Origin of the sequence: Fulverythrobacter ferritrahens, assembly GCF_020539485.1 — a bacterium.
Taxonomy (GTDB): domain Bacteria; phylum Pseudomonadota; class Alphaproteobacteria; order Sphingomonadales; family Sphingomonadaceae; genus Andeanibacterium; species Andeanibacterium ferritrahens.
Genome location: NZ_JACDXU010000001.1, coordinates 1,187,412 through 1,411,560 on the forward strand (window position 1 = coordinate 1,187,412; position 224,149 = coordinate 1,411,560).

A 224,149-nucleotide genomic window follows, 5' to 3' on the forward strand; every position below is an offset into this window, starting at 1 on the left:
CCGATTATTTCGAACCCAGCGGCGACGATTACGAGAAATACTGCTCGGTCGCCGGGCAGCGCACCTGGACCTTCATGGTCTATCTCAACGATGTCGAAGCGGGCGGAGCCACTCGCTTCAAGGTCATCGACAAGATGTTCCAGCCTGAACAGGGGCGCCTGGTCTGCTGGAATAACCGCAGGCCTGACGGCAGCTGCAACCCGGCCACGCTTCATCACGCGATGAAGGTCCGCAAGGGGCTGAAATATGTGATCACCAAATGGTATCGCGAACGGCCATGGGGTTGATGCAAATGGACGACGCCAATCTCATCCATCAGGGCTCCTGCCATTGCGGAGCCGTCCGCTTTACAGTGGCCCTGCCCGATCACCTGAGTGGAACGCGCTGCAATTGTTCGATCTGCGCCATGAAAGGCGCGGTCACGGTTTATGCCCCACTTGAGGATCTGACCGTGACCCAAGGCGCCGATACGCTCAGCACCTACAGCTTCAACAGTGGCGTGGCGAAGCACCATTTCTGCTCAAGCTGCGGCATCCACTGCTTTCACCAGACCCGCTCCATGCCAGACAGATATGGCATCAACGTCGCGTGCCTCGAGGGCATGAGCCCCTTTGACTTCGCGGAAGTCCTCGTGGTGGACGGGGTGAACCATCCCAATGATAATGGCGGCCTGCGCCGTATGGCCGGCATGCTGCGTTTCGAGCCTGCGACCGGATAAGCCCAGCGCCAAACAGGTCCAGCGCCGAACAGACGCCTGCCCAAGATAGCAAAAGGGCGGCCCATGGGACCGCCCTTTTCCAAATTCCGCAATATGCGAACCCTCGTAAGGGTTGGCTTACTTCTTGAGCGTGAGGCCGCCGAAACGCTTGTTGAACTGGGCAACGCGGCCACCTTCGTTGAGGAGGCGCTTGCTGTCGCCAGTCCAGGCCGGGTGGCTGGTCGGATCGATTTCCAGTGCCATCACGTCACCTTCGCTACCCCAGGTGGAGCGCGTCTGGAATTCGGTGCCGTCAGTCATCTTGACGGTGATCATGTGGTAATCGGGATGGGTATCGGCCTTCATGACGGTATCACTCCGTATGCGCGGAGCCGGTTCCGACCGGCCCTGCTGATGTTCGGAAAGCCGCGCGCTTAGCGACGTTCGCGCCCTATTGCAAGGTCCGCGACCGTTTTTGCCAATGAGCTGCCGGCTCTGGCATATCAGAGCCGAGCAGGCACAATCAGGCTTCTTCCGCCGGTGGATCGGCGATCATGGCAGTGAACTGCACTTCGCAGGCCAACTTGTCGCCCAGCTTTGCCTTGCCCCAGAACTTGCAGACCCGAGCGCGCTTCTGGATGAAGCCGACATGGAGGTCGAGCAGGCATCCCGGCTCGACAGGAGTGCGGAACTTCGCCTCTTCAATCGTCATGAAATAGACGAGCTTGCCGCTTCCAGCGAGTTCCAGCGTCTCGATCGCGAGAATCGCCGCCGATTGCGCCAGCGCCTCGATAATCAGGACGCCGGGCATGATCGGACGGCCGGGGAAATGCCCCTGGAAGAACTGCTCGTTGAAACTCACAGCCTTGATGGCGTGAATCTCCTCGCCAACCGTGAGCGATTGCACACGGTCGACGAGCAGAAGCGGATAGCGATGCGGCAAGGCGTTTAGCACCTTGCGGATGTCATAGGCTGGTGCGCCCGACTCTTCACTCATTGCATTGCCCCTGGATAATCGGCCGATCAGCGCGATTCAGCCGGCGGGCCAGCCGGAGTGGAGGCAGGACCCGCCGGAGCCGCATTACCCTGAGCCGGCTGCGCGCCGGAAGCCGCCTGCTCGCGGGCAAGCTGTTCACGCAGTTCACGCGGCAGCCAGTTCGGCGGCGGAACGATCTGGGCGACCGGAAGCACGGTGTCGAGTTCCGTGATGACGTCCTGATTGATGTTATAGGCCGCATCACGATAGACAATCGCACCGGTGGCGCGGTTGAGGATCAGCGTGATCTGCTTCTTCTTGGCGACATTTTCGATCGCCTTGGGCAGAGCTTCATTGATCTGCTCGTCCACATATTCCTGGCTCAGTGCAACCGGCGCGAGAATCTGCTGCAGTTCGCGCTGGCCCTGCTGGTCGATCTGATTGATCGCGGCAGCCTGCTTGGTGAGGTCATCGCGATTGGGATTCGGCGCAGCGCGATCAGCCTCGAACTTCTTCACCAGCGGTTCCAGCTGGGCGTCGATCTGGTCCTTACGGGTCTTGGCCTGATCATAATTCTGCTTGTAGGTCTGCGGGCGCTGAGCCTCGGCAGCCTTGAAGGCGGCGCTGCTGCTGATCACGACATTGGGATCGATTACGCCAATACCCTTGACTGCCTGCGCAGCGGCCGGGAAAGCGACCATCGGGCTGACCGCAGCAAGAATGAGGCCGGTAGCAAGAACCGGCTTGAGAATGGATTTCATCAGAATTGGGTTCCTACGTTGAACGTGAAGATCTTGGTGTCATCGCCAGGCTGCTTCATCAACACCTTGGCAACGTCGATCCGGAATGGACCGAAAGGCGAATTCCAGTTGACCCCGACGCCCACCGCGATGCGTGGCTTGGGCGAGTCACCCAGGAAAGCTTCCCTGAAGCCGCGCTGGGTACTGCCGAGTGCGATATTACTGGCACTGGTAAGGCAGTCCGGCTTGCTCGGATTGGTGGGACTGGTGACGGTCGAGGTACTGTCCGGAGTACAGATACCATCCACCAGGGATGCGGAATCGATCTGGGTATAGAGCTGTTTACCCGAGCTATCGCGCGTGGGGATGAAATATGACGGCCCCGTATCGGTAAGGATCGGTTTCCTCACACTGAAAACGGCACCCGCATCGACAAAGATCGAAGGCCGCAAGCCCATTTCACGGGCGCCGGTGCCAAGCGGAATCTCCAGTTCGGCGCGCGCCAGGTAGTAGGCATCGCCGCCCAGCGGATCGTCGATCGGGTTCTTGGGGTCGCTGTAGAAAGTGTAGCCACCATTGTTCTGGCAATTATCCTGCGACGAGCCATCGCTGCACACCGCCTTGCCGTTGTTGTCGAGCACGTAGAACTCACGGAGGATACGCGGGCCTACGCCGCGGATATCGAACCCGCGAATTTGCGGATCGCCAAGGAAGAAGCGGTCAGTCAAGCGGACGCTGTCCTGCCCCGGGCCACGATCCTTGAAGCCCTTCACATAGCCGCCCTCGCCGGACAGCGAGAAGACCCAGCCCGGAGCAAGCTGCCAGTATTTGGCCGCGTTGACGCGCATTTTCGCATATTGTTCCGAGCCACCAAGGCCGGCAACGTCAAGACTGATCGAGAAAGTTTCCCCTCGCGTCGGACGTACACGGTTATCCAGCGTATCGTACACCATCGAGACACCGACTATCGAACTGGTCCGCGAGCCAATGGCATCGCAGAGATAGCGGCCGGCAAGTAGCACGTCACACTCAAAGTTCGGCGGGTTTACGCGATCGCTGTAATACAGCGATTCATCCAGCGTGACGTCGTCGAAATTAAGCGTGTAACGCCCGATGACCGAGGCATTTTCAGTAATCGGAATACCGGCGCGAACCTGGAAGCCGGTGGTCGCCTGCTTGAAGGTGGAATTGCGATTATTGTTGTAATAATTCCAGTTGTTCAGATCTCGCCGATAGATATCGATACCCATCGAGATATTGCGATCGAACACATAGGGTTCGGTAAAGCTCAGCGTGGCAGACCGCGAATAGCGCGACCAGTTAACGCTGGCCCCGACGGTCTGCCCCCTGCCGCGGAAATTCCGCTGCTTGATGGAACCCTGCAGGATGAAGCTTTCGAGGCTTGAGAAGCCTGCGGAGAGCTGGAGTTCGCCAGTGGCCTGTTCCTGGACATTGGCGTCGAGCACGATGCGGTCGGGCGCGGAGCCCTGACTCTGCTCGATCTTGAAGTTTTCCTGGAAGTAACCCAGCGAGTTGATGCGCGCGGTGGAGCGCTTGACCGCCAGTGAGTTGAACGCATCGCCTTCGGCCACGCGGAACTCGCGGCGCACCACCTTGTCCTGCGTCAGCGTATTGCCGTTGATGTTGATCGCCTCGACGTAGACGCGCGGCGCCTCGTTGAGCACAAACTTCACGTTCATGGTCAGATCGTCGCGGTTGCGGCTGAATTCGGGCCGCACATCGGCAAAGGCATAGCCATAGATACCCGCCGTCTCGGTCAGGCCCTCGACCGTATCTTCCACCAGCTTGGCATTGTACCAGCCGCCCGGCTTCACCGCGAGCGTGCGGGTCAGCACGCCTTCGTCGAAATCGCGCAGCTGGCTTTCAACCTTCACATCGCCGAATTTGTAGCGCTCACCTTCTTCCACCACATAAGTGATGATGAAGTCCCGCTTGTCAGGCGTCAGCTCCGCCACCGCAGAGACCACCCGGAAATCGGCATAACCCTCTGTCAGGTAGAACTGGCGCAGCTTTTGCTGGTCAAAGGCCAGACGATCCGGATCGTAGCTGGTGCCCGAACTGAACAAGCGGAAGAAGCGCGATTGCTTGGTCACCATCTGGCTGCGCAGTTCCCCATCGGAGAACTTATCATTGCCGATGATGTTGATCTGGCGGACCTTGGACTTGGGCCCTTCGGTGATCTCGTAAACGATGTCGACGCGGTTCTGCGCCAGCTGTACGCTCTTGGGTTCCACCACCGCGGCAAAGCGGCCCTGGCGCTTGTACAGCTCGATGATGCGCGCCACATCCGCGCGCACTTTCGACCGGGTGAAGATCTGACGCGGGGCCAGCTTGATCTCGGGGAGGATCTTGTCCTCCTTCAACCGCTTGTTGCCCTCCAGGATAATCCGGTTGACCACCGGGTTCTCCTGAACGTCAATCGTCACATTGCCATTGTCGTTACGGATGCTCGCATTGGCGAACAGTTCCGTCGCATAGAGATCCTTCAGCGCCTGGTCGGCCGCGGCCTCTGTGTACTGGCCGCCAACCCGGAGCTGGATGTAACTCAGGATCGTCTGCGCCTCCAGACGCTGCGACCCCGTCACAACCAGCGAACGGATCACTTCAGCCGGCTGGGCCGGTGTCGTGACGCCCGAGGGATTGTTGGCAGCGGCACCCTGGTCTTGCGCAGATACTGCGACCGGTTGGCCCGCCAGAATTGTCCCGCCGAGCAGTGCCGCGGCGATTTTCGGTGCAGAGAATTTCTTGCCCTTAAGGCCCATTTCCCGTCCAATCTTCGACACGGTGATTTACGTCCCCTGACGGCGAACCGCCCGCCCAATACCGTTGGGTTTCCCCCGGCAGTAAGTAACCGCCGCCCTTGCCCGATGCCGTGTCGCCAATCAAGCAAATGTCCGGTGAAATAGGCTGGCCCGCAGTCCTTTCCCGCTCAACTTCCCAGAATGAGGAGCGAAGCAATATCGTTTATCGTCACGAACAGCATCAGCGCGAGCACAAAGGCCACGCCGGTGCGGAACGCCCATTCCTGACTACGCGGGCCGACCGGCTTCCGACGGACCGCTTCTGCCGCGTAGAAAGCCAGATGCCCGCCATCGAGCGCAGGAATTGGCAATAAATTGATGAATGCCAAATTAATTGAGATCATCGCCACAAAGGAGACAAAAGAAAGCGGCCCCTGGGACAGGCTTTCTCCGGAATATTGGGCAATCTTGATAGGCCCGCCCAGTTCCTGAACCGAGCGCTCTCCAGCAATAATCTGGCCCAGCCCGGTCACCATGGTGGAGACGATCATACGAGTCTGGCGTACCGCGAGACTCACTGCATCGACCGGACCGACAGCGACGAATTGCCGCTTGGCGGCAATCCCCAACATACCGACCCGCTGGCTGTTCCCCAGTTCATCCTTCATGGCGATAGCGCCAATGGTCACGGGGATAGAGACTTTCTGCCCCGCGCGATCCACCAGGACGACGACCTTCTTGCCAGGATGCATCAATGTCCGTTCCTGGACATCGAAAAAGTCCGAAATGCTATCGCCATCCATCGAGACGATGCGGTCCCCCACCTGCATGCCTGCATCGCGGGCAGCAGATTGCGGGGCAAAACCGCCGACAACTGGAGCCGCATCAGGCTTGCCGATGGCAAGATTGAAAGCCGCGAACACGGCCACTGCGAATAGGAGATTGGTAAGGGGGCCCGCCGCGACGATCAGGGCCCGTTGCCACAGGGGCTTGGCCTGGAAGGTCTTGCGGCGCTCCTCCTCCGGTAAGGCCAGCCACTCGTCACTGGGCTGGCTGGCGGGGTTCATATCTCCGGCAAATTGCACATAACCGCCCAGCGGCAGGGCGGAAATCCGCCAGCGTGTTCCGCGACGATCAGTCCAGCCAGTCAGTTCCCGGCCAAAACCGATCGAGAAAACATCCGCCTTTACCCCGAACCAGCGGGCGACAAGATAATGCCCGAACTCGTGAATCGTCACCAACGGTCCGAGCACAAGCAGGAAGCCAACGATCCACATCCAGAAAGGCGCAGATTCCATTACTCAGGCATGCTCCAGCATTTTGCGCGTCAAGGCGCGGGTTTCGGCATCCACCGCCAGAACCTCGTCGAGGGTAGCAGGTGCAGAAGGGATAGCGCGAGATAGCATTCTGTCCACCTTTGCCGAAATATCGGTGAACGCTATCTGACCGGCGAGAAATGCTTCTACCGCAACCTCGTTCGCCGCATTGAGTACCGCCGGCGCCGCGCCACCTGCCTGCACGGCTTCACGCGCGAGGCGCGTGGCAGGAAAACGCTCTTCATCCGGGGCGAAGAAAGTCAGCTGGCCGATGGCCGGCAGATCGAGCGGCTTGCATGCCGTGTTCATGCGTTCGGGCCAGGCGAGGCAGGATGCAATCGGCACGCGCATGTCTGAAGGGCCGAGCTGAGCGAGCGTAGACCCGTCGCGATATTCCACCATGGAATGGATGACGCTCTGCGGGTGGACCACAATCCGCAGTCTATCCAAACCCACCGGGAACAGATGATGCGCCTCGATGAACTCCAGCCCCTTGTTCATCATGGTAGCGGAATCCACCGTGATCTTGGCCCCCATGGACCAGTTGGGGTGCTTGAGAGCCTGTTGCGGCGTAGCTGCGCGCAGTTGCTCCATCGTCCAGTCGCGGAACGGCCCTCCACTGGCCGTGAGCGTGATCCAGTTCACATCGGCGATGTTGTTGCCCTGCAGGCACTGGAAGATCGCATTGTGCTCTGAATCGGTCGGCAGCAGGGTCGCGCCGTATCTCTCGACCTCTGCCAGCAGGATATCCCCCGCAGAGACGAGCGCCTCCTTGTTGGCGAGCGCCACTGCCCCGCCCTTGCGGATGGCCGCCATGGTAGGCGCAAGGCCGGCGCAGCCCACGATACCGGCGACAGTGATGTCCGCACCTCTCGATGCCGCTTCACACAGGGCCTGCGATCCGGCCGCAGCCTCCACCGAACTGCCGGCCAGCGCCTCGCGCAATTCGGGCAAACGCGCCTCATCGGCGACCACGGCAATCTCGGCATCGAATTCGATCGCCAGCGCCGCAAGCTCCGTAGCCTTGCCATTGGCCGTGAGGGCAACAACGCGCCACTTGCCCTTGTCGCGCCGAAGGAGATCGAGCGTGGAAGCGCCGATAGAACCCGTGGCACCGAGAATGGAAATCGAACGCATCAGGAAATCGTCACCCGGTAAATCAGCGATACGAGCCCCGCGATGATCGCCACCGGCAGAAGGCCATCCACTCTGTCAAACACCCCGCCGTGGCCGGGAATGATCTTGCCCGAGTCCTTGACCCCCGCTTTGCGCTTGAGCCAGCTCTCCAGAAAATCTCCGGCCTGAGCCGCCACCGCCAGCACAGCACCGGTGGCGCCGCCGATCAGCATTGCCGGCCAGGGAATGCCCGGTTTTCCCGGCGAGAGGGCCGAAAGCGCCAGAGCCATGAAGCCGAATGCCAGGGCCGTGAACATGCCCGCCGCGATCATTCCGCCTGTCAGGCCTTCCCAGGTTTTGGAGGGACTGATCGCGGGAGCAATTTTGCGGCGGCCATAGCGGCGGCCCGCGAAATATGCCCCGGTATCAGTACAGATCACGATGCCCACCACTATGCCGACGAGCAGCGAAGGGAGCGCCATAAGCGATATGGCAGCAGCCCCCACATAGGCCGCCCCGGCCAATGCCCCCGCGATACGCACCAGCGGCTTCTCGCTTGCCAGTTCGACCAGCTTCATCAGTTCAATCAGTGTGGCGAAGGAGACGAGCGCAATAAACAGATCGAGCACCGGACCGCCGAACCAGAATGCTCCTCCGGCGACCAGCAGCATCGCTGCCGCGCTCATCACCCGGAGTTTCAAATCCGATCGAGACTGCGCCATATCTCCGGCGCCCTTCGGGTTCAGGGGCTCGCCGCTCATATCAGCGTCCGCCGAAGCGGCGTTCGCGGCCTGCAAAGGCCGCCAGCGCCTCGTCCAGATGTCCTGGCGTGAAATCAGGCCACAGCACATCGGTGAAATACATCTCCGCATAGGCGGCCTGCCAGAGCAGAAAATTGGAAAGGCGCACTTCGCCAGAGGTCCGGATCAACAGATCCAGCTGCGGAAGGTCCGCCGTATCCAGATGGCGGGAAATGCTCTCCACGGTCACCGGGCCTTCCTGTGCAGCCAATTGCGCCGCACGGGCAATTTCCTGCTGCGCGCCATAATTCAGGGCGACCACCAGAGTTACGCTGCCGTTCCGGGTCCGCTCGATTGCATCGTCGAGCATGTGAACAATGTCGGGCTCCAGCGCCTTGTAGTCGCCGATTATCTTCAAGCGCACGCCATTGGCGATGAATTCCGGAAGGTCGCCTTTGATGAAGCGGCGCAGCAGCCCCATCAGATCGGAAATCTCGTCCTGCGGGCGTTTCCAGTTTTCTGAAGAAAAGGCGTAAAGCGTGAGGCACTCGAGCCCCATGCCCCGCACTGCGCGGACAAGACGCCTTACGGATTCAACCCCTCGCTGATGCCCGACGGCGCGCGGCAGATGGCGGCGCTTCGCCCAGCGCCCGTTACCATCCATGATGATCGCGACATGGCGCGCACCATGCGCGGCCCCCGGCCCGCATAGGTCGGACGATGCCGCGACATATGCATCGCCATCGTGCCTCTCGTCTTCGCTCGCGGCTAACGGAGAGGGAGACTGGTCGCTCACTGGCCGAGAATTTCCTTTTCCTTCTGGGCCGCAACCTCGTCAGTCTGCTTGATGTACTGATCGGTCAGCTTCTGGACCTCGTCTTCGGACCGCTTGCGCTCATCCTCGCCGATTTCCTTCTTCTTCTCGTCTTCCTTCAAGGCTTCCATGCCGTCACGACGGACATTGCGAATGGCGACCTTGGCCTTCTCCGCATATTGCCCGGCCAGCTTGGCCAGTTCCTTGCGGCGTTCCTCGGTAAGATCCGGGATCGGCAGGCGGATCGTCTGCCCGTCGATCATGGGGTTCAGCCCCAGGCCTGCCTTGGCGATAGCCTTTTCCACCGGGTTCATGTTGGAACGATCCCACACCTGCACGCTGAGCATGCGCGGTTCGGGCGCGGAAACGGTGGCCACCTGATTCAGCGGCATCATCGCGCCGTAGACTTCCACGTGAATGGGATCGAGCAGCGCCGTATTGGCACGACCAGTGCGCAGGCCCGCAAGATCACCCCTCAACGATTCCACCGCGCCGGCCATCCGCCGCTCGAGATCTGCCTTGTCGTATTTTGCCATTGTCAGGGCTTCCCAGATTACCGTCTATTGCACCGTGGTCTGCACGCCCTCGCCCGCGAGAACGCGTGCGAGATTACCCTCTTCGCGGATCGAGAATACCACGATCGGGATATTGTTGTCGCGGCACAGGGCCACGGCGGAGGCGTCCATCACCTTGAGATTGTCGGCCAGCACCTTGTCATAGCTGACCTTATCGAACCGCACTGCATCGGGATTGATCTTGGGATCGGAATCATAGATCCCGTCAACGCTCGTTCCCTTCAGCAATGCGTCGCATTTCATTTCTGCCGCGCGAAGGGCTGCGCCGCTATCCGTCGTGAAATACGGGCTGCCGACGCCTGCGGCGAAAATCACGACCCGCCCCTTTTCAAGATGCCGTTCGGCGCGGCGGCGGATCACCGGTTCGCAAACCTGGTCCATCTGCACGGCGGACTGCACCCGCGTGTGGACGCCGATCTGTTCCAGCGCGCTCTGCATCGCCAGCGCATTCATCACCGTGGCCAGCATGCCCATATAGTCGGCTTGGGCACGATCCATGCCCTGGGCAGCACCGGCCATGCCGCGGAAAATATTGCCACCGCCAATCACCAGACAGATTTCAAGGCCGGAATCCCTGGCGGCTTTAATTTCCTTTGCCAGTTCCAGCACAAAGGCAGGGTCTATCCCGAATTGCTGATTACCCATCAGCACTTCGCCCGAAAGCTTCAGAAGGACACGTTTGAAGCCGGGTTTGGACATAGGATCAGGAACTCGCTCAATTTGCGGGGGCGCCGCCCTTATAGAGCGACGGTAAACGCTGCCAAGGGGTGGACACGCCTTGGCCGGGTATGAAAATCCCCGCGCGGAACGAGCCGCGCGGGGATAATTTCATCGCAGGTGGGCGATCAGCCCGCGACTGCGGCAGCGACTTCTGCGGCGAAGTCGCTCACTTCCTTCTCGATGCCTTCGCCGAGCTGGAAGCGGACATAGTCCTTCAGCACGATCTTGGCGCCAGCTTCCTTGCCGGCCTGATCGACGACCTGCTGGATCGGGGTCTTGTTATCCATGACGAAGACCTGCGAGAGCAGCGCGTTTTCCTTGGCGAACTTGGCAATCGCGCCATCGACCATCTTGGCCTGAACTTCGGCGGGCTTGCCGCTCTCGGCAGCCTTTTCCTCAGCGATAGCGCGTTCGCGGGCGATCAATTCCTGGTCAAGGCCATCGACATTCAGAGCCAGCGGGAAAGCCGCGGCGATGTGCATCGCCAGCTGCTTGCCGAGAGCTTCGAGCACATCGGCGGGAGCCGAGCTTTCGAGCGCCACCAGCACGCCGATCTTGCCGAGGCTCGGCGCAACCGCATTGTGCATGTAAGGAACGATCACGCCTTCGCTGACCGAAACGGTCTTGATACGGCGAACCTGCTGGTTCTCGCCAATGGTCGCGACATTGTTGGTCAGCTTCTCGCCAACGGTCCCGCCATCGGGATAGGCGGCAGCCTTCAGCTGCTCGACATCGTCGCCATCCACGCCCAGGGCAACCTGAGTGGTCTTGCGAACGAAGTCCTGGAACTGGTCGTTCTTGGCGACAAAGTCGGTCTCGGAGTTCACTTCCACGGCAACGCCGCGAGTGCCTTCCACGGCAACGCCCACAAGACCTTCGGCCGCAGTGCGGCTCGACTTCTTGGCGGCGGCGGCCAGGCCCTTGGCGCGTAGAGCGTCGACGGCAGCCTCGATGTCGCCATTGGTCTCGTCGAGAGCCTTCTTGCAGTCCATCATGCCGGCGCCAGAGCGCTCGCGCAGGGCTTTCACGTCAGCGGCAGTATAAGCAGCCATTGTTCTGTCCTTTTGAAATTATGCCACGGCACCGGGCCAATCGGCTGACCCGGCGCCGCTAGACGGCAATTATGCCAGTTCGGTTACGCTCAGGCCGAAGCTTCGGCGCCGGCTTCCGCTTCCACGGCAACTTCCGCGATTTCTTCAACCGGGGGCGCATCCATGGCGCCGATGTCACGGCCCGAGTCGACCACGCCTTCGTGGTTGCCCTTGGTGGCAGCCTGGGCGATCGCGTCGCAATAGAGGCGCACAGCGCGGCTGGCGTCATCGTTGCCCGGGATCGGGAAGGCAATGCCCGAGGGATCGACGTTGGTGTCGAGCACGGCCACGACCGGAATACCCAGCACGTTGGCTTCCTTGATCGCCAGCTGTTCGACATTGGCGTCGATCACGAACATCACGTCCGGAATGCCGCCCATGTCGCGGATGCCGCCCAGCGAGAGCTGAAGCTTTTCATGCTTGCGGGTAAGGTCCAGGATTTCCTTCTTGGTGAGACCCGAAGTGTCACCCGAAAGCTGTTCCTCGATCGTCTTCATCTTCTTGATCGACTGGCTGATCGTCTTCCAGTTGGTGAGCATGCCGCCCAGCCAGCGGTGGTTGACGAAATACTGGCCGCTGGCACGGGCCGCATCAGCAATCGGCTCCTGCGCCTGACGCTTGGTGCCGACGAACAGCACCTTGCCGCCATTGCGGACGGTACCCGAAACGAATTCAAGCGCGCGGGCCATCAGCGGCACGGTCTGCGACAGGTCGATGATGTGAACACCGTTGCGGGCGCCGAAGATATACGGCTTCATCCGCGGGTTCCAGCGGTGGGTCTGGTGGCCGAAGTGAGCGCCGGCCTCGATCAATTGCTGCATGGTGACGGTAGGAGCCGCCATAGATAATTCCTTTCCGGTTGTTCCGCTGGAAGGCTGGAACCGGGCGGAGATCCCGCCAACGGCACCGGTATGTGCGCCTTCCATGTGAATTAGCTTCGGCCCGAACCAGCAAAATGCGCAGCTCTTGCCTAAGCGGCCTGCCCCTTAGCGCCGAATATCAACAAAATCCAGCACGAATCCGGCAGCCCGCAACTGCGTATTTCACAGGATCAGGGAATGCTGCTTGACAGCTTGGAACAAATAGAGAACATTGTTCCTCATCAAGTCCGGCAAAGCGAAGCGACTCAGCTTTCCTACCACCTTCCCGGGCTTATCCACAAGCCTTCCACAGCCCTTTCAAGGCGCGGAAGCAAGCATGGAGCGGTTCGATGACGATTCTTACCCTTCTTTTTGTGACTGCCGGCCTTGTCTCGTTCGCCGTGCTGGCGCGTTCCTGCGCTGCAGCCATCGCCGCCTTTGGAACGCTGCGCCGCGCCCTTGCCCATTGCGACGATGTGGTGGTCGCCCGCGTAACGATATCGGAACAGCGAGCGACGTGCCTGCGGCTCGTCAGTTCGACGCAGCTTACGCCGCGCGCTCCGCAGTCTGACGAATTGCGCGCTGCCGCCTGATCCTGCCATAGCTGATAATCCCCCAGGGCATCAGGGCCAGATAGATCAGACAGATCGCCGCCAGGGTCCACCAAGGTTCGGTCAGCAGGGCGGCAAAGGCAATCCCCACAACTGCTATCACGCCCAGCCGCGCGCTGCGCCGCGGACGGAGTGACGTCCAGCTCAATGTGGCGACGCTGGATATCATCAGGAAGGCGATAGCCGCCACCCAGATCGCAATCAGGATGGGTTCGCGGAATATCTCTTCACCGCTGGCCATCCAGAGATAGAGCGGCACGAATGCCAGCCCAGCCCCAATCGGCGCAGGAACACCCGTGAGGAAACCTGCGGATTTATGCGGCTGTTCGTCCATGTCGATCCGCGCATTGAAACGCGCAAGGCGCAGGGCGCAGCACAGGGCAAAGAACAGCGCCGCGAACCAGCCGAAACGCGGAAGCCCCTGCAGGGACCAGAGATAGAGAATCAGGGCCGGAGCCATGCCGAAGGACAGGGAATCGGCCAGGCTGTCGAGTTCCGCACCGAAACGGGACTGCGCCTTGAGCAAACGGGCGATGCGGCCGTCGATTCCGTCCAGCAAACCAGCGAGTACAACGGCGAATACCGCACGTTCCCAATCGCCGTTGATTGCAAAGCGCACGCCGGTAAGACCCGCGCACAGGGCGCCGGCCGTAATTGCGTTGGGAAGAACCGCACGGAGCGTAAGCCCCGGCGCGCGGTGCCGCGCCACTGCATGCTCCCCTTCCGAGGCCTTCGGCCCCACGGGTTCGAGCGAATCGCCCTCGCCCGGAACACTCACTGGCTGACACCTTCGATCAATTGCCGCTTGCCGATCTCAGCCAGCACCGTCTCACCCGCGATCACCTTCTGCCCCATGAGAACCTTGGGATCGGTGCCCGCCGGAAGATAGACGTCCACGCGGCTGCCGAAGCGAATGAGGCCGACCCGCTGGCCGATTGCCAGCATGTCGCCCGGCTTCACGAAGGGAACGATTCGACGGGCAACCAGCCCTGCGATCTGGGTAAAGCCGATCTGCAGGCCATCCGCCCGCTCGATCAGGATGTGCTGGCGTTCATTTTCCTCGCTGGCCTTGTCGAGGTCAGCGTTCATGAATTTACCGGGGATGTAGATTACCCGCCGCACGGTACCGCCCACGGGCGCGCGATTGATGTGCACATCGAACACCGACATGAAGATCGAGACGCGCGTAACCTTGCCGCTGCCCAGCCCGCGAGAGCCGCTGCCGTCATCCATGAGCAATTCGAGCGGAGGCTCCACTTCCTGGATCAATGTCACCAGCCCGTCAGCCGGCGAAACGATATAGCTATCGTCCTGCGGCACGACGCGTTCGGGATCGCGGAAGAAGGCGAACACGCCGAAGGTCAGCAAAACCAGCGGCCAGCCGACGATCTCCCAATCGAGACCGATCAGGAAGACAAGGCTGATCACTGCTGCGATCACGCCGAATTTGCGCCCTTCGGGATGAATTGCTGGCCAGCGCCATGCAGCTTCACCCCGGCCCTTGTTGTCCAATATCTCACCGGCCATGGAAGCCTCCTAAGGGTTAGCGTGCAGTGCTACAACCCATGACGGGCGTAGGCGCACCGATGCGGGCACCAAGAGTCCCGCCTGATCCAGCGGGATAGCAATGAGCCTGTTTGAGGGGCAGCGGTGGTGGACAGGGCTGGATTCGAACCAGCGTACGCTTGCACGGGCAGATTTACAGTCTGCTGCCTTTAACCACTCGGCCACCTGTCCACACCATTGCCGGTGCCGGGTCACCCCGGAATTTTGACCCTTCAGCGAAGGGCCGGTCCGGCCGAGAGGCGCCCCAATGACGAAGCGACGCTTGCCTGTCAATGGGGTGACTGGCAGGAGCGCCAGGAAGATTTCGGCGAATGGCGCCAAAAAGGGAGTAAAGATGGCGAAGCGTGGGGAAAAGCGGGCGTTGCGTGGGCGTGCCGGGCGAATGCAGGGCGGACGCGGCAGCGGCCGTGCGTCACAGGGTTATGTACGCCTGTGGGGGCGCCATGCGGTCGAAGCGGCCCTGAAAAACCCCGAAAGGCGCCATCGCAAGCTGTGGGCGACGCGCGAAGGCATCGAATCGCTCGATGGCGAACTGCCTGCGAATTTCCCGCTGGAATATGCCGATGGGCAGGATCTGGCCCGGCTGGTGGCGCGCGATGCGCCCCATCAGGGACTTGTCCTCGAATGCGAGCCGCTGGAAGACATCCACCTGGATGAAGTGCTGGACGGCGACCCTGCCCGGCCGCTGGTGATTCTCGATCAGGTGACCGATCCGCATAATGTTGGTGCGATTCTACGTTCGGCCGCCGCCTTCAATGCCTGCGCCGTCGTCACGCAGGATCGCCATGCCCCGCCCGAATCCGGCGTGGTCGCCAAATCCGCATCCGGCGCGCTGGAAATCGTGCCCTGGGTGCGCGTGGTGAACCTCTCCCGCGCGCTGGAAGAAGTGGCCGAGGCCGGATATTGGCGCATCGGCCTGGCCGGCGAGACCGACGCGACCCTGGGGCAAGTAATGCCTTCCGGTCCGGTTGCACTGGTGCTCGGCGCGGAAGGCGAAGGGCTGCGCAACAATGTGGCGGCGCATTGCGACGCCCTCGCCCGGTTGCCGATCAGCCAGCAGATGGAAAGCCTCAATGTATCCAACGCGGCCGCGATTGCGCTCTATGCGGTAGCATCGCGCGAAACCGCCTGATCTGGAGACCAAGCGATGACGGGAATGAAGGGATTCAGCAGCGCGGCTCGCAGCGCAGTTCTGGCAGTCGGCCTCGCCCTGCTGCTGACAGGCTGCTTCCTTTCGCCTGGCAAGTTCGATTCGGCGCTCGAAATCCGCAAGGATGGCGCCTTCGCCTTCAGCTACAAGGGCGAGATCTACGTCCTTGGGCTCAGCAAGCTGGCGGAGATGGGCGATGCATTGGAAAGCGACCAGCCTTTCGAGGCATCGCCCTGCTATGATGAGAACATAGACGAGCGGGAATGCAGCGACGAGGAGATCGAGCAGCAGAAACGCGACTGGGAAGTGAGCAAGGCTAACAAGAAGGCCGAGGATGCGCGCAACGCCAAGGCATTCGGTGCGATGTTCGGCGGGATCGACCCGAGCGACCCTGCCGCTGCCGAGGAACTGGCCGCCAGCCTGCGCCGCCAGCACGGCTGGAACAACGTCGAATATAAGGGTGACGGGCTCTATGTAGTGGACTTCGCGGTCGCCGGCCGGCTGGATCACGATTTCACCTTCCCCGTGCTGGAAGGCTCTGCCCTTTCAAACAATTTCGTGATCGCCAATCGGCGCAATGGCGGCGTCGTGCGGGTCGATGCGCCCGGCTATGCGGTGCAGTCCAGTTCCCCGAGTGCATCCAGCGGGCTGCTGCAAGCCGCGTCGCTCTATGGCGAGGATGAAGCGGAAGGCGCCGATTCACCGCGAATCCCGGAACTGAACGGGACTTTCACCATCACCACGGATGCCGCCATTCTGGCGAATAATACCGATGAAGGTGCGCAGGCCTCCCCCAAGGGGCAAATGCTGAGCTGGAAGGTCAACCGCCGCAAGACGAATGCGCCCATGGCGCTGATCCAGCTGACCCGCTGAGCGCGCAGGGGCACTCCTTCGCCGCCGGAGGAGCTGTCCCGCGCGCAGGCAGCCTCTGCCCCAGACAGAAAAAAGCCGCGTCCACCCAAGGGTAGACGCGGCTTTTTCTTGCGGTCGCGAGGCGTAGCGGCCGCATGGAAATCCGCTTAGTTGACGGAGTCCTTCAGACCCTTGCCCGCCTTGAACTTCGGCTGGCTGGAGGCCTTGATGGTCATCGGTTCGCCGGTGCGCGGGTTGCGACCGGTGGAAGCCTTGCGCTTGGCAACCGAGAAGGTGCCGAAGCCCACCAGGCGGACTTCATCGCCCTTGGCGAGCGCTGCAGTGATCGTGTCGAACACGCCTTCCACTGCCTTGGTTGCGTCACTGCGGGAAAGTCCGCTGGCATCGGCAACAGCGCCGATCAGTTCGTTCTTGTTCATCGTAAAGGAACCCCCTCTGAGATGTGCCGGATTTGACTATGGTTTTGAATCGCCTCTCGGGTGGCCGGAATTGAGCGATTTTTGATCGCCCTGTCAAAGGCAAAACACACGCAATTGCGCGGTTTTTCACAATTTCAGTCTCGAACGCGACGAGACGTGCTTCCCGGCGGTGTCACAAGAGCAGTCGGCCCCCGTCACAAAACTGTCGTGACAGGGGCCGGACCGGTTCGAATCGCCCTTTCAGGGCAAATCTCAATGAGCGGTGGCGGAAGCGCCAGACCCCACTGAAGCGGGATTCGGCTGGCTGGCCAGATCGTCTTCCTCGCTCCATTCGATAGGTTCGGGCATGGCGGTAAGCGCCCGCTCCAGCACCTGATCGACATGGCTGACAGGCAAGATTTCCAGCCCCTGCTTCACATTGTCGGGAATCTCGGCGAGATCCTTACGGTTCTCTTCCGGGATCAGCACCGTCTTGATGCCGCCGCGCAGCGCTGCAAGCAGCTTTTCCTTCAGCCCGCCAATCGCCAGTACCCGTCCGCGAAGGGTTACTTCGCCGGTCATCGCCACGTCCGGGCGCACGGGAATGCCCGTGAGCGAGGACACGATGGAGGTCACCATGCCGATACCGGCGGAAGGTCCATCCTTCGGCACCGCCCCTTCGGGCAAGTGGATGTGGATGTTCTTGCGCTGGAAGATCGAGGGTTTGATGCCATAGGCCGGTGCCCGCGCCTTCACGAAGCTGAAGGCCGCCTGCACGGACTCGTTCATCACTTCGCCCAGCTTGCCGGTGGTCCGCACCTCGCCCTTGCCGGGCGTGGTCACGCTTTCGATGGTCAGCAATTCGCCGCCCACTTCGGTCCAGGCAAGGCCCGTCACCGCGCCCACCTGCGCCTCTTCATCCGACATGCCGTGGCGATATTTGCGCACGCCCGCATAGTCGGCGAGATTTTCCGGCGTGATGGTAACGCTTTGCGCCTTGCCTTCCAGGATCGCACGCAGGCTCTTGCGCGCCAGCCGGGCGATTTCACGCTCCAGCGTACGCACGCCCGCCTCGCGGGTGTAGTAACGGATAAGGTCGCGCAGGCCTTCATGGGTGAGCGTGAACTCGCCCTTCTTCAGCCCATGCGCCTTTACCTGCTTTTCGATCAGGTGCCGTTCGGCGATCTCGACCTTTTCGTCTTCCGTATAGCCTTCCAGCCGGATGATCTCCATGCGGTCGAGCAGCGGCTGCGGCAGGTTCAGGCTGTTCGCCGTGCAGACGAACATGATGTCCGAAAGATCGATATCGACCTCCAGATAATGGTCCTGGAACTTGGCGTTCTGTTCCGGATCGAGCACTTCGAGCAGAGCCGCCGAGGGATCGCCCCGGAAATCCTGACCCAGCTTGTCGATCTCATCGAGCAGGAACAGCGGGTTGGAAGTGCCGGCCTTCTTCAGGTTCGACACGATCTTGCCCGGCAGCGAGCCGATATAGGTGCGGCGGTGGCCGCGAATCTCGGCCTCGTCGCGCACGCCGCCCAGCGACTGGCGGATGAATTCGCGCCCGGTCGCCTTGGCGATGGACTTGCCGAGGCTGGTCTTGCCCACGCCCGGAGGGCCGACGAGGCACAGGATCGGCCCCTTCAGCTTGTTGGAACGGGCCTGAACCGCCAGATATTCGACGATCCGGTCCTTCACCTTGTCCAGCGCGTAGTGATCCTGATCGAGCACGGCCTGCGCCCGGCCAAGATCCTTCTTGAGCTTCGACTTCTTGCCCCAGGGCAGGCCCAGCAGCACGTCGAGATAATTGCGCACCACGGTTGCCTCAGCGCTCATCGGCTGCATGGTCTTGAGCTTCTTCAGCTCGGTCAGCGCCTTGGTGCGGGCTTCCTTGGACAGCTTGAGCTTTTCGATCTTATCCTGAAGCTCGGCGATTTCGTTGGCTTCCTCGCCATCGCCGCCCAGCTCGCTCTGGATCGCCTTGAGCTGCTCGTTGAGGTAATATTCGCGCTGCGTCTTTTCCATCTGGCGCTTCACGCGCCCACGGATCTTGCGCTCCACCTGCAGGACGGACAGCTCGCCTTCCATGAAGCCATAGGCCATTTCCAGCCGCTTCATGGGATCGCGTTCGGTTAGCAGGGCCTGCTTGTCGGAAACCTTGGCGTTGAGATTATGGGCGATCATGTCCGCCAGGCGCGAGGCATCGTCGATCTCGGCCAGTTCCTGCTCAAGCTCCTCGGGAACCTTCTTGTTGAGCTTGGCATATTCGGCGAACTGCTCGACCACGCTGCGCATCATCGCGGCCACTTCGGTGCCGCCGGCGAATTCGGGTTCCGTCTGCTCGACCTGGGCGACCACGAAGCCGCCTTCCTCGCGCAGGCTTTCCAGCTTTGCGCGCTGCTGGCCTTCCACCAGCACGCGCACGGTGCCGTCGGGCAGCTTCAGCAATTGCAGCACCTGGGCGACCACGCCCATGTCGTACAGATCGTCACGATCGGGATCGTCACAACCCGGATCGAGCTGGGCGACAAGGAAGATGTCCTTGGAGCCCGCCATCGCCTCTTCAAGCGCCGCGACAGACTTTTCGCGACCCACGAAGAGCGGAACGACACTGCCGGGGAAAACGACAATGTCGCGCAGGGGAAGAAGGGGGTAGAGGTTCATTACGCCGCTATATCCAGATTTCTGATGCGCCGCATAGGGCGCAGGGAAGGATTTCCCATCATTTAACGGGGAATATGGGTAGCCTGCCCGCCCGCTGCAATGGGCGGAAGCCATTCATGTTCATGATTGGTTTCCAGCCGAAGTTGACAAGGTTGACACTGTGCAGAGCGGAAATCGCGCTTCCCCCGCGGCAATCTCCGGGCGGGGTCGGGATAGCGAGAATCTGGCGGAAATACGGGCATATCCGCACTGTGGCACATGCGGGCGATGTAGGAAAACAGGGATTTCCCGGCATTCGGTGGGCCAGGGGGCGGCGGGCCTGGGGGCGGCGGGCCTTGACGCTTGCAGCAATGACGCTAGGGCCGCCGCGACCTTTAGAAACCCAACTCCTCATGCTTTCCCGCATCCTCCTCACCACTGCCGCGCTAGAGCGCCAGCACGCCTTCGGCCATCTGGGATGGCTGCGCGGAGCTTTGGGCGCCGCGCTGGGAATATTTCTGGCAGGCGCGGTCACTTACGGTGTCGTCCACCTGATGGGCGGAGCGGCGGGCATGGGCGCCTTGCCCTGGCTGGTCGCACCGCTGGGCGCATCGGCGGTGCTGGTGTTCTGCGTTCCGGCAAGCCCGCTCGCCCAGCCCTGGCCGGTGATCGGGGGAGACCTGCTTTCCGCGCTGATCGGACTGGCCGCCGGCCATCTGTTCGGCACACCCTGGATCGCGGCCGGCGCGGCGGTGGGCGCGGCTATCGCGGTGATGACGCTCACTCGCTGCCTTCACCCGCCGGGCGGCGCCTGCGCCCTGCTCTGCGCGCTGGGAGCCACCGGGGCGGAGCACTGGAACTATGCCCATATGATCCCCTTTGCCGCCAATGTCGGCACGCTGGTGCTGGTGGGCTGGCTCTACAATAATCTCACGGGCCATGCCTGGCCCCATGTCATGCCCAAGCCCCCTGCTCCGGCAAACGAAACGCTCTACCGGCGCGAGGATCTGGACGCGGTGCTGGAGGAATGGGACGAGTTGCTGGACGTCGATGCAGACGATCTGGATGCCCTGTTCCAGGCAGTGCAACGCCGCGCGCGCAGCCGGGTGATGTCGGGCGGCAGCGGGCGCTAGGCCCGGCTCGGTCCGATCCCGCGCATTATGGTGGATATTTCGTTTCCCACCTGACAGGCCGCAGGGTTACCCTCCTCTTCCTCAACAGGAGAGGAGAAAGAAATGGACATGACCAGAAAGCTCACTGCCGAACTGATCGGCACATTCTGGCTGGTGTTCGGCGGATGCGGATCGGCGGTGCTGGCTGCGGCTTACCCCGAACTGGGGATCGGCTTTGCGGGCGTGGCGCTGGCATTCGGCCTGACCGTGCTGACGATGGCCTATGCGCTGGGCGGCATTTCCGGCGGCCATTTCAACCCGGCTGTCTCGCTGGGGCTGGCCGTGGCCAACCGCTTCAGCTGGAAAGAGCTCATCCCCTACTGGATCGCGCAAGTGCTGGGCGCCGCAATTGCAGGGGCGGTGCTTTATGCAATCGCCAGCGGCAAACCCGGCTTTGAAGCGGGCGGCTTCGCCTCCAACGGCTTCGACAATCTGTCACCGGGCGAATATTCGCTGCGCGCGGCCCTGATCGTGGAAATCGTGCTGACCGCAGGCTTCCTGATCGTCATTCTGGGCGCGACTTCCAAGGCGGCACCGGCCGGGTTCGGCGGGCTGGCCATCGGGCTGGCGCTGACGCTGATCCACCTCGTTTCTATCCCGGTGACCAACACCTCCGTCAATCCCGCACGTTCGACCGGGGTTGCGCTGTTTGCTGAAACGGCCGCGCTCGGCCAGCTTTGGCTGTTCTGGGTCGCTCCGCTGGTCGGCGGCGCATTGGGAGCCATCATCTGGCGCTATCTGCTCGCCTCCGAAGCCACCGAGGGAGAAGCGACCGAGGCCTGAAACGGAACCGCCCGGCAAATTGATGCCGGGCGGTCCTGTTCCTGCGTGAATTACGCCGCTCAGCCCATGCCGGGCAGGTTGAAGCCGGGCGGCAGGCCCATGCCGCCCTGGATCTTCTGCATTTCCGTATTGGCGGCATAATCCGCCTTGGCGCGGGCATCGTTGAACGCGGCCGTCACCAGATCTTCCAGCATCTGCTTGTCTTCCGGCACAATCAGGCTGTCATCAATCGAGACGCCCAGAATGCGGCCCTTGGCGGTGCAGCGGATTTTCACCAGCCCGCCGCCTGCGACGCCTTCCACCTCGATATTGTCCAGCGCGACCTGCGCATCGTTCATCTGCTTCTGGATGGTCTCGGCCGCCTGCTGCGCTGCCTTGAGCATTTCTTCCATAGACTTCATGGCATTACCCTTGGATATTCATAGTGTTTACAATGTTAGCGGCGGCCCCACTGGCGCTGGTTGCCTTGTGCGGGCGGTTCTTCCTCCACCAGCTCGGCGCCGGGGAACGCGTTAAACGCGGCTTTCACCAGCGGCGCCTCGCGGATGCGGCGCACCTCGTCGGATTTGGCGTTCTCCACTGCCTCCACCAGCGTGGAAGCCCCGCCTTCCGCCACACGCTCAATCTCCCAGCGTTCGCCGGTGATCTTCATGAAGGCGTCGCGCAGTTCGGCCGAAAGGTCTTCCTTGAACGGCGGGGCCAGCGAATAGACCAGCCGCCCGGGCGCGATGTCCACCACCCTCACCTGCAGCTTCATCTTGTTCGCCAGCGTCATATGGCCGGGAAGGCCCGAATGTTCGATCTGCTCGACAAGCTCGGGCCAGCTGACTGCCGGGGCCGCTCTTGCCTGCACCGGCGCATCGCCGCCGGAACTTGTCGAACCGCCGGATGAAGGCGCCCCGGTAAAGGCTCCGCTCGCCGCCATTTCCTCCAGCTTCTTCGCCAGAGTGCCGGGATCGGGCATATCCGCCGCATGCATCACGCGCAAAAGCGCCATCTGCGCCGCCACCAGCGGATCGGGCGCCTGACGCACTTCGTCATGCCCCTTCAGCAGCAATTGCCACAGGCGATGCAACTGGCCGGGGCTGAGCTTTTCGGCCCATTCCTCGATCAGCGCGCGTTCTTCCGCCGTCGCCGCCTCACCCGCGCGGCCGATCTGCGCAACCGTGATCCGGTGGCAGACATCCATCAGCGAACGCATCAGGGCGAGCGGTTCGACGCCCAGCGAATATTGATTGTCCACCAGCGCCAGCAGGCCCTGCGGATCGCCGTTCAAAAGGGCGGCGAACAGCGTGCGCAAGGCGCTGCGATCCGCCAGGCCCAGCATATCGCGCACACGTTCGCCCGTGACCTTGCCGCCAGTATCGAGATCGGCATGGGCAATCGCCTGATCGAGGATCGAGAGCCCATCGCGCACCGAACCTTCGGCAGCGGCGGCGACCATGGCCAGCGCATCATCCTCCGCTTCCACGCCTTCCTTCACGCAGATCCCGGCGAAATGCTGCTGAAGCAAGGGGGCGGGAATGCGGCGCAAATCGAACCGCTGGCAGCGGGAGAGCACCGTAACCGGCAGCTTATCCACTTCGGTCGTCGCGAAGAGGAACTTCACATGCGCAGGTGGCTCCTCAAGTGTCTTGAGCAAGGCATTGAAAGCATTGCGCGAAAGCATGTGAACTTCGTCAATGATGTAGATCTTGTAGCGCGCAGAAACGGCGGCATAGCGCACCGCCTCGATGATCTCGCGCACGTCGTCCACGCCGGTATGGCTGGCAGCGTCCATCTCGATCACGTCGATATGGCGGCCTTCGGCAATGGCGATGCATGGTTCGCACTTGCCGCAGGGCGAGATGGTCGGTCCGCCCTGCCCATCCGGCCCGACGCAATTGAGCGCCTTGGCGATCAGGCGCGCGGTGGAAGTCTTGCCCACCCCGCGCACGCCGGTCATCAAAAAGGCATGAGCCAGCCGGTCGCGCGCGATGGCGTTGGCCAAGGTCTTCACCATCGCATCCTGGCCGATCAGCTCGGCAAAGGTCTGCGGGCGATATTTGCGGGCCAGCACGCGATAGGGCTGAGCGGCGGCAGGCTTGGGCTCAACCGGGGCCGCAGCCGCAGCGGCGGCCAGCGGGGCAGGCTTTTCCGGCCCGGAATCGACCGGCCCGCCAAACAGTGCGGATTGGCCTGCGGCCTCAAGCTCCGCAGTGCTGGGCTGCGTCTCTTCCTCGCCGTCGATGTGGGGTGAATCGGCCATGGGCCCTAGGTAGGGGGTCGGCGCCGAATTGTCAGTGATAAAAGGAGCCGGACGCCCTGGCTGGAGGGCTGCTCCGGCCCGCGCGCCCACCCGGCCACCCAATCAGAGTGTATGCTTTGGGAGGCCGGGTGGGGGCGCGGGCTGGTGCCGCATCTTGCAAAGGAGCCGGCCGACCCGCCGCTGACCGTTGTGGCTGCTTCCTTCCGGACCTGACCAGGTTGGCGGACGCAAACGTCCGACCGACTCCCGGGCGGGCATATGGCGGGGATCAGGGTGGATTGCAAGACGTTAGCCCCTCCTGTGAAGAGGGGGGGACCAGTTCTTACCGAAAATTATCGGCGTAGGCCTGAATCTTCAGCGCGCGCGGCGGGGTGGCATGGACGCGGGCCGGGATACCGTGCTTGGCGGCATAGGCCTGCGCGGCTTCCTGGCTCGGGAACTTCAGCTGCACCTGCTGCTGCGTGTCACCGCTGCCAGCCCAGCCCATCAGCGGATCGGGCTTCTTCGCCTCGGCCGGATCGAATTCGAGAATCCACTGGCCAAGCAGGGCTTTGCCGGACTGCATGGCGTTTTTCGGGCGTTGGTAGATGCGTGCGCTCATGGAAAAGAGCCTTTCGTCAAAAGCGCGAGTCGAATCAAGTGCGTGTTGTGGCGTTGAAGGCGTTCTTTGTCTTCAGGCTGGGCGCTTCGGCCCATGGTTCGTCCGGCCAGCGGTGCTTGGGATAGCGTCCCTTCATGTCCTTCACCACATCGCGCCAGCTGCCGCGCCAGAAAGCGGGGAGGTCACGCGTGGCCTGAACCGGGCGCCCGCCGGGGCTGGTAAGCTGGAGCAACAAGGGCTGCGGCGGCTGGCCAATCATGGGATGCCGGTCCAGCCCGAACAGGGCCTGCACCCGCACTTCCACGCTGGGGCCGCCATCTGCGTCATAATCGATCGCATGCTGCGTGCCCGCCGGGCTGGTCCATTCGCGCGGGGCCAGCCGGTCGAGCTTCTGGCGCGAATCCCAGTCCAGACGATTGAGCAGCGCCTCGGTCAGCGCGCCCCTGGGCAGATCGAGATCCCGGCGCTTTTCCAGCAGCGGGGCGAGCCAGTCATCGGCCTCAGCCGCCAGAACTTCCAGCGAAAGCGCCTCCAGCCCGGCGTGGCGTGCGCGGGCCATCAGGGTTTTCGGCAGGATATCCGCCAGCTTTTCCCGAGCCTTATCCACAAGCAATGCAGTAACCGCCACCGGGTCCGGCTTCGGATCGGGGCCACTGGCCAGCGTGATCGCACCCAGCCGCCTCTCCAGCCGGGCCTCTACCCGGCCTTCCGCCGCGTTCCAGTTGAGGACGGAGCGCCGTTCGATCAGGCGGGCAAGGTCGCGCTCCACCTCTTCGGAGGAGAGCGGCCATGCGGCGGTAATCCGCGCGGCCTGCGCCCTGCCCTGCGCATCGCCAATGGCGAGCCATTCCGCCCGCGCCAGCGGGGATGCAGGATCGAGCGTGTAGCCCCGCCCGCCCGCACTTATCCAGCTTTCGCCCGAGGCATCGCGGCGGCGGGCGAGATTGTCCGGTAGGGCACGGGCGAGGAGCGTTCCCAAATCCACAAAATCCGTTCGTCCCGAGCCGGGCGTAGCGGCGATGAGACCGCTCGCCCGCTTCGCCCAGCCGTCGGCCAGCTTGCGCGAAGCCTCTGCGCGGGGCGAACGGTCGCCGTTCCAGCGTGAGAGGCGCTGCGCCAGATCCTCGCTGCGCCCACCCAGCCCGCGTTCCTGCAGCAGCAGCGCCAGCCGGGCTGCGCCGCGCGCATCGCCAGCCTCCGCCCCGAACAGCACCATGGCCGCAAGCGGCGGCTCCATCGGCAATTGGGCAAGCTTGCGCCCGAACTCGGTAATCCGCCCTTCCCCATCGAGCGCCCCCAGCGCTGCGAGGCGCCCACGCGCGGCGGAAAGCGCGGCGGCGGGCGGCGGATCGATCCACGCCATCGCCGCCGGATCGCCTGCACCCCATTGCGCCAGAGCCAGCACCAGCGGAGCGAGGTCTGCAGTCAGCATCTCCGGCGGATCGAAGGCGGGCCGCCCGGCATGGGCACCTTCTTCCCACAGACGATAGGCGACACCCGGCCCCTGTCGCGCCGCGCGGCCCGCGCGCTGGGCAGCCGAAGCCTGGCTGGCGCGTGTAGTGACGAGATGCGTCACGCCCGCCGCCAGATCGAACTCTGCCCGGCGGGCCAGCCCGCTATCCACCACCACCGACACGCCATCCAGCGTGAGCGAGGTTTCCGCGATGGAAGTGGCCAGCACGATACGGCGGCGGCCTTCACTGTCCCGCTTTATGGCAATGTGCTGGCCCTGGGGTTCCACCTGTCCATGCAATGGCAGGATCGGGACATTGGGCAGCTTTTCGGCCAACCGCTCGCGCGTGCGTTCGATCTCGCCGACGCCGGGCAGGAAGGCCAGAATGTCGCCCTGTTCTTCCCGCCAGGCGGTAAGGATGGCGGAGGTCATCGCATCCTCGACGCGCAATTCCGGGCGGCTGCCCAGCCAGACGAAGCGCAGCGGATGGGCCTTGCCCTCGCTCTCCACTACCGGCGCATCGCCCAGCAGGCCGGCAAAGCGCGTGCCGTCGATCGTGGCGGACATGACAATCAGGCGCAGATCGTCGCGCAGAACCTGCTGGCTTTCCACCGCAAGGGCAAGGCCGAGGTCGCTGTCCAGATGCCGCTCATGCGCTTCGTCGAACAGCACGGCGGAAACCCCCGCCAGTTCCGGATCGTCGAGGATCTGCGCAACGAAGATAGCCTCCGTCATCACCACGATCCGCGTCTTGCCGGACATCTTGCTATCCAGGCGAGTGAGATAGCCCACCGTCTCGCCGGGCTTTTCGCCCAGCAGTTCCGCCATCCGTTCGGCAGCGGCGCGAGCTGCAACGCGGCGGGGGGAAAGCAGGATCACCTTGCCGCTGCACCACCCCTGCCCCAGCAGCGAGGGAGCCACCGAAGTGGTCTTGCCCGCGCCGGGCGGGGCAATCAGCACGGCGGAATTATGCGCGCGCAGGGCGCCGAGAAGCTCAGGCAGGACAGCGTGGATGGGAAGATCGGTCACGTCCTGCCCATATCGTCATGCCGGGCTGGAGTGCACGAAATATGTGGCTGGTCACCCCGGACCTGTTCCGGGGGCCCGCTTGTTTTTCGCGAAAGGCACCAAGAAAGCAGCACCAAGCAGCCCATCGGCATCATCCCGGTATCGCCCACATATTCAAATAGCTGGACTCCGGAACAGGTCCGGAGTGACAGTGAAAAATCAATAGCCGCGCGAAACCGCGAATTGCGCCGCTTCCACCATCGCTTCGCGCGCCTTGGTGGCAGGGAAGATCGACAGGGCATCGATCGCGCGCTGAGCGAAATGCCGGGCGCGTTCGCGCGTGGCGTTCACCGCGTCATGGCTCTGGATCAGTTCCACCGCATGGGCGAGGTCCGCATCGGAAGTGCGATGCCCCGCAATGGCGGCGCGCCAGAAGCTGCGTTCTTCCTCGCTGCCACGCGCATAGGCGAGAATGACCGGCAGGGTCATCTTGCCTTCGCGGAAATCGTCACCGCGATCCTTGCCCATTTCAGCAGCGTCGGAGGAATAATCCAGCGCATCGTCCACCAGCTGGAAGGCAATGCCCAGATTGCGCCCGTAATCGTCCAGCGCCTGTTCTTCCGCCTCGCTACGCTCCGCCACCACGGCGGCTATGCGACTGGCGGCGGCGAAGAGAGCGGCCGTCTTGGAACTGATGATCGAGAGATAGCGTTCCTCGCTCGTCTCGATCTGGCGTTGAGCGGTCAGCTGGTCCACTTCGCCTTCGGAAATCACCGAGGATGCGTTGGAGAGGATCTTCAGCACCTTCAGGCTGCCATCTTCCACCATCAGCTCGAACGAACGGGTGAACAGGAAATCGCCCACCAACACGGTGGCGGGATTGCCGAAGATGATGTTGGCGGCCGCCTTGCCCCGGCGCATATCCGATCCATCAACCACATCGTCGTGCAGCAAGGTGGCCGTGTGGATGAATTCCACAGCTGCGGCCAGCTTGTGATGGCGGGTGCCCTGATATCCGATCAACTCTGCCCCCGCGAGGGTCAGCATCGGGCGCATGCGCTTGCCACCGCCCGAAATCAGATGGCCGGCAAGGGCGGGAATCAGCGGGATCTCGCTTTGCATCCGATCAAGGATCACCGCGTTGACGGCGTTCATCGCCGTGGCAGTGAGGGACAGGATCGGGGCCAGCGACGGCTCCTTGCGGGGAAGCGGAATAACCTGAGCGCTCATGTGTCCTGCCCATGGAAGCTGACAGGCCGCTTGGCAAGCGTGGAATGTGTGCTAGGGCCAGTGCTTACCGCCCGACAATCGTCACGATCAGCGATAGCGATGAACAACGAAACCGCCCCAGATCCCACCCTTGCCGGCTTCCGCAAGAGCATCGACAACATCGATGCCGCGCTGATTCACATGCTGGCAGAACGTTTTCGCATCACCAAGGCGGTGGGCGAATACAAGGCCACCTCCCACCTGCCCGCGAGCGATCCGGGCCGCGAGGAACGCCAGATAGCCCGCCTGCGCGCCCTGGCGACCGAGGCGGACCTCGATCCGGAATTCAGCGAGAAGTTCATCCGCTTCGTGATCGATGAAGTGATCCGGCACCATATGCAGGCGAAGAACGGGAAGTAGTTTCCCCGCTACTTGCCACATCCACCCAGCCTGAGCTTGTAGAAGGCCACGTGCTGTGGGTTGCTACGGGATCGACCGCTTTCCCGCGTCCTTCAACAGGCTCAGGACGAACGGGCGTGGTGCCGGAGGCTGGCCGGATTCTAACCCGCCCTCGGCAGCCGCAATTCCACCAGCAGCCCGCCCAGATCCTCGCTCTCACCCAGAGTGACACTGCCGCCATAGATTTCCGCCACGTCGCGCACGATGGCGAGACCAAGGCCGGTGCCGGGCTTGCTCGTATCCAGCCGCGCGCCGCGGTCAAAGATGCGGATGCGCTCGCTTTCGGGGATGCCCATACCGTCATCCTCCACCTGGATCACGCAATCCGCCGCTTTGGGATCGGCGTCGATCGTCACGAACACGCTGCCGCCGCCATATTTGGCCGCATTCTCGATCAGATTACCGAGGATTTCGTCCAGATCCTGCCGCTCGATGGCCACCTGCGCATTGCGATTGCCGTCGAGGTCGAAGCGCGTTGTGTCATAGAGGCGAGTGACGGCGCGCAGCACTGCCTCCACGCTCTCGCCCACATTGGCGCGGGACAGGCCCACCGCACGGCGGCCCACAGCCCGCGCGCGGGCGAGGTGATGGTCCACCTGCCGGCGCATCACGGCGGCCTCACGGATCACCGTGTCGGCCAGATCGGGCGCCTTGGCGGTGGCAGCGTTCATCACCACGGTGAGCGGCGTCTTGAGGGCATGGGCAAGATTGCCCGCATGAGTGCGCGCTTCTTCCGCCTGCTTGTCCGAATGGGCGAGCAGGGCGTTCAGTTCCTCCACCAGCGGCTGCACTTCCAGCGGCAGCGGATCGGTCACACGATTGGCGCCGGTAGTGCGCATCCGCTTGATCGCCAGCCGCACGCGGCGCAACGGGCCTAGGCCATACCAGGTCTGCAGGCCAGCCATCAGGAACAGGCCCATGCCCAGAACAACGAAGCTCCAGAACAGGATCGAACGAATGCGCCTGATCTGGGCATCCAGATCGTCACGGCTGGCCGCCACCACGAACCACCATTCGGTATCGCTGCCCGGCAGTAGGATGGTCCGTTCCATCACCCGCAATTTCTCGCCCGCAAACTGGTCGCTGTCATAGATGCGGGGGGCGGCCAGGAAGTGGCTGTAATCGACCTTGAGCGTGCGATCCCATAGCGAGCGCGAGGCGAAATCATCGTGCCCCTTGCCGGTGATCTGCCAGTAAAGGCCGCTATTGGGCTCCAGAAAGCGCTGATCGCCCAGAGGACGGTTGAACAGCACTTCGCCATCGGGCCCGATCTCTACCGAGCCGACCATGGCGGTGAGCATGTAATCCAATTGCTCGTCGAAACTGCGCGTAACCAGCCCGGTCAGCGTCCGGTCCAGCGCCAGGCCACCCAGCAGCAGCAGGATCGTGATCCAGCCCGCCGCGATGAACATCATGCGCCGGGCAAGGCTGCCCGTATAGGGCACGTCGTCCGGCACGGCTCCCGCAGCGGCGACAGCTTCCCCGGAGGCGACGCCCTGTTCTGGCGCCGTCATCGCGGGCGCGTCATTCGCGGGGGGCGTCTTGCGGGTCGTCGAGGCTATATCCAAGGCCACGGATCGTCGTGATCACATCAGAACCCAGCTTCTTGCGAATGCGGGTGACGAAGACCTCGATCGTATTCGAATCGCGGTCGAAATCCTGATCGTAAATATGTTCGATCAGCTCAGTCCGGCTCACTACCTTGCCCTTGTGGTGCATCAGGTAGCTGAGCAATTTATATTCCTGCGCAGTCAGCTTCACCGGCTCGCCTGCCAGAGTGACGCGGCCCGACCGGGTATCAAGCCGGACATCGCCAGCGGTCAGCTCGGATGAGGCATTGCCCGATGCGCGGCGGATAAGCGCGCGCAGGCGGGCAATCAGTTCCTCGGTCTGGAAGGGCTTGGCGAGATAATCGTCGGCACCCGCATCGAGCCCGGCCACCTTGTCGGACCAGCTGTCACGCGCAGTCAGCACCAGCACGGGGAAACCCCGCCCTTCCTTGCGCCACATGCCCAGCACGGTCAGCCCGTCAATCTCAGGCAGGCCGAGATCGAGGATCACGGCGTCGTAATCCTCCGTACTGCCCATGAAATGCCCGTCTTCCCCGTCAGTGGAGAGGTCCACGGCATAACCGTTCTGTTCCAGCGTATTCTTGAGCTGCTGGCCGAGAGTGGGTTCGTCCTCGACTATCAGAATCCGCATCGCGTCATTCCCTGTATGGTCCGCCGGTGCTCCGGACGGCGCAAGTACTGTAACCTGCTTTGGTTCCTTGCGCGGAATGCGTCAACCAAGAGACGGGCCGCCCGCCTATTCGCTGCGCGAAAGGACGCGGCCGGAGCGCGCATCGACATCGACGAATACGACCCTGCCGTTCCGGATGAATTTAAGGCGATAGGCCTTGGCAACCGAATCATACGCCGGCCCCAGATATTGCATGTCGCCCATCTGGGGGATGACCCGGCGTTCGATTTCCTTGAGCGGCAAGACATTGCCCGCGCGCATTTCCTTGCGCGCCGCGCCCTGATCGTCACGGTTCTGCGATTGGGCGAAAGCCTGCGGAGCGCTCAGGCCGGTAAGGGCCAGCGCACCAAGAGCGAACGGAGCAAGAAGGGAAGCAATCTGCCTGAACATTATGTGCCTGTGCCTAGGGATAGAGCCTTGAACAAGGTGTGAATGAGGCGAAACTGTGGCGTTCATCTGAGCAGTGCGGGGCCATGCCTTTGCGCGCCTCATCGCGCAAGACTTTCCGGCGGACAGTTCCCGTGCTGGACGCAGCCCCCCTGCCCCGCTACTGGCCCGGCCCATGGCTGAACCACCGATTTTGAGCTGGGAAGGGCTCGGGCTTATCCAGGGCAGCGGCTGGCTGTTTCAGGATATCGACCTGCATGTCGGCCCGCGCGACCGCATTGCCCTGATCGGGCGCAATGGCGCGGGCAAGACGACCCTGCTCAAGCTGATCGACAATCTGATCGAGGCGGACAAGGGCAAGCGCAGCATCAAGCCGGGCACCCGCGTGGTCATGCTGCAGCAGGAACCGGATTTCACCGGCTACGAAACGCTGATGGACTATGCCCTGTCCGGCCCGGATGCGCCGGCCCGGCACGAAGTGGAAGCCATTGCCGGGCAGATCGGCATCGACCTTACTCGCACGGCCAAAAGCGCCAGCGGCGGCGAGAAGCGCCGCGCCGCCCTCGCCCGCGCGCTGGCCAGCGATCCCGACCTGCTGCTGCTGGACGAACCGACCAACCATCTGGACCTTGCCGCGATCGACTGGCTGGAAGACTGGCTCAATCGCTACAAGGGCGCCTTCATCGTCATCAGCCACGACCGTACGTTTCTTACCCGCCTGACCCGCGCGACCATGTGGCTCGACCGGGGTAGCCTGCGCCGCAAGGAAGTGGGCTTCGGCGGTTATGAGGCCTGGGAAGAACAGGTCTTCGCGGAGGAAGCCCGCGCCGCGGAGAAGCTGGACGCCAAGCTGAAGCTGGAAGCACACTGGCTGGAACGCGGCGTCACCGCCCGGCGCAAGCGCAATCAGGGCCGCCTTGAAAAGCTCTGGGAAATGCGCGCCCAACGCGCCGCCATGCTGACCCCGGGCGGCACCGCCAAGCTGGCCCTGAAGGCTGACGATACCAAGACGAAATCCGTCATCGTGGCAGAGCATGTCACCAAGCGTTTCGGAGACGGAGAAAACCAGCGCACCATCATCCGCGATTTCAACCTGCGCATCCAGCGCGGGGACCGGATCGGCATCGTCGGCTCCAATGGCGCGGGCAAGACGACCCTGCTCAAGCTGCTGACCGGCGAGATCCAGCCCGATGAGGGGCAGGTGACGCTGGCCAAGACCCTGTCCGGCGTGATGATCGACCAGCAGCGCAGCCTGCTGAGCCCGGACAAGACCGTGCGCCAGATCATCGCCGAAGGGGGTGACTGGGTGGATGTGCGCGGCGTGCGCAAGCATGTGCAGGGCTATCTCAAGGAATTCCTGTTCGATCCGGCCATCGTTGACATGAAAGTGGGCGTTCTGTCGGGCGGAGAACGCTCCCGCCTGTTGCTGGCGCGCGAATTCGCCCGCGAATCCAACCTGCTGGTGCTGGACGAACCAACCAACGACCTCGATCTCGAAACGCTGGACCTGCTCCAGGAAGTGATCGCCGATTATGAAGGCACCGTGCTGATCGTCAGCCACGACCGTGACTTTCTTGATCGCACCGTTACCGTCACGCTGGGGCTTGATGGCAGCGGCTCGGTTGACATCGTCGCGGGCGGCTATGCCGATTGGGAAGCCAAGCGCAAACAGCGTAACGCACCCGGCAAGGCGAAGCCGAAGGCGGACAGCGCCGGGGCCGCTCCGCCGCCCCCTCCCCCGCCGCCGAAGCGCACCAAGCTGTCCTATAAGGACCAGCGCGATTACGAAATTCTGCCCAAGCGGATCGAGGAACTGGAAGCTGCCATCGCCCGGGATGAGGAAGCAATGGCGGACCCTGCGCTCTACACGCGCGATCCTGCCCGCTTCGCCAGCCTGTCCGACGCAATCGCCAAGGCTCGCGAGGAAAAGGACGCGGCAGAGATGCGCTGGCTGGAACTGGCGGAACAGGTCGAGGGATGAGCGATCTCCACCGGGAGATTGCCACCTGTACGCTCTGCGCCCCCTTCCTGCCGCTCGGCCCCCGGCCGGTCGTGCAGTTTTCGCCCACCTCGCGCCTGCTGATCGTCGGGCAGGCGCCCGGCACGAAAGTGCATGATAGCGGCATCCCCTGGAACGACGCCAGCGGTGCCCGCCTGTGTGAATGGACCGGGCTCACGAATGAGGAACTGCACGATCCGGCCCATGTGGCCATCGTGCCCATGGGCTTCTGTTATCCCGGCAAGGGCAAGAGCGGAGATTTGCCGCCGCGCCCGGAATGCGCGGCCCTGTGGCACGAACGCGTGCTGGCCCGGATGGCGGACATTCGCCTCACTCTGCTGGTCGGCGCCCATGCCCAGCTGCGCTATCTGCCGCAGACCCGCAAGCTGACCATGGGTGAGCGGGTGCGCCGCTTTCAGGAATTCGGCCCGGCCTTCTTCCCCCTGCCCCACCCTTCGTGGCGCAGCACCATCTTCATGCGGCAGAACCCGTGGTTCGAGGCAGAGGTGGTTCCGGCCCTGCGCAGGGCGGTGGCAGGCGCTCTGGCCGACTGAGCCGACGCTTCAGGTTTCGATCCAGGGCACCTCGCCGGGCGTCCAGCGTTGCCGGCCATTGGTGGCCATTTCCAGCCGGTTTCGCCCCTTGGCCTTTGCCAGCACCACAGCCGCATCGGCGCGCTTCATCGTTTCATCGAGCGAGTCCCTGATCCGCGCCACCCCCGCGCTCACGGTCGCGCGCGGGCCGCCCAGCCCATCCGGCCCACTGATATCGGAAAGGGTAAGCACCACTCGCTGGCACAGCGCCTCGGCCTGTTCCGGGCTGGCGCCCGACAGCAGCACCGCGAAGCGTTCCCCGCCGATACGCGAAATGATGTCGTCCTTGCGCATCAGGCTGCGCAGCAGGCGCGCCACGGTAGTCAGCACCTTGTCGCCCACATCATGCCCGAAATCGCGGTTGATCGAACGGAAATCGTCGATGTCGAAAATCGCCAGGCAGCCTTCGATCGGCGCATCCAGGTGGTATTGCAGCATGGAATTGAAGGCGCGGCGATTGGTCAGCTTGGTCAGCGGATCGGTCAGGATCGCGGCAAAGAGCTGCTGCTCCAGCGCCTTGCGCTCCTCGATGCTGCGCATGGTGATGATCGCCCCGTCCACCCGCCGGTCATCCCCGCGCCAACTGCGAATCTTCGTATCGAACCACCGCTCATTGCCGGTCGTGGAACAGCCCAGAAACTCGTGCCAGGTCGAGGCAGGCGCGCCATCCGCAATCACGCCTTCAAGCTCGGACTGGAAAGACGCGGTGTAGGATGGATGGATCAGGCTGAGCACATGCTTGCCCATGAGTTCCACCGGATGCAGATCGGTCATCTTCTCAATGCTGGGAGAGGCATAGAGAATATACCCTTCCCGATCCGTCTTGATGATGATGTCGCTCATATTCTCGGCCAGCAGACGATAGAGCGACTGGCTTTCGTTGATCACGAAATCCTTGGCCTCGAGCGACATATCGATCGAATCCGAAGCCTTGTTCTTTTCCCGCAGAGCATCGGCAAGGCGGCGGTTCTGGGTGATGTGCCCGGCAAGCGGTTGCAGGCAGATCACCACCACCGTCAGATAGAATTGCAGGAACTGGACAGTTCCGGGCAGGCCCAGCTGCAGGGCTGGCTGGATAAATGTACCGGCCGCCTCCGCGCCCCATGCCGAAAGGGCGAGCACGAAGATGGAGAGTGACGCTGCCGTCATGCCGAACCGGCAGGTGACAATCAGCGCAACCAGGACCGGCATCAGATAGGCGGCGCTACCTGCCTGCCAGACGGCACCGCACATAGTGATCGCAACCAGCGCGAGAAACGCCGCCATTTCCAGCTTGCGGGCCGGGGGATTGCTTTCGATCCACCGGCTCAGGCTTCCCCCGACCAACAGGCTGAAGAACGGGAAGAACACCATGATGCCCAGCGAATGCGCGAACAGATAATTCAGGAAGTGGGCCGGCCATGCCCAGCCCGCTGCAAGGGCCATGGTGCTCGCAACGATCAGCCCGCCGGTCGCGGGCGCGACAATTCCGATGGATGCCGCATCGGCCAGCCATTCACGCAGCAATTCGCTTTCCTGCCGCTTGCGCCGCCGCAGCAGGCGGGCGGCAATCCACGCCTCCGCCGGATGGGCGATCAGGCAGGCAGCTGCGAAAAACAGGCTTTCCCCCGCCAGCAAGGCGGCGAGCGCGCTGCCCAGGCCTGCCAGCCCCAGATAGGTAATCCATTGCCGCTGTGGTGCATGGAGGAGAATGGCCACGATCAGCCCTGCGGCCGGCCACAACAGCATAAGCCCGGAAGCACTGCTTCCGGGCGGCAAGGCAACCAGTGCCAGGCCGCCATAAGCGACAAGGAACAGAAGCGCCGTGAAACTCTTGCGGATCACAAACCGTATCGTGAACTTATGCGGTAACCGGATCGTGAAGATCGAGGCTCAAGAACCCGTTAACCGAGCACTTTTCTGAAAATCCTGACCTTATGGGGACGGGATTGCCCCTTCAGGGAATGCGATAAAATTTCGCCACGCGCTCAAGAGCGATACGAAGCACCAGCTTGCCGCTGCGCATAGGCCAGTCCAGCGCCTTTTCGGCAACCGTCAGCGCCTCTCCCGCGCAGACCACACGCCACAAAATATCCGTCAGTCCGCTTCCCGCAGCCTCCATGGCGCCATCGAAGCGGCTTCGCGCAGCGATCTGCCGTTCCGTCGGGTCAAGCCCCGCTTCCCCGGTACCCGTGATGCGCACTGCATCCCATCGCATGGTTACGCGCGGGCTGATTGCGGCGCGCTCGTAATCCCGCCGCAGACATTCACCGGCCGCGGACAATCGGTCGTCCAGATGGCCCCGCGCATGGAGCCAGGAGAGGGGGGATTCGGCGAGGTTAACCGTCACCCTGCGGCCGCGCGGGCTCAGGCCCGATCTGCGGCGGGGGCCTTCGGGAGTGAGTTCGCGCTCTACGAATTGCGGCTTCATGCGTCTTTCCTCTCGCAATGGCGGTGCAGGAAAGAAGTCTTGCCAAAATCGGGTTATTGTAGGAAAGCGCAAAAACCGATTTGGTTACCAAAAAGAGGCCCGGCATGATCAACCGCATCCGCGATATCCGCAAGCAGAAGGGCATGACCCTGGCCGACGTGGCAGCGGCCTGTAATCCGCCCACCACAGCTCAGACCATCGGCCGGCTGGAAACAGGAATGCGCAACCTTTCGCTGACCTGGATGAACCGCATCGCCGCCGCGCTGGAAGTGGAGCCGGAAACGCTGGTGCGCGGAGAAGCTTCGCCGCAGCCGCGGATCGTGGCTCGCCTCACGGAAACGGGGGCGGAAGCTCTTTCCTCCCCGCGTGACGCGATCCTGCCGACGGAACTGGAAAACAACGCCCCGCTCGTCTGCATCACGGTAGAGATCGGCGCGGGCGAATATCGCCCCGGGGACCAGATCTGGTTGCGCCAGTTGCCGCCGGAAGATGCCCCCCGCCTGATCAATCGGGATGTGCTTGTGCCCCGCAAGGGTGGTCGCTTCGCCTTCGGGCGCCTGATCGACCGTCAGGGCAATATGGTGGGCATCCTTCCTCCCGGTTCGGGTCAGCGGCAGATCGTGGTTGATCATCCCGAATGGCTGGCGATGGCGGAAATGCTGGTCCGCAAATTGTGACTGCAGCGCGAAGGGTTCTGTCGATTGCAACCCTTTACCCCAACAGCCACACCCCGCGCTTCGGGACTTTCGTCGCACGGCAGATGGAAGCGCTCGCCGCGCGCGGCGATTGGGAAGTAACGCTGATCAATCCCATCGGCATTCCGCCGATTGCCTTCGGCCCCTATCGGGCCCTCGCCCACGCAGTAGAAAGCGGGCGGGAGAATGGCGTGGATGTTCACCGCATCCGCTTTCCCCTGCTGCCCCGGTTCGGGGCGAGGCTGAACCCATCCGCCATCGGGCGCGCCATATTGCCTCTGGCGCGACGCCTTCACGCCGAACGCCCGTTCGATCTGGTGGACGCGCAGTTCTTCTTCCCCGACGGGCCGGCCGCCGCCCGGATAGCCAGGGCGCTGGGCCTGCCGCTGTCCATCAAGGCGCGCGGGGCGGACATCCACTATTGGGGCAGCCTCCCATGGGCGCGCCGGGCGATAGTAGATGCTGGAAAGCAGGCGACAGGCATGCTGGCCGTTTCCCAGGCCTTGGCGGCGGACATGGCGGCGCTCGGCCTGCCGCAAGGCTCCATCACCGTGCATTATACTGGCCTCGACCGCGCCCGCTTCCATCCGCTCGGCCGCGCCAATGCCCGGCAGTATCTGGCCGGAATGCCCGGCCTGCATATCCATCCCGGTCACAGGCTGTTGGCAGCGGTCGGCGCGCTCATTCCCCGCAAAGGGCAATCGCTGGTGATCGAGGCGCTCGCCCGGATCGAGGGAACAGATCTGGTGCTGGTGGGCGCGGGACCTGACGAAGCCAGCCTGCGTCGGCTCTCTTCCAGCCTCGGCGTGGCGGACAGGGTGCATTTTCTCGGCAATATCGATCACGATCTGTTGCCGGTCGTTCTCTCCGCCGCCGATGCGATGGTTTTGCCCTCCTCCAGCGAAGGGCTTGCCAATGCCTGGATAGAGGCGCTGGCTTGCGGAACGCCTCTGGTAATCTGCGATGCGGGCGGCGCGCGCGAAGTGGTGCGCGATGCCTCGGCGGGCTTTGTGGTGGAGCGGGATGTGGCGGAAATCGCGCAGGCGATCAGCGCCTTGCTGAAAGATGCGCCCAGCCCAGACGCGGTCGCCGCCAATGCGGATCGCTTCAGCTGGGAGGCCAATGCCCGGGCATTGGCCGATTATTACGAGCGCTTGCTCACGGCCTGAGCCGGGCAATCACGCCCCTCGCTCTCATCCATCGCAATCCTGCACGTCAGCCGGACCGTTCATGCCGGCAAATCACCGGCACGAACGGACTGGCAAACCTCAGACTTCGCCCCGGGCGAGCTTGTCGGCCTTGTCGCCGGCATCCTCTTCAGGAACGAAGCTGTGGGAATCCACGCCCAGCCAGATCAGGATTGGCGCGGCCATGTAGACCGAGCTGTAGGTACCAACGAAGATACCCAGCGTGATTGCCGCGGTGAAGCCGAACAGGCTCGCCGGGCCAATCAGCAGAAGCGCCAACAGCACCACCAGAATGGTGAGCGAAGTCATCACCGTACGCGCGAGAGTTTCGTTCACCGAGAGATCCAGCAGTTCGGGCAGCTGCATCTTGCGGTATTTCTTCATATTCTCACGAATACGGTCATAAACCACGATGGTGTCATTCAGCGAATAACCGATGATCGTCAGGATCGCGGCCACGATCTTCAGGTCGAACTCAATCTGAAACAGGGCGAACATGCCCATCGTCAACGAAACGTCATGGACCAGCGCGAACAGCGCGCCCACGCCGAACTGCCATTCGAACCGCACCCAGATGTAGATCGAGATCGCCAGCATGGCGAAGCCCAGGGCATACATGGCGGTGGTGAACAGCTCGCCAGAGACCTTGCCTGAAACCGAGGAAAGGTCGTCTATTCGCGCATCCTTGAATTCGCTCTTGATCGCGTTGACGACATTGGTGGTCATCGCATCGGACGCAGCCGGATTGTCTGCCACGTCTTCAGGAAGCGGGAAGCGGATGGAGACTTCGTTCTTGTTGCCCGCGATCTGGATCACCGGCTCGCCATAGCCCAGCCCCGCCACCTGCTCGCGCAATTCGGCGACGGGAGCTTCCTTGGTCTGGGTGAAGGTCACCAGGATCTGCTGGCCGCCGACGAAATCGACGCCCAGATTGAGGCCCTTGATGAAGACCAGCGCGATGCTGGCAATGATCAGAAAGGCGCTGACCGAGTAGAACGGCACGCGCCACTTCAGGAAGTGGATGTTCGTATCGTCGGGAACGAGCTTGAGCAGTCGCATCTATCCGTTCCTTCTCAAACGGCGAGGTCACTGGGCCGCGCCTTGCGCAGCCAGCCGGCAACCCACATGCGGGTCAGGGTAACGGCCGTGAAGACCGAGGTGACAATGCCGATCATCAGCACGATCGCGAAGCCGCGCACCGGGCCGGATCCGAAGGCGAACAGAAGCACCGCTGCGATAACATTGGTGATGTTCGCATCGAAGATGGCGCGGCTGGCTTCCTTGTAGCCTGCTTCCACTGCAGCCACGACTCGTCGCCCTCGTTTTCGCTCCTCGCGTATGCGTTCGTTGATCAGCACGTTGGCGTCCACCGCCGCACCAATGGTAAGCACGAAACCCGCAATGCCCGGAAGGGTCAGCGTGGTCTTGAAAACCGCCATCACGCCCAGCAGCATCAGAACGTTCAGCACCAGCGCGATATTGGCGTAGATGCCGAGCCGGCCATAGGTGAAGCCGATCAGCAGCAGTACCGCAGCCGAGCCGACCCCCATTGCGAGCAGACCCTTGCGGATCGAATCAGCGCCGAGTTCGGGGCCAACTGTGCCTTGCTGGACGACGGTGAGGTCCACCGGAAGCGCGCCGGAACGCAGCGAGATGGCCAGCTGGTTCGCGGATTCGGTGGTAAAGCTGCCCGAGATCTGCGCCTTGCCGCCCAGGATCGGCTCGTTGATGTTCGGGGCCGAAAGCACCTGGCCATCAAGGATGATGGCAAAGGGCTTGCCAACGTTCTGCGCCGTGAGATCGGCGAATTTCTTGCCGCCGGCCTGGTCGAAAGTGATGTCCACCACGGCCTGGTTGTTGCGCTGGTCGAAGCTCTGCTGCGCGTTGGTGAGCGAATCGCCCCGAATGCCGCCGAGACGCTTCACCGCGATCGAAGTCCCCGCCAGCGGCGTACCGGGAGCATAGGGCACGATTTCGCTACCCGGAGGCGCGATGCCCTGCGCCACGTCGGATTGCAGCGCGGTGGTATCCACCAGCTTGAATTCGAGCTTTGCCGTCTGGCCCAGCAGCGATTTCAGCGCTTCGGGATCGCTGAGGCCCGGCACCTGCACCGAAATGCGGGTATCGCCTTCGCGAATGATGGTCGGCTCGCGGGTGCCCAATGCGTCGATACGCTTGCGGACCACTTCGGTTGCCGTATCCATCGCGTTGGAAACGGCCTGATCGAGGCCATTCTTCGTGGGAGTCAGCACAAAGCGGCTGCCATCGACCACTTCCAGATTCCATTCCCGCACCGGCCCGCTGCCATTTACCAGCGGCAGGAGTTCCTCACGTGCGCGATCGACCTGGGTGGGATTGTCCAGCAGGAAGCTGATCCGGCCGTTGCTGCTCGAAAGATCGCCGATGCGGATCGCGGGCGATGCCTGCCGCAACACACGGCGAACATCTTCTTCCATGCTCTCAAGCCGCTGGCGGGCTACCTGCTTGGTATTGGCTTCCAGCAGGATCTGGCTGCCGCCGGCAAGGTCCAGCCCCAGATTGACCTGTGGCCCCGGAATCCCGACGCCCGCAAGCGAACCGAGAGTAGGAAGCGCTGCGGCAACCGCAGCCAGGGTCAGGAACCAGAGCCAGGCCCTTTTCCAGGTGGGAAAATCGAGCATCGCCTGCGCCTCGATCAGTCGTTGGCCGGAGCGCCGCCGGGGGCGACCACGTCAGTGACGGTTTGCTTGACGGCCTTGACCTTCACGCCCTGCGCGATCTCGATTTCGACATAGACGTCATCGACCTTGATAACCTTGCCGAGCAGACCGCCGCCGGTGATCACCTGATCGCCGCGCTTCATGCCCTGCACCTTCTGCTGGTGTTCCTTCTGCCGCTTCATCTGCGGACGCAGGATCAGGAACCAGAAGATCACGACCATGCCGACGATCGGCAGGAAACCAATCAACTGCTGCGTGCCGCTGGCTCCGGCGCTGGCGGAAAGGTAATCAAGCATCAGGCACGCCCCTCATTCATTCGGCGGAAATTTCGCGTTCAATTGGTGCCGGAATGTTGGATTTCAAGGCTCCGGCAGACAGGCAGCGCGCCTAGCAGCAAAGCCTTGGGGGTGCAACGCGGCACCCGGAATGAGCGTTCCCACAGGAGAATTCTTTCAGCCTGGCCAAAATGCCCGAACCCGTGCTTGCATGATCGCAGACACCTGCCTATAGGGCGCGCCTCCACTGTCGGGACGTAGCGCAGCCTGGTAGCGCATCACACTGGGGGTGTGGGGGTCGGAGGTTCGAATCCTCTCGTCCCGACCAGTGGAATTAACTCACCCCAAAATCGTCTGATGCGGCCCCGGCTTATAGCCGGGGCGAGCGCCTTTAGGCTGATCGGGCCACGCGGTTCTCGATAGCGCCGATACCGTCGATCTCGCAGCGCACGACATCGCCTTCCTTCAGGAATTGCGGAGGATTCATCCCCATGCCCACTCCTTCCGGGGTGCCCGTGGCGATCAGGTCGCCCGGCTCCAGCGTGAAGGCCGTGGAGAGATATTCGATCTGACTGGCAATGGAGTGAATCATATTGGCAGTCGTGTTTTCCTGCCGTTTTTCTCCATTGACGAAACAGCGCAACGCCAGTGCCTGCGGATCGGGAATCTCGTCAGCCGTCACGATCCAGGAGCCGATGGGCCCGTGAGTGTCGAAGCTCTTGCCCATGGTGAACGTGGGCGTGTGTTTCTGCCAGTCCCGCGCCGAAACGTCGTTGGCCACGACATAGCCGAAGATGTGCGACAGGGCATCTTGCGCGCGCACTCCCTTGGCCCTTGCCCCGATCACTACGCCCAGTTCCACTTCGTAATCGACCATGGTGGAAACACCGGGATCGATGGGATCGAAGGGCCCGGAAATGCAAGTGGTCTGCTTGTTGAACCAATATTGGTGGGCCGGGGCGGAATCGCGCCCCATTTCAGCGATGTGCTTCGCATAATTCATCCCGATGGCGAGATATTTTCCGGGCCGGAAAGGCGCCAGAAGACGCACATCCTGCAGCCGGTGATGCGGGGCGATGGCATCGGTCATCTCGCGAATCTGGCCTAGTGCATCGTCACCTCCCGCGATGATCGAAAGCAGGTCTGGAAACAGGCATCCGGCCGCGGCCAGACTGATGATTCCCTCATCCTCAACCACGCCAATGTCGATCTGACCATCAATCTCGAACCGCGCCAAACGCATGCAAAATCCTCTCTTCCGGAGCCTTTTTCGAGCCTAGCGCCAGCCGACGCGCAAAGCGACAGAGATGCACGACAAAAGCACGGAAGGCCGGACATCCCCCAGTCCGCATGGGGAGCGGAAACAGCCTGAAATAGCATTTTCCTACACGAACCAATTTGGTTAGTCAGTTCCGCGAATCGCATCCCAAGGAGCAAAGCGATGGCGATCCTCGACGTTCTGATCGGCCCGATTTCCGCGATCATCGACAAGGTGATTCCCGACAAAGCCGCACGGGAAAAGGCCAGGCTGGAACTGCTGAAGCTGGAAGGCACGCAGGAAATGGAGCTGATCCAGGCCCAGCTTTCGGCCATTGTGGCGGAAGCCAATTCCAGAGACCCTTGGACCAGCCGTGCCCGGCCCAGCTTCCTTTATGTGATCTATGTCCTGCTCCTATGGGCTATCCCCATGGGCCTGATCGCCGCCTTTCGCCCGGAAGTGGCGCGGGACATTGCCAGCGGCATGAACAACTACCTCAACGGCTTGCCCGAACCGCTCTACGCCCTCTTCGGCACCGGCTATCTGGGCTACACGGCAGCGCGCCAGTGGGGGAAGGTAAAGGGCGTGGAGCGGTAACTCCTTCTTCCGCTCATCCTGAGCGGATCCCTGGATAAACTGCGTTATCCTCACGCCTCGCCCACCTTCCCCACTGCCCCCCTTCCCGCTATGCCGCGCCTCCAAGGAGAAACAGCCATGTCCGCCAACACCGTCTATGTCCTCAACGGGCCCAACCTGAACCTGCTCGGCATGCGCGAGCCGGAAATCTACGGCACCGAGACATTGGACGATGTCGCGGGCATGCTGGAGGATCGCGGACGCGAGCTGGGGCTGGAAATCGACATGCGCCAGTCCAACCATGAAGGACATTTGATCGACTGGATGCACGAAGCGCAGGCCGAGGGCGCGAAGGCGATCCTGATCAATCCTGGCGCCTATACCCACACTTCCATCGCCCTGCTGGATGCGGCCAAGTCCATCAAGATTCCGGTGATCGAAGTGCATCTTTCCGATCCTGAAAAGCGGGAGGATTTCCGCCACATTTCCTATATCGGCATGGCCGCCGTGAAGACCGTCAAGGGTTTGGGAACCAGGAGCTATCTCGTCGCGTTGGAACACGTCGCAACGCTGTGAAACGGCCCGCCGGGCACCATGGCCGAAGGGGAAATCAGGCCGCCACCCCTTGCCAGCCCGGCATTGTCTGCGCATAGCGACCGCAAAACTGGATACCCACGAGGAACGAATGGGCGAAAGCAAGGGCGCTTCCAGCCGTAACGGCCGGATGAATGTCGATACTGATATGGTTCGCGAGCTGGCTGAAATGCTGGCCGATACCGGTCTTACCGAAATCGAGGTGGAAGACGGCGATCGCAAGATCCGCGTCTCGCGCGGGGCCGTTGCGGCTGCCGCTGCCCCGGTGGCATTTGCCGCCGCGCCAGCCCCGGCGGCCGCTCCGGCTGCTGCCGTTGCCGCACCGGCAGAAAGCGCACCGGCCGATCACGCCAATGCCGTGAAATCGCCGATGGTCGGCACCTGCTATCTCTCTTCCGAACCGGGCGCCGCCCCCTTCGTGAAGGTGGGCGACACGGTGAAGGCCGGGGACACGCTGCTGATCGTGGAGGCGATGAAAGTGATGAATCCCATCTCCGCCACCGCGCCCGGCACGGTCAAGGCGATCCTGGTAGAGAACGGGCAGCCGGTCGAATATGACCAGCCGCTGGTCGTAATCGCTTAAAGGCTGCACAGCGCCATGCCGATTACCCGCCTGCTGATCGCCAATCGCGGCGAAATCGCCCTGCGCATTCATCGCGCGGCTCATGAAATGGGCATCGAAACCGTGGCGGTGCATTCCACCGCCGATGCGGATGCGATGCATGTGCGCCTGGCTGACCAGGCCATCTGCATCGGGCCGCCCTCGGCCACCGATTCCTATCTGAACATCGCGGCGATCATTTCGGCGGCCGAAATTTCGGGCGCGGATGCGATTCATCCGGGTTACGGATTCCTGTCCGAGAACGCCAAGTTCGCGGAAATCGTGGAAGCTCACGGCATCACCTGGATCGGGCCCAAGCCCGAACACATCCGCACCATGGGCGACAAGGTGGAGGCCAAGCGCACCGCTGGCGCGCTGGGCCTGCCGCTGGTTCCCGGTTCGGACGGCGCGATCAGCGATCCCAAGGTAGCCGCCAAGATTGCCGAGGAAATCGGCTATCCGGTGATCATCAAGGCCGCATCGGGCGGCGGCGGACGCGGCATGAAGGTTTGCCCCAGCCCCGACCAGCTCGAAACGCTGATGAAGCAGGCCGGCAGCGAGGCGAAGGCCGCCTTTGGCGACGACACCGTCTATCTCGAGAAGTATCTCGGTAATCCACGTCACATCGAATTCCAGGTGTTCGGCGACGGCAATGGCAACGCGATCCATCTGGGCGAGCGCGACTGTTCGCTGCAGCGCCGCCACCAGAAGGTAATCGAGGAAGCCCCCTCCCCCGTCCTCTCTGCCGAGGATCGCGAGCGGATGGGCGGCATCGTGGCCAAGGCCATGGCCGAAATGGGCTATCGCGGTGCAGGCACGATCGAATTCCTGTGGGAAGATGGCGAGTTCTATTTCATCGAAATGAACACCCGCCTGCAGGTAGAACATCCCGTTACCGAAGCGATCACCGGGGTGGACCTGGTCCGCGAACAGATCCGCATTGCCGATGGCAAGCCGCTGTCGGTCACGCAGGAAGAACTGGAGTTCAAGGGCCACGCCATCGAATGCCGCATCAATGCGGAAGATCCGTGGACCTTTGCCCCTTCGCCCGGAAAGGTGAAGGCCTATCACGCGGCAGGCGGCATGCATGTGCGCGTGGATAGCGGGCTTTATGCCGGTTACTCGATCCCGCCCTATTACGATTCCATGATCGCCAAGCTGATCGTCTATGGCCGCACGCGCGATGGCTGCATCATGCGGCTGAAGCGAGCGCTGAAGGAAATGGTGATCGAAGGCGTGAAAACCACCATTCCGTTGCACGAAGCCCTGCTCGATCAGCCCGATATCCTTAACGGCGACTATTCGATCAAATGGCTGGAGGAATGGCTGGAGAAGCGCGAGGGGTAAACGCGCCTATCCATCAGAAAAATCCGACGATTTTTCAAATTTTAGGTCACTTTTCGGCGTTTGTTGTTAACCATTGGGCCTTAGCCTGCCTCGCAGACCGGGGGGTTATCGAAAGCCGATGAGTATGCGGGGGAAACCATTTGAGGGCCTGGCAGCCTGGCTGCTGGGTGCCCGGACACCTGCGCCCCCGGCAATCTATGCTGAACTGACCAAGGGGCTGTTCGCCTCGCTTCCGATTTTTCTCGGCGGCGTGATAAACACCACTGCGGTTGCAGGCGTTGCGGCGTGGCGTCAGCCCTATTCGCCCTTCATTGCCTGGTTCCTGTTCGAGATTGCCCTGGGCCTCACCCGGATCGCCGTTTTGGTCCGCGGCCGGGCGGTACAGCGGAACGGCGGCGAGCCGCCCCGCTTCCTCGCCGCGCTCCTGTCCTGCTGCTGGGCTACGTCGGTCGGCATCGGCACCGCCCTTTGTCTGGATAGCGGGGACTGGCTGCTTGCCAGCATCGCGGGCTTTTCCGCCGCAGGTATGGTGTGCGGGGTATGCCTGCGCAATTTCGGCACACCGCGCCTTTCCGCGATCATGTGCTTCCTCATCCTGGCACCCTGCGGCATCGTGGGCGTGTTTTCCGATGAAAGCCTGCTGACGATCATCGCGCTGCAGCTGCCGTTCTATATGTTCACCATTTTCGCCGCCGGCTTTTCGCTGCAGGAAATGCTGGTGTCACGGATGACGGCGCTCAGCGATCTGCAGCGCAGCGAAACGCTGAACGAGACGATCCTCAAATCCAGCCCGGATCGCACGCTGATCCTCGACAGTTCCTATCGCATTCTGTTCAGCAATATCCCCAATGGCATGGCCCAGCCGGAGGAGCTTGTCGGCCTCTCCTGGCCTTCGCTGATTCCACCGGAAGAGCGGGATAATGCCATTGCGGCACTACGGATGGCGGAATCCGGCCTGCCCGGAAATGTCCTTACCCATCAGATGGATCGCAATGGCCAATGCCAATGGTTCGATGTCATCGCCAACCGCATCAGCGATGATTCGGGCCGTATCATCGTGGTGGCACGGGACATCACGCATCAGAAGAAGTCCGAAGAACATGCCCTGTGGATGGCCCATCACGATGCGCTGACCGGCCTACCCAATCGCGCCCTGCTGCAGGGCAGGCTGGAGGACGTGCTGACCGATTTCGGCGCAAGCCAGCAAACCGCGCTGCTCATCCTCGACGTCGATAATTTCAAGACCATCAATGACGCGCTGGGCCACGATGCGGGCGACATTTTGCTATGCACTTTCGCCAGCCGCCTGCGCGCTGCGGTGAATGAAGGCGATCTGGTTGCCCGCACCGGGGGCGATGAATTCGCGGTCATCGTTTCCGCCACGACCGAGGATGATGTGATTGCCGCGGCCGACCAGATATTCGATCAGTTGCGCGAGCCGTTCTACCATGAAGGCCGCCTGCTGGAATGCCGGGCCAGCATCGGCGCCAGCATGATCCCGCGCGACGGGATAAGCCGCTCGGAAATCATGAAAGCTGCCGACATCGCGCTCTATGCCGCCAAGGCTGGCGGCCGGGCGCGGCTCAAGCTGTTCGAGCCGGCGATGATGGTGGAGGTCGAGCGCCATCAGAGCATGATCGCCTCGGCCCGCCGTGCCCTGCAGGCCAATGCGATCATCCCGCATTATCAACCGAAGGTTTCGCTCGGCAATTCGCGGATCGTCGGCTTCGAGGCCCTGCTGCGCTGGCGCGACCCCTATGGGCGGCTGCAGGGACCCGATGTGCTGAAAGCCGCCTTCGAAGATCCTGCCCTGAGCGGCCCGTTGAGCGACCGTATGCTTGACGGGGTGCTCCATGACATGCGCGACTGGCTCAGCCAGGGCCTCGATTTCGGGCATGTCGCGATCAATGTCACTGCGGCGGATTTCCGGCGCGGTTCCTTTGCGGAACGCCTGCTGGGTCGGTTGGAGGATCATGGCGTGCCGCCCTCCTGCATCCAGATCGAAGTGACCGAAACGGTCTTCCTGGGACGCGGGGCGAGCTATGTGGAAGATGCGCTCAAGCACCTCAATGCGCATGGCATCCTCATCGCTCTGGACGATTTCGGCACCGGCTATGCCTCGCTATCCCACCTCAACCAGTTTCCGGTGGACCTACTGAAGATCGACCGCTCCTTTGTAGGCGAAATTGGCTGCAACCCGGATGCGGAGGCAATTTCCACCACCGTCATCAATCTCGGCCATTGCCTGGGGCTGGAAGTGATCGCGGAAGGCGTGGAAACCCGCGCGCAGGAAGCCTATCTGGCGACCGTCGGCTGCGATACGGGACAGGGCTATCTCTATTCGGAAGCCCGGCCCGCCCATGCCATCCCGAGCATGCTGCGCGAACAACCGATCCCGGCTGTCAGGGCCTGATCCTGATGCGATCCATCTATTTTAGAGCAATGCCCAGTGCGAGGGGGATGCCCTATTCGAGGGGAACGCCGGGCTCCTGCTTGGCAGTGCGGATCGTCAGCGAAGTCTTCACGCTGGCCACATTGGGGGCCGGGGTAAGCTTGCTGGTAAGAAATTCCTGGAAGCTCTGCAGATCCCTGCTCACGATCTTCAGGATGAAATCGATCTCGCCATTCAGCATATGGCATTCGCGCACTTCAGGCAGATCGCGCATATGCTGTTCGAAGGCGCGCAGATCTTCCTCGGCCTGGCTCTTCAGGCTGACCATGGCGAATACGGTGATGGCGAAGCCCAGCTTGGAAGGATCAAGATCGGCATGATAGCCGCGAATGACTCCCTCTTCCTCCAGCGCACGCACGCGGCGCAGACACGGCGGTGCAGTCAGCCCCACGCGCTGCGCGAGTTCGACATTGGTAATTCGACCTTCAGCCTGCAATTCGGCAAGCAGACGCCGGTCGATTGCGTCGAGATTCGCCATAATCGAAAACCCGCTCGCTTCATGTGCGAAGTTTGTGCCCATCTGGAGGGCAAGGAGTAGCACGAATACTGATCGCAGCCAGCAATATTGTTATATATGTCCGGACATGTCCCGCTTTGCAACGCCGGAACCGCCTGCGTTCCTAGTTTACGGGAAACTGGTAGGACTTTTCAAATTACCCCCGCCTCCCGGCACGCCGCTCTATCGGAGATTGAATGCAGTTTGACGACCGCCTTGCTACCGTTCTGCGCATGCAGACCGGCGGTGTGCGGGCGGCGCACACGCAGTTCCGTCAGCTGCTGGACCTGGCTGGCAGCGCTCCTGAAAGTACCGACGATGCCCGGCTGGGGCGTGCCTATGACCGGCTGAGCGCTCTATCTGCGGAAATTCCGTTGGAAATCCGCGCCGCGATGATTCGCGATCCCGGCCTGCGGCTGCGCAATCCGGCCTTCATCGCCTATCTCGCTTCGCAGGAACTGCCCATTGCCAAGGCGGCGATGAGCAATGCCCGGTTGAGCGAGGCGCAATGGGAAGCCCTGATTCCGGCACTGCCGGTGCCGGTCCGCGCTCATTTGCGCCAGCGTACGGACTTGCCTCCGACGATCCGCGATCTGCTGGCCCTTCTGGGCGTGCGGGATCTGGTGCTGCCGCAGCCGGATGAAGCATCCGTAGCGATCGATCAGCCGGGCCGCGCCACTCAGCCCGCCCCCGCTCCGGCAGCCCCGGCCCAGGCGGCGACCAAACCGCATCCTACGCCAGAACCGAAGCCGAAACCGGTATCGACACCGGCCAGCAAGCCTCATCCCCAACCCGAACCTCAGCCTGCCAGCGTGCTCGATCTCGATCCCGCTCTTGCTCTGGCGGGGGAAGAAGGCCCGGCCGGCATCGGTGCGATCGTGCGGCGTATCGAGGCGTTCCAGCGTACCCGCGCCGCCACCCAGCCCCATGTGGATGCCCCCCGCCTCCCCCTTGGCGAACATGCGAATGACGGTGCGGATGACCTGCCGCAGAGCTTCGATTTCACGACCGATGCCGATGGCCGCATCAGCTGGGCCGGACAGAATGTGGCACCGATGACGGTCGGCATGATGCTGGCCGGACGGAAGGAGGATTCCCCCGCCCGCCCCGACGCAGCAACTCTTGTGGCCATGCGCCGGCGCCAGCCCGTGCGCGGCGGCCATCTGGTACTGGAAGGCGCTCCTGCCATCGCGGGCAAATGGCGGATGGACGCCATGCCCGTCTTCTCGCCCAGTGGAGGGCGTTTTTCCGGCTATCGCGGCCGCATGCGCCGGCTGGTGGAGGAAGATGCGAGTCTCGCCCCTGCCGCCCCGGTGGATAGCCCGGCGGACCGGATGCGCCAGATCATCCATGAATTACGTACGCCGGTAAACGCCATCCAGGGCTTTGCGGAGATTATCCAGCAGCAGCTGTTCGGCCCCACGCCCAATGAATATCGCGCCCTGGCCGCTTCGATCGCGGGCGATGCAGCAAGGATGCTGGCCGGCTTCGAGGAGCTGGACCGGCTGGTGAAGCTGGAAAGCGGCGCGCTGGAACTGGATGAGGGAAGCTGTGACCTGCGCTCCATTCTAGCCGGCACGGTTGGGCAACTGGACCGGGTGTTGCGCGCACGCAGCGCAGGCCTTTCCCTGCAAGGGGGCGATGGGGCGGCCCCTGTCCCGTTGACGCGCGGCGATGGTGAAATGCTGATATGGCGCATGGTCGCCACTCTGGCAGGCGCGGTCAGCCCGGGCGAGGAGCTGCAGGTGATGTTGGGGCACGACGGTTCCCGGGTCATTCTCGCCATGGATCTGCCGGCAGCCCTTGCCGGGCGGGACGATCTTTTCGAAAGTACCGCCCCCGCCCTGTCGCAGGCCGTAAGCGCCGGAATGTTCGGCGCGGGGTTCACATTGCGCCTTGCCCGTGCAGAAGCGCGCGCGACACGCGGCGACCTCTGCCGCGAAGGAGACAGGCTGCTTCTCACCCTGCCTCTGGCAGCAATTGCCAGCAAGGAAAGCGGCAATTACGAGGTAGACTTGCGTGGCCAGATAGCCGAGACGGGCTGAGGGATACTGCTAACCAAGGTTGATAGGGGGGCGGCTGGGCGCCATGCGTTCGATCATCGATGCGCCGGCAAATATCGAGAAGGCGAGGTTCAAGCCGGGCTTTGGCCAGCGGTTTATCCTGACTGTCGATACGGAAGAAGAATTTGACTGGACCAAGCCCATTCGCCGCGAAGGCCATGGGCTGGAACACTTGCCTCGCCTCGCCAAGTTCCAGCAATTCTGTGAAAATGAAGGTGTCTGCCCGGTCTATCTGATCGACTGGCCGGTGGCGACATCCGCCCTGGCGGCGGATATTCTGGCCGAACCTGTGGCGCAGGGCCGTGCGGAAATCGGCGTCCAGCTCCATCCCTGGGTCAATCCTCCCTTCGATGAGGAAGTGAACAACCGCAATTCCTATGCCGGAAACCTGCCGCCCCAGCTGGAGCAGGCAAAATTCGCGCGGCTGCGCAGTGCGATCGAGACGAATTTCGGCAGCGTTCCCAAAATCTACCGCGCCGGCCGCTACGGCGCTGGTCCGCATACCGGGGCCATGCTGCGCGAAGGCGGCATCGCCATGGACAGTTCGGTGCGGCCGAAATTCGATTATTCGGCGGAGGGCGGCGTGGATTATCGCAAGCATCCGCTGGTGCCCTATTGGCTCGATCCCGAACACACGGTGCTGGAAGTGCCGCTGACCACCACTTTCTGGGGCATGCTGCGCAAGCAGGGGGACTGGATCTATCCGCTGATGTGGCGTGCGCCCGCATTGCGCGGCCTGCTGTCCCGCCTTGCCTTGCTGGAACGCATCCCCCTCACGCCCGAAGGTGTCTCTGTAGAGGAAGCAATCCGCGGAATCGATATGGCCCTGGATGACGGGCTGCCGCTGCTGGTATTCTCTTTTCACAGCCCTTCGCTTCGCCCGGGCCACACTCCCTATGTGCAGAACGAATATGATCTGGACTCGCTGTACGACTGGTGGCGGCGAATTTTCGCCTATCTGCGGCTGCGCGACGTGAAGCCATGCAACGCCCGGCAGATCATGGATGCAATTGAGGTTTAGCCGCGCTTGTATTGCTGCGACTTAGCGGCTACGTCGCGGCACGTTCGGCAAAGGGGGCCTGTAGCTCAGCGGTTAGAGCTGGCCGCTCATAACGGCTAGGTCGCGGGTTCGAATCCTGCCGGGCCCACCACCCAGCCGACGAAACAAGAGTCGGGGAGTAGCGCAGCCCGGTAGCGCGCCTGCTTTGGGAGCAGGATGTCGCAGGTTCGAATCCTGTCTCCCCGACCATTGTTTCCCGCCTTTTCAGCACACACGGCGGGTAATTGCTCCCGCACGCGGGACAGATCCGTCTTCGCAATTGCCTGAATAGTTAACGAGAGTTACAAGTGCCACGATAAGTAGTTAATATTTCCGGAGCGACGCCCATGATCGTGCGGAATTGGGAAGGCCGCGTCCCCAGGCTGAAATCGCCCGAATTTCTTCGCCTCATGCGGGAGGTGATGCTGCCAGACCATCACTCGGCGCCCGGCAATCGCGGCGCATGGTGCCTCCATCGTCGGCAAGACGATGTGGTCCATGTGCGCATGGTGAGCCATTGGGAAAGCTGGGACGCCCTCCGTGACTTTGCCGGGACCGACATAGACCGGCCCCGTTCCTATTATTTCGACAAGGACTTCCTGCTCGAAATCCCCGAGAAGGTCGAACATTGGGAAATGCAGGAAGGACGCGCTGTCGACACGACGGGAAATCTCACCAGAGGCAGGTAAGGCCGTAGAACAGCGCGCCCACGGCCGCACTGGCCGGGATGGTGATGAACCACGCCACGATCACGCGGCTGGCCACCGTCCAGCGCACCGCACTGGCGCGCCGCGCAGCGCCCGTGCCCACCACGCTGCCGGTGATGGCATGGGTTGTGGAAACCGGAATACCCATCGCGCTGGCCCCGAATACCACCACCGAACCGGCCGTGGAGGCGCAGAAGCCCGAATGGTGGTTCAGCTTGGTCAGCCCGGTGCCCATCGTCTTGATGATCTTCCAGCCGCCCGACATCGTGCCCAGCGCGATTGCGGCATAGCAGGACAGCACAACCCATTCCGGCACATGGAATTCCCCGCCCAGATGGCCGGTGGAATAGAGCAGCACGGTGATGATCCCCATGGTCTTCTGCGCATCATTGCCGCCATGGCTGATCGAATAGGCTGCCGAGGACAGCAGATGCAGCCCCTTGAACACGCCATCGGCGCGGCGGGGCGCGGCGCCTTTGAATATCCAGCTGGTCACCACCATCAGCGCCATGGCGAAGACGAAGCCGATCATGGGCGAAAGGAAGATCGCGGCGACGGTCTTCACCGTGCCACCGGATTCAACCACGCCCGGCCCGGCATGGGCGATCCCCGCCCCGAGCAACCCGCCGATGAGGGCGTGGCTGGAGGATGAGGGGATGCCCTTGATCCAGGTCACCACATTCCAGAACATCGCCCCCACCAGGGCGCCGAACACCACGGCAGGTGTCACTGCGTCCTTATCGACAATGCCCTTGCCCACCGTTTCGGCCACATGCAGCCCAACCAGCCAATAGGCGCCGAAATTACCGGCGGCCGCGAACAGCACCGCGCTGAACGGCGAAAGCAGCCGGGTGGAAACGACAGTGGCGATGGCATTGGCCGCATCGTGCAGGCCGTTGAGAAAATCGAAGGCGAGCGCCAGGGCGATCAGCCCGATGAGCAGCGGCAGGGCAAGCGTGGTTTCCATCGGTCGGGCCCGGGCTCAGGAATGATCGATCACGAGACCGTCGATCTCGTTGGCGACATCCTCGAAGCGGTCCACGACGCGTTCCAGTCGCTTGAACATCTCCTGGCGGACAACGAACTGGATCGGGTCTTTCTTGCCCAGCTGCTTGTAGATGCGCTTGAGGCCGGCAGCATGAATCTCGTCGGCATGGCCTTCCATCCGCACCAGCCGTTCGGTCAGTTCATGCAGGCGATGGCCGTTATCGGCAACCTTGCGCAGCAGCGGAATGGCTTCCGCCGTCAGCCGCGCAGCATCGACGATAATTGCGCACATGTCTCGCATTTCCGGCTCGAATTCCTCGATCTCATAGAGGTCCACCGCGCCGGCAGTCTGCTGCATTTCGTCGATAGCATCGTCCATCGCGCCGATCAGGTCGGTGATGGCCCCCCGGTCGAACGGGGTAAGGAAAGTGCGACGCACGGCATGCAGCACTTCGCGCGTGATATCGTCCGCATCGTGCTCGCGCTCTTCGATCTCGCGGATATGCTCGGCCTTGTTCGGCCCGCCTTGCGCCAGCCGCGCCAGCGCATCCGCGCCCGCTACCAGCGTGGCGGCGTGCTGTTCGAACAGCTCGAAGAAATTCCCCTGCTGCGGCAGCAGCTTCTGAATCCAGCCGAACATGGCAGATATTCCCGTTTTTTTACCGACCGTGCTGATCGTATTGATGATGATGCGCCCCTGGGCGGCGGCGCGAAATTCGCGGGCACCGAAGCTGCGGATGAGAGCGCGAAGATCGGGCTCGTCCACTGCTTCGGCGGCTTCAGCCAGAGTGAACCAGCGGCGCTCGCGCTCGTGCTGTTCCTTCCAGCTATCCAGTTCTTCCGTCACGGCAAAGGGGAACACGTCCACATCGGTCCACACCGTGGCACCCGAAGCGCGCTTCTTGCGATACCGGAAAGAGCCGATGGAAGTGGGACAGGCAGCGCCCAATACGCCTGCTTCCTCTTCCGCTTCCTGCGCGGCACTGGCGTGAGGGGGCAGCTTGCCCACCTGCCCGCCCTTGGGAATTACCCAGCGACCCGTGCCCCTCGTGGTGATCAGCAGAATGTTGATGGGCGCATCCACCGCAGGGGAATCCGTACGATAGGGCAAAACGGCAATCTGCCTCATCGCCATGAACGGACCCTTTCCTTCTGCAGGCTTGCGCCGTGCGCGCTAGGGGAACGACACAAATATGACAAACAGGATTTACGGGCGTTTCCCCAATTTAGCACAGATTGGCGCCTGGAAAGCCCCCATGGGAGCCTATGGGGGCTTTCCATGCTTGCCCCGCTGCCCTGCAATCCCTATTTGCCGCTCAAATCCTCATACATCCCGATTGTCCGCGAAGGACCACCCCAAAGGACGAACATGGCCGCCCAATATGCATACGTCATGAAGAACATGACGAAAACTTTCCCCGGCGCGCAAAAGCCGGTGCTGAGCAACATCAACCTGCAGTTCTATCAGGGCGCGAAGATCGGTATCGTCGGCCCCAACGGCGCCGGCAAGTCGACCCTGATCAAGATCATGGCCGGCATCGACAAGGACATCACCGGCGAAGCCTGGCCGGGCGAGAACATCACCGTGGGCTATCTGGAGCAGGAACCCGAGCTCGATCCCACGAAGACGGTGCTGGAAAACGTCAAGGACGGCGCCCGCGCGACCGCCGATCTGGTCGAACGGTTCAATGCCATTTCGGCGGAGATGGGCGATCCCACCGACGAGACCGATTTCGATGCCCTGATGGAAGAGATGGGCGATCTCCAGGCCAAGATCGACGCAGTTGACGGCTGGACGCTCGACAACCAGCTCGAAGTCGCGATGGAAGCCCTGCGCTGCCCGCCCAGTGACATGGGCGTGGAAAGCCTCTCGGGCGGTGAAAAGCGCCGCGTGGCGCTTACCCGTCTGCTGATCCAGAAGCCCTCGATCCTGCTGCTCGACGAACCGACCAACCACCTCGATGCCGAAAGCGTCCAGTGGCTGGAAAACCACCTCAAGGAATATGCCGGTGCGGTGCTGATGATCACCCACGACCGCTACTTCCTCGACAACGTAGTGGAATGGATCCTCGAACTCGACCGGGGCAGCTACTATCCCTACGAAGGCAACTACTCGACCTATCTCGAGAAGAAGGCCAAGCGCCTGGAGCAGGAAAGCCGCGAGGAAAGCGGCAAGCAGAAGGCCCTGCAGCGCGAACTGGAGTGGATCCGGCAGACCCCGGCCGCCCGCCAGACCAAGAGCAAGGCCCGTATCCGCAAATTCGAGGAACTGCAGAACGCGCAGGACAACCGCGCCGTCGGCAAGGCCCAGATCGTCATCCAGGTGCCCGAGCGCCTTGGCGGCAAGGTGATCGAGGCCAAGAACATCTCCAAGGCCTATGGCGACAAGATCCTGTTCGAAAACCTGTCCTTCATGCTGCCGCCCGGCGGCATCGTGGGTGTGATCGGGCCCAACGGCGCGGGTAAGTCCACGCTGTTCAAGATCATCACCGGCAAGGAACAGCCCGACAGCGGCACCGTCGAGATCGGGTCCACCGTGCATCTGGGCTATGTCGACCAGAGCCGCGACCACCTGAACCCGGCCAACAACGTATGGCAGGAAATCTCGGACGGGCTCGACTACATGAAGGTCAATGGCCAGGACATGAGCACGCGCGCCTATGTCGGTGCGTTCAACTTCAAGGGGCCGGACCAGCAGAAGAATGTCGGCAAGCTCTCCGGCGGTGAACGCAACCGCGTCCATATGGCCAAGATGCTGAAGCAGGGCGGCAACGTGCTGCTGCTGGACGAACCGACCAACGACCTTGACGTGGAAACCCTGGCCGCGCTGGAAGACGCGATCGAGAACTTCGCGGGCTGCGCCGTGGTTATCAGCCACGACCGCTTCTTCCTTGACCGTCTGGCCACGCATATCCTCGCCTTCGAGGGCAACAGCCATGTCGAATGGTTCGAGGGCAATTTCGCGGCCTATGAAGAAGACAAGCGCCGCCGCCTGGGCGACGCTGCGGACCGGCCGACCAAGCTGGCCTACAAGAAACTGTCGCGCTGAGCGACAGCTCCGTTGTTACCCGGCCGGTTGGGGCTTCTGCTCCTCCGGCCGGTCTATTCTGGCCCGGTCTGTTCTGGCCGGTCTGTTCTGGCGGGTCTGTTCTGGCGGAAGTCGCGGCATGATGCCCTTCCCCAGCCTGTGATAAAACCCCCGCCTGCACAGCTTGGCACCCGCCCAGCCCGTAGTCACTGCATTGGCGATTAGCGGCTGGATCATTCCGCCGCCGCAGGTGGTTTCGGCAAGGACGTCCTGCCGTCAGCGATGCGCGCCCCCACAAAATAGATATGTTTATGCCCGCTCGACGGAATTTCCGCGCGAGAGGCGACATTTGAAATTCCGCGAAATTTTAACATTCGGGCCGAGAAACCTGAACGAAAGCCTATCAAGCCGGTTCAGTCTTCCGTCAGCGCAGCAGGTTTAGAGCCCCCTTACATACGGGGCCGCGAACCACTCGGCGGCATGACCAAAGGAGATGCCGCATGACTATCGCAAGACTGCTTCGGACGAGCGGTTTCGCAGCACTCGCCGCCGCTATGGTGGTGACCGCGCTCCCGGCTCAGGCCTGGGCGCGGGACAATGACAATCGCACCAGCGCGTCCAGCCGGCCGGGTGACCGGGGCGGTTCGGATCGCGGTGCGCGCCAGCAGCAACGCCAGGGATGGACGAGCAGCCAGCGCGAAAGCGCCCGGTCGGACAATCCCCGCCGCCAGCCCCAGCAGCGCAGCGAGCGAGCCCAGCAGCGCGCGGAGCGCCCGCAGCAGCCCGCGAATTCCAGCTATCGCCCCACCCCCGCGCCACGCCCCGCCGCGCAGGCAAGCGCACCGGGACGGGACAATTACCGCCCGGATCGCGACAGGACCCGCCCTGATCGGGCTGGCACGAACCGGAGCCCCAACAGAGGCCCCATTGCCAGTCGACCCGGCGGCGCGCCTCCTGCCCAGGGCACGGCCGGCTATCAGAACCGGGATCGCGACAGGGATCAGGCGCGCGACCGTGACCGTTGGGACCAGAACCGGCGCGAGTGGCGCGATAATGACCGCAACCGCAGCTATCGCGACAATGATCGCAACCGGTCCTACCGCGATGGTGACAGGAACCGTTCCTATCAAAACCGCGACCGGGATCATCGCCAGTGGGATCACAGGTGGCGCGACAATCATCGCTATGACTGGCGCGGCTACCGCAACAGCCACCGCAATGTCTTCCATGTGGGGATCTATTACGCGCCCTATCGCAATTACTACTACCGGCGGCTGAACGCCGGGTTCTTCCTGGACGCGCTGTTCTATTCGAACCGGTACTGGATCAACGACCCGTGGCAGTATCGCCTGCCGGAAGCCTACGGCCCCTATCGCTGGGTACGCTATTATGACGATGCCCTGCTGGTGGACACCTATTCAGGCGAAGTGGTGGACGTGATCTACGACTTCTTCTGGTGACAGCCGAGTAGGGATCATGGAGCTCCCGACGCCGGGAGAGTGGCCCGGCAGACAGGGCAAGTCCCCCGCCTCACGGTGGGGGACTTGTTCGTTCAGGCTCCCAGAAATCGGGCCGGAGTGATCAGGCCTTGGGCGTGCCAAAGGGCAACATACGGAACAGATTGCCGTCCTTGTCCACGAAAGTGTGCTTCAGCGCACCCAGCACGTGGAGCACGATCAGTGCCAGCATCACCGTGCCGCCCGTGGCATGCGCCTCGAAGATCGTGTGGCCCATCTCGGGATTCTTGCCGACCGGCAGCATGGGCAGCGTGAACACGCCGAACACATCCAGCGCCAGCCCATAGAAGGATTGGCCGAGCCAGCCGCCCAGCGGAAGACCGATCAGCAGCATATAGAAAAGGATATGCACCGTCCTGGCGCTTTTCCGTTCCCAGGGCTTGAGCGTGGAAGCGAGCGGCGGCGGTGTCTTGGCCAGGCGCCACAATAGCCGCAGGACAGTGAGGATCAGGATCACGATCCCCAGCGCCTTGTGCTGATCCATCACTCGCATCTGTTCCGCGATTTCCAGATTTTCGGTCGATTCCGCGATCCGCCAGTTCACGATCACCGCGATCGCGATCAACCAGTGGAACAGCATGGCCACCGATGAGTAACGCGCCTGCGTCATATCCCGTCTCCTCTTCTTCCCCGAAGCCCAGTGTTACCGGCCAGCTTCGAGGCGGCAAGGAAAACTATTCCTTGGTGCTGTCAGCAGCCTGACCTTCCACATGCCCCATCACCCGCGCCAGCCGGTCCAGTTTGTGGGAAAGGCGGATAAGTTCCAGCTGGGCGCGCAGGTTCACTTCGTAATCGTGGCGAGCGGCGATGCGGTCTTTCTTCGCCTGCCGGTTCTGGCTCATCATGATGATCGGCGCCTGCACGGCGGCCAGCATGGAAAGCATCAGATTGAGGAAGATGAAGGGATAGCGGTCAAACGGGGCGAACCCCAGCGCGGCGAAGACATCGCTGTTGATCACCACCCAGGCAAGCAGGACAAGGCCGAAGCCCACGATGAAGCCCCAGCTGCCGCCCACTGCCGCAACCTTGTCGGCCAGCCGATCGCCGAAACCGGCGTGGATCTGGTCCGCCTCTTCCCGGTCGCCAACGAACACCGTTCCGGCGGCGACACGCCTGATCACGCGCTGTTCGTCCGGCTCCAGATCCTCAAGTTCGCGGCCCAGCAATTCGCGGGCCAGTCTGTGAGGATCGGCCGGTTCGTTCACTTGGCCAGCGCTTCCGCGATCAGGCGCCGGGTATTGGCCACCCCATAGAGCGCGATGAAGCTGCCCATGCGCGGGCCCTGGCTGGAGCCGAGCAGGGTTTCGTAAAGCGCCTTGAACCAGTCACGCAGGCTTTCGAAACCGAAGCGTTCATCCTTGCCGATTTCGTAGACTTCGGTCTGCAGATCCTCGGCCGATGCACCTTCCGCAGTGGTCGCCAGCACCGCGTCGAGCGCCGCCAGCGCCGCTGCCTCATTGGCGTCAGGCGCGCGGCGGACCAGCGTGGGGGCCACGAAATCGCGATTATAGGCCAGCGCCTTATCGACCAGAATGTTCAGTTCCGGATGATGCTTGGGATCGGCATCGTGGACGTAATTGCCCAGGTAATTCCACACCTGCTCATGCGTGGCATGCGTGCCCAGCACGCCCACCAGATTGAGCAGCAGGCCATAAGTGACCGGCAGCGTATCGCCATCGCCGCCATGATAGCCATTGGCGCGCAGCAGGTTCCACACCGGGTTACCCAGTTGCTGTTCCACCGGCTGTTCGGGAATCTTGGCGCGGAACTGCCAATATTCGTCCACCGCGCGCGGGATCACGCCGACATGCAGCTGCTTGGCGCTCTTGGGTTCGCGGAACAGGTAGAAGCCCAGCGATTCCTCGCTGCCATAGGTCAGCCATTCCTCGATGGTCAGGCCATTGCCCTTGGACTTGGAAATCTTCTCGCCATTGGCATCGAGGAACAGCTCGTAGATCATGCCTTCCGGCTTACGCCCGCCAAGAATCTGCGCGATCTTGCCCGACTGGGTGACGCTGTCGGTCAAATCCTTGCCGCACATTTCGTAATCGACGCCCAGCGCGACCCAGCGCATCGCCCAGTCGACCTTCCATTGCAGCTTGGACTTGCCGCCCAGGATCGACTGTTCGACCACTTCGCCGTCATCCTCGAACCGGACGGTGCCGGCTTCGGCATCCACCACTTCGATGGGCACTTGCAGCACATGGCCGCTCTTCTCGCTGATCGGCAGCACGGGCGAATAGGTCTTGCGGCGTTCTTCGCGCAGGGTGGGCAGCATCACGCCCATGATCGCATCGTAATGCTTTAGGACGTTCTTCAGCGCATCGTCGAACTCGCCGGAATCGTAACGGTCCGACGCAGCGACGAATTCATAGTCGAAGCCGAAGCGATCGAGGAAATCGCGCAGCATCGTGTTGTTGTGATGGGCGAAGCTGGCGTGGCCTTTCTCGAAGGGGTCGGGAATGCGGCTCAGCGGCTTGTGCAGGTTTTCGCGCAGCACGTCGCCATTGGGGATATTGTCGGGCACCTTGCGCAGCCCGTCCATATCGTCGGAAAAGGCGATCAGGCGCGTGGGATGGCCGCCGGTCAGCACTTCATAGGCGCGGCGCACCAGCGTGGTGCGCAGCACTTCCTGGAAAGTGCCGATATGCGGCAGGCCCGAAGGACCATAGCCGGTTTCGAAGATCACGGGGGCAAGATTGCCCGCCGCATCGCGCTTGCCGCCCGGAAAGCGTTTGGCGAGGCGCTGCGCCTCCTGAAAAGGCCAGGCCTTGGATGTCTGTGCGGCGGCGATCAGTGCTTCATTGGTCATGGCGCGGGTCCATTGCGCCTTGCGCGCCATTTCGCAAGTGCGGCGATTCGAAACTTGCGAAAAAGGCACGCAATTCCGCCGAAGTTGACAAGGTTGACACAGTACAAATCGGAAAGATCGCCACCCCGCCCGCACCGCTCCCGGCCATGGAAAGCGAGGGAGAAACAGGGGGCGAAGGCAGCAGCATCCCACCATGCTATCGCATCGCCTGCCTGTAGGACATGCGAAAGAGGCGACCGCTTGCGCGGCCGCCTCCCTCTCCAACCGGCATAGGTCAGGCCGCCTGGAGATTCCTGCGAGCAAGCTCCGGCCAGACTTCCGGATAATCGCTCAGATCGATCCAGGGATCGGCCCGCTCGAAACGGCGACCGATGGACTGGATGATCAGCCGGGCGCGCTTGAGGCGAGCCCGGCGCGAACGGAACGGATTGGCCTTGTCCGGCGGCGCATCCATCATCCGCTTGAGCAGAGCATCGCGTTCCGCGAAGCTGGCAGGCGACGTGGGGGGCAGATCCACCGCACCCCGGCTATGGCGCGAACGGGCCATGAAACGCGGCTGCACAGTGAGCGGAATGCGGCTCGGAGCAATGGTATTGGCCACCGGCGCGGCATCACCGTTAAAGGCGGTGACGGGAACCGGGGCCACCGGAACCGTAGCGACCGGATCAGGGCGGCGTTCCACTGCCGCACGCGTCACGCGGGGCGGATTTGCCTCCGGCTTGCGGCGACGGCGCAGCGGGCCGCTGAACAGGGCCAGCAACAGAACCGTGCCCGCAGCACCCCAGGCGATGCCATCAATCGCGGAAATCACGGGATTGCCGGTATCGTTCGGACTGCCTGCGGCGGAAGCGGTGTCTTCAAGCAGCGGCTCGCTTTCCGGCGCCGTATTCTCGGCCGGGAAGTAATCCGTATCCACCGCAGGTGGAGCAATCACCGGGCCATCCACCGTTGCAGCCTCGTTCACCGGAGCAGGCGGAGCGGCCTCCTCACCAACTACACGCGGAGTTGCACGCTGCTGGACGGGAGCGGCTTCACGCGCGGCCTGGGAGGCTGGCCCGCTGCGTTCTTCCGTAACGGCGCCTTCCTCCTCGACGGGCAGCGGCTGCACTACCGGGCTGGATTGCATGATCGGCGCCGGGGCAGTCGCAGCCTGAGGTGCGGCAGAAGGCGTCGCGGGGGGGATAGCGGGCGTTTCCGCAGGTTGGGGCGGCGTGGCCGGTTCCAGCGGGGGAACGATCTCGGGGGGCGGTGCGGCAGGCGGGTCCACCTGAGGGGGGACGACCTGAGCTGACAGCCCGGTTGAACCAAGCACAAGTACCGCGGCAATCGCGGCAGTCGCGCAACGAGCGGATGTGATTTTCCTTTCCATAGTGGAAGTAAAACGCCCGCCCGCCGGGCCACGTTCCTTCATCTACGGTTCACGGTTTAGGCAAAATTCGCAGTTTTCCTTGATTTTTGCCCCCACCAAACGAGGCAACCGGAAAATGACTTGCGATGGGTTGAGACGATTAGAAACGGAATGAGTAATGACCCAGAACGACTTGCCGACATGGCTCAACAGTTCGTCTCAAGGGGTTTTCCGGCATGGGATGGGAACCCAGCTTGCCCATTGTTCTCAATACGTTCTAAACTCCGTGCCCGCCGATATTCGAGGAGAGGAACTATGAGCTATACCGGGCACTGCCATTGCGGCGCCGTAACCTTCACCGTGGAGGCTGACCTTCCGGAAAACGCCGTCGAGTGCAATTGCAGCCATTGCAGCGACAAGGGGCTGATCCTCACTTTCGTGCCCGCCGGTCAGTTCACGCTGGACAAGGGCGCTGGCAATCTTGGCGAATATCGCTTCAACACCCGCACAATCGCCCATCGCTTCTGCACCATTTGCGGCTGCGAGCCCTTTGCCGAGGGGACCAGCCCCAATGGCGAGATGCGCGCAATCAACCTGCGCTGCGTCGATGCTGCGGATCTTTCGGCAATCCGGCTCGACCCGGTGGACGGCGCGTCTTACTGACGGGGCGTGACTCAGCCCCTCCCCCTTCCCGCGCTCCATGCCAGCCACGCCGGCAGCTGGCTGCGCGCGGCCAATGGTTCCACCCGCACGGTGGGCAAGGGGGAAGCAATCATGGCGGCGGCCGATACGCCGCTGCTGCTGCTCAATGCCCCGCTGGTGGCCACCCGGCTGGGCTATCCGGACCTCTCCGGGCTGGATTTGCTGGAACTCTTCGCCTTCATCCACCCCGCCCGCTTCTGCGTGCCCACGCCCAAGGGCCTGGCCCATGCGCTGGGGCTGGAAGAGCCGGCCAGCGACGATACCGTGCCCGCTTTGCTCCAGCTGGCGGCGGGCAAGCTGCTGGAAACCTGCGAGAGCCCCGAATGGCAGGAGCGGGAGGGTGCGTGGAGCGTGCTCCAGTCGCTGATGCGGCTGCGCTGGCCCTGGGCGCAAGTGATCGCCCCGCATATTCGCCAGCCCGAGCGTGCCGAACGCTGGCTGTTCACGCGCCTGCCCGAATGGGAAGAAGTGCCCGAGCGCCCGCAGCCCGCGCAGGTCACTCTTTCGCCGGACGAGGTGCGCGCCCGCCTCGCCATGCTCACCGGAACGGGCGCGGAAGAACGCGAAAGCCAGCGCGCCTATGCGGCGGAAGCGGCCGGGGCCTTCTCCCCGAGAGACCGGCGCGGCGTGCCGCATATGCTGCTGGCGCAGGCGGGAACCGGCATCGGCAAGACGCTGGGCTATCTCGCCCCGGCCTCGCTCTGGGCAGAAAAATCCGGCGGTACGGTGTGGGTCTCCACCTTCACCAAGAACCTCCAGCGCCAGCTCCGCAAGGAAAGCCGCCGCGCCTGGCCCGATAACCGCGCCGATGGATCCCAGCCAGTGGTGGTACGCAAGGGGCGGGAGAATTACCTCTGCCTGCTCAATCTGGAAGATGCGCTGCAAGGCGGCTTTGGCGGGCGCGCGGCGGTGCTGGCGCAACTGGTCGGGCGCTGGGCGGCATACACCCAGGATGGCGACATGATCGGCGGGGATCTGCCCGGCTGGCTCGGCACCCTGTTCCGCAACCGCGCGATCCGCAGCCTGACCGACCAGCGCGGCGAATGCGTCTATGCCGGTTGCCCGCATTATCGCAAATGCTTCATCGAACGCGCCGCGCGAGCCAGCGCCCAGGCCGATCTGGTGATCGCCAATCACGCGCTGGTGATGGTCAACGCCGCGCGGGGCCGCGATCATGCCCAGCGTCCTACCCGCATCGTGTTCGACGAAGGCCATCACGTATTCGATGCCGCCGATTCCACTTTCGCGGCGGAACTGACGGGGCTGGAATGCGTGGAGCTGCGCCGCTGGATTACCGGGCCCGAACGCGGATCGAAAGGCCGCCGCCGCGGCCTCGCCGCCCGGCTGGCGGACATCGCCTCTTATGACGAGGCGGGCGGAAAGGCCGTGGCCGACGCCGTTACCGCCGCCGAGGCACTGCCGGGCGAAGGCTGGCTGCAACGCCTCTCCGAAAACCAGCCTTCCGGCCCCTTGGAGGAACTGCTCGCCGGCGTGCGCGCCCTTACCTATGCCCGCGACGAAAGCGGTGGGCAGGAGGCGGGCTATGCCATCGAAACCGAGGCCGCCCAGCTGGACGGCAATTTCATCGAGCTGGCACAACAGGCGGCGCAGGCTCTGGCAGCGATCCGCTCGCCCTTGATGAAGCTCTCCGTCCGGCTGGAAGCAATTCTGGAAGATCCGCCGGATTGGCTCGATGGCCCCGGCCGTGCCCGCATCGAAGGGGCGCGCTATTCGCTCAAATGGCGCATCGACATGCTCGCCTCGTGGGAAGCCCTGCTTGACCGGATGGGCGGCCCGGCAGACCCGGATTTCGTCGACTGGCTGGCGGTCGACCGCTCCGATGCGCGCGAATACGATATCGGCCTGCACCGGCGCTTCCTCGATCCGATGAAGCCCTTTGCGCAAGTGGTGCTGGAACCCGCGCATGGCGTGATGCTGACCAGCGCCACGCTGAAGGACGGCGGCGAATGGCAGGCCGCCCTCGCCCGTTCGGGCGCGAACTGGCTCGATTCCGCGCCCATGCTGACCGAGCATGAAAGCCCGTTCGACTATGCCTCCAATGCCGAAGTGCTGATCGTCACCGATGTGAAGAAGGGCGACATTGCCGCGCTGGCCGGCGCCTATGCCCGCATTATCGAGGCATCGAAGGGCGGCGTTCTGGGCCTGTTTACCGCGATCCGCCGGTTGCGCGCGGTCCATGGCCGCATTGCCGACCGGCTGGCGCGCAATGGCCTGCCGCTTTACGCCCAGCATGTCGATCCGATCGACACCGGCACTTTGGTGGACATTTTCCGCGACGATCCACGCGCCTCGCTCCTCGGCACCGATGCCCTGCGCGACGGGGTGGACGTTCCCGGTGAATCCCTGCGCTGCGTGGTGATGGAGCAGGTGCCCTGGCCCAAGCCCTCCATCCTGCACCGCGCCCGCCGCGCGGCGGGCGGCGGCAGTTCCTTCGATGACCGGATCATCCGCGCGCGTCTGGCCCAGGCCTTCGGGCGGCTGATCCGCAGCAAGGACGACAAGGGCCATTTCGTGGTTCTCTCGGCCGCTTTTCCTACCCGGCTGACGACTGCTTTCCCCAAGGGCACGCCTGTCATCCGCCTGTCGCTCGATGAGGCTTTACATCGGATCGCGAGCGGTGTTTCTGGGGGCAGCGAAGCGATTCCGGCCCCTCCGGCATCGCCGCTGGAAGGATCCTCGCCCTGGTGAAACTGCTCGGCCTCCTGCGCCATGCCAAATCGGACTGGGACGATGTCGGCCTGCGCGATTTCGATCGCGGGCTGAACGAGCGCGGCCGCAAAGGCGCGGCGCTGATGGGGAAACATATCCGCGACCATGGCGTGGAATGGGATTATGTCATCGCCAGCCCGGCCGAGCGCGTAAAGCGCACGCTGGAAGCCGCCGGGATCGATGGCGCCGTCCATTGGCAGGACCGGGCCTATCTGGCCAGTTCCAGCACTCTGATGGATCTGCTGCGCCATGTGGAAGGCGATCCGGCCAGCATATTGCTGTCAGGCCATAATCCTGGCCTGCAGGAACTGATCTTTGATCTTGTGCCCCCCCACGCGGAAAACACATTGTTCGATACGGCGGCCCAGAAATATCCGACCGCGACCTTCGCCGTGCTGGAACTGGATATTGACGACTGGGCTCAGCTGGAGCCCAATTCGGGCCGGCTGATCTATCTCGCCCGCCCGCGCGACCTCGATCCCGCTCTGGGGCCCGAAAAACGCCGCTGAACCTGATAGCGCACCAGAAGAAAGCGGGGGCGTCACTCCGCCCGCGCTTCTCCTGCTTCAACCGTTGCCCAGAACCTCAACCGTCAAGCGCGGCTGCCAGCCGATCACGGATGGCGCGCAGCTGGGGAAGAATGTCCACCGACGTGCGGATTGCCTGTTCGCGCGGCTGCACTGGCGGCGCAGGCATAGCGGGGGCGGAAGCTGCAACGGCTCCGCCGGACAGCGCCTGACACGCGCCCTTCAGCGTATAGCCTTCGCGGTTCACTAGCCGGTCGATCATGTCGACCATGCGAATATCTTCCGGCCGGTAATATCGGCGCCCACCACTGCGCTTGAGCGGCTTGAGCATCGGGAACTGCTGTTCCCAATAACGCAGCACATGCTGCTTGATGCCCAGCGCGCGCGCTACTTCGCCGATGGTGCGCAGCGCATCGGCATCCTTGCCGTCGCTGAACCTCGGATCCCCTGCCACTCTGTACCTGCTTTCCTGTTATCAGCCTTGACCGACGCGGTCCTTCAGGATCTGGCTGGCACGGAAAGTCAAGACGCGGCGCGGCGTGATCGGCACCTCGACGCCAGTCTTGGGGTTGCGCCCGATGCGTTCATTCTTGTCGCGTAACAGGAAGGTGCCAAAACCTGAAATCTTGACATTTTCTCCCCGCTCCAGAGCCTCGCACATGTGATCGAGTATCGCCTCAACCATCGCAAGCGACTCCGCACGGGAGAATCCCATCTTGCGATTGATCACCTCCGCGAGGTCCGCGCGTGTAAGCGTGCCAACCGAACGCATCATCTTCCCGTCCCCTGTTCAGATCATCTGGACAGTTCCAATGTGAACAACCTAACACTTTGTGAGGACATAGCAATATTTCCCGCATTTCTGCGGTTAGTTCGGATATCCGAAGTTTTCAGAAAATCACATGCGCAGCAGGCTGGCACCCCATGTGAAGCCGCCGCCCATGGCTTCCAGCATAACCAGATCGCCTGCTTTGATACGACCGTCGCGTACGGCGGCATCAAGTGCAAGAGGCACCGAAGCGGCCGAAGTATTGGCATGATGATCGACTGTTACGATCACTTTTTCGTTAGCCAGGCCAAGTTTACGTGCCGTGGCATCCAGGATGCGGGCATTGGCCTGATGCGGTACCACCCAATCGAGGTCAGCGGCAGTAAATCCCGACTCTTCAAGTACTTCCTGAAGAACTTCAGCCAGATTCACCACTGCGTGACGAAAAACCTCACGGCCTTTCATGCGCACCTTGCCCACCGTGCCGGTGGAAGAAGGGCCGCCATCAGTGAACAGTAGTTCGTTATGGGCGCCATCGGCGTGGAGACGGGTGGTGAGCACCCCCGGACCGCCTTCCGCAACCTCTTCTGCGGCAAGGAGAACAGCCCCTGCACCATCACCGAAAAGGACGCAGGTGGCACGGTCTTCCCAGTCCAGAATCCGGCTGAAGGTTTCCGCACCGATCACCAGAGCATGCTTGGCCATTCCGGTGCGAAGCAGCGAATCGGCTACGCCAAGCGCATAAAGAAAGCCCGAGCAGACGGCGGACACGTCAAAGGCGATTCCGCCGTTGCAGCCCAGCGCGTCCTGCACCTTGGTGGCAGTCGCGGGGAAGGTCTGATCCGGTGTCGCAGTGGCCAGCACGATCAGATCGACCGCGCTTGCATCCACCCCGGCGGCGGCCAGCGCGTTGCGCGCGGCTTCGGTCGCCAGGGTGGCGGTGGTTTCCCCTTCGCCCGCCACATGGCGCGAGCGAATCCCCGTGCGCTCAACGATCCATTCGTCGCTCGTGTCGACAAGGCGGGCAAGCTCGTCATTGCTCACCACGCGCGACGGAAGGGCGGAACCGGTACCCTTGACCACGGAACGGATCATACTGCGTTCTCTTTATCTTGCCCGTTGGCGGAAGAATTGCGGTTATGGCGCAGCCGTTCCTCGCCCAATTCGGCAAGGTCGGCTGATATCCGTTCGGTGATGCTGGCTTCCAGCAGCCGGGCGGTCACTGCCACGGCATTGGCCACGCCCTTGGCATTCGCGCTGCCATGGCTTTTCACGACCACGCCATTGAGCCCAAGGAAAACGGCGCCATTGTGATTGTTGGGATCCAGATGGTGGCGCAACAGCTCGGTCGCGGGCCTGCTCACCAGGAAGCCGAATTTGGAGCGCAGCGAGCTCTGGAAGCTGCGGCGCAGCAGATCGGCCACGAAACGTGCCGTTCCTTCCACTGCCTTGAGCGCGATATTGCCCGAAAATCCATCGGTCACCACCACATCCACATCGCCGCGCGACAGGCCATTGGCCTCCACGAAGCCTTCGAACTGCATGGCAAGGCCGGTCGCCTCGCGCAGGCGCGCGGCGGCTTCCTGGAGTTGTTCGGTGCCCTTATTGTCTTCGGTACCGATGTTGAGCAGCCGCACGCGCGGCGCTTCACGCCCGGTGACAATGCGGGAATAGGCTGCGCCCATGATGGCGAACTGCACCAGATTGCGGGCATCGCAATCAGTATTGGCGCCCAGATCGAGCATCACCAGATCGCTTTCGCCCAGAGTGGGCATCAGCGCGGCGAGCGCGGGGCGGTCAATCCCGGGCATGGTGCGCAGGGCAAGCTTGGCCATGGCCATCAGCGCGCCGGTATTCCCGGCACTGACGGCAGCGCCGGCATGGCCCTGCTTCACGGCATTGATCGCCATGCCCATGGAAGTGGTGCGTGCACGGCGCAGGGCCTGCGTGGGCTTTTCATCGCCCGACACCACATCCGCGGAATGGAGGATTTCAGAAGCCCCGCGCAGATTGGGATGATTTTCGAGCGCACGCTTGATGCGCTCCTCATCCCCGACCAGCAGGAACTTGAAGCGGTCATGGCGACGGCGGGCAAGCGCCGCGCCTTCGACCATCACGCGCACGCCTTCATCGCCGCCCATCGCATCGACGGCGATACGCGGCAGATTCATGCGCTTACCCCTGGAAGAGGGTCAGGAGCCATTACCGGCGCCTACGAGGCGTCCAAATGGCAAACATATCGGACCACAAAACGCGCCGCGACGGCCCGACGCCATCGCAAGCGTTTTGTGGTCCGATATGGCAGCCATTTGGGCGTCCCTGCGGGATTTGACCGAAATGGCCCATTGCTGCGTCCGAAGGGCTGGAAATATCGACATATTCCTGCGCCCTTCCTCCTCGCACTGAGCCATTTCGCTTCAAACCTCGAAGGTGCCGGTAATGGTTCCTGACCCTTCGGCCTTAGAGGCCAACAGCGACGATCTCGCGCCCGTTATAGTGGCCGCAATGCGTGCACAGATTGTGCGGGCGCTTCAGTTCGCCACAGTTCGAGCATTCGTGGAATGCTTCAACCTTGAGCGCGTCGTGCGAACGGCGCATACCCCGGCGGGAGGGACTGGTTTTTCTCTTGGGGACAGCCATCGCGGCACCTGTTCCTGCAAAATTCTAGATCGGTTTAATCAAATCGCCCTATGCGATGACCCGGCAATGCACAAGTGCGTGGCACCTGTGTGCTGGCCGGGATCGCGGCTGGCGGTGAAGGCGCGGCCTATAGCGATTTTCACGTGCGTTGCAACCTCTCCCGGTCATATAGGGCAACCACGCCGCTCAGGGGAGAAAGAATGCCATGGACCTTACCGTAACCCTTACATCCACGGCGGTCGCCGCGATCATCGGCATATGGCTCGCTTTCAGGGTCGTGCAGCTGCGCCAGCGTTTTTCCATCGCGCATGGCCACGGGGATAATGACGCCCTCATGCGCCGGATGCGCGCCCAGCTGAACTATGCGGAGAACACGCCGCTGGTGCTGCTGCTGGTCGGCGCGATCGAGCTTTCCGGCAAGGCCGGGATCTGGCTCTCTTACGTAGCGGCGATCTACTTCCTGGGCCGCCTTGCCCATGCAGTCGGGATGGACAGCGCAGGCGTGCCGATAACTCGCAAGCTGGGCATGGCATCCACCTTCCTCGTGCTGATCGGCCTTGCGATTTATGCACTGTTGATCGCGCTGAAGATCGTCTGACGGAAAGGACGAGGCTCGGCGTAGGGCCTGGCGATTCTCTGAAGCTCGCGGACTTCCGAAGTTCCGCACGGCGGGGAGGATAAATCCCTCCGCACGGGTAAGCCCACCCCGGCTTACCGCAAACTTTGTTTCCCGCGGATCAAGGGCAGCGGCCCGGTCCCTGATTACCCGGCGACCGCCGCGTCGCTGACATAGGGATTATCCACCCGCTCCTGCGCAAAAGTGCTGACCGGGCCATGGCCGGGGATGAAGGTCACATCGCCCAGCGGCCAGAGCTTCTGCGTGATCGAGGCGATCAGATCGGCGTGATTGCCCAGCGGAAAATCGGTCCGCCCGATGGAGCCGCGGAACAGGACATCGCCCACGATGGCAAAGCGCGTCGGCCGGTTGAAGAACACCACATGGCCGGGCGTATGGCCGGGGCAGTGAATCACTTCCAGCTCCACCTCGCCCAAGGTGACTTTATCGCCGTCGTGCAACCAGCGATCCGGCTCGAAAATCTCGCCATGCAGGCCCCAGCGGCGGCCATCCTCGTCCAGCCGGGCGATCCAGAACCGGTCCGCCTCGTGAGGGCCCTCGATGGGCAGGCCCAGTTCCTTCGCCAGAATGCCCGCCTGCCCGCAATGGTCGATATGGCCATGGGTGACGAGCAGCTTTTCCAGCGTCACGCCCGCCCTGCGCACGGCATCCTTGAGCTTGTCGAGATCGCCGCCGGGATCGACCAGTGCGCCCTTCATCGTCTTCGTGCACCAGATGAGCGAGCAGTTCTGCTCCAGCGGTGTGACGGGAATGATCGCCGCCCGCATTGGAGGCGATTGGGGGGGCGCCTGAGGGGCAGTGTTGGTATCGGACATGTCGCTTAGGTGGCCGGAGGGCGGCGGGATTGCAAGCGCCCCTAGATCCGTCCGCCCTTCCACACGACTCGCCCGATCACATCCACCTCCGCCAGCGGAACTTCAATGGGCGGATAGGCCGGATTGGCGCTGATCAGGGTCAGCATGCCGGGCCGCGCCACCTGGATGCGCTTCACATGCAGCGCCTCGCCCAGGCGGACGACGTGAATGCCTTCGCGCAAGGCACGCAGAGTGCGGTCCACCAGAATCTCGTCCCCGTCGCGCAGCACCGGTTCCATCGAATCGCCCGCCACGGCGATGGCCGAGAGCATCGCTGCGTCGAGCCCTTGTTCGCGCAGCCAGCGGGCGGAAAAACGGAAAGTATCGAACGGCACTTCCTGTGCGGTGAAACTGCCCGGCCCGGCCGAGGCATCGAGCGCCAGCCGGGGCACTTCCACCCAGCCGTCCTTCGAGCGCCCGTCATAGGATTTTTCCGTCGCCCCGCCCAATTCGCTTTCCGCCACGCCGAAGAAGCGGGCCAGCACTTCGCGATCCTCCTCGGCCAGCCGGCGCGGACTGCCCTTGGTGATGAACTGTTGAAGATATGTGCCATTCTTGCCGATCAGGCGCGAGAGGGCGGCAAGGCTCACCCCCCGTTCACCGGCAAGGGCAACAAGGCGTTCGCGAGGATCGCCAGAGGAGCTTCCTACGTGATTTTTCATGATCGCATCCTACACGTAGTATTTTTCCTAGACAAGTAGGATTTCGCAGGCGAGGAAAGTCATATCGAGTCGAAGCCCGGCGGCCCTGCCTCACGGCATTCGGCACTGCCGCACGAACTGGGAGAAGGAGTGACGATGTTGATTCGCAAGATCGAGAAATTCCTGCGGCGCACCGGAATGCCCGCCACGAAATTCGGCAGGCTGGTGGCCCATGACCCACGCTTTGTGCTCGATCTGCGCAACGGCCGCATTCCGCGCCCTCGCACGGAAAAAAATGTAGAACATTTCATGAACAAATACGAGGAGAGCATCCATGCTGGCTGATCATGCCACCCTGCCCCGCGCCACTCACAAGGTGCCCGCCATCCGCCGCCGCACCACTTCCGACAGGCTGAGGGCCGCGCTGCAGATCCTCGCCTGCGGCCATGTGCGGATCGCCAGCCATCGCGAAACCGCCTGGGCCAGCATCACCTTTGCCGGCACCCGTCACCGGCTGGAACTGCTGTTCGAGGGCGTGGAGGCAGTCGAAGCCGGGGAGCATTTCATTGCCGAACTGCCCGATTACGAATTCGACATTCCCCGGCAGCTGGTGGCCGATGCGGCAGTGATGGAAGTCGACCACGCCCTTACGCCCGAACCGCGCCTGGCAGTGAGCGTGGAACTGCTGTTGCTGGAGGATGCGTGATGAAGATCCTCCGCCACCGGGGGAGGGAGACCATCCGCAGGATGGTGGAGGGGCAGGCGCGGCTATTCGCCCACTTCTCGCGCACTTCCTCGCCAGTGCCCCTCTACCCCCGGACTACGTCCGGCGGTCCCCCTCCCCGTTTCGGGGAGGATCAGTACCCCAGCACGGGGTTGAAACGCGGCTCCAGAGGCTCACCCTTACGGTAGCGTTCGCAATTTTCCACGAAACGGATGGCCCCGCGCAGCATGCTTTGCGGCGTGGGAATACCGGAAAGGTGCATGGTGATATGGGCGTTATCGAGATTCCACAAAGGATGCTCCGGCGGCAAAGGCTCCGGATCGGTCACATCCAGCATGGCGGCGAAGATCCGGCGGTGTTTCAGCGCATCGGTCAGCGCCGCCTGATCCACCACATTGGCGCGCGCGAAGTTCACCAGCACTGCCTCGGGCTTCATCGCGGCAATCTCGGCCGGGCCGATCATTCCTTCGGTTTCCGGCGTGCCGGGAACAGTGAGGATGATCCAGTCGAACTCCCCAATCCTCGCCTGCCACTGATCCGGCGTCAGCGCGCCTTCGGCTGGATGGCGCCGCACCGGCACTACCTCCACCCCGAAACCGGCGAGCTTTTCCCCGATCTTCCGGCCGATCGCGCCATAGCCCAGGATCAGCGCCCTGCTGCCAGCCAGATCGCGAATGCCCGGCGCGGCGGCCAGCCATTCATGCCGGTCCTGCGCCCGCACGATGGCCGGATAATTCTTGGCAATGGCCAGCATGCCCAGCACCACGAATTCCGAAACCTGAATATCGGTAAGCCCCGTGCCGTTGGTCAGTTGCACGCCGCGGGTGCGCATTTCCTCCATGGGCAGGAAATCCAGCCCGGCATAAACCGAGTTGAACCATTTCAGGCCCTTCGCCAGCGCAACAGCCTCCAGCAAAGGCGGCTTGTGATGCATGTCGAACCAGCCGATCTCGGCTTCCGGCGCGAGGGCGTGAAGCTCCTCCACCGAATGCCACCAGCGCGGCTCGATCCACTCCGGCAGACGCGATTCCAGCATGGGCCGGGCGAGGCCGGGAAGCACGGCGACAGTTTTCGTCGTCAAAGTTTCCATTCCCAGCCCAGCGGATCGCCGTCCATCACATCCACGCCCTTGGCCGCGAGCTCGTCACGGATCGCGTCGGAGGTGGCGAAATCCTTTTCCGCGCGGGCGGCCTTGCGACGTTCCAGCGCGGCTTCGATCTCTGCCGGATCGATCGCCGCGCCCTTGGGTCGCAGGCGCAGTTCGGCGCGGTCCAGCTCCAGCAGATTGAGGCCCAGCACCGCATCCATCGCGCCCAGCAGGGTCAGCGATTCATCGGTGGGCATCTTCTTGAGCGAGAGCAGTTCCTCAAGGATGGTCAGCGCCACCGGCGTGTTGAGATCGTCGGAAATCGCCTCGTCGAAACGGATCGCCAGCGGGCGCAGGGTTCCGCCGATTCCGTCAAGCAGGCGAGCGAAGGTCCAGCCGCCTTCAGGGGCTTCGACTGGATCTTGCCCCTTGTCGGCATGGCGCTTTTTAAGGGCCTGCACCGCCAGCACCATGCGCTTGAGGCGGGTGAGCGCGGCGGCAAGCCCTTCCCAGCTGAATTCCAGCTCGCTGCGATATTGCGCCTGAAGGCACAGCAGGCGGTAGGCCAGCGGGTGATAGCCCTTGTCGATCAGCAATTGCAGGCGGAGGAATTCGCCGGAGGATTTGCTCATCTTTCCAGAGCGTTCGACCAGGAAGTTATTGTGCATCCACAGGCGCGCGCCGGAATTGGCAGCTTCGGACAAGCCGCCGCAGCCGCAAAACGCCTGATTCTGCGCGATCTCGTTCGGGTGGTGGATTTCGCGGTGGTCGATCCCGCCGGTGTGGATGTCGAAGGGGAAGCCAAGAAGCTTGCCGCTCATCACCGAGCATTCCAGATGCCAGCCCGGTGCGCCCTTGCCCCAGGGCGAATCCCATTCCATCTGGCGCTTCTCGCCCTCGGGCGTCTTGCGCCAGATGGCGAAGTCCGCCGCGTGGCGCTTGCCTTCCACGGCCTCGATCCGGCCTTCCCCCTCATCGGTCGCGGCGCGGGCGAGCTTGCCGTAATCCTCCACGGTCGAAACGTCGAAATAGAGGCCGGAAGGCAGTTCGTAGCAATGCTTGTCCGCGATGCTCTTCGCGAAATCGAGCATGTCTTCGATATAGTTCGTGGCGATGGACCAGTCGGCCGGCTGGCGGATGTTCAGAGCCTTGATGTCCGCCCAATAGGCTTCGGTATAATGGCGGGCGATCTCCCAGATGGACTGCGCCTTCTCCGCAGCCATCTTTTCCATCTTGTCCTCGCCCTGATCGGCATCGTCCGTCAAATGGCCGACATCGGTGATGTTGATCACATGGGTGAGCTTGAAGCCCTTCCAGCTGAGCGTGCGGCCCAGCACATCCGCGAAGACATAGGCCCGCATATTGCCGATATGGGGGTAATTATAGACGGTGGGCCCGCAGCTATAGACCCGAGCTTCCCCGGGATGGACCGGAGTGAAATATTCCGCCTGGCGGGTGAGGCTGTTGAACAGCGTAAGAGGTGCGCCTTCGATCATATGCGCGGCTTTGGTCCGAAGGCGGGGCCTTGGTCAAGCGGCAGGCGCTTACTCGCTGGCGAGTTCGGGTTCGGGAATGTCGATTGAGGCCAGTTTCCATGAGAGGCCACTGCGCGTGAAGACCAGCGCGGGATAGGCCTCGCCATTCTCGCCCTTGGGGACGGCTCGGAAACTGTTCAGGCCGGTGCGCTCCACATCCCAGTCAATTTCCCTGGCGGGCTTGCCATCGCGCATGGGCACGAGGCTGCCGGTAACCAGCAGCGCCGCCATGCCATCGGGCGTGATGACGCTATCCACCACCCCGTCCAGAAAGCCCGAGGCGAGCAGCGCACCCGCGCCCTGCATGGGATTACTCTCGCCGCGTTTCGACGCTTCCTGCGCGATCTGTTCGCGCATCTGCTGCTTGAGGGAAGTCCGGAGGGCGGGAAAATCGATCGATTCCTCCAGCGCGCCGCGATCAGCCTCCCGAGCGGCATCGCGCAAGGCATCCATTGCGATCCAGGGCGAAACGAAGGCCCAGGCGGCGGCCAGCAACAGGGCCAGCACGCCACCGCTCAGGATCAGTTTGCGCATGAGGGGCCTCTCCTTGCTCCGGAATATGCAAATCTGGGTCTGGGGCCTTCCCTTATCGGGCGCAAGCTGAACGAAATCAGACCACCACGCGGTGAGCTGCGGCCCCCTACCCTCAATCCACCTCGAACAGATCGGCCAGCTGCTCGATAATCGTGCCGCCCAATTGCTCGACATCCATGATGGTCACCGCGCGTTTGTAATAGCGGGTCACGTCATGGCCGATGCCGATGGCGACGAGCTGGACCGGGCTCTGCTTCTCGATCCAGTCGATCACCTTGCGCAGATGCTGTTCCAGATAGCCGGCGGAATTCACGCTGAGAGTGGAATCGTCCACCGGCGCGCCGTCGGAAATCACCATCAGGATGCGGCGATCTTCCGGCCGGGCAAGCAGGCGGCTGTGAGCCCACAGCAGGGCCTCCCCGTCGATATTCTCCTTCAGCAGCCCTTCGCGCATCATCAGGCCGAGATTCTTGCGCGCGCGGCGCATGGGCTCGTCGGCCTTCTTGTAGATGATGTGGCGCAGATCGTTGAGGCGGCCCGGCTGGGATGCCTTGCCGCCCTCCAGCCATTTCTCGCGGCTCTGTCCACCCTTCCAGGCACGAGTGGTGAAGCCGAGGATTTCCACCTTCACCCCGCAGCGTTCCAGCGTACGCGCCATGATATCCGCGCTGATGGCCGCGATGGAGATCGGCCTTCCGCGCATGGAGCCGGAATTGTCGATCAGCAGGGTGACGATAGTGTCCTTGAACTCCTGATCCTGCTCCATCTTGTAGGACAGGGAGTGGCCGGGGCTGATCACCACGCGGGCCAGCCGCGCGGCATCCAGCAGGCCTTCTTCCTGATCGAAATCCCAGCTGCGGTTCTGCTGGGCCATCAGGCGGCGCTGGAGACGGTTGGCCAGCTTGGTCACCACGCCCTGCAGGCCCGTCAACTGGCTGTCCAGATAGGCGCGCAGGCGGGTCAGCTCATCCTCGTCGCACAGATCCGTGGCGGAGACGATCTCGTCGAATTCTTCAGTGTAGACCTTATAGTCGAAGGTGGAGGGATCGTCGGTCCAGGGGCGGTTCGGGCGGACCGGCATCATGCCTTCCTCCCCGTCCTCGCCCACATCGCCGTCGGTCATCTCCTGTTCCTGCTCGACCTCCTGCTCGCTCTCGCCGTCATTCTCTCCCTCGCCGTTTTCGGCGGCGGTGTCCTGCTGCTGGCGCTGCTCGTTCTGGGGCTGCTCCTCGCTGCCCTCATCCTCGCCGGACTGATCGCCCGCCTGATCCTCGCCTTCCTCGCTGGAGGGCTGTTCGATCTCCTCGGCGCGGGTCAGTTCCAGATGGCGGAGCATGTCGAGCGTGAGGGACTGGAATGCCTTCTGATCGTCGATGGACAAAGCCAGCCGGTCAAAATCGTCGCCCGCCTTGTCCTCGATCCAGCCGCGAACCATGTTCACGCCCTGCTCGGCGGAGCGCGGCACCGGCTGGCCGGTCAGCTTCTCGCGCAGGATCAGGGCTAGCGCGGTCTGGATCGGCACTTCATCGGCGCTGGTGGCGCGCGAAATTGGGTCTGAAGCCATGCGCATATCCAGCGAGGCCGCCAGATTGCCGCGAATACCGTCGTAATTATTTTCGCCCAGTGCCTCGTATCGCACGGCTTCCACCGCGTCGTAACAGGCCCGCGCCGAAGGCTCGACCGGGGCATGGCGGCCGTGCAGGCCGGGATTGTGGTGCTTCAGGCGAAGCGAGAAACTATCGGCAAAACCGCGCGCCTGCTGGGCCTGCTCCCGCGGCAGGGTGCGGCCCGGCATGGGCACCTTGATCGATTCCCCCACGATGCCGGGCGCATCGGACGTCCAGGTCACGTCAATTTGCGCATCATGCGAAATCGCGCGGGCGGCGCCGGTCAGAGCTTGCTTGAAGCGGTCGAGGGGAGTTTCGTTGGCCATATCAATCTTGCTTAAACACTCGCGCGTTCCGGCGAAAGCGGGAAGCCCGGCAGCGCACTCCCGCAATCAGGCCCCTGCCCGCGCAGCAGCGCATGCTTCTATTTCAGGATGGTCTGCCCGGTCTTCGCCCAATCGGCAAGGAAGCCTTCAATGCCCTTGTCGGTCAACACATGCTTGAACAGGGCGCGGATCACGGCGGGCGGCATGGTGGCCACATCGGCGCCGATCCGCGCGCTTTCCAGCACATGGATGGGATGGCGGATCGAGGCGGCGAGGATTTCCGTCTCGAAATTATAATTGTCGTAGATCAGGCGAATGTCGCGCAGCAGGTCCAGCCCGTCGAACCCGTTATCGTCATGCCGGCCGACGAAGGGCGAAATGAAGCTCGCCCCGGCCTTGGCCGCCAGCAGCGCCTGATTGGCGGAAAAGCACAGGGTGACATTCACCATCGCACCATCGTCGGTCAGTGCCTTGCAGGTCTTCAGGCCATCGACAGTCAGCGGAACCTTGATGCAGACATTATCCGCGATCTTCCGCAGGACTTCCGCTTCCTTCATCATGGTCGGGTGATCGAGCGCGACCACTTCGGCACTGACCGGCCCATCCACCAGCGCGCAGATTTCCTTTGTCACCTCCATGAAATCGCGACCGGACTTGGCGATCAGGCTGGGATTGGTGGTCACACCGTCCAGCAGGCCCGTTGCAGCCAGATCGGCGATTTCAGCAGTATCGGCAGTGTCGACGAAGAATTTCATGGGTCTGTTCCGGCTGGCAATGGGACTCGTGCGGGCGGCTATATGCTTACGGCGCGGGCTAGGCCACCCCGGAACCATCGAGATTCAGCCCACTCCCTCTCGTCATTCCCGCGAAAGCGGGAACCTAGCAGCAACGGTGGAACTGGGTTCCCGCTTTCGCGGGAATGACGAGGAGGGATTAATACCCCGCAGCCAGAGCCCCGATCAGCACAGGGTCTTTCGTGCTGCGCGGATCGGCGCGGATCGCGGCTTCCTGGCGGCCCATTTCGGCCCAGATCGCATCGTCCACTTCGCCTGCGAAATCGCGGGCCAGCGCGGGAACATCCACGCCGGTCAGCGCCGCCAGCGCCTGCCCCACCAGAGGTTCCTGCGAGATACGCAGCGCGTCGGCCAGTTCGGGGGACATTGCCTCGATCAGGCTGCCTGCCATCTGGCCGCGCAGATAGCCAGTCGCCGCAGTCGGCCCGCCTTCCAGCAAGGCCTTGGCATTGGCGATGCCGATCACTTCCACCGCATCGGCCACCAGCGGCGCGGCGCGGCGAGCCCCCCGTTCGGCCATATGGTTGAATTCGCGCTGGAGCCTGTCCTTGAACACCACCGAGGTGAGAATACCCGCGAGGATATTCCCGCGTGAGCCGAGCGCGCCGGGCAGGTCCAGTCGGGTCAGTTGATTGTCCCAGAAACCACCGGGGGCCATCAGCCGCGCAAAGGCGTTGGCCTGCGCATGATAGAGCAAGCGGCGCACCGCATCGACCAGGCTGTATCGCCGCATCGTCTCGCAGCCGGGCAGCGCCAGCAGCGCGGCGGCCGCCGCACCGGCCAGCACCATCCTGCGGCCCAGCCTTGCCTCGCCAGCCATTTCCACGTTGCGTTCCGTCATCCGATCCTCCCGCGCTTGCGATGCAGCCCTGTGCAGCCCATTAAGCACCGCATATCATGAACCGCGTCAGACTGCTCCACTTCAACGCCGCACTCGGCCCGCTGGACTACCGGCTGCCCGAAGGAATGGACGCGCCGCCCGGAACGGTAGTGTCTGCCCCCCTCGGCCCGCGCCAGATCATCGGCATCGTGTGGGAGAAAGGCCGGCTGCCCGCCGACGAAGTGCCCGATGCCAAGCTGCGCCCGCTGCTGGGCAAGCTGCCCGTCCCGCCGCTGAAGGAGAGCCTGCGGCGGCTGATCGAATGGACGGCGGATTATTATTGCGCCCATCCCGCCTCGGTCGCGCGCATGGTGCTTTCCAGCGGCGGGGCGCTGAAAGGCCCGGCGACGATGACCGAATATCGCCTGACCGACCAGACGCCGGAGCGCATGACGCCCCAGCGCGAGGCGGCAATCGACGCCTTGCAGGGCGAGCAGGCGACCATCCGCGAACTGGCGGGAATCGCAGGCGTTTCCGAAGGGGTGCTGCGCGGCCTCGTCAATCAGGGCGTGCTGGAGCCGGTGGAAGTCGATTGCGACCGGCCCTTCGAGCGGGCGCGGCCGGATTTTCATCTACCCTCCCTCTCACCCGCTCAGCGCGAAGTGGCGGACCGGTTCGCGGGCGCAGTGAGCGAAGGCGGCTTTGCCCCCTTCCTGCTTGATGGCGTTACAGGATCGGGCAAGACGGAAACCTATTTCGAAGGCATCGCGGAAGCCCTGAAGAAGGGCCAGCAAGTGCTCGTCCTGCTGCCAGAAATCGCGCTGACCGAAGCCTTCCTGCGCCGTTTCGAGGACCGTTTCGGCGCGCCGCCCGTCACCTGGCATTCCTCGCTCAAATCCACCGAGCGGCGGCGGGCATGGCGGGCAATTGCGGCTGGCACGGCGCAGGTCGTAGTCGGGGCTCGTTCCGCCCTGTTCCTGCCCTATGCCAATCTCGGCCTGATCGTGGTGGATGAAGCGCATGAGGTGAGCTTCAAGCAGGACGATGGCGTGCGCTACAATGCCCGCGACGTTGCCGTGATGCGCGCCCGGTTCGAGAAGATTCCGGTGATCCTCGCCAGCGCGACCCCGGCGCTGGAAAGCCTCCAGATGGCAGAGGCCGGGATTTACGAGAAGCTGGATCTGCCCAGCCGCTTCGGCGGGGCGGAACTGCCTGACATCGAAACCCTGGACCTTACCAAGGAGCCGCCCCAGCGTGGCCACTGGATCGCGCCCCGGCTGGTGGAGGAAATGAAGGTGCGGCTGGAACGCGGCGAACAATCGCTGCTGTTCCTCAACCGGCGCGGCTATGCCCCGCTCACCCTATGCCGCCATTGCGGCTATCGCTTCCAGTGCCCCAATTGCAGCGCCTGGCTGGTGGAGCACCGCCTGTCCCGCCGCCTCGCCTGCCACCATTGCGGACATGAGACGCCCACGCCCGACAAGTGCCCCGAATGCGGCGAGCCCGATTGTCTGGTCGCCTGCGGCCCCGGCGTGGAGCGCATTGCCGATGAAGTGGCGGAAATCCTGCCCGAGGCGCGGGTGGCTATCGCCACATCGGACACGCTGAACTCGCCCGAGAAGATCGCCCATTTCGTCGGCTCGGTGGAAGAAGGCGCGGTGGATGTGATCGTGGGCACGCAGCTCGTCACCAAGGGCTTCCACTTTCCCGAGCTGACGCTGGTCGGCGTTGTCGACGCCGATCTGGGCCTCGAAGGCGGCGATCTGCGCGCGGCGGAGCGGACCTATCAGCAGGTAGCGCAGGTAGCGGGCCGCGCCGGCCGTGGGGAGAAACGCGGCGAGGTGATCATCCAGACCCGCCATCCCGATGCCCCGGTGATCGCCGCCCTTGCCGCCGGAGATCGCGACGCCTTTTACGAGGCGGAGGCAGAGGCGCGCCGCCACGCCGGCGCCCCACCCTTCGGCCGCTGGGCCGCGATCATCGTTTCCAGCGAGGATGAGAACGAGGCGCGGGAGGCTGCGCGCCAGATCGGCGCGACCCGGCCCAATCTGCCCGACGTCCAGATTCTGGGCCCCGCTCCTGCCCCCTTGAGCCTTCTTCGGGGCCGGTATCGCCACCGCCTGCTGATCAACGCCCGCCGCTCAGCGCAATTGCAGGATGTGATCCGGGAATGGCTGGGCTCTTTGAAATTTCCCGTTGGCGTGCGGGTCAATGTCGATATCGACCCCTATAGTTTCGTCTGAACGCCCGCCCTGCCGTTTTCAGCGCGCGCGTTCGCGGGAAAGCAGGGCCTCTTTGATGGCCGTTCCATAGGCATAGCCGCCGATCGAGCCATCGCCGCGCACTACCCGGTGGCAGGGGATCAGAACCGCGACATTATTGGCCCCGTTTGCCCCGCCCGCCGCGCGAACGGCCTTGGCATTACCGGCAGCGGCGGCGATTTCGGCATAGGACCGGGTCTCCCCCGGCGGAATCTTGCGCAATTCCCGCCAGACCGCTTCCTGAAAGGCCGTACCTTTCACATCCAGCGGAATGTCCCCGCCAGTGCCGGGGCTTTCAACGGCGGCCACCACCTGATCCAGCAGGGCCGCGAAATCTTCCCCACCCTCCACCAGTTCGGCTGCCGGAAAGATCGCGCGCAGATGCTCTTCGCCCTCGTTGAAGGACAGGCGGCACACGCCCTTGTCGGTGGCGGCAACCAGCATCGGCGCCAGTGTGGTTTCCACCAGGGCCCAGCGGACGGTCACGCCCGCCCCGCCCTTGACCCATGCCGATGGCGTCATTCCCAACCTTCCCTTCATTCCATCGTAGAAGCGCGAAGGCGCCTCATATCCCGCATCATAGATCGCCGCCGTCACCGATCCGCTGCCGCTCAGCGCCTCGCGCGCGCGCGCGTCACGCAACGCGCGCGTATAAGAAGCCGGGCTCATGCCGGTCAGCCGCTTGAACACGCGCTGGAAATGGGTGGGCGAATAGGCCGTCAGCGCGCCCAGCTGTTCCAGCGTCCGAGGTGTCTGCGCGGCACGGATCGCGGCAATGGCGGCCATCACGGCCTGCTTGTCCCGCGCGGTCTCGTCGGGCTTGCAACGCTTGCAGGGGCGGAAGCCCGCGGCCTCGGCCCCGGCTTCATCTGCATAGAAGAGAGTGTTTTCCGGCAGGGGGCGGCGCGCCGGGCAGCTCGGGCGGCAATAGATGCCGGTGCTGGTCACCGCGACGACGAAGCGCCCGTCCTGCGAGCGATCGCGCTCCGCAAAGGCTCTCTGCATGGCCGCAAGGGTGGAAGGATCGGTTATTTCCATCTCGCCTCCCTATGCCATCAAAGGCGGCTACGCGTCCCGCATCTTGCGTTCAAACCCATAAGCTGCCGGATTCCCCCTCTCGGTTCGGCCCTGTGACGGATAAAGCGCGGCCCCCGTGAAGTCAGCCCGCCAAAGCCGCTTGCGAAGCGCCAGTGCGAATGCGAAATCAGCGCCATGGTTTCTTTCCATTTCCTGCGCCAGGCACTGGCTGCATGCTTCTGCCTGGCGTTGCTGCAGCTGGCTTCCGCCGCCCATGCCGATCCGTCCGACATCGACGCCGCCTCGCGCGGGGTGGTGCGCGTGATCATCATTGGCGACGATAATGGCGGGGCATATCCCGTATCCCACGGCACCGGCTTTGCCGTGACGCCGGAACAGATCGTCACCAATGCGCATGTGGTGGAGGAAGCCCGGAGGGACCGGGATCTGTCCATCGCCATCGTCCCTTCGGACGGGGGCAAGGTGGTCTATGGCAAGATCACCGCCTTTTCCCCGCGCAACGATCTGGCGATCCTCACTACCACCAGCCCGCTCAAACTGCCGCCCCTCACCATTTCGGGCACGCCGGAAACCGATTCCGGCCCGGTCACCTCGGTCGGTTATCCGATGAATGTGGACCGGGCGCAGGGCCTGGGCGTGAATGACATCTTCCGGGCGCAGCCCCCGGTAAAGAGCCGTGGCTTCCTTTCCGGCGCGCGGCCCACGCGGGATTTCGACACGCTGCTGCACACCGCGCCCATCGGCAAGGGCAGCAGCGGCGGCCCTCTGCTCGATAATTGCGGCCGGGTCGTAGGCGTGAACAGCTTCGGCGCGGAGAGTGACGGTGCCGATGCGGAATTCTACTTCGCCGTTTCCACGCGGGAGCTGCTGCCCTTCCTGCGGACCAATAACATCACCGCGCAGGTCAATGGCCTGCCCTGCCGCTCGCTGGCGGAACTCGACGCCGCGGAACGCGCCCGGACCGAGCGTGAACAGCTCGCCGCGCTCCAGCAGCAGCAGGCCAAGGCCGCACGCGATGCCCGGCGCACGGAAGAAGTCCGGCGCGAGGTGGAATTCGCAATCATCACCGAGCGTGAGAATGCGATGATGCTCACCGTGATTCTGCTGCTGTGCGGCATGGCCGGCGGCTTCGTCGCCTGGCGCGAACGGGATGAAGGCAAGATTGGGCCGATGAAGATCGCAGCAGGTGCAGCGGCAGTGGCCTTGCTGGCCGCGCTTGGCACCTGGCTGGCCCGCCCATCCTACAATGATGTGGAAGACCGCGTGGCCCTGACCCTCAAGCAGGAAAAGAAGGCCGTCGGCGCCAGTGCGCGCCCGACGCAGGCCGTGGCGGCGACAGAGGGACGGATGATCTGCGTCGTCAATGTGGAGCGCAGCCGCATCACCAGCATCGCAACCGACGATATTCCGATCACCTGGACCGATCAGGGCTGCATCAACGGCCGGACCCAATATGGCCAGAAGGACGGGAAATGGTCCCGCATCCTCGTCCCGAATGACGAGGCCGCCGTTTCGGTAAATTCCTTCGATCCGGCAGCGGGGCAATATCGGGTGGAGCGTTACCTCCTGCCCCATGCCGCAATGGAGGCCGTCCGCCAGGCGCGGGAGGAATATGAAACGCCCCAATGCGGCGCGGCGCCTGCCGAGATTGCCGCCTTCGGCAACAATCAGGCGACCATATTCTCGCTCCTTCCCTCGCAGCCCAACGAGCGCGTGATCTACGATTGCCACCCCACCCAATAGGCCGATCCCTTCCCCGGCTTTCGTTCGACCTGTCTAAATCCGGGGCCGAGTCGGGTTGCGTTGTAGGAATGCCGGTGCTAGGCGCGCGCCTACCTTGCTGGGGGCACCTTCGGGGGCCTCGTTTGGGCTGGGTACAGTTACCGTTTCTTCGGACCTAAAGGACCTTTCGCGCGTGGAGATTTCCGCCGGAATTCAGGCTAGCCTCGCCGGACGCTATGCGTCGGCGCTGTTCGACCTCTCATCGGAGGCCGGCAATGTAAGCGCGGTCGAATCCGACCTCGAAGCGCTTGATGCCGCGCTTCGCGAGTCGACCGACCTCGCCGCTCTTATCCGTAACCCGGAAGTGAGCCGCACCGATCTGGGCAAGGCCATGGCCGCGCTCGGCGATGCGATGAAGCTGGACAAGCTCACCCAGAACTTCCTGGGCGTGCTGGCAGCCAATCGTCGGCTCTCGCAGCTCCCCGCGATCATCCGCGCCTTCCATGCGATCGCCGCCGCCCAGCGTGGTGAGGTGACCGCGCAGGTCACCAGCGCCCACGCGCTGAGCGACGATCAGGTTGTTGCGCTGGAGAAGAAGCTCAAGGCCCGTGAGGGCCGCAACGTCAAGATCCGCACCAGCGTCGATCCCGAACTGCTGGGTGGCCTGGTGGTCACCATCGGTTCCAAGCGTATCGACAGCTCGATCCGCACCCGTCTCAATTCCCTCGCGCACGCGATGAAAGGCTGAACATGGAAATCCGCGCCGCAGAAATCTCCAAGGTCATCAAGGACCAGATCGCCAATTTCGGCACCGAAGCGCAGGTCAGCGAAGTCGGCTCCGTCCTCTCGGTCGGTGACGGTATCGCCCGCATCCACGGCCTCGACAGCGTTCAGGCTGGCGAGATGGTGGAATTCGCCAATGGCGTGCAGGGCATGGCCCTCAACCTTGAAGCCGACAATGTCGGCGCCGTGATCTTCGGTTCGGACGCCAACATCAAGGAAGGCGATTCCGTAAAGCGCACCGGCACCATCGTGGACGTGCCCGTCGGCAAGGGCCTGCTGGGCCGCGTGGTTGACGCGCTGGGCAACCCGATCGACGGCAAGGGCCCGATCGTTGCCGACAAGCGCGCCCGCGTGGAATCGAAGGCTCCGGGCATCATCCCCCGCAAGTCGGTGCACGAACCCGTGCAGACCGGCCTCAAGGCGATCGACGCCCTCGTTCCCGTCGGCCGCGGCCAGCGCGAACTGATCATCGGTGACCGTCAGACCGGCAAGACTGCCGTGGCGATCGATACCTTCATCAACCAGAAGGAAGCCAATCAGGGCACCGACGAATCCAAGAAGCTGTATTGCATCTACGTCGCAGTGGGCCAGAAGCGCTCCACCGTCGCCCAGATCGTGCGCCAGCTGGAAGAAAACGGCGCCATGGAATATTCCATCGTCGTGGCCGCCACCGCTTCGGAACCGGCTCCGCTCCAGTATCTCGCGCCCTACACCGGCGCCGCGATGGGCGAATTCTTCCGCGACAACGGCATGCACGCCGTGATCGTGTATGACGATCTTTCCAAGCAGGCCGTTGCCTATCGTCAGATGTCCCTGCTGCTCCGCCGCCCGCCGGGCCGCGAAGCCTATCCGGGCGACGTGTTCTATCTCCACTCCCGCCTGCTTGAGCGCGCGGCGAAGATGAACGACGACAATGGCGCCGGTTCGCTGACCGCCCTGCCGATCATCGAAACGCAGGCGGGCGACGTGTCGGCCTATATTCCGACCAACGTGATTTCGATCACCGACGGCCAGATCTTCCTTGAAACCGGCCTGTTCTACCAGGGCGTGCGTCCGGCGATCAACGTCGGTCTGTCGGTCAGCCGCGTCGGCGGTTCGGCCCAGACCAAGGCGATGAAGAAGGTTGCCGGTTCGATCAAGCTGGAGCTGGCGCAGTATCGCGAAATGGCTGCCTTCGCGCAGTTCGGCTCCGATCTCGACGCTTCGACCCAGAAGCTGCTCAATCGCGGTGCGCGCCTGACGGAGCTGCTCAAGCAGCCGCAGTTCAGCCCGCTGCCCTTCGAAGAACAGACCGTTTCCATTTTCGCCGGCACCAACGGCTATCTCGACAGCGTCCCCGTTGCCGACGTGACCCGTTACGAAGCCGAAATGCTCAGCTTCATGCGCCAGAGCCATGCCGACGTTCTCGGCCTGATCCGCGACACCAAGGAATTTGGTGACGAGGCCAAGGCGAAGACCGTCGCTGCGCTTGACGCTTTCGCCAAGCAGTTCGCCTGAGCCCACGAGAACCCATAGCGGGACTAATAGGGAGCCGTCATGGCCAGCCTTAAGGAACTCAAGGGCCGTATCAACTCGGTCAAGTCGACCCAGAAGATCACCAAGGCCAAGCAGATGGTCGCCGCGGCCAAGCTGCGCAAGGCGCAGGCGGCTGCTGAAGCCGCCCGCCCCTATGCGGAGCGTCTGGCATCGGTGATGGGCTCGCTCGCCTCACGCATCACCGTGAGCGAGAGCAGCCCCAAGCTGCTGGCCGGCACCGGCTCCGACCAGCGCCACCTGCTGGTGGTGGTCAACACCGACAAGGGCCTGTGCGGCGGCCTCAATTCGAACATCGTCAAGGCGGCTGTCGCCAAGGCGAAGAAGCTGATCGCGGAAGGGAAGAAGGTTGAATTCTTCCTCGTCGGCAAGAAGGGCCGTGCGCCCATCCGCCGCAATTTCCCCGATGCGATCGCCGGGAATTTCGACACTTCGGATGTCCGCCAGCCGGGCTATGAGGAAGCCGAGAAGATCGCCGCCGAACTGGTCACCATGTATGAGGCCGGCAAGTTCGACGTCGCCCATCTCGTCTATGCGACCTTCAAATCGGCCCTCGCCCAGGACCCGACTGAGCAGCAGATCATGCCCGTCCCCACTCCCGAAGCGGCTCCGTCCGCCAGCGGTGGTGCGGTGGTGGAATATGAGCCCGACGAGGAAGCAATCCTGGCCGAGCTGCTGCCGCGCTATCTGAAGACCCAGCTCTTCGGCGCGCTCCTGGAAATCTCTGCTTCCGAACAGGGCGCATCGATGACCGCGATGGACAACGCCACCCGCAACGCCGGCGAGCTGATCCAGAAGCTGACCATCCAGTACAACCGCAGCCGCCAGGCCGCGATCACCACTGAACTCGTCGAAATCATTGCTGGCGCTGAAGCGCTCTAAAAGATCAAAGGCAAGGAAACGAACATGGCCACCGCAGCCAAGACCAAGAGCAAGCCCAACATCACCGCGGGCGGCACGATCAGCCAGGTGATCGGCGCCGTCGTCGACGTGACCTTCACCGGCGAACTGCCGGCGATCCTTACCGCGCTGGAGACGAAGAACGGCGAGAACACGCTGGTGCTCGAAGTTGCCCAGCACCTCGGCGAGAACACCGTCCGCACCATCGCGATGGACGCTACCGAAGGCCTCACGCGCGGCCAGCCCGTGACCAGCACCGGCCAGCAGATCTCGGTGCCGGTGGGCCCCAAGACCCTCGGCCGCATTTTGAACGTGGTCGGCGAGCCGATCGACGACATGGGCCCGGTTGGCGCTGATAAGTTCGCCCCGATCCACGCTGAAGCTCCCGCCTTCATCGACCAGTCGACCGAAGCGGCCATTCTGGTGACGGGCATCAAGGTCATCGACCTTCTCGCTCCTTACGCCAAGGGCGGCAAGATCGGCCTGTTCGGCGGCGCCGGCGTGGGCAAGACCGTGCTGATCCAGGAACTGATCAACAACATCGCCAAGGGCCACGGCGGCGTGTCGGTGTTCGCTGGCGTGGGTGAACGTACCCGCGAAGGTAACGACCTCTACCACGAATTCCTCGACGCCGGCGTTATCGCCAAGGATGCCGAAGGCAATGCCACCTCGGATGGTTCCAAGGTCGCGCTCGTATTCGGCCAGATGAATGAACCCCCGGGCGCCCGCGCTCGCGTGGCTCTCTCGGGCCTGACCATGGCGGAATATTTCCGCGACGAGGAAGGCCAGGATGTGCTGTTCTTCGTGGACAATATCTTCCGCTTCACTCAGGCAGGCGCCGAAGTGTCGGCCCTTCTCGGCCGTATTCCTTCGGCCGTGGGTTATCAGCCGACCCTGTCGACCGACATGGGCGCGCTGCAGGAACGCATCACCTCCACCACCAAGGGTTCGATTACCTCGGTGCAGGCCATCTACGTTCCTGCGGACGACCTTACCGACCCGGCTCCGGCAACCTCCTTCGCTCACCTTGACGCCACGACCACCCTGTCGCGCGCGATCTCGGAACTGGGCATCTACCCGGCCGTGGACCCGCTGGACTCGACCAGCCGCGTTCTCGAACCGCGCGTCGTCGGCCAGGAGCACTACGAAACCGCTCGCCGCGTTCAGGAAACCCTGCAGAAGTACAAGTCGCTGCAGGACATCATCGCCATTCTGGGCATGGACGAACTGTCGGAAGAAGATAAGCTGATCGTGGCCCGCGCCCGCAAGATCCAGCGCTTCCTCTCGCAGCCGTTCCACGTGGCCGAAGTGTTCACCGGTATCCCGGGCAAGTTCGTGCAGCTGGAAGACACCATCAAGTCGTTCAAGGCTGTGGTGGACGGCGAATACGATCACCTGCCGGAAGCCGCGTTCTACATGGTTGGCGGCATCGACGAGGCAGTGGCCAAGGCCAAGAAGCTGGCAGAGGACGCCTAAGCAGATGGCTTTGCACTTCGAACTCGTCACGCCGGCCAAGCTGGTCCTTTCCGAGGATGTCCACATGGTGGTCGTCCCCGGCGAGGAAGGCGAATTCGGCGTGCTGGAGGGCCACGCGCCCTTCATGTCCACCATCCGTGACGGGGCCGTTCAGGTCTATCGCACCGCGGGTGGTCAGCCTGAAGAGATCATGGTCCGCGGCGGCTTCGCCGAAGTGGGCACCAATGGTCTCACCGTGCTGGCGGAGCATGTGGAAGGCTGATCCGGCCTCTGCTGACAAGCATTCGAAAGGGCGGCCTCGCGGGGCCGCCCTTTTCATTTGGCCCTGCAACTTCTGGGCACCTCCGCAAGGAGGTGAGAGCTGCCCGCACTATCACCGCCCCTTGCGCGTCGGTGCGTGGAAATCCGGCGGCTTGTTTGCGATCCAGCGGACGAAGCTGGAAATCACAGGATTGTCGAGCAGTGCCGCGTGCTGCCCACCCAGCCTGCACAGCTCCCCGTTACTGAAATTGGCGTGGATGGTGCGATGGCATATTGGATGGACCGGCACTGTCGCGCGGCCGCCTCTGGCCTTGGGAACGGTATGGTGCCACTCCACCCTCTCCCCGAGCGCGCGGGCACACAGCCAGCAGCTGAGGATGCCATTCGCTTCTGTCACCTGGCCTTTTCCATGCCTTTCCCATGCCTTGTATTCCTACCACAAGTACTGGCCGAAAGCGGATGGGGCGGATTCCGGCGCTCCCTATCCGAGAGAACGTCACCCCATGTGGAACGCTAAACCGCGCTTTCCACTACATCCATATCGCGAATGGCGTTCACCCGGCGGCGGGCATCCCACCACATCAGCAACCCGGCCGAGATGATGACTGCCGCCCCCGCCAGCGTCACCAGATCGGGGCGATTGTCGAACAGAAGCCATCCCAGAATGGTCGAGGCGAGGAGTTGCACATAAGTGGCCGGGGCTATGGTCGAAGCCCCCGCGCGAGTGGTGCCGACATAGACCATCCAGTGCCCGATGGTGCCCGTACCAGCCACTACGAAGCAGCGCGCGATCACTGTCCAGTCCGGCTGGCCGATATGGAGCATGGCGATCCCGCTGGCATTGCCCAGTATCGCCGCGACGATCAGCAGGCAGGCGGCGACAGCGGCCACGAAGAACTGCATGGAAAGCGCACTGCCCTGCCCGGCCGAGGCCCGGTTGGTGATGATCAGCAGGCTCATACCCAGCGCGGTGAGCAGCGGCAGGAAAGCGGGCCAGCCCAAAGTCATCACATTGGGGCGCAGCACCACCAGCACCCCGGCAAAGGCGACAATCACCGCCACCCAGGTGAGCGGTCGCACCCTTTCGCCCAATAGCGGGCGCGCCAGCAGTGCCGCGATAGCCGGGGCGACGAAGGATATGGCCACCGCCACAGTCAGCGGCATCAGAAAGATCGCGAAGAAGAAGCCCAGCGTGCCCATGCCGAGGCTGAGGCCACGCGCCACCTGCAGCCAGGGGTTCTGCGGAATGAAAGCACGCGCACCCTCCCGCCAGTAGAGCGCCGCGCCGGTTACCACAGCCCCGATGGTGAAGCGCAATGCCGCCACCGCCCAGGGTGACCATGCGCCCGCTATGCTCTTGGTCACCGCATCGCCGCAGGTGAACAAGGCAAAGCCGGCCAGCGCGATCAACAGACCCGATCGTTCATTACCCTTCACTTGGCCTCCGCTGCGTTGATTGCCCTGCGTCTGCTGTCCCACCAGAGGAACAGCCCCGCGCCGATGATGATTGCCGCGCCCAGCAGCGCGACCGGATCGGGCTTGTCGCCATAGAAGATCCAGCCGAGCCCGGTGGCCATCAGCAACTGGCCATAGGTCATGGGCGCAATGGTGCCCGCGCCGGCCTTCATAGTGCCCATATAGATGAACCACTGCGCGAAGGTGGCGCTGATCCCGATGAAGGCACAGCGCGCCACCACGCTCCAATGCGGCCAGTCCAGCGCGAACCTCTCGACACCCGAAAAATTGCCAGCAAGCGAGGCGACGATCAGGAACACCATCGCGGTGGCCGACATGTAATATTGCATCGCCAGAACGCTGGCCGTACCCGCCACCGCACGGTTGGCGATGATCGTCACCGCCATGCCGGTCGCCCCGATCAGCGGGAACAGCGCACCCCAGCCCAGCGCCTCGAAATTGGGGCGCAGCACAATGATCACGCCGACAAAGGCGATGGCCGTGGCGATCCAGGCCGCAGGCCGTGCCGGTTCGCGCAGGAAGACCATGGCCAGCATGGCGGTGATCATCGGCTGAGTGAAGGCAATGGTGGTCGCTTCCGCTAGCGGCATGATCCACACTGCCAGGAACATGCCGATTGCCGAACAGCTGATCGCAATGCCCCGCAGCCATTGCAGCGGCGCGGAAGGCAGGCGGATGGCCTGCCACCCTTCACGCGAGCCCAGCAGCACCGCCAGTCCGATCGTCCCCACCACATAGCGCGTCGCCGCCATGGCCACTGGGGACCATTGCCCCGCCATTCCCTTCACGATCGCATCGCCGATCGACAGGGTGCAGAAACCGGCCAGTGCCCACATAAGGCCGGCTCTTTCATGATGGGGGTGGACTGTCATCGGCGGCGCTCCTCCTTATTTTTGTCTTATATTTTGGGCCCGGCTCTAGTCAGCCCATCCGGGCTTGGCGAGCGCAAATGCCTGCCATGCGCCTGCTGCACCGAGATTGATCGTGTGACGCATGCCCCAATTCGGGGAACCACCGGCAGGGGACAACCTGCAGTCCCGTATTTAGACAATTTCAAGGTTCGCAATCTATTCACCAAGTTTAGACAGGCCTCGTTTGGCACGGTTCATCGATGGCTGTGCAGCGGGTTGAACAAGCATAGGCCGCAAGGAGCGGGGAATGAGTGCATTCGGACGGAAGAACGGCGTAAGCGGCATGGCTCAAGGGGCCCGGCCGAGCTTCGGCGTCGCCAAACCGATGAAAGGCGGCGACTATCGCAAGCCAGTGCCCGTGCCCCAGCCCGCAGGGGGGGACCAGTTCCCGCCCCTTCCCGGCGAGGCCCCGGCGGGGGATTCCGCGCAGGCAGGCGGCAGCCGATCCTCCGATGCGATGGCCCGGCTGGCCGATCGCGCCAATCAGATCGTGGACAACACGCCTCTTATCGAGGGGTTCGAGGCGAGCGTTCACAAGATCAAGGAACAGGTGCTGCCCCGCCTGCTGGAGCGAGTCGATCCCGAAGCGGCGGCGACCCTTTCCAAGGAAGAGCTTTCCGAGGAATTCCGCCCGATCATCATGGAAGTGCTGGCTGAGCTGAAAGTCACCCTGAACCGGCGCGAGCAATTCGCGCTGGAGAAGGTACTGATCGACGAATTGCTCGGCTTCGGTCCGCTGGAAGAGCTGCTGAGCGATCCGGACGTGTCGGACATCATGGTGAACGGCCCGAACCAGACCTATATCGAAAAGAAGGGCAAGCTGCAGCTTGCCCCGATCCAGTTCCGCGATGAAAGCCACCTGTTCCAGATCGCCCAGCGCATCGTGAACCAGGTCGGCCGCCGCGTTGACCAGACGACCCCGCTGGCCGACGCCCGCCTGAAGGACGGCAGCCGCGTGAACGTGATCGTCCCGCCGCTTTCTCTGCGCGGCACGGCCATTTCCATTCGTAAGTTTTCCGAAAAGCCGATCACGCTCGACATGCTGCGTGACTTCGGATCGATGAGCGACAAGATGTGCACCGCGCTGAAGATCGCGGGCGCCTGCCGCATGAATGTGGTCATCTCGGGCGGTACCGGCTCGGGTAAGACGACCATGCTCAATGCCCTGTCGAAGATGATCGATCCCGGCGAGCGTGTGCTGACCATCGAAGACGCGGCCGAACTTCGCCTGCAGCAGCCGCATTGGCTGCCGCTGGAAACCCGCCCGCCGAACCTTGAAGGCCAGGGCGCCATCACCATCGGCGACCTCGTGAAGAACGCCCTGCGTATGCGCCCGGACCGGATCATCCTGGGCGAAATTCGCGGCGCCGAATGTTTCGACCTGCTCGCCGCCATGAACACCGGCCACGACGGTTCCATGTGTACGCTGCACGCCAACAGCCCGCGCGAGTGCCTTGGCCGTATGGAAAACATGATCCTGATGGGCGACATCAAGATCCCCAAGGAGGCCATCAGCCGCCAGATCGCGGAATCGGTGGACCTGATCGTGCAGGTGAAGCGCCTGCGCGACGGCTCGCGCCGCACCACCAACATCACCGAGGTGATCGGGATGGAAGGCGACGTGATCGTGACGCAGGAACTCTTCAAGTTCGAATATCTTGAAGAGAGCGAAGACGGGAAGATTCTGGGCGAATTCCGCAGCACGGGCCTGCGCCCCTACACGCTGGAAAAGGCGCGCCAGTTCGGCTTCGATCAGGCTTATCTTGAGGCGTGCCTCTGAGGTTTCCTTTCCCTCCACAGGGAAGGAAAGTGACACGGAACAGCCTGCAAAACCTGTGACCTTCGGCTCCCCGATTTTGGGCAGAGCCGGAGGTATTGTTTTTTAAAACAACGATTTATTTTCATACAGCGACAGCCATTGCCGCCAATGGCGCGCAGTGGAGTGTGACTTTCCGTTGCGCCGCCTTTTCGCCTTTGCAGGGATATGATCGAGAGCGGTTTTCATCCGCCAGGGTGGGCCCGATTTCAGCTGTGCAGGAAAGGTGTTTGACAAGCCCTGCCCGCCAGCGCCTCCTCTGCGGCGAACCGACGCCAGGAGACAGGGCATGGCCACCGCACCCCGAACAGGAGACAGGCTTACCGACAAGGCCTCAGTGCCGGATGACGAAACAGTCCGCGACTGGATCGGGGCGGATGCTTTCGCCCATTGGGCTGCCCTGCGCGCATGGATTGCGCAGACCTATCCCGGCACCTTCAGCCCGGACTGGATCTATGGCGGCAAGAAGCACGGCTGGGCGCTGCGCTACAGGAAATCCAGGGCATTCTGCACGCTGTTGCCCGAATATGGCTCGGTTGCCGCCGTCATCGTGTTGGGAGAGGCAGAGCGAGAAAAGTTCGAGACGCAGCGGAGCAGCTTCAGCGCCCGGCTCTCACGCCTGTTCGACGAAACCGAGACCTTCCGCGACGGCAAATGGCTCAAGGTGGACATCATGTCCGCCGAAGACTTGCGGGACGTTACCTCGCTGCTCGCGCTGAAACGCCCTCCAAAGGGAATGGTCGGTCAGCCCGCCAATGCGGCCCCTCCCCCGCCAGCGGGAGAGGGGGACAAAACCTTGCCTTGAGAAATATCACTTTGCCCCGTTCACCGGGATCGAGGTCGCCTTCTTCTCGGTGGGCGCGAGGCGCGGGACAGTCACCTTCAGCAGCCCCTTGTCGAGATGCGCGGCTGCCTTGCTCTCGTCAGCCTCGAACGGCAGGGTAAAGCGCCGCAGGAACGTGCCCTTGCTGCGCTCGACGAGGTGATAATGCTTCTTCTCGTCCTTTTCCTCGTGTTCGGTCTTGTGCTCTGCCTTGATGGTCAGGACGCCGTCCTGGATATCGAGCGTAACGTCCTTTTCATCGAAGCCGGGAAGCTCGGCCGTCAGCTCAAGGCCGGTTTCGGTTTCCGCGACGTCCACCTTGGGTATGACAAACCCGTCCTTGTCGCTTGAGAAAATGGCGGGCAGGCCGCGTCCAAAATCTTCGAACAGACGATCCATGTCCTGTCGGAGGCCCGAAAACGGATCGTAACCACGCGCCAACGCGCCGCGTCCGAAGGGGATGAGAGAACGAAATTCAGCCATTGCTTAGCTCCTTCCTCAATGCCTGGTATTTTTCGGTGCGTATATTGTCCTGCATCATTTGCGATGCATTGATCGCCGTCAAGCGGACGGCACAGCACGATCTGGTATCGACCTTGCGCGGTTCAAGACCCGGCCAACCCGGCCAAATGCGTAAGATCAGGGCACCAGCACCGCCGCGCCCTGCAATGCCCCCGCGCGCAGTTTCTCCAGCGCCGCCGCGGCATCTTCCAGTGGATGAACCTCCGTCGCGACATGCAGCCCGGCCTTTTCGGCTATCTCGAAGAAACTCGTCCCGTCTTCGCGCGTGAGATTGGCCACGGAAAGTATCTCCCGCTCCCCCCAAAGATCGGCATAGGGGAAGGAGGGGATGTCGCTCATATGAATACCCGCGCAGACCACGCGCCCACCCTTGCGCACGGATTTGAGGGCAAGCGGGACCAGTTCACCGGCGGGGGCGAAGATCAGCGCCGCGTCCATTTCCTGCGGCGGGGCCTCAATGGTGGAGCCCGCCCATTGGCAGCCGAGCGAGCGGGCGAAGGCGCGGCTCTGCTCGTCCTCCGGGCGAGTAAAGGCATAGACAATGCGCCCCTGCCACAGCGCAATCTGGGCCAGAATATGGGCCGCTGCGCCAAAGCCATAGAGCCCGATGACCGGGGCATCGCCCGCCATACGCAAGGCACGCCAGCCGATCAGCCCGGCGCAGAGCAGCGGGGCAGCCTCCACATCGGAAAAGCGATCCGGCAGGGCAAAGCAGAAATGCGCATCGGCCACCACATGAGTGGCATAGCCGCCATCGCGGGTGGCCCCTGTAAACAGCGGATTATCGCAGAGGTTTTCCTTGCCCGCGCGGCAATAGGGGCAGGTTCCGCAGGCATGGCCCAGCCAGGGAATGCCAACACGCTGACCGAGGGTGAACCCCGCCACCCCTTCCCCCAATTGCGCCACGCGGCCCACGATCTCGTGACCGGGCACGATGGGATAATGCGCCTCCACCTCGCCATCGAGGACGTGCAAATCCGTGCGGCACACACCGCAGGCGGAAACCGTCACCAGCAATTCCCCCGGGCCGGGGCTCGGCACCGGACGCTCCACCCGGTGCGGCGGATGGCCCGGCGCATCGATCTGCATGGCGGTCATCATCGGCACGGTTGTCATCATCGGGAGAGGGCACTCCTTAGGTCAGGCGCCGATCATGCCCGATCAATTACCCGCCACGCCAGCCTTATCCGCTCCGCCATGCCCGGCAGGCGCCCCGCCACGGCCGATATAATCCGCCAATGTGGAGATTTGCTCATCCGTTAGGATACCGGTGAAACTGGGCATATCGCCGCGCCCGTTGTGCAGCCGGTCCAGCACCAGTTCCCGCGTCAGATGGGGGGCAGGATCGAGCGGAGGGGCATAGCTGGCCGCCGATCCGGCATCGACCAGCGCATGGCACTGGTTGCACCCCGTCTCGCGAAACAGCTGGCGGCCTTCATCCAGCGGGGGAGCCTCGGCAGGCGCCATCCCGCTCAAGGCGAAGGCTGCGGCAATCAGAGCAAAGGGCAGCGCCTTCATTCGGCGCCCTCCCCTTCACTCGCCAGCCGCTCGCAGGATCCGGCGGATTCGATCTGATATTGCTCGCCCATCGCATGGTCGGTCCGCATGACAACCGCCTCATAGCGGCCGGTGCCGGGATCGATGGAATGCATGACGAGGCTCTCGCTATGCTCGTCGCTCACCACTTCCTCCAGCACCAGCCTGCCGTCCCGTTCCTCAAGATTGCCAGCGGCGAAAACGCGCAAAGGTTGGGCAACAGGCAGATTTTCCGCCGTGCTGACATTGCGGATCGCCTCCACCTTGCAGCGCCACGCCGCGCGCTCCTCCGCTGGTTCCGCCGCGGAGACGCCGAAGGGAGCGGCAAGTGCCGAGAGGCTGGCAAGGGCGAGTGATTTCATGGGCATATTCTTTCTCGTTCCAGCGGGGGGCATAAAGCCCCCCTCCTGTCCGCCCGATGAAGCGCTGCCCATTACAGCATGCCCGCCGTCTGCAGCAGCAGCCACAGGCCGATCACCAGGAACAGCAGCGCGGCGACCATGCGCACGGTGGCCAGCGGAATGCGCTTGATCAGCTGATTGCCCAGAAGCACCGCCGGAACATTGGCGATCATCATGCCAAGGGTAGTGCCCAGGGTGACGAGGATCGCGTTCTGATATTGCGCACCCAGCGCAATGGTGGCCACCTGAGTCTTGTCGCCCATTTCCACCAGGAAGAAGGCGATGGTGGTGGAAAGGAACGCCCCGAAACGCGGGGGCTTCTGTTCCGCATCGTCCAGCTTGTCGGGCACCAGCGTCCAGGCGGCCATGGCGATGAAGGAGGCGGCGATGACATAGCGGAACCACTGTCCGTCGAGCAGCGAGGCGACCTGCCCGCCGATGAGCGCGGCAAGGAAATGGTTGGCAAGGGTAGCCACCAGAATGCCCATGATGATCGGCACGGGCCGCCTGAAGCGGGTAGCCAGCACGATGGCGAGCAGCTGGGTCTTGTCGCCGATCTCGGCAAGAGCGACCACGGCAGTGGATGTGATCAGGGCTTCCAAGGCAGAACTCCGGGGCCGGGCGCATGCAAGACAGCAACAGCACCACTCCCTCCGCCCGGCCGAGCGAAGGAACGGTGCCATTGGTCTCGCCCGAACGGTGGTTCCGTTCCCTGCACACCATGGCCTCTCGACCAAGTATGTTGACATGCAGGCCCGCCTCTCGGCGGCTGGCTACTCCCCAGATGACGGGGCGCGGTTACAGCGGGTGGAGGGAATTGGCAAGAGGGTGCCGCCCTACCCGCCCTTCAGGGCCAGCCCGATCAGCGTGATCCCCACCAGCGCGAAGACGAAGAACAGCTTGGTCCAGGGCATCCAGCCGACCTTGTCGATATGTTTGCGTTTGGTGCGGCGGATATCTGCCCACATGGTCAACCCCGCCAGCGCCAGCAGCGCCCCGCCCCATAAGAGCATCAGCGTGGAATCGCTCGCAAATCGCAGGGCATCGGGCTCGTGCAGCATGGTGCGCGCCATATGGGTGAGCCGCCCCGCCGGGGCAAGAGATGCCGGCGGGCTTGATCGGCAGCCCAGTGCGGCTAAGGCGAAGGGACATGCCCTCCGCCCCCACCAGCCCCGCATCCCCGCCGCAGCATCGCCCGCTTCTGGCCCTGCTCATCAGGCTGGGGGCGATTGCGGCGATTTCCACCATGACCGCGCTGGTAAAACTCGCTTCGGCGCATGGCGTGCATCTGGCGGAAATCATGTTCTGGCGGCAGGGGCTGACCATTCCCATGATTCTGGCCTGGGTGATGATGACCGGCAGTCTGGCCCAGCTCAAGACTCATCGGCCAAAGACCCATGCCGTGCGGGGGATTTACGGCACGATCGGCATGGTTCTGAATTTCAGCGCCTTCATCATGCTGCCGCTGGCGGAAGCGACAACCTTTGGCTTTACCGCGCCGATCTTCGCGGTGATCCTTTCTGTGGTCCTGCTGAAAGAGAAGGTGGGCATTTATCGCTCCGCAGCCGTGGCGTTGGGCTTTATCGGCGTGATTGTGATCGCGCAGCCCGGCAGCGGACATATCCAGCCCCTGGGCGCCGCCGTGGCGCTGGGCGCGGCCTTCATGATCGCGCTGATCTCCATCCAGGTGGCCGACCTCAACCGAACCGAAAAGCCGCTGACCATCGTATTCTGGTTCGCCGCCTTCAGCACTCCGGTTGCGGCCCTGTTCCTGCCTTTCGTGGGCAAGGCGCATGACTCAACGACATGGGCCTTGCTGGCGGGCATCGGGGTGGTCGGCACAGTGGGGCAGCTGCTGCTGACCGCTGCCCTGCGTTATGGCGCGGTGGCCAGCGTGATCGTGATGGATTATTCCTCGCTCATCTGGGCGACCTTGTATGGCTGGCTGATCTGGGATCAATTGCCGCCCACTGCCACCTGGCTGGGCGCACCGATGATCATCGCCGCAGGGCTGGTAATCGCCTGGCGAGAGCATCATCTGCACCGCAGAAGGCTGGAAGAGGCACGGCTGGCCGAAAAGGAAGCCGCACTTTAGTCATCTTCCGTCAATCCTGCCGGAGCGATAGGATTCGGCATCAACATTCAGGGAAACTACCCATGCTTCGCAAAATGGTTATCGCCGCCGGCCTTGCCGCCATCGCGCTGACCGCTTCGGCCTGTAACACGGTGAAGGGTCTGGGGCGCGACATCGAATCCGTCGGCCAGACGGGTGAGGAGGCGATTAACAAGTAACCCGGCAGCAACCGGCGCTGCCCCACGGTGCACCGGTTCACCCTTTTCGATAGGTCAGCATCAGATTGTTGGCAGGCATTTCCACGCGCCTCGTGCGAGTGAAGCCATGCCGCCCGGCCAGCGCGTCCACATCCTCGATCCGGCGAATGCCGAAGCGGGAATCCTTTTCCTTCAGCCACTGGTCGAAGGCCAGGTTGGAAGGCACGGTTTCCACTGCATCCTCCAGATAGGGCCCATAGAGCACCAGCGGGGCGCCCTGCGCCAGCAGCCGCTCCGCGCCCGCAAACAGTCCTTCGGCCGAGGCCCATGGGCTGATGTGGATCATGTTGATGCACACCATGGCATCGGCGGTACTGACGGGCCAGTCGCCAGAGGCAGCATCCAGCGCCAGCGGCGCGCGCAGGTTCGGCAGGCCTTCTTCCTCCCGCCAAGCGGCGATGGATTGCAATGCGGACGGGTCCGGATCGGTCGGTTGCCATTGCAGGGCCGGGAATGCCGCAGCGAAATGAACTGCATGTTCGCCCGTGCCTGCTGCGATTTCCAGCACCAGCCCGCTCCGCGGCAATTCTTCCACCAGCACCTGTGCAATGGGTTCACGATTGCGGGCGGCTGCGGGCGCGGTCTGCTTCATGCCGCCTTCCTTCCGATCTGTTCCTGACGGTCCTTCACTTCCAGCCGGTGTGCAGCGCGCATCAGGCTGTCATGATCATGGAAGAAGCGCCCGGCGGCTTTTTCCCGCGCAAGAGCGACAATCGCCTGTGCCAGGCGCTGAGCGGAGATGGAGTGAAACTTGCGCCACGATCCCCGCAGCGCCAGATCGACCAGCAGGCTCGCCAGCCGAGTCAGCCCCTCAGCCAGCCGCAGATCGCCCTGCCGCGTGCCGAGCAGCATGCCGGGCTGCAAAATATCCAGCCGCCTGAACTGCATCCGGCCAAGCGCATTCTCTGTCTCGCCCTTCACCCGGAGGTAGAAGTTGCGCCCGGCCGAATTCGCCCCTGCGGAAGAAACCGTGATGAAGTGCCGCGCGCCCGCTTCCTTTGCGGTGGCGGCAACTTTCAGCACCAATGCTTCATCCACCGCGCGGAAGGCTTCCTCATCCCGCCCGGCTTTGCGCCAGGTGGTGCCCAGAGCGCAGACGACTATTTCCGGCCGGATTTCCCGCAGCACATCGTCCCACAGATCGACCGGGGCGAGGCGCATTTCCATCCGCGCGCCCTTTGGCAAGGGCACTTCGCGGCGGGCAATGGCGGTGAAGCGGAAATCGGGCCGCCCCACCATTTCTTCCATCACCGCGCGGCCGACAAGGCCAGTCGCGCCGACGAGGGTCAGGTTCACCGGATCAGCCATGGGCCGTTGACACCGGTGCCCCGTCACACATTGGACAGGCCTTCAGGCACATTGCCGAAAATCCGGGCATATTGATCGATGGCATAGCGATCGGTCATGCCCGCGATGAAATCCGCAATATGGCGGCTGCGCTGGGGCTCCTGCTGCGGCAGTGCCTCGCGCCAACCCTCTGCCAGCAGATCGGGTTTCTCGGAATAGGCGGCGAACAGGCGAGTGATCACCTCGCGCGAACGCTCTGCCGTGGCGAGCTGTTCGGGGTGGTAATAGAGCCGCTGATACATGAACTTTTTCAGCCGCCGCTCCTTGCCCGCCAGATCGGGGGAGAAGGCCACCAGCGCCCTGCCCGCTGCGCGGACTTCTTCCACGCTGCCGATGCCATCCAGATTGGCGCGGGTCTGGTCCAGCAGATCGTTCACCATCAGGCCGATCTGGGTGCGAACCATTTCGCGCAATTGCCGGTCACGCGGGGCGCCGGGGAAACGGCGCTCCACAGCGCCCCATTGATCGGCCAGAAAATCCAGCTCCAGCAGATCGTCCAGCTTCAGGAAGCCGGCCCGCAGGCCATCGTCGATGTCGTGATTGTCATAGGCGATATCGTCCGCCAGAGCGGCGACCTGCGCCTCCAGCGAGGGCCAGGTCAGCAGATCGAGCGGGAAAGCCGCATCGATTTCCTCCATGGCCCAGCCGGGCGCGGTTACCGGCCCATTATGCTTCGCCAGTCCTTCCAGCGTTTCCCAAGTCAGGTTCAACCCGTCATGCCCGCAATAGGGGCTTTCCAGCCGCATCAGCGTGCGCAGGGACTGGGCGTTATGATCGAAGCCGCCAAAGGGTTCCATCGCGGCGTCCAGCGCATCCTCGCCCGCATGGCCGAATGGCGGATGGCCTATATCGTGGGCCAGGCACAGCGCCTCGGTCAGATCTTCGTCCAGGCCAAGCGCACGGGCAATGACGCGACCGATCTGCGCTACTTCCAGACTATGCGTCAGCCGCACCCGGTAATGATCGCCATCGGGCGAAATGAACACCTGCGTCTTGTGGCGCAGGCGCCGGAAGGCGATGGAATGGACGATCCGGTCCCGGTCGCGCTGGAATTCATTGCGGGGTCCGCGCGCGCCGGCGCGTTCTTCCGCGAATTCACGCCCGCGCGAACGGAACGGGTCGCTCGCAAAAGGCGCGCGGGGGATGCTGGTTCCGGTCATGTGCTGGCGGGGTTAGGAAAGCCGAGCCGCAATGGCAAGCGAAGCCGCATTTCCCGGCACTACTCCGCGCCCAGAATCCATTCCGCCGCTTTTTCAGCGTGAATCCGCAGGCTGTCATAGATCGGCAGGACATTGGCATCCACATCCACCACCATGTCCAGCTCGGTACAGGCCAGCACGATCGCCCGGGCGCCCGCCTGTTCCTTCACCGTGATCATCGTCTTCAGCTTGCGTTCGGCATCCCGGGTAACCTTGCCCTGCATCAGCTCGTCATAGATGATCCGGTCCAGCTGCTCGACATGGTCCATGTCAGGCGGCAGCAGGTCAACACCATGCGCCACCAGACGCTTGCGATAGAAGCTTTCAGTGGTGACGTTGCGCGTGCCGAACAGGGCAGCGGTGGTCACGCCATCAGCCTTCATCTTTTCCCCCACGCATTCGGCGATGTGGAAGATCGGAATATCGACGGAGGCGGCTACTTCATCATACACTTTGTGCATGGAATTGGCGCAAATCGCCAGCGCGCCTGCACCCGCCTGTTCCAGCCTGCGGGCTGATGCGATCAATATCTGGGCGGCTTCTTCCCAGCCCTGATCCTCCGTCACCCGATAGACGAGCGAGAAGTCCAGACTTTCGATCAACAATGGCGCACTGGCAGGAAACGGAGCCCGCGCCTGCACATAACGATTGATACGATCATAATAGGTGCGGGTCGAAACCCAGCTCATCCCGCCGATAAGGCCGAGTTTGCGCACTAACGATTCCCTTGATTGCAATCCGGCCCGAATAATTCGCAGCGAGGGAGGCGGCAACAGGCTGGGCCCAACCTTATGGGGATTGGTTATCGCGCGACTGGCACGCCTTGCCGAATATGCAGGGATAATGGCAGCTAGAGCGCCTTCACGATCTCTTCGACAACCTTCTTCGCATCACCCAGCAACATCATTGTCTGGTCCATGTAGAAAACGTCATTATCCACGCCAGCGTAGCCTACCCCGCCCATGCTGCGCTTGATGAAGAAGATCGTCTTGGCCTTCTCCACATCGAACACGGGCATGCCGTAGATCGGGCTGCTCCTGTCGTTCCGGGCTGCCGGATTCACCACGTCATTGGCGCCGATGATGAAGGCCACGTCCGTCTGGGCGAACTCGCTGTTGATGTCCTCCAGTTCGAACACTTCATCATAGGGAACGTTGGCTTCGGCCAGCAGAACATTCATGTGGCCGGGCATTCGGCCCGCCACGGGGTGAATGGCGTACTTCACCGTAACCCCATGTTCCTTCAACAGGTCACCCATTTCGCGCAGAACGTGCTGAGCCTGCGCCACCGCCATGCCATAGCCGGGGATGATGATGACCTGACCCGCCTCTTTGAGCAGGAAGGCCGCATCTTCCGCGCTGCCGCGCTTCCAGGGCCGTTCCGTCCTGGCCTCGCCCGCATCGCCCCCGCCGCCCTGCGCGCCGAAGCCCCCCGCGATCACGCTGAGGAAGCTGCGGTTCATCGCCCGGCACATGATGTAGGACAGGATCGCGCCGGAGGAGCCGACCAGCGCACCGGTTACGATCATCGCGGTATTGTGCAGGGTAAAGCCCATCGCGGCGGCCGCCCAGCCGGAATAGGAATTCAGCATGGAGACGACCACCGGCATGTCCGCCCCGCCAATGGGGATGATCAGCAGGAAGCCGATGGCAAAACTCGCCGCCAGCAGCACCCAGAAGATCGGGTGCTCGCCCGGCCCGGCATGAGCGGAAAGAGCGAAACCCGCCGTCATGGCCAGGATCGCCGCCAGCGTTCCCAGATTGATCAGATGCCGCCCCGGCAACAGGATGGGCGAGCCCGACATATTGCCGTTCAATTTGGCGAAGGCGATGACCGAGCCGGAGAAGGTAATCGCCCCGATGGCCGCACCCAGCGCCATCTCGACGCGGCTGACGGTGAGGATATTCCCGTCCGCCCCCAGAATGCCGAAGGCATCGGGATTGAGGAACGCCGCGACTGCCACCAGCACTGCGGCAAGGCCAACGAGGCTGTGGAACGCGGCCACGAGCTGCGGCATGGCTGTCATGGCGATGCGCCGGGCGATTACGAAGCCGATGGCCCCGCCGATGGCAATGGCCGCAAGGATTTCAGGCAGGCTGGCGATCTCATGCGTGACCAGCGTGGTCACCACCGCGATCAACATCCCCGCCATGCCATAACGGTTGCCCGACCGGCTCGTGGCCGGTGAGCTAAGCCCGCGCAGGGCAAGGATGAAACAAATCCCCGCGATGAGATAGGCCAGGGCAACCCAGGGGTTCACGGCATGGACCGCTGCTTCGGGCGGGAAGGCTTCAGCAGGGATTTCCACGGCGCTTTCGAAAGGAGCGACCATTATTTCCGCTCCTTCTTCTTATACATCGCCAGCATTCGCTCCGTCACCGCGAAGCCGCCGAAGATGTTCACGCTGGCCAGCACCACCGCCAGCAGCCCCAGCCATTTCGCGCCCGGACTACCCGCCGCAGCAGCCGCAATCAGCGCGCCGACGATAATGACGGAGGAGATCGCATTGGTCACCGCCATCAGCGGAGTATGCAATGCCGGAGTAACGGACCAGACCACGTAATAGCCTACGAAACAGGCCAGCACGAAGATCGACAGGATAGAGATGAAGTCCATTAGGCAGCCTCCCCGGCACGGGGAGGGAATGTCGCTGCCTTCACAATAGCTTCTGCAGCTTCATCCGCGTTCCGCACCACGTTTTCCGCCGGGATGCGTATCATCCGCAACCCCAGCCCCTTTATATATTCGTCCCGTCGTACATCCCGTGCGGGCCAATCGGCCATGTCGTGCGCGATCCCGTCAATCTCGACCGCCAGCCGCGACTCGTGGCAGTAAAAATCCCGGACATACGGACCTGCCGGGTGCTGCCTGCGAAATTTGACACCGCCCAGCCGCCGCTTCAGCCGCTGCCAAAGCAATACTTCCGGAAAAGACATATCCTTGCGCAACTTGCGGGCTCGGCTCTGTGTCGGCTTCGGGCCCTGCAGCATTCAGATCCTCCCCTGGCAGGGGAGGTGGCAGTCGCGTGGCGACTGACGGAGGGGTATTGCCGCTGGCGAGAGGAGGACACCCCTCCACCATCCCCTTTCAGGGGAGGATGGGATCGCCCCACCCGTCACCCCAAAAGCCTTTCATTCACGATCCTGCCGCCTTGCGTCAGCCGGACGGCATTGCCGATCTCCTCATCGAGCACCGGCCCGCCCTGCTCCTTGTCCCAGAAAGCAGAGAGGAAATTATAGAGGTTGCGCGCATATAGCGCGGAAGCGTCGGCGGGGAGATGGGCGGGCGTGTTGGAATAGCCCATGATCTTCACCCCGTGCCGCTCGATCAGCTGGTCAGCCACGGAGCCTTCGACATTGCCGCCTTGCGCCACGGCCAGATCGAAGATCACGCTCCCTGGCTTCATGCTGGCGATCTGGGCATCGCTGACCAGACGCGGCGCGGGGCGGCCCGGAATCAGCGCGGTGGTGATCACAATGTCCTGCTTGGCGATATGGCTGGAAACCAGTTCGGCCTGCGCCTTTTGATATTCCTCGCTCATTTCGGTGGCATAGCCGCCCGCACCCTCGCCCTCGATCCCGGCGACCTTTTCGACGAAGACCGGTTTTGCGCCGAGGCTCTCAATCTGTTCCTTCGTTGCGGAGCGGACATCGGTGGCGGAAACCTGCGCGCCCAGCCTGCGGGCCGTGGCAATGGCTTGCAGCCCGGCAACGCCCACGCCCATCACGAACAGGCGCGCGGCGGTAATCGTGCCCGCCGCCGTCATCATCATGGGAAAGGCGCGGCCATAGGTATCGGCGGCGGCAATCACCGCCTTGTAGCCGGAAAGGTTGGACTGGCTGGAAAGCACGTCCATGCTTTGCGCGCGTGTGATGCGCGGCATGAATTCCATCGCCAGCGCCTCTATGCCGGCCGAGGCATAGGCATCCACCCGCTCCCGCTGCGCGAAGGGATCGAGTATCGCGGCCAGCAATGCCCCCGGCTTCGCACCAGCGAGCATTGCGGGATCGGGGCCTTGCACGCCCAGCACGATATCCGCGCCCTGCGCCGCCTGCCCCTGCGCGGCCATTGCCGCCCCGGCCTCGGCAAAGGCGGAATCGGAAATGGACGCAGAAACGCCCGCCCCGGCCTCGACCGAGAGCGTGGCGCCCAATGCGATGAATTTTCTGACGGTTTCGGGGGTGGCCGCTACGCGGGTTTCACCAGCGGCTCGCTCCTTGAGAATTGCGATCCGCATTGGCCCTTCCCCCCTTGGAAATCGCTCAGCTTGCGATCAGGATCACCACCAGCGCGGTAATCGCGATGACCACCGGGGTCGAATATTTCACCAGCGAAACAAAGCCTTCGTAGGTCTTTTGCGCTGCCTGCATGTCATTTGCCGAAGCCATGATATCCCTCTGAAATGTGGCCACGGGCCATGGTGCCCGATCCTGTTCCAGTGTGATCTAGCGCCCAATGCGCCCGCGCTCAAGTGTCACGCTGGCAGCCGTGCCCGAAGTAAACGATCTGGACCATAATGGGAATAATTCCGTCGATTAGCCTTAATCAGCTCTTTACCGGCGATGGGTAATTCCACATTCCGTACCAGTTAGGGACAGTTGAGGACCATGGCGGAGCCGGAACAACGACTCTTGATGCTTATCGACGATGAGCCAGCGCAGAGCCGGCTCATCTCGGCCCTTGCCGCGCGCGAGGGCTGGAGGACGCTTGTCGTCAAGGATTCTGAAACGGCCATCGCCACGCTTGGCACGCGTGAGGGCATGCAGCTTTCCGCCATCATCCTGGATCAATGGGTGCCGGGTGACGATGCCTGTTCCCTGATCGCGGAACTGAAGGACCGCCGCCCCGCCTTGCCGATCCTGATGCTCACGGCCAGTGCATCCCCGCTACTGGCGGTGGAGGCCATGCGCGCCGGGGCGACCGATTATCTGGTGAAGCCCGTCGCGCCGGACCGGCTGATGCAGGCCCTGCGCAGCGCCACCACGCGCGAAGCGCCGAAGGATGAACTGCAGCCGCTCACCGAGAAGATGCCGGCCTCGCTCGATTTCGATTCCATGATCGGCGCGGCCCCCACTTTCCGCGCGGCACTGGCCAAGGCGGCCAAGGCTGCGCGCGGCCATGGCTTCGTGCTGATCGAAGGCGAAAGCGGCACCGGCAAGGAAATGCTGGTGCGGGCCATGTATGCCGCCAGCCCGCGCGCCCGCGCGCCGTTCCGCATCGTCAATATTGGCGGCCTTCCGGCCAATTCAGTCGAATCCGTGCTGTTCGGGCACGAAAAGGGCGCCTTCCCCGGCGCTTTCGAACGCCAGATCGGCGCGTTGCAGCATTGCGATGGGGGAACCATCGTGCTGGACGAGGTAGACCGGCTCTCTTCTTCCCTGCAGGAAAGGCTGGCCGAATCCATCGCCGCGGGTTCCATCCGCCCGGTTGGCGCACGGCACAGTTTCCGTGTCGATGTCCGGCTGATCGCAGCAAGCAATTATCCGCTTTCCGAACTGGTCGAGGCAGGCGCCTTCCGCCGCGACCTTTACGAGGCGCTGGCGGCAACCCGCATCGTCCTGCCGCCCTTGCGCGAACGGGTAGGCGATATACCCAGCCTCACCCGCTATTTCCTGGGTCGTATCGGGGAACAGCCGGGCCTGCGCCCGCTGGGCATCACCGATGGCGCGCTGGCGCTGCTTTCCGCCTATGACTGGCCGGGCAACGTCCGCCAGCTTCAGGCCGTGCTGTTCCGCGCGGCGGTGTTCTGCGATGGCGATGCCCTGACTTCGGAAGATTTCCCCCAGCTGCTCGAGCTGATCGGCGAAATCCGCGACATGCCCGAAAAGCATGCCCATGAAAGCGCGGGCGTCCAGCTCTATACCGAAGACGGCAATCTGCGCCCGCTGGAAGAGATCGAGGCCGATGTGATCCGCCTGGCCATCGGCCATTATCGCGGACGGATGACCGAAGTCGCCCGCCGCCTGGGCATTGGCCGCTCCACCCTTTATCGCAAGCTTAGCGATCTGGGGATCGATAACGATGCTGCCTGAGCAGCCCCACCTTCTCCTTGCGGAAAAGAATGGGCCAACTCAGGATCAAATGCCCGGCAGGCAGCTGAAATCCGTCAGCGCCGCATCGCGCAGCCCGCGCCATACATTGCGGGCCTGCACCGTTTCGGCCACGTCATGCACACGCAGCAGGTGATAACCGGCATCCATTCCCTTCAGCGCAACGGCCAGCGAACCACCGAGCCGCTGATGCGCAGGAGCCTCGTTGGATAGCGCACCGATCATCCGCTTGCGGCTGGCCCCCAGCAGCAGCGGCTGGCCCAATGCGTGGAACAGGGGCAACGCATTGAGCAGGGCGAGGTTCTCGGTCAGCGTCTTGCCGAAGCCGATGCCGGGATCGAGCACGATCAGCTCGCGGGAAATGCCCGCCGCAATCGCCCGGTCGCGCGCATGTGCCAGCCAGTCGAACACATCCAGCACTACATTGTCATACCGGGCATCGGCATGCAGATCCTCACCATCGCCCGGGGCGTGCATCAGCACCACCGGCGCGCCGGAAGCTGCCGCCAGCCCCAGGCTGCGCGGGTCGTGGCGCAGGGCGGAAACATCGTTGATGATATGCCCCCCGGCCGCCAGTGCGGCCTCCATCACTGCCGGACGCCTGGTGTCGATACTGATCGCGCCGCCCATCTGGCCCACAGCCTCTATCGCGGGAACGACGCGCTTGATCTCATCCCCTTCCCACACCGCGGCAGCGCCGGGGCGTGTGCTCTCGCCGCCAATGTCGATGATCGCCGCGCCCGCTTCCAGCATGGCGGCGGCGTGATCCTTCGCCACGGCTGGATCGTCCAAGAACTTGCCGCCATCGGAAAAACTGTCGGGCGTGACGTTCAGGATACCCATCACCTGCGGCTGATCCAGCCGCACCACGCGCTCTCCGCATTGCAGGGGGCTATGGGCCTTCTGCAGGTTTTCCCACTGGAGGCCACCTTCCCTCTGCAGCCCCGAAGGCAGAGCGCCAAGGGCCGGCTCCATACCGCGCGCCGTCACCTGCTGGCTGGAGACAACCCGTCCCTCTTCGGCCACGATCAGCGCGAAACCATGGGCATAGGCCAGGCTGCCGGCCAGCCGGATCGCATCGCCCTCCACGCTCTGGGGAGAGGCCACCAGGCTGGTCGGGCAGAGATAGAGCTTTTGCGTCATGCGCGCGCACCTATCAGGCGAAAGGGCCTGCGCCAACGGGGCTGCTGCGACAGGCCGAGCTTGTGCATGTTTCAATTTGATTACATAAGCCGCCCATGACATCAGGCCAAAAGGCTCATCAACCGGTCGCGCGCATTCAGGAAAATGTCCTGGCGGTTTCCGAACGTCGGCTCCTCAACTGGCTCTGCGCCAGGCTCCCCGGCTGGGTCACTCCCGATCTGCTTACTGGAACGGGCGTGGTGGGCGCGGTGGCGATTTTCGCCGGCTATGCGCTCAGTACCTTTGGCTCGCATTGGTTGTGGCTGGCGATTGCCGGCTATTTCATCCAGTGGTTCGGGGATTCACTCGACGGCAGCCTCGCCCGCTATCGCAAGATCGAACGGCCGCGCTTCGGCTATTTCATCGATCACAGCTGCGATGGGCTGACCTTGCTGCTGATCCTCGCGGGGATCGGCCTCAGCCCCTACGTCACTTTCGATGTCGCCATGGTAACGCTGGCCGGATATCTCCTGCTGTCGATCCACGCTTTCCTCGCCACGCATGTGCTGGGCGAAATGCGCCTGTCCTATCTCGCCATGGGCCCGACGGAGCTGCGCTTCGTGCTGATCGGCACCACCTTCGTGATGATGGGAATGGGCTATGATCGGGACTGGTTTGCCGATGTTTCCGGCTTTGACCTGACCTTTGGCGGCGCGGGCGCGCTGATGATCTTGCTGTTCGTGATCCAGACCCTGAAAACCGCGAAACAGCTCGCCGCGCAAGAGCGCCGGTAATCCGGCGCCCCTGCGGGGAAGGTCGATCTATCAGTCTTCGATAGTCAACAGGTAAAGCTGGCGCAGCGCATCGAGCGGCTTCACCTCGCCCTGATGCTCCACGTGCCAGAAGGTCCAGCCATTGCAGCTGGGCGCGCCCTGAAGGGTCTTGCCGACACCGTGGATGGAGCCCGTCTCCGTGCCTGAAGCAATCGAGCCGTCGGCGCGAACCTGCGCACGGAAGCGGCCCTTCTTGTCGAACAGTTCGGCGCCCGGCTCCAGCAGGCCGGCCTCCACCAGCGCACCGAAGGCCACGCGGGGTTGATCCTTGCGGCTCTGCATCGTCTTGAGCGCGCTTTCGTCCAGCGGGAGCGCCATTTCGATCCGTTCCAGCGCGGCTTCGCGATAGGCGCTTTCACGCTCGCAGCCGATCCACTCACGGCCCAGCCGCTTGGCCACCGCGCCGGTGGTGCCGGTGCCGAAGAAGGGATCGAGCACCACGTCGCCCTTTTCGGTGGTGGCCAGCATCACGCGATAGAGCAGCGCCTCGGGCTTCTGCGTGGGGTGGACCTTGGAACCGGACTTCTTCAGCCGTTCCTGCCCGCTGCAGATGGGGATCACCCAGTCGCTGCGCATCTGAAGCTCGTCATTCAGCGTCTTCATCGCGCGATAGTTGAAGTGATATTTCGCCTTCTCGCCCTGCGACGCCCAGATCAGCGTTTCATGCGCATTGGTGAAGCGCGTGCCGCGGAAATTGGGCATCGGGTTGGACTTGCGCCAGATGATGTCGTTCAAAATCCAGAAGCCCAGATCCTGCAGGATCGCGCCGACGCGGAAGATGTTGTGATAGGAACCAATCACCCACAGCGAACCGTCCGGCTTCAGCACCCGGCGGGCCTCCGTCAGCCATTCGCGCGTGAAATCGTCATAGGTCTTGAAGCTGTCGAACCGGTCCCAATCATCGGTCACGGCATCCACATGGCTGCCATCCGGGCGATTGAGATCGCCCCCCAGCTGGAGGTTATAGGGCGGATCGGCGAACACCATGTCCACGCTGGCGGTGGGCAGGCTGCGCATGGCCTCGATGCAGTCGCCGGTCAGGATCTTGCCCAGCGGCAGTTCGGGCCTTGCGGCAATATCGGTCTTTCGCGCGGCTACGCGCGGCCTTGTCAGGACTTGTACCATCAAAAATAATCCCCTGTACTGGCGCACAGGGTGAATCCTCCGGAGTCCCGCGTCAACCCACGAGTCGCGGCTTCCGAGGCGAGCCGCACGAAGTGTCTGACGAGAACGAAATGAGTCCGCCACAGCATATGGAGTCCCGCCGCGATGGCAGGACTCGATATGTAGGGGGTGTGGCGAAGCGGACTCTGGCCCGATTATTTTTTTGCCAGCACGATTTCGCGTCCGATCCCGATGGCGGAAAGGAAAGCGGGATCGTGGCTGACCACCAGCATAGCCCCGTCATAGGCCTGCAGCGCCCGCTCCAGTTCCTCCACCGCTTCGAGGTCGAGATGATTGGTCGGCTCATCCAGAACCAGCAATTGCGGCACCTGATTGCCGGAACACACCAGTGCCAGCGCGGCGCGCAGCCTTTCCCCGCCACTCAGCGTGCCCGCAATCCGCTCCGCCTCGCGATTGCGGAAGGCGAAGCGAGCCAGCGCGGCATGGGCATCGTGGCGGGTCATGCCGGGATGGCGCGCCATCATGGCTTCGATCAGACTGGCCCCCGGATCGAGCAGCGCGGCGTGCTGATCCAGCATGGCGATGGCGCCGGGCGCGCGGAACACCTCGCCCAAAGTCGGCTCAATCTCGCCCAGCACGATGCGCAACAGGCTGGTCTTGCCGCTGCCATTCGGCCCGCTCAGCGCCACCCGCTCCGGCCCTGTAATCTCGAACGAGACCGGCCCCAGGATAGGCTTGCCGTCCACTTCCAGCACCACATCCCGCAAGGCGAGCAATCTGCGCCCGGCTGAAAGCCCGCTGGGCGGAAGGTCGATCGACAGCGGGGTAATCACTTCAACCCGGCTGCGCGCCTGCTCCACCAGTGCTCTCGCCTCTTCCGACTGGCGCTCCGCCAACGCATCGAGCGCCCCGGCCGAGGCTTCCGCCCGCCGTTTGAGCGCGCCGAGCAATATCTTCGGCTCCCCGCCCCGCTCGCTGCGTGCGCGCCCGGCGCGATCCCGCCGGGCCTGCGCTTCCTCCCGCTGGCGCGCCCTCTGCACTTGCTGGCGCTGGGTGCGGCGGGCACAGTCCAGCTCGGTTTCCGCCCGAACGCGAGCGGCATCGCGCGCTTCCACGAAATCGCCCCAGCCACCACCATGAAGCGTGATGCCGACCGGAGAGAGGGCCACGATCTGGTCCATTTCCTCCAGCAATTCGCGGTCATGGCTGGCGACCAGCGCCCCACCCTGCCAACCGCGCAGCAGGGCCAGCACTGCCTCCCGCCCTTCACGGTCCAGATTATTGGTCGGCTCGTCCAGCAGCAGCAAATCCGGCGCGTCGAGCAGCAGCGCGGCGATGGCCAGCCGCGTGCGTTCCCCGCCGCTCAGCCCGGCTACATCGCGGGCAAGGTCCAGCCCCGCAAGCCCGATACCGGACAGCACCGCGTCGAGCCGTTCGGGCAAATCCCATTCCGCAAGGGCGGCGTCCTGTGCTGTGCCTTCCCCTGCCTCCAGCCGTGCCATGGCGGCGAGCGGAGCCTCCACGCCCAGCGCACAGGCAATCGCCCCGGCATCGGGCTGAATCTGGCGCAGGAAGCCGACACGGCCGGTAGGGGTTACGTCTCCCGACAAAGGCGCAGCAAGCCCGGCGGCAATGGCCAGCAGGGTCGATTTGCCGGAGCCGTTCCGCCCGACGAGGCCGACAGCTTCGCGCCCGATGGCGAGTGAAAGATCGGAAAAAAGCAGGCCCCCGTCAGGACGGGCGGCGGAAATCCGGTCGAAAGTAAGAAAGGCAGGCATGGTTCACCGTGAAGCTGGCGCGAGAGGAAAGGCGGCTTTCCATCTGCGTGATCACGGTTGCTGCTCCTTGCCGGCAGGCACGATGCCCGTCTTGCGGGCTGTTCGTAGCATATCGGGCGCGGCGGGCCAATTGGGGTCAAGCCCTCGTCACACCCATACCTATACCCGTTCGTCCTGAGCCTGTCGAAGGACGCGCGAGACCGGAGTCCTTGGGAAATCACTGGCACCCTCCCCCGAGGAGGAAACGAGTCTGAAATCAAATCTGGCGCGCGTCCTTCGACAGGCTCAGGACGAACGGAGGTTGGACATTTCCAAAGTCGCGCCACTCACCACAAATCACTTTCCTGCACATTGCGAAATGGCGTTTATCCTGCCCGAAGAGCCGCCCGGAATCCTCCCCCCCTCGCGCACTTCCCGCTCGCCAGATCCTGCACCAAATGCCGAAACGAAAGGTTACACTCAGGGTCGCGCCTTACGCCGAAAAACGGCTCGAAACCGCGCTACACGGGGATGACACACATTGTACAAAACAGCACCTTTTCCTGTCGGGAAAGGTGACATCCGTGCCCCGCCTAAAACAGCTCCATCTGCGCCACCGGAGCAAAGCTCCTGCGGTGGAGCTGGCATGGGCCATGCCTGCGCAGGGCGGCCAGATGTTCGGGCGTGCCATAGCCCATGTTCTTCTCCCATCCGTAATGCGGGTGCGCCAGCGCGGCCTCGCGCATCATCCGGTCCCGATATTCCTTGGCGATGATAGAGGCAGCGGAGATGGCCGGTTCCAGCGCATCGCCCCCCACGATGGCACGCGCGGGCCAGCGCCATTCCTCGCGCCTTCCGGCCGGGGTCATGTTCCCGTCGATCAGCACCTGCGCCGGTTCTGCCTCCAGCGCCGCGCAGAGATTGGCCACTGCATGACTCATCGCCAGCATGGTGGCCTGAAAGATATTGATCCGGTCGATCTCCTCCACATCCACCACGCCCACCCCCCAGGCGCAGCGCGCGCGGATCGCAAGATCGAGCTTGGCGCGCCTTGCTGGGGACAACTTCTTGGAATCGTCCAGACCTTTGGGCCGGGGCTTGCACAGTACCACCGCAGCAGCCACAACTGGGCCCGCCAGCGGGCCGCGACCAGCCTCGTCCACACCGACAAGAAGGTTTTCTGCGCCAAGCTCGGCACAAAAACGGGGATTGGGTGTTGAGCAGAGCATGATCAGGAATTTCCGGCCTTCTGTCCCGCTTCTTGCCCTCTCCGCGATTGCCCTCGCAAGCTGTAACTCCGCCTATTCCGGGGAAAGTTCGGCGCAGTCCGTCGCAAATTCCACCGAAGATACGATCGGCCCCTTCGCCGTGACCCAGATGGGCGCCTTCAACGAGCCCTGGGCCATGGCGTTCGAGCCGGGCACCGGGAACCTCTTCATCAGCGAGAAGAAGGGCGCGATCCAGTTCCTGACGCCCAGCGGCGCGATTGGCGAGGTGAGCGGCGTTCCCGAAGTTGCCTATGGCGGCCAGGGCGGGCTCGGCGATTTCGTGTTCGCACCCGATTACACGACCAGCCGCCGCATCTATCTGAGCTGGGCCGAGCGCGCCGAAGATCCGAACCCCGAGAACAAGCGCCGCGCCGTGGTCGGCATGGGCAAGCTCAATTGCAGCGGCGATACGCGCTGCGCGATCGAAGGGCTGAAAGTGATCTGGCGGCAGGAACCTGCCATCGCCAGCTTCGGCCATTTCTCGCACCGCATTGCCTTCTCGCCCGATGGCAGCCACCTGTTCATCACCAGCGGCGAACGAATGCAGGGCGCCCCCGCGCAGGATCTGTCCACCAATCTGGGCAAAATCGTACGCCTGCTGCCCGATGGCACGCCCGCACCGGGCAATCCCTTCGCCTCCAGGGGCGGGGTTTCCTCCCAGATCTGGTCCTATGGCCATCGCAATCTGCTGGGTATGAAGTTCGATAGTCAGGGCCGGTTGTGGGAGCTGGAGCATGGCCCCGCGGGCGGTGACGAGCTGAATCTCGTGGAGCCCGGCAAGAATTACGGCTGGCCGCTGGTTTCCGATGGCGATGATTATTCGGGCACGCCGATCCCCCGCAATGCCACTCGGCCCGACATGGCCGGGCCGGCAATCAGCTGGAACCCCGTCATCGCGCCGGGCAATTTCATTTTCTATTCCGGGTCGCTGTTCCCGCAATGGCGCGGAAATGCGCTGATCGCCGGGCTCAAGACGCAGGCGCTTGTGCGCGTGGAGATCGATGGCAACAAGGCCCGCGAAGTGGAACGCTTCAAGATGGGCATGCGAGTGCGCGATGTGATCCAGGGCCCGGATGGCGCCATCTGGGTGGTGGGCGACGGGCCGGGCGGCAAATTGCTGAAGCTCACTCCGAAGGAGTAAGCGGGGGCGCGCCTTGTCGGCTGCGTGGATTTGTCCACGCGGTTTTGATTGCGCCACACCCCGCTTGACCCTATCGGGCGCGGCCCATGGACGCTGCCGACTCTTCCCCCACCCTGATCCCGCTCGATGCGGTTGACCCCGCACTGGTCGAGCAATTGCTCGATCGTGCCTTCGGGCCGGGCAGGTTCGGCCGAACCGCCTACAAGGTGCGCGAGGGGATGGACTGGCTTCCGGGCCTGAGCTTCGCTGCGCTGGACAGTGAAGGCCATCTGGTCGGCACGATCCAGGCCTGGCCGGTTGCCCTCACCGATCCGGAAGGGCGCGCCCATCCGATGCTGATGGTCGGCCCGGTGGCGGTGGTTCCGGAACGGCAGGGCGAAGGTTTCGGCCAGGCACTGATGCTGGCCATGCTCGGCGCACTGGATGACCGCGCGCCCCTGCCGCAGGTGCTGATCGGCGATGCGGATTATTATGGCCGCTTCTTCGGCTTCAGCGCCGCGCCCACACGCGGCTGGACCGTCCCCGGCCCCTATGAGCAGGACCGGCTGCTCGTGCGCGCGGCCAATCCCGCCGTGCTCCCCAAGGAAGGTACGCTCGGCCCTTGGCGGGGCTGATCAGTTCTGGCACGGCAGCGCGATGAGCCCGCTGTTCGATCGCCTCAAGATCATCTTCGACGAAGGCCACGGAGTGCAGCTTCCCGGCCTGCGGACCGATGCCGCCTTCGCCCCGCCGGGTGAAGTGCGTCCGGCCGCAGTGATGATCGGCGTGACGGACAGGGCACAACCGGGCGTGCTCCTCACCCATCGCCCCCTGGGCATGCGCCAGCATGCGGGACAGGTCGCCTTCCCCGGCGGCAAGCTCGATCCGGGCGAGGATGCGGTGATGGCCGCCCTTCGTGAAACGCATGAGGAACTGGGCATAAGCCCTTCTAATGTATCGATTATCGGTGCCACGGATCGTTTTATCACGGGCACGGGATATGACATTACTCCGGTGATGGGCGTCCTCCCGCCGGACCTGCCGATCATCCCCAATCCCGACGAAGTGTCGGACTGGTTCGAAGCTCCGCTGGAATTCGTGCTCGATCCGGCGAACCGTGTGCGCAAGCAGGCCGAATATCGCGGGCGGCTGCGCGAATATACCGAGATCGTCTGGGAGGGGCATCGCATCTGGGGCGTCACTGCCGCGATCATCGAAAATCTCTCGCAGCGCCTCGCCTGGGAAGGACTCATCCGTGGCTGACTATCTCCCCCGCGCGCCCTGGACCCAGCGCGACGATCTGCACCGCATGGTGGATGCCCTGGGCAACGCGCCCGATGGCACCAGTCTCGCTCGCTGGGTCGGCGGCGCCGTGCGGGACGGGCTGCTGGGCGAAGATGCGGCAGATGTGGATTGCGCCACGCCGCTCAAGCCGCAGGATGTGATGGCGCGGCTGAAGCGCGCGGGGATTCGTACGGTTCCCACCGGGATCGACCATGGCACGGTCACGGCCCTGCTGCCCGGCGGCAAGGTGGAAATCACCACGCTGCGGCGCGATGTTTCAACGGACGGGCGCCGCGCCACGGTGGAATATGCCAGCGAATGGCGCGACGATGCCGCTCGCCGCGATTTCACCATCAACGCGCTCTATGCCGATCCCCGCACGCTGGAGATCTACGATTATTTCGGCGGGCTGGCCGACCTTGCTGTGCGCCGTGTGCGCTTTATCGGGGATGCCCGGCAGCGCATCCGCGAGGACCATTTGCGCATCCTGCGCTATTATCGGTTCCAGGCGCGCTTCGGATCGGCGCTGGACAGCGAGGCTGAAGAAGCCTGCGCGGAACTCGCCGCCATGCTCAAGGGCCTCAGCCGCGAGCGTGTGGCGATGGAATTGCTCAATCTGCTCGGCCTGCCCGATCCATCGGACACGCTGCTGCGGATGGAACAGCGCGGCGTGCTGGGCGTGGTGTTACCCGAGGTGCAGCGCCCGGCGATCGAAGCCCTGCCCACGCTGATCGGGGCGGAACGGCAGGCCGGGCTTGCCCCACAGGCGATCCGCCGCATGGCCGCCCTGCTGCCCCTCTCCCCGCAGGTGGCGGAAGGCGTCGCAGCGCGGCTGCGCCTTTCGCGCGCACAGCGTGACCGGCTGGCCTGCGTGGCCGGCCGTCAGGCGGACGATGCGGCAAATCCGCTTGCCCTCGCCTATCGCTGCGGAACCGAATGCGCACAGGACCGGCTGCTCCTGTGCGGAGGCGATCCTGCCCCGCTCAGCGACTGGGAGATTCCCCAGCTTCCCCTCAAGGGTGGGGAGATCGTGCAGCGCGGAATCAAAGCCGGGCCCGAAGTGGCGCGAATCCTGCGCGCGGTGGAAGCACGCTGGATATCGGAAGGCTTTCCCGACCGGGAACGGGTACTCCGCCTTCTCGAAGCCGAATTGCCTGCCTGAACCTTGCCCTTCAGCCTGCTTCAGCCTCACTTCATCCCTGAATTGAGAGCTTTGGGCGTTGCCAACCGGCAGCTTTGATGGAAAGGTAAGGGCACATTTTCGCGTGCAATTTTGCTATCTTTCGATAACAAACCCGACCGCACCCGACATGGTTAGCCCCGTGGAGGGTTTCCTCGTCCCGCGATCTCGGCGGGCTCGCTATCCGGTTTCTTGCGTCTTGGCGCAGGGTCTGCCCGGTTCCTCCGGGCATTGAGTACGAATTGACAGATACGGAGTAAGTCAATGAAGTTCACAAAAATGGTCGCAGCTTCGTTGCTTGCCTTTGCAAGCATTCCCGCCGCTGCGCAGAGCGATGTGGGCCTTGCCGTGGGCGCAACCGTCTATGGCTCCGATGCCGGTGAAGTCGGCAAGATCGTGGAAGTGGGTGACGGCTACGTCATCGTCGATACCGGCACGCATAAGGCAACCCTGCCCAATTCCTCCTTCGGCAAGGGCGCCAAGGGCCCGCTGATCGGCCTGACCAAGGCCGGGCTCGATGAATTCGTGGCCAAGGCCAATGCCGAAGCCGCTGCCAAGCTGGCCGCTGTGCTGAAGCCTCAGGCCGCTATTCAGGGCGCCGCCGGCGGCGATCTGGGCACCGTCAAGTCGATCGAAGCCGATGGCACCGTTGTGGTGACCTACAAGGGCATCGACACCGCGTTCCCCAAGGATCAGTTCTACGCCAACGAAGCCGGCCAGCTTGCCCTGCCCTTCACTGCCGAACAGCTCGACCAGGCGCTTGCCCCGCAATTCGAAGCCGCAGGCAAGGCCAAGGCTGCGCTTGAAGCCGCGCTGACCGCGGGCAAGACTGTCAAGACTTCGGACGGTGTGGAAGTCGGCACCATTCGCGAGCTGGACGCCCAGGGCAATGTGGTGATCGACCGTTCCGCAGGCCCGATTACGCTGCCCAAGAATCTCTTTACCGCCGATGCCGCAGGCAACCCGGCTCTGCTGATCGACAAGGCCGCGCTCGACGCTGCCACTGCAGGCTAGATTTCCCGCTGACAGCGACGGGACAGGCCGGGCGCGAGCAATCGCACCCGGCCTTTTTCGTGCCTTTGATCCACCTCTACGCCCGCTCAGGACGAGCGGAGGCTGGGGATTCCGCGACCAGGTCGCGCCCCGACCATCCCGTCAGAACTTGTTGTCGCGCGGGAAGCCCGTGGGCGGCAGGCGGCCAGCCGCGCCGCGCGCCACTTTCCACATGCGGATGTCCTTTTCCGTGCGGGTGCGGCCCGTTTCGCCGCCCATTGTCCAGCTGAGGCCATCCTCCAGCTTGAAAGTCACCGCATCGGACATACCGCCATCGCGATAGCGTTGCAGCTGCACGCCCTGCCCGCGACCCATCACAGGCACTTCCTGCAAGTGGAACACGATCAGCTTGCGGTTCTCGCCCACCACGGCGATGTGATCGTCTTCCTCCGCGATGGGGCGGACCACGCTGAGCTTCACCTTGTCCTTGACGTTCACCACCTGCCGGCCCTTGCGGGTTTCGGCCAGAAGCTCGTCCATCTCGGCGGCGAAGCCCTTGCCGTTCGTGGCGGCGAGCAGCAGCTTGCCCTTGGGCTTGTAGGCCAGCGCGGCCACGATCCCGGCGTCGGCCTCTATATCCACCATGGTGCGGATCGGCTCGCCAAAGCCGCGTGCGCCGGGCAGCTTGTCAGCCCCCAGAGTGTAGAAGCGGCCATTATCGGCGGCGATCAGCAATTTGTCGGTCGTCTGGCAATGGAGCGCGAAGGCCGGGCCATCGCCATCCTTGAACTTCCATTCCTGATCGAGCGGCACATGGCCCCTGGCCGCGCGAATCCAGCCCTTGGCCGAAAGGATTACCGTCACCGGTTCCTTTTCAATCATGGCATCCATGGTGAATTCCACGGTGGGCGCGGCTTCCGCGATGGTGGTGCGGCGGCGGCCGAGGACGGTATCTTCCGCATATTCCTTGCGCAGCGCCCTGAGATCGCGGGTCAGGCGGGTGCGCTGGCGGTCGGGCGAGCCGAGGAGCTTTTCCAGTTCGTCCCGCTCGGCCAGCAGATCGGCATGTTCCTGCCGCAGCTCCATTTCCTCCAGCTTGCGCAGGCTGCGCAGGCGCATGTTGAGGATGGCTTCGGCCTGCCGGTCAGTCAGGTTGAATTCGGCCATCATCACGGCCTTGGGCTCATCCTCGGTGCGGATGATCTCGATCACGCGGTCGAGATTGAGGAAGGCGATGATGTAGCCTTCCACCAGTTCCAGCCGGGCGGCGATGCGCTCCAGCCGATGCTGGGTGCGGCGCTGCAGGATGTCGATCTGGCTGGTGATCCAGTTGCCCAGCAATTCCTTCAGCCCCATCACCATCGGCGTGCGGGTGGCATCCAGCACGTTGAGATTCAGGCTAAAACGGCTTTCCAGATCGGTCAGCTTGTAGAGCGATTCCTTGAGCAATTCCGGGTCGATATTGCGGCTCTTGGGCACCAGCACGATGCGGATCTGTTCGTCGCTCTCATCACGCACATCTTCCAGGATCGGCAGCTTGCGGTCGGCGATCAGCTGGGCGATCTGTTCGATCAGCTTGCCCTTCTGGACCATGTAGGGGATCTCGGAGATGACGAGCTGATATTGCCCGCCGCCCAGCCGCTCGATCCCCGCGTCGCGATCCGCCTCTTCCTTCGCCTCGGCCGCATGGAAGCGCCCCCGCACGCGGAAGGCGCCGCGCCCGGTTTCATAGGCGTGGGAAATCGCCGCCGGGCTGTCCACGATCACGCCGCCGGTCGCGAAATCCGGCCCGTGGAACAGTTCCATCAGCCGCGCATGTTCGACATGCTGATTGCCGATCAGTTCCAGCGTGGCGTCGATGATCTCGGCAACATTGTGGCTGGGGATGGAAGTGGCCATGCCCACGGCAATGCCGGTGGCGCCATTGGCCAGCAGATTGGGGAAAAGACCTGGAAAGATTTCAGGCTCTTCTTCCTCATTGTTGTAAGTCGGGATGAAGTCGACAGTGCCTTCGTCCAGCCCGTCCATCAGCTGCATGGCCGTGCGGGTCAGGCGCGCTTCGGTGTAGCGATAGGCAGCGGCATTATCGCCGTCGATATTGCCGAAATTGCCCTGCCCTTCCACCAGCGGGTAACGCAGCGAGAAATCCTGCGCGAGGCGGACCATCGCGTCATAGACGGCCGCGTCGCCATGCGGGTGATATTTGCCGATCACGTCGCCCACCACGCGGCTGGACTTCTTGAAGGCATTGGCGGGATCGAGCTTCAGCGCCCGCATCGCCCACAGCAGGCGGCGGTGGACCGGCTTCAGCCCGTCGCGCAGATCGGGCAGCGACCGGGCAGTGATGGTGGAGAGCGCATAGACGAGGTAGCGCTCCGACAATGCGGAATCGAACGGGGCATCGACGATCGCATCGAATGCGTCATCTTCATCGGTCGTGGTGGCCATGACGCAGCCCTAACACCCCGAAGGCGGGCGCTCTAGCAAGCTTGTGCGGGAATCCACATTATCGACGGCTAAATATCGTCATTGCGAGGAGGCGAAGCCGACGCGGCGATCCAGAGCCCCGCGCGTTGGTTTCTGGATTGCTTCGCGGCCTTGCCACTCGCAATGACCAGTTTCCTCAATAACCCTGCGCGTCCCGGCTTTCTCGGGGGATGCGCACGGTCAACCCCTCCAGTTCGGGCGTCAGCACGATCTGGCACGACAGGCGGCTGGTGCGTTCCACAGCGGCGGCGAGGTCGAGCATGTCTTCCTCGTCGTCGCTGGCGGGCTTGAGCCGGGCGAACCAGTCCTTCTCCACGATCACATGGCAGGTGGAACAGGCCATCTGCCCTTCGCACGTGCCCTCCAGCGGCATGCCGGCGGCCTGCCCGGCCTCCAGCAGCGAAGTGCCTTCGGCCCCTTCCGCATCGACCCGGTTGCCTTCGGTGGTGACGAATGTGACCTTGACCATGTTCAATCCTGCGCTTCGGCGGCCCGGCTGATTTTCCCGGCTGCCTCCTCAATCTCTTGCAGCGTCGTATAGCGCCCGAACCCGATCCGGATCGAGCTTTTTGCCTGCCCATCGGAAAGGCCCAGCGCGCGCAGCACATGGCTGGGGCGGCCCGAGCCCGAGGCGCAGGCAGAACCGGCGGAAAAGCAGACATCCCGCAGGTCCGACATCAGGCGGGCCACATCCAGCCCGTCGCGCCTGATATTGAGGTTGCCCTTCCAGCGGGCATCCGCGCTGCCGTTGAGCGTCCAGCCTGCCAAGAGTTCGCTCGCCCGCGCCCACAAGGCGCCGACATGGGCGGCATCGGCCTCCATCCGCTCCTTCGCCAGCTTGGCCGCAGCGCCGAAACCGGCACAGAGCGCAGGGCTGAGCGTGCCGGAACGCAGGCCCTGTTCCTGCCCGCCGCCATGCATTTGCGGATCGAGCGAAATCCCGTCGCGCACCCACAGCGCCCCGATCCCCTTGGGGCCATAGAGCTTGTGCGCAGACAAGGCGATCAGGTCGGCATTGGCAGGCGCGGCAAGCTTGCCCGCACCCTGCACCGCATCGCACAGGAACAGCGCGCCTGCCGCATGGGCCGCATCGGCCAGCGCCTCCACCGGCTGGATCGTGCCGATTTCATTATTGACCTGCATGATTGCGAGAAGCCCCAGCCCCTGCGGCAAGGGGATATCGGTGCTGACCAACCCCTCGCGATCCACTGGAAGGATATGCACCGGATGAGTGCTTCGCATTGCCTCGGCGCAATCGAGCACCGCCGCATGTTCGATGGCGCTAGCCGCAATCGCGCCGCCCTGCGAAGTGCCCTTGATTGCCAGATTGATCGCCTCGGTCGCGCCGGAAGTGAAGATCACGCGCCCGCCCGGCGGCAGCAGTGCTGCCACCTGTTCGCGCGCAACTTCCACTGCGGCGGCCGCCATCCTGCCCATGCGGTGCGGCGAATGGGGATTGCCGAAGCCCATCGTCTCCGGCCCGCCCAGCCACGGCAGCATCGCGTCCCGCGCCTCGGGCGCAAGCGGCGTGGTGGCCTGATAGTCGAGATAGATCATGGCGCTGCCTTAACCACCGACGGAAAATCAACGTCATGCTGAACTCGCTTCAGCATCCATCGCGCCTTCGGGCAGGCCGGTTTATGAGGAGGAATGGCCCCTGAAACAAGTTCAGGGTGACGGGCAGAAAGTTCATCCTACCGCCCGCCCGCCACAGCACGCCACTGATCGATAAAGGCCCGCACATCCGCCTCGCTCGTCTCGCGCCCGATACTCACGCGGATCACTTCCCCCGGATCAGCATAGTCCATCGCGGAAAGGACGTGGCTGACCTTGAGGCTGCCGGAAGAGCACGCACTGCCCGCCGAAACCGCGAAGCCTGCCGCATCGAAGCGGATCAGCTGGGCATTGGCCGACATGCCCGGCATGCGATAGGCGGCGATGGAGGGCACGCGCGCAGTTTCCTCGCACAGCAGTTCCCCGCCCGCCTCGGCAATCGCCTCATCCAGCAAGGCGCGCAGGCGCACAGCTTCATCCAGCCAGCCGCGATCCGCTTCCAGCGCGGCGACCATCGCCATGGCGCCGGGCAGGTTCTCCGTCCCGCCGCGATAGCCTCGCTCCTGGCCGCCGGTTGGCTTGAGCAATGCCCAGTCGCGCACCAGCAGGGCGCCGATGCCGATGGGTCCGCCGAATTTGTGAGCCGACAGCGCAATCAGATCCGCATCCGGCAGGGCCAGCTTTCCCGCCCCCTGCGCGCAATCGGCCAGCAGCACCCCTCCCGCACCGCGCACGGCCTCGGCCACGGCGCCGAGCGGCTGGATCACGCCCGTTTCGCTATTGGCCTGCTGCACCGCCACCAGCCCCGGCAGCGCGCAATCGGCGGGATTCACCAGCCCCAGCGCATCCACCGGCAGGCGCTTCGTATCACCGGCATGGCGCAGCACGGATTCATGCTCCACCGCGCTCACCGCCAGCAACGGAGCCTGTGCGCGGGTCAGCGCGATAGCCAGCGCCTCGCTGGCGCCGGAAGTGAACACCACTTCCCCTTCCCAGCCGAGCGAGACCCTGATGCGGGCGCGTGCATCCTCCAGCGCGGCCCGCGCCTTACGGCCTTCCGCATGGGGGCTGGAAGGATTGGCCCAGATGGCAAAGCCCTGCCGCATTGCCTCCCCCGCTTCCGGCAAAAGCGGAGTGGTCGCGGCGAAATCGAGATAAATCCGGTCTGTCATCAACGGCATTCTGGGGACTTTTGCTGGCTTTCGGCGCTGGGTAATTGCGAAAATCGCACTCGTCACTATATAGCCAGCAACTTCCTGCGCGCCAGCCGCGCACTCACCCGTTATTTCGAGAGCCGATCATGCCTGCTGTCATTTTTCCCGGCCCCGAAGGCCGCCTCGAAGGCCGCTTCCAGCCCGCCCCGCGCCCGCGCGCGCCGGTGGCGATGATCCTGCACCCGCATGCTCAGGCGGGCGGGACGATGAACGACCGCATCACGCAGCGCCTTTACAAGACCTTCGTGGATCGGGGCTTTGCCACCCTGCGCTTCAATTTCCGCGGCGTGGGCCGCAGCCAGGGCAGCTTCGACAATGGCGTGGGCGAACTCAGCGACGCGGCCGCCGCGCTTGACTGGGTGCAGTCCATCCATCCCGAGGCGCAGACCACCTGGATCGCGGGCGTCAGCTTCGGCGCGCTGATCGGCATGCAATTGCTGATGCGTCGCCCGGAAATCCGGGGCTTCATCTCGGTCGCCCCGCCGGCCAATATGTATGACTTCTCGTTCCTGGCTCCCTGCCCGGCCAGCGGGTTGATCGTGCAGGGCGCCGCCGATACGGTGGTGCAGCCGCAGGCCGTGCAGAAGCTGGTCGACAAGCTGCGCACGCAGAAGCACATCACCATCCATCATGAGGAAATCCCCCGGGCCAACCACTTCTTCGAACATGAGATGGAGGATCTGATGGGCTCGGTGGACAAATATCTCGACTTCCGTCTCTCGCCGGATTGCCCGATCCGCTAAGGCTGAGGAAATCGACGACATTCAGGGGGCGGGTGCGCAATGGCGTGCCCGCCCCTTCGTATTTGCGCGTATCCCGCACGAGCCAGCTTGCCTGCTCCCCCATAACAATGTAATGTTGTAACATTAAGAGCGGTCGCCCGCTTTCCTGAGCACCCAGACCATAATGGGCGGCCGAAACGAAGGAGAGCATGCCATGGCTTATGTCGACCGACAGAGTGGAACCAGCAGAGCAACCTCCATCCTCGCGGTGGGTCTCATCCATGCGGGCCTTGGCGCGGCGCTGATCTATGGGCTGGCGGCCACCTTCATTCCGAAGGAAGAGGACGGGCCGATCCGCTCGGTCCTGTTCCCCGTCCCAACAATCCCGCCGCCCCCGCCCGCTGAAAAGCCGAGTGTGGAACCTTCCAGCACAATCACCACAGTCACCCCCTCGGTGGATGCGACGCGGGACGATAGTGTGAAAGTCGATCCCGGCCCAATCCCCACTTTCACTGACACCATTCGCGATCCCGCAGCCTATCCCACCGTCACGCCCAGCAACACGGCCACCTCCACTCCTCCGCCGCCGCTCTTCACCCCGAAGAACCCCAGCCCCGCAAATGACCGGGCAAACTGGGTGACCACCGTCGACTATCCCGCCCGCGACCTGCGGCTGGGCCATACCGGCACCACGAAATATCGCGTGGTCATCAGCAGTTCGGGCAAGGTGCAGAGCTGTGAGATCACGGGATCGAGCGGCTATGCCGGGCTGGACGAGGCAACCTGCAAAAGCGTTTCGCGCCGTGCCCGCTTCGAACCGGCCATCAACGCTAATGGCGAGAAGATCGTGGGAACCTGGTCTGGTTCGGTAAGCTGGAGAATTCCGGACTGAGCGGCTGACTTACTCGGCGAGCGCGGCGGCCTTCTGGACCGGCGCCTCGCCGCTTTCGTCCGGCAGGGTCCAGATCATCACATTGACGGCCATTACCGCCGCCAGCACCACCATCAGCACGATCTGCTTCGTCTGCCCGCCCTTGCGCCACAGCACGAAGGCCCCGATCAACAAACCGATCGCCGCCAGCACCAATATCGAAAGCACCATGTCCATGCCGCTGCTCTAGCGGCGAAGTGCGGCGGAGAAAAGCACGCCATTTGACAGGGCTGGCGGTTCATTCCACAGATCGCCCATGCAAAACCCGGTTCAGATGAAACTAACCCGCCGCCAGACCCTCGCCGGGCTCGGCGCAGGCATCTCCACCCTTGCCCTTGCGGGCTGCACGGGCAGAATGGGCCTGGCCTCCACCCCGCAGGCCCAGTCCGCCTCTGCCCTGCTGGACGAGATCGCGTGGAATCTGATCGAGCTGGAACCCGGCACTGCCACCGGGCTGGGCATCGATACGGGCGACAAGGCCTATCTGCGTTCCCGCATGTCGGACCTCTCGCCAGAGGGCATGGTGCATTATGCGGGCAATCTGCGCGACGGGCTGGCCAAGGTCCGCGCCTTTGACAAGGCCGGGCTGGACGCCGCCACTCTCACCAGCCTTGAAGTGGTGGAAAGCGCCTATGCCACGGCGCTGGAAGGCTTTGCCCTGCCCTATGGCGACGTGGCCACCGGCAGCTGGCGCAATGCCCCCTATGCGGTGATCCAGAATGTCGGCGCCTATCTGGACGTCCCGCGATTCCTCGATTCCGACCATCCCGTGCGCACCAAGGAGGATGCCGAAGCCTATGTCGCCCGGCTGGATGCCTATCCCGCCATGCTGGATGGAGAGCTGGAGCGGATGCAGGCCGCCACGCGGCTGGGCGTGATCCCGCCCGCCTTCCTGCTCGACAAGGCCATCGCCCAGATGGAAAACTCGTTGGCCGATGCACGGGCCGATGGCGGGCTGGTCACTTCGCTCACCGGACGCACCAAAGACATTCCCGGCGACTGGGCCAATGCGGCCGGCCGGATCGTGAGCGCCAAGGTCCGCCCCGCGCTGGAGCGCCAGCTGGCCGAATTGCGCAACCAGCGCACGCGCGCCACGGACGATGCCGGGATGTGGGCCCGCCCCGATGGTGAGGAATGGTATCGCTGGGCGCTGAAGGCCAGCACCACCACCGGGCTGGGGCCTGACGAGATTCACGAGATGGGCCTCTCCCAGCTGGCCGAGATTCATGGCCGGATGGACGCAATCCTGCGCGACATCGGCTATAAGGATGGCCCCGTGGGCCAGCGTATGCGGGAACTGGCCGAAGATCCGCGTTTCAAGTTCGCCGAGGGCGATCCCGGCCGCGCGCAGATAATGGAATTCATCCAGCAGCGGATCGACTGGATACGAGAACAGATGCCGCGAGCCTTCCGCACGCAGGTCCGCGCCAATCTGGAAGTGCGCCGCCTGCCCCTGTCGGAAGAACCCGGCGCGCCCACGGCCTATGGCGGCTCCGGCTCGATCGACGGGACGATCCCCGGCAAGATGTGGATCAACCTGATGACCACCGATCTGCACCGCGAATATACCTTGCCCACGCTGGTCCATCACGAAACGATCCCCGGCCATGTCTGGCAGGGCGAATATGCCAACCAGATGCCGCTGATCCGCTCGCGCCTGGCCTTCAACGCCTATTCCGAAGGCTGGGCACTCTATGCCGAGCAACTGGCGGACGAGTTGGGCGCCTATGCCGATCACCCCGCATGGCGGCTGGGCTATCTGCAGGATCAGGCCTTCCGCGCCTGCCGTCTGGTGGTGGATACCGGCCTGCACCACAAACGCTGGACCCGCGAACAGGGCGTGGCCTTTTTCGTGGAGCGCAATGGCGACAATCCGCAGGAAGTGGCCAGCGAGGTTGACCGCTATTGCAGCTGGCCGGGCCAGGCCTGCGGCTACAAGGTGGGCCACACCGAAATAGTGCGTCAGCGCAGCCTTGCGCAGGCCGCGCTGGGCAGTGGTTTCGACCTCAGGGATTTCGACGATGCGGTGGTGAAAGGCGGCAATGTCCCGCTCGACGTGCTGGCGAAGAATGTCGCCCGCTACGTCGAGGGGGCACGCTCTTAGCTCAGATTTCTTCCTCCACCGTATCGGCGGCGGATTCGAGGTCTTCACCCGCGCCGCGCACGGTATTGCAGGCTGCAACCGTCCGCCCCAGCAGGCCAACGGCAAAGGCGGTGAGGATTGTGCGAGTCATTGCTTCTCTCCTCTTCATGCGCCCCCACGGGATAAACCTGGGCGGGATAAGGCGCGTTCCGCTGGAAAGGCTGGAGTGTGCCGGTAGCCGGGTGGGATGAGGGTTTTTGAGCTGGCAGAGGCGGAGAGATTTTTTGGTTTCGCGCAAAGACCGCGAAGTGCGCGAAGATGTGGTGCTTGGCCTGCCCCTTCTCGTCATTCCCGCGAATGCGGGAACCTAGCAGCAACCATTGAACTGGGTTCCCGCGTTCGCGGGAATGACGAGGGGGCTGAGTTTAGCGCAGCCCCTCAGCGTTCTTCGCGCTCTTTGCGCGAACCCAATAATACTCACGCGGAGACGCGGAGGCGCGAAGGGAATGCGCCCCGCCGCTCCTCCCTGCGCCTCTGCGAGCGCCCACTCTCTCTCCGCGCCCCCGCGTCTCCGCGTGAAACCCTTCCACATCACCCCACGCAATCCGGCCAGCGCTCCCGGCCTTCGCCCGGAGGACGATTGATAGGATTGGTGTTTTCACTTGACATTTCGAACCGTTTCGGTTATATGCCCCGGCACATTGCAGGACTACCAACCCTGCAATTACCTACCAGTCCGGAGGGGCGCGATGTCGACCGCAAGCCTCCCTTGTTCCATGAACAACGCGGCCGGCGCGGGTGTGTGCTCCCTTGGGCGGTTCTCCCAATGGCAATGCCTCTCCAGCGCTCAGACGCGGATGATCGGATGTGTGGTGCTCTCCTCTGCCCGTGCACACCTGTCCCTGGAGGACGGGCTCTCCGGGACGGATCACCGCCAGTGGCGCGAGATGATCACTCGCGAGGGAAAGCACGCCGCACGCGAGCCCGTGGCGCCTTTCCTGGCCGATCACCGATCAAAGGGCCGAACCCAAGGCGCTGCGGATGGGCGCCCGGTCTCTCGCAACTCCCTCCGCCCGCTCCGCACGCGCCTCAGTTCCTGACGCCGTGCCGGCCGCGCGATTGGTTGTTCCATAGGATGGCGTTACGTCCGGGCTCGCCGCCGGATGGGGGTCTGTGCTTGCCGCCGCCCCCCCCGCTTCACGCCCCCAATCCAACTCCCATTTGCCTCTCGCGCCGAAACATGAAAAAGGCCGCGCACGAAAAGGAGAGTCACATGCCTGGTTTGCGGCCCGATATCGATCCCGACGGTTTGCTCGAATTCTCGGTGGTGTTCACCGACCGTTCGCTCAATCACATGAGCCAGGCATTCCAGGGCGTGATGCGCGACATTCACGAGATCCTGTGCGAGGTCTATCATGCCAAGCGGGCCGTCGTGGTGCCCGGCGGCGGCACTTACGGGATGGAAGCGGTCGCCCGCCAGTTCGCCACTGGCGAAAAGGTGATGGTGATCCGCAACGGCTTCTTCTCTTATCGCTGGAGCCAGATTTTCGAGGCGGGATCGATCCCGGCCGAGGAAATCGTGCTGAAGGCCCGCCGCACCGGCAATGGCGGGGCCGATGCGCCTTTCGCCCCGGTTCCGATCGAAGAAGCCGTGGCCGCGATCAAGGCGGAAAAGCCCGCCGTGCTGTTCGCCCCGCATGTGGAAACCGCATCGGGCATCATCCTGCCGGAAGATTACATCGCGGCGCTGGCCGATGCCGTCCATTCGGTGGGCGGTCTGTTCGTGCTGGACTGCATCGCCTCGGGCTGCGCCTGGGTGGATATGGAAGCGACCGGCGTGGACGTGCTGATCTCCGCCCCGCAAAAGGGCTGGTCCGCCCCGCCCTCCGCCGGCCTGGTGATGATGCGCGATGCCGCGCTGGAACGCTGCCGCGAAACGAAGTCCACCAGCTTCGCCGCTGACCTCGGCAAGTGGAACACAATCATGGAAGCCTATCTCAATGGCGGCCATGCCTATCACGCCACCATGCCGACCGACGCCCTGCGCGTGTTCCGCGATGCCATGCTGGAAACCAGGCGGATCGGCTTCGACACGCTCTGCGCCGCCCAATGGGAACAGGGCAACAAGGTGCGCGAAATGTTCGCCGCACGGGGGATCAAGTCGGTCGCGGCGGAAGGCTTCGGCGCCCCCGGCGTGGTGGTGTGCTTCACCGATGATCCGGAACTGCAGAACGGCAAGAAATTCGCCGCGCTGGGCTTCCAGATCGCGGCGGGCGTGCCGCTGATGGTGGATGAAGGGCCGGACTACAAGAGCTTCCGCATCGGCCTGTTCGGGCTCGACAAGCTGAAGGACGTTCCGGCCAGCCTTGCCCGACTCGAAACGGCATTCGACAAGGTGTTCCCCGCCTGATCAGATACCGGTCCGGCATTGTTTCCTCAGATTAACCGCGCATTAGGGATAGTCGGCTAAGGCGCGGAAATGGGTAGGAAACACGCTATCGAACAGCGTGCGAAGGTGGAAGCCGGCTTTTCGGAGCGGCGGGGCATCGCCTTTCGCATCACGCAGGCGCAGGCATGGATCGCGGTCTGCGCGGGTATCGCCCTGACCAGCCTGGTCGATTACGCAACCGGGCGGGACCTCTGGCTGGGCCCGCTCTATCTCGGCTTCATCGCGCTGGCCGCATGGGCCCTGGGCCTGCGCCGCGCAATTGCCGTATTCGGGGTCTGCATCCTGATCGGCGCGGTCGTGAATGCCGACAGCCTCTATCCCTATGATAATCCGGTAACTCTGGCGGATTTCCTGGTGCGCATTCCGCCGGTTCTGGCGATCATCGCCCTGCTTTCCTATGCCCGCCACGCCTGCGAAACCGAATGGCGCCTTGCCCGGACCGACCCGCTGACCGGCGCGTTGAACCGCAAGGCCTTTTTCGAAATGGCCGGCCCGATCAGGGAAGCGCAATGCTGGCATGTGCTGGCCTATGCCGATCTCGATGGGTTGAAGGCGCTGAACGACATTCATGGCCATGCCCGCGGGGATGCCAGCCTCAAGGCTTTTGCCCGCCATGTCCGCGCCTCGATCCGCAGGGACGATATCTTTGCCCGGATCGGGGGCGACGAATTTCTGGTCTATATGCCGGTGCGCGATTCCCAGGCCGGGATCATGGTCGCCAACCGCCTGCACCGCGCGATGAATTCCGCAGTCAGCGATTTTGCCGACGAATTGCGGTGCAGCGTGGGCGCACTGATCCTTGCGCCGGGGGCACGTTCGATCGACCAGGAACTGCGCCTGGCCGACAAGCTGATGTATGAGGCCAAGCAGAACGGCGCGGCCCTGACCATGGCGATGACCAGCCCCGATGGCCGGGGTTTTGCGGATGCCACGGATTCGCTGCCCCTGTTCGCCGGGATCGCGGAGGATCTGCCCTCCAGCGCCGAATTCAGGCAGACTTCCCGCGATGACAATAGCAGGCCGGGCGGCTCGTCAGAGCAACCCGGCCCGCCGCCGCCCCTCAAGGCGGCCTGATCCGGCCCTCGTCTGCCCTTTCGGACAGCCCCCTAGAGAGCCGGAAGCCACAACAGGGAAGCCCAAGCGCTACCCCATTGAATTCCAGTCTATCGAATTTCCGGGCCCTCGAATTTCCGGCCCACCGGATTCAGGCTCCCGGTTTTCGGCCCGCCGGATTCTGGCAGGCGATATTCCGGAATGCCATGCAACCTGTGCGCGGCACCTATGCCCTGCCGGGCATGGGCCGCGCCGGTGCCTCATTCTTTTCCGAAGATGCCCTTTGCGATGCCGGTAATGTCGTTGATCGGATTCCCGTCACCATCGCGGTCCAGCATGTTGGCAAACTCCATCAGCGAACCTTCGCCGCCGATATGCTCCACGATCTGCTGCAGCGTGCCGGTGGGAAGCCCGGTGCTGGCCGCAGCCGCCTCCACCGTGTCGCCTTCCATCTGATGGGCATGGCCCAAAGCGGCAATGGCCTTTTCGGCAGTGGCAGGATCGATCCCGATCTTTGCGGCCAGATTGGCAACGTCATCAGGGGCACCCGAGATGCTTTTGAGGATGGAATCGAAAAGGCTCATATCATCCGCTCCTTTGGTTCACTGACCGATAGATCGGCATGATGCCCCCTCGCCGCATTGGCGCAAGTGAAATCTGAGCGGGTTCGGACTCCTCGGCCCTGAACATCGCCGGGCACCGAAAGCGAGCGAGCCTGGAGAAACACTCGGGAAAGTAAGGCCGCCAGCTTCCGGCCGCCAGCTTCCGGGAAGCCCGGAATCAGAAAAGGGGGCCCTTGCGGTACCCCCTTTTCCTCCTCTCCAACTCGTGTGCGGATCAGACGGCGGGAGCCGCCTGTTTCACGCTCTCGTCGACATGGTCGGCAAATTGCTCGAAATTGTCAACGAAGAGCTGCACGAGCTTCGCGGCAGTCGCGTCATACTCGTCCTTGTCCGCCCAGGTGGAACGCGGATCGAGGATCGAAGTATCGACCCCCGGCACGGCCACCGGCACATCGAAGCCGAAGTTGGGATCCTTGCGGAACTCGGCATTGTTCAGCGAACCGTCGAGCGCGGCATTCAGCAGCGCGCGGGTTTCCTTGATCGGCATGCGCTTGCCCACGCCATACTTGCCGCCGGTCCAGCCGGTATTGACCAGCCAGCAGGAGACGCCGCCCTTGGCAATGCGTTCTTTCAGCAGGTTACCGTAAACGCTGGGGTGGCGCGGCATGAAGGGAGCGCCGAAGCAGGTGGAGAATGTGGCTTCCGGTTCGGTCACGCCGATTTCCGTGCCCGCCACCTTGGCCGTGTAGCCCGACAGGAAGTGATACATCGCCTGATCAGGCGTGAGTCGCGCGATCGGAGGCAGCACGCCGAATGCGTCGGCAGTGAGCATGATCACGTTCGAGGGGACCGGACCGAGATTTTCTTCCGAAGCGTTCGGAATGAAATCGATCGGATAGGCACCGCGGCTGTTTTCGGCGAGCGAGTTGTCGTCGAAATCCAGTTCCCGAGTCGCTTCGTCCATCACCACGTTTTCGAGCACGGTGCCGAACATACGGGAGGTGGCGTAGATTTCCGGCTCCGCTTCGGGCGAGAGGCGGATCATCTTGGCGTAGCAGCCGCCTTCGAAATTGAAGACCGCCGTATCCGACCAGCCATGTTCGTCATCGCCGATCAGGGTGCGGCTGGCGTCGGCCGACAGCGTGGTCTTGCCGGTGCCCGACAGGCCGAAGAACACTGCCGTGCGCCCATCCGCGCCGACATTGGCCGAGCAGTGCATCGGCATAACGCCCTTGGTCGGCAGCAGGAAGTTGAGGATGCCGAACACGCTCTTCTTCATTTCGCCGGCATATTTCGTACCGCCGATCAGGATCAGCTTTTCCGAAAGATTGACCGCGACCACCGTCTCGCTGCGGCAGCCATGGCGCACCGGATCGGCCACGAAGCTGGGCAGATCGATGATCGTGTATTCCGGAACGAAGCCGTCAAGCTCCTCCGCCGAGGGGCGCACCAGCAGGGTGCGGATGAACAGATTGTGCCATGCGAGTTCGTTGATCACGCGCACATTCACGCGGTGATCCACCTGCGAACCGCCGAACAGATCGGCGACGTAGAGCTTGTCCTTTTCGGCCAGCGCCTTGAAGAAATCTTCCTTCAGCGCGGCGAAATGTTCAGGGCTCATCTCGACATTGGTCTTGCCCCACCAGACGGTGTGTTCAGTCACACCGTCCCGGACCATGAACTTGTCCTTCGCGGAACGGCCGGTGTGGCGGCCGGTTTCGACTACCAGCGGCCCGTGGGCAGCAAGGCGGCCTTCGCCGTTGGTGACGGCGTGTTCGACGAGCGGAGCCGTCCCAAGGTTCGCATGAATCGTCGCGGAAGTGCCAATGCCCTGGCGGTCGAGCGGGAAGGAAAGGGCGGAAGTCAAGTTCGTCTCCAGACTAATGGGCCAGAGTGTTCTGGGTAGCGCAGCGATCCTCCGCTGCAGGGAACGCGGTTGCGCATAGTCGCCGAAACACCCTTCGTCAAACTGGCGCAATCACAATGAAATTACTGATTTACCACAATGTTTTACCGCACATGCGTGAGACCGGGAATCGGCTCAGGCGTTGTCTATTTGGCGCGAAATCGTTAATCGCAGGCTTCAATACCAGCAGGAAAGTTCCTCCATGGCCCAGCAGCCCGGCCTTTCAGAAGCCAGCCAGTCCGCTTCCGCTACGGCAGAGCCGCAGCAGGTGATCGCGCTGGTGGATGATGATCGCAACATCCTGACCAGCGTTTCCATCGCCCTCCAGTCGGAAGGCTTTGCCACTCGTGTTTATACGGATGGGGCGACCGCACTCAAGGCCCTAACTGAAAATCAGCCCGATCTGGCCGTGTTCGACATCAAGATGCCGCGCATGGACGGGATGGAATTGCTGCGCCGCCTGCGCGAGACATCGACCCTTCCCGTCATCTTCCTGACCAGCAAGGACGACGAGCAGGACGAGGCAGCCGGCCTTGCCATGGGGGCGGACGATTACATCGCCAAGCCTTTCAGCCAGAAGCTGCTGATCGCGCGCATCCGCGCGATCCTGCGACGCAGCGGGATGGCTCAGCAAACCCCCGGCGAGGAAACCGAGTCCGCCGAGACAGGCGAGGAAATCGTGCGGGGCAAGCTGCGCATGGACCCGGCCCGCCACCGCGTGACATGGGACGGGCGGAACGTCTCGCTGACGGTAACCGAATTCCTGATCCTTGAGGCACTGGCGGCCCGGCCCGGCGTGATAAAGAGCCGCAACCAGCTGATGGACGCCGCCTATCCCGACGATGTCTTCGTGGATGACCGGACGGTGGACAGCCACATCAAGCGGATGCGGCGCAAATTCCGCGTGGTCGCCCCGGATTTCTCTGCAATCGAAACGCTTTACGGCGCGGGATACAGCTTCTCCGATGGCTGAGACACCCGAGGCGAGACCCGAAGCGAGGCCCGAACTGAGAAGAGTGCGCCGCTTCGAGCGCCCGATCTTCACCCCGCGCGCGTCGCTGACGATCCGCATCCTCACGTTCAACATCATCGCCCTGTCGATCCTGGCGGGCAGCTTCTTCTATCTCGACAATTTCCGGCGTCAGCTGATCGAGGAACGTTTCCGCCTGGCCCGCGGCGAGGCGCAGATCACGGCGGAGGCACTGCTGGGCGCAAGGGCCAGCCTGCGGGACCGGCTGATCGTGCAGATCGGCCAGGAACAGAAATTGCGCCTGCGGCTCTATCGCCCCGATGGAACGCTGGCGAAGGACAGCTTCGCCCTGGCCCCACCTTCCTACACGCTGATCGATCCGGCCAGGGAGCCGTGGTATCAGCACGCCGCGCGCTGGCTGGACCGGGGGATGGACGCGATCCTGGGGGCGGAGCCTGTCCCCGCCTATGTCGAGCCGGGCAATACCGACGCGGCTTCCTGGCCCGAGCTGGTAGAAGCGCGCAAGGTTGGCCGCACGCAGATATTCCTGCGCTATGCGCCGGACCGGACCCCCATAATCTCGGCCGCCGCGCCAGTCGGGCGGGACGGCACCATGCTGCTGACCACCCGCAATGCGATCGACATTACCAAGCGAGTCCGCGATGCGCGGCAGACGCTGGCGATCATCGTGGCGGCGGCGGTGATCATCTCGGTTCAGCTTTCGCTCTATCTCGCACGCATCATCGTGCGCCCTTTGCGCGTGCTGGTGCGCGCCGCCGTTCGCGTCAGGCTCGGGCGTGACCGCGAAGTGGTGGTCCCTCGCCTGCCCGACCGGCGCGACGAGATCGGCATGCTTGCCCGCGCGATTTCCGACATGAGTTCCGCCCTGCGCCAGCGGATCGACGCGGTGGAAAGCTTCGCTGCCGATGTGGCCCATGAGCTCAAGAACCCGCTTGCATCGCTGCGCAGCGCGCTGGAGGCGCTTTCCAAGGTCGAGCAGCCCGCCCTGCGCCGCCAGCTGACCGACATCGCCCTGCACGATGTCCAGCGCATCGACCGCCTGGTGAGCGAAATCTCCGATGCCAGCCGGATCGACGCGGAACTGACCCGCGCCACTTTCGAACAGGTGGATCTGGCGGCCCTCATCGCCAATGCCGTGGGCGCGCGCGAACATCGCACCGAAACGGATGGCCGCAGGATCAAACTGAAGCGCAAGGGGCGCGGGCCTTTCACGGTGATGGGCGTGCCCGCCCGGCTGGAACGCGTGGTGGAGAACCTGCTGGACAATGCCGTGTCCTTCTCCCCGCCCAACGGCGCGATCACCATCGAACTGCGCACGCATGACGATCTGGTGGAAGCCACGATCCGCGATCAGGGCCCCGGCATTCCCGAAAGCGAGCGCCACAAGGTATTCGAGCGGTTCCATTCGGTGCGCCCGGAAGGAGAGGGCTTCGGTGCCCATAGCGGCCTCGGCCTCGCCATCGCGCGGACCATTGTGGAAGCGCATGACGGCTCGCTCACCCTTGGCGATCCGCTGCCGGAAATGAGCGGGGCGTGCTTCATCATCACCCTGCCGGCCGCCGAACAAAGATGAGCGCGCTGATCCATCAGGCAAGCTGCGTTGCATTGGGGGCGCGTGCTGTGCTGATCGAGGGCGCGCCGAGCAGCGGCAAGTCCAGCCTCGCCCTCGTCCTGATCGACCGGGGGGCCGCACTGATCGGGGATGACGGCGTCACCCTGGAACGGCGCGGCGACGTTCTGTGGGCATCGCCCCCGCCCAACATCGCGGGCAGGCTGGAAATCCGCAATGTCGGCATTATCGACCTGCCGACCGAGCAGGCCCCCGTGGCGCTGGTCCTGAGGCTGGACCCCATGGCCCCACGTCATGTGGAAGAGGCGGAGACTATCGTTCTGGCAGGCGTTCCCCTGCCGCTCATCCGCCTGTGGCCCGACAGCCCCGCCCTGCCGCTGCGCGCCGAATGGGCGCTGAAACTCCATGGACTGAGCTGAAGCCCCCTGCCCCCATCCGGCACAGTGGCGCGCAAAGCCTTCCCTTTCGTGGCGGACGGAGGCAAACCGCGCCAAATGGCTTCCGAGTCTCCCCCCCTCCCCGCTGATTCCCGCCAGCGCATTCTGCTTGTCACCGGCATGCTCGGAGCCGGCAAGACGACCGCCCTGCGCGAGCTGGAGGATCTGGGCTGGGAAGCGATCGACAATTTCCCCATCCGCCTGCTCGATCGCCTGATCGGCGCCGATGATGACGGGCGGGACGGGATCAAGGCCCCGCTCGCCATCGGGTTCGATTCCCGCACCCGCGGCTTCGATCCGGCCTACATCATCCTGCGCGTAAAGCAGCTTTCGGAGCGGGACGATCTGATCGTCACCACCATGTTCCTCGATTGCTCCGCGCAGGAACTGGAACGCCGCTATAATGAAACGCGCCGCCGCCACCCTCTGGCAAGCGGCATCCCGGCGGCGGACGGCATTGCGGCCGAACGCGAATTGCTGGCCCCGCTGCGGCGCTGGGCGGATGTGGTGATCAACACCACCGCCTTTTCCACCAACGACCTGCAGCAGGCGATCCGAGAGCAATTCGGCATCCATACTGGCGAGGCGATGACCGTGACGGTCAGCAGCTTCGGCTTTTCCCGCGGGGTGCCGGTGGCCGATCTCGTGTTCGACATGCGCTACCTCGATAATCCGCACTGGGTATCGGGCCTGCGCGAGCTGACCGGGCTGGATAGCGCAGTAGGCGCGCATATCCGCACCGATCCCGCTTTCGACAGCACCTTTACCCGGATAAGAGACCTGCTGCTGGAACTGCTGCCGCGTTATGCGGCACAGGGCAAAAGCTACGTCAACATCGCCTTCGGCTGCACGGGCGGGCGTCATCGCTCGGTCTTCGTGGCCGAGGAAATCGCGAAAACCTTGCGTGAAGCTGGTTTTTCGCCCACTGTTCGCCACAGAAACCTCGGATCGCGAGCTGCCGAACTTATTGAAGGGCCGCACCAGCCGTGAACCCGATAGCGCCTTTTCGCATCATGGCGCCGATGGTACCCATGAACCCCCGCGCGGCCCTCAGGTCTGAAAGCTGTTTTCCTGCATGATCGGAATGATTCTTGTCACCCACGGCCGATTGGCCGAGGAGTTCGTGAAAGCGATGGAACATGTCGTCGGCCGCCAGGAAGCGGTTGAGACGGTGTGCATCGGCCCCAAGGACGACGTCGAGGCGCGCCGCGCCGAAATCGCGGAAGCGATCAGTAAGGTGGATAGCGGCCAGGGCGCCGTGATTCTCACCGACCTGTTTGGCGGCACCCCTTCCAACCTCGCCATTTCGCTGATGGAAGAAGGCAAGGTGGAAGTCGTGGCGGGGATCAACCTGCCCATGCTCATCCGCCTGGCCGGTGCGCGCGACAAGATGCCCATCATGCAGGCCGTGGCCGCCGCGCGCGATGCCGGCCGCAATTACATCACTGTCGCGTCCGAATTCCTTGGACAGGACGCCTGATCAACGAAAAGATACCACCACTAGCATTACCGCCCTGGGAGGGGTGCCCGGATGGATACAGCACGAAGAAGCGTGGAAATTATCAATCAGCGCGGCCTGCATGCGCGGGCCAGCGCGAAGTTCGTAGCTGCCGTGGCCAACCTGCCGGACGGAACGCAGGTAACCGTCGCGAAGGACGGGATGGAAGCCGTAGGCGGATCGATCCTGGGCCTGATGATGCTCGGCGCGGCCAAGGGCGACACGATCGAGGTCTGCGTGCGCGGCAATGATGCCGATGCATTGCTGACCAAGCTGGTCGGGCTGGTGATGGACGGTTTCGGGGAAGATTGACCCTGGCTGCCCGGCCTGAGCTTGTCGAACCGGCCACGGCGACCTAAGCGGGCCTTATGCGCCGCCAGATCACCGGTTTCTCCAATCCCACGGTCAAATATCTCCGCTCCCTGCGAGAGAAGAAGCACCGCAAGAGGGAAGGCAAGTTCCTCGCCGAGGGGCTCCGCCTCCTCACCGATGCGCGCGAAAGCGGCCGCATTCCCGAAATGCTGATCATGTCGAGCGAGCGGGACGAACATCCGCTGCTCACCGCGCTGGAACAGGCCGTCGATCAGTCTGGCGGCGAAATCCTGGAATGCACGAGTGAGATCCTGTCGAAGATCACCGGCAAGGACAATCCGCAGGCAGTCGCCGGGGTCTTTGCCGAATTCGATACTTCGCTTGCCCATCTTGACCGGTCTTCAGCCAAAATCTGGCTGGTGGCGCAGGCCCTGCGCGATCCCGGCAATCTCGGCACCATGTTGCGCACAGGCGATGCGGTGGGCGCAGGCGGCGTGATCCTGATCGACGATTGCGCCGATCCCTTCTCGGTAGAGGCTGTGCGCGCCAGCATGGGCGCGATCTTCACGCAGGAAATCGCACAGGCGAGTTGGGGCGAATTCATCGACTGGCTGCGCGCCGATGAAGGCCAGCTTGTTGCCGCCTCGCTGCGGGATGCCCAGCCCTATCGCGGCGCACCCTATGCCGCGCCCTGCTTCCTGATGGTTGGCAATGAATCGCGCGGCCTGCCGGAAGAATATGAAATGGCCTGCGACCTGCGCGTGACCATGCCGATGCGCGGACGGGCCGACAGCCTCAACGCCTCCGTAGCAGGCGCAGTGCTGGCCTACGAGGCGCTGGCCGCGCTCGATCCCTGAGAGATTCATTACTGAGGCTATTTTTTCAGCGCCATTCAGCCTGCTGACAGCGAAAATGAACGATAGGGAATCATGCGCCATGCAGTTTCCCTATTGGCCTTCATTCTCCTGGCCCCGTCCCTGACGGCTTGCGTGGCGCAAACCGCACCCCCTCATGCCCTCGAAGGAAGCCAGTGGAGCTTCACCGGAATTGACGGACAGGCGCCGATCGCCCCGGCGCGCGCCAAGCTGTCTTTCGAGGGCGACATGCTCTCCGCCAATGTCGGCTGCAATTCGCTTAGCGGGCCGTGGCGGATCGAAAAGACCCGCCTGATCGCCGGCCCCCTGATCCAGACCCGGATGTTCTGCGAAGGGCAATTGGGCGAACAGGAACAGGCTGCCAGCGCCCTGCTGGTGGCCGCGCCTGAAATAGAGATCGAGGGCAGCACGCTCACCCTCAAGTCGCGCGGGCACAGCGCAAGCTTCACCCGGACCGGCGGCCCCGCGACTCATCGCTGAGAGGCCGTCACTGGCGCATGGACAGAGCGCAGGCGGGAACCTATTGCCTTGCTATGCACTGACACCGGGCAAGCGCACCGCGCTACAAGACCGAATATTGGGGAGAAATGAGCATGTTCCACCGCAAACCCGCCGCCTTTGGCCCTGCCGTCGCAATCGTTGCGCTGGCCCTGCTCACGATCCCGGCCGCCGCTGTCGGCCCTGAAATGGCCGCGCCGGGCTGGATCGTCGATCCTGCCTCCTCAAAGCTCGGTTATGCAGGCGTGGGCAACAGCGAGAGCTTCGAAGGCAGCTTCGGCAAGTGGAGCGCGGAAATCAATTTCGATCCGGCTCATCTCGATCAGTCCCTCGCCAAGGTGACGATCGACACCGGCAGCGCCAGCAGCGGCGATCCGTCGCGCGACGATCCGCTGCGCGAAGCCAGCTGGTTCGACATCGGCGCCTTCCCGAACGCGACCTTCACCACCCATGGCATTACCTCGACGGGGCCCGATGCCTATGTGGCCGACGGCACGCTGACGATCAAAGGCGTGAGCAAGCCGGTGAAGCTGCCCTTCACTCTCACCATCGACGGCGACACTGCCAGGATGAAGGGCGAAGCGCAGATCGACCGGAAGGAATGGGGCCTTGGCGAAGGTTCCTGGCAGGACAAGTCCGTCGACCCCAACGTAACCGTCAAGGTGGACATCACTGCGACCCGGGCCAGTTAAGGCCCGGGCCCGCGCGGGCCCGTCAGTCTCCCGCGACGAAGGCGCTCAGCACCCAGCCATCTTCGCGTTCTTCCACGATCAGGCGATAATCGACCAGCGCCCGCAGCTTGTCCCATTCCATATAGCCGGACAGTTTTCCGTAATCGTCCACCTTGGCGAAGGGACTGTCCTCGTCGGTGCTATCTTCCAGCTGGACGACATCCCAGTCGAAGGTCCGCAGCACTTTGGCATCCCGGCGCTGGGAAGCGAGAAGCGGTACGCCCTCTCCCCGCACCAGCAACAGCGTATAGCTATCCCGGTCCCCGAAATCCTGCGTGAAGTACCACGGCATGGTGAAGCCGCCCTGTTGGTTAACGGCACAACCCAGCGGGAGCAGGTTCTGGAGCGCTTCCCACAAATTATATTGCGGATCTATCAGCCGGCGGCGCAATTCGGCTCGCCCCGCCCCGCCGCCGAAATCCAGCGCGATGTCCGGTGCAGAGAGGGCGACGAGAGCATCCGTATCGCGATCGATCACCGCCTGGGCCAGCTTTACGCGAAATTCTTCCGCGCCGCTGATCGCACCGCATTCATCCCGGGGGGCATAGGGCCCCTTCTGGCGTGGAGTGACCAGCGAGGTAAGTAACGTCTCTGCTTCGCTGGCCTCCGTCTGGCGGGCTTCCGGCGAGGCCGGCGGCGCCTTTCCACCCTCGCCCTGTCCACAGGCAGCAAGCATGGCAAACGGAACGATCAAGGTGACCGACCCCAGCAATTGACGCATATACTCAATCCTCCGGTGCGGTGACCTCCTCTGCCTGATCTTCGACAGGGTCGCCCGCGACGTAACGTGGTGCCGCCTCGACCAACGGCACATCTTCGATTTCTCGCTTGCCGATTTCGACGCCTTTGTCTCTCAATCGGCGACCAGCGGAGAGGACATTGCGCTCAAAGCTTCCCACAAACTTGTTATAATTGCTTACCGCGCTGTCCAGCCCTGAGCCGACGCGCTTGAGATGCTCGCCAGCAACGGCCAGCCGGTCGTACAATTCGGCCCCCATCCGCCCGATCTCCCGAGCCTCCCGGGCCAGCGCATCCTGCCGCCAGACCTGCGCCACGGTGCGCGCAATGGCCACCAGATTGGTGGGCGTCGCCAGCAGCACCTTGCTGCGGAAAGCGAAGTCCCACAGCTCCGGATCATGCTCCAGCGCGGCGGCCAGAAAATGCTCTCCCGGCACGAACATCACCACGTAATCGGGCGCATCCTCGAACTGGCTCTGGTAACTTTTGGCGCCAAGTTGCTGCACGTGGTTCTTCATCGCCCGTGCATGGGCCGCCAGCGCCAGATCGCGCCCCTCATCCGTATCCGCCTCGAAGGCTTCCTGATAAGCGTTGAGAGAAACCTTGGCGTCGATCACCAGTTTCTTCTGGCCGGGTACGTTCACAATGGCATCGGGCCGCAGCCGGCCATCCTCCGTATTCACGGAATGCTCGGTGACGAAATCGGTGTGTTCCGCAAGGCCGCACTGCTCCAGCACGTTGCGCAATTGCTGCTCGCCCCAGCGCCCGCGCGCCTTGGGCGCATTGCGTAGAGAATTGCCGAGCCGTTGAGCTTCCTGCCTTACCTGCTCCTGCCCTTCGCGCATCGACTGGAGCAGACCGGCCAGCTGACCGAATGCGTCCACCCGTTTAGCTTCCAGCGCGGCGACCTGTTCCTCATAGCTTTTCAGCCTCTGGCCCACCGGCTCCAGCAAGATACGGATCTTCTGCTCGCCATTTTCCTCCGACTGACGGAAGCGTTCCTCGGCGCGCCGCAGGAAGGCTTCCTGAGCCTCCCCCAGCACCTTGCTGCCGGCGTTCTGGAATTCCTTGAGCATATCTTCGCGCACCTGAAGGAGCTGACGCCTCTGCTCCTCGAAGCCTGCCTCCCGCGCCTTGAGTGTCGTCAGCTCCTCCCGCGCGCGGTCGAGCTGACCGGCCAGCATATCCGCCCGTGCGGCCCGCTCGCTCATCGTCGCGAGTTCCGGCGCCATGCGGGCGAGCTTTTCGGCCGTATCCCTGCCCTGCGCCTCCGCCGATACCAGCCTCTCCTTCAGTTCCCCCGCGGGTCGCCCGCCGAAGAACCAGCCCATACCCAGCCCGACGGCAAGAGCCACAAGTACAGCAATAACAATAAACAATGTTTCCATAACGCCCCCGCACCAGTGTTGGGCGAGGCATACAGCCCCGCCCAGTTCTACTGGCACCTTTCAAATAAACCACTGTGCAAAGTCAGCACGAGCTTCGTCTTCGGAGACGAAGCCGTTCAATGACATCTCAATGATGCATCCTAACACTGACAACCTGACCCAGTAGCAAAGGCCCTCAATCCAGCAGAACACATGTGGGGTGCGGCACATTGCCACCTCCAAGGATGCGTTTCTTAGAGATGGGTCGCTTTGGAAGGGGCAAAGGGCCGAAATTCCACGATATCACTTGCTAAGCGCACAGAGTACTTTTGCTCTGCTTCGCCGGCGTAGCGCTTCTCGTGCGGTTCAGTCCTAGACGCTTCCACTTTGAGACCACATCCTAGCGGATTGTCATTACGTTCTACTCACTGCTCCATAGGCACCTCCATCACTTCAATGGATGAAACATGCCATACCAGCGCGGGCGAGCAATACCTGAATATCCAGCGGTTGGGGATTTCTGTGGAGAACGTAAAGTGAACACCCTTTTGCGCGCGCGGCCATCGATGCGCTTATTTAGAAAGCAGCTTGCTGTTGCCCCACACCGACAAGAATCCGTCCCAAGAATCACCCTTGAGGATTCGCACAGGAAAATTGTATGAGCCGCTTACAAATTTCAGAATCACGAAATCTTCGTGAGTGCGAAATGGCGGATGGCCGGGCTAGCGCCTTGCCGGACGTTCCCGGAAGTTCGAACTGCCCTTAAGACAACAAGGACGAGAAGCGATGCCTACTGATATCGAAATCGCACGCCAGGCCACGCTGGCCCCCATCACCGAAGTCGCCAAGAAGGCCGGCGTTCCCGATGAGGCGCTGATTCCCTACGGCAAGTACAAGGCCAAGATCGACCGTGACTTGCTGCCTCCGGCGCTGGCTCCGGGCAAGCTGATCCTCGTCACCGCCATCAACCCGACCCCGGCCGGCGAAGGCAAGACCACCACCTCGGTCGGTCTGTCGGACGCCCTGCACCGCATCGGCAAGAAGACCCTGCTGTGCCTGCGCGAACCCAGCCTCGGCCCCTGCTTCGGCGTCAAGGGCGGCGGCGCTGGCGGCGGCAAGAGCCAGGTCATGCCGATGGACGAGATCAACCTGCACTTCACGGGTGACTTCCACGCCATCACTTCGGCCCACAACCTGCTGTCGGCCATGATCGACAACCACATCTACTGGGGCAACGAGCAGAACATCGACCTGCGCCGTGTCACCTGGCGCCGCGTTCTGGACATGAACGATCGCGCCCTGCGCCAGATCGTCGGCCCGCTGGGCGGCGTGTCGAACGGCTATCCGCGTGAAACCGGCTTCGACATCACCGTCGCTTCGGAAATCATGGCCATCCTGTGCCTCGCCTCGGACCTCAAGGACCTGCAGAAGCGCCTGGGCGACATCATCATCGGCTATCGTCGCGACAAGACCCCGGTCTTCTGCCGCGACGTGAAGGCTGACAGCTCGATGACCGTTCTGCTCAAGGACGCCATCCTGCCGAACCTGGTGCAGACGCTGGAAAACAACCCGGCCTTCCTGCATGGTGGCCCCTTCGCCAACATCGCCCATGGCTGTAACTCCGTGATCGCCACCAAGACCGCGCTGGTCATGGCCGATTACGTGGTGACCGAAGCCGGCTTCGGTGCCGACCTCGGCGCTGAAAAGTTCATGGACATCAAGTGCCGCCTCGCCGGGCTGAAGCCCGACGCCGTGGTGCTGGTCGCCACCGTGCGCGCACTCAAGATGAATGGCGGCGTTTCCAAGGCCGACCTGACCAAGGGCGAGAACGTGGAAGCCGTGCGCAAGGGTTCGGTGAACCTGAAGCGCCACATCGAGAACGTGAAGAAGTTCGGCATCACCCCGACCATCGCGATCAACCACTTCTACCTCGATACCGATGCCGAACTGGCCGTGATCAAGGAAATGGCTGAAAGCTTCGGCGCCGAAGCCGTGATCTGCAAGCACTGGGCCGATGGTGGCGCGGGCGCCGAAGAACTGGCCCACATCGTCGCCGCCAAGGCCGACGCCGGTGCGCCGGATTGGGCCCCGCTCTATCCTGACGAAATGCCGCTGGCCGAGAAGATCGAAACGGTCTGCAAGGAAATCTACCGCGCAGAAACCGTCACGATGTCGCCTGCGGTGAAGAGCCAGCTCAAGCAGTGGGAAGAAATGGGCTACGGCAACTTCCCGGTCTGCATGGCGAAGACGCAGTACAGCTTCTCGACCGATCCGACGCAGCTGGGCGCCCCCGAAGGCTTCGACGTAACGATCCGCGAAGTGCGCATCTCGGCCGGTGCCGGCTTCATCGTCGCCATTGCCGGTGACATCATGACCATGCCGGGCCTGCCCAAGGTTCCCTCGGCCGAGGCGATCTACCTCGACGAGAACGGTCAGATCGAAGGCCTTTTCTAAGTTACATCATAGATTGCGAGAGGCCCGTCCGGAGCAATCCGGGCGGGCCTTTTTCATCTGGGGAACCCGGCAATTCCACCAAGTTGCCATCTGCAATAATCCTTCCTAGTCTGCCCCTTCCAAGACAGGGAATTTCGTCCGTTCGATTGAGGTCGAGCGCGAAATATCCCCGCGGGAGAGGGAAGGACATCGCCATGAAATTCGCGAAGGCTGCGGCCGTTCTGCTGGCAGTTTCCACAACAGCTCAGGCGCAGGAAAGCAACTGGGGCTACTTTCAGGATGAAACCGAAACCAAGGGAGTCCGCCTGCTTCAGGCAGGTGTCGTCGCCGAAAACGGCGCACAGCTTATTCTAAAATGTGAAGAACCCGGGGAAACGAAGGTCATAGCCGTAGTCGTCACGGACGTGAATCTCACCGGAGCAAGACCTCGTCCACCCGAACGGCCTGTCTTCCTGCGCTTTGACAATGGCGGACCAAAGGAAGTGCGGTGGTTTTATTATCCCAACAGCGTGATCGCGACGAATACCAAGCGTAATCCGCTGATCGGACCGTTCATCACGCAACTGGCCGACGCGAAAACCCTGGAGGTAAGGCTTGAGCCGGAAAAGGGCAGCCCGGTACAGCTTCATTTCAACGTGACAGGTGCACGTGAGGCAATCGGTCGTGTGTTCGAGAACTGCAAGGACAAGAATCCCCTCGGATAATCCGGAAGAATCATCGGAAGCGGCGCCGTTCCTGTTCGGACGGCCCCCACTTCCGATGAATTCCAGCCAGCACCGTGACGATCGCCGAAGCGAGCGATGGGCGTGTCAGGCCGCCTTGCGCAGCTTTTCCAGCCCATTGAACACCATCGAGGCAGATGTCTCGTGCTGGATGCGGGCTCCTACCGCATCAGCGCCTGTCGAACGGCTTCCTTCACAGGATAGCGCCGCCCCACCTCGCTTTCCTCATTCGGTCCGCCCCGCCACAGCAAAGGCGGTTGAGCCAGAAAACGGGGCGCGCGACCTCGATGAAGGCTCGCCGCATGAACCAGGAAGGGGTGACAGAGATAAACTGTGCCTGCCATTCCGGTCGCCAGCACTTCTTCCAACCCCAGCGTTCCACCGAATCCTCCTTCGACCAGTTCGCGCAAGGTCAGGCCCTGTTCTTCCGCGGGCTCCAGCAGTCGCGCCACCCGGCGGTGCGAACCCGCAAACAGGCGCGTGGGTGCGTCATCCGGGCCAACATCTGAAAACAGGAACAGCATCAGCAAGGCCCGGCCCCGGCTGTACACATTCGCCCGCCACTCCATGAAATCGGGATGCTCCGTCCCGAAACTCACATCGATATGCCAGCCGGTATCCCCCGGATCTTCTGACGAAGGAAAGCGGACGGGAAAGGTTCCCAGGACCATGGGCGGAATCCAGCAATCCGGCCCTGCAAGCTGGTCAAAAGCGCGATGCAGCAGCGGGGTATTGGCGGCTTGCCGAAACGGAGGCTGCCCGTAATGGCCCAGCCTGATGACAGGCCGGGTCCAGTTCGCGGGATCGGACGCGTCCAACCCCATATCGCGCCAGAGAATGGCGCGCGCCTCTTCGGCAATGTCCTCGGGAAAGGCGCGGTTGATCCGCACGAAACCGCGCTGAATGAAGTGATCGATCTCCGCGGGGCTCAACCCAACGGTGGGATTTTGGGTATCAGTCATGAAACACTCTCAACACTCAAAGCCGCACGGCGCGGTCGTGCCGGGCCGTGCGGGCGAATTCACGTTCGTTGCGACTTGGCCTGTCAGGCCAGCGGAAACGCCGCGGAGTAGTTGAAAGCGATAATCGTCATTCTCTTTTCGTTCAGGCCGCCTTACGCAGCTTTTCCAGCTTCTTGAGGGCCATCGAGCGCTTCAGGCGGCTGAGATGATCGATGAACAGGATGCCTTCGAGATGGTCCATCTCGTGCTGGATGCAGGTGGCCAGGAGGCCTTCCATCGCCTCTTCATGCACATTGCCGTCCAAGTCCTGATAGCGCACACGGCAAGTGGCCGGGCGGTCCACATCGGCATAGATATCCGGAACCGAGAGGCAGCCTTCCTGATAGGTGGAAAACTCTTCCGCCGGATCAAGGATTTCGGGGTTGATGAACACCCGTGGTTCCTTCTTCGTCGGCTGATGCGTATGCGCTTCGCCGCCATGATGATGGCAGGCTTCGGGTTCCGCATCGGGATCGTCAGGCTGCAGATCGATTACCACCACGCGCAGCGGCACGCCCACCTGGATAGCCGCAAGGCCGATACCGGGCGCGTCATACATCGTCTCGAACATGTCGGCGACGAGCGTCTTGAGCTCGTCATCGAAGGTCTCGACGCGCGAGGAAATGGTCTTCAGCCGGGCATCCGGCACTTCAAGGATTTCACGAATAGCCATCAGCCGCAGATAATCGCGCCTTTGGCCGGGCGCAAGGCGCGGTGCGCGGCGAATTTTCGATCAGACTATGCTGCGCGGTGCCGGTTCAGCCCACCGGCCGCCTCGCTCGCAGCGCCTGTGCCAGCGTGCCCTCGTCCAGATAATCCAGTTCTCCGCCCACCGGCAGGCCATGGGCCAGCTGCGTTATCCGCACCGGGAAGCCTTCCAGCCGTTCGGCGATGTAATGGGCCGTGGTCTGCCCTTCCAGCGTGGCGTTCATCGCCAGCACCACTTCATCGATCCCGCCGGCCTCGACCCGGGTAATCAGTTTGCCGATCGTCAAATCTTCCGGGCGCACCCCGTCCAGCGCAGACAGCCGCCCACCCAGCACGTGATATTTGCCGGTGAAAAGCCGCGCCCGGTCCAGCGCCCACAGGTCCGCCACATCCTCCACCACGCAGAGCTGGCGCGCATCGCGGCGCGGATCGGCGCAGATGCCGCAGGGATTCTGTGTATCCACATTGCCGCAAATGGCGCATTCCACCAGCGTCTCACGCACAGAGGTCATCGCCTCCAGCAGTTGCACCAGCGCGGTTTCCCGCCGCTTGACCAGCCACAGCACCGCCCGCCGCGCGGAACGCGGGCCAAGCCCCGGCAGGCGTGCCAGGGCAGCGCTGAGTGCCTCGATCTCTTGCGATGCCATGTCCCGGGAGATAGGGCTTGCCGCTCCCGATAGGAAGGCCACGATAGCCCGCTATGCGCATCATTTTCATGGGAACGCCGGACTTTGCCGTGCCCGCCCTGCAAGCCCTGCACGCGGCAGGGCATCAAATCCTGGCGGCCTATACCCAGCCGCCCCGCCCCGGCGGCAGGCGAGGCAAGGAATTGACGCCCACGCCCGTCCACAAGGCGGCGGAGGCGCTGGGGATTGAGGTGCGCCATCCCGTGACGCTGAAAGACGCGCAGGCGCAGGCGGACTTTGCCGCGCTGGATGCGGATGTGGCCGTGGTTGCCGCCTATGGCCTGATCCTGCCGCAATCAGTTCTGGATATGCCCCGACATGGCTGCCTGAACATCCACGCCTCGCTCCTGCCGCGCTGGCGCGGAGCAGCCCCGGTGCAGCGGGCTATTCTGGCAGGGGATGGGGAAACCGGCATCACCATCATGCAGATGGCCGCCGGGCTGGACACGGGCGCCATGCTGGCGAAAGTGGCCACGCCTGTCGATCGCAGGACTACCGGCGAACTGACTTCCGAACTGGCAGCAAGCGGCGCCGGGCTGATGGTGGAAGTACTGGCCGATTTGCCTGCCTTCCCGCCCGAGGAACAGGACGACGCCCTCGCCACTTATGCCGCCAAGATCGACAAGGCCGAGGCGCGGATCGATTTCACCAAGGGCGCCCTGCAGGTGGACCGGCAAGTACGCGCCTTCGCGCCAGCACCTGGCGCATGGTTCGAGGTCGATGGGGAACGGGTGAAGGTGCTGGCGGCTGAACTTGCCCCCAATTCTCATTACTCCCCCGAAGCGGGGGTGACGCTCGATGACCAACTCACCATTGGCTGCGGCGACAGCGCCATTCGCCCGATAGTCGTACAACGGGCTGGCAAGCCCGCGATGAACACCGCCGACCTCCTCCGTGGCTTCCCCATTCCCGCCGGAACCCAACTCGGCTGATGACCCGTTACGCTCTCACCATCGAATTCGACGGCACGCCCTTCATGGGCCTCCAGCGGCAGGCGCATGGGCCCAGCGTGCAGCAGACCGTGGAAGAGGCTGTGCGGCAGGTGACTGGCGAAGCGGCCACGCTCCATTCGTCAGGACGCACCGATGCGGGTGTCCATGCACTCGCCATGCGCAGCCATGTGGACATCGCCAAGCCCTTCACACCCTTCCGCCTGATGGAGGCACTCAACGCGCTGATGCGCCCGGCCCCGGTCGCGGTGATCGACTGCAAGGTGGTCCCGGATGACTGGCACGCGCGCTTTTCCTGTATCGGCCGGTCCTATCTATACCGCATCGTCAACCGGCGCGCACCGTTGACGCTGGAGAAGAACCGCGCCTGGCATGTTGCCCGCCCGCTGGATGCGGAGGCGATGCACCGGGCCGCGCAGAATCTGGTGGGGCGGCACGATTTCACCACCTTCCGCTCGGTCCATTGTCAGGCGAAGGATCCGGTCAAGACGCTCGACCGGCTGGATGTGCGCCGCGAGGGCGATCTGGTGCTGATCGAGGCGGCCGCGCGCAGTTTTCTGCATCATCAGGTCCGCTCCATGGTGGGCACGCTGGCGCTGGTGGGGCTGGGCCAATGGAGCGAGGACCAGGTGGCACAGGCCCTTGCCGCTCGGGAACGACAGGCGCTGGGCCTCAATGCCCCGCCAGACGGGCTCTATTTCGTCCGCGCCTTCTATCCCGGCGAGGACTGACCCCGCTCTCTAGGGCGAAGGTGCAGGGGACGGCGAGCTTCGCGGCGCGCTCGTGCCCGGTGCTACGGTCAAACCGTCATTAGTGAGCCGCACATCCACCGGCATGCCGTTCACTTGTGTGGAAAGCACCGCCTCGCCCTGCTTGACACGCAGATTGGTGCCATCCGTACCGATGGGAATCTCGGCACCCTCCGGCACATCGAGCGGCTGGACCGGGCCGGAGGGATCGGGCTGAGGCGTTGCCTTGCGCTTCGCGGGGACCACCTTGGGGCCGAGCGCCTGGCTGATGAAATCCTTCCAGATACGCGCGGGCAAGCCGCCCCCGTGCACCCCGCCCAGCGGCGTGTTATCGTCATTGCCGACCCACACGCCGACCACCAGATCGCCGGCATAGCCAACGAACAGGGCGTCGCGATTATCCTGGCTGGTGCCGGTCTTGCCGAAATTGGGCACGTTGAGCATCGCCGCGCGCCCGGTGCCGCGATTGATCGTGGCCCGCAGCATTTCCTCGATCCCTTCCTGCTCGCGGGAGGAAAGGTGCTGCTGCGAATTCCACAGCCAGTCGAACCAGCCCGCCTCCTCCGCTTTCACCGCGCGCGGTTTCACCGGGAAGGCATTGCCCGCCACGCCCGCATAGGCTGCCGTCAGTTCCAGCAAGGTCATGCTGGAGGTGCCGAGCGCCAGGCTGGGGTCGCCTTCCGCCAGCGGGGAAGTAACGCCGAGGTCACGCGCGGTTTCGATCACCTTCTCGCTGCCCAGCTGCCCGAACAGGCGCACGGCGGCGACATTGCTGGAACGGGCAAAGGCATCCTTCAATGTGATGCTGTCCGAATAGGTGCCGCTGGCATTGGCCGGACGATAGGAGCCGCTTTCGATGGGCGAATTGTCGATCCGATCGTCAGGCGACATGCCATCGCGCAGGGCAGCCAGATAGACGAACAGCTTGAAGGTGGAACCCGGCTGGCGCCGTGCCTGAGTGGCACGGTTGAAGGGGGAATCCTCGTAATCCTTGCCCCCGATCATGGCGACGACTTCACCATTGGGGCGCATAGCCACCAGCGCCACCTGTGCCTTGCCCAGCCCTGCCCGGCTCACCGCGCGGCGGGCAGCGGCCTGCAGGCGGGAATCGAGCGTGGTGGTGATCGTCTGCCCGCCATAGCCCGCCTCGGTGAGCTTGCGTGCCTCGGGCAGTGCCCAATCGGCAAAATAGGTGCCGGTCGGCAGATCATCGCCCCCGTCGCGCACATCCAGGCGGGGGGAACGCATGGCCTTGGCCTCAGCCTGCGTAAGGAAACCTGCCTCCACCATGGTCTGGAGCACCACCCGCATGCGCTCTTCGGCGAGCCTGTAATTCCTGGTCGGCGCATAGCGCGACGGCGCCTGCAACAGCCCGGCCAGCATGGCGGCCTGCTCCGGCTTCAGCTTTTCCGGCTGACGGTGGAAATAGTGCAACGAGGCCGCGCGCAGCCCATACACATTATCGCCAAAATAGGCATTGGAGAGATAACGCTCCAGTATCTCGTCCTTGGTCAGCCATGCCTCCAGCCAGAAGGCGATCAGCGCCTCGCGCGCCTTGCGGGTGAGGTTCTGCTCAGGCGTCAGGAAGGTGAACTTGGCAAGTTGCTGGGTGATCGTGCTGCCACCCTGCGTACGTCCGGTCGTCAGGTTGCTCCACGCCGCGCGGGCGATGCCGCGCGGATCGACGCCCCAGTGATCGTAGAAACGCCGGTCCTCGATGGCGATGAAGGCCTGGGGCACATGGGGTGGCAATTCCGCCACCTTCACCGGCCTGTCCACCACGGCGCCATTGCGGGCAATCGGCGTGCCATCGGCGGCCAGCAGGGTCAGTTCCGGGGGAGCGATGGGCTGGAGCGACTTGGAAAGTGGGGCGGTGACCATCAGCCAGCCAACCAGCAGCACGAACAACAGCGCAAAGGCGGCCATGCCCCGCCTGATCCACCACCAGCGCGTGTGGAGCTTCTTCGGCGGCGCGGCAGGCGTTTCGACGCCCCCGATAACCCGCCCCCCGCCTAGCGCGCCGGGCGGAACGTCGTCGTCATCCGCATCCAGCCCGTAAAGCGCGGAATGCGGTGCTTCCTCGTAGTAGATATGCTGCACGGGTCGCGGCTCGCGCGACCAGGGCCACCAGCGCCGTTTCACGCCCGGCTTACGGGAAGGTAAATCCATCGGAACGCTGTATTAGCGAAACAACACAGCCTTGGCGAGAGGATTTGCACACCATGCCCCCTCCCCGTGTGAGGAAGGGCATGGAGCAGGCTCACGCCTTGCCCACGACGCTTTCAGGCAGATCCACGCCAAAGACGCGCTGGTAATATTCGGCCACCAGCATCCGCTCCGCCTCGTCACACTTGTTGAGGAAGCTGAGGCGGAAGGCAAAGCCCACATCCTTGAAGATCGCGGAGTTCTGGGCCCAGGTGATGACGGTGCGCGGGCTCATCACGGTGGAGATGTCCCCATTGATGAAGCCTTGGCGGGTCAACCCGGCAACGCGGATCATCTTTGCGATCACATCCTTGTCCATGTCCGGGTTCTTGGCCGAGACGATGTCCAGTTCGGTGGATTCCGGCAGGTAGTTCAGAGCAACCACGATATTCCAGCGGTCCATCTGGCCCTGGTTGATCGCCTGCGTGCCGTGATAGAGCCCGCTCGTATCCCCAAGGCCCACCGTATTCGCCGTAGCAAACAGGCGGAAGTTCGGGTTCGGGCGGATCACGCGGTTCTGATCGAGCAGGGTCAGCTTGCCTTCGGTTTCCAGCACGCGCTGGATCACGAACATCACGTCCGGGCGGCCGGCGTCATATTCGTCGAACACCAGAGCGACCGGATGCTGCAAAGCCCAGGGCAACAGGCCTTCGCGAAATTCGGTAACCTGCAGGCCATCGCGCAGCACGATCGCATCGCGCCCGATCAGGTCGATACGGCTGATATGCGCGTCAAGATTGATACGGATGCACGGCCAGTTGAGGCGCGCGGCGACCTGTTCGATGTGAGTCGATTTGCCGGTCCCGTGATAGCCCTGCACCATCACGCGGCGATTATAGGCAAAGCCTGCCAGAATCGCGAGGGTGGTGTCCGGATCAAACACATAGGTGTCATCCCGATCGGGCACCCGCTCATCCGCCTCGCTGAAGGCGGGGCAGGTCATGTCCGTATCGATCCCGAAGACTTCGCGTACGCTGATCACCTTGTCAGGTGCTGCGAGGCGGGTGGTTCCGGTGGGCTCAGAGTGCTTGTTGGTCATCTCGTTCATCGCGCCGGATCGACTAGACGGGCACGCGCGTCGCTGCAACAAGCAATCCCCGTAATGGGCCAGATTCGGCCTTACGGGAGAGTACATCCATGAAGATTTTCGGTTTTCCCCTCTCACCCTTCGTTCGCAAGGTGCTGGTCGCCACCAAGGAAAAGGGAATCGATGCGGAACTGATCCCGTCCAATCCCAACCAGCCCGACGAGGCGTTCCTGCAGGCGAGCCCCTTCCGCAAGATTCCGGCGATTCAGGACGGCGATTTCCGCCTGGCCGATTCCACCGCGATCGTCACCTATCTTGAGGCCAAATATCCCACCCCCGCCCTGCTTCCCGCCGACGCCCAGACGCGCGGCAAGGCCGTGTGGTTCGATGAAGTGGCGGACACCATCCTGATCCCGGCCGGCGCGCCGATCGTGGTCAACCGGTTCCTCTATCCCAAGGTCTTCGGCAAGGAAGGTGACGAGGCAGCAGCCGTCGCGGCCGAGGAAGCGATCCTCAAGCCGCTCGACTATCTCGAAGGCGTGCTCGGCAATGGCGGCTGGCTGGCCGGTGAATTTTCCGTGGGCGACATTGCCGTTGCATCCTCTGTCAAGACGCTGGGCTACGCGGGCTGGCAGCTCGACGCTTCGCGCTACCCCGCTTTGGCCGACTGGTATGATCGCGTGAGCGCCCGTCATGCCTGGCAGGCCGCTGCCGAGCAGGAAGCGGCGGTATTCGCCTCGCTGGGGGGCTGATCCGTTACGGGGCGCCTGCGGGCGCCCCGATCTTTGGCGGCAGGGAGAACAGGGCTGCGTAGCGTTTCGCCAGCTCGCGATCTCCCTCCACCACCAGGCCAGCCTCTGCCTCCAGCACTTCCATCGGGATTTTCGGATAGAGCAGCGCGGCAACGGCCATGGCATCCTGCGCACGAAAGATCACGGGCGCGTCCAGCGCATCGATGCGGCGTATCGACAGTTCCCCATCGCGTAATTCCGCGACGAACATTTCCCCTGCCACATCGAAGCCGACCACGGCGTCGAAAGCCTTCGCCCCTTCCCGGTCCAGCATCGTGCGCATCGAAATCATCAACGATACCGCCGATAGCGGCAGCATCGGATCATGCAGCACAGATCGTGCCGCCCAGCGCCCAAGTTCCTGCACCGCAGGCTCGATCGTGTAGCCCCACTCGGTCAATTCATAGACCTGCGTAGAGGCTGGCGGCGGCAGAAGACGTTTTACCAGCACGCCCGCCGCTTCCAGCCCGGCCAGCCGTTCAGTCAGAACCTTGGCGCTGATGCCGGGCAAAACCCGGCGCAGATCGGAGAAACGCCTGCCGCCCAGCAGCAATTCGCGCACGATGAGCAGCGACCAGCGTTCCCCCACCACTTCCATGGCGAAGGCCGTGCCGCAGGCATCGCCATACCACTTGCCGTGGCACTCTTGCGACGAACTGGTTTCTTTTAGTGACTTCATAGTTGCTTTTAGTAACTCACTAGATGATGCTTCGGCAATGGCGATTCGCCAAAGGGGAGAATGCTGGACATGAGCAAGATGATTTTCGTGAACCTGCCGGTGACAGATCTGCCGCGCGCCCAGGCTTTCTATGAGGCGCTGGGCTTTCCGAATAATCCGCAATTCACGGATGAGAACGCCGCCTGCATGGTGTGGTCGGAAACAATCTTCGTCATGCTGTTGAGCCATGGGCATTGGCGTAACTTCACTCAACGCCCCTTCCCGCCCGAAGGCTCCAGCGAAGTGATGCTGGCGCTCAATTTCGACAGCACGGAAGAAGTGAACCGCATTGTAGACCTCGCCGGAGCGCAGGGCGGCACGGCGGACGTCAATCCGAAACAGGACCATGGCTTCATGGTTTCCCGCAGCTTTGCCGATCCGGACGGGCATGTCTGGGAAGCCTTCTGGATGGACCCGGCGGCTATGACAGGCAGCGAAGGCTAAGCCAGCAGATCGGGGGAGGAACTGCAATGAGCCAGAAACGCATGACGATAGCGGGTTGGGTGCTGACCGGCTTGTTCGCCCTGTTCATGCTGGGCGCATCCATCGCACCCAAGCTGTTGGGGATGAAGGCTGCCGCAGCCAGTCTGCGCGATCTTGGCTGGCCAACCAGCTATGTGGCCTTGATCGGCGGGTTCGAACTGGCCTTCGTCCTGCTCTATCTGGTTCCGCGCACCAGTGTGCTGGGGGCCGTTTTGATGACCGCCCTGATCGGCGGCGCAATGGCAGCGCATATTCGCGTCGGCAGTCCGCTGTTCAGCCACACATTGTTCGGCATCTACCTCTCCCTGTTCATGTGGGGCGGCCTCTGGCTGCGCATGCCGGGGTTGAGAGCCCTGTTTCCCATCGACGTCACAAAAAAGGAAGGAGCCTGAAGCCATGTATATCCAGGGATTTATCGTGCCGGTCCCGGCCGGAAACAAGGATGCCTATCGCGATGTCGCCGCGAAGTTCTGGGAGATCGCAGAGGATCTCGGCGCCTTGCAGCAGCTAGAGGCGTGGGAAGTGGACGTTCCCGATGGCAAGGTAACTGACTTCCGCCGGGCCGTGAATCTGGAGGAAGGCGAGAAGGTCGTCTTCTCGTGGGTCACCTGGCCCGACAAGGCCACGGCGGATGCCGCTCATGAAAAGATGATGAGCGATCCGCGCATGGAGGAATTCGGCGGAACCATGCCCTTTGACGGGAAACGAATGGTCTTCGGCGGCTTCGAGCCCCTGGTGTTCAAGGAGGCCAAATGATGGCCGGCTTCCCCATCTGGTATGAGCTGATGACGCCCGATCCGGCCAAGGTGGCCCCGTTCTATCGCGCGGTCACCGGCTGGACGATCTCGCCGGAAGGCAACATCATGCCCAATGGCGCGGAATATCGCATGATCCACCGCGCCAATGGCGGCCATGAGGGCGGCGTCCTGTCGCTCACGCCCGCGATGATGGAAGGCGGCGCCCAGCCCGGCTGGATCGCCTATTTCCATGTCCCCGATGTGGACGCCGCGCTGCCCAGAGCCGAAGCACTGGGAGCGACCGTGTGGATGGGCGCCCAGTCCGTTCCGGGTGCCGGGCGAATGGCCATGCTGGCCGACCCGCAAGGCGCCCCCTTCTATATCATGACCCCCGCCCCGCCGCCCGACAAGGTCGATCTGACGAGCGATGTCTTCGATGCGAAAAAGCCCGGCCACTGCCGCTGGATGCAGCTCGACACCATCGACGCGCCCGCCGCCAATACCTTCTACACCGCCCTGTTCGACTGGAAGACCGATCAGACCATGCCGATGGGCCCGGCGGGCGATTACCGCTTCATCGAATTCGACGGCGTGCAGATCGGCGCCTTTAATCCGATGATCCCCCAGGGGCAGAAGCCTGCCTGGCTGCTGTTCTTTGGCGTGGAAGACATCGACACTGCAAAATCCGCCGCACAGGCCCATGGCGGCACGGTAACGCAGGATATTCATCAGGTCCCCAGCCGCGATTTCATCTTTATGGCCCGCGATCCCGCCGGTGCCGCAGTGGCTTTCGTCGGCCCGCGCAAGGGAGCCTGATCATGCAGAACAAAGCTTTCGCCTGCATCTGGTACGAAAATGGGGCGGAAGATGCCGCCCGCTTTTATGCCGAGACTATTCCGGGCAGTTCCATGGGCGCAGTACACAGGGCCCCGGCGGACAATCCCTCCACCCCGAAAGATGCCGTGCTGATGGTGGAGTTCACCGTAGCAGGCATTCCCTGCCTCGGCCTCAATGGCGGCCCCGCCTTCAAGCAGAGCGAGGCGTTTTCCATTCAGGTGCTGACCGACAGTCAGGAGGAGACCGACCGTCTGTGGAATGCCATTGTCGGCAATGGCGGGGCGGAGAGCATGTGCGGCTGGTGCAAGGATCGCTGGGGCCTCTCCTGGCAGATCACTCCGCGCGCGCTGATGCAGGCCCACTCCCATCCTGACGAAGCAGCCCGCGCCCGCGCCTTCCAGGCAATGATGGGCATGAAGAAGATCGACATAGCGGCCATCGAAGCCGCGATAGCGGGGTAGACACGATGCTGGCTCTCTATGGCCATCCCTTCTCCTCCTATACGTGGAAGGGTCTGATCCCGCTCTATGCCACGGGGGCGGGATTCGAGTTCCGCGAAGTCGGGCCGGACGAGCCGGATCACAGCGATTTCGTCGCGCGATCCCACCCGGCAGGGAAGTTTCCCGTGCTGGTGGATGGCGACACTACGGTGATCGAAGCAACCTCCATCGTTGAACATCTGGCACTGAAATATCCCGCCAGCGGCCTGATTCCAGCAGATCCCGCCGAGGCTGCGATTGCGCGCATGCTGGACCGGGTGTTCGACAATTACGTAATGGGCAGCGGCCAGCGCGTGGTGAATGCCTTTCTCGCCAATATGGCGGCACCCGATCAGGCAGAGATCGAGGCTGGCAAAGCCGGCCTGCGCCGCGCCTATCGCTGGCTGGAAAGCTGGCTGGCGGAAAATGCCCTGCCCGCGCATGTCTCACTGGTGAGCTGCGCGGCGGCCCCTTCGCTGTTCTATGCGGACTGGATCGAACCCATCCCCGCCACAGCCCCGCGCCTCGCGGCCTTGCGGGCCGAGTTGCTTGCGCTGCCGGAAGTCAGCCGCTGCGTGGAGGATGCGCGGCCATTCCGTCCATGGTTCCCGCCCGGCGCGCCCGACCGCGACTGACCGGGACTGGAGAGAGGAAGCACACAGATGTCCAACGAACTGAAAGTTAGCTGTTTCATCGCTGCTCCGCCGGAAAAGGTCTGGGATGTGCTTGCCAACCGCATGGAGGAATGGTGGTGCCCCAGGCCCTGGCGCGTGGAGGTCGATCATCAGGATCGCCGCGCGGGCGGACGCTGCGCCATGACCATGTATGGGCCCGATGGCGAAGTCATGCCCAATGAAGGCATTTTCCTCGCTTGGGAGGAAGGCCGCCGCTTCGTGAGCACGGATGCCTTCAGGGGCGAGGATTTCGATCCGTCCGGCCCCTTCATGGTCGGTTTCTGGGAAATCGAGCCCGAAGGCGACGGCACCCGCTATACTGCCCGCGCCAAGCACTGGAGCGAAGTAGCCCGCAGGAACCACGAGGAAATGGGCTTCACTCCGGGCTGGATGGCCGCAGCGGAACAGCTGAAGGAACTGTGCGAGCAGGCTTGACTTTGCGCCATTTGTTCCATTTATGTTCCAGATCTACAGCAGGAGATTAGGGCATGGCTGACTTCACCTTTTTCACTAACCCCATGTCGCGCGGGCAGATCGCCCGCTGGGCCCTGCATGAGGCAGGGGCGAGCTATGACGAAGTGATAGTGGAGTGGGACGCCAAGCCCGCCGAACTGCTGGCGGCAAACCCGCTCGGCAAGGTTCCGACAGTGATCCATCATACGCCCGGTGGAGACCGGGTGATTTCCGAGGCCGCCGCGATCTGCGCCTATCTCGCCGCGGATGACCTTGCGCCCCGGGAAGAAGAACGCGCGGATTATTTTCGCTGGCTGTTCTTCACGGCAGGCCCGATCGAACAGGGCGTCACAGCGCGCCGCTACGGCTACGAGCCGAAAGAGGCGCGCGATCGCATCTCGGTTGGCTGGGGCGATACCGATGCAGCGCTCGCCATGCTGGAAGGCCATCTGGCCGAAGCCGATTTCGTCTGCGGCAAGCGTTTCACCATGGCGGATGTCTATGTCGGCAGTCAGGTAGAATGGGGCATGATGTTCGGGACTTTTCCGGAACGGCCTGCCTTTACTGCCTATGTCGAACGGTTCCGCGCGCGTGACGCTTATAAGGCGGCAAAGGCTATCGACTACGCCCAGATCGCCGAACGACAGGCGCAGGGCTGACCCTTGCCTTAGCCCTCCTCTGAATAGGAGAAAGCTAGAGGGCGTGGACAAATTGCAGCCTAAGCTTCCATAACTGCTTTTCAGAATTTCGACCTAGAAACTGCCGTTCCGGACACGACAACATTGCGGACGATTGCACTATCGTCATGCTGAACTTGTTTCAGCATCCATCCATCCCAGAGAACTGCCGTGCGATCCGGAGAAATGGATCCTGAAACAAGTTCAGGATGACGGGTTAGGGTGGTCCGCTTCCCCAAGGCTACCGAAAGCCGATAATCCGGACACGACGCATTGCGGACATCCCCTACCTCCGCTCGTCCTGAGCTTGTCGAAGGACACGCGCTAGCGCTTGCCCAACAAGGGGATATTGGGCTGACGGTTTCCCGTGTCCTTCGACAAGCTCAGGATGAGCGGACGTGGTGGCTTGGGATAAGGATACTACTCACTTACCTTCGTCATTCTCGCGAAGGCGGGAACCCAGCGGCAACCGTTGATCTGGATTCCCGCCTTCGCGGGAATGACCGGCATTAGGTAGCAACAGCAGAAAAAACCATCCTGCCGCGCCGCGCTACCCCGCGCTAGGTTATTGCCATGGCAGGCGAACACACGATAAGCGCGCTTAGGCGCAAATACGCCCGTTTGATCGGGGAAGCAGAGCACCTTGAGGCGGAAGCCGCGCGGCACCGCAGATTGGCGAGCCATGTGGCCGAAACCATCAAGCTGTTCGATGCCGGGCTAGATGTTTCAGGTATTCGCCCGGTTCAGTCACGGGCCTATAGCCGCTGGCGAGGGCGCGGCGTCGGGATACGGATCTATCTCGCTATCCTGCGCAGCGCCGACGCGCCGCTAACCTCGCTTGAGATAGCCGAGAGGGCCGCCGCGTTCGATCCAGAGGGTGGAAGCAGCAGGTCCGCCATCAAGGCGCTCGTCGGGCCGCTCAACAAGGCTCTGTCCAAGAGAGTTGGCCGGGATGTTGTGCGAATTGAGGGAAGGCCGCGACGGTGGGCGCTGGTGCGGGCCGGACAGTAGTTTCAGTTCAATGGAGGTGTGTATGTCTATCAGCCGTCGCCAAGGGCGGAATTCAGCTTGTCCCGAAGATCGCGAGCCAAGGCCTCTGGAAGTGAAAACGTCACCGGAAGGCCGGTTGATAACGTGGTTTCTAAAGCCAGGCTGGGGCAACTTCCCGCAATTCCTACGGAATCGATCAGAAGAGGTATCCGAGACTCTGCCACCGAAATACCATTGCTCAGAGCCGCTAACGCCACAGTCAGCGAAAGCGAGAGGTGTGGTATTTCTTCCGATGCAAAAGCGAGTTCAAGAACGTCCCCATCGTCACGATGGGCGACAATGACCACATCCCCTGCATCATGCTCGACACCAATCCCCGGTATATCGTCTGCTCTGAAGCGAAAACTTGCCATCACCGCCTCCCGATTCCCCCGGTAGGCTATGGCGTCACAGGTAGGGAGTCGAGTCAGGCGGCGCGCTGCCAGTAGCCCGCCCAGCGGCGGCTCTGGCGCGAGGCCATAGCGGCCCCGGCAACCAGCATCGCCTGATCGCCATTGGAGCGGCGGCGATGATCTTCGCGCCAAGCGGCTTCCCCGGCATAGGCATTGAGATACGGCCCGGCGATATGGTGGTGCGTCCCAACTTCCATGCGGCGCAGGCGGCTGAAATAGCTTTCGGCCTGATTGGTGCATGCGCCATCTTCGAAATAGGCCTGCGAGTGATTGATGCGCCACGTATCCCAGCCCGCGTGGAGATCATCCCAGCTTGAAGCCTCGTCGGCATGAACCGTGGCGAGTGTATGAACCCGGTCACGCACGATAGGCACGGCATCGCCTTCGTGGCGCACGATGAACGGCAGGGCCTTTCCGCCACGTTCCCGCATCACAACAACGCACTGGCGCTTGCCGGTCTGGTTCACGGCAAGGCGACGGTCCCTCCGATCCTCCTTGCGGTTTTCAGGCCGGACGTGGCCGCCGAAATAGGCCCCGTCGATTTCCACGATACCCTTGAGCATCGCGTCGGCCTGCTCCTTCGCCATGGCCTCGCGCAGCTTATGGCAAAGGACGTAGGCAGTCTTGTATTGCACATCCAGATCGCGGCTGACCTGGAGTGCGGAAACGCCCTTCGCGCCGTTCACGAACAGCACGATAGCGGCCAGCAGATCGGTGAAGGCCAGTTTGCGCGCGGCAAAGATCGTCCCGCTCGTAACCGAGAACTGGTGCCCGCAGGCCTTGCACTGGAACTTGCGGCGGGTGGGAATGTCATAGGCATCGCAACAGCCGCAACGCGGGCACACGGCCTCGCCTTCCGTCTCCGGCCAGCGCAGGGAACGGAACATCTCATAGGCCTTGTCCTCGCCCATGGTGTAAACCTGCTTGAGGCTGATCGTGCGAGCCTTGGCAGAGAGAAGGAAGTGTTGGCCTTTGCGTTTCATCATCATATCCGGTGTTGACACATCGAATATGATGATTTCATGTCCCGTTGTCAATGAGAATTACATCGTTTATGATGATGCCCATGGACAACACGATGAATGACGCCGTGAAGCGGGCCACGCGCGAAGTCGCAGCTATGGTCATGCTGTTTACGCTGACCGTTGCAGGGCTTTTTGGAGCGATCTTGTGGAGCGCCGCGCATGGCTGACATCGATTGGACCGCGCGGGCAAAGGGCCTGCTTAAAGCAGAGTTGAAGCGCCGGGATATCGGCTATCGGGAACTGGCTGAGAAGCTGGCCCTGCTTGGCATAAACGAAAACGAGCGGAACCTTGCGAACAAGATCAGCCGGGGGGGCTTTAGTGCCGCGTTTCTACTGCAATGTCTGAGCGCGATTGGAGTGGAAACGCTTAGGTTGGATTAGTGGCGTTCCCGCCTCTGTTGATCCAGCACTGGTAGCCATGTTTTCCAGCCCGGTCGCATATAGGTTTCGAGTTCGTCTTTCGTGATGAAACTATCCAGCGTGATATCTGCGCGCAAATACCCGTCTATTTCTTGTCCGCGTTTCATCGCTTCCCACTGACGAGATGTCATCACCGCTGGCCGGATTAGGCCTTCACGAGCGTAATACAGCATCTCGCTCGCCTCACCCTGGGCTTCAAGATGGCCTTCGTATTCGGAGGGGTGAATCCCAACCGCAACACAGGCAGCTTCGCGGATGGTAAAGCGAGTCCTATTTTCGATAAACGCCGCCAAAGTCTTGCCTGCTATGCGCTTACGATGATCTTGGAGGATGCGTCGCCCATCTGACCAAAGTAGCGTGGCCAGCAAAAGCCCGGAGAAAATCCAAAGTCCTGTGTTCTGGTCAATCATGGCGGCCATCTCCCGCCACGGCTGAGCCGCCTGCTCGTAATCCAGAGCATCCTTTGGAAGCCAAAGCAGCCCTAGAAAGAACATCAGAAAGCCCAGAGACTTCCAGCCAAGTTTGATAATGCGCAACATCACCCGCTTCTGCCTCACCCCTCCCCAAAAGTGGAGTCCGGCAGAAATGCCTAGCTTCGACGCGCCTTCTGCGCTTGCTACCTAATGCCGGGAATGACGAATTGGGGACTGGCAATTCCCCGCCCCGTTCCTGCCATTCAGGCCGCAAGCTGTAATCCCAGATATCAGACGCTCATTCATGTCCGAATTTGTCCACGCCGCCTAAAAAGCGGCTTCAAGCCAGAGCGCTCGACTTCCTCAATATCTGATAGGCTTCCACCACCCTGCCCAGCCGCGCTTCCTGGCTGCGGTCGCCGCCGTTGCGATCCGGGTGATATTTCCGCACCAATTGGGAGTAACGCTTGCGCAGGTGCGCGCGGTCCGTATCCGGCTCCAGCCCCATCACGCCCAGCGCCTCACGCTCACGCGGAGTGAAGCGGGCTTTTGCCTGATCTTCGGCATGGCGCCCCGCGGCGCGGCGGCGAATATCCGCCGCTCGCATACCGATGGCCTCCAGCGGATCGTCGAAATCGGCCCAGCGCGGCACGGCGCCCACTCCGCCATCGGGTTGAAAGGCACGGCTTTCCCGCCGCCAGCCGGCAACGGGATGCTGAGCTTCGAGGATTTCCTCGGCGCTCATCCCCTCGAACCAGTCATAGCCTGAATTGAACTCGCGCACGTGATCCAGGCAGAACCAGCGCCACTGCCCCGGCCCGTCGAAACCCGACGGACGCGAGCCCGGCGCCCGGAATTCACCTGCATCACCGCACCCTGGAGCTTCGCATCGGCGCCCCCGTGCCTCAAACCGTCCCTTGAACCTGTCGTGCTTCACCCCTTTAGGATGGGCATTCATTCCCTATAAGGGAAGCCCCTTTCACTGGTGAAATCCAGCACAGGAGAATTCATGGCCGGTCCGGTTCAGCGCGAAATGGAAAACCTGCTGGAGGCGGCGTTCAGCCCGCTCCGGCTGGAAGTAATCAACGATACCGCCCGCCATCATGGCCATGCGGGCGACGATGGCAGCGGCGAATCGCACTTCACCGTGGTGATCGAAAGCGCGGCCTTTGCCGGCAAAAGCCGCCTTGAACGCCAGCGCATGGTTAACCGGGCATTGGGTGACATTCCGGGCGAACGCGTCCATGCCCTTGCCATCAAGGCCATTGCTCCAGGGGATACGGCATGAACGTGATCGACACCATCACTCCCATTTCTCACGATCTGGGCGATTTTCAGGTGCGCCGCGTGCTCCCCGCAAAGGAACGGCGGATGGTGGGGCCGTTCATCTTCGTGGACCAGTTCGGCCCGGCACAATTGGATATTGGCCGGGGGATGGATGTCCGCCCGCATCCCCATATCAACCTCGCCACTGTCACCTGGCTGTTCGGCGGCGAATATGCCGGTGCGATCGAACATCGTGACAGCCTGGGCAGCCATTCGATCATCCGGCCCGGACAGGTCAACCTGATGACCGCCGGCAGCGGCATAGTCCATTCGGAGCGCAGCCCCGGCCCGGAACGGGAAGCAGGCCCGAAACTCTACGGCATGCAAACCTGGCTTGCCTTGCCCGACGGCAAGGAAGAAATACCGCCAGCTTTCGAGGCGGTGGCCGACCTGCCGGTGATCGAGGACCAATGCGTCACCGCCCGCGTCATCATGGGCGAATTGTGGGGGGAAAAGGCGCCCACCACCACCTATGCCGAAACGATCTATGCAGAAATCCTGCTCGGTCCCAGCGGCGCCATCCCGATCGAGGCCGATGCCGATGAACGCGCCGTGATGCTGGTTGGCGGGGAAGCGGCGCTGGATGGCCGGCCGCTCAAGCTCTACGAACTCGCCGTGCTGCGCCCCGGCGCCGAAATGGTGCTCGATTCCAAGACCGGCGGCCGTGTGATGCTGCTGGGCGGGGAAGCCTTCGCCACGCGGCGCCATGTCTGGTGGAACTTCGTCAGTTCCAGCCGGGAGCGGATCGAACAGGCCAAGCGCGACTGGAAGGAAGGCCGCTTCCCCAAGGTGCCGGGCGATGAAGTGGAATTCATTCCCCTGCCCGAACAGCCGCTGACGCGCAGCGAGTAAGCCCCGCGATGGCGCCCGCGACGCTATCGGAGTGGTTCAGCTGATACGGCGGGCAAGACCCGGGGATCAATCCTTCCCGAACCACTCCACCCAGGCCCCATGCGGATGGGCCTGTGACAGAAGCGTCCACTCTTCGCCCGATCCGGGCCAGTATTTCACATTCAGCTCATGGGCGAAGGTGGCGCGGTTGGTTTCCAGCCGCACCCAGGCGAGCGGCCTGTCCGCCGCAGCCTGCGCGCCTGCCGCCTCCATCGCTGCCGTGATCGCAGCCCGCGTTTCCTGCGGCAGATATTGCCACATCACCGAATGATAGAGCACACGCGTCACGCCCTGCTGCTGCGGCCGGGCGAGCATCGCCGTCACGAAATCGCCCGCATCCAGCTTCACCAGATCGGGCTTCTTCTGCGCAGCCAAGGCAATCGCCGCGTCGATCCGCGCCATTCGCTCGGTCGCGTCTGGCCAGACATAGGATTTCAGCCGCAGCGCCTCGTCTCGGTCGGAAAGATCCACCGGCGCGATGTCGGAGCCACGGATCGCCACGATCTCCACCTGCGCATCAGGCGGCGGAGGCCCGCGCCATTCGGGCTTGAGCTGCATGGGGGAATCCACCGGCCCCACGCTCACCCCGCCCAGATCGAAGCGATAGCGTTCCATCATCGTATTCACGCCCGCGCTCGATCCGATCTCGTTCAGCTCGAATTTCGGGCCAAGCTTCCGCGCCAGCCACAGCAGTCCGGCCATCAGGCTGTTGGCGCGTCCCGCCTCATTGGTCTGCGGCGGCCCGTCCAGCCACGGGGTGAGCCGCGCGTCGAATTTCTCCACCAGCGCGCAGACGATCCGGTCGATCTCGGCCTGATCGGTCAGTTCCCCCGCATAGATCGGACCAAGCTCGGGCGCGTCGCCCGTCAGGTAGAGATTGTGGATGCCCCCCGCGATGCGCAGCGGCATGGCATCTTCCAGCGACAGGCCGGGCCAGTTGTTCATCCGCCGGGCCACTTCCGTATCGGTGCGGAGCACCGCCCGTTCCGCCACGATCACACGGCTGGTGCAAGGGGCATTGGCCCGCGCGGTGTGGTCCGCCTGCCATTGCAGCGCCTGTTCGACGCTCGCGATCTCCATGACCGGTTTTTCCGCCGAACCGCTTTCCGCCATTTCCATTGCCCTTTCCGCGCTGTGTCCTTAAGGCGCGCGCCATGTCCAGACCGCTTACCTTTGCCGTTCCCAAAGGCCGCATCCTTGAGGAAGCGCTGCCGGTTATGGCACGCGCCGGCGTCGTGCCCGAAGCAGCCTTCAACGACAAGGACAACCGCGCACTCAGCTTCGCCTGCGAAAATGGCGACATGCGGATCATCCGCGTGCGTGCGTTCGATGTCGCCACGTTTGTCGCCCATGGGGCGGCCCAGGCGGGCATCGTCGGCTCCGACGTGGTCGAGGAATTCGACTATCCCGATCTTTACGCTCCGGTCGATCTCGATATCGGCCATTGCCGCCTGTCGGTGGCGGAACCGGTGAATTCCGGGCTGGAGCCGCTGGGCAAGATCAGCCATTTGCGGATCGCCACCAAATATCCCAACCTCACCAGCCGCTATTTCGAGCGGCAGGGCATTCAGGCCGAATGCGTGAAGCTAAACGGCGCGATGGAACTCGCCCCCAGCCTTGGCCTGTCGCAGCGGATCGTGGACCTTGTTTCCACCGGCCGCACGCTGAAGGAAAACGGGCTGGTGGAAACGACCACTATCCTGCCGGTTTCCGCCCGCCTGATCGTCAACCGCGCCGCGCTGAAGACCGATCCTCGCCTTGGCGAACTGGTCGAGGCGTTCCGCGCCGTGGCGGAAGGACGCGCCTGATGATCCGCCTGAAGACCTCCGATCCCGATTTCGAGCGGAAATTCGCCCGCATCGTGGCGGACCGGCGCGAGAGCGGCGGCGATGTGGCGCAATCCGTGGCCACTATCCTCAACGAAGTGCGCGCGCGCGGGGATGAGGCGCTGGCGGAATATACGCAGCGCTTTGACGGTTTCGCCCTGCCCGAAGGCGATTGGCGCATCGCGCCGGAACGGTGCAAGGCCGCCTTCGAGGCGCTGGATAGCGACCTGCCCCAGGCGCTGGAACTCGCCGCCAGCCGCATTCGCGCCTATCACGAAGCCCAGCTGCCGCAGGACCGTGACTATACGGACGATACCGGCGTGCGGCTGGGTGCGAAATGGCGCGCGGTCGATGCCGCCGGGCTCTATGTTCCGGGCGGGCGTGCCTCCTATCCCTCCTCCCTGCTGATGAACGCCATTCCCGCCAAGGTTGCCGGTGTCCAGCGGCTGGTGGTCTGCACCCCCACGCCCAAGGGCGAGGTCAACGAACTGGTTCTGGCCGCCGCCTATCTGGCGGGCGTGGACGAGGTCTGGCCCGTGGGCGGCGCTCAAGCCATTGCCGCGCTGGCCTATGGCACGAAGCGGATCAGCCCGGTGGATGTGGTGACCGGCCCCGGCAATGCCTGGGTGGCCGAAGCCAAGCGCCAGCTTTACGGCGTGGTCGGCATCGACATGGTGGCGGGCCCTTCGGAAATCCTCGTGATCGCCGACGGCAAGAACGATCCCGACTGGATCGCGGCCGATCTGCTGAGCCAGGCCGAACACGATCCCGCCGCCCAGTCGATCCTCATTACCGACGATCCGGCCTTTGCCAGCCAGGTGGAAGACCGGGTTGATGTGCAGAGCGCCATGCTCTCCACGAAGAAGACCGCGCAGGCCAGCTGGGCCGCGCATGGGCTGATCGTGGAAGTGGCCGATCTGGCCGAGGCTCCCCGCCTCGCCAATGCACTGGCGGCCGAACATATCGAGCTGGCGGTGGACGATCCTGACAGCCTGTTTGCCGAAATCCGCCATGCGGGCAGCGTGTTCCTGGGCCGGATGACGCCGGAAGCGGTGGGCGATTATGTCGCCGGGCCGAACCACGTGTTGCCCACCGGGCGGCGCGCGCGCTTTTCTTCCGGCCTTTCGGTGCTGGACTTCATGAAGCGCACCAGCTTCATTGCGCTGGACGATGCCGCTCTGGCGAAGATTGGCCCCGCAGCCGTGCGGCTGGCCCAGATGGAAGGGCTGCCTGCCCATGCCAAATCCGTGGAATTGAGACTGAAATGAGTGGCCGTTCGCAAGCCCGTTCCGCCGCCCGGCTTTCCGCCGTGCAGGCACTGTATCAGCACCAGATGGAGGAAATCGCCCTCCCCCGCCTGCTGGACGAATTCCACCAGCACCGCCTTGGCCGCGCCCAGGACGATGATGAGGAACAGCTGGCCGAGGCGGAAGTGGCCTTCTTCGACGATCTCGTCTCGGGCGTGATTGCCCGGCAGGAAGAGATCGACGGTTTGCTCGAATCCCGCCTCGCTGAAGGCTGGAAGCTGGAGCGGCTGGACAAGACCATGCTGCAAATCCTGCGCGCCGGCGCCTATGAACTGCTTGCCCGGCAGGACGTGCCGCTGGGCAGCGCGATCAGCGAATATGTCGATGTAGCCCACGCCTTCTTCGATGCGCGCGAAGCGAAATTCGTCAATGGCGTGCTGGACGCCGTGGCGAAAGCGGTGCGCAGCTAAGGCGAAATACCGCCCGTTTCCTGGGCCGCTCGTCGTCCCGGACCTGATCCGGGAGCGCTGGCTTCTTGACACCAAGCTCACAGCGATCCCGGCGTTCGCCGGGATGACGCGAAGCGCAGACACACCCAATCCTCCGCTGGCGAATGCGGGCTAACGCCGAAGTGAGACAACCGAGGACGGACGGGGCCGGGCCGGTACTGTCAGGCGCCCGCTCTGGCGAGCGGTGCGATTGCGCGTTGTTTGATATGCGAATGGCAGGCGAAGTATCGCGGCAAACTTGTCTGCTCGGCCCTGAGTTGCATGGCGGGGAAGGCATAGGGCTCGCAAGTGAGCCTTCCCTTGAGCGGAGATGTTCCTCTGGGGCGAAACATCATCCGGCCACGCATCTGTTGCGGGCGCTGGTCCAGCGGGCCGGACAGGGCGTTGACATCCACCCTGTCCATGAGGCCCGGCTCTGCAGACAGCGCCGACCCGGCGCGGGAGAGGAGCGAAGCGCTACCGCCCCCGCAACCCGTCACTGCTGGGCCATATAACCCAAATGGTTCTCAATGTCAAGATGGTGTGCCAATATCACGCTACTCGTCACCCCGGACTTGTTCCGGGGTCCCGCTTCCTGCACGGAAAACAGCTGGATCCCGGAACAAGTCCGGGATGACAATATATCGAGCACTGTACCCAAGGTCAGAGAGAATTGGGTTCACGCGGAGACATAAAACCCTCACTCCCAGCCCAGCACCTTGTCCAGATAGGCCGCCAGACGCACGCCGGACTGTTCCAGCCGCTGCTCCATCGCGGGGGTCCATTGCCAGGCATATTGCCAGGAAAGGCTGACGGGGGATTCCCGCGTCCCCACCCCCAACTCGCCACCCGTGGCGGGATAGATCCGGTCCCGCAGGGCAGTGCTTTCGTCGATCCAGACCGCCGGGTCGCTGTTCCACCAGCCGGTCACCTGCTCAGGCGTCATCTGCCGTTCCAGCCTTTCGGCATATTCGCTGTAGCTGAGCTGGCGCTTCAGGATCAGGCCCTCGTCCCAGACCCAGTGCAGGTTCTGCGGTTCGTCAAACCACAGCACGTTGAACCAGTTGCCCCCGCGATCCCTGTCGTTTCCGGCATGGAGCGGCTGATGCAGGTCCGCCACTATGTGGACGATGAACCGCAGGGCCCGCTGCCTATCTTCACGGCTGGCCTTGCGATCGCGCAGCACGGCCGCGAAACGATCCAGCGCAGTGGCAGCGTCGCCTTCCGGCGGATGGGCCAGTTCGGCGGCATGTTTGCCTTCGGGCAGGGTCACATAATGCCAGGGCGATGCCTCCGTCTGCCAGAAGGGATCGGGATTGGAGCGTTCGTCATCCGGCCAGGTGGAGGCATCGGCCAGCGTTTCCGCCCCCAGAATTCCCGCGATTTCCGCCCGGACCTTTCCGCTGATGTTGCGCTCTGCAATCTGGGCGCTTACCCGATGCCCTATCGGGCCCCAGGCGGCGGCGGGCGACGAGAGCGCCATCGCGGCAACCGGCACGGCGATGGACAGGATGGATTTGGCGATAGGCATCATGAGCTGGGCATTTCCTCGATTGCGGCCTGATAATCCGGCTAGCCGCTCCGCCATGCCGCTGGCAACCGCATGACGCGCGAACTGGCCTTTATCGAGCGGCTGCGCGCCCTTGCCACGCATCCCGCCGCGCGCGACCTGAAGGATGATTGCGCGGTGCTGGAAGTAGGCGCGGAAACGCTGATCCTCACCCATGACATGCTGGTGGAAGGGATTCACTATCTGCCCGGCGCCGACAGGGCCGATGTGGCGTGGAAACTGGTCGCCACCAATCTGTCAGACCTTGCCGCGAAGGGCGCAGAGCCGCTGGGCGTCCTGCTGGGCCATATGCTGGGGCCGGCCGATGCAGACTTCCTGCGCGGGTTGGAAGAGGTGCTGGGCCATTACGGCGTGCCGCTGCTGGGCGGAGATACGACATCGGGCGGCCCGCCCCGCGCGGATGGACTGACCGCAATCGGCCGGGCGACTTTCAGCCCCGTCCCCTCCCGCTCGGGAGCGAGGCCCGGCGATGCGCTTTATCTCACCGGCCCTGTCGGCGCGGCCATGGCGGGTTTCGAAGCCCTGCGCGATGGCACGGGGGAAGACAGCACAGCCTATCGCCGCCCCATGGCGCGGCTGACCGAAGGACGGGCGCTCGCCCCGCATGTGACGGCCATGATGGACGTTTCCGACGGTTTGCTGCTGGATACCGCGCGGATGGCCCGGGCCAGCGGCGTGACGATGTCGCTCGACACCGCCTCTGTTCCCCTGGCCTGCCCCTCCGCCCATTTGAGCGCAGCCTTGCGCTGGGGCGACGATTACGAATTGCTGTTCACCGCTCCGGCAGTGACAGTGCTGCCCTTGGCGGTTTTCCGCGTGGGAACGGTGCTGGAACAGGCGGGCGCCCCGCTCCTGCTGGACGGTGTTCCGCTCAGCGAAGAGGACGGTCTGGGTTACGAACACGGCTGATTTTCCAGCCGCATCCAATCCTCAAAATGACGGAAAACCGCGCCTTAATGCGCTGAAACGTCCACCCCTTGCCGGCGCAGCACATCCTTCAGCGCATGATAGGCTTCCTTCTGGCGATGGTTCGGAATGCCGGGATAGAGGTGATGGATCAGGTGATATTCCATCGCCATCGAAGCCCAATAACCAAGCCGCGCCCGGAAGATCCTGGTGTTCTTGTAGCGCCCACGCTCCTGCGGATGATGCGGCGCCCAGCTGAGCCAGTAACGGATCCACGAAAGGCCTACCTGACGCGGCAGCCACCACAGCACCGCCACTTCGATCGCATAGCCGCTCCATGCCATGCCGAAGAAAGTACCGAGCATAACCAGCTGAAGAATCGTGGTTTGCATGGCCGCCTTGCGCGAGGCAGGCGTGTCCATGTCGATCATCATCTTCTTGTAGCGATGAACCGATCCTTCCACGCCGGGCTGACGATTCCACCACGTTTTCAGGATCGCCTGCCACCAATTGGGCGCGCCGTCCGTATAATCCGGATCGAGCTGCGGATCGTTGGTATATTTGTGGTGTTCCATATGGGTCAGCCGCGCAACACCGAAGCCCAGCGCGATGGGGATCGTGGAGAGATGCCCGGTCAGTTCGTTGACCCAATAGAGCTTGTGGCCGCGCGGATAGATGTTGGAATGCATCGCCTCATGGCTGGGGATGAAGCCATAGGCCGCGCAGAAGGTCGAAAAGAGGAAGCCCAGCGTCAGGCCGACCGGGCCGAGGTAACCCAGAATGGCCAGCGGGAAGAGGCTGACCCAGATCGCGAAGCAGGTGACGGTCAGCGCGGCATAGACCCATGTGGCACCGCCGTGGAATTGCATGGCGATCGCCCGCTCTTCCTTCATCATTTCGCGGCGCAGATGCTTGTCGAGCGTATCGTCGCCCGCAAGGCCGATTACCGGGCCATCCTCTGCCGGAATAATGCCGGGAACCTCGATCGAGTTACGCTCGATCACTTCCGCCTCGACGAGCAATTCCGCCTCGACGAGGCTGTCTTCCTTCACCGGTCCGTCAGTCACAGCCCCAGCCCCTTCACAGCCCCAAGCGCCCTCACAGCCCCAAGCCCTTTCACAGCCCCAAGCGCTCTCACAACCAACGCCCCTTGATATTGGCGTAGAGCCCCCATGCCCCGCCGAAGATCAGTCCGAAGGTGATCCGGCTCAGGCCCAGGGGCGCATCGACGCCCCAATAGGCCATGAGCTGCGCGGTAAGCGGCGCGATGAAACCGATGCCGAACAGGAACGGCATCACGGCGAACAGCTTGCGAATGGCTTCGGTCATGACATTAACCTCGCATAAACCATTAGAAGGCGCAAGTTTTCTTGGGTTCTACGTAATATTCATGAGGTATTCGCGGCCCCACCCCCGGCAGCACCCGCAGAGCGGCGATCGGGGCCTAACCCAAGGGGAAATGCGGGTTTTAGGGCTTGCGCACCCCATGATGCAGCTATAGCCATCGTAATTGGCGCGAGCCCCTCAAAATAAAAAGAAGGTGCCGCGCGTTCCGCAATTCTTTGCAGAGGGGGAGAGGGTCTCGTGAACCTCATTACTATTTCAATCATATTGGGGCTGTTGGCGATCGTTTACGGTTTCGTCACCAGCCGCCAGGTGCTCGGTGCGAGCGCCGGTAATGAAAAAATGCAGCAAATTTCTGCAGCTATTCAAGAAGGTGCCCAGGCCTACTTGAAGCGGCAATATACCACGATCGCCATCGTCGGTGTGGTTGTGGCCGTGATCATCGCCGCCACGCTGGGTGCGATTTCCGCCAGTGGTTTCGTGATCGGAGCCATTCTGTCGGGCGTTGCCGGCTTCATCGGAATGAACATTTCGGTGCGCGCCAATGTCCGCACCGCCGCCGCGGCCCAGCAGAGCCTGCAAAGCGGGCTGACGCTGGCCTTCCGCGCGGGCGCGATCACCGGCCTGCTGGTAGCGGGCCTTGCCCTCCTCGCCATCGCGGTGTTCTATTGGTATCTCACCGACATCGCAGGCTTCACCGTTGGCGGTGAAGACCGCACCGTGGTGGACGGCCTTGTCGCCCTTGCCTTCGGCGCCTCGCTGATTTCCATCTTCGCACGGCTTGGCGGCGGCATCTTCACCAAGGCTGCCGATGTCGGCGCCGATCTGGTGGGCAAGGTGGAGGCGGGCATTCCCGAGGACGACCCCCGCAACCCTGCCGTAATCGCGGATAATGTGGGCGACAATGTGGGTGACTGTGCCGGCATGGCCGCCGACCTGTTCGAAACCTATGTCGTCACCGTCGGCGCAACCATGGTACTGACCGCGCTTCTGCTGAAGGGCGTGGGCACCATGTTGCCCAACCTGATGGCCCTGCCCCTGCTGATCGGCGGGGTATGCATCGTGACCTCGATCATCGGCACCTATTTCGTGCGCCTCGGCGGTTCGAACAATGTGATGGGCGCCATGTACAAGGGCTTCCTCGTCTCGGCAGTGCTGGCCATTCCCGCCATCTGGTGGGCGACTTCAACGGCGCTGGGCGGCATGGAGGCGACGCTTCCGGGAACGGACTTCAACGGCCGCGCGCTGTTCTATTGTTCGCTGCTCGGCCTCGTCATCACGGGCCTGATCATCTGGATCACCGAATATTACACCGGCACGAATTTCCGCCCCGTCCGCTCCATCGCCAAGGCTTCGGAAACCGGGCACGGGACCAACGTGATCCAGGGCCTTGCGGTGAGTCTGGAAGCGACCGCCCTGCCCACCATCGTCATCGTGGCGGGCATCATCATCGCCTATCAGCTCGCCGGGCTGATAGGCATCGCCTATGGCGCCACGGCCATGCTGGCGCTGGCGGGAATGGTCGTCGCTCTCGACGCCTATGGCCCGGTTACCGACAATGCCGGCGGCATTGCCGAAATGGCCGGTCTGGATGACAGCGTGCGCGAGAAGACCGACCTGCTCGATGCCGTGGGCAACACCACCAAGGCCGTGACCAAGGGCTATGCCATCGGTTCGGCAGGCCTAGCCGCGCTGGTGCTGTTCGCCGCCTACACCACCGATCTGAAAGAGTTCTTCCCCGAACTGACTGTCAATTTCAGTCTGGAGAACCCCTATGTCATCGTCGGCCTCCTGCTTGGTGCGCTGCTGCCCTATCTGTTCGGGGCAATGGGCATGACTGCGGTGGGCCGCGCGGCAGGCGATGTGGTGAAGGATGTGCGCAATCAGTTCGCCGCCGATCCGGGCATCATGGCCGGCACATCCAAGCCCGATTACGCACGGACGGTGGATCTCGTCACCAAGGCGGCGATCAAGGAAATGATCATCCCCTCGCTGCTGCCGGTGCTGGCGCCCATCGCCGTCTATTTCGTCATCACTCTGGTGGCGGGCCAGCAGAACGGCTTTGCCGCTCTGGGTGCCCTGCTGCTGGGCGTGATCGTGGGCGGGCTGTTCGTGGCCCTTTCCATGACCTCGGGCGGCGGTGCCTGGGACAATGCCAAGAAATATATCGAGGATGGCCATCACGGCGGCAAGGGCAGCGAAGCCCACAAGGCCGCGGTGACGGGCGACACGGTGGGCGATCCCTACAAGGACACGGCCGGTCCGGCAGTGAACCCCATGATCAAGATCACCAATATCGTGGCGCTGCTGCTTCTGGCCGCTCTGGCAGCCTGACCCTGACCGGCCTTTCCGGCCAATGCAGGCCCCGCCCGGCGCAATCCGGGCGGGGCCTTTGCTTTGTGAGTGCCCCATTATGGCAGGCCCAATATTCGCTTAATGCTTCCTTTGCCTTCAGGCGCTAGGCGCGGCACTCGGCCCATCATTGGAGAGCCCACAAAGGTTAACGGCTTGGAAGGCAGTTCATTCCAGAAATCGGATTTGCAATCCCTGCAAGACAGCGGGCCTGTCCGCGCGCCCACCGTCCATGCGCAGGCGGTGGACTGGCATGCGATGGCGAGCGTGGAGGCTGTGCTGCGCTGGGATGCTCTGGCGCAATGGGCATCCAGCCCCAATCCCTTCTTTGAAAGCTGGTATCTTCTTCCCGCGCTGGAAACGCTGGACCCCGATGGTCGCGTGAAACTGCTCTGCGTGGAAGTGGAAGGCACTCTTGCCGGGCTGTTCCCCATCCTGCGCGAGAGCCGCTATTACCGGCATTACCTGCCGCAATGGGGCACCTGGATTCACGGCAACTGCTTCCTGGGCTTGCCTCTGGTCGCCAAGGGCATGGAGCGTGCCTTCTGGCGCGCCGTGCTGGAATGGGCGGACCGCAATGCCGGAGGCACCTTGTTCCTCCACATGCCGCAGATACCGCTCGAAAGCCCGGTCCATCATGCTCTCAAGGCCGTTCTGGCAGAGCAGAAGCGGCCAGCCGCATTGGTTCATAGGGAAGAGCGCGCCCTGCTGTGTTCCGGCCTTTCGCCCGACAGCTATCTGGAAACGGCGCTCACCGGCAAGAAACGCAAGGAGCTGCGCCGCCAATACAGCCGCCTTGCCGAGCTGGGCGAACTGAAGTTCGAACGAAGCTGCGATGCCGTCGGCGTCGATCAATGGGTGGAAGATTTCCTGCGACTGGAAGCTTCCGGCTGGAAAGGCAGCACAGGCCATGCCCTCGCGCGGGCGGAAGCTACCGCGCACCTTTTCCGGGCGGCCCTACCGGGCGCGGCATGGCGCGGGCGGCTCGAACGCCTCTCCCTCAGCCTCGACGGGGCCCCGATCGCCATGCTGGCCAATTTCCTCGCCCCGCCCGGCGCCTTCTCCTTCAAGACGGCTTTCGACGAGCGCTTTGCCCGATATTCTCCCGGAGTACTGCTCCAGCGGGAGAACCTCGCCTTGCTGGATCGCGATGACATTGCATGGTGCGATAGCTGCGCCAGTGCCGATCATCCGATGATCGATCATTTCTGGCGTGAACGCCGCGCAATCGGCCGGGTCAATATCGGCATTGGCGGCATCGCCCGGCGTATTCTTTTTCATGCAATCGCCCTGGCCGAAACGCGCAAACTTCCCGGAGAGCTTGAATGAAGCCCGCCCTGCCAACGCACCCCGCCCCGGTCTTTGACGAAGAAGCGCGCTCGATTTTCGCAGGCGCCTATCCCGAACAGCCGCACAAGTTGCGCCACAATCTGCCAGCCAACCCCCTGCTGGCGCTGGACGCACTGGCTGCACTCGGCGAGAGCCTGCCGGCAAGTTCAGTGGAATATAATCGCGGCGACCTGCCTATCGGGATCGACGGAAAACCCGATCCCACCGGCCTTTCCATCGGAGATACGATCCGCCGGATTGACGAGACCAATAGTTGGGCCGTCCTCAAGAATATCGAACAGAGCCCGGCCTATGCCGATCTGCTGGCCGCGCTGCTGGCCGAGCTGAAACCGGCCATCGAGGCCAAGACCGGCAAGATGATGAAGACGCAGGGCTTCATCTTCATCTCCTCGCCCAATGCGGTCACTCCCTATCATTTCGACCCCGAGCACAACATCCTGATGCAGCTCGTCGGGACGAAGGTGATGGTGCAATTTCCTGCGGGCGATCCCGAATATGCTCCCGACCGGGTGCACGAAACCTATCACACCGGCGGCGCGCGGGAACTTGAATGGGCGGAACGCCTCGCTGCGGGCGGGATGGAATTCCAGCTCGCCCCCGGCGATGCGCTGTTCGTGCCGGTAATGGCCCCGCATTGGGTCAAGGTCGGCCCCGCGCCTGCCATTTCCCTGTCGATCACATGGCGTTCCGAATGGAGCTATGAGGAAGCCGACGCCCGCGCCTTCAACGCCCTGCTCCGCCGGATCGGCCTGAGGCCGAGAGCGCCGGGCCGGTGGCCGCAACGCAACACCGCAAAGGCAATCGGATGGCGCCTGTACCGCAAAGTGCTGAAGGCGCGTTGACTGGCAGGGGGCACGCCGCCCATACAGGGTTGCAAATGGCAACCAACGTAAATCCCACGCCCGAAGCCCTCGTTGCCGAACTGGTTCTGCTGCTGGACCTGGAGCCGCGCGGGGGCGATGACCGTTTTCTTGGCCGGAAAAAGAAGGGCGGCATCGGCCGTGTCTTCGGCGGCCAGGCGATTGCCCAGGCGCTCGGCGCGGCCGAACGCACGGTGGACGATAATCGCCACTGCCATTCGCTCCACTGCTATTTTCTGCGGGGCGGCAGCGAGGATTATCCCATCGACTATCAGGTGATGCGGGATTTCGATGGCGGAAGCTTCTCGAACCGCAGAGTGGTGGCCAGCCAGCAAGGCCAGCCGATCCTCAACCTCACCGCGTCTTTCCAGGTCACTCAGCAGGGGCTGGAACATCAATATCAGCAGATGCCGGACGTTCCTGGCCCGGAAGAACTGAAGTCCGACGCGGAACTGCGCCGCGAGATCGCGGATCTGTTACCCAATTTCTATCGCGACCGCCTGTTGCAGCCCTGGCCGATCGACAGCCGTTCGGTGGAACCGCGCGACTGGATGTTCCCCCAGAAGTGCGAACCGCTCAGCCATATCTGGTTCCGCACCGTGGCTGAACTTCCCGACGATCCGCGCGTCCATCGCGCCGTGCTGGCCTATGCCAGCGACATGCACCTGCTGGCCACCAGCACTCGCCCGCACGGCGTCAACTGGTATCGCGGGGAGATAAAGGCAGCCAGCCTCGATCATGCGATCTGGTTCCATGAACCCTTCCGCGCGGATGAATGGCTGCTCTATGTCACGGACAGCCCGTGGGCCGGCGGATCGCGCGGCTTTACGCGCGGCCAGATCTTCAGCCGGGACGGCCGTCTGGTGGCCTCCACCGCGCAAGAAGGCATGATCCGGCCCATCGAACGCGCGCCGAAGCCTTAGGCTCCACTCGCTTCTACAACGCAAATGGCACGAAAGCACTCCGCGCGCCCCTTGCTATATTCCTTGAAACATAGCATACGATATTCCGTCATATACAGCCCTTCGCCATGGAGCGGAGGGCGTTTTTGCAATGAGGGAATAGCGGAAAATGAAACTGCGCCTGCTGGCTTCGGCCTGCCTGATCGCCTGCCTGCCCGTGGCGGCCCCTGTTACGGCCCATGCCGAGGAAGCGGCCGAACAAGCTGACAACACCTTCACCCTTGGCCAGATCGTGGTCACCAGCGCAAAGCCGGAAGGCATTGCGGTGACCGGCGAAACCATGACGGCGGAGGCAATCGAAGCCTTCAACCGCAATCATCTCGACGATGCGGTCAATCTCATGCCGGGCGTCGCAGCCTCCAACAGCGGCGGATCGCGCAATGAACGGCTGATCTATGTACGCGGGTTTGACCGGTTTCAGGTTCCCCTCTCCATCGACGGCATCCGCGTCTATCTTCCTGCCGATAACCGGCTGGATTACGGCCGCTTCCTGACGCCCGACGTATCCGAAATCCAGGTCGCGAAAGGCTATGCCTCGGTGCTCGACGGGCCGGGCGCGATGGGCGGCGCGATCAACCTCGTCACCCGCAAGCCCACCAAGGAACTGGAAGTGGAAGCGCGCGGCACGCTGGAGCTTGACCGGGACGCGGATTACGCCGGCTACAGCGCCTTCGCCCTGCTCGGCACCAGACAAGACCAGTGGTACGCGCAGGCGAGTTATGCCCGCACTTTCCGTGACCATTGGGACCTGCCGAAAGACTTCACGCCAACCGCAACGGAGGATGGCGGCGAGCGCGATTTCAGCCGCACCGAAGACTGGCGCGTAAACGCCAAGATCGGCTTCACCCCCAATGCGAGTGATGAATATTCCATCAGCTACACAAGGCAGGAAGGATCGAAGAACGCGCCGCTGCATATCTCGGATTCGCTCGGCAGCCAGCGTTACTGGAGCTGGCCCTACTGGAATATCGAGAGCTTCTATTTCCTCTCCACCACGGCCCTCAGCGACAATCTGACACTGAAGACGAAGCTCTATCACAACAGCTTCGACAACCTTCTGCGCGGCTTCGACAATCGCAACCAGAACAGCCAGACGCTGACGGCAGGCAAGGTGTTCAACAGCTGGTACGAGGACAAGGCCTATGGCGGCACCGTCCAGCTCGACTACACAACCGAAAGCAACCGGCTGGGCCTTGCCTTCCATTATCGCCGCGACGAACACAGCGAATATTCGCAGTATTTCCCGACCGGCTATATCGAGCCTCCGCAGGCCGATGACGAAGATACGTTCAGCATCGCCATCGAGGATCGCCTGCAGATCAGCCCCTCGCTCAGCGTGACGGGCGGCTTCAGCTATGATTGGCGCAAGCTCTATACGGCGGAGGAATTCACTCTCAACGGCACGCGCAACGGCGGCACTTTGTTCAGCTATCCGCTGGCCGATGCCGATGCGTGGAATGCGCAGGGCCGCGTGGACTGGACGCCGGATGCGGATACCGCCCTGCACCTCTCGCTCAGTTCGCGCACCCGCTTCCCGACCATCTTCGAGCGTTTCAGCTCGCGCTTCGGCGGTGCGACCTCGAATCCGGATCTGAAGAGCGAACGCGCAACCAATCTCGAACTGGGCGGATCGAAGAGCTTCGGCGCCGTCAGGCTGGAAGGCGCGGCCTTCTATTCCTGGCTGGACGACGCCATCGTTTCCTTCCCCTACATCTATCAGACCTGCGACAATGCCACGCCGCCGGTCTGCTCCAACAATGCCGTCAGCCAGAGCCGCAATGTCGGCAAGGGCGAGTATTACGGTGCGGAACTGGCAGTGAGCGTGCAGGCTTCCGCCACGCTGACCCTCGGCGCCAATTATACCTGGACGCAGCGAGACTTCACCGATCCTTCGATCCCCGCTTTCGAGGCAACCGGCGTGCCTACTCACAAGGCCTTCGCCTGGGCCGAATGGCAGCCACTCACCGGACTGAGCATCCTGCCTTCGGTGGAAGTGGCGTCGGACCGTTGGACGGTGAACACCGCAGGCACGCTCTATTACAAGACCGGCGCCTATGTTCAGGCCAATCTGCGTGTCGATTACGAAGTGATCGACGGGGTGACGCTCGGTGCCGGGGTGCGCAACCTGTTTGACGACAATTATACGCTGGTGGACGGTTTCCCCGAACCCGGCCGCAGCTTCTTCCTCACCGCTCGCGCGAGCTATTGAGGATTTTTCCCAAGGTCATGTCACATTGAGGGGTGGCTGCATCGTCACATCGCTGTCTCCAACGAGAAAGGACACAGCGATGAGCAGCCGCCCCCAACCCTTTGCCGCCGCACCCAAGGCAATGGAAGATTTCTTCCGCTTCTCCACCCGCGTTGCGGAAAGCGGGCTTGAGCACAGCCTGCTCGAACTCGTGAAAATCCGCGCATCCCAGATCAATGGCTGCGCCAATTGCCTGAACATGCACACCTCCGATGCCCGCAAGGCGGGGGAGACGGACCAGCGGCTCCACTTGATCGCTGCGTGGCAGGATGCGCCATGCTATACAGATCGCGAGCGCGCCGCCCTCGCCTGGACGGATCACATCACCCAGATTGCCAAGCGGCGCGCCCCTGATGAGGTCTATGCCGGGCTCGATGCCCATTTCGACAAGGAAGAGCAGGTGCAGCTGACCATGGCGATCATCGTCATCAATGGCTGGAACCGGCTGGCAGTGGGCTTCGACATGTTCGACCCGAAGCTGGGCTGGTGAGCACCATGCCCGAACATGCGGCGGCGGCGTTCGAGCAGCACCGGCCGATGCTGCTGCGCGTCGCCTATCGGATGCTCGGCTCCATGGCCGATGCGGAGGATATGGTGCAGGAAGCCTGGCTGCGCTGGGCGCGGGCTGAAAGGGACGCGGTGGAAGTGCCCGCCGCTTTCCTGCGCCGCGTCGTTACGCGCCTGTGTCTCGACCAGCTCAATTCCGCCCGTGCCCGGCGCGAGGAATATTCGGGGCCATGGCTGCCCGAACCCGTGCTGGACGAGGAGCCGGAGGACGATGTCACCCTGCCCCTGATGCTCGCGCTGGAGCGGCTTTCCCCGCTCGAACGCGCGGCCTTCCTGCTGCACGATGTGTTCGGGGAGAGCTTCGAGAGCATTGCCGGGTCGCTCGGCCGCGATGCCGCCGCCTGCCGCCAGCTCGCCACGCGGGCGCGGCGCAATGTGCAGGCGGAGCGGGCGCGCTTCCCCGTGCAGCGCGATGAAGGCCGCCGGATCGCGGAAGCCTTCTTCGCCGCATCCCGCAGCGGGAACACGGCAGCACTCAGCAGCCTGCTGGCAGATCAGGTAAGCTTTTATGCCGATGGCGGGGGCAAGCGCCCTGCCGTGGCGCGTGTGCTGCGCGGGTGCGACATCGTCTCCCGCGCGCTGGCCGCCATTGCCCGCCTCACAGGGCTGCGCCCCACCGGCCAGCCAGAAGCCAGAGTGATCCAATATGGCTTCATCAACGGGTTGCCCGGCTTCGTGACGCAGGAAAGCGACGGAGAAATCCAGACCACTGCCCTGCTGGTTGAGCAAGGCCGCATCCGGGCGATCTATGTGATGCGCAATCCGGACAAGCTGCAAGGCCTCAAGGCCCGGTTGAACTGATCAGGCGGGCCGCAAGACTCCTTCCTCCGTCACCACCGCATCCATCGGTATGTCATAGGATTGCGGATAGATCGTGGGGATCGCCTGCACGCTATAGCCCACGCCGAACAGGCGCGGCTTGTGCGGCAGGAGCGCAGCCAGAGTCCGGTCGAAGAACCCGCCGCCATAGCCGAGGCGGTAGCATTGCGGATCATAGCCCACGACCGGGGCAATCGCGATATCGGGCACCACTTCTGCGCCATCTGCGGGAATGGGGATGTTCCACACGCCCCGCTCCAGCCGGTCGCCCGATTGCCACTGGCGGAACACCAGCGGGTGCGCCTTCTTCACCACAACCGGCAGGGCCGTGATCGCGCCCTTCTCCCGCAGCCGGGCCAGCATCGGCTTGAGGTCCGGCTCGCCCCGGAACGGCCAATAGGCGCTGACCACCAGCCCTGCCGGATCGCCGATCAATTCTTCCAGACGGGCGGCCACGCGCTCGCCCAGTTCGGTCCGCTCTGTCGCGGGGATCGCCATGCGCAGGCCGATCAACCGCTCGCGCTGGGTCTTGCGCCAGCCGTTGAGATCGCCCGGCCCGTCCAGCCCGGCAAAAGCGGGATCGACCTCACCCAGCGAACAGGGCGACGATGCCAGCTCGCGTTGTTCCTCATCGGCCATCCTGAACCTCCCTTCACCCTCTCGGGTGATAGAAATCATAGATCGTCTGCGCCACGGCGGCGCTGACGCCGGGTGCCCGCTGCAGATCCTCCAGCGAGGCCGCCCGCACCTTGCTGGCGGTTCCGAAGTGCAGCAGCAAGGCGCGTTTTCTTGCCGGGCCGATACCGGGGATTTCATCCAGCGGCGAAGCGGTAATCGCCCGGCTGCGCTTGGCGCGATGGGCGCCGATGACATAGCGGTGAACCTCGTCCCGCAGCCGCTGGAGATAGAACAGCAGCGGCGAATTCACCGGCAGCATCTTTTCCCGCCCATCGGGGAAGTGAAACACTTCGCGCCCCTCACGCCCGTGATGCGGCCCCTTGGCAATGGCGATCAGGGGCACGTCCTCGATCCCCAGTTCCTCCAGCGCGTCTTTCACCACGCTCATCTGGCCCTTGCCGCCATCGATCAGAACGAGGTCCGGCCAATTATCGCCATCCCGATCCGGATCTTCTTCCTGCGCGCGGGAAAAGCGACGGGTCATCACTTCGCGCATCATGCCGTAATCGTCATCGGTCTGGGCGGACTTGATGTTGAACTTGCGATACTGGTTCTTGATGAAGCCTTCCGGCCCGGCCACCACCATTGCGCCCACGGCCTTGGTGCCCTGGATATGGCTGTTATCATAGACTTCGATCCGCTCGGGCGGCTCGGGCAGTTCAAGGAAATCGGCCATTTCGCGCAGGATTTTTGCCGTGGTGCTGCTTTCGGCCATGCGCCGGTCCAGCGCCTCCACGGCGTTGCGCGATGCCTGTTCGATCAGCCGCCGCCGGTCGCCGCGCTGGGGAATGGAGATTTCAACCCTGTGTCCGCTGGCGCTGGCCAGAGCCTCGGCCAGCAATTCCCCGCTCTCCATCTCGCGGTCCACCAGCACGAGGCGCGGCGGCGGCACTTCCTCGTAGAATTGGGCGATTACGCCTGCCAGAATGGCATCTTCCTCCACCCCGTCGGTATGGGCGGGGAAGAAGGCCCGGTGGCCCCAGTTCTGGCCGCCGCGAATGAAGAAGGCCTGCACCGCCACATGCCCGCCCTTCACCGCCATGGCGAAGACATCGGCCTCGGCAATGCCCGCGGCATTGATCGCCTGGCTGCCCTGAATGGCAGTGGCGGCGCGCAACCGGTCCCGCAACATCGCCGCCCGCTCGAAGTCCAGCGCCTCTGCCGAGGCTTCCATCTGTTGCTGGATTTCCTGCTGCACGGCAGTGGAACGGCCCCCGAGGAAATCCTTGGCCTGCCGCACCAATTCGCCATAGCCCGCCTCGTCGATCCGGCCCACGCAGGGCGCCGAGCAGCGCTTGATCTGAAAGAGCAGACAAGGCCGGTCCCGCCGGGCAAAAAAGCTGTCCGTGCAGGACCTTAGCAGGAACAGTTTCTGCAACGCATTAATTGTGGAATTCACGGAACCGGCGCTGGCGAAAGGCCCGTAATAATTGCCCTTGGCCTTGCGCGCGCCGCGATGCTTCGTGATGCGGGGGTAATCGTGATCCGCACGCAGCAGGATGAAGGGGAAGCTCTTATCGTCCCGCAGCAGCACATTGTAAGGCGGACGGAAGCGCTTGATCAGCTGGGTTTCCAGCAGCAGCGCTTCGGCCTCGCTATTGGTGGTGACGATTTCCATGCTGCGCGTCTGGCTGACCATGCGCCGCAGCCGGTTCGTCAGCCGTTCCACCTGCGTGTAATTGGAAACGCGGTTCTTCAGCGCGCGGGCCTTGCCCACATAAAGCACATCGCCCCGCGCATCGAGCATCCGGTAAACGCCCGGCTTGGGCTTGAGCACCTTCACCACGGCGCGGATGGCGGCCACGCCCGCCTCTATATCCGGCTGGGCGGAACGCATCGTGTAGGTCGCCCGCTCCTCGTTGAAGCGTTCGGCGCCTCGGGGATCATGGGGAGTGCCGGCGGGGGTCTTGCTCATGCTGGCCAGATAGGAAAGCGGTCGGAAAAGGGAACCGCAAAGGCGCGGAAATCGGTCGAAGTTGACAAGGTTGACAGGGTACAGAGCGCCGACTTCATCCCTCCCCCGGAAAGGGCCGGAACCGGGGCCGAAAGATGCAGGCAGGAAGGCAACGGAATGGTCATAGGCCGCTTATGGCAAGTGGCTGCCCGGTAGGAAAATGAAAAGCAAAGGGGCCGCACGCCCCATGGCGACGGCCCCCTGTCTGCTGGCGGAAACGCCTCCCCGAAGGGAGCGGCCGATCAGAACATTTTGCGGAATTCGATCGAGAAGCTGCGACCCTGCGGATCGAGGAAGCCCGGCTGATAGCGCAGCGGCACATTGCCAGTGGAATCGGTGACTGTGCGATAGGAATCGAACACATTGTCCACGCCCAGCGAAATCCGGCTGCCCTTCAGGAAGGGCACGGAATTGGTCAGGCCGGGCTGCTGGCCAAGATCGGCAAAGACGCGCAGGTCCAGCTTCGCAAGACTGCCGAAATGCAGATCGGTGCTGCCCGGCAGGCCAGTGCCGTCGATCCGGCTGGGGCCGGAATAGCTGGCCGAATAGCGCATGCCGAAGCCGCGATAGAACAAGCCGCCCACCAGCTGCGCCGAATGCCGCACCACACCGCTGCCCGACAGGGCATCGCCATCCAGCAGATCGAGCACGGGCAGGCCTTCGGCGATCTGCACCTCGTTTTCGAGTTCCAGCGTGTAGTTCAGGTTCAGGAACCACCGGCCCCGGCCATCGCCGCCACCGCCCGGCCCGCGGAAGCCGCCCGGACCACCCGGAGGAGGCCCACCGGCGCCCGCCCCCGCAGGCGGGGGCCCGCCTGCCGGGCCACCCGGCGGAGGACCGGCGAAACCGCCACCCTGCCCGCTCTGGCCACCGGCACCCGGCCCGTTGCTGCTGCAGATGCGCTGCTTGAACTGCGCGAACTTCTCCGGGTCCAGATTGCCGTCCGCGCCGCGCAAATTGGCCTGTAGCGGTTCCGGCAGGGCGGAGAGGTCCGGCACTTCCTTGCTGTCCGTCGCGCAGAAACGCTGGCGTATTTCGGCAAAGCGCGCCGGGTCAAAGTTGCCCTGCGGGCCATCGTTGCTGCAAATGCGCTGCTTGGCCTGAGCGAGTTTTTCCTGATCGATCGTGCCGTCGGGCTTCAGGACATTCTGCTTCATGCGCTCCGGCATGGCGGAAATGTCAGGCTCCCCGCCATCGACACACAGTTTCTGGCGTAGTTCCGCGAAGCGCGCCGGATCGAAGCCGCCGCCACCCGGGCCGGCCACGCCGCCTTGGGCCGCGCCATTCGCCGGGGGCGGAGCTTGATCCCCGGCAGCCTGCCCGCCGCGCCCGCCACCGGCCGCATTGCGCGCCATGGCAAAGGGGCTGTTGCCGCCCGCATTGGCATTCGGATTGGCCTTGCCCAGCGAACCGGACAGGTTGAGGCCGAAGCGCAGGCGTGAGGATTTCTGGCTGTCGAAGGTCACCGGGCGCTGGTCGATCGAGACCAGGCGCCCCGTCATGTCGCGCGTGATCCGGTCGGGGAATGCCGCTTCGATCGCCGGGGTCAGCAGTGGGAAGGAGGCGCTGACATCCGAGGAATTGTTGCGGAAATATTCGACCGAGATGTTGGAACGTTCAAGGAAAGGCAGGTCCCAGAAGGCGCCGATGCGAATGTCGCGCTGCTTTTCCTTGGTCAGATTGGGATTGCCGCCGCTGATGATGCTGGCCAGCACGGTTTCGCCGCGCGCCAGATCATAGGTCGGGACATTCAGCGTCACGATTTCGGGGCTGTTGAGCTGGCTGAGGCCGGGCGCGGCATCGCGGGTGATGTAGCTGGCCTGCAGGTTCAGCGTCTCGGTGATCCCCCAGGTGATGCCCGCCGTCCAGTCGGTCAGCGTGCCGAAATCGGAAAGGTGATCGATACCCGCGGTGAAGTTCAGGCTGATGTCGCCCAGCGCGCTCAGCACATCGTCCCGGCGGCTGGTCAGCGGCACGCCCAGATTGAACCCGGCGGAAAGATCCCCGCGCGTCAGGCTGGTTTCCATGCCCGGATTACGGGTATCCTGGCTCTGCACCCGGTTCCACTTGTAGCCAGCATCCAGCGTCAGAGTGACGTCACCGGCCGGAAGGAACAGGGGCGAGCCCATTACCGTCACCAGCGAGCTGGCGGAATCGCTTACCGTCTTGGCAATGTCGAAGCCCGCATCGGCGGTGGAGGGCAGCGGGCCGTCATAGGCCAGCGATCCATCTGCCACCGCATCCTGCAGCACGCTTGGGTCCGCATAGCGGTCAATCTCCGTGGTGCTGCGCGCGCGGCTGGCATCCAAAGTTCCGGTCAGCTGCCAGTCGCCCAGCGGCGCATTCAGCGTGCTGCCGACAGAGATCGTCTCCGTCCGTCCGCGCCGGGCGAGCGGATCGTCCTCGCCATAGGTGCGCAGCAGGCTGACATCCGGATTGTCCGGATCGGTCAGCGTCACCGTGTTCAGGCCGGAAAGGCTGCGGGTGCGACCCCGCTCATAAGTGCCATTGAGCGACAGCGAGCTGCCATTGTCGCCCAGCCGCGTGGTGACATTGCCGGTCAGTTCCAGATCGGAGCTGTCGGCCACCAGGCTGCGGTAATTGGCGGGATTGGGATCGGTCCCCACGCCCGACACGACGGATTGCGGCAAGCCACGCTCCGCCTCGGTCAGCAGGCTGGTATCGTCCCACTGGGCGTTCACGTTGAAGCGGCTGGGCCCGGCGATCTGGAGATAGGTCGCCTCCACCTGCTTGCTGGAAGTGCCACCCGCGCCGGGCTGGCTATATTCGCCTTCCAGTTCGCGGCTGGAAAAATTGTTCTTCAGGATGAAGTTGATCAGCCGCTGGTCGGCGGAAAAGCCGTATTTCTGGGCCACTTCCTCGGGCAGGATTTCCACCTTCTGGATCGCCTCTGGCGGGAAGGAGCGCATTTCGCGGAAGCTGGAAACGCGCATGCCGTTCACCAGGAATACCGGCGGCCCGGAGGAGCGGCCGCGACCGGAACCGGTCTGCGGCGCCAGGGCCGCGACCAGATCCGCGATCGAACTGGCGCCGTAAGCGGCGATATCCGTCTCGTCGAGCACCTGGATCGGCGGCTGGGCCACCTGCACCTGGCCCCGCAGGCTTTCCGCCACCACGACAATCTCGTTATCCTCGCCACTGGCGTCATCAGCCGTATCGGCAGGGTCTTGCGAAACGGCAGCGGGTTGCTGCTGCGCATGGGCGGGAACAGCCGAAACAACGGCAAGGCCGGATATGGCCGACAGCAGGAGGGCGCGGTTCAGGGTCATCGTTGACTTTGTCTTTTTCGTTGAGGTGCAGGGCGTCTAATGCTGGGGTAACGCATCACCCTCAAGCCGCGTTTCGTAACAAATCGTCGCAACTCGATTAATGCCGGATGACCGCCGATAAAACGCAGATCAAACGCGGGAAGCCACCACATCCGACACAGTGTGCGCCGCGGGCTTTCCTTTTTCCCCTTCGCCCGCTATTGCGCGCGCCATATGAAAATCTCAATCCGGAAACTGAACACATATGGCTAAAGAAGAACTCCTCGAAATGCGCGGCAAGGTGGTGGAACTTCTGCCTAACGCGATGTTCCGGGTGGAGCTCGAAAACGGCCATGAAATCCTCGGTCACACTGCCGGCAAGATGCGCAAGAACCGCATCCGCGTGCTGGTGGGGGACGAAGTGCTGGTTGAACTGACGCCCTACGATCTGACGAAGGGCCGCATCACCTATCGCTTCATGCCCGGCCGCGGCGGCCCCGGCCCGCAATAAGGCCGGCGCGTGAGCGCGCCCCGCCCTTCCCCGACGCTGATCCTCGCATCCGCCAGTCCCCGCCGCCGCGAATTGCTCGCGCGGCTGGGAATTGTGCCCGCCGCGATCCGCGCCTCCGATATTGACGAAACCCCGCACCGGGCAGAACTGCCGCGCGCCTATGCCCTGCGCATGGCGCGGGAAAAGGCGCTCGCCTCTCGCCAGATGCTGGAAGAAGGCGAACAGGCCGGCTTCATCCTTTCCGGCGACACCGTAGTGGCCTGTGGGCGCCGCATCCTGCCCAAGGCGGAGGACGAGGGCACAGCCCGCACATGCCTGCATCTGCTGTCCGGTCGTCGCCACCGCGTGCTCTCCGCCGTTGCGCTCCTCGCGCCCGACGGCACCCTGCAGGAAAGGCTGAGCGAAACCGTGGTCCGCTTCAAATCTCTCTCGGCCGAGGAAATCGAAGCCTATGTCGCGGGCGGCGAATGGCACGGCAAGGCTGGCGGATACGCCATACAGGGCGCCGCCGAAGGGCTGATCGCCTGGATCAGCGGCAGCCATTCCGGCGTGATGGGCCTGCCCTTGTTCGAAACCCGCGCGCTCCTCAAATCCGCAGGCTTCGCTCTTGGCTGAATGGCTGGTGGAAGAAGGGATCGGCGAGACTCGCGCGATCCTGATCGAAGGCGATGCCATCGCCGCCGCCCGCATCGACTGGCCCGGTTCGCTCGCCGCGGGGCAGGTGGAAGATGCCCGGCTCATTGCCCGCGCCGCAGGCAGCTCGCGCGGCACGGCCCGTTTCGCCAATGGCGAGGAAGCGCTGGTTGATCGCCTGCCAAAATCCGCCAGCGAAGGCACCGCGATCCGCCTGATCGTCACTCGCGCGGCGATTGGCGAGGTTGGCCGCACGAAGCTCGCCCAGGCCCGCCCGACAGAAGATGCCCCCCGGCCAGCCCCCACTCTGGCGGAGGCGTTGACGCAGGAAGGGCACTCTGTCCGCATCCTCCGCCGCTTCCCCACGGAAGAATGGGACGAACTGCTGGACGAGGCGTTTTCGCGGGAGATCGCATTCTCCGGCGGATCGCTGCTGCTCAGCCCCACACCGGCCATGACCCTGATCGATGTGGACGGCACCTTGCCCCCTGCCCGCCTCGCCCTTGCAGCAGTGCCCGCCATTGCCGCCGCCTTGCGCAGGTTCGACATCGGCGGCTCGGTCGGCGTGGATTTTCCGACATTGGAAGCCAAGGCCGACCGGCGCGCGGTGGACGAGGCGCTGGGCGCTGCACTTGCCCCATGGCCGCATGAGCGCACGGCGATGAATGGCTTCGGCTTCGTCCAGCTCGTCGCGCGTCTTACCCACCCTTCGCTCCTCCAGCGCGCCGCGCGCAACCGCACGGGGCTTGCCGCGCGCCGCTTGCTCCGCCGGGCGGAAGGCGTGATGGAACCCGGCGCCCTGCTCCTCACCTGCCATCCTGCGGTCCGGGCGCAGTTGAAGGCAGAATGGCTGGCCGAGCTGGCGCGCCGTACCGGGCGTGAAATCCGGGTGGAAGGCGATCCCGCCCTTGCCTTGGAAGCGGGCTTCGCGCAGGCGGTGCCATTATGAGCGACGCAGCAAGACATAAACCCTGCCCGATCTGCCGCAAGCCGCAGGTCAAGGAATTCGCCCCCTTCTGCTCAGCCCGCTGCCGCGACCGCGATCTCGCGCGCTGGCTGAACGATGGCTACGCCCTGCCCGGCCCGCCTGTTGACCCGGAAGACATTGCCCGGGAAGAATGAATTTCAAAAAAGGGGATTCTGGCTCTTGCCAAGCCGCCGTCCCTTCGCCATAGGCGCGCTCTCCAACCGCTCGCCGGTCATCTGATGACCGTTGCCGCAGCGAAGCCCGGGTAGCTCAGTTGGTAGAGCACATGACTGAAAATCATGGTGTCGGCGGTTCGATTCCGTCCCCGGGCACCACTTCCCAGATCGCCACCGTCTATTGACGCACTTGTGCAAGCTGCGGTCATCGTCCCTCCCGATTCGGCCAACGGGGAAATGGTCGCCTGACCCCATATTGGCATTATGCCTTTGGAAGGGCCGATCTCTCACAAACCCGCCTCGCAACACATTCCAAGAGAAAGTCTTGGCAAATCGGTTCATCCAGTGCATGCTTTTTGCCGAACACAAAAAGATGGCGGAAAATTCCGCTTGAGGGGATGAATGTCATGGCCAAGCAGTCTCGCCTGCTCCAGGTTTTCTTGCTTTTACCGTCTCTTCTGCTCGGCACCGGGTCCGGTGTCGCCGCGCAGGAGCACAACCATGCCGCCATGGAAGTGGAAGCGGCTCCCAAAACGATCAGATCGCTGCGGTGGTCCGATCCCGCCTCTTGGCCCGAGGGTAAGGTTCCGCAGGAAGGCGATGCCGTCACGATTGCCCGCGACATGGACGTTCTCCTCGACGTCAGCCCGCCCGCATTGCGCAGCCTGACCGTGAGCGGCAAGCTCCGCTTCTCGGACGAACGCGATCTCGAGCTGAAGACCGAATGGATCTACATGCCCGGCGGTGAGCTGGAAATCGGCACCGAAGCCAAGCCGCACACGCGCAAGGCGACGATCACGCTGACCGACAACGTCCCCGAAGAAAACATCAATACGATGGGCGATCGCGGGATCATGATCTTGAGCGGAACGCTGAATCTCCACGGCGACCGGGAAAACAGCTGGACCAAGCTCGCCCGGACGGCAAAGGCCGGCAGCAGCCAGATCGAAGTGCTGGATGCCAGAAGCTGGCGCGTGGGCGACGAGATCGTTCTGGCCTCAACCGACTTCAATCCGCGCCAGGCGGAACGGCGCCACATCACTGCCATCAAGGGCAACGCCCTCACGCTCGACAAGCCACTGGAATATATGCACTTCGGCGAGATTACCTTCGGCGTGGACGAGCGCGGCGAAGTGGGCCTGCTGACGCGCAACATCCGCATCCAGGCTTCGGACGATGCGGAAAAATCCTATTTCGGCGGTCACATCATGGCGATGGCCGGGTCCAAAATGTATGTTTCCGGCATCGAGCTGAACCGCATGGGCCAGCACATGCATCTGGCCCGCTATCCGATCCACTGGCACCTCATCGGCGAAGGCAAGGGCCAGTATATCCGCAACTCCGCCATCCATGACACTTTCAGCCGCTGCGTGACGGTGCATGGCACCAATAATCTGCAGGTGGAAAACAACGTGACCTTCAACACGGTGGGTCACTGCTTCTTCATGGAAGACGGGATCGAAACGGGTAATCAGTTCGTCCGCAATCTGGGCATCCAGACCAAGTGCCATCCCACCCTGCCCTGCGAACCGACCAACCTGACCCTGGCCCATCAGGGCACGGCTGGCCAGAAGGCCAAGCATGTGCTGATCCCTTCGGACAATACTGTTTCCACTTTCTGGATCACCAACCCCGACAACATCTACAGGGACAATGTGGCGGCAGGTTCCGACCAGATCGGCTTCTGGATGGCATTCCCGCAGCATCCGACCGGCCAGTTTGAGGGCACGGAGATCAGCAAGAAGACCTGGCCGGGGCGGACTAAATTGCGGGAGTTCAGCGGCAATACCGCCCATTCCAATTTCGACGGCTTCATGCTGGACCGTGGCCCCAAGCCCGATGGCACATTCGGCATCGCGGGCCCCAACCTGATTGCCTATGCCGATCCCGCCGATACCAACAGCGGCGTGGTTGTGTCGGTCTTCGACAATTTCACCGGTTACAAGAACCGCAACGGCGCCATCTGGGGGAGAGGCGAGTATCACCTCTACACCAATCTGAAACTGGCCGATAACGCCATTGGCTTCACCCATGCGGTCGCCATGCCCGGCATTGCGCCCTACACCTCACGGGTCGTGGACTCGCTGTTCGTGGGCGAGAGCGATAATATCGGCAACCCTACCACCCCCGAAGAAATCGCCTATGGCCGCAGCCTGCCTGCCGCTGCGGCGGATTTCCCGATCCGTGGCTATGAATATTACGATTTCCACCACGAGGTGGAAAACACCACTTTCGTGAACTACCAGGCCAATGACCATCGCGATGCGGGGGCCCTGTCCTATCTGTTGTTCACCAGCTTCGGCATGAGCACCGAAAATTCGGTAAAGGGCCTGAAATTCGTCAATGCCAAGCCGGTCAGCTTCCCGCCGATCCAGCGTCGCTGGGCGTCGGATTACGGGCGCAGCGCTGCCTATAAGAGCGCGGCGTTCCGCGATCTTGACGGCTCGGTCACCGGCACTGCGGGTGCCACTATCGTCATCGACAATGGCATCGCTTCGGATGAAGAAGCCTGCGAGATCAAGGCGAGCTGGGGCGCGGCCATCTGCAAGGGTGACATCGGACGCTTCAGTATCTCCGGAGACTTCAACGGCTTCCAGACCGGGCCCATCACCAACCCGATCATCCTCCAGCGTCATGGCAAGCGTTCCGAATATATCGGGGAAACGACGCTGGGCAGCGGCGCTGAACTGCGGGTCGAGACGGCCAGGGACACTCTGGCGCTCTCCCTGCGGGAAATGGACCAGGGTTCCTTCGTGATCTTCGAGCTTCCCGGCTTCTCCACCGCCGCAGCCGGAACGCAGGAAAGCAGCCTTGCCGCCCTGCGCGCCGCGAACCGGACGTCCTATTTCCAGGATGGCGACACATTGTGGGTCAAGCTCGTGGTTGAAGACGCGGCCCATAAGGGGCCTGTCATCGAAAAGGTCGGCAATCTCACGGCACAGGCCACTATCGAGGTTGCCAGGGAAGGCCTCGGCGGCTGACGGAATGAAAGCCCCCGGCTGCGCGCCGGGGGCTTTCCGGCCTCCACGATAGTTCCGATATCGAAGGGACAGATAACAGCGCGATCTTTTTCAGGTAACGATGCCAAGCCTCTTGCTTGCGCTGCATCGGTTTGTGGCCGATCCCATGGCCCGCCAAGCCGGACCGGAGTTCCCCATTCAATGATGCCCTTGCCCATCCTCGTGCTCACCACTGGCGGAACGATCGACAAGCAATATTTCGACGCGCTGAGCGAATATCAGATCAGCGACAGCATGATCGGGCGAATGCTGGAAATCGCCAGGGTCGCTGCGCCTTACCGCATCGCTTCCCTCATGCGCAAAGACAGCCTGGAACTGACAGATCAGGATCGCGGCCAGATTCGCGCTGCGGTGGAAGATGCGGCGGAAAGCCGGATCGTCATCACGCATGGCACGGACACCATGGCGCAGACCGCACAGGCGCTCGCCGGGATTGAAGGCAAGACCATCGTGCTGGTCGGAGCCCTTGCCCCGGCGCGATTTGCGGAGAGCGACGCCGCATTCAATCTGGGCATGGCATTCGCCACGGTGCAGGCCGCCGCCCCGGGGATCTACATCACGATGAACGGCACGGTTTTCGATGGCCTGAATGTCCGCAAGGATCGCGAACGAGGCACATTCGTGGCGCAGTAAGCCACCCCCGGAGTTCCACTTGCCAATCACCTTTCCCGCGCGCAGCATCCCGGCAAATTGAGAATATTGGGGAGAGCCGCGATGAAACTGAAAGTCCCGCTGGAAGACCGCGTGGAGATCGAGGAATTGATGGCCCGCTATTGCTGGGCGCTGGATACCGGCGATTTCGATGGATATGCCGCTACCTTTGCCGAAGATGGCTGGCTGGCCCACTGGCCGCAGGGCAAATGCGTGGGGCGTGACGGCCTGAAACGCGCGACGGATTCGCTCTGGTATGACCGGCCCAATCATTACCTCGGCCGCCAGCATCGTTTCAGCGCCGTGCTGATGAGCCCGGAAGGCCAGAACGGGGTGCGCATCAAGGCGTTCTGGTCAATCCTGCAGCACGATGTGGTCACTCATGAAAACCGCGTCTTCGGCATGGGCACCTGGGACACGCTGGCCGCCAAGGAGGCAGACGGCGAATGGCGCTTCAAGAGCGTCGATGTCGATCTGTGGATCGAAGGCAACGTGCCCTGGGTAGGCGAAGACCGCGCGTGGGGCACGCCGCCTGTCAGGGCTGCGGAATAGGCGTCTCCGCATGAGGGAACCTCGGGCATCCCCGCAAGCACAGGGGTTCCCGAGTTCAGTCCAGCGGCACCGGGTAAGTGCCGTGCCCTTCAAAGGCGAGGCCATCGCGCAGGCGCAGCACATCCACCCGCTCCGGCCCGCCAGGGTGTCGGAACACGATCAGCAGACTGTCGATCCCGGCCTGAATGCCGGTCAGCTCGAATTGCAGGCCCGGTCGCTCCGCAAGGGCGGCGGTCCAGTAATCGCGCAGGGCGTCCTTACCCCGGATCACACCGCCGCTATCGGGCACTACCCGCGCGGCAAGCGGGGAAGTGAACACAACATCGTCATGGAACAGGCGCAGCACTGCTTCCACATCGTGTGCGTTCCATGCGGCAGTCCAGCGCCGGGCAAATTCTACGGGATCGTCAAGGCCACTCATGGGCCGAACCTAACCGATCATTCTTTGGCGCGGTAGTGACTCCCGCTCCGGATTGGCTAGGGAGTTTGCCTATGACAAAAATCGCGATCATCGGTGCCGGGGCCATGGGGTCCGGCGTGGCCCGCCGCCTTCATGACAATGGCTGCATTGTCCCTACCCTGCTGGAAGGCCGCAGTGCTGCCACGCGCGAGCGGGCCTCGGCTGCGGGAATGACGGAGGCGACGCTGGACGAGATCGCCAGCGCCGATCTGATCCTCTCCATTGTTCCCCCCGCACAGGCGGAAGTCGTTGTCGAAACCCTCGCCCCAGTCTTCGCGCAGGCCAATGTGCCTTTGTTCTGCGACGCCAATGCGCTGAGCCCCGAAACCAAGCACCGCATGGCCGCGCGAGTGAAGGAATTGGGCGGGCGGATGGTGGATGGCGCGATCATCGGCTTCCCCCCGGCAGAAAATTATGATGGGCCGCGCCTCTATGTCTGCGGCAACGGGGCAGCTCAGGTCGCCGCCACGATCAACCCCTTCGGCCTCGATACGCGGGTGCTGGACGGACCGCTGGGCGCCGCCTCCGCGCTCAAGATGTGCTATGGAGGGATCAACAAGGGCGTGATGGGCCTTGTCACCGCCATGCTGCTGGCCGCGCAGCGCCATGGCGCGGATGAGGATCTGCTCAAGGAAATGGGCATCAGCATGGAATGGCTGATGGGCCGCCAGCGCGGCGCCATCCCCACCATGTATCCGCGCGCCTATCGCTGGGATGCTGAGATGCACGAGATTGCCGGTTTTCTCGCTCCAGACGATGCGCCAGCCGCCGCCATCTGGCACGGGCTCGGCGATTTCTTCACCGACCGCGCCCGCGCCTACGAGGCAGGCGAGGAGCTTGAGGCCATCAAGGCGCTCCTCGCCCGGTAGAGATCAGAGGATGCCGAGCGATTCAAACATCGCCAGCATCTCCTCAATCTTGCCATCCCGCTCGGCATTGCGCAGCGGCAGGACGTTGCCGACGAGGTTTTCTTGCGGAGTGGGAACCTTGGCAAAGTTCTCCATCGTCTCGTCGAGGTAATCGGCCAGCGGCATGAAGCCTGCCCGGCTTTCCTGGCCGGGCGTCAGGCCGGTCTGCACCGCGGGCGGCGCAATCTCGATCACTTCCGCCTTGCCCTTCAGCCTGTGGCGCAGCGAAACGGTGTAGGAATGCACCGCCGCCTTGCTGGCGCTGTAAGCGGGGGTGGAAGGCAGCGGAATGAAGGCAAGGCCTGACGATACGGTGCAGATCGTCGCATTCTCCTTGCCTTCCAGCTGCGGGATCAGGCCCTCCACCACGCGGATCGTGCCCATCAGATTGGTGTCGATGATGCGCGCCGCCGTATCGACATCGCCCAATTCGTCATGGGTCATGATCCCGGCGGAATGGATCAGCATGTTGAGCCGCGGATAATCGCGCGCCAGCATCTCCAGCGCGGCGGCAACCGATGCCGGATCGGCCACGTCGAGTTCCAGCCGATGCATGTTCTCGCGCCCGGCAACTGTCTCCGCCAGAGCCGACGCCCTGCGCCCGGCGACAATTACGGTGTTGCCCAGATCATGGAATTTCCGCGCCAGCCCCTGCCCGATGCCCGAGCCGCCGCCGGTGACGAGAATGGTGTTGCCTGTGAGTTTCATGAAATGCCTCCTTCTGTTGAGAGGCAGAGTTACGCCCGAACTCTCCATTTGAAAGAAGGCACCGGAAAGATTTATACTTACCCAAAAGAGAGCGTAAGGATTTTAGCGGATGAGCGAGCACCCCCAACCAGCCGAAACGACCGAGATCGACCCGGCACTGGAAAGGCTGGTGCATGACATGATCGGTCGCGTAGCCGACAAATGGACGCTGCTGATCCTCGAAATCCTGGAAGATAACGGCGAACTGCGCTTCACCGAGATCGGCCGCAAGGTGGAAGGGATCAGCCAGAAGATGCTGACCCAGACCCTGCGCCAGATGGAGCGGGACGGGCTTGTGAAGCGGACCGTCCACCCCGTCATCCCGCCCAAGGTTGAATATAGACTGACGGAGCTCGGCCACTCGCTGAGCTATGCCTTTTGCGGCGTATGGACCTGGGCCGAAACGAACATCGGCAAGGTGGAGGCAGCGCGCGCCGCATTCGACGCGCGGTAGTAACCCTTGCAATTGCCTCGGCGCTGGAGAGCGCCTCGCCCCTTTGTCAGCGGCGCTTGTAATAAGCGGCACGCGTATTGGCCCACACGGTCTGGATCAGGCCGGCCAATGCGAGCAACACGCCCCACAGCGCCCATTGCGGATCGCCCGCCATGAAGCTGTTGAGGAAGGCGATATTGAAACCCTGCAGAATCCAGACGCATCCCATCGCGACCATGAGCAGCCCCATGATCGTGCTGATGGCTCGCCCTGCGCCGTTGAAAAGTTCACCCATGATAATCGCTCCTCCCGTTCTGTCTTTTATGCCGCTTGCGGCGTGAAGCTCAGCGCGACGCCGTTCATGCAATAGCGCAAGCCGGTGGGCTGCGGCCCGTCCTTGAAGACATGGCCGAGATGGCCGCCGCAGGTCTTGCAGAGAACTTCGGTCCGAACCATTCCGAGCTTGTGGTCGGCACGTTCGACAATCGCTCCCGGCAATACGTCCCAGAAACTCGGCCAGCCGGTGCGGCTGTCATATTTCGTTTCAGAGGCGAACAAAGGACTGGCGCATCCGGCGCAGGAGAAAATCCCCCGGCGCTGCTCCTTCAGCAAGGCGCTGCTATAGGGCGCCTCCGTCGCGCCCTCCCGCAGGACCCGATAGGCTTCCGCGCTCAGCATCGAACGCCATTCGCCCTCGCTGTGACGGACAGGGAAATTGCCCGGAGAGGGCTCGGTTTCGCCCTGCGACAAGGCGAAGCGGGTGGCAATCGCGGCTGCGATCACGCCCACGCTTGCCATGCCGATCAGTTCGCGGCGCGTCATTGCGGAATACCGGGCAGAAGCATGTACCGGGCCCTCTCGCGGGAAAGCCGATATGTGCCTCAGCCCGGCAGGCCTGTCCACTTGCCCCGACGGGCAATCAGAAATCCGCCGCCAGTTCCAGCCCTAGTACCCGGCCCTTGAAGATAGGGGAGAACGTGCCCGCAGCCGGATGCGGATCGAAGGGGCGGTTATTGCCGTCCGAATAGGTGCCGCCAGCAAAGCCCAGCTGTGTATCGCCACCGAACTGCACTTCATCCAGCAGATTGCGGCCATAGAGCGTCAGGGTCAGCCCTGAATCCGCCAGCTTCAGCGCCAGGCTGGCATCCAGCCGGTCGGAGGCGGAATTATAGCCCCAGTTGTTGTCCGTATAGGCATAGGCGGAACGGTGCTGGAAGAAGGCGTTGGCCACCAGCGTGCCGAGGCCGCCCACGCCCACTTCATAACGCGCACTGCCGCCCCAGGTCCATTTGGGCGCGCGCGGCAGGGCCAGATCGAGGTCGGCCGCGTCGATCACATTGTCCGAATTGAGATCGAAATAGATCCGGCGATATTCCGCATCGGTATAGCCGACATTGGCGGACAGGGTCAGCCCGGTGGCGGGGGCCAGCTGAGCCTCTACCTCGCCCCCACGAATGCGTGCGTCAGCGGTGTTGTAAACCGATTGGGCAAGGCCCGAGGTCAGGCTGGGCACGTTCACTTCGCGCTGCAACCCGCCGATGTCGGTCCAGAACAGTGCGGCGCTGAGGCGGGCGACACCATTGGCAGATTGCCACTTCGCCCCTGCCTCATAGCTGTCGACCTGTTCTTCGTCGAAGGCAGGCGAGCCGAGTTCGGCAGCGATCTGCTCGAAGGCGGCGGGTTGCGTGATGCGCAAATTGTAGCCGCCGGAACGGAAACCGCGCGTCCAGCTGGCGTAAAGAGTGCTCTCCTCCGAAGGCTTGTAGGCCAGCGCCACGCGGGGCGAGAGGCTGTTCCAGGCGCGCTTGTCGGTAAAGCCGTTATTCTCGCCCGCAACGCGCTGCCCGCTGGTGGGGCAGGTTGCTTCAATGGCCGAGCATTCATCGCGCGGGCGGACATAGGTGATCGCCGCGCTCTTTTCCTCGCGCGACCAGCGCAGCCCGGCGGTGAGCGTCAGATCGGACGTCAGTGCGTAATCGGCCTGCCCATAAATCCCGTAAACGTCATGCGCCTGCCGCCCGCCGCCATAGGATTTGATTGCCTGCCCCATCCCCGTGAGGTCACGCCCTTCATCGTAACCCACATCCTGATGGAAGATATAGGCACCCGTAGTGATCGTCAGCGCGCCATAATCCGCGGCATAATAGAGTTCGTTCGACCATTGCTCCTGGTTCGTCCCGGTGTCCGAATGGAACAGGTGGACGGGCGAAGAATCGATGTCGTTGCGGGTGGAAAGATCATATTTGCGCCAGCCGAAGATATTGGTCAGCTTGCCCCGGCCCAGCTCATATTCGCCGCGTGCGGTGATCGATCCGCCCTCGCTGCGGTAGAAGCCCGGCTCGTCCAGCGAAACGTCGAAGCTGTCGCGGGGGTGCTGGCCGTTATTATGGCCGACTGCGCCCTGCCCCGTGCTTTTGGTCCATTCGCCCTTGATCGTCAGCGTCAGGCGTTCCGCGGGGCGCAGGGCAAGGCCGCCGCGCAGCACGGTAGTCTCCTCCTCGCCCAGATCGCCGCCATCGTAGAGGTTCCTGAAATAGCCGCCGTCACTGGTGTGCAGCGCGGCGAGCCGGATCGCGATCTGGTCGGAAAGCGGACCCGACACGACCGCCCGCGCGGTGATCAGCGGATCGCCCCGCCCTGCATCTACCGGGCCTTCCACGGCCATGCGCAGATGGCCTTCCCATTCCCAGCTGGGATCGGCGGTAGTGACCAGCACTGCCCCGCCCGTGGTGTTACGCCCGAAGGCCACGCCCTGCGGGCCGCGCAGCACGTCCACCTGTTCCACATCCAGCATGTCGAACACGCTGCCCGCGTTGATCCCCGTATAGACGCCGTCCACGAACAGCCCCACCGCCGGATCGATCGAAGGGATCGAGCTATTGATGCCCAACCCTCTGATGGCGAAATTCGCCACGCCCTTGAACGTGCCGATAGGGTCCAGCGAGACATTGGGGCTGGCATAGCTGAGGGTGGAGAGATCCTGCACCTTGCGGTCATCCAGCGCGGCCTTGTCGATCGCCACAACGCTGCCGGCATAATCCAGCTGAGCGGCCCCCGGCTCCTTGGCGGAAACGATGATAACGCTCCGCTCTGCCTCGGGCGCAATGGCCTCTTCGGCGTAAGCCGTAGCGGGAAGCACAAGGAAAGCGGCTATGGCGAGGGCGGAAACAGCACCCGGATTGCGCGGCTGCGACATTGTTCTTTTCTCCCACGCAACCGGCCCAAATTGCGGCCGGGCGTTTCGCGCGCCCCTCTGGCGGCACCGCGCCACCCTGTCAATTGACGCTACGGAAACCTCGGTTCTTTAGAGAAAAACCCGCTCGACTGGTGGCAATTCTGCCGCACCGGGCTGCTCTGCCCAATGCGCCATGTTGAACACCGCGCCAGACTGGCGAACCCTTGCCACACGCTCCGGATCGATCTCGGCGATCACCCATTGCGCGGCATCGAGAGTGCCGCTGGCCAGCACGCCGTCATCTGGAAAGCCCAGGTCGGGCGGGCCATAAATCCCGGCCATGCCACGATTTTCATCCACTGCGGGAGACCATTGCGCCATGCCCACCGTCGGGGCCTGCACTGTGTAGCACTGCCCTTCCAGCGCCCGCGCCATCGCCCCGATCCGCACCCGGTTGTAACCGGCCAGCGTATCGGTGCAGCTCGGCACCAGGATCAAATCGGCCCCGGCTTCCACCAGCGCGCGGCCCAGCAGGGGAAATTCGCTGTCATAGCAGATCAGAATGCCGAGCCGACCCAGCTCCGTCTCGAACAGGCGCAGCGGGCCGCCGGAATGGACGCCCCAATGCTCACGTTCAAACCGGGTCATCACCAGCTTTTCCTGCACCCCCACCGCCCCGCCGGGGGTGAACAGACACGCGGCATTGCGATATTGGCCATCGCGCAGCACGGGTATGCTGGCCGCCAGAATATGGAGCCCGAACTGCCGCGCCAGTTCGGCGTGGAGCGCATCGACCTGTGGTGCCAGCGAGGCGACGAAACGCAGCGACCCGTCCAGATCGCCCATCGTCGCCTCCTCCAGCGAGGCCAGTTCCATCGCCCCATATTCGGGAAACACCGCGAGCGAGGCCCCCGTTCCGGCGGCCTCCCTGACCCAGCCCGTCACCTTGGCAACATAGGCGTCCCAGCTATCCAGCCGGTCGATCGGATATTGGGCAGCGGCGACAGTAAAGCTCACAGGCTGCGCATCCAATATTGCATGGGCTTCAGGCTCTCGTCCTGTTCTCCATGTTCCTTCCAGGCGAGTTGCGTCACCATGCCTTCCACGGGCGAATAGCCGCGCTTGCGCCAGAAGGGGTCGAGCGGGCTGTAGCCTTCGGGCCGCGCCGGGTGGTCATCCGCCCGGATAACGGCAGCAAAGCAGGCCCGATCGGCGCCTGCGGCCCTTGCCGCTGCTTCCCGATAATCGAAAAAGGCATGGCCAATGCCATGGCCGCGATATTCCGGCAGCAGCACACTCTCCCCGAAATAGAACAGCCCCGCCGTGTCGATACCCTTATCCTCGAACACCTGCCGGAACTCCGCCTTCTGCGCCCACATGGGCGAAGCCGTGGCCGCCCCGATCACCCGGTCGCCATCGAAAGCGGCGACCAGCACAGCGTCGGGCGCGGCGGCGAATTCTTTCAGATAGTCCGCCTCATATTCCTCGTCCCCATCGTAAAGATAAGGAAAGGCCGCGAAGACCGCGATGCGCAAAGCGGCCAGATCCTTGAGACAAGCGGCGATTTCCTCGCCCGCCAGGGGACGGACGGCAACGCTCATCCGCCCACCTGCCTGATCCAGTCCTCCAGATTGTAATAGACGGTGACGCGCGAAATCAGTCCGCCCGAAATCTCGAAGAAAGCCCCGGCGGGCAGGACGTATTTCTGGCCCGCCGCCTCGGGCAGGCCCTCGTCCGTCGCCAGATATTCGCCATGCACGATGAATTCGGCCGCTGCTCGCGTGCCTTCGTCATTCGCCATGATCGCGATGTCGGTCAGCTTTTCGGCGTAGCAGCGATCCATATGAGCGAGGAAGGCGCGGAAGGCCTCCTTGCCCTGCTGCCGGGCGCCCTGATTGATGTCATGTGCCACATCATCCGACAGGCAGGCGAGCATCCCCTCGCCATCGCCGGAATTGAACGCGGCATAATAGGTTTCCAGCAGCGTCAGTGCCTCGGCGCGGGCCATGAAATTCTCCCTGTAAGGTCGCGGATAAGCTCCCCGCGCAGTTAGGCAATCCGCCGGGATCGGACAATTGCTTTTCGGTGCGGTGAGCGTATAGGGAACCAATCGCCCCGGCCAGGCAGTCCAGACCGACTCGCTAGTGCCGGGGCTTGCTATTTTAGCCGAGGACCAAGATGACCCGTCGCCGCCAGATCTACGAAGGCAAGGCCAAGATCCTTTACGAAGGCCCCGAACCGGGCACGCTGATCCAGTACTTCAAGGACGATGCAACCGCATTCAACGCGGAAAAGCGCGGCACGATCAACGGCAAGGGCGTGATCAACAATCGCATCAGCGAACATGTGTTCACCCGCCTTTCGCATATCGGCATTCCCACCCACTTCATCCGCCGCCTGAACATGCGCGAACAGCTGGTGCGGCAAGTGGAAATCATTCCGATCGAAGTGGTGGTGCGCAATGTCGCCGCCGGCTCCATCTGCAAGCGCCTCGGCATGGAAGAGGGCGAACCGCTGCCCCACACGCTGATCGAATATTATTACAAGGACGATGCGCTGGGCGACCCGATGGTTGCTGAAGAGCATATCGCCTGCTTCAACTGGGCAAGCAATGAGGAGATGCAGGACATCTCCGCCATGGCCATCCGCATCAATGATTTCATGTGCGGCATGTTCGCGGCGATCAATATCCGCCTGATCGACTTCAAGCTGGAATTCGGCCGCATCTGGGACGGGGATTACAGCCGCGTGATCCTGGCCGACGAAATCAGCCCCGACGGCAGCCGCCTGTGGGACATGGCGACCGGCGAAAAGCTGGACAAGGACCGCTTCCGCCGTGACCTCGGCGGCGAAGAAGAAGCCTATCAGGAAGTCGCCCGCCGCCTCGGCCTGCTGCAGGACGATGGCTCCCCCGGCGAAGTGTTCGACCTTTCCGCCCACCGCAAGCTGCGCGGAAAGACGGAAAAGCCGAAGAAGTAAAAACAAAGCCCCCTCCCACACCGGAGGGGGTTTTTGTTTGGCGGACTGTCTTTCGCCTGCACCCTTTCACGCATCATTCAGCGATGTGACTTCACATCCGCGTTTCCCCTGTTACGCAGGGAGCCAGACAGGGCATGGCGGTTCCCCGCCGTAGCCGGACAATAAGCTGGCTTACTCCGACTTGAGCGGAGCGACGGGAGTGTGATGCGTTCAGTTCTTACGGCAATCGCCGCCCTATCCTTAACCGCTGCCCTTCCCGCCTATGCCAACCCGGCCCTTGACGCCGCGCAGCAGGCCGCCGCTTCGGCTGAAGCAGCAAAGCCGCTCTGGGCTTTCGAGAACAGCGACCTGCCGGTCGATACGGCCTATCGCTTCGGCGTGTTGCCCAACGGCATGCGCTACATCATCCGCCACAACGCCACGCCCTCCGGCACTGGCGAGGTGCGGCTGGTGGTGGATGCCGGATCGCTGGCCGAAAATGACAATGAACTGGGCTATGCCCATTTCATCGAGCACATGGCCTTCAACGGCTCCACCAACGTGCCCGGCAATGAAATGTACAAGCTGCTGGAGCGTGAGGGGCTGGCCTTCGGCGCCGATACCAATGCCTCCACCAATTACGACGTCACGCTCTACAAGCTGGATCTACCGCGCAACGATCCCACTCTTCTGGGCACGGCCCTGATGCTGATGCGCGAGACGGCGAGCGAAGTGACGTTCGACCAGGACGCGATCGACCATGAAAAGGGCGTGATCCTTTCCGAGAAGCGCGTGCGCGATACCTATGCCCTGCGCAATCTGGTGGACCGGATCGCCTTCCAGTACCCCGATGCCCGCTTCGTGAAGCGCCTGCCCATCGGCACGGCCGAGACCATCCAGGCCGCCACCACGGCCCGCCTGCACGAACTCTACAAGCGAATCTATACGCCGCAGAATTCCGCCATAATCGTGGTGGGCGATTTCGATCCCGATCTGGTGGAGCGCGAGATCAAGGCGCGCTTTTCGGATTGGGCCGCCGCCCCCGAGGCGCCGCAGCGCGTCGATGCCGGGCCCGTTAATCCCGCGCTGGCCGGGCAGACCGACATTTTCATCGATCCCGCTTTGCCGGAAAACGTTACCGCCAGCCGTAACGGCCCCTGGCTGGACGAATCCGACAATGTGGAAAACCGCCTGAACAATCTGCTGCGCCAGATCGGTTATGCCATCGTCAATCGCCGGCTGGATCGGCTGGCCAACAGCGAAACGCCCCCGTTTCGCGATGCCTATTTCGGCACCAGCGACGTGTTCGAAGCCGCCCGCACCACCAGCCTTGCCGTGGTCACCGCCGATGGTGAATGGCGCAAGGGGCTGACGGCAGCCGTCGAGGAATATCGCCGCGCGCTTACCTATGGCTTTTCCGATGCGGAGCTGGCGGAACAGATCGCCAATATCCGCACCGGTCTGGAAAACACCGTGGCGACGGCGGACACGCGCTACAATTCCACCTTCACGGAAGCTGCCATAAGCCTGCTGCGCGACCGGCTGGTGCCGACCACGCCGCAAAGCGGGCTCGCCCGGTTCGAGGCCGCCCTGCCCGGCATCACGCCCGAAGCGGTGCTGGCTGCGATGCAGGCGGAGGCTGTGCCGCTCGACAATCCGATGCTGCGTTTTCAGGGCCGCGCCGAACCCGAAGGCGGGGCCGCCGCGCTGCGCGCTGCCTGGAACGAGGCCGCTACCGCGCCGGTGGAAGCACGGACAGATGCCGATGCGGGCAGCTTTGCCTACACGGATTTCGGCACGCCCGGCACGGTGCTGTCGGACAAGCTCGATCCGCGCGTCGGCATTCGCGAATTGCGCTTCGCCAATGGCCTGCGGCTCAATCTCAAGCGCACGGACCTGAAGAAGGACCGGGTGAGTTTCGAGCTGAACCTCGACGGCGGGGACATGCTCAATACGCGCGAAAATCCGCTCGCCACGGCTATGATCACCAGCCTGCCGCTGGGCGGGCTCGGGCGTCATTCCTATGACGATCTGCAATCGATCATGGCGGGCAAGAGCGTGGGGCTGGGCATCAACAGCGACGGCGAAACCTTCCAGATGCAGGGCACCACCACCACACGCGATCTGGAACTGCAATTGCAGTTGCTCGCCGCCAGCATTTCCGACCCCGGCTATCGCTCGCAGGGGGAAGAACGCTATCGCCGCAGCGTGCGCGATTTCTTCGCCAGCCGTAATGCTACGCCCGCCGCCGCTCTGGGCAATGCACTGGGGGGGATCATCTCCGATGGCGACCCCCGCTTCACCATCGGTCAGGAGGCGGATTACGCCGCGCTCGATTACGACAGGCTCAAGGCCGACATCGGGGACCGGCTGGCCCATGGTGCGATCGAACTGGCGCTGGTGGGCGATTTCGACGAGGATCAGGCCATCGCCATGGTTGCCCGCACATTGGGCGCGCTGCCCCGGCGGGAGGATGACTTCCTCCCCTATGCGGAAAACCGCCAGCGCGGTTTCACCTCTGATCGCAGCCTGCGGCAGGTGTGGCACGATGGCGCCGCCGATCAGGCGATGATCCGTTTCACCTGGCCCACCCGCGACGACAGCGATCCGAAGGAAAGCGCCGCGCTCGGCCTGCTGGACGCCGTAGTGAAGATCGAGCTGACCGAGGAATTGCGGGAGAAGCTCGGCAGCACCTATTCCCCTTCCGTCAGTGCCGGCCAGTCCCGCTTCTACACCGGCTATGGCACGTTCGACATCGCCGCGCCCATCGATCCCGCCGATCTGGAAGTGGTCCGCAAGGCCATCGACACTACCATCGCCGCACTGCGCGCCACGCCGGTGGATGACGATACGCTGCTGCGCGCCCGCCGCCCGCTGATCGAGAATATCGACAATGCGCTGAAGACCAACAATGGCTGGCTGGGACTGGCCGACCGGGCACAGTCGGAGCCTGAGCGGATTGACCGCTTCCTCAATGCAAGGGCTCTGCTGGAAAGCCTGACGGCGAAGGATCTGCAGGAACTGGCCATGAAATATCTCGATCCCGCACAGGCCCTGCAGGTAGTCGCCCTGCCCCGCAAGGCGCAGTCCGCCGGGAAGGAATGAAGCACCGGCTTGCGGAAAACGCGCCATGGGGCCATAGGGCGCGCGAGTCTCCCCAGCCGCATTTGCGAAAGGCGTTGTCCATGAAAGTCCGGATCCATGTCAGCCTCAAGCCCGGCGTGCTCGATCCGCAGGGCCGTGCGATCCACCATGCCCTCGAAGGCCTTGGCTTTGAAGGCGTGAACGATGTCCGCGCCGGCCGCGAAATCGAACTGGACGTGGATGACAGCGTGAGCGACGAAGCGCTGGACGCCATGTGCAAGCAGCTGCTGGCCAATATGGTAATCGAAAATTACCGCATCGAACGGGTGACGGCATGAGCTTCCGGGGCGCGGTAGTCACCTTTCCGGGCTCCAATTGCGACCGTGACATGGCCGTCGCGCTGGAGGCCGTTTCCGGCGTTCCGGCGATCCGCGTGTGGCACGGCGATGCCGAGCTGCCCGCCAATCTGGACTTCATCGCCCTGCCCGGCGGCTTTTCCTATGGCGATTACCTGCGCTCCGGCGCGATGGCCGCCCGCAGCACGGTGATGCAATCGGTGATCGAAGCCGCCCGGCGCGGCGTTCCGGTTCTGGGCGTGTGCAACGGCTTCCAGGTGCTGACCGAGGCAGGCCTTCTGCCCGGCGCCCTGATGCGCAATGCCAGCCAGCACTTCATCTGCCGCAATGTGAAGCTGAAGGTGGAAAACAGCCAGTCGCTGTTCACCGCAGGCTATTCGGCCGGGCAGATCCTGAACATTCCCGTGGCCCATCATGACGGCAATTACTTTGCCGACGATGCCACGCTGGACAGGCTGGAAGGCGAAGGCCGCGTGGCCTTCCGCTATGCCGAAACGGTCAACGGCTCGGCCCGCGACATTGCCGGCGTGCTGAACGAGGCAGGCAATGTGCTGGGCATGATGCCCCACCCCGAACGCGCCATTGAAGAGGCACTGGGCAGCAGCGATGGCCGCGCCCTGTTCGAAAGCGCGATCCGGAGCCTGGTGGAAGCTTAATTTAATTCGGCCTCAAGCGCCGGCGGGGCCATCCGGCCCCTTGGCTTCCGCGCCATAAGGCGCGGCGCGCATTCGCGCTTGCGGGCTGCTGGACGCAGCCCGGTTCGGTTTCCGAATTAGTGTAGCCCGATGCTCGGTCCGCGATAGCGGACCGCAAGGCCGAAAGGCCGCACGCAGCCCCGCAGGGGCGAGGAATTCGCACGCGCGGATGCGTGTGTGGAAAGAAATCAGGCCGCTGCGCCTCTGCGGAACAGGGCCAGTGCATCCACGGCATCCATGGGGCGACCGAAATAATAGCCCTGGATCTTCGTGCAGCCCAGTTCGCGGATCATCGCGGCTTCCGCGGCGGTTTCCACACCTTCGGCCGTGGTTGCCATGTCGAGGCTCTGCGCCATCGCCACTACCGCGCGGATGATCGCCAGGCTCTCCACATTGTTCTTCGCCGCGCCCTGCACGAAGCTGCGATCGACCTTGATGGTGGAGAAGCGCAGCGTGCGCAGATAGCCAAGCGAGGAATAGCCGGTGCCGAAATCGTCCAGCGCCACGGAGCAGCCCAGCGCCATGATCTTTTCGAGCGTCGCCCGGGCAGTGCCCGCGTCGCGCACAAAGATGCTCTCGGTCACTTCGATCTCCAGCCGGTGTGCCGGCAGGCCAGTGGTGGAAAGCGCGGCAACCACCCGGTCGGCAAATTCCGGATCGAGCAATTGTTCGCCCGAGACATTGACTGCCACGCGCACATGGCCCGGCCAGTTGAGCGCCTCGCGGCAGGCTTCGCGCAGCACCCAGTCGCCGATGGGCAGGATCAGGCGGGTATCCTCCGCCAGCGGGATGAACTTGGCCGGACTGATGAAGCCATGTTCCGCACTGTTCCAGCGCAGCAGGGCCTCGAAGCTGACAATGGTTTCGCTGCGCGAATCCACTACCGGCTGGAACTGGAGGTAAAGCTCGCCGCGATCCAGCGCCTGGCGCAGCGCGAATTCCAGCTGGCGGCGCTCTTCGGCATCGGCATGGAGCGAAGGCTCGTAAGACCAATGGACCGAGCCCCCCTCGTCCTTGGCGCGATAGAGGGCGAGGTCGGCATTGCGCATCAGCGTTTCCACCGTCTGCCCATCGCGCGGGCCAAGGGCGGAGCCGACACTGGCCCCGACGTAAAGCGTGTGGTGATCCACATCGTAGGGCAGCGAGAGGTGATCGATCACCGCAGTCGCGACCTTTTCCACCCGATCCCGATCCGATGCGTCACGGATCACGATGGCGAATTCATCGCCGCCCAGCCGGCCGACCAGCTCGTTCTCGCTCATCAGGCCCTTTAGGCGGGCGGAGACCTGCGCAAGCAGCTGGTCCCCCACCTGATGACCCAGCGAATCGTTCACGGCCTTGAAGCGATCGAGGTCGATCATCAGGAAGGCGCAGCGCGTGCGCCATTGTTCGGCATAGCGCAGTGCTTCGCCCAGTGCCTCGGTCAACATCAGGCGGTTGGGCAGACCGGTCAGCGTATCGTACCGCGCGAGATAGGCGATCTTCTCGTCGCTCTCGCGCTGCTCGGTCACGTCGGAGCCTACGCCGCGGAAACCATGGAACGTCCCGTTCTCGTCGATCATGGGCGTGCCCGAAAGCTCCCACCAGCGTTTGCCATTGGCGATGCTGACCTGCACCAGCAGGTTGGAGAAGCTCTCGCGCCGCTTCAGCCGCTCGGCCAAATCGTGCAGGCTGGGCGGGAACTGGCCACTTTCCCAGGCCGATCCCGCGATCAGCTGGACGAAGCTCTTGCCCTCGATCTGGTCCAGCTCCTTGCCCAGCGCATAGACGAAGCGCGAACTGGCGGAGCGGACGCGGCGGGCCGTATCGATCTGCCACAGCCAGTCCGCATCGCTATCCTCGAATTCGCGCAGCAGCAGGGATACGACCTCGCTCTTTTCGGCGACGCCTGCCTCCGCAATGCGTGCCGAAAGATAAGTCCGCGCGCCCCGGATCGCGCCGCCCATGGCCAGCCCGCAGAAGGAAGCCGCCATGGCCGCATAATCATAGGCGCCATTGGTTATGAAACTGGTGATCGCCGCCCCGCAAGTGATGCCCGCGAAGATCAGCGTCGCCATCGGGGTGGCCGCGAAAGCCAGCGTGGAGCCGGTGATGAGCATGGCGGTAATGGCCCAGAAGGCCAGCCGATGCTCCATCGCGCCCACGGGCTCGAACAGGAAATAGGGCGCCGCCCAGACTATCGCGACCAGCGCGGCACTGAGCACATGGAAGACATATTCGTGGCGGGTCATGGCCCGGCGATCCACATCGCGCAGGCCGTCATCCACCCGGCTCGCATTCCACAGCACCGCCACCAGCACCAGCACCCAGCCCGCCAGCATCGGCGGCGGAACCGTGCGCGCAAAGATGCTGAGCGTGAGCATCAGCGCAATCGCATGAGCCAGGAAACGCGAGAGAGACAGCGCCTCAAGCCGCGAATATTGCAGCGCGCGCAGCCTTGCCCAGCTACCCTCATGGGGCTGGCTGACGCCGATTACGGCGAGGTTCGTCAGCTTCAGGGGAAGCTGCGGAAGGTCCGAGTGCGTATCCGTCACGCATCCGGAAATAGGGGCGAATGGTTAGCAGGGCGTAAATTGTAACTTTGCCCTGTGTCGAATCCCTATTCCACCGTCACGGATTTGGCGAGGTTGCGCGGCTGGTCCACATCCGTGCCCTTGGCCACGGCAACGTGATAGGCCAGCAATTGCACCGGCACGGCATAGACCAGCGGCGCGATCAGCGGATGCACTTCGGGCATCTCGATCGTGGCAAGGCACCCCTCGCCCGCTTCGGCCAGTCCCTTTGCGTCGGAGATCAGCACGATCTTGCCGCCCCGCGCGCGCACTTCCTGCATGTTGGACACGGTCTTCTCGAACAGGGGGCCCGAGGGAGCGAGCACGATCACCGGCACTGCCTCGTCGATCAGGGCGATGGGGCCATGCTTCATCTCGCCCGAGGCATAGCCTTCGGCGTGGATATAGCTGATTTCCTTCAGCTTCAGCGCGCCTTCCATCGCCAGCGGATAATCCGGCCCGCGCCCGAGATAGAGCACGTCGCGCGCGGGCGCGATCAAATGCGCCATGGCGGCGATTTCCTCGTCATGCGCCAGCGCGGCATTGAGGCTTGCGGGCGCTTCGAGCAGATGGCCGACGACTTCCGCCTCTTCCTCGCGGTCCATCCGGCCCTTCTTCACCGCCAGATGCGCGGCCAGCGCGGCCAGCACCGCCAACTGGCAAGTGAAGGCCTTGGTGGAAGCGACGCCGATTTCCGGACCGGCATGGGTGGGCAGCAGCAGATCCGCCTCGCGCGCCATGGAACTGGTGGGGACATTCACCACCACCGCGATCACCTGGCCTTCCGCCTTGCAATGGCGCAACGCCGCCAGCGTATCCGCCGTCTCTCCGCTCTGGGAAATGAACAGGGCCAGCCCGCCCTTTTCCAGCACCGGATCGCGATAGCGGAACTCGCTCGCCACATCAATGTCCACCGGCACGCGGGCAAAACGCTCGAACCAGTATTTCGCGACCATGCCAGCGTAATAGGAAGTACCGCAGGCCACGATGGTAACGCGCTTCACCGCCGAAAGGTCGAAATCGATCTGCGGCAGGGCCACCCCCCGTTCCAGCTGGCGGATATAGCTGCGCAATGTCTGTGCCACGACCACCGGCTGCTCGAAGATCTCCTTCTGCATGAAGTGGCGGTAATTGCCCTTCTCGATGGCGATGGAGGAAGCCCCGGACGTGGTAATCTCGCGCTCGACCGGATTATTGTCCTTGTCGAACACCTGCGCGCCGTCGCGCGTGATGACCACCCAGTCCCCTTCTTCCAGATAGGAGATGCGCTGCGTCAGCGGGGCGAGCGCCAGCGCGTCGGAGCCGAGATAGGTTTCCCCCTCGTTCTCGCCCGAGCCATAGCCGACCACCAGCGGCGAGCCGAGCCGCGCGCCGATCAGCAATTCGGGGTGAGAGCGGAAAGCGATGGCCAGCGCAAAGGCGCCGCGCAGGCGGGGCAGAACCTCGCTCACCGCGGCAGCGGGGGCCATGCCTGCCTCGATCTTCTCGGAGACGAGATGGGCCACCACTTCGGTATCCGTCTCGCTCTCGAAATGGCGACCGCGCGCCTGCATTTCCTCGCGCAGGGGGCGGAAATTCTCGATAATGCCATTATGCACCAGCGCCACTTCGCCCGTCGCGTGCGGATGGGCATTGCTGGTGGTGGGCGCGCCATGAGTGGCCCAGCGCGTATGGGCGATGCCGACCAGGCCGGGCGCAGGATCGCGTTCCAGCTCCGCCACCAGATTGACCAGCTTGCCCGGCGCGCGGCGGCGGATCAGCTGCCCGCCATCCACGGTGCAGACGCCCGCGGAATCATACCCACGATATTCCATCCGCCGAAGCCCATCGACCAGCCGCGATGCGACCTGTTCCTTGCCGACAATGCCGATAATTCCGCACATCTAGTTTTTCCGACCAAAAATTGCCTGTGTGGCGGCTTCGATTACTTCAGGAGTAAGGTTCGATGCCCCGCCACGCTGTGCCTGCCCCTTAGAGCAGAGCGCCTTGCTTGTCTTCATTGCCAATTGCAGTGTGTTGTTCGGCAGACGCGCCGAGGCGATTACGAGCAGGCTGTCCGATCACGACACCATTGCAGAGGCTGCATATATCGTCTGCCCCCCTAACGCACCGAAGGCTGCCTGTCCGGAAACGACGACATTGCGGACGTTTGCACTATCGTCATCCTGAACTTGTTTCAGGATCCATCTGACCAGATTAAGCGGCAGTTCGCGGGGAGAAATGGATGCTGAAACAAGTTCAGCATGACGGGTCAGGATGGTCCGCTTCCCACAACATTCCCGTCGCTCCGCCCGCAGAACCGCTTACCAGAAGCGGACGATTATTCAGGTCGAAATCTGTCCACGCCGCCAGACATTGGCGAGCTTGCCTCCAGGTCCGCAAGATGCCCTCCGTGCCTCGACGTGATCTGGCGCAGTCACTTCCCGGACTTCTCCGCCTTCTTCTTCTTCATCGCGTCATGGAACTGGTCGGCCCAGCCGGGCTTTACCAGCTGCTCGGCGCGGACCATGCGCAATTCGCCCTCGGCCACGTCGCGCGTCACTGCGCTGCCCGCCGCGACGATGGCGTCGGCGCCGATCTTCACCGGGGCGATCAGGGAGGAGTTCGAACCGATGAAGGCGCGCGGGCCGATCACGGTCTTGTATTTGAAATAGCCATCGTAATTGCAGGTGATGGTGCCCGCGCCGATATTGGCGCCCGCCCCCACTTCCGCATCGCCCAGATAGGTCAGATGATTGGCCTTGGCGCCGGGGCCCAGCACGGCGTTTTTCATCTCGACGAAATTGCCGACCTTGGCGCCTTCCTCCACCTTCGCGCCGGGGCGCAGGCGGGCATAGGGGCCCACTTCGGTGCCACTGGCCAGCGTTGCGCCTTCCAGATGGCTGAAGGCGCGGACGCGGGCCTTGTCCGCCACTTTGACGCCGGGGCCGAAGATCACATTGGGCTCCACCAGCACGTCGCGGCCCAGCTGCGTATCCCAGCTGAAGAACACCGTTTCCGGCGCGGTCAGCGTGGCGCCGTCCGCCATGGCCTGCGCGCGGCGGCGCTTCTGCCAGCGGGCTTCCGCCTCGGCCAGTTCGGCGCGGCTGTTGATGCCTGCCACTTCATCCGCGTCCTGCGCCACCACCACGGCGCAGGGGCGACCATCTGCCAGAGCGAGATTGACGATGTCGGGGAGGTAATATTCGCGCTGCGCATTGTCGTTCTTCACCCGGTGGAGCAGGCCGAACAATTCCTCCCCGCGCACCGCCATCAGGCCGGAATTGCACAGGCCCACGGCCCGCTCCGCCTCGCTCGCGTCCTTGAATTCCACCATCTTCCGGATCGCGCCATCCTCGGCGATCACCCGGCCATATTGCAGCGGATCGGCAGGCTCGAACCCCAGCACCACCACGGCGGGCGCATCCGCTTCATTCAACCGGGCAACCATGGCGCGCATGGTTTCGGGCTGCACGAAAGGCACGTCGCCATAAAGGATCAGCACATCGCCGGGAAAACCGCCCAGCGCGGCTTCGGCCTGCTGCACGGCATGGCCGGTGCCCAGCTGCGGATCCTGCACGGCCAGTTCCGCCCGGCCGCCGAGGGCCTGCTTCAACTGATCGCGCAGATCGCCCACCACCACCACGGTGCGTTCCGGCGCCAGCTCGGCCAGCGAGGCGAGCAGGTGCTCGATCATCGGCCTCCCGGCAATCGGGTGGAGGACCTTGTGGGTATCGCTCTTCATCCTCGTACCCTTGCCTGCGGCAAGCACGATAGCGGCGATCGGACGGTTGGCATCACTCATGGCAAGGGCAATGCCACCATTTGGTTGCGGTTTCCATATGGGCGCGGCACAGGAGACCGCGATGACCACAGTTCCTTTTTCCGCAATCGGCTTCGATCTCGACGGCACGCTGGTAGATACGCAAGGCGATCTCGGCGTGGCGGTGAATTACGCGCTCGCCCTGATCGACCGACCGCCCGTCCCTGCCGAAAGTGTCGATTCGCTGATCGGCGGCGGTTCGCGCCTGATGCTGAAGCGCGCGCTGGAACAGACCGGCGGCCCCCTTCCCGAGGCTGAGTTCGAGGATCTCTATCCCCGGCTGGTCAGCCATTACGCGGCCAATATCGCAGTCCATTCGCGGCCCTATCCCGGCTGCCTCTCCGCGCTCGACAGGCTCTCCGGCCTCGGCGTGGGCCTTGCCGTGGTGACCAACAAGCCCGAGGCGCTGTCGCTGCTGCTGCTGAAGGAACTGGACATGCTGGACCGCTTCCAATGCGTGATCGGCGGCGACACGCTGGCGCGAGCCAAGCCTCATCCCGACACGGTGCTGGAAGCCCGGGCCCGCTGCGGCGGCGGCCGCTTCGCCATGGTGGGCGATTCGTCCTTCGACGTGCGCGCCGCCAAGGCCGCGGGCGTGCCGGCCGTGGCGCTGAGCTTCGGCTATCACGACATGCCGGTGCCCGAACTGGGCGCGGATGCGGTGATCGGCCATTTCGACGAATTGCTGGGGGCGCTGGCAGGGCTTTGACATCTTTGTCGTCCCGGAATTGATCCGGGAGTGCTGGGCACGAAGTGCCAACTTCAATCTCGTCATTCCGGCTTTCGCGGGAATGACGATAGAAGGGAGTGTTCCCTGAACCTAAAACTCAGCGCCTTCGCGCCTCTGCGAGCGCCAAAAAGCGGGATCCCGGGTCAAGCCCGGGATGACAAATGAACCGGACACACCGATCCCTCCGCTGGCGAATGCGGGCTGACGCCGGGGGGAGAACAACCGAGAACGGACGGGGCCGGGCCGGTGCTGTCAGGCGCCCGCTCTGGCGAGCGGTGCTGTTGCGCGTTGTTTGATATGCGAATGGCAGGCGAAGTATCGCGGCAAACTTGTCTGCTCGGCCCTGAGCTGCATGGCGGGGAAGGCATAGGGCTCGCAAGTGAGCCTTCCCTTGAGCGGAGATGTTCCTCTGGGGCGAAACATCATCCGGCCACGCATCTGTTGCGGGCGCTGGTCCAGCGGGCCGGACAGGGCGTTGACATCCACTCTGTCCATCTGGCCCGGCTCTGCAGACAGCGCCGACCCGGCGCGGGAGAGGAGCGAAGCGCTACCGCCCCCGCAACCCGTCACTGCTGGGCCATATAACCCAAATGGTTCTCAATGTCAAGATGGAGTGCCATATGCACTCGTCATCCCGGCCATGTGCCGGGGTCCAGCTTTCTCAGAAGGCATAGCGGGATCCCGCACGACCCTCAGAAATCGAACTGCGCCCGCACCCCGAAGGCGTCCACGCCATAGGAACGATCGCCCGCCGCAGCGATGGCGGCCTGATCATATTCCATGCGCCCGTAATTGGCGATGAAGCGCGTACGCGACGTTGGCGTCCAGACGAGCGACACTTCATACCCGTTCTGCTTGCCGCCTCTTATCGGCCCGTCCACCAGATCGAGATAATCGTAGCGCAGGTTCAGCTGCACCGCGCCGATCCCGCCCTTGCCCAGCGGTTTTGCGGGCTTCACCCGTTCGAACACGCCGCCCTTGTAAGGCCGGGTATCGCCCTTGGTGATGAAATAGCCCGCCTCGACATAGCCGCCGAAGAAGGTCGGCTCCACCAGAGCGGCAGTGCGATTCACATGTTGCCAGCGGGTTTCCGCCGCGACATGGAACGGGCCCTGCACATAGGCCGCCTCCAGCCCATAGCCCACCTCTCCGGTAGAGCCGGTGATCGACCCGGTATTGATGAATTTCGTATCGGCATTGTGAATGAAGGGCCGCACCGAATAGCGCAGGCTGGCCGGATCGTCGAAACTGCGCACATGGGCCGAGGCGCCCAGATGCAGGCGCCCGGCGCCGAGTTTGGGCGCATAGACCACCCGGCCGTCAAAGCTGTGGCCGCGATCGTTTCCGCCCAGCACGCTGTCGATATCGTCAATAAAGGCCCCGCCCTGCACCAGCACATCGCCAGTGCTGTATGTGGCGCTGAGGCCCGTGCGGCGCTCATGGCCGAAAGCGGTGTTGAGGGCCGCCCGTTCCGCAAAACTGGGGAACAGGTCGCTGGTCATTTCCTCCAGCCCCCAGAACGGCTTCTGGTTGCCCAGGGTGACGCGCAGGTTCTTGGCCGCATCCCAATAGAGATAGACATCGGTCCAGGTGACGGTGCTGCCCTCGATCGCCCCGGCAAACTCCCCTTCGATGCGGAAGCCCAGATTGCCCGGCATCTTGCCGTCAACGCCGAGATAGGCGCGGCGCACTTCCACATCGGCATCCAGTCCGCCCGGCGTCACCGCATCGGCCGCTTCTTTCACTTCCGGCGAGGCATCGACCCAGCCCGCATCGATCTGCAACCGCCCGCGCGGCTGAAGCGACCATTCGCTGTCATCCTGAGCCAGAGCGGCGGAAGGATTCGCGACCGCGCCAATCACGCAGAACGCAAGGGCCGAAATGGCGGAATATCGAAGGTTAGAGCGCACGTTTTATGGTATCCGATTCTCTTTATGACATTTCGATTGCGCCACTAGGTCAACTTTAAGACTCTTGTATGACAATATTCCAATCATACTTCCGCTACGGCATCGCAGCTATTTAAGCGGGTGGTTGAAACACCCGCTAAGCCGTGCCATCCCGCCTCTGTCTGCGGCGTGGCGCCCGCCCATCCCTTCGGGAGAGCCCGCCGGCCCTTTTTCGGAGAGCTTGCCATGTCCATTTCCTTCGAAGGTCGCGTTGCCATTGTTACCGGTGCGGGCGGAGGCCTCGGCCGCGCCTATGCGCTCGAACTCGCGAAACGCGGGGCCAAGGTGGTCGTCAACGATCTGGGCGGCGCGCGCGACGGCACTGGCCATTCGGATGCCGCGCTGAAAGTTGTCGAGGAAATCGAGGCCGCGGGCGGCGAGGCGATGTCCAACGGCGCCTCCGTCACAGAATATGAGCAGATGGCCGAGATGGTCGCCAAGGCGAAGGAGAAGTGGGGCGGCGTCCATATCCTCATCAACAATGCCGGCGTCCTGCGCGACAAGAGCTTTTCCAAGATGGAGCCGGCGGATTTCGAATTCGTGGTGAAGGTCCACCTCTTCGGCTCCGCCTATGCCACCAAGGCCTGCTGGGAACTGATGCGCGAGCAGAATTACGGCCGAGTGATGATGACCGCCAGCTCTTCCGGCCTGTTCGGCAATTTCGGCCAGGCCAATTATGGCGCGGCCAAGCTGGGCATCGCCGGCCTTGCCAAGACGCTGCATCTGGAAGGCGCGAAGTACAATATCCGCGTCAACACCCTCGCCCCGCTGGCCGCGACGCGCATGACCGAGGACATCATTCCCGAACAGATCTTCCCGATGTTCGCGCCCGAAAACGTGGTTCCCGCCGCGCTTTTCCTGGTCAGCGAGGATGCGCCCAACAATGTGATCGTGGGCGCCGGTGCGGGCGGCTATCACTCGGCCTGGGTAACGATGAACACGCCGGTGATCCTGCCTGAAGGCGAACGCAGCGTGGAAGGCTTCGCCGCCCATTGGGACCAGATCTCCAGCCGCGAGGGCGATTTCGTGCCCGTATCCGGCATGGAGCAGACCCAGCGCGTGCTGGCCGCGATCCAGAAGGCTGCTGCCGGGGGCTGATAGCCGGACCGGGCCAGCTCTTCCCCCCAGAATGGATGCGTCTCTCTCCTGAGGGAAGTTGCGGAGGTAAATGGAGTGCATCATACCCTCCGTGGGGAAACACAGGGGGTATGATGGCAGAGATGTCTTTTGCCGAAGGGCTCGCGCTGCTTGAGCGCCGCACGAAGATCACCACTATCGCGATCTGGGCAACGCTGGCCACGTTCGTTGCGGCTATGGTGGGCGAATTGCTGGAAGGCTTCGGGATCATCACTCTCGATGGCGCCCCGCCGGGGATACCGCTGCTGGCCATCTTCACCTATCTGGCCGCCACACTGGTCTACCTCATTTCCGTGATCCCGGTGGGCATGTGGATATATCGCGCCCATGCCAATCTGGAACTGGCCGGGGCATATGATCTGGAATTTTCTCCGGGCTGGTCCGTCGGCTGGTTCTTCGTGCCCTTCATGAACCTGTTCAAGCCGTTCCAGGCCATGAAGGAGTTGTGGAATGCCAGCTACGGCACCAGCAATGCCTATGGCAGAGAGAGCCCCGCCACGGTTTCGACATGGTGGGCGTGCTATATCGGCGGCAATATCCTGAGTTCCGTGGGAACACGCGTGAGTGCGGTAAACAGCGAAAGCAGCATAACCGTCGGCGCACTGATCGGGGCGTTCTCATCCCTGCTTCTCGCCGCATCCGCATGGCTCCTGCTGACCATCGTCAGGGAGGTGATGGACGGGCAACGCAATCACCTGCAAGTTCACGAAGCATTTGCCTGACCCGATTGCGCGAGGGGGATGAACTGGGATGACCATCAATGAAGGGCTCGCGTCCCTCGGCATAAGGGCGAAGCTGGCGCGCTGGCTGGTGGCAGGCTCTGCCGGGCTGCTGGCGGTGATAACGCTGACGCAGATCCTTTTCCGTCTGCTGCCCGCAAGTGCCGAGCCCCTGTCCCTGATAATCGCTGGCGGGGTCGGCATTCTCTCGCTGCTCTATGTGCTGATGACGCTCGCCCTCATCATCGTCGTGCCGCTGTGGGTCTATCGCGCGTGGAGCAATCTGCGGCTGATCGGTGTCTCGGGCCTGACCCTTTCGCCCGTCTGGGCCGCGCTGAGTTTCTTCGTGCCGATCATCAATCTGTTCGTGCCCTTCCAGGCCATGCGCGAACTCCATAATCGCAGCACAGGCGAGGAAGAGCATTTCGCGCATGACAGCGTGGGCGACGTTACCTCGTGGTGGGCCTGCACTATCGGCGGCGGCTTCATCAGCGCTTTCACTGTGGCGGTTCCGGCGTTCAATCTGGCGACCGGAGGCGTGCTGATGATTACCGCCCCGCCCTTCATCCAGTTCCTGATGTCGCTGTTCGGCACCGTACTGCTGATTGCGGCGGCATTCTTCCTGTGGCGGATCATCGGCACGATCACCTCCGCCCAACGTTCCTTCGCGGGGATTGCGGAGACCTTTGCCTGAAGAAGCGGGCGCTGGTCTGAGAAAGCGGGCGCTGGCCTGAAGAAGTGATTGCTGGCCGCGTCAGCTATCGACGATCTTCACCAGCCGCCGCTCGATAGGGGCCAGCACGCCCGCCAGTTCATGGCCGCGTTTCAGCACCTGGCCCTGTTCGCCATAAAGGGTCCACATGCCCTGCCTGCCGCGTAGCGAGGGACGCTTTTCTATGCGTGCCTGCGGATATTCGGCGGCGCGGCGATAGGCGGAAAATGCGGCGAAATCCCTGGTGAAATCCATCGCATAATCGCGCCATTCCCCGGCGGCGACCATGCGGCCATAGAGATCGAGGATGCGCTGGAGTTCGGCTCGTTCGAACCCGACCTGATTGGGCGCGCGCCCGGGAAATGGAACGACCGAGGGCCCGCCCGGCGAGGATGCCATCAGCTATCCGTGCCGTTCAGCCGCGCTTCCACCGGGCGCGATCCTTTTGCCGGTTCGGCCAGGCTTTCGTCCCGCAGGGAATCCAGCTCGGCCTTCAGCTCGGCGATCTGCGCTTCGAGCGTTTCCAGCCGCTGGCTGCTGCCATTCGGCTCGCAAGGCTCGTCGCAAGGCGTGCCATAGGGGATGAATTCGCGCAGCCAGGTTTCGGCCGGAACCAGCGTCGAACGGGCCTTGAGCCCGATCATGGTCGCCCCTTCGGGCACATCGTCCGTCACCACGGCATTGGCGCCCACACGGGCACGTTCGCCCACGGTGATGGGCCCGATGATCTGCGCGCCCGATCCGATGATCACATTATCGCACAGGGTCGGGTGGCGCTTGCCCCCCTTGCCATTGGTCGGATTGGTTCCCCCAAGCGTAACACACTGATAAATAGTGACATTATCGCCAATCTCAGCTGTCTCGCCAATCACGGTAAAGCCATGATCGATGAAGAAATTCTTCCCGATCTTCGCGCCCGGATGAATATCGATCGCGGTCAGCCAGCGGGACCAGTGGTTTACCAGCCGCGCCAGGAAAAACATGCGCCCGCGGAACAGCCAATGCGCGATGCGATGGTAGAACAGCGCCCAGACGCCCGGATAGAGCAGGATTTCCCAGCGCGAACGCGGCGCGGGATCGCGCGCGTGGATCGAGTCCAGATAGGTCTTCAACCGGTTGAACATGGCCCCCAGATTCTCCCTCAAAACCCCGCTCAAAGCAAGCGAGGCTGCTCTGCACCGACAACTGCTTCCAGCGCATCGCGCCAGATCGAGAGAGTTGCGGGCTGTTTGCGTTCCAGACTGATCCGGTCAATCGCCGCCACGAGCTTCTCGATCCCGGCAAAGCTGCGCTCCGCCCGGGGCACGAGATATGTGGTGGCTCCTTCGCCCAGAACAAGTCCGCGCTGCTGCGCATGGGCAAGGATCAGCGCGGCGGTCATCTCGTCATCCGGGCGGCCGATTTCCAGATGCAGCGCCGCGCCCAGGCGAGAGCGCAGATCCGGCAAGGCAATACGCCAGCCCTCGCCCCCGGCGCCGCCCAGCAGGCCGGTGGTCAGCAGCAGCGGAGTGCCGCTCTCCTGCGCGCGGTTCCAGCGATGGAACAGCTCGGTCTCGTCCATGCGGTCGGCATCGTCCACCACAGCCCCGCCCTGCTCTGCAAACCAGCGTGCGATCAGCGATTTGCCCGAACGCGGCGGCCCGGAGAGGATGGCAGTGCGGAAAGGCCAGTTGAGCGGCGCGGCCAGCGCATCGAAAACCGGGGCATTGGCATTTCCCACCACGATTCTCGCGGGGCCCGCTCCTGGCCCGCCGCGCAATGGCAGGGCGATCTGGCTCATGGCTTACCGGCTGATGGTCAGGGAGTTGCCCGACTGGGTCACGCTCCACCCGCGGGAACGCAGCGCCGCCGCCAGCGCGCCCAGATCGCCGCCATAACTGACGCGCATCACCGAAACCCCGCCAATGGCAATGCTGCTGGTCGCCGCGCCGCGCACGCCCGGCGTGCCGCGCACGGAAGCCAGTGCCGAATCCACCGCCGGCGCGCTCGGCGTGGTGAACTGCACCACAAAACTGTTCACGGCCTGCGCCGCGGGGGCCTGGGCAGGCGCGGTCTCGCTCGGCATGGGCACCGCCAGCGCGGCAGCCGCTGCGGCAGCCGCAGCATCCGCGCTTTGCGCATCACGTTCCGCCGCAATCAGGGCCGCGACCTTCGGGTCCAGCGTCAGGCGATCGGTCCGCAAGGTCGGATCGGGCCGCAGTTTCCCGCCCAGCAACGCCGCAGTATAGATCTGGTCAAACCGCTGGATCGCCTTGTTCAGCATCGCGGGAACTTCGTCCTCGCTGCGGGCGGAAAGCGTGAAGCTCTCGATAAATTTGTCGTCCGGGCCGAAACGGGCAGTGAAAGTGCCCTTCACCGGGCCGCCGGGCCATTGCCGCTCCAGATGGGCGACGGGCACGATGACATCGGCCGCGCCATAGGCATCCAGCACGTTGCGCCACCAGCTGCGACTGCGACGACCGAGCTGGCCATAATTCACCAGCAGCGAATCGCCACCCGCGCCGGAGGGGCGGACATAATCGATTGCGCTGCGCCCGGCCTGATATTCAGCCCATGCCCGCTGCCATTCATTGCGCACTTCATAGACCGTGTAGGTACCGCCCGAATTGAGTACGGGAATGGTCAGCAAGGGCGCGGAACGGACGGCCGGGCCGCCCTGCCCGCCCAGCAAGGGCCCCGCCTTGGTCCGGTCGAACACTACGCCCAGCCTGGCGATATAGCGGCGCGGCCCGATCTGTTCGCTTTCGATCACGATGGCCGAAACCATCGAATCGATCACGGAATCGCTCATTTTCGGGCCGCCGAGCTTTTCCCAAGCCTTGCGTTCGGCCTGCAGCCACCCGTTCTTGCGCGCATCTTCCGCATTGCGGCCGGACGCATTCACCTCGATTCCGCCGATGGAAATATCGGTGCTGCTGGCCACCGGCGCGATACCGCGATCCCCGGAAACCTGCGCGATCAGCGCGGTTCCTGCGGCAATCGTCAGGCCAAGCGCCCCCAGCGCCGCAATCCAGCTGGCCGGCCAGCTTGCCGAGCGGTCCATCTTGGGACGAAAGGATGCTGCAAAAGAGGTCATTAGTGGAAACCGCGCGCCTTTTGCCTAATGGGACATGGAAATCCAAGCGCGAATACGCCAAAGGCCATTTCCATGACGTCCAACACGCCCTCTTACACATACGAACAGGCCGGGGTCTCGATTGACGCCGGCAATGCGCTGGTCAAGGCAATCGGCCCGCTGGTCAAGGCTACGGCCCGCCCCGGCGCCGATTCCGAGCTTGGTGGCTTCGGCGGATTCTTCGATCCGCGCGCCGCCGGTTATAAAGACCCGCTGCTGGTTGCCGGCAATGACGGCGTGGGCACCAAGGTGAAGCTGGCCATCGATCATGACCGGCATGATACGATCGGCATCGATCTGGTGGCCATGTGCGTGAACGATCTGATCGTTCAGGGCGCGGAACCTTTGTTCTTCCTGGATTATTTCGCCACCGGCCGCCTCGATACGGGCGTTGCCGAACGGGTGATCGCGGGCATCGCCGAAGGGTGCCGCATGTCGCGCTGCGCCCTGATCGGCGGCGAAACGGCGGAAATGCCGGGCATGTATGCCGATGGCGAATATGATCTCGCGGGCTTCTGCGTAGGCGCGGTGGAACGCGGCGAACAGCTGACCGGGGACAAGGTCGCGCCGGGGCAGGTGCTGCTGGGCCTTGCCAGTTCGGGCGTCCATTCCAACGGCTATTCGCTGGTGCGCCGCCTGGCCGCCGACAAGTTCTGGGCCCTGTCCGAACCGGCCCCGTTCGATTCTTCCCGCCAGCTGATCGACTATCTGGTCGAGCCTACGCGGATTTACGTCCAGAGCCTGCTGCCCACGATCCGTGGCGGCAAGATCGCCGCGCTGGCCCATATCACCGGCGGCGGATTGCTGGAAAACGTGCCCCGTGTGCTGCCGGAAGGCGCCCATGCGGTGATCGACGCGGGCAGCTGGGACCAGCCCGCCCTGATGGCTTTCCTCCAGAGCGAGGGCAATATCGTGCCGGGCGAAATGGCCCGCACCTTCAATTGCGGCATCGGCATGGTGCTGGCCGTGGATGAAGCGCAGGTGGCGGAGGTAATCGCCGATCTGGAAGGGCGCGGCGAAACCGTGTTCCGCATCGGCGCCATCGAACCGGGCCAGCGCGGCTGCACAGTGCGCGGCGCGGCGGGCATCTGGGGCGCAAGCGAGGCATGGGAAGCAAGCCACACCGCCTGAGGTGCGACCTGCGGCCATTGCGTATATAAATCCCATGCTTGTGCCTGCCCGCATCCTGCCCCAGAATGGCGGGCACAGGGAGAATTTGGACATGCTGCAAAGCATTGGAACCGGCATGAGTAGGACCGGTGTGGCAGGGGCTGCGCGATGACACGCGCCCGCGTTGCGGTTCTGATTTCCGGCAGCGGCACGAACATGGCCGCCTTGCTCTATGCCAGCCGCATGGAGGATGCCGCCTATGACATCGTGCTGGTGGCCAGCAACGATCCCCAGGCAGGCGGGCTGGCGCTCGCGAAGGCAGAAGGCGTTCCGACCTTTTCCTTGTCTCACAAGGGGATGGATCGCGCAGCTCATGAAGATGAAATGGATGCCGCGATCCGCGCATCGGGCGCCACCCATGTCGCGCTGGCTGGCTACATGCGCGTGCTGGGGGAAGATTTCGTGCGCCGCTGGGAAGGCCGGATGCTCAACATCCACCCCTCCCTCTTGCCCAAATACAAGGGCCTGCACACCCATGCCCGCGCGCTGGAGGCGGGGGATAGCCACGCCGGGGCAACCGTCCATCTGGTGACGGCGGAACTGGATGCGGGCGAGATACTGGGTCAGGCAAAGGTTGCGATCCTGCCGGGCGATACGGAGGATGCGCTGGCAAAGCGCGTGCTGATCGCCGAACACCAGCTCTATTCGCGCGTGCTGAATGCCTATGTCGGGCGGGAATTCGACGCACAATGGCTTTCTGAGCAGGTGCGCTGCCATGCCATGGCACTGCCGGGGGCGGATGAAGTGCTCTCTCACGGCATGGTCTGTTTCGGTATCGCGGGCGGGAAGAAATTCGCCTATGTTTCGGCCAACCACCATGGCGACGGGAAAACCTCCCTGCTGGTGAAGATCAGCGGGGCCGAGGAGCAGGCCATGCTGATCGAGCGTGACGAGAATCGCTATTATCGGCCCGCCTATTTCGGCGATGGCTGGATCGGCCTGAGGCTGGATCTGGGGGATACCGATTGGGGCGAAGTGGCCGAGAGGCTGGCGCAGAGCTGGCGCTCGGTGGCCCCGAAGAAGCTGGCGGGCATCGCTGGCGCGTTGGCGGAATTCTAGGCCATGGCGCGCTGCCCTCGCCAACATCCGCTTGCCCGGGCCCCGCTGATCGACCGGATCAACAATTGGCTGGACAGCGCATGGCGCAAGGGTGCCCTGCCCCGCCCGCCACTCGATCCCGAAGCCCTGTGGCGCAAGGCCTATCGCGGCGTACGCGGCGGCTGTGAAACGGGCGGGCGGCTGGAAGAAGATGCCGCCGATTTCCGCCTGCGGCTGGAAGTGCTGGCGCAATCGCTGGTGACCGAGGCCCGGCTCAACCCGTTGGGCGAAGCTGTCGCCCATGGGCAGCTGGTGCGCGTCCTGCGCCAGCGCCTGCGGCTGGGGCGGTTGTGGGCACGCGACCCGCAGCTTGCCCGCACTCCGCTTGCCGCGCCCATTCTGGTCATCGGCCAGATGCGCGCAGGCACCACGCGCATTCACCGCCTGCTCGCGGCGGACCCGGCCCATTCGGCCACGCGCTTCTGCGACAGCTGGAACCCCGTGCCGGAAATGCCGGACCTGCGGGCCATGCGCTCAGCCTGCATGCTGCTGGGCGCGCGGCGGATCGACCCGTGGATCGATTCGATCCATCCCTTCGGCGCGGGCCGCGCGGATGAGGAACTGGGCTGGCTGGCCAGTGCGCTGAACCATTGCGCCTATGAGGCACAGTGGCACGTCCCCAGCTTCACCCGCTTCAGCGAACAGCGCGATCCCGCGCCGGTCTATCGCGAATTCGCACGCATTCTGGCCACTGACGCCGCGCGCCATGGCAACGCCCGCCGCCCGCGCGTGATGAAAGTGCCGCAATTCGCGGAAGACCTGCCCGCCCTCTTCGCCCAGTTTCCCAATGCCCGCGCCGTGGTGACCCACCGCGCGGCGCGCGATGTGGCGCGCAGCGCCGTCTCGCTCGTCGCCAACCAGATGACCATCCAGTCCGACGCGGTGGACATGGGCTGGATCGAGCGGGAATGGCAGCGCAAGATCGCCTTGCGCGAGGAACGTGCGGAAGCGGGGCTCGCCAATTTCCGGGGGCCGCTGGCGCGAGTGGATTTCCACGCCTTCGAACTCGACTGGGAAGTGGCGATCGCCTCGATCTATCGCCGCCTCGATCTTGACCTTTCGGACCGCGCCATATCCGCTATGCACCGTGAACAGCGCCGCGCGGGAACCTCCCCCCATAAGCACCATGCGGAAGACATGCGCGCTTTCCAGTCAGCCTGAAACGAAAAGGGCCGCCCAAGCGGACGGCCCTTTCGCAATCGGGTGAGGCGAATGCCTTAGCCGACGATTTCTTCCGGCTTGAAGAAATAGGCGATTTCGATCGCGGCATTTTCTTCCGAGTCCGAACCGTGGACCGAGTTGGCTTCGATCGATTCGGCCAGTTCCTTGCGGATCGTGCCCGGCTCGGCATTGGCGGGGTTGGTGGCGCCCATGATGTCGCGGTTGCGCTTCACGGCGTCTTCGCCTTCCAGAACCTGCACCACAACCGGGCCGCTGATCATGAATTCGACCAGTTCGCCGAAGAAGGGGCGTTCCTTGTGGACCGCGTAGAAGCCTTCGGCCTGTTCGCGGGTCATGTGGATGCGCTTGGAAGCAACGACGCGCAGGCCGGCTTCTTCAAGCATCTTGGTGACGGCGCCGGTCAGGTTACGACGGGTCGCGTCGGGCTTGATGATCGAGAAGGTGCGGGTAACCGCCATGGGACTGTTCCTTGTGCGAGTTTGC

226 protein-coding genes, 5 tRNA genes, 1 other RNA gene and 1 riboswitch (1 of these 233 running past the window's edge) are annotated in these 224,149 nt (G+C 63.3%); of the genes, 113 read left to right on the forward strand and 119 right to left on the reverse strand.

All coding sequences use genetic code 11. The features are described from left to right. Together H0274_RS05725 and H0274_RS05730 are read left to right on the forward strand one after the other, a co-directional pair. Positions 1-287: the end of a prolyl hydroxylase family protein gene (locus H0274_RS05725; protein ID WP_226793933.1), read on the forward strand. 346 nt of this gene lie to the left of the window's left edge; only the last 287 of its 633 coding nucleotides appear in the window; its start codon lies off the left edge, out of view; its stop codon occupies positions 285-287. 5 nt (positions 288-292) lie between these two features. Next, positions 293-718: a GFA family protein gene (locus tag H0274_RS05730; protein ID WP_226793935.1), complete on the forward strand. Its 426-nt coding sequence runs from the start codon at positions 293-295 to the stop codon at positions 716-718. A gap of 117 nt (positions 719-835) precedes the next feature. Here the strand turns inward: H0274_RS05730 and rpmE are convergent, their stop codons facing one another. From rpmE to rpsB, 12 genes are all read right to left on the reverse strand, one after another. Further along, the gene (rpmE, locus tag H0274_RS05735) at positions 836-1,063 is read right to left on the reverse strand and encodes a 50S ribosomal protein L31 (protein ID WP_054529517.1); all 228 of its coding nucleotides are present in this window, start codon (positions 1,061-1,063) and stop codon (positions 836-838) included. 157 nt (positions 1,064-1,220) lie between these two features. After that, positions 1,221-1,694 carry a 3-hydroxyacyl-ACP dehydratase FabZ gene (fabZ, locus tag H0274_RS05740; RefSeq protein WP_226793937.1) on the reverse strand — a complete coding sequence of 158 codons (474 nt, stop codon included), beginning with the start codon at positions 1,692-1,694 and terminating at the stop codon, positions 1,221-1,223. A gap of 26 nt (positions 1,695-1,720) precedes the next feature. After that, the gene (locus tag H0274_RS05745; protein WP_226793939.1) at positions 1,721-2,434 is read right to left on the reverse strand and encodes an OmpH/Skp family outer membrane protein; all 714 of its coding nucleotides are present in this window, start codon (positions 2,432-2,434) and stop codon (positions 1,721-1,723) included. Next, on the reverse strand, positions 2,434-5,196 hold the full coding sequence (bamA, locus tag H0274_RS05750; RefSeq protein ID WP_226794453.1) for an outer membrane protein assembly factor BamA: 2,763 nt from the start codon (positions 5,194-5,196) through the stop codon (positions 2,434-2,436). Before bamA ends, H0274_RS05745 begins: the two co-directional genes overlap by 1 nt. Positions 5,197-5,363: 167 nt before the next feature. Next, positions 5,364-6,473, reverse strand: a complete 1,110-nt coding sequence (gene rseP, locus H0274_RS05755) for an RIP metalloprotease RseP (protein WP_226793941.1) — start codon at positions 6,471-6,473, stop codon at positions 5,364-5,366. A gap of 3 nt (positions 6,474-6,476) precedes the next feature. Beyond that, complete coding sequence (dxr, locus tag H0274_RS05760) at positions 6,477-7,628, reverse strand: 1-deoxy-D-xylulose-5-phosphate reductoisomerase (RefSeq protein ID WP_226793943.1); 1,152 nt, start codon at positions 7,626-7,628, stop codon at positions 6,477-6,479. Then, complete coding sequence (locus tag H0274_RS05765) at positions 7,628-8,368, reverse strand: phosphatidate cytidylyltransferase (RefSeq protein WP_226793945.1); 741 nt, start codon at positions 8,366-8,368, stop codon at positions 7,628-7,630. The genes dxr and H0274_RS05765 overlap by 1 nt, the downstream gene beginning before the upstream one ends. Position 8,369: 1 nt before the next feature. After that, positions 8,370-9,017 carry a polyprenyl diphosphate synthase gene (uppS, locus tag H0274_RS05770; protein ID WP_319018210.1) on the reverse strand — a complete coding sequence of 216 codons (648 nt, stop codon included), beginning with the start codon at positions 9,015-9,017 and terminating at the stop codon, positions 8,370-8,372. 122 nt (positions 9,018-9,139) lie between these two features. Then, on the reverse strand, positions 9,140-9,697 hold the full coding sequence (frr, locus tag H0274_RS05775) for a ribosome recycling factor (RefSeq protein ID WP_226793948.1): 558 nt from the start codon (positions 9,695-9,697) through the stop codon (positions 9,140-9,142). A gap of 24 nt (positions 9,698-9,721) precedes the next feature. Further along, entirely contained in the window at positions 9,722-10,435 is a 714-nt protein-coding gene (pyrH, locus tag H0274_RS05780) for a UMP kinase (protein WP_226793949.1), read from the reverse strand. A gap of 146 nt (positions 10,436-10,581) precedes the next feature. Beyond that, positions 10,582-11,508, reverse strand: coding sequence for a translation elongation factor Ts (gene tsf / locus H0274_RS05785; RefSeq protein ID WP_226793950.1), 927 nt, complete (start codon positions 11,506-11,508; stop codon positions 10,582-10,584). A gap of 89 nt (positions 11,509-11,597) precedes the next feature. After that, the gene (rpsB, locus tag H0274_RS05790; protein ID WP_226793952.1) at positions 11,598-12,389 is read right to left on the reverse strand and encodes a 30S ribosomal protein S2; all 792 of its coding nucleotides are present in this window, start codon (positions 12,387-12,389) and stop codon (positions 11,598-11,600) included. Between the two features lie 368 nt (positions 12,390-12,757). On the opposite strand from rpsB, the gene H0274_RS05795 reads away from it, so the two are divergent. Continuing rightward, positions 12,758-13,000: a hypothetical protein gene (locus H0274_RS05795; protein WP_226793954.1), complete on the forward strand. Its 243-nt coding sequence runs from the start codon at positions 12,758-12,760 to the stop codon at positions 12,998-13,000. Here H0274_RS05795 and H0274_RS05800 read toward each other — a convergent pair. The 3 genes from H0274_RS05800 to H0274_RS05810 form a co-directional block, all read right to left on the reverse strand. Then, a complete protein-coding gene (locus tag H0274_RS05800) occupies positions 12,954-13,760 on the reverse strand; it encodes a CDP-alcohol phosphatidyltransferase family protein (protein ID WP_226794454.1) in 807 nt (268 codons plus the stop codon). The two genes, H0274_RS05795 and H0274_RS05800, sit on opposite strands and share 47 nt — an antisense overlap. Before the next feature lie 32 nt (positions 13,761-13,792). After that, positions 13,793-14,545 (reverse strand): phosphatidylserine decarboxylase, encoded by a 753-nt coding sequence (locus tag H0274_RS05805; protein WP_226793956.1) that lies wholly within the window; start codon positions 14,543-14,545, stop codon positions 13,793-13,795. A gap of 124 nt (positions 14,546-14,669) precedes the next feature. Next, positions 14,670-14,755 (reverse strand) — tRNA-Tyr (locus H0274_RS05810). Positions 14,756-14,918: 163 nt separating this feature from the next. Here H0274_RS05810 and rlmB point away from each other — a divergent pair. Together rlmB and H0274_RS05820 are read left to right on the forward strand one after the other, a co-directional pair. Continuing rightward, on the forward strand, positions 14,919-15,716 hold the full coding sequence (gene rlmB / locus H0274_RS05815) for a 23S rRNA (guanosine(2251)-2'-O)-methyltransferase RlmB (protein WP_226793958.1): 798 nt from the start codon (positions 14,919-14,921) through the stop codon (positions 15,714-15,716). A 15-nt stretch (positions 15,717-15,731) separates the two neighbouring features. After that, the gene (locus H0274_RS05820) at positions 15,732-16,607 is read left to right on the forward strand and encodes a hypothetical protein (RefSeq protein WP_226793960.1); all 876 of its coding nucleotides are present in this window, start codon (positions 15,732-15,734) and stop codon (positions 16,605-16,607) included. A gap of 146 nt (positions 16,608-16,753) precedes the next feature. Here the strand turns inward: H0274_RS05820 and H0274_RS05825 are convergent, their stop codons facing one another. After that, the gene (locus H0274_RS05825) at positions 16,754-17,026 is read right to left on the reverse strand and encodes an HU family DNA-binding protein (RefSeq protein WP_054529503.1); all 273 of its coding nucleotides are present in this window, start codon (positions 17,024-17,026) and stop codon (positions 16,754-16,756) included. 252 nt (positions 17,027-17,278) lie between these two features. Further along, positions 17,279-19,669 carry an endopeptidase La gene (gene lon, locus H0274_RS05830; RefSeq protein ID WP_226793962.1) on the reverse strand — a complete coding sequence of 797 codons (2,391 nt, stop codon included), beginning with the start codon at positions 19,667-19,669 and terminating at the stop codon, positions 17,279-17,281. A 392-nt stretch (positions 19,670-20,061) separates the two neighbouring features. Here lon and H0274_RS05835 point away from each other — a divergent pair, with 392 nt between their 5' ends. Both H0274_RS05835 and aqpZ read left to right on the forward strand, forming a co-directional pair. Then, on the forward strand, positions 20,062-20,781 hold the full coding sequence (locus H0274_RS05835; protein ID WP_226793964.1) for an HPP family protein: 720 nt from the start codon (positions 20,062-20,064) through the stop codon (positions 20,779-20,781). 108 nt (positions 20,782-20,889) lie between these two features. Next, on the forward strand, positions 20,890-21,603 hold the full coding sequence (gene aqpZ / locus H0274_RS05840; RefSeq protein WP_264295549.1) for an aquaporin Z: 714 nt from the start codon (positions 20,890-20,892) through the stop codon (positions 21,601-21,603). A gap of 59 nt (positions 21,604-21,662) precedes the next feature. Here the strand turns inward: aqpZ and H0274_RS05845 are convergent, their stop codons facing one another. The 6 genes from H0274_RS05845 to H0274_RS05870 all read right to left on the reverse strand — a co-directional run bounded on the left by H0274_RS05845 (position 21,663) and on the right by H0274_RS05870 (position 28,143). Continuing rightward, positions 21,663-22,004, reverse strand: coding sequence for a YbaB/EbfC family nucleoid-associated protein (locus H0274_RS05845; protein ID WP_226793967.1), 342 nt, complete (start codon positions 22,002-22,004; stop codon positions 21,663-21,665). A gap of 35 nt (positions 22,005-22,039) precedes the next feature. Further along, complete coding sequence (locus H0274_RS05850; RefSeq protein WP_226793969.1) at positions 22,040-23,851, reverse strand: DNA polymerase III subunit gamma/tau; 1,812 nt, start codon at positions 23,849-23,851, stop codon at positions 22,040-22,042. A gap of 155 nt (positions 23,852-24,006) precedes the next feature. After that, positions 24,007-24,101: signal recognition particle sRNA small type (gene ffs / locus H0274_RS05855), an RNA gene on the reverse strand. Positions 24,102-24,173: 72 nt separating this feature from the next. After that, positions 24,174-24,452 carry an ETC complex I subunit gene (locus H0274_RS05860; RefSeq protein WP_226793971.1) on the reverse strand — a complete coding sequence of 93 codons (279 nt, stop codon included), beginning with the start codon at positions 24,450-24,452 and terminating at the stop codon, positions 24,174-24,176. Between the two features lie 34 nt (positions 24,453-24,486). After that, complete coding sequence (hrpB, locus tag H0274_RS05865) at positions 24,487-26,934, reverse strand: ATP-dependent helicase HrpB (RefSeq protein ID WP_226793973.1); 2,448 nt, start codon at positions 26,932-26,934, stop codon at positions 24,487-24,489. A gap of 198 nt (positions 26,935-27,132) precedes the next feature. Continuing rightward, positions 27,133-28,143, reverse strand: a complete 1,011-nt coding sequence (locus H0274_RS05870; RefSeq protein WP_226793975.1) for a polyprenyl synthetase family protein — start codon at positions 28,141-28,143, stop codon at positions 27,133-27,135. 99 nt (positions 28,144-28,242) lie between these two features. Between H0274_RS05870 and H0274_RS05875 the strand changes: the two genes are divergently transcribed. After that, a complete protein-coding gene (locus tag H0274_RS05875) occupies positions 28,243-28,542 on the forward strand; it encodes a chorismate mutase (RefSeq protein ID WP_226793977.1) in 300 nt (99 codons plus the stop codon). A gap of 140 nt (positions 28,543-28,682) precedes the next feature. On the opposite strand, the gene H0274_RS05880 is transcribed toward H0274_RS05875, so the two are convergent. The 3 genes from H0274_RS05880 to H0274_RS05890 all read right to left on the reverse strand — a co-directional run bounded on the left by H0274_RS05880 (position 28,683) and on the right by H0274_RS05890 (position 31,212). After that, the gene (locus H0274_RS05880; protein ID WP_413463464.1) at positions 28,683-30,095 is read right to left on the reverse strand and encodes a sensor histidine kinase; all 1,413 of its coding nucleotides are present in this window, start codon (positions 30,093-30,095) and stop codon (positions 28,683-28,685) included. 10 nt (positions 30,096-30,105) lie between these two features. After that, on the reverse strand, positions 30,106-30,783 hold the full coding sequence (locus tag H0274_RS05885; RefSeq protein WP_226793979.1) for a response regulator transcription factor: 678 nt from the start codon (positions 30,781-30,783) through the stop codon (positions 30,106-30,108). Positions 30,784-30,888: 105 nt separating this feature from the next. Further along, complete coding sequence (locus H0274_RS05890) at positions 30,889-31,212, reverse strand: PepSY domain-containing protein (protein WP_226793981.1); 324 nt, start codon at positions 31,210-31,212, stop codon at positions 30,889-30,891. A 172-nt stretch (positions 31,213-31,384) separates the two neighbouring features. Here H0274_RS05890 and H0274_RS05895 point away from each other — a divergent pair, with 172 nt between their 5' ends. Next, positions 31,385-33,190: an ABC-F family ATP-binding cassette domain-containing protein gene (locus H0274_RS05895; RefSeq protein ID WP_226793983.1), complete on the forward strand. Its 1,806-nt coding sequence runs from the start codon at positions 31,385-31,387 to the stop codon at positions 33,188-33,190. Continuing rightward, positions 33,187-33,762, forward strand: a complete 576-nt coding sequence (locus tag H0274_RS05900; RefSeq protein ID WP_226793985.1) for a uracil-DNA glycosylase family protein — start codon at positions 33,187-33,189, stop codon at positions 33,760-33,762. Before H0274_RS05895 ends, H0274_RS05900 begins: the two co-directional genes overlap by 4 nt. 9 nt (positions 33,763-33,771) lie before the next feature. Here H0274_RS05900 and H0274_RS05905 read toward each other — a convergent pair whose 3' ends face one another. Both H0274_RS05905 and H0274_RS05910 read right to left on the reverse strand, forming a co-directional pair. Continuing rightward, on the reverse strand, positions 33,772-35,625 hold the full coding sequence (locus H0274_RS05905) for a sensor domain-containing diguanylate cyclase (RefSeq protein WP_226793988.1): 1,854 nt from the start codon (positions 35,623-35,625) through the stop codon (positions 33,772-33,774). Positions 35,626-35,737: 112 nt separating this feature from the next. Further along, positions 35,738-36,211 carry a DUF6456 domain-containing protein gene (locus H0274_RS05910; RefSeq protein WP_226793990.1) on the reverse strand — a complete coding sequence of 158 codons (474 nt, stop codon included), beginning with the start codon at positions 36,209-36,211 and terminating at the stop codon, positions 35,738-35,740. 104 nt (positions 36,212-36,315) lie between these two features. On the opposite strand from H0274_RS05910, the gene H0274_RS05915 reads away from it, so the two are divergent. Together H0274_RS05915 and H0274_RS05920 are read left to right on the forward strand one after the other, a co-directional pair. After that, a complete protein-coding gene (locus tag H0274_RS05915) occupies positions 36,316-36,888 on the forward strand; it encodes a helix-turn-helix domain-containing protein (protein WP_226793992.1) in 573 nt (190 codons plus the stop codon). Further along, entirely contained in the window at positions 36,849-38,075 is a 1,227-nt protein-coding gene (locus H0274_RS05920; protein WP_226793994.1) for a glycosyltransferase, read from the forward strand. Before H0274_RS05915 ends, H0274_RS05920 begins: the two co-directional genes overlap by 40 nt. 99 nt (positions 38,076-38,174) lie before the next feature. Here H0274_RS05920 and secF read toward each other — a convergent pair whose 3' ends face one another. From secF to yajC, 3 genes are read right to left on the reverse strand one after another with little or no spacing between them, the layout of a single operon-like run. Beyond that, positions 38,175-39,152 carry a protein translocase subunit SecF gene (gene secF, locus H0274_RS05925; RefSeq protein WP_226793996.1) on the reverse strand — a complete coding sequence of 326 codons (978 nt, stop codon included), beginning with the start codon at positions 39,150-39,152 and terminating at the stop codon, positions 38,175-38,177. A 14-nt stretch (positions 39,153-39,166) separates the two neighbouring features. Further along, a complete protein-coding gene (secD, locus tag H0274_RS05930; protein WP_226793997.1) occupies positions 39,167-40,753 on the reverse strand; it encodes a protein translocase subunit SecD in 1,587 nt (528 codons plus the stop codon). 14 nt (positions 40,754-40,767) lie between these two features. Next, positions 40,768-41,088: a preprotein translocase subunit YajC gene (gene yajC, locus H0274_RS05935; RefSeq protein ID WP_226793998.1), complete on the reverse strand. Its 321-nt coding sequence runs from the start codon at positions 41,086-41,088 to the stop codon at positions 40,768-40,770. A 230-nt stretch (positions 41,089-41,318) separates the two neighbouring features. Between yajC and H0274_RS05940 the strand changes: the two genes are divergently transcribed. Further along, positions 41,319-41,395 (forward strand) — tRNA-Pro (locus H0274_RS05940). Positions 41,396-41,458: 63 nt separating this feature from the next. Here the strand turns inward: H0274_RS05940 and H0274_RS05945 are convergent. Then, positions 41,459-42,310 (reverse strand): fumarylacetoacetate hydrolase family protein, encoded by an 852-nt coding sequence (locus tag H0274_RS05945; protein ID WP_226793999.1) that lies wholly within the window; start codon positions 42,308-42,310, stop codon positions 41,459-41,461. A 198-nt stretch (positions 42,311-42,508) separates the two neighbouring features. Here H0274_RS05945 and H0274_RS05950 point away from each other — a divergent pair, with 198 nt between their 5' ends. From H0274_RS05950 to H0274_RS05970, 5 genes are all read left to right on the forward strand, one after another. Further along, complete coding sequence (locus H0274_RS05950; RefSeq protein ID WP_226794000.1) at positions 42,509-42,922, forward strand: holin family protein; 414 nt, start codon at positions 42,509-42,511, stop codon at positions 42,920-42,922. Positions 42,923-43,039: 117 nt separating this feature from the next. Next, entirely contained in the window at positions 43,040-43,477 is a 438-nt protein-coding gene (gene aroQ, locus H0274_RS05955; protein ID WP_226794001.1) for a type II 3-dehydroquinate dehydratase, read from the forward strand. Positions 43,478-43,586: 109 nt separating this feature from the next. Continuing rightward, the gene (accB, locus tag H0274_RS05960) at positions 43,587-44,078 is read left to right on the forward strand and encodes an acetyl-CoA carboxylase biotin carboxyl carrier protein (protein ID WP_226794002.1); all 492 of its coding nucleotides are present in this window, start codon (positions 43,587-43,589) and stop codon (positions 44,076-44,078) included. A 15-nt stretch (positions 44,079-44,093) separates the two neighbouring features. Then, positions 44,094-45,443 (forward strand): acetyl-CoA carboxylase biotin carboxylase subunit, encoded by a 1,350-nt coding sequence (gene accC / locus H0274_RS05965; RefSeq protein WP_226794003.1) that lies wholly within the window; start codon positions 44,094-44,096, stop codon positions 45,441-45,443. Positions 45,444-45,561: 118 nt separating this feature from the next. Further along, positions 45,562-47,856, forward strand: coding sequence for a putative bifunctional diguanylate cyclase/phosphodiesterase (locus H0274_RS05970; RefSeq protein ID WP_226794004.1), 2,295 nt, complete (start codon positions 45,562-45,564; stop codon positions 47,854-47,856). Positions 47,857-47,908: 52 nt separating this feature from the next. On the opposite strand, the gene H0274_RS05975 is transcribed toward H0274_RS05970, so the two are convergent. Continuing rightward, the gene (locus tag H0274_RS05975) at positions 47,909-48,373 is read right to left on the reverse strand and encodes an Lrp/AsnC family transcriptional regulator (RefSeq protein WP_226794005.1); all 465 of its coding nucleotides are present in this window, start codon (positions 48,371-48,373) and stop codon (positions 47,909-47,911) included. Between the two features lie 215 nt (positions 48,374-48,588). Between H0274_RS05975 and H0274_RS15600 the strand changes: the two genes are divergently transcribed. The 5 genes from H0274_RS15600 to H0274_RS06000 all read left to right on the forward strand — a co-directional run bounded on the left by H0274_RS15600 (position 48,589) and on the right by H0274_RS06000 (position 52,182). Beyond that, positions 48,589-50,436 carry a histidine kinase dimerization/phospho-acceptor domain-containing protein gene (locus H0274_RS15600; RefSeq protein ID WP_264295454.1) on the forward strand — a complete coding sequence of 616 codons (1,848 nt, stop codon included), beginning with the start codon at positions 48,589-48,591 and terminating at the stop codon, positions 50,434-50,436. Between the two features lie 43 nt (positions 50,437-50,479). Further along, the gene (locus tag H0274_RS05985) at positions 50,480-51,475 is read left to right on the forward strand and encodes a polysaccharide deacetylase family protein (RefSeq protein ID WP_226794006.1); all 996 of its coding nucleotides are present in this window, start codon (positions 50,480-50,482) and stop codon (positions 51,473-51,475) included. A gap of 54 nt (positions 51,476-51,529) precedes the next feature. Then, positions 51,530-51,605: transfer RNA gene (locus H0274_RS05990), tRNA-Ile, on the forward strand. Positions 51,606-51,626: 21 nt separating this feature from the next. Continuing rightward, positions 51,627-51,703 (forward strand) — tRNA-Pro (locus H0274_RS05995). A gap of 137 nt (positions 51,704-51,840) precedes the next feature. Then, positions 51,841-52,182 (forward strand): hypothetical protein, encoded by a 342-nt coding sequence (locus tag H0274_RS06000; RefSeq protein WP_226794007.1) that lies wholly within the window; start codon positions 51,841-51,843, stop codon positions 52,180-52,182. Here the strand turns inward: H0274_RS06000 and H0274_RS06005 are convergent. Beyond that, a complete protein-coding gene (locus tag H0274_RS06005) occupies positions 52,166-53,167 on the reverse strand; it encodes an inorganic phosphate transporter (protein ID WP_226794008.1) in 1,002 nt (333 codons plus the stop codon). The two genes, H0274_RS06000 and H0274_RS06005, sit on opposite strands and share 17 nt — an antisense overlap. A gap of 15 nt (positions 53,168-53,182) precedes the next feature. After that, positions 53,183-54,316, reverse strand: coding sequence for a DUF47 family protein (locus tag H0274_RS06010; RefSeq protein ID WP_226794457.1), 1,134 nt, complete (start codon positions 54,314-54,316; stop codon positions 53,183-53,185). Positions 54,317-54,556: 240 nt separating this feature from the next. On the opposite strand from H0274_RS06010, the gene ettA reads away from it, so the two are divergent. Both ettA and H0274_RS06020 read left to right on the forward strand, forming a co-directional pair. Beyond that, complete coding sequence (ettA, locus tag H0274_RS06015) at positions 54,557-56,236, forward strand: energy-dependent translational throttle protein EttA (protein WP_226794009.1); 1,680 nt, start codon at positions 54,557-54,559, stop codon at positions 56,234-56,236. A gap of 479 nt (positions 56,237-56,715) precedes the next feature. Further along, positions 56,716-57,675 carry an RcnB family protein gene (locus tag H0274_RS06020; RefSeq protein WP_226794010.1) on the forward strand — a complete coding sequence of 320 codons (960 nt, stop codon included), beginning with the start codon at positions 56,716-56,718 and terminating at the stop codon, positions 57,673-57,675. 121 nt (positions 57,676-57,796) lie between these two features. On the opposite strand, the gene H0274_RS06025 is transcribed toward H0274_RS06020, so the two are convergent. From H0274_RS06025 to H0274_RS06040, 4 genes are all read right to left on the reverse strand, one after another. Further along, positions 57,797-58,342, reverse strand: coding sequence for a cytochrome b (locus tag H0274_RS06025; protein WP_226794011.1), 546 nt, complete (start codon positions 58,340-58,342; stop codon positions 57,797-57,799). A gap of 64 nt (positions 58,343-58,406) precedes the next feature. Further along, positions 58,407-58,937, reverse strand: a complete 531-nt coding sequence (locus H0274_RS06030) for a DUF1003 domain-containing protein (protein WP_226794012.1) — start codon at positions 58,935-58,937, stop codon at positions 58,407-58,409. Then, complete coding sequence (locus H0274_RS06035; RefSeq protein WP_226794013.1) at positions 58,934-60,544, reverse strand: lysine--tRNA ligase; 1,611 nt, start codon at positions 60,542-60,544, stop codon at positions 58,934-58,936. The genes H0274_RS06030 and H0274_RS06035 overlap by 4 nt, the downstream gene beginning before the upstream one ends. A gap of 274 nt (positions 60,545-60,818) precedes the next feature. Then, on the reverse strand, positions 60,819-61,856 hold the full coding sequence (locus tag H0274_RS06040) for a hypothetical protein (protein ID WP_226794014.1): 1,038 nt from the start codon (positions 61,854-61,856) through the stop codon (positions 60,819-60,821). 351 nt (positions 61,857-62,207) lie between these two features. Between H0274_RS06040 and H0274_RS06045 the strand changes: the two genes are divergently transcribed. Genes H0274_RS06045 through H0274_RS06055 form a run of 3 tightly spaced genes read left to right on the forward strand, consistent with a single transcriptional unit; the run spans position 62,208 to position 65,833 of the window. Beyond that, on the forward strand, positions 62,208-62,555 hold the full coding sequence (locus tag H0274_RS06045) for a GFA family protein (RefSeq protein WP_226794015.1): 348 nt from the start codon (positions 62,208-62,210) through the stop codon (positions 62,553-62,555). 6 nt (positions 62,556-62,561) lie between these two features. Next, positions 62,562-65,303 carry an ATP-dependent DNA helicase gene (locus tag H0274_RS06050; RefSeq protein ID WP_226794016.1) on the forward strand — a complete coding sequence of 914 codons (2,742 nt, stop codon included), beginning with the start codon at positions 62,562-62,564 and terminating at the stop codon, positions 65,301-65,303. After that, positions 65,300-65,833: a SixA phosphatase family protein gene (locus H0274_RS06055; protein WP_226794017.1), complete on the forward strand. Its 534-nt coding sequence runs from the start codon at positions 65,300-65,302 to the stop codon at positions 65,831-65,833. The genes H0274_RS06050 and H0274_RS06055 overlap by 4 nt, the downstream gene beginning before the upstream one ends. Before the next feature lie 76 nt (positions 65,834-65,909). On the opposite strand, the gene H0274_RS06060 is transcribed toward H0274_RS06055, so the two are convergent. From H0274_RS06060 to rpmF, 5 genes are all read right to left on the reverse strand, one after another. After that, positions 65,910-66,305 (reverse strand): MerR family transcriptional regulator, encoded by a 396-nt coding sequence (locus tag H0274_RS06060; protein WP_226794018.1) that lies wholly within the window; start codon positions 66,303-66,305, stop codon positions 65,910-65,912. Between the two features lie 21 nt (positions 66,306-66,326). Next, entirely contained in the window at positions 66,327-66,623 is a 297-nt protein-coding gene (locus tag H0274_RS06065; protein WP_461395894.1) for an integration host factor subunit alpha, read from the reverse strand. 126 nt (positions 66,624-66,749) lie between these two features. Further along, entirely contained in the window at positions 66,750-67,715 is a 966-nt protein-coding gene (locus H0274_RS06070) for a beta-ketoacyl-ACP synthase III (RefSeq protein WP_226794020.1), read from the reverse strand. After that, positions 67,712-68,791, reverse strand: a complete 1,080-nt coding sequence (gene plsX / locus H0274_RS06075) for a phosphate acyltransferase PlsX (RefSeq protein ID WP_226794021.1) — start codon at positions 68,789-68,791, stop codon at positions 67,712-67,714. Before plsX ends, H0274_RS06070 begins: the two co-directional genes overlap by 4 nt. A gap of 289 nt (positions 68,792-69,080) precedes the next feature. Continuing rightward, complete coding sequence (gene rpmF, locus H0274_RS06080; protein WP_226794022.1) at positions 69,081-69,260, reverse strand: 50S ribosomal protein L32; 180 nt, start codon at positions 69,258-69,260, stop codon at positions 69,081-69,083. A 205-nt stretch (positions 69,261-69,465) separates the two neighbouring features. On the opposite strand from rpmF, the gene H0274_RS06085 reads away from it, so the two are divergent. Then, positions 69,466-69,858, forward strand: coding sequence for an MAPEG family protein (locus H0274_RS06085; RefSeq protein ID WP_226794023.1), 393 nt, complete (start codon positions 69,466-69,468; stop codon positions 69,856-69,858). 164 nt (positions 69,859-70,022) lie between these two features. On the opposite strand, the gene H0274_RS06090 is transcribed toward H0274_RS06085, so the two are convergent. Together H0274_RS06090 and H0274_RS06095 are read right to left on the reverse strand one after the other, a co-directional pair. Then, positions 70,023-70,664: an MBL fold metallo-hydrolase gene (locus H0274_RS06090; protein WP_226794458.1), complete on the reverse strand. Its 642-nt coding sequence runs from the start codon at positions 70,662-70,664 to the stop codon at positions 70,023-70,025. An 89-nt stretch (positions 70,665-70,753) separates the two neighbouring features. Beyond that, positions 70,754-71,413, reverse strand: coding sequence for a S24 family peptidase (locus H0274_RS06095; protein ID WP_226794024.1), 660 nt, complete (start codon positions 71,411-71,413; stop codon positions 70,754-70,756). A 135-nt stretch (positions 71,414-71,548) separates the two neighbouring features. Between H0274_RS06095 and H0274_RS06100 the strand changes: the two genes are divergently transcribed. Together H0274_RS06100 and H0274_RS06105 are read left to right on the forward strand one after the other, a co-directional pair. Then, entirely contained in the window at positions 71,549-71,737 is a 189-nt protein-coding gene (locus tag H0274_RS06100) for a hypothetical protein (protein ID WP_226794459.1), read from the forward strand. Further along, entirely contained in the window at positions 71,727-72,098 is a 372-nt protein-coding gene (locus H0274_RS06105) for a hypothetical protein (protein WP_226794025.1), read from the forward strand. Before H0274_RS06100 ends, H0274_RS06105 begins: the two co-directional genes overlap by 11 nt. Positions 72,099-72,249: 151 nt before the next feature. On the opposite strand, the gene H0274_RS06110 is transcribed toward H0274_RS06105, so the two are convergent. The 6 genes from H0274_RS06110 to H0274_RS06135 form a co-directional block, all read right to left on the reverse strand. Continuing rightward, a complete protein-coding gene (locus H0274_RS06110) occupies positions 72,250-73,197 on the reverse strand; it encodes an NAD(P)-dependent oxidoreductase (RefSeq protein ID WP_226794026.1) in 948 nt (315 codons plus the stop codon). Next, entirely contained in the window at positions 73,194-74,699 is a 1,506-nt protein-coding gene (cysS, locus tag H0274_RS06115) for a cysteine--tRNA ligase (RefSeq protein WP_226794027.1), read from the reverse strand. The genes H0274_RS06110 and cysS overlap by 4 nt, the downstream gene beginning before the upstream one ends. Positions 74,700-74,747: 48 nt before the next feature. Beyond that, entirely contained in the window at positions 74,748-75,272 is a 525-nt protein-coding gene (locus H0274_RS06120) for a DUF2939 domain-containing protein (protein WP_226794028.1), read from the reverse strand. 112 nt (positions 75,273-75,384) lie between these two features. After that, positions 75,385-77,205, reverse strand: a complete 1,821-nt coding sequence (gene cobT, locus H0274_RS06125) for a cobaltochelatase subunit CobT (RefSeq protein ID WP_226794029.1) — start codon at positions 77,203-77,205, stop codon at positions 75,385-75,387. Between the two features lie 98 nt (positions 77,206-77,303). Further along, positions 77,304-77,960 (reverse strand): fructose-6-phosphate aldolase, encoded by a 657-nt coding sequence (gene fsa, locus H0274_RS06130; RefSeq protein WP_226794030.1) that lies wholly within the window; start codon positions 77,958-77,960, stop codon positions 77,304-77,306. A 178-nt stretch (positions 77,961-78,138) separates the two neighbouring features. After that, the gene (locus tag H0274_RS06135; protein WP_226794031.1) at positions 78,139-78,840 is read right to left on the reverse strand and encodes a DUF4197 domain-containing protein; all 702 of its coding nucleotides are present in this window, start codon (positions 78,838-78,840) and stop codon (positions 78,139-78,141) included. A 56-nt stretch (positions 78,841-78,896) separates the two neighbouring features. On the opposite strand from H0274_RS06135, the gene H0274_RS06140 reads away from it, so the two are divergent. Beyond that, complete coding sequence (locus tag H0274_RS06140) at positions 78,897-81,062, forward strand: primosomal protein N' (protein WP_226794032.1); 2,166 nt, start codon at positions 78,897-78,899, stop codon at positions 81,060-81,062. A gap of 18 nt (positions 81,063-81,080) precedes the next feature. On the opposite strand, the gene H0274_RS06145 is transcribed toward H0274_RS06140, so the two are convergent. Further along, the gene (locus H0274_RS06145; RefSeq protein ID WP_226794033.1) at positions 81,081-82,118 is read right to left on the reverse strand and encodes a bifunctional transcriptional activator/DNA repair enzyme AdaA; all 1,038 of its coding nucleotides are present in this window, start codon (positions 82,116-82,118) and stop codon (positions 81,081-81,083) included. A 174-nt stretch (positions 82,119-82,292) separates the two neighbouring features. Between H0274_RS06145 and H0274_RS06150 the strand changes: the two genes are divergently transcribed. From H0274_RS06150 to H0274_RS06175, 6 genes are all read left to right on the forward strand, one after another. Further along, positions 82,293-83,861 (forward strand): S1 family peptidase, encoded by a 1,569-nt coding sequence (locus H0274_RS06150; protein WP_226794034.1) that lies wholly within the window; start codon positions 82,293-82,295, stop codon positions 83,859-83,861. A gap of 172 nt (positions 83,862-84,033) precedes the next feature. After that, entirely contained in the window at positions 84,034-84,588 is a 555-nt protein-coding gene (locus H0274_RS06155; protein WP_226794035.1) for a F0F1 ATP synthase subunit delta, read from the forward strand. Positions 84,589-84,590: 2 nt separating this feature from the next. Continuing rightward, positions 84,591-86,120 (forward strand): F0F1 ATP synthase subunit alpha, encoded by a 1,530-nt coding sequence (gene atpA / locus H0274_RS06160; RefSeq protein ID WP_226794036.1) that lies wholly within the window; start codon positions 84,591-84,593, stop codon positions 86,118-86,120. Positions 86,121-86,159: 39 nt separating this feature from the next. Beyond that, entirely contained in the window at positions 86,160-87,038 is an 879-nt protein-coding gene (locus H0274_RS06165; protein WP_226794037.1) for a F0F1 ATP synthase subunit gamma, read from the forward strand. Positions 87,039-87,062: 24 nt separating this feature from the next. Continuing rightward, positions 87,063-88,532: a F0F1 ATP synthase subunit beta gene (gene atpD / locus H0274_RS06170; RefSeq protein WP_226794038.1), complete on the forward strand. Its 1,470-nt coding sequence runs from the start codon at positions 87,063-87,065 to the stop codon at positions 88,530-88,532. A gap of 4 nt (positions 88,533-88,536) precedes the next feature. Continuing rightward, positions 88,537-88,794: an ATP synthase F1 subunit epsilon gene (locus H0274_RS06175; protein ID WP_226794039.1), complete on the forward strand. Its 258-nt coding sequence runs from the start codon at positions 88,537-88,539 to the stop codon at positions 88,792-88,794. A 111-nt stretch (positions 88,795-88,905) separates the two neighbouring features. Here the strand turns inward: H0274_RS06175 and H0274_RS06180 are convergent, their stop codons facing one another. The 3 genes from H0274_RS06180 to H0274_RS06190 form a co-directional block, all read right to left on the reverse strand. Further along, positions 88,906-89,190 (reverse strand): HNH endonuclease, encoded by a 285-nt coding sequence (locus H0274_RS06180; RefSeq protein ID WP_226794040.1) that lies wholly within the window; start codon positions 89,188-89,190, stop codon positions 88,906-88,908. A 116-nt stretch (positions 89,191-89,306) separates the two neighbouring features. Further along, positions 89,307-90,230 carry a DMT family transporter gene (locus H0274_RS06185; RefSeq protein WP_226794041.1) on the reverse strand — a complete coding sequence of 308 codons (924 nt, stop codon included), beginning with the start codon at positions 90,228-90,230 and terminating at the stop codon, positions 89,307-89,309. Next, positions 90,227-91,141, reverse strand: coding sequence for a DMT family transporter (locus H0274_RS06190; protein WP_226794042.1), 915 nt, complete (start codon positions 91,139-91,141; stop codon positions 90,227-90,229). Before H0274_RS06190 ends, H0274_RS06185 begins: the two co-directional genes overlap by 4 nt. A gap of 286 nt (positions 91,142-91,427) precedes the next feature. On the opposite strand from H0274_RS06190, the gene H0274_RS06195 reads away from it, so the two are divergent. Next, entirely contained in the window at positions 91,428-92,960 is a 1,533-nt protein-coding gene (locus H0274_RS06195) for a CpaF family protein (protein ID WP_226794043.1), read from the forward strand. 325 nt (positions 92,961-93,285) lie between these two features. Further along, a complete protein-coding gene (locus H0274_RS06200) occupies positions 93,286-93,801 on the forward strand; it encodes a DUF3788 domain-containing protein (protein ID WP_226794044.1) in 516 nt (171 codons plus the stop codon). A 6-nt stretch (positions 93,802-93,807) separates the two neighbouring features. Here the strand turns inward: H0274_RS06200 and H0274_RS06205 are convergent, their stop codons facing one another. The 6 genes from H0274_RS06205 to H0274_RS06230 all read right to left on the reverse strand — a co-directional run bounded on the left by H0274_RS06205 (position 93,808) and on the right by H0274_RS06230 (position 97,351). Next, the gene (locus H0274_RS06205) at positions 93,808-94,302 is read right to left on the reverse strand and encodes an Hsp20/alpha crystallin family protein (protein WP_226794045.1); all 495 of its coding nucleotides are present in this window, start codon (positions 94,300-94,302) and stop codon (positions 93,808-93,810) included. 156 nt (positions 94,303-94,458) lie between these two features. After that, the gene (locus H0274_RS06210; RefSeq protein ID WP_413463465.1) at positions 94,459-95,460 is read right to left on the reverse strand and encodes a zinc-dependent alcohol dehydrogenase family protein; all 1,002 of its coding nucleotides are present in this window, start codon (positions 95,458-95,460) and stop codon (positions 94,459-94,461) included. 42 nt (positions 95,461-95,502) lie between these two features. After that, complete coding sequence (locus tag H0274_RS06215; RefSeq protein WP_226794046.1) at positions 95,503-95,859, reverse strand: c-type cytochrome; 357 nt, start codon at positions 95,857-95,859, stop codon at positions 95,503-95,505. Then, the gene (locus tag H0274_RS06220; protein ID WP_226794047.1) at positions 95,856-96,239 is read right to left on the reverse strand and encodes a hypothetical protein; all 384 of its coding nucleotides are present in this window, start codon (positions 96,237-96,239) and stop codon (positions 95,856-95,858) included. The genes H0274_RS06215 and H0274_RS06220 overlap by 4 nt, the downstream gene beginning before the upstream one ends. A 71-nt stretch (positions 96,240-96,310) precedes the next feature. Beyond that, positions 96,311-96,880: a TMEM165/GDT1 family protein gene (locus H0274_RS06225; protein ID WP_226794048.1), complete on the reverse strand. Its 570-nt coding sequence runs from the start codon at positions 96,878-96,880 to the stop codon at positions 96,311-96,313. Positions 96,881-96,891: 11 nt separating this feature from the next. Next, a riboswitch (yybP-ykoY riboswitch) is annotated at positions 96,892-97,073 on the reverse strand. A gap of 41 nt (positions 97,074-97,114) precedes the next feature. Continuing rightward, on the reverse strand, positions 97,115-97,351 hold the full coding sequence (locus tag H0274_RS06230) for a hypothetical protein (RefSeq protein ID WP_226794049.1): 237 nt from the start codon (positions 97,349-97,351) through the stop codon (positions 97,115-97,117). Positions 97,352-97,428: 77 nt separating this feature from the next. Between H0274_RS06230 and H0274_RS06235 the strand changes: the two genes are divergently transcribed. Beyond that, on the forward strand, positions 97,429-98,373 hold the full coding sequence (locus tag H0274_RS06235; protein ID WP_226794050.1) for a DMT family transporter: 945 nt from the start codon (positions 97,429-97,431) through the stop codon (positions 98,371-98,373). 62 nt (positions 98,374-98,435) lie between these two features. Further along, on the forward strand, positions 98,436-98,570 hold the full coding sequence (locus H0274_RS06240) for an entericidin A/B family lipoprotein (RefSeq protein WP_226794051.1): 135 nt from the start codon (positions 98,436-98,438) through the stop codon (positions 98,568-98,570). Between the two features lie 37 nt (positions 98,571-98,607). Here H0274_RS06240 and H0274_RS06245 read toward each other — a convergent pair whose 3' ends face one another. The 9 genes from H0274_RS06245 to H0274_RS06285 all read right to left on the reverse strand — a co-directional run bounded on the left by H0274_RS06245 (position 98,608) and on the right by H0274_RS06285 (position 105,543). Then, entirely contained in the window at positions 98,608-99,201 is a 594-nt protein-coding gene (locus tag H0274_RS06245) for a DUF938 domain-containing protein (protein WP_226794052.1), read from the reverse strand. Next, positions 99,198-99,917 (reverse strand): NAD(P)H-binding protein, encoded by a 720-nt coding sequence (locus H0274_RS06250; RefSeq protein ID WP_226794053.1) that lies wholly within the window; start codon positions 99,915-99,917, stop codon positions 99,198-99,200. Before H0274_RS06250 ends, H0274_RS06245 begins: the two co-directional genes overlap by 4 nt. Positions 99,918-99,940: 23 nt before the next feature. Continuing rightward, entirely contained in the window at positions 99,941-101,116 is a 1,176-nt protein-coding gene (locus H0274_RS06255) for a deoxyguanosinetriphosphate triphosphohydrolase (RefSeq protein WP_226794054.1), read from the reverse strand. 59 nt (positions 101,117-101,175) lie between these two features. After that, the gene (locus H0274_RS06260) at positions 101,176-101,871 is read right to left on the reverse strand and encodes an aspartate/glutamate racemase family protein (RefSeq protein WP_226794055.1); all 696 of its coding nucleotides are present in this window, start codon (positions 101,869-101,871) and stop codon (positions 101,176-101,178) included. Between the two features lie 134 nt (positions 101,872-102,005). Beyond that, entirely contained in the window at positions 102,006-103,487 is a 1,482-nt protein-coding gene (locus tag H0274_RS06265) for an NAD(P)(+) transhydrogenase (Re/Si-specific) subunit beta (RefSeq protein WP_226794056.1), read from the reverse strand. Continuing rightward, positions 103,487-103,771, reverse strand: coding sequence for an NAD(P) transhydrogenase subunit alpha part 2 (locus tag H0274_RS06270; protein ID WP_226794057.1), 285 nt, complete (start codon positions 103,769-103,771; stop codon positions 103,487-103,489). Before H0274_RS06270 ends, H0274_RS06265 begins: the two co-directional genes overlap by 1 nt. Beyond that, positions 103,771-104,145: an endonuclease domain-containing protein gene (locus H0274_RS06275; RefSeq protein ID WP_226794058.1), complete on the reverse strand. Its 375-nt coding sequence runs from the start codon at positions 104,143-104,145 to the stop codon at positions 103,771-103,773. The genes H0274_RS06270 and H0274_RS06275 overlap by 1 nt, the downstream gene beginning before the upstream one ends. 125 nt (positions 104,146-104,270) lie before the next feature. Beyond that, positions 104,271-105,392, reverse strand: a complete 1,122-nt coding sequence (locus tag H0274_RS06280) for an NAD(P) transhydrogenase subunit alpha (protein WP_226794059.1) — start codon at positions 105,390-105,392, stop codon at positions 104,271-104,273. 25 nt (positions 105,393-105,417) lie between these two features. After that, positions 105,418-105,543, reverse strand: coding sequence for an aa3-type cytochrome c oxidase subunit IV (locus H0274_RS06285; RefSeq protein ID WP_226794060.1), 126 nt, complete (start codon positions 105,541-105,543; stop codon positions 105,418-105,420). Between the two features lie 219 nt (positions 105,544-105,762). Between H0274_RS06285 and H0274_RS06290 the strand changes: the two genes are divergently transcribed. Next, entirely contained in the window at positions 105,763-107,187 is a 1,425-nt protein-coding gene (locus H0274_RS06290) for a sigma-54-dependent transcriptional regulator (protein WP_226794061.1), read from the forward strand. A 45-nt stretch (positions 107,188-107,232) separates the two neighbouring features. Here H0274_RS06290 and folP read toward each other — a convergent pair whose 3' ends face one another. After that, on the reverse strand, positions 107,233-108,348 hold the full coding sequence (gene folP, locus H0274_RS06295; RefSeq protein ID WP_226794062.1) for a dihydropteroate synthase: 1,116 nt from the start codon (positions 108,346-108,348) through the stop codon (positions 107,233-107,235). A 95-nt stretch (positions 108,349-108,443) separates the two neighbouring features. On the opposite strand from folP, the gene H0274_RS06300 reads away from it, so the two are divergent. Then, the gene (locus tag H0274_RS06300) at positions 108,444-109,121 is read left to right on the forward strand and encodes a CDP-alcohol phosphatidyltransferase family protein (RefSeq protein ID WP_226794063.1); all 678 of its coding nucleotides are present in this window, start codon (positions 108,444-108,446) and stop codon (positions 109,119-109,121) included. Between the two features lie 30 nt (positions 109,122-109,151). Here the strand turns inward: H0274_RS06300 and H0274_RS06305 are convergent, their stop codons facing one another. From H0274_RS06305 to H0274_RS06315, 3 genes are all read right to left on the reverse strand, one after another. Continuing rightward, positions 109,152-110,285 carry a site-specific DNA-methyltransferase gene (locus H0274_RS06305; protein WP_319018205.1) on the reverse strand — a complete coding sequence of 378 codons (1,134 nt, stop codon included), beginning with the start codon at positions 110,283-110,285 and terminating at the stop codon, positions 109,152-109,154. A 194-nt stretch (positions 110,286-110,479) separates the two neighbouring features. Beyond that, on the reverse strand, positions 110,480-112,063 hold the full coding sequence (locus H0274_RS06310; RefSeq protein WP_226794064.1) for an ATP-binding cassette domain-containing protein: 1,584 nt from the start codon (positions 112,061-112,063) through the stop codon (positions 110,480-110,482). A 572-nt stretch (positions 112,064-112,635) separates the two neighbouring features. Next, on the reverse strand, positions 112,636-113,271 hold the full coding sequence (locus tag H0274_RS06315) for a ribonuclease HII (RefSeq protein WP_226794065.1): 636 nt from the start codon (positions 113,269-113,271) through the stop codon (positions 112,636-112,638). Here H0274_RS06315 and H0274_RS06320 point away from each other — a divergent pair. From H0274_RS06320 to H0274_RS06340, 5 genes are all read left to right on the forward strand, one after another. Beyond that, complete coding sequence (locus H0274_RS06320; protein WP_226794066.1) at positions 113,270-114,451, forward strand: PQQ-dependent sugar dehydrogenase; 1,182 nt, start codon at positions 113,270-113,272, stop codon at positions 114,449-114,451. The two genes, H0274_RS06315 and H0274_RS06320, sit on opposite strands and share 2 nt — an antisense overlap. Before the next feature lie 86 nt (positions 114,452-114,537). Then, on the forward strand, positions 114,538-115,065 hold the full coding sequence (locus H0274_RS06325) for a GNAT family N-acetyltransferase (protein ID WP_226794067.1): 528 nt from the start codon (positions 114,538-114,540) through the stop codon (positions 115,063-115,065). Between the two features lie 22 nt (positions 115,066-115,087). Beyond that, complete coding sequence (locus H0274_RS06330; protein ID WP_226794068.1) at positions 115,088-115,693, forward strand: CoA pyrophosphatase; 606 nt, start codon at positions 115,088-115,090, stop codon at positions 115,691-115,693. After that, the gene (locus H0274_RS06335; protein WP_226794069.1) at positions 115,686-116,876 is read left to right on the forward strand and encodes a CCA tRNA nucleotidyltransferase; all 1,191 of its coding nucleotides are present in this window, start codon (positions 115,686-115,688) and stop codon (positions 116,874-116,876) included. Before H0274_RS06330 ends, H0274_RS06335 begins: the two co-directional genes overlap by 8 nt. 282 nt (positions 116,877-117,158) lie before the next feature. Beyond that, entirely contained in the window at positions 117,159-117,908 is a 750-nt protein-coding gene (locus H0274_RS06340) for a hypothetical protein (RefSeq protein WP_226794070.1), read from the forward strand. Positions 117,909-118,049: 141 nt separating this feature from the next. Here the strand turns inward: H0274_RS06340 and parC are convergent, their stop codons facing one another. The 4 genes from parC to H0274_RS06360 form a co-directional block, all read right to left on the reverse strand. After that, entirely contained in the window at positions 118,050-120,335 is a 2,286-nt protein-coding gene (gene parC, locus H0274_RS06345; RefSeq protein WP_226794071.1) for a DNA topoisomerase IV subunit A, read from the reverse strand. Positions 120,336-120,510: 175 nt separating this feature from the next. Beyond that, positions 120,511-120,843, reverse strand: coding sequence for a 2Fe-2S iron-sulfur cluster-binding protein (locus H0274_RS06350; protein ID WP_226794072.1), 333 nt, complete (start codon positions 120,841-120,843; stop codon positions 120,511-120,513). Positions 120,844-120,845: 2 nt separating this feature from the next. Continuing rightward, the gene (locus H0274_RS06355) at positions 120,846-121,931 is read right to left on the reverse strand and encodes a cysteine desulfurase family protein (protein WP_226794073.1); all 1,086 of its coding nucleotides are present in this window, start codon (positions 121,929-121,931) and stop codon (positions 120,846-120,848) included. Between the two features lie 137 nt (positions 121,932-122,068). Continuing rightward, entirely contained in the window at positions 122,069-123,103 is a 1,035-nt protein-coding gene (locus H0274_RS06360) for a cysteine desulfurase family protein (RefSeq protein WP_226794462.1), read from the reverse strand. 125 nt (positions 123,104-123,228) lie between these two features. Here H0274_RS06360 and H0274_RS06365 point away from each other — a divergent pair, with 125 nt between their 5' ends. Both H0274_RS06365 and H0274_RS06370 read left to right on the forward strand, forming a co-directional pair. Beyond that, positions 123,229-123,885 carry an alpha/beta hydrolase gene (locus H0274_RS06365; RefSeq protein WP_226794074.1) on the forward strand — a complete coding sequence of 219 codons (657 nt, stop codon included), beginning with the start codon at positions 123,229-123,231 and terminating at the stop codon, positions 123,883-123,885. Between the two features lie 193 nt (positions 123,886-124,078). Beyond that, entirely contained in the window at positions 124,079-124,756 is a 678-nt protein-coding gene (locus H0274_RS06370) for an energy transducer TonB (RefSeq protein ID WP_226794075.1), read from the forward strand. A 9-nt stretch (positions 124,757-124,765) separates the two neighbouring features. Here H0274_RS06370 and H0274_RS06375 read toward each other — a convergent pair whose 3' ends face one another. Beyond that, positions 124,766-124,972, reverse strand: a complete 207-nt coding sequence (locus H0274_RS06375; RefSeq protein ID WP_226794076.1) for a hypothetical protein — start codon at positions 124,970-124,972, stop codon at positions 124,766-124,768. A gap of 79 nt (positions 124,973-125,051) precedes the next feature. Here H0274_RS06375 and H0274_RS06380 point away from each other — a divergent pair, with 79 nt between their 5' ends. After that, complete coding sequence (locus tag H0274_RS06380; protein ID WP_226794077.1) at positions 125,052-126,899, forward strand: DUF885 domain-containing protein; 1,848 nt, start codon at positions 125,052-125,054, stop codon at positions 126,897-126,899. A gap of 1 nt (position 126,900) precedes the next feature. On the opposite strand, the gene H0274_RS15605 is transcribed toward H0274_RS06380, so the two are convergent. After that, positions 126,901-127,029, reverse strand: a complete 129-nt coding sequence (locus tag H0274_RS15605; protein WP_264295461.1) for a hypothetical protein — start codon at positions 127,027-127,029, stop codon at positions 126,901-126,903. Positions 127,030-128,151: 1,122 nt separating this feature from the next. On the opposite strand from H0274_RS15605, the gene H0274_RS06385 reads away from it, so the two are divergent. Both H0274_RS06385 and H0274_RS06390 read left to right on the forward strand, forming a co-directional pair. Further along, complete coding sequence (locus H0274_RS06385; RefSeq protein ID WP_226794078.1) at positions 128,152-129,288, forward strand: aminotransferase class V-fold PLP-dependent enzyme; 1,137 nt, start codon at positions 128,152-128,154, stop codon at positions 129,286-129,288. A 69-nt stretch (positions 129,289-129,357) separates the two neighbouring features. Then, on the forward strand, positions 129,358-130,401 hold the full coding sequence (locus H0274_RS06390) for a GGDEF domain-containing protein (RefSeq protein ID WP_226794079.1): 1,044 nt from the start codon (positions 129,358-129,360) through the stop codon (positions 130,399-130,401). A gap of 239 nt (positions 130,402-130,640) precedes the next feature. Here the strand turns inward: H0274_RS06390 and H0274_RS06395 are convergent, their stop codons facing one another. Both H0274_RS06395 and H0274_RS06400 read right to left on the reverse strand, forming a co-directional pair. Next, a complete protein-coding gene (locus H0274_RS06395) occupies positions 130,641-130,964 on the reverse strand; it encodes a hypothetical protein (protein ID WP_226794080.1) in 324 nt (107 codons plus the stop codon). Positions 130,965-131,217: 253 nt separating this feature from the next. Beyond that, positions 131,218-132,810 carry a phosphoenolpyruvate carboxykinase gene (locus H0274_RS06400; RefSeq protein WP_226794081.1) on the reverse strand — a complete coding sequence of 531 codons (1,593 nt, stop codon included), beginning with the start codon at positions 132,808-132,810 and terminating at the stop codon, positions 131,218-131,220. Positions 132,811-133,051: 241 nt separating this feature from the next. On the opposite strand from H0274_RS06400, the gene H0274_RS06405 reads away from it, so the two are divergent. The 9 genes from H0274_RS06405 (at position 133,052) to H0274_RS06445 (ending at position 139,722) form a co-directional block, all read left to right on the forward strand. Further along, positions 133,052-133,822 (forward strand): response regulator transcription factor, encoded by a 771-nt coding sequence (locus tag H0274_RS06405; protein WP_226794082.1) that lies wholly within the window; start codon positions 133,052-133,054, stop codon positions 133,820-133,822. Further along, positions 133,815-135,413, forward strand: a complete 1,599-nt coding sequence (locus H0274_RS06410) for a sensor histidine kinase (protein WP_226794083.1) — start codon at positions 133,815-133,817, stop codon at positions 135,411-135,413. The genes H0274_RS06405 and H0274_RS06410 overlap by 8 nt, the downstream gene beginning before the upstream one ends. Further along, positions 135,410-135,829: an HPr kinase/phosphorylase gene (locus H0274_RS06415; protein WP_226794084.1), complete on the forward strand. Its 420-nt coding sequence runs from the start codon at positions 135,410-135,412 to the stop codon at positions 135,827-135,829. Before H0274_RS06410 ends, H0274_RS06415 begins: the two co-directional genes overlap by 4 nt. A 75-nt stretch (positions 135,830-135,904) precedes the next feature. After that, the gene (rapZ, locus tag H0274_RS06420; protein WP_226794085.1) at positions 135,905-136,837 is read left to right on the forward strand and encodes an RNase adapter RapZ; all 933 of its coding nucleotides are present in this window, start codon (positions 135,905-135,907) and stop codon (positions 136,835-136,837) included. 85 nt (positions 136,838-136,922) lie between these two features. After that, the gene (locus H0274_RS06425; RefSeq protein WP_226794086.1) at positions 136,923-137,327 is read left to right on the forward strand and encodes a PTS sugar transporter subunit IIA; all 405 of its coding nucleotides are present in this window, start codon (positions 136,923-136,925) and stop codon (positions 137,325-137,327) included. A gap of 51 nt (positions 137,328-137,378) precedes the next feature. Then, positions 137,379-137,657 carry an HPr family phosphocarrier protein gene (locus tag H0274_RS06430; protein WP_226794087.1) on the forward strand — a complete coding sequence of 93 codons (279 nt, stop codon included), beginning with the start codon at positions 137,379-137,381 and terminating at the stop codon, positions 137,655-137,657. A gap of 56 nt (positions 137,658-137,713) precedes the next feature. Then, the gene (locus H0274_RS06435; RefSeq protein ID WP_226794088.1) at positions 137,714-138,514 is read left to right on the forward strand and encodes a TrmH family RNA methyltransferase; all 801 of its coding nucleotides are present in this window, start codon (positions 137,714-137,716) and stop codon (positions 138,512-138,514) included. A 132-nt stretch (positions 138,515-138,646) separates the two neighbouring features. Further along, positions 138,647-139,012, forward strand: coding sequence for an META domain-containing protein (locus tag H0274_RS06440; protein ID WP_226794089.1), 366 nt, complete (start codon positions 138,647-138,649; stop codon positions 139,010-139,012). A 113-nt stretch (positions 139,013-139,125) separates the two neighbouring features. Next, the gene (locus H0274_RS06445; protein ID WP_226794090.1) at positions 139,126-139,722 is read left to right on the forward strand and encodes a YceI family protein; all 597 of its coding nucleotides are present in this window, start codon (positions 139,126-139,128) and stop codon (positions 139,720-139,722) included. 22 nt (positions 139,723-139,744) lie between these two features. Here the strand turns inward: H0274_RS06445 and H0274_RS06450 are convergent, their stop codons facing one another. Beyond that, complete coding sequence (locus H0274_RS06450) at positions 139,745-140,482, reverse strand: hypothetical protein (protein ID WP_226794091.1); 738 nt, start codon at positions 140,480-140,482, stop codon at positions 139,745-139,747. A 4-nt stretch (positions 140,483-140,486) separates the two neighbouring features. After that, positions 140,487-141,887, reverse strand: coding sequence for a DNA recombination protein RmuC (locus H0274_RS06455; protein ID WP_226794092.1), 1,401 nt, complete (start codon positions 141,885-141,887; stop codon positions 140,487-140,489). A 765-nt stretch (positions 141,888-142,652) separates the two neighbouring features. Between H0274_RS06455 and H0274_RS06460 the strand changes: the two genes are divergently transcribed. Then, a complete protein-coding gene (locus H0274_RS06460; protein ID WP_054529367.1) occupies positions 142,653-144,320 on the forward strand; it encodes a formate--tetrahydrofolate ligase in 1,668 nt (555 codons plus the stop codon). A gap of 194 nt (positions 144,321-144,514) precedes the next feature. Further along, the gene (locus tag H0274_RS06465) at positions 144,515-145,024 is read left to right on the forward strand and encodes a hypothetical protein (RefSeq protein WP_226794093.1); all 510 of its coding nucleotides are present in this window, start codon (positions 144,515-144,517) and stop codon (positions 145,022-145,024) included. Positions 145,025-145,203: 179 nt separating this feature from the next. On the opposite strand, the gene H0274_RS06470 is transcribed toward H0274_RS06465, so the two are convergent. The 3 genes from H0274_RS06470 to recR all read right to left on the reverse strand — a co-directional run bounded on the left by H0274_RS06470 (position 145,204) and on the right by recR (position 147,398). Beyond that, positions 145,204-146,004, reverse strand: coding sequence for a phytanoyl-CoA dioxygenase family protein (locus H0274_RS06470; RefSeq protein WP_226794094.1), 801 nt, complete (start codon positions 146,002-146,004; stop codon positions 145,204-145,206). Positions 146,005-146,146: 142 nt separating this feature from the next. Then, positions 146,147-146,716 (reverse strand): peptide deformylase, encoded by a 570-nt coding sequence (gene def / locus H0274_RS06475; protein ID WP_226794095.1) that lies wholly within the window; start codon positions 146,714-146,716, stop codon positions 146,147-146,149. A gap of 85 nt (positions 146,717-146,801) precedes the next feature. Next, on the reverse strand, positions 146,802-147,398 hold the full coding sequence (recR, locus tag H0274_RS06480; RefSeq protein ID WP_226794096.1) for a recombination mediator RecR: 597 nt from the start codon (positions 147,396-147,398) through the stop codon (positions 146,802-146,804). A gap of 53 nt (positions 147,399-147,451) precedes the next feature. On the opposite strand from recR, the gene fmt reads away from it, so the two are divergent. Continuing rightward, positions 147,452-148,369, forward strand: a complete 918-nt coding sequence (gene fmt / locus H0274_RS06485; RefSeq protein ID WP_226794097.1) for a methionyl-tRNA formyltransferase — start codon at positions 147,452-147,454, stop codon at positions 148,367-148,369. After that, complete coding sequence (gene truA / locus H0274_RS06490) at positions 148,369-149,118, forward strand: tRNA pseudouridine(38-40) synthase TruA (RefSeq protein WP_226794098.1); 750 nt, start codon at positions 148,369-148,371, stop codon at positions 149,116-149,118. Before fmt ends, truA begins: the two co-directional genes overlap by 1 nt. 9 nt (positions 149,119-149,127) lie before the next feature. Here the strand turns inward: truA and H0274_RS06495 are convergent, their stop codons facing one another. Beyond that, positions 149,128-151,305, reverse strand: coding sequence for a transglycosylase domain-containing protein (locus H0274_RS06495; RefSeq protein ID WP_226794099.1), 2,178 nt, complete (start codon positions 151,303-151,305; stop codon positions 149,128-149,130). A 91-nt stretch (positions 151,306-151,396) separates the two neighbouring features. After that, positions 151,397-152,389 (reverse strand): cobaltochelatase subunit CobS, encoded by a 993-nt coding sequence (gene cobS / locus H0274_RS06500; protein ID WP_226794100.1) that lies wholly within the window; start codon positions 152,387-152,389, stop codon positions 151,397-151,399. A gap of 89 nt (positions 152,390-152,478) precedes the next feature. Between cobS and H0274_RS06505 the strand changes: the two genes are divergently transcribed. Continuing rightward, complete coding sequence (locus H0274_RS06505; protein WP_226794101.1) at positions 152,479-153,120, forward strand: glutathione S-transferase family protein; 642 nt, start codon at positions 152,479-152,481, stop codon at positions 153,118-153,120. A 4-nt stretch (positions 153,121-153,124) separates the two neighbouring features. On the opposite strand, the gene H0274_RS06510 is transcribed toward H0274_RS06505, so the two are convergent. Then, positions 153,125-153,838: a winged helix-turn-helix transcriptional regulator gene (locus tag H0274_RS06510; RefSeq protein ID WP_226794102.1), complete on the reverse strand. Its 714-nt coding sequence runs from the start codon at positions 153,836-153,838 to the stop codon at positions 153,125-153,127. A 69-nt stretch (positions 153,839-153,907) separates the two neighbouring features. Here H0274_RS06510 and H0274_RS06515 point away from each other — a divergent pair, with 69 nt between their 5' ends. The 9 genes from H0274_RS06515 (at position 153,908) to H0274_RS06555 (ending at position 159,228) form a co-directional block, all read left to right on the forward strand. Further along, positions 153,908-154,321 carry a VOC family protein gene (locus tag H0274_RS06515; protein WP_226794103.1) on the forward strand — a complete coding sequence of 138 codons (414 nt, stop codon included), beginning with the start codon at positions 153,908-153,910 and terminating at the stop codon, positions 154,319-154,321. Between the two features lie 26 nt (positions 154,322-154,347). Beyond that, positions 154,348-154,752 carry a DoxX family protein gene (locus H0274_RS06520; RefSeq protein ID WP_226794104.1) on the forward strand — a complete coding sequence of 135 codons (405 nt, stop codon included), beginning with the start codon at positions 154,348-154,350 and terminating at the stop codon, positions 154,750-154,752. Positions 154,753-154,756: 4 nt separating this feature from the next. Beyond that, positions 154,757-155,116: a DUF1428 domain-containing protein gene (locus H0274_RS06525; protein ID WP_226794105.1), complete on the forward strand. Its 360-nt coding sequence runs from the start codon at positions 154,757-154,759 to the stop codon at positions 155,114-155,116. Further along, on the forward strand, positions 155,113-155,913 hold the full coding sequence (locus H0274_RS06530) for a VOC family protein (protein WP_226794106.1): 801 nt from the start codon (positions 155,113-155,115) through the stop codon (positions 155,911-155,913). The genes H0274_RS06525 and H0274_RS06530 overlap by 4 nt, the downstream gene beginning before the upstream one ends. Positions 155,914-155,915: 2 nt before the next feature. Then, the gene (locus H0274_RS06535; RefSeq protein ID WP_226794107.1) at positions 155,916-156,395 is read left to right on the forward strand and encodes a VOC family protein; all 480 of its coding nucleotides are present in this window, start codon (positions 155,916-155,918) and stop codon (positions 156,393-156,395) included. Between the two features lie 5 nt (positions 156,396-156,400). Beyond that, positions 156,401-157,048: a glutathione S-transferase family protein gene (locus tag H0274_RS06540; protein ID WP_226794108.1), complete on the forward strand. Its 648-nt coding sequence runs from the start codon at positions 156,401-156,403 to the stop codon at positions 157,046-157,048. Positions 157,049-157,075: 27 nt separating this feature from the next. Continuing rightward, entirely contained in the window at positions 157,076-157,522 is a 447-nt protein-coding gene (locus tag H0274_RS06545; protein WP_226794109.1) for an SRPBCC domain-containing protein, read from the forward strand. A 53-nt stretch (positions 157,523-157,575) separates the two neighbouring features. Beyond that, positions 157,576-158,199, forward strand: a complete 624-nt coding sequence (locus H0274_RS06550) for a glutathione S-transferase family protein (RefSeq protein ID WP_226794110.1) — start codon at positions 157,576-157,578, stop codon at positions 158,197-158,199. A gap of 591 nt (positions 158,200-158,790) precedes the next feature. Beyond that, a complete protein-coding gene (locus tag H0274_RS06555) occupies positions 158,791-159,228 on the forward strand; it encodes a hypothetical protein (protein WP_226794111.1) in 438 nt (145 codons plus the stop codon). A 29-nt stretch (positions 159,229-159,257) separates the two neighbouring features. Here the strand turns inward: H0274_RS06555 and H0274_RS06560 are convergent, their stop codons facing one another. Together H0274_RS06560 and H0274_RS06565 are read right to left on the reverse strand one after the other, a co-directional pair. After that, positions 159,258-159,620 (reverse strand): hypothetical protein, encoded by a 363-nt coding sequence (locus H0274_RS06560; RefSeq protein ID WP_226794112.1) that lies wholly within the window; start codon positions 159,618-159,620, stop codon positions 159,258-159,260. 53 nt (positions 159,621-159,673) lie between these two features. Next, on the reverse strand, positions 159,674-160,642 hold the full coding sequence (locus H0274_RS06565; protein ID WP_226794463.1) for an IS1595 family transposase: 969 nt from the start codon (positions 160,640-160,642) through the stop codon (positions 159,674-159,676). 71 nt (positions 160,643-160,713) lie between these two features. On the opposite strand from H0274_RS06565, the gene H0274_RS06570 reads away from it, so the two are divergent. Then, positions 160,714-160,851 carry a hypothetical protein gene (locus tag H0274_RS06570; protein WP_226794113.1) on the forward strand — a complete coding sequence of 46 codons (138 nt, stop codon included), beginning with the start codon at positions 160,714-160,716 and terminating at the stop codon, positions 160,849-160,851. After that, positions 160,844-161,065, forward strand: coding sequence for a DUF6471 domain-containing protein (locus tag H0274_RS06575; protein WP_226794114.1), 222 nt, complete (start codon positions 160,844-160,846; stop codon positions 161,063-161,065). The genes H0274_RS06570 and H0274_RS06575 overlap by 8 nt, the downstream gene beginning before the upstream one ends. On the opposite strand, the gene H0274_RS06580 is transcribed toward H0274_RS06575, so the two are convergent. Beyond that, positions 161,062-161,643, reverse strand: coding sequence for a hypothetical protein (locus H0274_RS06580; protein ID WP_226794115.1), 582 nt, complete (start codon positions 161,641-161,643; stop codon positions 161,062-161,064). The genes H0274_RS06575 and H0274_RS06580 overlap by 4 nt on opposite strands. A 214-nt stretch (positions 161,644-161,857) precedes the next feature. Then, entirely contained in the window at positions 161,858-162,301 is a 444-nt protein-coding gene (locus H0274_RS06585) for a J domain-containing protein (RefSeq protein ID WP_319018206.1), read from the reverse strand. A gap of 225 nt (positions 162,302-162,526) precedes the next feature. Between H0274_RS06585 and H0274_RS06590 the strand changes: the two genes are divergently transcribed. Together H0274_RS06590 and H0274_RS06595 are read left to right on the forward strand one after the other, a co-directional pair. Continuing rightward, the gene (locus H0274_RS06590; protein ID WP_226794116.1) at positions 162,527-162,805 is read left to right on the forward strand and encodes a BolA family protein; all 279 of its coding nucleotides are present in this window, start codon (positions 162,527-162,529) and stop codon (positions 162,803-162,805) included. Continuing rightward, positions 162,802-163,695, forward strand: a complete 894-nt coding sequence (locus tag H0274_RS06595) for a pirin family protein (RefSeq protein WP_226794117.1) — start codon at positions 162,802-162,804, stop codon at positions 163,693-163,695. The genes H0274_RS06590 and H0274_RS06595 overlap by 4 nt, the downstream gene beginning before the upstream one ends. A gap of 66 nt (positions 163,696-163,761) precedes the next feature. Here the strand turns inward: H0274_RS06595 and H0274_RS06600 are convergent, their stop codons facing one another. Then, a complete protein-coding gene (locus H0274_RS06600) occupies positions 163,762-164,853 on the reverse strand; it encodes a DUF2332 domain-containing protein (protein ID WP_319018207.1) in 1,092 nt (363 codons plus the stop codon). Between the two features lie 35 nt (positions 164,854-164,888). Here H0274_RS06600 and hisG point away from each other — a divergent pair, with 35 nt between their 5' ends. Genes hisG through nusB form a run of 3 tightly spaced genes read left to right on the forward strand, consistent with a single transcriptional unit; the run spans position 164,889 to position 167,277 of the window. Then, a complete protein-coding gene (gene hisG, locus H0274_RS06605; protein ID WP_226794118.1) occupies positions 164,889-165,542 on the forward strand; it encodes an ATP phosphoribosyltransferase in 654 nt (217 codons plus the stop codon). After that, a complete protein-coding gene (hisD, locus tag H0274_RS06610; RefSeq protein WP_226794119.1) occupies positions 165,542-166,828 on the forward strand; it encodes a histidinol dehydrogenase in 1,287 nt (428 codons plus the stop codon). The genes hisG and hisD overlap by 1 nt, the downstream gene beginning before the upstream one ends. Continuing rightward, a complete protein-coding gene (gene nusB, locus H0274_RS06615; protein ID WP_226794120.1) occupies positions 166,825-167,277 on the forward strand; it encodes a transcription antitermination factor NusB in 453 nt (150 codons plus the stop codon). Before hisD ends, nusB begins: the two co-directional genes overlap by 4 nt. Before the next feature lie 718 nt (positions 167,278-167,995). On the opposite strand, the gene H0274_RS06620 is transcribed toward nusB, so the two are convergent. Continuing rightward, positions 167,996-168,829 (reverse strand): S1/P1 nuclease, encoded by an 834-nt coding sequence (locus tag H0274_RS06620; RefSeq protein ID WP_226794121.1) that lies wholly within the window; start codon positions 168,827-168,829, stop codon positions 167,996-167,998. A gap of 69 nt (positions 168,830-168,898) precedes the next feature. On the opposite strand from H0274_RS06620, the gene thiL reads away from it, so the two are divergent. After that, complete coding sequence (gene thiL / locus H0274_RS06625) at positions 168,899-169,774, forward strand: thiamine-phosphate kinase (protein ID WP_226794122.1); 876 nt, start codon at positions 168,899-168,901, stop codon at positions 169,772-169,774. 44 nt (positions 169,775-169,818) lie between these two features. Here the strand turns inward: thiL and H0274_RS06630 are convergent, their stop codons facing one another. Both H0274_RS06630 and H0274_RS06635 read right to left on the reverse strand, forming a co-directional pair. After that, positions 169,819-170,838 carry a fatty acid desaturase gene (locus H0274_RS06630; protein WP_226794123.1) on the reverse strand — a complete coding sequence of 340 codons (1,020 nt, stop codon included), beginning with the start codon at positions 170,836-170,838 and terminating at the stop codon, positions 169,819-169,821. Between the two features lie 67 nt (positions 170,839-170,905). Next, entirely contained in the window at positions 170,906-171,100 is a 195-nt protein-coding gene (locus H0274_RS06635; protein ID WP_226794124.1) for a hypothetical protein, read from the reverse strand. Between the two features lie 255 nt (positions 171,101-171,355). On the opposite strand from H0274_RS06635, the gene H0274_RS06640 reads away from it, so the two are divergent. The 7 genes from H0274_RS06640 to H0274_RS06670 all read left to right on the forward strand — a co-directional run bounded on the left by H0274_RS06640 (position 171,356) and on the right by H0274_RS06670 (position 180,255). After that, positions 171,356-173,449, forward strand: a complete 2,094-nt coding sequence (locus H0274_RS06640; protein WP_226794125.1) for a sodium-translocating pyrophosphatase — start codon at positions 171,356-171,358, stop codon at positions 173,447-173,449. A gap of 204 nt (positions 173,450-173,653) precedes the next feature. Next, positions 173,654-174,796 (forward strand): GNAT family N-acetyltransferase, encoded by a 1,143-nt coding sequence (locus H0274_RS06645; RefSeq protein ID WP_226794126.1) that lies wholly within the window; start codon positions 173,654-173,656, stop codon positions 174,794-174,796. Beyond that, positions 174,793-175,659, forward strand: coding sequence for a cupin-like domain-containing protein (locus H0274_RS06650; RefSeq protein WP_226794127.1), 867 nt, complete (start codon positions 174,793-174,795; stop codon positions 175,657-175,659). The genes H0274_RS06645 and H0274_RS06650 overlap by 4 nt, the downstream gene beginning before the upstream one ends. Positions 175,660-175,694: 35 nt before the next feature. Beyond that, entirely contained in the window at positions 175,695-176,600 is a 906-nt protein-coding gene (locus H0274_RS06655) for an acyl-CoA thioesterase (RefSeq protein ID WP_226794128.1), read from the forward strand. 148 nt (positions 176,601-176,748) lie between these two features. Continuing rightward, positions 176,749-178,848, forward strand: coding sequence for a TonB-dependent receptor plug domain-containing protein (locus tag H0274_RS06660; RefSeq protein WP_226794129.1), 2,100 nt, complete (start codon positions 176,749-176,751; stop codon positions 178,846-178,848). Positions 178,849-178,927: 79 nt separating this feature from the next. Then, positions 178,928-179,377 carry a carboxymuconolactone decarboxylase family protein gene (locus H0274_RS06665; RefSeq protein ID WP_226794130.1) on the forward strand — a complete coding sequence of 150 codons (450 nt, stop codon included), beginning with the start codon at positions 178,928-178,930 and terminating at the stop codon, positions 179,375-179,377. Positions 179,378-179,382: 5 nt separating this feature from the next. Next, positions 179,383-180,255, forward strand: a complete 873-nt coding sequence (locus H0274_RS06670; protein WP_226794466.1) for a sigma-70 family RNA polymerase sigma factor — start codon at positions 179,383-179,385, stop codon at positions 180,253-180,255. Here the strand turns inward: H0274_RS06670 and H0274_RS06675 are convergent, their stop codons facing one another. From H0274_RS06675 to H0274_RS06685, 3 genes are all read right to left on the reverse strand, one after another. Next, positions 180,256-180,912, reverse strand: a complete 657-nt coding sequence (locus H0274_RS06675) for a 5-formyltetrahydrofolate cyclo-ligase (RefSeq protein ID WP_226794131.1) — start codon at positions 180,910-180,912, stop codon at positions 180,256-180,258. A 13-nt stretch (positions 180,913-180,925) separates the two neighbouring features. Then, positions 180,926-182,866 carry an excinuclease ABC subunit UvrC gene (gene uvrC, locus H0274_RS06680; protein WP_226794132.1) on the reverse strand — a complete coding sequence of 647 codons (1,941 nt, stop codon included), beginning with the start codon at positions 182,864-182,866 and terminating at the stop codon, positions 180,926-180,928. 281 nt (positions 182,867-183,147) lie between these two features. Then, entirely contained in the window at positions 183,148-186,195 is a 3,048-nt protein-coding gene (locus tag H0274_RS06685; protein WP_226794133.1) for a TonB-dependent receptor plug domain-containing protein, read from the reverse strand. Positions 186,196-186,439: 244 nt separating this feature from the next. On the opposite strand from H0274_RS06685, the gene infA reads away from it, so the two are divergent. From infA to H0274_RS06725, 8 genes are all read left to right on the forward strand, one after another. Then, the gene (gene infA / locus H0274_RS06690) at positions 186,440-186,685 is read left to right on the forward strand and encodes a translation initiation factor IF-1 (protein WP_021689091.1); all 246 of its coding nucleotides are present in this window, start codon (positions 186,440-186,442) and stop codon (positions 186,683-186,685) included. 9 nt (positions 186,686-186,694) lie between these two features. Beyond that, complete coding sequence (locus H0274_RS06695; protein WP_226794134.1) at positions 186,695-187,300, forward strand: Maf family protein; 606 nt, start codon at positions 186,695-186,697, stop codon at positions 187,298-187,300. Beyond that, positions 187,293-188,267, forward strand: coding sequence for a ribonuclease E/G (locus H0274_RS06700; RefSeq protein WP_226794135.1), 975 nt, complete (start codon positions 187,293-187,295; stop codon positions 188,265-188,267). The genes H0274_RS06695 and H0274_RS06700 overlap by 8 nt, the downstream gene beginning before the upstream one ends. Next, positions 188,264-188,440: a DNA gyrase inhibitor YacG gene (locus tag H0274_RS06705; RefSeq protein ID WP_226794136.1), complete on the forward strand. Its 177-nt coding sequence runs from the start codon at positions 188,264-188,266 to the stop codon at positions 188,438-188,440. Before H0274_RS06700 ends, H0274_RS06705 begins: the two co-directional genes overlap by 4 nt. A gap of 104 nt (positions 188,441-188,544) precedes the next feature. Next, a tRNA-Phe gene (locus H0274_RS06710) sits at positions 188,545-188,620 on the forward strand. A gap of 248 nt (positions 188,621-188,868) precedes the next feature. Next, positions 188,869-191,442 (forward strand): G8 domain-containing protein, encoded by a 2,574-nt coding sequence (locus H0274_RS06715; RefSeq protein WP_226794137.1) that lies wholly within the window; start codon positions 188,869-188,871, stop codon positions 191,440-191,442. Positions 191,443-191,622: 180 nt separating this feature from the next. Next, entirely contained in the window at positions 191,623-192,114 is a 492-nt protein-coding gene (locus tag H0274_RS06720) for an asparaginase domain-containing protein (protein WP_226794138.1), read from the forward strand. A gap of 81 nt (positions 192,115-192,195) precedes the next feature. Continuing rightward, positions 192,196-192,684 (forward strand): nuclear transport factor 2 family protein, encoded by a 489-nt coding sequence (locus tag H0274_RS06725; protein WP_226794139.1) that lies wholly within the window; start codon positions 192,196-192,198, stop codon positions 192,682-192,684. A 55-nt stretch (positions 192,685-192,739) separates the two neighbouring features. Here H0274_RS06725 and H0274_RS06730 read toward each other — a convergent pair whose 3' ends face one another. Beyond that, positions 192,740-193,105, reverse strand: a complete 366-nt coding sequence (locus tag H0274_RS06730) for a nuclear transport factor 2 family protein (RefSeq protein WP_226794140.1) — start codon at positions 193,103-193,105, stop codon at positions 192,740-192,742. Positions 193,106-193,176: 71 nt separating this feature from the next. Between H0274_RS06730 and H0274_RS06735 the strand changes: the two genes are divergently transcribed. After that, positions 193,177-194,013, forward strand: a complete 837-nt coding sequence (locus H0274_RS06735) for an NAD(P)-dependent oxidoreductase (RefSeq protein WP_226794141.1) — start codon at positions 193,177-193,179, stop codon at positions 194,011-194,013. A 3-nt stretch (positions 194,014-194,016) separates the two neighbouring features. Here H0274_RS06735 and H0274_RS06740 read toward each other — a convergent pair whose 3' ends face one another. Continuing rightward, positions 194,017-194,760, reverse strand: coding sequence for an SDR family oxidoreductase (locus H0274_RS06740; RefSeq protein WP_226794142.1), 744 nt, complete (start codon positions 194,758-194,760; stop codon positions 194,017-194,019). A gap of 109 nt (positions 194,761-194,869) precedes the next feature. Here H0274_RS06740 and H0274_RS06745 point away from each other — a divergent pair, with 109 nt between their 5' ends. Continuing rightward, a complete protein-coding gene (locus H0274_RS06745) occupies positions 194,870-195,253 on the forward strand; it encodes a winged helix-turn-helix transcriptional regulator (protein WP_226794143.1) in 384 nt (127 codons plus the stop codon). Between the two features lie 46 nt (positions 195,254-195,299). Here H0274_RS06745 and H0274_RS06750 read toward each other — a convergent pair whose 3' ends face one another. The 6 genes from H0274_RS06750 to H0274_RS06775 form a co-directional block, all read right to left on the reverse strand. Then, positions 195,300-195,527, reverse strand: a complete 228-nt coding sequence (locus H0274_RS06750; protein WP_226794144.1) for a hypothetical protein — start codon at positions 195,525-195,527, stop codon at positions 195,300-195,302. Positions 195,528-195,553: 26 nt separating this feature from the next. After that, positions 195,554-196,054: a peptide-methionine (R)-S-oxide reductase MsrB gene (gene msrB / locus H0274_RS06755; RefSeq protein ID WP_226794145.1), complete on the reverse strand. Its 501-nt coding sequence runs from the start codon at positions 196,052-196,054 to the stop codon at positions 195,554-195,556. 97 nt (positions 196,055-196,151) lie between these two features. Continuing rightward, positions 196,152-198,428 (reverse strand): TonB-dependent receptor, encoded by a 2,277-nt coding sequence (locus tag H0274_RS06760; RefSeq protein WP_226794146.1) that lies wholly within the window; start codon positions 198,426-198,428, stop codon positions 196,152-196,154. Between the two features lie 108 nt (positions 198,429-198,536). Beyond that, a complete protein-coding gene (locus H0274_RS06765; protein WP_226794147.1) occupies positions 198,537-199,424 on the reverse strand; it encodes a carbon-nitrogen hydrolase family protein in 888 nt (295 codons plus the stop codon). After that, positions 199,421-200,008 carry a GNAT family N-acetyltransferase gene (locus tag H0274_RS06770; protein ID WP_226794148.1) on the reverse strand — a complete coding sequence of 196 codons (588 nt, stop codon included), beginning with the start codon at positions 200,006-200,008 and terminating at the stop codon, positions 199,421-199,423. The genes H0274_RS06765 and H0274_RS06770 overlap by 4 nt, the downstream gene beginning before the upstream one ends. Continuing rightward, positions 200,005-200,415: a ketosteroid isomerase-related protein gene (locus H0274_RS06775; RefSeq protein ID WP_226794149.1), complete on the reverse strand. Its 411-nt coding sequence runs from the start codon at positions 200,413-200,415 to the stop codon at positions 200,005-200,007. Before H0274_RS06775 ends, H0274_RS06770 begins: the two co-directional genes overlap by 4 nt. Positions 200,416-200,585: 170 nt before the next feature. Between H0274_RS06775 and purC the strand changes: the two genes are divergently transcribed. The 4 genes from purC to purQ all read left to right on the forward strand — a co-directional run bounded on the left by purC (position 200,586) and on the right by purQ (position 205,461). After that, positions 200,586-201,386, forward strand: coding sequence for a phosphoribosylaminoimidazolesuccinocarboxamide synthase (purC, locus tag H0274_RS06780; protein WP_226794150.1), 801 nt, complete (start codon positions 200,586-200,588; stop codon positions 201,384-201,386). Positions 201,387-201,590: 204 nt separating this feature from the next. Next, positions 201,591-204,470, forward strand: a complete 2,880-nt coding sequence (locus H0274_RS06785) for a M16 family metallopeptidase (protein ID WP_226794151.1) — start codon at positions 201,591-201,593, stop codon at positions 204,468-204,470. 80 nt (positions 204,471-204,550) lie between these two features. Beyond that, positions 204,551-204,787, forward strand: a complete 237-nt coding sequence (gene purS, locus H0274_RS06790; protein ID WP_226794152.1) for a phosphoribosylformylglycinamidine synthase subunit PurS — start codon at positions 204,551-204,553, stop codon at positions 204,785-204,787. After that, positions 204,784-205,461 (forward strand): phosphoribosylformylglycinamidine synthase subunit PurQ, encoded by a 678-nt coding sequence (purQ, locus tag H0274_RS06795; protein WP_226794153.1) that lies wholly within the window; start codon positions 204,784-204,786, stop codon positions 205,459-205,461. Before purS ends, purQ begins: the two co-directional genes overlap by 4 nt. A 227-nt stretch (positions 205,462-205,688) precedes the next feature. Here the strand turns inward: purQ and H0274_RS06800 are convergent, their stop codons facing one another. The 3 genes from H0274_RS06800 to glmU form a co-directional block, all read right to left on the reverse strand. Further along, positions 205,689-208,034: a putative bifunctional diguanylate cyclase/phosphodiesterase gene (locus tag H0274_RS06800; protein WP_226794154.1), complete on the reverse strand. Its 2,346-nt coding sequence runs from the start codon at positions 208,032-208,034 to the stop codon at positions 205,689-205,691. 65 nt (positions 208,035-208,099) lie between these two features. Further along, complete coding sequence (glmS, locus tag H0274_RS06805; protein WP_226794155.1) at positions 208,100-209,935, reverse strand: glutamine--fructose-6-phosphate transaminase (isomerizing); 1,836 nt, start codon at positions 209,933-209,935, stop codon at positions 208,100-208,102. A gap of 533 nt (positions 209,936-210,468) precedes the next feature. Then, complete coding sequence (gene glmU, locus H0274_RS06810) at positions 210,469-211,836, reverse strand: bifunctional UDP-N-acetylglucosamine diphosphorylase/glucosamine-1-phosphate N-acetyltransferase GlmU (protein WP_226794156.1); 1,368 nt, start codon at positions 211,834-211,836, stop codon at positions 210,469-210,471. A 61-nt stretch (positions 211,837-211,897) separates the two neighbouring features. Here glmU and H0274_RS06815 point away from each other — a divergent pair, with 61 nt between their 5' ends. Further along, positions 211,898-212,563, forward strand: a complete 666-nt coding sequence (locus H0274_RS06815) for an HAD-IA family hydrolase (RefSeq protein WP_226794157.1) — start codon at positions 211,898-211,900, stop codon at positions 212,561-212,563. Between the two features lie 713 nt (positions 212,564-213,276). On the opposite strand, the gene H0274_RS06820 is transcribed toward H0274_RS06815, so the two are convergent. After that, entirely contained in the window at positions 213,277-214,446 is a 1,170-nt protein-coding gene (locus H0274_RS06820; protein ID WP_226794158.1) for an OprO/OprP family phosphate-selective porin, read from the reverse strand. 273 nt (positions 214,447-214,719) lie between these two features. Between H0274_RS06820 and H0274_RS06825 the strand changes: the two genes are divergently transcribed. The 3 genes from H0274_RS06825 (at position 214,720) to H0274_RS06835 (ending at position 217,083) form a co-directional block, all read left to right on the forward strand. Beyond that, on the forward strand, positions 214,720-215,631 hold the full coding sequence (locus H0274_RS06825) for an SDR family NAD(P)-dependent oxidoreductase (RefSeq protein WP_226794159.1): 912 nt from the start codon (positions 214,720-214,722) through the stop codon (positions 215,629-215,631). Positions 215,632-215,744: 113 nt separating this feature from the next. Further along, entirely contained in the window at positions 215,745-216,392 is a 648-nt protein-coding gene (locus H0274_RS06830; protein WP_226794160.1) for a DUF4328 domain-containing protein, read from the forward strand. A gap of 28 nt (positions 216,393-216,420) precedes the next feature. Further along, complete coding sequence (locus tag H0274_RS06835; RefSeq protein ID WP_226794161.1) at positions 216,421-217,083, forward strand: DUF4328 domain-containing protein; 663 nt, start codon at positions 216,421-216,423, stop codon at positions 217,081-217,083. Positions 217,084-217,143: 60 nt separating this feature from the next. On the opposite strand, the gene H0274_RS06840 is transcribed toward H0274_RS06835, so the two are convergent. Genes H0274_RS06840 through H0274_RS06855 form a run of 4 tightly spaced genes read right to left on the reverse strand, consistent with a single transcriptional unit; the run spans position 217,144 to position 220,144 of the window. Beyond that, positions 217,144-217,500, reverse strand: a complete 357-nt coding sequence (locus H0274_RS06840; RefSeq protein ID WP_226794162.1) for a DUF2794 domain-containing protein — start codon at positions 217,498-217,500, stop codon at positions 217,144-217,146. Beyond that, a complete protein-coding gene (epsC, locus tag H0274_RS06845) occupies positions 217,500-218,225 on the reverse strand; it encodes a serine O-acetyltransferase EpsC (RefSeq protein ID WP_226794163.1) in 726 nt (241 codons plus the stop codon). Before epsC ends, H0274_RS06840 begins: the two co-directional genes overlap by 1 nt. A 29-nt stretch (positions 218,226-218,254) precedes the next feature. After that, complete coding sequence (locus H0274_RS06850; RefSeq protein ID WP_226794164.1) at positions 218,255-218,881, reverse strand: HdaA/DnaA family protein; 627 nt, start codon at positions 218,879-218,881, stop codon at positions 218,255-218,257. 3 nt (positions 218,882-218,884) lie between these two features. Then, positions 218,885-220,144: a heavy-metal-associated domain-containing protein gene (locus H0274_RS06855; RefSeq protein ID WP_226794165.1), complete on the reverse strand. Its 1,260-nt coding sequence runs from the start codon at positions 220,142-220,144 to the stop codon at positions 218,885-218,887. Positions 220,145-220,249: 105 nt separating this feature from the next. Here H0274_RS06855 and purM point away from each other — a divergent pair, with 105 nt between their 5' ends. The 3 genes from purM (at position 220,250) to H0274_RS06870 (ending at position 223,645) form a co-directional block, all read left to right on the forward strand. Further along, a complete protein-coding gene (purM, locus tag H0274_RS06860; protein WP_226794166.1) occupies positions 220,250-221,347 on the forward strand; it encodes a phosphoribosylformylglycinamidine cyclo-ligase in 1,098 nt (365 codons plus the stop codon). Between the two features lie 147 nt (positions 221,348-221,494). Then, positions 221,495-222,445, forward strand: a complete 951-nt coding sequence (purN, locus tag H0274_RS06865) for a phosphoribosylglycinamide formyltransferase (protein WP_226794167.1) — start codon at positions 221,495-221,497, stop codon at positions 222,443-222,445. Between the two features lie 3 nt (positions 222,446-222,448). Next, complete coding sequence (locus tag H0274_RS06870) at positions 222,449-223,645, forward strand: sulfotransferase family protein (protein ID WP_226794168.1); 1,197 nt, start codon at positions 222,449-222,451, stop codon at positions 223,643-223,645. Positions 223,646-223,701: 56 nt separating this feature from the next. On the opposite strand, the gene ndk is transcribed toward H0274_RS06870, so the two are convergent. Next, positions 223,702-224,124 (reverse strand): nucleoside-diphosphate kinase, encoded by a 423-nt coding sequence (gene ndk, locus H0274_RS06875; protein WP_226794169.1) that lies wholly within the window; start codon positions 224,122-224,124, stop codon positions 223,702-223,704. Positions 224,125-224,149 lie beyond the last annotated feature (25 nt).

Excerpts from the sequence above, each read along its gene's own strand:
- H0274_RS05730 (WP_226793935.1), top strand. The coding sequence starts at position 293 with ATGGACGACGCCAATCTCATCCATCAGGGCTCCTGCCATTGCGGAGCC.
- rpmE (WP_054529517.1), bottom strand. The coding sequence starts at position 1,063 with ATGAAGGCCGATACCCATCCCGATTACCACATGATCACCGTCAAGATG.
- fabZ (WP_226793937.1), bottom strand. The coding sequence starts at position 1,694 with ATGAGTGAAGAGTCGGGCGCACCAGCCTATGACATCCGCAAGGTGCTA.
- H0274_RS05745 (WP_226793939.1), bottom strand. The coding sequence starts at position 2,434 with ATGAAATCCATTCTCAAGCCGGTTCTTGCTACCGGCCTCATTCTTGCT.
- bamA (WP_226794453.1), bottom strand. The coding sequence starts at position 5,196 with ATGGGCCTTAAGGGCAAGAAATTCTCTGCACCGAAAATCGCCGCGGCA.
- rseP (WP_226793941.1), bottom strand. The coding sequence starts at position 6,473 with ATGGAATCTGCGCCTTTCTGGATGTGGATCGTTGGCTTCCTGCTTGTG.
- dxr (WP_226793943.1), bottom strand. The coding sequence starts at position 7,628 with ATGCGTTCGATTTCCATTCTCGGTGCCACGGGTTCTATCGGCGCTTCC.
- H0274_RS05765 (WP_226793945.1), bottom strand. The coding sequence starts at position 8,368 with ATGAGCGGCGAGCCCCTGAACCCGAAGGGCGCCGGAGATATGGCGCAG.
- frr (WP_226793948.1), bottom strand. The coding sequence starts at position 9,697 with ATGGCAAAATACGACAAGGCAGATCTCGAGCGGCGGATGGCCGGCGCG.
- pyrH (WP_226793949.1), bottom strand. The coding sequence starts at position 10,435 with ATGTCCAAACCCGGCTTCAAACGTGTCCTTCTGAAGCTTTCGGGCGAA.
- tsf (WP_226793950.1), bottom strand. The coding sequence starts at position 11,508 with ATGGCTGCTTATACTGCCGCTGACGTGAAAGCCCTGCGCGAGCGCTCT.
- rpsB (WP_226793952.1), bottom strand. The coding sequence starts at position 12,389 with ATGGCGGCTCCTACCGTCACCATGCAGCAATTGATCGAGGCCGGCGCT.
- H0274_RS05795 (WP_226793954.1), top strand. The coding sequence starts at position 12,758 with ATGACGATTCTTACCCTTCTTTTTGTGACTGCCGGCCTTGTCTCGTTC.
- H0274_RS05805 (WP_226793956.1), bottom strand. The coding sequence starts at position 14,545 with ATGGCCGGTGAGATATTGGACAACAAGGGCCGGGGTGAAGCTGCATGG.
- rlmB (WP_226793958.1), top strand. The coding sequence starts at position 14,919 with ATGGCGAAGCGTGGGGAAAAGCGGGCGTTGCGTGGGCGTGCCGGGCGA.
- H0274_RS05820 (WP_226793960.1), top strand. The coding sequence starts at position 15,732 with ATGACGGGAATGAAGGGATTCAGCAGCGCGGCTCGCAGCGCAGTTCTG.
- H0274_RS05825 (WP_054529503.1), bottom strand. The coding sequence starts at position 17,026 with ATGAACAAGAACGAACTGATCGGCGCTGTTGCCGATGCCAGCGGACTT.
- lon (WP_226793962.1), bottom strand. The coding sequence starts at position 19,669 with ATGAACCTCTACCCCCTTCTTCCCCTGCGCGACATTGTCGTTTTCCCC.
- H0274_RS05835 (WP_226793964.1), top strand. The coding sequence starts at position 20,062 with ATGCTTTCCCGCATCCTCCTCACCACTGCCGCGCTAGAGCGCCAGCAC.
- aqpZ (WP_264295549.1), top strand. The coding sequence starts at position 20,890 with ATGACCAGAAAGCTCACTGCCGAACTGATCGGCACATTCTGGCTGGTG.
- H0274_RS05845 (WP_226793967.1), bottom strand. The coding sequence starts at position 22,004 with ATGAAGTCTATGGAAGAAATGCTCAAGGCAGCGCAGCAGGCGGCCGAG.
- H0274_RS05850 (WP_226793969.1), bottom strand. The coding sequence starts at position 23,851 with ATGGCCGATTCACCCCACATCGACGGCGAGGAAGAGACGCAGCCCAGC.
- H0274_RS05860 (WP_226793971.1), bottom strand. The coding sequence starts at position 24,452 with ATGAGCGCACGCATCTACCAACGCCCGAAAAACGCCATGCAGTCCGGC.
- H0274_RS05870 (WP_226793975.1), bottom strand. The coding sequence starts at position 28,143 with ATGAGCGCTCAGGTTATTCCGCTTCCCCGCAAGGAGCCGTCGCTGGCC.
- H0274_RS05875 (WP_226793977.1), top strand. The coding sequence starts at position 28,243 with ATGAACAACGAAACCGCCCCAGATCCCACCCTTGCCGGCTTCCGCAAG.
- H0274_RS05880 (WP_413463464.1), bottom strand. The coding sequence starts at position 30,095 with ATGACGGCGCCAGAACAGGGCGTCGCCTCCGGGGAAGCTGTCGCCGCT.
- H0274_RS05885 (WP_226793979.1), bottom strand. The coding sequence starts at position 30,783 with ATGCGGATTCTGATAGTCGAGGACGAACCCACTCTCGGCCAGCAGCTC.
- H0274_RS05890 (WP_226793981.1), bottom strand. The coding sequence starts at position 31,212 with ATGTTCAGGCAGATTGCTTCCCTTCTTGCTCCGTTCGCTCTTGGTGCG.
- H0274_RS05895 (WP_226793983.1), top strand. The coding sequence starts at position 31,385 with ATGGCTGAACCACCGATTTTGAGCTGGGAAGGGCTCGGGCTTATCCAG.
- H0274_RS05900 (WP_226793985.1), top strand. The coding sequence starts at position 33,187 with ATGAGCGATCTCCACCGGGAGATTGCCACCTGTACGCTCTGCGCCCCC.
- H0274_RS05910 (WP_226793990.1), bottom strand. The coding sequence starts at position 36,211 with ATGAAGCCGCAATTCGTAGAGCGCGAACTCACTCCCGAAGGCCCCCGC.
- H0274_RS05915 (WP_226793992.1), top strand. The coding sequence starts at position 36,316 with ATGATCAACCGCATCCGCGATATCCGCAAGCAGAAGGGCATGACCCTG.
- H0274_RS05920 (WP_226793994.1), top strand. The coding sequence starts at position 36,849 with ATGGCTGGCGATGGCGGAAATGCTGGTCCGCAAATTGTGACTGCAGCG.
- secF (WP_226793996.1), bottom strand. The coding sequence starts at position 39,152 with ATGCGACTGCTCAAGCTCGTTCCCGACGATACGAACATCCACTTCCTG.
- secD (WP_226793997.1), bottom strand. The coding sequence starts at position 40,753 with ATGCTCGATTTTCCCACCTGGAAAAGGGCCTGGCTCTGGTTCCTGACC.
- yajC (WP_226793998.1), bottom strand. The coding sequence starts at position 41,088 with ATGCTTGATTACCTTTCCGCCAGCGCCGGAGCCAGCGGCACGCAGCAG.
- H0274_RS05945 (WP_226793999.1), bottom strand. The coding sequence starts at position 42,310 with ATGCGTTTGGCGCGGTTCGAGATTGATGGTCAGATCGACATTGGCGTG.
- H0274_RS05950 (WP_226794000.1), top strand. The coding sequence starts at position 42,509 with ATGGCGATCCTCGACGTTCTGATCGGCCCGATTTCCGCGATCATCGAC.
- aroQ (WP_226794001.1), top strand. The coding sequence starts at position 43,040 with ATGTCCGCCAACACCGTCTATGTCCTCAACGGGCCCAACCTGAACCTG.
- accB (WP_226794002.1), top strand. The coding sequence starts at position 43,587 with ATGGGCGAAAGCAAGGGCGCTTCCAGCCGTAACGGCCGGATGAATGTC.
- accC (WP_226794003.1), top strand. The coding sequence starts at position 44,094 with ATGCCGATTACCCGCCTGCTGATCGCCAATCGCGGCGAAATCGCCCTG.
- H0274_RS05970 (WP_226794004.1), top strand. The coding sequence starts at position 45,562 with ATGAGTATGCGGGGGAAACCATTTGAGGGCCTGGCAGCCTGGCTGCTG.
- H0274_RS05975 (WP_226794005.1), bottom strand. The coding sequence starts at position 48,373 with ATGGCGAATCTCGACGCAATCGACCGGCGTCTGCTTGCCGAATTGCAG.
- H0274_RS15600 (WP_264295454.1), top strand. The coding sequence starts at position 48,589 with ATGCAGTTTGACGACCGCCTTGCTACCGTTCTGCGCATGCAGACCGGC.
- H0274_RS05985 (WP_226794006.1), top strand. The coding sequence starts at position 50,480 with ATGCGTTCGATCATCGATGCGCCGGCAAATATCGAGAAGGCGAGGTTC.
- H0274_RS06000 (WP_226794007.1), top strand. The coding sequence starts at position 51,841 with ATGATCGTGCGGAATTGGGAAGGCCGCGTCCCCAGGCTGAAATCGCCC.
- H0274_RS06005 (WP_226794008.1), bottom strand. The coding sequence starts at position 53,167 with ATGGAAACCACGCTTGCCCTGCCGCTGCTCATCGGGCTGATCGCCCTG.
- H0274_RS06010 (WP_226794457.1), bottom strand. The coding sequence starts at position 54,316 with ATGAGGCAGATTGCCGTTTTGCCCTATCGTACGGATTCCCCTGCGGTG.
- ettA (WP_226794009.1), top strand. The coding sequence starts at position 54,557 with ATGGCCGCCCAATATGCATACGTCATGAAGAACATGACGAAAACTTTC.
- H0274_RS06020 (WP_226794010.1), top strand. The coding sequence starts at position 56,716 with ATGACTATCGCAAGACTGCTTCGGACGAGCGGTTTCGCAGCACTCGCC.
- H0274_RS06025 (WP_226794011.1), bottom strand. The coding sequence starts at position 58,342 with ATGACGCAGGCGCGTTACTCATCGGTGGCCATGCTGTTCCACTGGTTG.
- H0274_RS06035 (WP_226794013.1), bottom strand. The coding sequence starts at position 60,544 with ATGACCAATGAAGCACTGATCGCCGCCGCACAGACATCCAAGGCCTGG.
- H0274_RS06045 (WP_226794015.1), top strand. The coding sequence starts at position 62,208 with ATGAGCTATACCGGGCACTGCCATTGCGGCGCCGTAACCTTCACCGTG.
- H0274_RS06065 (WP_461395894.1), bottom strand. The coding sequence starts at position 66,623 with ATGCGTTCGGTTGGCACGCTTACACGCGCGGACCTCGCGGAGGTGATC.
- H0274_RS06070 (WP_226794020.1), bottom strand. The coding sequence starts at position 67,715 with ATGATCCGTTCCGTGGTCAAGGGTACCGGTTCCGCCCTTCCGTCGCGC.
- plsX (WP_226794021.1), bottom strand. The coding sequence starts at position 68,791 with ATGAATCTGCCGCGTATCGCCGTCGATGCGATGGGCGGCGATGAAGGC.
- rpmF (WP_226794022.1), bottom strand. The coding sequence starts at position 69,260 with ATGGCTGTCCCCAAGAGAAAAACCAGTCCCTCCCGCCGGGGTATGCGC.
- H0274_RS06085 (WP_226794023.1), top strand. The coding sequence starts at position 69,466 with ATGGACCTTACCGTAACCCTTACATCCACGGCGGTCGCCGCGATCATC.
- H0274_RS06090 (WP_226794458.1), bottom strand. The coding sequence starts at position 70,664 with ATGCGGGCGGCGATCATTCCCGTCACACCGCTGGAGCAGAACTGCTCG.
- H0274_RS06095 (WP_226794024.1), bottom strand. The coding sequence starts at position 71,413 with ATGAAAAATCACGTAGGAAGCTCCTCTGGCGATCCTCGCGAACGCCTT.
- H0274_RS06100 (WP_226794459.1), top strand. The coding sequence starts at position 71,549 with ATGTTGATTCGCAAGATCGAGAAATTCCTGCGGCGCACCGGAATGCCC.
- H0274_RS06105 (WP_226794025.1), top strand. The coding sequence starts at position 71,727 with ATGCTGGCTGATCATGCCACCCTGCCCCGCGCCACTCACAAGGTGCCC.
- cysS (WP_226794027.1), bottom strand. The coding sequence starts at position 74,699 with ATGATCGAAGGCGCACCTCTTACGCTGTTCAACAGCCTCACCCGCCAG.
- H0274_RS06120 (WP_226794028.1), bottom strand. The coding sequence starts at position 75,272 with ATGCGCAAACTGATCCTGAGCGGTGGCGTGCTGGCCCTGTTGCTGGCC.
- cobT (WP_226794029.1), bottom strand. The coding sequence starts at position 77,205 with ATGGCCAACGAAACTCCCCTCGACCGCTTCAAGCAAGCTCTGACCGGC.
- fsa (WP_226794030.1), bottom strand. The coding sequence starts at position 77,960 with ATGAAATTCTTCGTCGACACTGCCGATACTGCTGAAATCGCCGATCTG.
- H0274_RS06135 (WP_226794031.1), bottom strand. The coding sequence starts at position 78,840 with ATGACGGAACGCAACGTGGAAATGGCTGGCGAGGCAAGGCTGGGCCGC.
- H0274_RS06140 (WP_226794032.1), top strand. The coding sequence starts at position 78,897 with ATGAACCGCGTCAGACTGCTCCACTTCAACGCCGCACTCGGCCCGCTG.
- H0274_RS06145 (WP_226794033.1), bottom strand. The coding sequence starts at position 82,118 with ATGGAAATAACCGATCCTTCCACCCTTGCGGCCATGCAGAGAGCCTTT.
- H0274_RS06150 (WP_226794034.1), top strand. The coding sequence starts at position 82,293 with ATGGTTTCTTTCCATTTCCTGCGCCAGGCACTGGCTGCATGCTTCTGC.
- atpA (WP_226794036.1), top strand. The coding sequence starts at position 84,591 with ATGGAAATCCGCGCCGCAGAAATCTCCAAGGTCATCAAGGACCAGATC.
- H0274_RS06165 (WP_226794037.1), top strand. The coding sequence starts at position 86,160 with ATGGCCAGCCTTAAGGAACTCAAGGGCCGTATCAACTCGGTCAAGTCG.
- atpD (WP_226794038.1), top strand. The coding sequence starts at position 87,063 with ATGGCCACCGCAGCCAAGACCAAGAGCAAGCCCAACATCACCGCGGGC.
- H0274_RS06175 (WP_226794039.1), top strand. The coding sequence starts at position 88,537 with ATGGCTTTGCACTTCGAACTCGTCACGCCGGCCAAGCTGGTCCTTTCC.
- H0274_RS06190 (WP_226794042.1), bottom strand. The coding sequence starts at position 91,141 with ATGACAGTCCACCCCCATCATGAAAGAGCCGGCCTTATGTGGGCACTG.
- H0274_RS06195 (WP_226794043.1), top strand. The coding sequence starts at position 91,428 with ATGAGTGCATTCGGACGGAAGAACGGCGTAAGCGGCATGGCTCAAGGG.
- H0274_RS06200 (WP_226794044.1), top strand. The coding sequence starts at position 93,286 with ATGGCCACCGCACCCCGAACAGGAGACAGGCTTACCGACAAGGCCTCA.
- H0274_RS06205 (WP_226794045.1), bottom strand. The coding sequence starts at position 94,302 with ATGGCTGAATTTCGTTCTCTCATCCCCTTCGGACGCGGCGCGTTGGCG.
- H0274_RS06210 (WP_413463465.1), bottom strand. The coding sequence starts at position 95,460 with ATGATGACAACCGTGCCGATGATGACCGCCATGCAGATCGATGCGCCG.
- H0274_RS06215 (WP_226794046.1), bottom strand. The coding sequence starts at position 95,859 with ATGAAGGCGCTGCCCTTTGCTCTGATTGCCGCAGCCTTCGCCTTGAGC.
- H0274_RS06220 (WP_226794047.1), bottom strand. The coding sequence starts at position 96,239 with ATGAAATCACTCGCCCTTGCCAGCCTCTCGGCACTTGCCGCTCCCTTC.
- H0274_RS06230 (WP_226794049.1), bottom strand. The coding sequence starts at position 97,351 with ATGGCGCGCACCATGCTGCACGAGCCCGATGCCCTGCGATTTGCGAGC.
- H0274_RS06235 (WP_226794050.1), top strand. The coding sequence starts at position 97,429 with ATGCCCTCCGCCCCCACCAGCCCCGCATCCCCGCCGCAGCATCGCCCG.
- H0274_RS06240 (WP_226794051.1), top strand. The coding sequence starts at position 98,436 with ATGCTTCGCAAAATGGTTATCGCCGCCGGCCTTGCCGCCATCGCGCTG.
- H0274_RS06245 (WP_226794052.1), bottom strand. The coding sequence starts at position 99,201 with ATGAAGCAGACCGCGCCCGCAGCCGCCCGCAATCGTGAACCCATTGCA.
- H0274_RS06250 (WP_226794053.1), bottom strand. The coding sequence starts at position 99,917 with ATGGCTGATCCGGTGAACCTGACCCTCGTCGGCGCGACTGGCCTTGTC.
- H0274_RS06255 (WP_226794054.1), bottom strand. The coding sequence starts at position 101,116 with ATGACCGGAACCAGCATCCCCCGCGCGCCTTTTGCGAGCGACCCGTTC.
- H0274_RS06265 (WP_226794056.1), bottom strand. The coding sequence starts at position 103,487 with ATGGTCGCTCCTTTCGAAAGCGCCGTGGAAATCCCTGCTGAAGCCTTC.
- H0274_RS06270 (WP_226794057.1), bottom strand. The coding sequence starts at position 103,771 with ATGGACTTCATCTCTATCCTGTCGATCTTCGTGCTGGCCTGTTTCGTA.
- H0274_RS06275 (WP_226794058.1), bottom strand. The coding sequence starts at position 104,145 with ATGCTGCAGGGCCCGAAGCCGACACAGAGCCGAGCCCGCAAGTTGCGC.
- H0274_RS06280 (WP_226794059.1), bottom strand. The coding sequence starts at position 105,392 with ATGCGGATCGCAATTCTCAAGGAGCGAGCCGCTGGTGAAACCCGCGTA.
- H0274_RS06285 (WP_226794060.1), bottom strand. The coding sequence starts at position 105,543 with ATGGCTTCGGCAAATGACATGCAGGCAGCGCAAAAGACCTACGAAGGC.
- H0274_RS06290 (WP_226794061.1), top strand. The coding sequence starts at position 105,763 with ATGGCGGAGCCGGAACAACGACTCTTGATGCTTATCGACGATGAGCCA.
- folP (WP_226794062.1), bottom strand. The coding sequence starts at position 108,348 with ATGACGCAAAAGCTCTATCTCTGCCCGACCAGCCTGGTGGCCTCTCCC.
- H0274_RS06300 (WP_226794063.1), top strand. The coding sequence starts at position 108,444 with ATGACATCAGGCCAAAAGGCTCATCAACCGGTCGCGCGCATTCAGGAA.
- H0274_RS06305 (WP_319018205.1), bottom strand. The coding sequence starts at position 110,285 with ATGGTACAAGTCCTGACAAGGCCGCGCGTAGCCGCGCGAAAGACCGAT.
- H0274_RS06310 (WP_226794064.1), bottom strand. The coding sequence starts at position 112,063 with ATGCCTGCCTTTCTTACTTTCGACCGGATTTCCGCCGCCCGTCCTGAC.
- H0274_RS06320 (WP_226794066.1), top strand. The coding sequence starts at position 113,270 with ATGATCAGGAATTTCCGGCCTTCTGTCCCGCTTCTTGCCCTCTCCGCG.
- H0274_RS06315 (WP_226794065.1), bottom strand. The coding sequence starts at position 113,271 with ATGCTCTGCTCAACACCCAATCCCCGTTTTTGTGCCGAGCTTGGCGCA.
- H0274_RS06325 (WP_226794067.1), top strand. The coding sequence starts at position 114,538 with ATGGACGCTGCCGACTCTTCCCCCACCCTGATCCCGCTCGATGCGGTT.
- H0274_RS06330 (WP_226794068.1), top strand. The coding sequence starts at position 115,088 with ATGAGCCCGCTGTTCGATCGCCTCAAGATCATCTTCGACGAAGGCCAC.
- H0274_RS06340 (WP_226794070.1), top strand. The coding sequence starts at position 117,159 with ATGAAGTTCACAAAAATGGTCGCAGCTTCGTTGCTTGCCTTTGCAAGC.
- parC (WP_226794071.1), bottom strand. The coding sequence starts at position 120,335 with ATGGCCACCACGACCGATGAAGATGACGCATTCGATGCGATCGTCGAT.
- H0274_RS06350 (WP_226794072.1), bottom strand. The coding sequence starts at position 120,843 with ATGGTCAAGGTCACATTCGTCACCACCGAAGGCAACCGGGTCGATGCG.
- H0274_RS06355 (WP_226794073.1), bottom strand. The coding sequence starts at position 121,931 with ATGATCTATCTCGACTATCAGGCCACCACGCCGCTTGCGCCCGAGGCG.
- H0274_RS06365 (WP_226794074.1), top strand. The coding sequence starts at position 123,229 with ATGCCTGCTGTCATTTTTCCCGGCCCCGAAGGCCGCCTCGAAGGCCGC.
- H0274_RS06370 (WP_226794075.1), top strand. The coding sequence starts at position 124,079 with ATGGCTTATGTCGACCGACAGAGTGGAACCAGCAGAGCAACCTCCATC.
- H0274_RS06375 (WP_226794076.1), bottom strand. The coding sequence starts at position 124,972 with ATGGACATGGTGCTTTCGATATTGGTGCTGGCGGCGATCGGTTTGTTG.
- H0274_RS06380 (WP_226794077.1), top strand. The coding sequence starts at position 125,052 with ATGCAAAACCCGGTTCAGATGAAACTAACCCGCCGCCAGACCCTCGCC.
- H0274_RS15605 (WP_264295461.1), bottom strand. The coding sequence starts at position 127,029 with ATGACTCGCACAATCCTCACCGCCTTTGCCGTTGGCCTGCTGGGGCGG.
- H0274_RS06385 (WP_226794078.1), top strand. The coding sequence starts at position 128,152 with ATGCCTGGTTTGCGGCCCGATATCGATCCCGACGGTTTGCTCGAATTC.
- H0274_RS06390 (WP_226794079.1), top strand. The coding sequence starts at position 129,358 with ATGGGTAGGAAACACGCTATCGAACAGCGTGCGAAGGTGGAAGCCGGC.
- H0274_RS06395 (WP_226794080.1), bottom strand. The coding sequence starts at position 130,964 with ATGAGCCTTTTCGATTCCATCCTCAAAAGCATCTCGGGTGCCCCTGAT.
- H0274_RS06405 (WP_226794082.1), top strand. The coding sequence starts at position 133,052 with ATGGCCCAGCAGCCCGGCCTTTCAGAAGCCAGCCAGTCCGCTTCCGCT.
- H0274_RS06410 (WP_226794083.1), top strand. The coding sequence starts at position 133,815 with ATGGCTGAGACACCCGAGGCGAGACCCGAAGCGAGGCCCGAACTGAGA.
- H0274_RS06415 (WP_226794084.1), top strand. The coding sequence starts at position 135,410 with ATGAGCGCGCTGATCCATCAGGCAAGCTGCGTTGCATTGGGGGCGCGT.
- rapZ (WP_226794085.1), top strand. The coding sequence starts at position 135,905 with ATGGCTTCCGAGTCTCCCCCCCTCCCCGCTGATTCCCGCCAGCGCATT.
- H0274_RS06425 (WP_226794086.1), top strand. The coding sequence starts at position 136,923 with ATGATCGGAATGATTCTTGTCACCCACGGCCGATTGGCCGAGGAGTTC.
- H0274_RS06430 (WP_226794087.1), top strand. The coding sequence starts at position 137,379 with ATGGATACAGCACGAAGAAGCGTGGAAATTATCAATCAGCGCGGCCTG.
- H0274_RS06435 (WP_226794088.1), top strand. The coding sequence starts at position 137,714 with ATGCGCCGCCAGATCACCGGTTTCTCCAATCCCACGGTCAAATATCTC.
- H0274_RS06445 (WP_226794090.1), top strand. The coding sequence starts at position 139,126 with ATGTTCCACCGCAAACCCGCCGCCTTTGGCCCTGCCGTCGCAATCGTT.
- H0274_RS06450 (WP_226794091.1), bottom strand. The coding sequence starts at position 140,482 with ATGCGTCAATTGCTGGGGTCGGTCACCTTGATCGTTCCGTTTGCCATG.
- H0274_RS06455 (WP_226794092.1), bottom strand. The coding sequence starts at position 141,887 with ATGGAAACATTGTTTATTGTTATTGCTGTACTTGTGGCTCTTGCCGTC.
- H0274_RS06460 (WP_054529367.1), top strand. The coding sequence starts at position 142,653 with ATGCCTACTGATATCGAAATCGCACGCCAGGCCACGCTGGCCCCCATC.
- H0274_RS06465 (WP_226794093.1), top strand. The coding sequence starts at position 144,515 with ATGAAATTCGCGAAGGCTGCGGCCGTTCTGCTGGCAGTTTCCACAACA.
- H0274_RS06470 (WP_226794094.1), bottom strand. The coding sequence starts at position 146,004 with ATGACTGATACCCAAAATCCCACCGTTGGGTTGAGCCCCGCGGAGATC.
- def (WP_226794095.1), bottom strand. The coding sequence starts at position 146,716 with ATGGCTATTCGTGAAATCCTTGAAGTGCCGGATGCCCGGCTGAAGACC.
- recR (WP_226794096.1), bottom strand. The coding sequence starts at position 147,398 with ATGGCATCGCAAGAGATCGAGGCACTCAGCGCTGCCCTGGCACGCCTG.
- fmt (WP_226794097.1), top strand. The coding sequence starts at position 147,452 with ATGCGCATCATTTTCATGGGAACGCCGGACTTTGCCGTGCCCGCCCTG.
- truA (WP_226794098.1), top strand. The coding sequence starts at position 148,369 with ATGACCCGTTACGCTCTCACCATCGAATTCGACGGCACGCCCTTCATG.
- H0274_RS06495 (WP_226794099.1), bottom strand. The coding sequence starts at position 151,305 with ATGGATTTACCTTCCCGTAAGCCGGGCGTGAAACGGCGCTGGTGGCCC.
- cobS (WP_226794100.1), bottom strand. The coding sequence starts at position 152,389 with ATGAACGAGATGACCAACAAGCACTCTGAGCCCACCGGAACCACCCGC.
- H0274_RS06505 (WP_226794101.1), top strand. The coding sequence starts at position 152,479 with ATGAAGATTTTCGGTTTTCCCCTCTCACCCTTCGTTCGCAAGGTGCTG.
- H0274_RS06510 (WP_226794102.1), bottom strand. The coding sequence starts at position 153,838 with ATGAAGTCACTAAAAGAAACCAGTTCGTCGCAAGAGTGCCACGGCAAG.
- H0274_RS06515 (WP_226794103.1), top strand. The coding sequence starts at position 153,908 with ATGAGCAAGATGATTTTCGTGAACCTGCCGGTGACAGATCTGCCGCGC.
- H0274_RS06520 (WP_226794104.1), top strand. The coding sequence starts at position 154,348 with ATGAGCCAGAAACGCATGACGATAGCGGGTTGGGTGCTGACCGGCTTG.
- H0274_RS06525 (WP_226794105.1), top strand. The coding sequence starts at position 154,757 with ATGTATATCCAGGGATTTATCGTGCCGGTCCCGGCCGGAAACAAGGAT.
- H0274_RS06530 (WP_226794106.1), top strand. The coding sequence starts at position 155,113 with ATGATGGCCGGCTTCCCCATCTGGTATGAGCTGATGACGCCCGATCCG.
- H0274_RS06535 (WP_226794107.1), top strand. The coding sequence starts at position 155,916 with ATGCAGAACAAAGCTTTCGCCTGCATCTGGTACGAAAATGGGGCGGAA.
- H0274_RS06540 (WP_226794108.1), top strand. The coding sequence starts at position 156,401 with ATGCTGGCTCTCTATGGCCATCCCTTCTCCTCCTATACGTGGAAGGGT.
- H0274_RS06545 (WP_226794109.1), top strand. The coding sequence starts at position 157,076 with ATGTCCAACGAACTGAAAGTTAGCTGTTTCATCGCTGCTCCGCCGGAA.
- H0274_RS06550 (WP_226794110.1), top strand. The coding sequence starts at position 157,576 with ATGGCTGACTTCACCTTTTTCACTAACCCCATGTCGCGCGGGCAGATC.
- H0274_RS06555 (WP_226794111.1), top strand. The coding sequence starts at position 158,791 with ATGGCAGGCGAACACACGATAAGCGCGCTTAGGCGCAAATACGCCCGT.
- H0274_RS06560 (WP_226794112.1), bottom strand. The coding sequence starts at position 159,620 with ATGGCAAGTTTTCGCTTCAGAGCAGACGATATACCGGGGATTGGTGTC.
- H0274_RS06565 (WP_226794463.1), bottom strand. The coding sequence starts at position 160,642 with ATGAAACGCAAAGGCCAACACTTCCTTCTCTCTGCCAAGGCTCGCACG.
- H0274_RS06570 (WP_226794113.1), top strand. The coding sequence starts at position 160,714 with ATGATGATGCCCATGGACAACACGATGAATGACGCCGTGAAGCGGGCC.
- H0274_RS06575 (WP_226794114.1), top strand. The coding sequence starts at position 160,844 with ATGGCTGACATCGATTGGACCGCGCGGGCAAAGGGCCTGCTTAAAGCA.
- H0274_RS06580 (WP_226794115.1), bottom strand. The coding sequence starts at position 161,643 with ATGTTGCGCATTATCAAACTTGGCTGGAAGTCTCTGGGCTTTCTGATG.
- H0274_RS06590 (WP_226794116.1), top strand. The coding sequence starts at position 162,527 with ATGGCCGGTCCGGTTCAGCGCGAAATGGAAAACCTGCTGGAGGCGGCG.
- H0274_RS06595 (WP_226794117.1), top strand. The coding sequence starts at position 162,802 with ATGAACGTGATCGACACCATCACTCCCATTTCTCACGATCTGGGCGAT.
- H0274_RS06600 (WP_319018207.1), bottom strand. The coding sequence starts at position 164,853 with ATGGAAATGGCGGAAAGCGGTTCGGCGGAAAAACCGGTCATGGAGATC.
- hisG (WP_226794118.1), top strand. The coding sequence starts at position 164,889 with ATGTCCAGACCGCTTACCTTTGCCGTTCCCAAAGGCCGCATCCTTGAG.
- hisD (WP_226794119.1), top strand. The coding sequence starts at position 165,542 with ATGATCCGCCTGAAGACCTCCGATCCCGATTTCGAGCGGAAATTCGCC.
- nusB (WP_226794120.1), top strand. The coding sequence starts at position 166,825 with ATGAGTGGCCGTTCGCAAGCCCGTTCCGCCGCCCGGCTTTCCGCCGTG.
- H0274_RS06620 (WP_226794121.1), bottom strand. The coding sequence starts at position 168,829 with ATGATGCCTATCGCCAAATCCATCCTGTCCATCGCCGTGCCGGTTGCC.
- thiL (WP_226794122.1), top strand. The coding sequence starts at position 168,899 with ATGACGCGCGAACTGGCCTTTATCGAGCGGCTGCGCGCCCTTGCCACG.
- H0274_RS06635 (WP_226794124.1), bottom strand. The coding sequence starts at position 171,100 with ATGACCGAAGCCATTCGCAAGCTGTTCGCCGTGATGCCGTTCCTGTTC.
- H0274_RS06650 (WP_226794127.1), top strand. The coding sequence starts at position 174,793 with ATGAAGCCCGCCCTGCCAACGCACCCCGCCCCGGTCTTTGACGAAGAA.
- H0274_RS06655 (WP_226794128.1), top strand. The coding sequence starts at position 175,695 with ATGGCAACCAACGTAAATCCCACGCCCGAAGCCCTCGTTGCCGAACTG.
- H0274_RS06660 (WP_226794129.1), top strand. The coding sequence starts at position 176,749 with ATGAAACTGCGCCTGCTGGCTTCGGCCTGCCTGATCGCCTGCCTGCCC.
- H0274_RS06665 (WP_226794130.1), top strand. The coding sequence starts at position 178,928 with ATGAGCAGCCGCCCCCAACCCTTTGCCGCCGCACCCAAGGCAATGGAA.
- H0274_RS06670 (WP_226794466.1), top strand. The coding sequence starts at position 179,383 with ATGCCCGAACATGCGGCGGCGGCGTTCGAGCAGCACCGGCCGATGCTG.
- H0274_RS06675 (WP_226794131.1), bottom strand. The coding sequence starts at position 180,912 with ATGGCCGATGAGGAACAACGCGAGCTGGCATCGTCGCCCTGTTCGCTG.
- uvrC (WP_226794132.1), bottom strand. The coding sequence starts at position 182,866 with ATGAGCAAGACCCCCGCCGGCACTCCCCATGATCCCCGAGGCGCCGAA.
- H0274_RS06685 (WP_226794133.1), bottom strand. The coding sequence starts at position 186,195 with ATGACCCTGAACCGCGCCCTCCTGCTGTCGGCCATATCCGGCCTTGCC.
- infA (WP_021689091.1), top strand. The coding sequence starts at position 186,440 with ATGGCTAAAGAAGAACTCCTCGAAATGCGCGGCAAGGTGGTGGAACTT.
- H0274_RS06705 (WP_226794136.1), top strand. The coding sequence starts at position 188,264 with ATGAGCGACGCAGCAAGACATAAACCCTGCCCGATCTGCCGCAAGCCG.
- H0274_RS06715 (WP_226794137.1), top strand. The coding sequence starts at position 188,869 with ATGGCCAAGCAGTCTCGCCTGCTCCAGGTTTTCTTGCTTTTACCGTCT.
- H0274_RS06720 (WP_226794138.1), top strand. The coding sequence starts at position 191,623 with ATGATGCCCTTGCCCATCCTCGTGCTCACCACTGGCGGAACGATCGAC.
- H0274_RS06725 (WP_226794139.1), top strand. The coding sequence starts at position 192,196 with ATGAAACTGAAAGTCCCGCTGGAAGACCGCGTGGAGATCGAGGAATTG.
- H0274_RS06730 (WP_226794140.1), bottom strand. The coding sequence starts at position 193,105 with ATGAGTGGCCTTGACGATCCCGTAGAATTTGCCCGGCGCTGGACTGCC.
- H0274_RS06735 (WP_226794141.1), top strand. The coding sequence starts at position 193,177 with ATGACAAAAATCGCGATCATCGGTGCCGGGGCCATGGGGTCCGGCGTG.
- H0274_RS06740 (WP_226794142.1), bottom strand. The coding sequence starts at position 194,760 with ATGAAACTCACAGGCAACACCATTCTCGTCACCGGCGGCGGCTCGGGC.
- H0274_RS06745 (WP_226794143.1), top strand. The coding sequence starts at position 194,870 with ATGAGCGAGCACCCCCAACCAGCCGAAACGACCGAGATCGACCCGGCA.
- H0274_RS06750 (WP_226794144.1), bottom strand. The coding sequence starts at position 195,527 with ATGGGTGAACTTTTCAACGGCGCAGGGCGAGCCATCAGCACGATCATG.
- msrB (WP_226794145.1), bottom strand. The coding sequence starts at position 196,054 with ATGACGCGCCGCGAACTGATCGGCATGGCAAGCGTGGGCGTGATCGCA.
- H0274_RS06760 (WP_226794146.1), bottom strand. The coding sequence starts at position 198,428 with ATGTCGCAGCCGCGCAATCCGGGTGCTGTTTCCGCCCTCGCCATAGCC.
- H0274_RS06770 (WP_226794148.1), bottom strand. The coding sequence starts at position 200,008 with ATGAGCGTTGCCGTCCGTCCCCTGGCGGGCGAGGAAATCGCCGCTTGT.
- H0274_RS06775 (WP_226794149.1), bottom strand. The coding sequence starts at position 200,415 with ATGGCCCGCGCCGAGGCACTGACGCTGCTGGAAACCTATTATGCCGCG.
- purC (WP_226794150.1), top strand. The coding sequence starts at position 200,586 with ATGACCCGTCGCCGCCAGATCTACGAAGGCAAGGCCAAGATCCTTTAC.
- H0274_RS06785 (WP_226794151.1), top strand. The coding sequence starts at position 201,591 with ATGCGTTCAGTTCTTACGGCAATCGCCGCCCTATCCTTAACCGCTGCC.
- purS (WP_226794152.1), top strand. The coding sequence starts at position 204,551 with ATGAAAGTCCGGATCCATGTCAGCCTCAAGCCCGGCGTGCTCGATCCG.
- purQ (WP_226794153.1), top strand. The coding sequence starts at position 204,784 with ATGAGCTTCCGGGGCGCGGTAGTCACCTTTCCGGGCTCCAATTGCGAC.
- glmS (WP_226794155.1), bottom strand. The coding sequence starts at position 209,935 with ATGTGCGGAATTATCGGCATTGTCGGCAAGGAACAGGTCGCATCGCGG.
- glmU (WP_226794156.1), bottom strand. The coding sequence starts at position 211,836 with ATGAGTGATGCCAACCGTCCGATCGCCGCTATCGTGCTTGCCGCAGGC.
- H0274_RS06815 (WP_226794157.1), top strand. The coding sequence starts at position 211,898 with ATGACCACAGTTCCTTTTTCCGCAATCGGCTTCGATCTCGACGGCACG.
- H0274_RS06825 (WP_226794159.1), top strand. The coding sequence starts at position 214,720 with ATGTCCATTTCCTTCGAAGGTCGCGTTGCCATTGTTACCGGTGCGGGC.
- H0274_RS06830 (WP_226794160.1), top strand. The coding sequence starts at position 215,745 with ATGGCAGAGATGTCTTTTGCCGAAGGGCTCGCGCTGCTTGAGCGCCGC.
- H0274_RS06835 (WP_226794161.1), top strand. The coding sequence starts at position 216,421 with ATGACCATCAATGAAGGGCTCGCGTCCCTCGGCATAAGGGCGAAGCTG.
- H0274_RS06840 (WP_226794162.1), bottom strand. The coding sequence starts at position 217,500 with ATGGCATCCTCGCCGGGCGGGCCCTCGGTCGTTCCATTTCCCGGGCGC.
- epsC (WP_226794163.1), bottom strand. The coding sequence starts at position 218,225 with ATGTTCAACCGGTTGAAGACCTATCTGGACTCGATCCACGCGCGCGAT.
- H0274_RS06850 (WP_226794164.1), bottom strand. The coding sequence starts at position 218,881 with ATGAGCCAGATCGCCCTGCCATTGCGCGGCGGGCCAGGAGCGGGCCCC.
- H0274_RS06855 (WP_226794165.1), bottom strand. The coding sequence starts at position 220,144 with ATGGACCGCTCGGCAAGCTGGCCGGCCAGCTGGATTGCGGCGCTGGGG.
- purM (WP_226794166.1), top strand. The coding sequence starts at position 220,250 with ATGACGTCCAACACGCCCTCTTACACATACGAACAGGCCGGGGTCTCG.
- purN (WP_226794167.1), top strand. The coding sequence starts at position 221,495 with ATGACACGCGCCCGCGTTGCGGTTCTGATTTCCGGCAGCGGCACGAAC.
- H0274_RS06870 (WP_226794168.1), top strand. The coding sequence starts at position 222,449 with ATGGCGCGCTGCCCTCGCCAACATCCGCTTGCCCGGGCCCCGCTGATC.
- ndk (WP_226794169.1), bottom strand. The coding sequence starts at position 224,124 with ATGGCGGTTACCCGCACCTTCTCGATCATCAAGCCCGACGCGACCCGT.